Origin of the sequence: Nocardia sp. NPDC019395 (assembly GCF_040632335.1) — a bacterium.
GTDB lineage: Bacteria > Actinomycetota > Actinomycetes > Mycobacteriales > Mycobacteriaceae > Nocardia.
Genome location: NZ_JBEYBT010000001.1, coordinates 1 through 230,686, shown reverse-complemented (window position 1 = coordinate 230,686; position 230,686 = coordinate 1). Strand labels below are relative to the sequence as shown.

General features: G+C 68.0%; 211 protein-coding genes, 4 tRNA genes and 1 pseudogene (1 of these 216 cut by a window edge). 73 read left to right on the top strand and 143 right to left on the bottom strand.

Annotated features, from left to right (window positions below):
* The 3 genes in view from nusB to ABZ827_RS01070 are tightly spaced (at most 36 nt apart) and all read right to left on the bottom strand, a layout consistent with a single transcriptional unit that may run on beyond the window.
* On the bottom strand, positions 1-133 hold the 5' portion of the coding sequence (nusB, locus tag ABZ827_RS01080; protein ID WP_357230971.1) for a transcription antitermination factor NusB. The gene continues 383 nt to the left of window position 1, outside the view; only the first 133 of its 516 coding nucleotides appear in the window; the start codon lies at positions 131-133; the stop codon falls past the left edge of the window.
* A gap of 2 nt (positions 134-135) precedes the next feature.
* Positions 136-699 (bottom strand): elongation factor P, encoded by a 564-nt coding sequence (gene efp / locus ABZ827_RS01075; RefSeq protein WP_357230968.1) that lies wholly within the window; start codon positions 697-699, stop codon positions 136-138.
* A 36-nt stretch (positions 700-735) separates the two neighbouring features.
* Entirely contained in the window at positions 736-1,872 is a 1,137-nt protein-coding gene (locus ABZ827_RS01070) for a Xaa-Pro peptidase family protein (RefSeq protein WP_357230965.1), read from the bottom strand.
* A gap of 160 nt (positions 1,873-2,032) precedes the next feature.
* Between ABZ827_RS01070 and ABZ827_RS01065 the strand changes: the two genes are divergently transcribed.
* From ABZ827_RS01065 to aroB, 4 genes and pseudogenes are all read left to right on the top strand, one after another.
* Positions 2,033-2,536 carry an A24 family peptidase gene (locus ABZ827_RS01065; RefSeq protein WP_357230962.1) on the top strand — a complete coding sequence of 168 codons (504 nt, stop codon included), beginning with the start codon at positions 2,033-2,035 and terminating at the stop codon, positions 2,534-2,536.
* A 96-nt stretch (positions 2,537-2,632) separates the two neighbouring features.
* Entirely contained in the window at positions 2,633-3,853 is a 1,221-nt protein-coding gene (aroC, locus tag ABZ827_RS01060; protein ID WP_357234343.1) for a chorismate synthase, read from the top strand.
* A pseudogene (locus tag ABZ827_RS01055) lies at positions 3,853-4,371 on the top strand (shikimate kinase); the annotation flags it as partial. The gene aroC and the pseudogene ABZ827_RS01055, both read left to right, overlap by 1 nt.
* A gap of 365 nt (positions 4,372-4,736) precedes the next feature.
* The gene (aroB, locus tag ABZ827_RS01050; protein WP_357230958.1) at positions 4,737-5,855 is read left to right on the top strand and encodes a 3-dehydroquinate synthase; all 1,119 of its coding nucleotides are present in this window, start codon (positions 4,737-4,739) and stop codon (positions 5,853-5,855) included.
* 163 nt (positions 5,856-6,018) lie between these two features.
* Here the strand turns inward: aroB and ABZ827_RS01045 are convergent, their stop codons facing one another.
* From ABZ827_RS01045 to ABZ827_RS01015, 7 genes are all read right to left on the bottom strand, one after another.
* The gene (locus ABZ827_RS01045; protein WP_357230956.1) at positions 6,019-6,492 is read right to left on the bottom strand and encodes a B-4DMT family transporter; all 474 of its coding nucleotides are present in this window, start codon (positions 6,490-6,492) and stop codon (positions 6,019-6,021) included.
* Between the two features lie 80 nt (positions 6,493-6,572).
* Positions 6,573-7,409 carry a shikimate dehydrogenase gene (locus tag ABZ827_RS01040; protein ID WP_357230953.1) on the bottom strand — a complete coding sequence of 279 codons (837 nt, stop codon included), beginning with the start codon at positions 7,407-7,409 and terminating at the stop codon, positions 6,573-6,575.
* Positions 7,399-8,913: an endolytic transglycosylase MltG gene (gene mltG, locus ABZ827_RS01035; protein ID WP_357230950.1), complete on the bottom strand. Its 1,515-nt coding sequence runs from the start codon at positions 8,911-8,913 to the stop codon at positions 7,399-7,401. Before mltG ends, ABZ827_RS01040 begins: the two co-directional genes overlap by 11 nt.
* The gene (gene ruvX / locus ABZ827_RS01030; protein ID WP_357230947.1) at positions 8,910-9,506 is read right to left on the bottom strand and encodes a Holliday junction resolvase RuvX; all 597 of its coding nucleotides are present in this window, start codon (positions 9,504-9,506) and stop codon (positions 8,910-8,912) included. The genes mltG and ruvX overlap by 4 nt, the downstream gene beginning before the upstream one ends.
* Positions 9,506-12,184: an alanine--tRNA ligase gene (alaS, locus tag ABZ827_RS01025; RefSeq protein WP_357230944.1), complete on the bottom strand. Its 2,679-nt coding sequence runs from the start codon at positions 12,182-12,184 to the stop codon at positions 9,506-9,508. Before alaS ends, ruvX begins: the two co-directional genes overlap by 1 nt.
* Positions 12,185-12,220: 36 nt before the next feature.
* Positions 12,221-13,597 (bottom strand): replication-associated recombination protein A, encoded by a 1,377-nt coding sequence (locus tag ABZ827_RS01020; RefSeq protein ID WP_357230941.1) that lies wholly within the window; start codon positions 13,595-13,597, stop codon positions 12,221-12,223.
* A gap of 887 nt (positions 13,598-14,484) precedes the next feature.
* Entirely contained in the window at positions 14,485-15,651 is a 1,167-nt protein-coding gene (locus ABZ827_RS01015) for a kinase (RefSeq protein WP_357230938.1), read from the bottom strand.
* A gap of 191 nt (positions 15,652-15,842) precedes the next feature.
* On the opposite strand from ABZ827_RS01015, the gene ABZ827_RS01010 reads away from it, so the two are divergent.
* Positions 15,843-16,859 (top strand): hypothetical protein, encoded by a 1,017-nt coding sequence (locus ABZ827_RS01010; protein ID WP_357230935.1) that lies wholly within the window; start codon positions 15,843-15,845, stop codon positions 16,857-16,859.
* Between the two features lie 233 nt (positions 16,860-17,092).
* Here the strand turns inward: ABZ827_RS01010 and aspS are convergent, their stop codons facing one another.
* On the bottom strand, positions 17,093-18,916 hold the full coding sequence (gene aspS, locus ABZ827_RS01005; RefSeq protein ID WP_357230932.1) for an aspartate--tRNA ligase: 1,824 nt from the start codon (positions 18,914-18,916) through the stop codon (positions 17,093-17,095).
* A 148-nt stretch (positions 18,917-19,064) separates the two neighbouring features.
* Here aspS and ABZ827_RS01000 point away from each other — a divergent pair, with 148 nt between their 5' ends.
* A complete protein-coding gene (locus ABZ827_RS01000) occupies positions 19,065-19,985 on the top strand; it encodes a neutral zinc metallopeptidase (protein ID WP_357230929.1) in 921 nt (306 codons plus the stop codon).
* Between the two features lie 9 nt (positions 19,986-19,994).
* Here the strand turns inward: ABZ827_RS01000 and ABZ827_RS00995 are convergent, their stop codons facing one another.
* Together ABZ827_RS00995 and ABZ827_RS00990 are read right to left on the bottom strand one after the other, a co-directional pair.
* Entirely contained in the window at positions 19,995-21,587 is a 1,593-nt protein-coding gene (locus ABZ827_RS00995; RefSeq protein WP_357230926.1) for a hypothetical protein, read from the bottom strand.
* On the bottom strand, positions 21,584-21,901 hold the full coding sequence (locus ABZ827_RS00990; protein ID WP_357230923.1) for a type VII secretion target: 318 nt from the start codon (positions 21,899-21,901) through the stop codon (positions 21,584-21,586). The genes ABZ827_RS00995 and ABZ827_RS00990 overlap by 4 nt, the downstream gene beginning before the upstream one ends.
* 202 nt (positions 21,902-22,103) lie before the next feature.
* Between ABZ827_RS00990 and ABZ827_RS00985 the strand changes: the two genes are divergently transcribed.
* The 4 genes from ABZ827_RS00985 (at position 22,104) to ABZ827_RS00970 (ending at position 27,433) form a co-directional block, all read left to right on the top strand.
* Positions 22,104-23,105, top strand: coding sequence for an NAD-dependent epimerase/dehydratase family protein (locus ABZ827_RS00985; protein WP_357230920.1), 1,002 nt, complete (start codon positions 22,104-22,106; stop codon positions 23,103-23,105).
* A 31-nt stretch (positions 23,106-23,136) separates the two neighbouring features.
* Positions 23,137-24,153: an Rv2578c family radical SAM protein gene (locus ABZ827_RS00980; RefSeq protein WP_357230917.1), complete on the top strand. Its 1,017-nt coding sequence runs from the start codon at positions 23,137-23,139 to the stop codon at positions 24,151-24,153.
* Between the two features lie 242 nt (positions 24,154-24,395).
* Positions 24,396-26,351 carry a 2-oxoacid:acceptor oxidoreductase subunit alpha gene (locus ABZ827_RS00975; protein WP_357230914.1) on the top strand — a complete coding sequence of 652 codons (1,956 nt, stop codon included), beginning with the start codon at positions 24,396-24,398 and terminating at the stop codon, positions 26,349-26,351.
* Positions 26,348-27,433, top strand: a complete 1,086-nt coding sequence (locus ABZ827_RS00970; RefSeq protein ID WP_357230911.1) for a 2-oxoacid:ferredoxin oxidoreductase subunit beta — start codon at positions 26,348-26,350, stop codon at positions 27,431-27,433. The genes ABZ827_RS00975 and ABZ827_RS00970 overlap by 4 nt, the downstream gene beginning before the upstream one ends.
* Positions 27,434-27,969: 536 nt before the next feature.
* Here the strand turns inward: ABZ827_RS00970 and ABZ827_RS00965 are convergent.
* Positions 27,970-28,614: a hypothetical protein gene (locus ABZ827_RS00965; protein WP_357230908.1), complete on the bottom strand. Its 645-nt coding sequence runs from the start codon at positions 28,612-28,614 to the stop codon at positions 27,970-27,972.
* Between the two features lie 43 nt (positions 28,615-28,657).
* Positions 28,658-29,923, bottom strand: coding sequence for a histidine--tRNA ligase (gene hisS / locus ABZ827_RS00960; RefSeq protein WP_357230905.1), 1,266 nt, complete (start codon positions 29,921-29,923; stop codon positions 28,658-28,660).
* A gap of 188 nt (positions 29,924-30,111) precedes the next feature.
* Here hisS and ABZ827_RS00955 point away from each other — a divergent pair, with 188 nt between their 5' ends.
* Together ABZ827_RS00955 and ABZ827_RS00950 are read left to right on the top strand one after the other, a co-directional pair.
* Positions 30,112-30,990: a peptidylprolyl isomerase gene (locus ABZ827_RS00955; protein ID WP_357230902.1), complete on the top strand. Its 879-nt coding sequence runs from the start codon at positions 30,112-30,114 to the stop codon at positions 30,988-30,990.
* A gap of 310 nt (positions 30,991-31,300) precedes the next feature.
* Positions 31,301-31,897 (top strand): hypothetical protein, encoded by a 597-nt coding sequence (locus ABZ827_RS00950; protein ID WP_357230899.1) that lies wholly within the window; start codon positions 31,301-31,303, stop codon positions 31,895-31,897.
* An 81-nt stretch (positions 31,898-31,978) separates the two neighbouring features.
* Here ABZ827_RS00950 and ABZ827_RS00945 read toward each other — a convergent pair whose 3' ends face one another.
* From ABZ827_RS00945 to yajC, 23 genes are all read right to left on the bottom strand, one after another.
* Positions 31,979-32,419, bottom strand: coding sequence for a DUF4913 domain-containing protein (locus ABZ827_RS00945; RefSeq protein WP_357230896.1), 441 nt, complete (start codon positions 32,417-32,419; stop codon positions 31,979-31,981).
* Positions 32,416-34,296 carry a TraM recognition domain-containing protein gene (locus ABZ827_RS00940; protein WP_357230893.1) on the bottom strand — a complete coding sequence of 627 codons (1,881 nt, stop codon included), beginning with the start codon at positions 34,294-34,296 and terminating at the stop codon, positions 32,416-32,418. Before ABZ827_RS00940 ends, ABZ827_RS00945 begins: the two co-directional genes overlap by 4 nt.
* Before the next feature lie 29 nt (positions 34,297-34,325).
* A complete protein-coding gene (locus ABZ827_RS00935; protein WP_357230890.1) occupies positions 34,326-34,925 on the bottom strand; it encodes a hypothetical protein in 600 nt (199 codons plus the stop codon).
* Entirely contained in the window at positions 34,922-36,589 is a 1,668-nt protein-coding gene (locus tag ABZ827_RS00930; RefSeq protein ID WP_357230887.1) for a peptidoglycan DD-metalloendopeptidase family protein, read from the bottom strand. The genes ABZ827_RS00935 and ABZ827_RS00930 overlap by 4 nt, the downstream gene beginning before the upstream one ends.
* A 13-nt stretch (positions 36,590-36,602) precedes the next feature.
* Positions 36,603-36,884: a transposase gene (locus ABZ827_RS00925; protein ID WP_357230884.1), complete on the bottom strand. Its 282-nt coding sequence runs from the start codon at positions 36,882-36,884 to the stop codon at positions 36,603-36,605.
* 23 nt (positions 36,885-36,907) lie between these two features.
* Positions 36,908-38,968 (bottom strand): hypothetical protein, encoded by a 2,061-nt coding sequence (locus tag ABZ827_RS00920; RefSeq protein ID WP_357230881.1) that lies wholly within the window; start codon positions 38,966-38,968, stop codon positions 36,908-36,910.
* Positions 38,969-38,975: 7 nt separating this feature from the next.
* Positions 38,976-40,466, bottom strand: coding sequence for an SCO6880 family protein (locus tag ABZ827_RS00915; protein WP_357230878.1), 1,491 nt, complete (start codon positions 40,464-40,466; stop codon positions 38,976-38,978).
* Positions 40,463-42,031 carry a hypothetical protein gene (locus tag ABZ827_RS00910; protein WP_357230875.1) on the bottom strand — a complete coding sequence of 523 codons (1,569 nt, stop codon included), beginning with the start codon at positions 42,029-42,031 and terminating at the stop codon, positions 40,463-40,465. Before ABZ827_RS00910 ends, ABZ827_RS00915 begins: the two co-directional genes overlap by 4 nt.
* A 5-nt stretch (positions 42,032-42,036) precedes the next feature.
* The gene (locus ABZ827_RS00905) at positions 42,037-42,843 is read right to left on the bottom strand and encodes a hypothetical protein (RefSeq protein WP_357230872.1); all 807 of its coding nucleotides are present in this window, start codon (positions 42,841-42,843) and stop codon (positions 42,037-42,039) included.
* On the bottom strand, positions 42,840-43,484 hold the full coding sequence (locus ABZ827_RS00900; protein ID WP_357230869.1) for a hypothetical protein: 645 nt from the start codon (positions 43,482-43,484) through the stop codon (positions 42,840-42,842). The genes ABZ827_RS00905 and ABZ827_RS00900 overlap by 4 nt, the downstream gene beginning before the upstream one ends.
* Before the next feature lie 31 nt (positions 43,485-43,515).
* Positions 43,516-43,785, bottom strand: a complete 270-nt coding sequence (locus ABZ827_RS00895; protein WP_033241575.1) for a hypothetical protein — start codon at positions 43,783-43,785, stop codon at positions 43,516-43,518.
* 7 nt (positions 43,786-43,792) lie between these two features.
* A complete protein-coding gene (locus tag ABZ827_RS00890; protein WP_357230865.1) occupies positions 43,793-44,092 on the bottom strand; it encodes a hypothetical protein in 300 nt (99 codons plus the stop codon).
* Between the two features lie 93 nt (positions 44,093-44,185).
* Positions 44,186-44,851 (bottom strand): DUF6668 family protein, encoded by a 666-nt coding sequence (locus tag ABZ827_RS00885; RefSeq protein ID WP_357230862.1) that lies wholly within the window; start codon positions 44,849-44,851, stop codon positions 44,186-44,188.
* A 202-nt stretch (positions 44,852-45,053) separates the two neighbouring features.
* Positions 45,054-45,923, bottom strand: coding sequence for a hypothetical protein (locus tag ABZ827_RS00880; protein ID WP_357230859.1), 870 nt, complete (start codon positions 45,921-45,923; stop codon positions 45,054-45,056).
* A gap of 13 nt (positions 45,924-45,936) precedes the next feature.
* Positions 45,937-46,854, bottom strand: a complete 918-nt coding sequence (locus tag ABZ827_RS00875; RefSeq protein WP_357230856.1) for a hypothetical protein — start codon at positions 46,852-46,854, stop codon at positions 45,937-45,939.
* 57 nt (positions 46,855-46,911) lie between these two features.
* Positions 46,912-48,561 (bottom strand): cutinase family protein, encoded by a 1,650-nt coding sequence (locus ABZ827_RS00870; RefSeq protein ID WP_357230853.1) that lies wholly within the window; start codon positions 48,559-48,561, stop codon positions 46,912-46,914.
* Positions 48,562-48,807: 246 nt separating this feature from the next.
* Entirely contained in the window at positions 48,808-51,198 is a 2,391-nt protein-coding gene (locus ABZ827_RS00865; protein ID WP_357230851.1) for a RelA/SpoT family protein, read from the bottom strand.
* 175 nt (positions 51,199-51,373) lie between these two features.
* Entirely contained in the window at positions 51,374-52,951 is a 1,578-nt protein-coding gene (locus tag ABZ827_RS00860) for an ATP-binding cassette domain-containing protein (RefSeq protein WP_357230848.1), read from the bottom strand.
* Between the two features lie 172 nt (positions 52,952-53,123).
* On the bottom strand, positions 53,124-53,696 hold the full coding sequence (locus tag ABZ827_RS00855; RefSeq protein WP_357230844.1) for an adenine phosphoribosyltransferase: 573 nt from the start codon (positions 53,694-53,696) through the stop codon (positions 53,124-53,126).
* A 28-nt stretch (positions 53,697-53,724) separates the two neighbouring features.
* Positions 53,725-55,410, bottom strand: coding sequence for an ABC transporter substrate-binding protein (locus ABZ827_RS00850; RefSeq protein ID WP_357230841.1), 1,686 nt, complete (start codon positions 55,408-55,410; stop codon positions 53,725-53,727).
* Between the two features lie 20 nt (positions 55,411-55,430).
* A complete protein-coding gene (gene secF, locus ABZ827_RS00845) occupies positions 55,431-56,624 on the bottom strand; it encodes a protein translocase subunit SecF (RefSeq protein ID WP_357230838.1) in 1,194 nt (397 codons plus the stop codon).
* Positions 56,625-56,626: 2 nt separating this feature from the next.
* Positions 56,627-58,489 (bottom strand): protein translocase subunit SecD, encoded by a 1,863-nt coding sequence (gene secD / locus ABZ827_RS00840; protein ID WP_357230835.1) that lies wholly within the window; start codon positions 58,487-58,489, stop codon positions 56,627-56,629.
* 102 nt (positions 58,490-58,591) lie between these two features.
* A complete protein-coding gene (gene yajC, locus ABZ827_RS00835) occupies positions 58,592-58,969 on the bottom strand; it encodes a preprotein translocase subunit YajC (protein ID WP_357230832.1) in 378 nt (125 codons plus the stop codon).
* Between the two features lie 157 nt (positions 58,970-59,126).
* On the opposite strand from yajC, the gene ABZ827_RS00830 reads away from it, so the two are divergent.
* A complete protein-coding gene (locus ABZ827_RS00830; RefSeq protein WP_357230829.1) occupies positions 59,127-59,372 on the top strand; it encodes a DivIVA domain-containing protein in 246 nt (81 codons plus the stop codon).
* A 5-nt stretch (positions 59,373-59,377) separates the two neighbouring features.
* On the opposite strand, the gene ruvB is transcribed toward ABZ827_RS00830, so the two are convergent.
* The 7 genes from ruvB to ABZ827_RS00795 all read right to left on the bottom strand — a co-directional run bounded on the left by ruvB (position 59,378) and on the right by ABZ827_RS00795 (position 64,857).
* The gene (gene ruvB / locus ABZ827_RS00825; RefSeq protein WP_357230826.1) at positions 59,378-60,466 is read right to left on the bottom strand and encodes a Holliday junction branch migration DNA helicase RuvB; all 1,089 of its coding nucleotides are present in this window, start codon (positions 60,464-60,466) and stop codon (positions 59,378-59,380) included.
* Between the two features lie 90 nt (positions 60,467-60,556).
* On the bottom strand, positions 60,557-61,153 hold the full coding sequence (ruvA, locus tag ABZ827_RS00820) for a Holliday junction branch migration protein RuvA (protein WP_357230823.1): 597 nt from the start codon (positions 61,151-61,153) through the stop codon (positions 60,557-60,559).
* On the bottom strand, positions 61,150-61,719 hold the full coding sequence (gene ruvC, locus ABZ827_RS00815; RefSeq protein ID WP_357230820.1) for a crossover junction endodeoxyribonuclease RuvC: 570 nt from the start codon (positions 61,717-61,719) through the stop codon (positions 61,150-61,152). The genes ruvA and ruvC overlap by 4 nt, the downstream gene beginning before the upstream one ends.
* Before the next feature lie 94 nt (positions 61,720-61,813).
* Positions 61,814-62,338, bottom strand: a complete 525-nt coding sequence (locus ABZ827_RS00810; RefSeq protein ID WP_357230817.1) for an O-acetyl-ADP-ribose deacetylase — start codon at positions 62,336-62,338, stop codon at positions 61,814-61,816.
* Between the two features lie 91 nt (positions 62,339-62,429).
* Complete coding sequence (locus ABZ827_RS00805) at positions 62,430-63,185, bottom strand: YebC/PmpR family DNA-binding transcriptional regulator (protein ID WP_357230815.1); 756 nt, start codon at positions 63,183-63,185, stop codon at positions 62,430-62,432.
* A 103-nt stretch (positions 63,186-63,288) separates the two neighbouring features.
* Positions 63,289-63,903: a pyridoxal 5'-phosphate synthase glutaminase subunit PdxT gene (pdxT, locus tag ABZ827_RS00800; protein ID WP_357234340.1), complete on the bottom strand. Its 615-nt coding sequence runs from the start codon at positions 63,901-63,903 to the stop codon at positions 63,289-63,291.
* 135 nt (positions 63,904-64,038) lie between these two features.
* Positions 64,039-64,857 (bottom strand): acyl-CoA thioesterase II, encoded by an 819-nt coding sequence (locus ABZ827_RS00795; protein WP_357230812.1) that lies wholly within the window; start codon positions 64,855-64,857, stop codon positions 64,039-64,041.
* Between the two features lie 95 nt (positions 64,858-64,952).
* Between ABZ827_RS00795 and ABZ827_RS00790 the strand changes: the two genes are divergently transcribed.
* Entirely contained in the window at positions 64,953-65,564 is a 612-nt protein-coding gene (locus tag ABZ827_RS00790) for a hypothetical protein (protein ID WP_357230809.1), read from the top strand.
* A gap of 65 nt (positions 65,565-65,629) precedes the next feature.
* Here the strand turns inward: ABZ827_RS00790 and pdxS are convergent, their stop codons facing one another.
* The 17 genes from pdxS to ABZ827_RS00705 form a co-directional block, all read right to left on the bottom strand.
* Entirely contained in the window at positions 65,630-66,550 is a 921-nt protein-coding gene (gene pdxS / locus ABZ827_RS00785; RefSeq protein WP_357230806.1) for a pyridoxal 5'-phosphate synthase lyase subunit PdxS, read from the bottom strand.
* Positions 66,551-66,966: 416 nt separating this feature from the next.
* The gene (locus tag ABZ827_RS00780) at positions 66,967-68,019 is read right to left on the bottom strand and encodes an NUDIX domain-containing protein (RefSeq protein WP_357234337.1); all 1,053 of its coding nucleotides are present in this window, start codon (positions 68,017-68,019) and stop codon (positions 66,967-66,969) included.
* Entirely contained in the window at positions 68,019-69,143 is a 1,125-nt protein-coding gene (locus ABZ827_RS00775; protein ID WP_357230803.1) for a glycosyltransferase family 4 protein, read from the bottom strand. The genes ABZ827_RS00780 and ABZ827_RS00775 overlap by 1 nt, the downstream gene beginning before the upstream one ends.
* Positions 69,140-70,111 carry a phosphatidylinositol mannoside acyltransferase gene (locus ABZ827_RS00770; protein ID WP_357230801.1) on the bottom strand — a complete coding sequence of 324 codons (972 nt, stop codon included), beginning with the start codon at positions 70,109-70,111 and terminating at the stop codon, positions 69,140-69,142. The genes ABZ827_RS00775 and ABZ827_RS00770 overlap by 4 nt, the downstream gene beginning before the upstream one ends.
* A complete protein-coding gene (pgsA, locus tag ABZ827_RS00765; protein WP_357230798.1) occupies positions 70,108-70,776 on the bottom strand; it encodes a phosphatidylinositol phosphate synthase in 669 nt (222 codons plus the stop codon). The genes ABZ827_RS00770 and pgsA (ABZ827_RS00765) overlap by 4 nt, the downstream gene beginning before the upstream one ends.
* A gap of 23 nt (positions 70,777-70,799) precedes the next feature.
* Positions 70,800-71,402, bottom strand: coding sequence for an HIT domain-containing protein (locus tag ABZ827_RS00760; RefSeq protein WP_357230795.1), 603 nt, complete (start codon positions 71,400-71,402; stop codon positions 70,800-70,802).
* Positions 71,403-71,438: 36 nt separating this feature from the next.
* Positions 71,439-73,511 carry a threonine--tRNA ligase gene (gene thrS, locus ABZ827_RS00755; RefSeq protein ID WP_357230792.1) on the bottom strand — a complete coding sequence of 691 codons (2,073 nt, stop codon included), beginning with the start codon at positions 73,509-73,511 and terminating at the stop codon, positions 71,439-71,441.
* A 213-nt stretch (positions 73,512-73,724) separates the two neighbouring features.
* A complete protein-coding gene (locus tag ABZ827_RS00750) occupies positions 73,725-74,462 on the bottom strand; it encodes a (2Fe-2S)-binding protein (protein WP_357230790.1) in 738 nt (245 codons plus the stop codon).
* Positions 74,429-74,938 carry a TIGR02611 family protein gene (locus tag ABZ827_RS00745; RefSeq protein ID WP_357230787.1) on the bottom strand — a complete coding sequence of 170 codons (510 nt, stop codon included), beginning with the start codon at positions 74,936-74,938 and terminating at the stop codon, positions 74,429-74,431. The genes ABZ827_RS00750 and ABZ827_RS00745 overlap by 34 nt, the downstream gene beginning before the upstream one ends.
* A 52-nt stretch (positions 74,939-74,990) precedes the next feature.
* Positions 74,991-77,297, bottom strand: a complete 2,307-nt coding sequence (locus ABZ827_RS00740) for a bifunctional SulP family inorganic anion transporter/carbonic anhydrase (RefSeq protein ID WP_357230784.1) — start codon at positions 77,295-77,297, stop codon at positions 74,991-74,993.
* A 252-nt stretch (positions 77,298-77,549) separates the two neighbouring features.
* Entirely contained in the window at positions 77,550-79,859 is a 2,310-nt protein-coding gene (locus ABZ827_RS00735) for a SulP family inorganic anion transporter (RefSeq protein WP_357230781.1), read from the bottom strand.
* Between the two features lie 456 nt (positions 79,860-80,315).
* A complete protein-coding gene (locus tag ABZ827_RS00730; RefSeq protein WP_357230778.1) occupies positions 80,316-81,680 on the bottom strand; it encodes an AMP-binding protein in 1,365 nt (454 codons plus the stop codon).
* Positions 81,673-82,275: an energy-coupling factor transporter transmembrane protein EcfT gene (locus ABZ827_RS00725; protein ID WP_357230775.1), complete on the bottom strand. Its 603-nt coding sequence runs from the start codon at positions 82,273-82,275 to the stop codon at positions 81,673-81,675. The genes ABZ827_RS00730 and ABZ827_RS00725 overlap by 8 nt, the downstream gene beginning before the upstream one ends.
* On the bottom strand, positions 82,272-82,952 hold the full coding sequence (locus tag ABZ827_RS00720; RefSeq protein ID WP_357230772.1) for an ABC transporter ATP-binding protein: 681 nt from the start codon (positions 82,950-82,952) through the stop codon (positions 82,272-82,274). The genes ABZ827_RS00725 and ABZ827_RS00720 overlap by 4 nt, the downstream gene beginning before the upstream one ends.
* A gap of 61 nt (positions 82,953-83,013) precedes the next feature.
* On the bottom strand, positions 83,014-84,141 hold the full coding sequence (locus ABZ827_RS00715) for a thiolase family protein (RefSeq protein WP_357230769.1): 1,128 nt from the start codon (positions 84,139-84,141) through the stop codon (positions 83,014-83,016).
* A complete protein-coding gene (locus ABZ827_RS00710) occupies positions 84,138-85,226 on the bottom strand; it encodes an AMP-binding protein (protein ID WP_357234334.1) in 1,089 nt (362 codons plus the stop codon). Before ABZ827_RS00710 ends, ABZ827_RS00715 begins: the two co-directional genes overlap by 4 nt.
* 25 nt (positions 85,227-85,251) lie before the next feature.
* Positions 85,252-85,836, bottom strand: coding sequence for a biotin transporter BioY (locus ABZ827_RS00705; protein ID WP_357230766.1), 585 nt, complete (start codon positions 85,834-85,836; stop codon positions 85,252-85,254).
* Between the two features lie 540 nt (positions 85,837-86,376).
* On the opposite strand from ABZ827_RS00705, the gene ABZ827_RS00700 reads away from it, so the two are divergent.
* The 5 genes from ABZ827_RS00700 to ABZ827_RS00680 all read left to right on the top strand — a co-directional run bounded on the left by ABZ827_RS00700 (position 86,377) and on the right by ABZ827_RS00680 (position 93,655).
* On the top strand, positions 86,377-88,704 hold the full coding sequence (locus tag ABZ827_RS00700) for a molybdopterin-dependent oxidoreductase (RefSeq protein ID WP_357230763.1): 2,328 nt from the start codon (positions 86,377-86,379) through the stop codon (positions 88,702-88,704).
* 319 nt (positions 88,705-89,023) lie between these two features.
* Positions 89,024-89,863, top strand: coding sequence for a GntR family transcriptional regulator (locus tag ABZ827_RS00695; RefSeq protein ID WP_357230760.1), 840 nt, complete (start codon positions 89,024-89,026; stop codon positions 89,861-89,863).
* Between the two features lie 103 nt (positions 89,864-89,966).
* Positions 89,967-91,400 (top strand): amidase, encoded by a 1,434-nt coding sequence (locus ABZ827_RS00690; RefSeq protein ID WP_357230757.1) that lies wholly within the window; start codon positions 89,967-89,969, stop codon positions 91,398-91,400.
* The gene (locus ABZ827_RS00685; protein ID WP_357230754.1) at positions 91,397-91,552 is read left to right on the top strand and encodes a hypothetical protein; all 156 of its coding nucleotides are present in this window, start codon (positions 91,397-91,399) and stop codon (positions 91,550-91,552) included. Before ABZ827_RS00690 ends, ABZ827_RS00685 begins: the two co-directional genes overlap by 4 nt.
* Before the next feature lie 93 nt (positions 91,553-91,645).
* Positions 91,646-93,655: a PKD domain-containing protein gene (locus ABZ827_RS00680; protein ID WP_357230751.1), complete on the top strand. Its 2,010-nt coding sequence runs from the start codon at positions 91,646-91,648 to the stop codon at positions 93,653-93,655.
* A 5-nt stretch (positions 93,656-93,660) separates the two neighbouring features.
* Here the strand turns inward: ABZ827_RS00680 and ABZ827_RS00675 are convergent, their stop codons facing one another.
* From ABZ827_RS00675 to ABZ827_RS00625, 11 genes are all read right to left on the bottom strand, one after another.
* Positions 93,661-94,434, bottom strand: a complete 774-nt coding sequence (locus ABZ827_RS00675; RefSeq protein WP_357230748.1) for an SDR family oxidoreductase — start codon at positions 94,432-94,434, stop codon at positions 93,661-93,663.
* Positions 94,435-94,634: 200 nt separating this feature from the next.
* Positions 94,635-95,219 carry a PadR family transcriptional regulator gene (locus ABZ827_RS00670; RefSeq protein WP_357230746.1) on the bottom strand — a complete coding sequence of 195 codons (585 nt, stop codon included), beginning with the start codon at positions 95,217-95,219 and terminating at the stop codon, positions 94,635-94,637.
* A gap of 88 nt (positions 95,220-95,307) precedes the next feature.
* Positions 95,308-95,886 carry a hypothetical protein gene (locus ABZ827_RS00665; protein ID WP_357230743.1) on the bottom strand — a complete coding sequence of 193 codons (579 nt, stop codon included), beginning with the start codon at positions 95,884-95,886 and terminating at the stop codon, positions 95,308-95,310.
* A 95-nt stretch (positions 95,887-95,981) separates the two neighbouring features.
* Entirely contained in the window at positions 95,982-97,166 is a 1,185-nt protein-coding gene (gene fahA, locus ABZ827_RS00660) for a fumarylacetoacetase (protein WP_357230740.1), read from the bottom strand.
* A complete protein-coding gene (locus ABZ827_RS00655) occupies positions 97,157-98,032 on the bottom strand; it encodes a hypothetical protein (RefSeq protein WP_357230737.1) in 876 nt (291 codons plus the stop codon). The genes fahA and ABZ827_RS00655 overlap by 10 nt, the downstream gene beginning before the upstream one ends.
* Positions 98,029-99,225, bottom strand: coding sequence for a cupin domain-containing protein (locus ABZ827_RS00650; RefSeq protein WP_357230734.1), 1,197 nt, complete (start codon positions 99,223-99,225; stop codon positions 98,029-98,031). Before ABZ827_RS00650 ends, ABZ827_RS00655 begins: the two co-directional genes overlap by 4 nt.
* 85 nt (positions 99,226-99,310) lie before the next feature.
* A complete protein-coding gene (locus ABZ827_RS00645; RefSeq protein ID WP_357234332.1) occupies positions 99,311-100,633 on the bottom strand; it encodes an MFS transporter in 1,323 nt (440 codons plus the stop codon).
* Positions 100,634-100,652: 19 nt separating this feature from the next.
* Positions 100,653-102,095, bottom strand: a complete 1,443-nt coding sequence (locus tag ABZ827_RS00640) for an FAD-dependent oxidoreductase (protein ID WP_357230731.1) — start codon at positions 102,093-102,095, stop codon at positions 100,653-100,655.
* Positions 102,092-102,874: an SDR family NAD(P)-dependent oxidoreductase gene (locus ABZ827_RS00635; protein WP_357230728.1), complete on the bottom strand. Its 783-nt coding sequence runs from the start codon at positions 102,872-102,874 to the stop codon at positions 102,092-102,094. The genes ABZ827_RS00640 and ABZ827_RS00635 overlap by 4 nt, the downstream gene beginning before the upstream one ends.
* A complete protein-coding gene (locus ABZ827_RS00630; protein WP_357230725.1) occupies positions 102,867-103,700 on the bottom strand; it encodes an SDR family oxidoreductase in 834 nt (277 codons plus the stop codon). Before ABZ827_RS00630 ends, ABZ827_RS00635 begins: the two co-directional genes overlap by 8 nt.
* A 46-nt stretch (positions 103,701-103,746) precedes the next feature.
* The gene (locus ABZ827_RS00625; RefSeq protein ID WP_357230722.1) at positions 103,747-104,187 is read right to left on the bottom strand and encodes a nuclear transport factor 2 family protein; all 441 of its coding nucleotides are present in this window, start codon (positions 104,185-104,187) and stop codon (positions 103,747-103,749) included.
* A 127-nt stretch (positions 104,188-104,314) separates the two neighbouring features.
* Here ABZ827_RS00625 and ABZ827_RS00620 point away from each other — a divergent pair, with 127 nt between their 5' ends.
* Complete coding sequence (locus ABZ827_RS00620) at positions 104,315-105,037, top strand: helix-turn-helix domain-containing protein (protein WP_357230719.1); 723 nt, start codon at positions 104,315-104,317, stop codon at positions 105,035-105,037.
* Between the two features lie 15 nt (positions 105,038-105,052).
* Here the strand turns inward: ABZ827_RS00620 and ABZ827_RS00615 are convergent, their stop codons facing one another.
* Positions 105,053-105,967 carry a helix-turn-helix transcriptional regulator gene (locus tag ABZ827_RS00615; protein WP_357230716.1) on the bottom strand — a complete coding sequence of 305 codons (915 nt, stop codon included), beginning with the start codon at positions 105,965-105,967 and terminating at the stop codon, positions 105,053-105,055.
* Between the two features lie 322 nt (positions 105,968-106,289).
* Between ABZ827_RS00615 and ABZ827_RS00610 the strand changes: the two genes are divergently transcribed.
* A complete protein-coding gene (locus ABZ827_RS00610) occupies positions 106,290-106,655 on the top strand; it encodes a DUF2255 family protein (RefSeq protein WP_357230713.1) in 366 nt (121 codons plus the stop codon).
* Between the two features lie 74 nt (positions 106,656-106,729).
* Here the strand turns inward: ABZ827_RS00610 and ABZ827_RS00605 are convergent, their stop codons facing one another.
* Both ABZ827_RS00605 and ABZ827_RS00600 read right to left on the bottom strand, forming a co-directional pair.
* Positions 106,730-107,638 carry a serine hydrolase gene (locus tag ABZ827_RS00605; RefSeq protein ID WP_357230710.1) on the bottom strand — a complete coding sequence of 303 codons (909 nt, stop codon included), beginning with the start codon at positions 107,636-107,638 and terminating at the stop codon, positions 106,730-106,732.
* A 170-nt stretch (positions 107,639-107,808) separates the two neighbouring features.
* Positions 107,809-108,732, bottom strand: a complete 924-nt coding sequence (locus ABZ827_RS00600; RefSeq protein WP_357230707.1) for a helix-turn-helix transcriptional regulator — start codon at positions 108,730-108,732, stop codon at positions 107,809-107,811.
* 170 nt (positions 108,733-108,902) lie between these two features.
* On the opposite strand from ABZ827_RS00600, the gene ABZ827_RS00595 reads away from it, so the two are divergent.
* On the top strand, positions 108,903-110,144 hold the full coding sequence (locus tag ABZ827_RS00595; RefSeq protein WP_357230704.1) for an MFS transporter: 1,242 nt from the start codon (positions 108,903-108,905) through the stop codon (positions 110,142-110,144).
* A 76-nt stretch (positions 110,145-110,220) separates the two neighbouring features.
* On the top strand, positions 110,221-111,243 hold the full coding sequence (locus ABZ827_RS00590; protein ID WP_357230701.1) for a zinc-dependent alcohol dehydrogenase family protein: 1,023 nt from the start codon (positions 110,221-110,223) through the stop codon (positions 111,241-111,243).
* Positions 111,244-111,377: 134 nt separating this feature from the next.
* Here ABZ827_RS00590 and ABZ827_RS00585 read toward each other — a convergent pair whose 3' ends face one another.
* Positions 111,378-111,863, bottom strand: a complete 486-nt coding sequence (locus ABZ827_RS00585; RefSeq protein ID WP_357230699.1) for a LysE family transporter — start codon at positions 111,861-111,863, stop codon at positions 111,378-111,380.
* A gap of 5 nt (positions 111,864-111,868) precedes the next feature.
* Positions 111,869-111,940 (bottom strand) — tRNA-Val (locus ABZ827_RS00580).
* Positions 111,941-112,241: 301 nt separating this feature from the next.
* Here ABZ827_RS00580 and ABZ827_RS00575 point away from each other — a divergent pair.
* From ABZ827_RS00575 to ABZ827_RS00565, 3 genes are all read left to right on the top strand, one after another.
* Positions 112,242-112,314: transfer RNA gene (locus ABZ827_RS00575), tRNA-Gly, on the top strand.
* A gap of 44 nt (positions 112,315-112,358) precedes the next feature.
* A tRNA-Cys gene (locus ABZ827_RS00570) sits at positions 112,359-112,429 on the top strand.
* 1 nt (position 112,430) lies between these two features.
* Positions 112,431-112,505, top strand: a tRNA-Val gene (locus ABZ827_RS00565).
* Between the two features lie 103 nt (positions 112,506-112,608).
* Here the strand turns inward: ABZ827_RS00565 and ABZ827_RS00560 are convergent.
* On the bottom strand, positions 112,609-113,742 hold the full coding sequence (locus ABZ827_RS00560; protein WP_357230696.1) for a hypothetical protein: 1,134 nt from the start codon (positions 113,740-113,742) through the stop codon (positions 112,609-112,611).
* Between the two features lie 276 nt (positions 113,743-114,018).
* Here ABZ827_RS00560 and ABZ827_RS00555 point away from each other — a divergent pair, with 276 nt between their 5' ends.
* Positions 114,019-115,239 carry a hypothetical protein gene (locus ABZ827_RS00555; protein ID WP_357230693.1) on the top strand — a complete coding sequence of 407 codons (1,221 nt, stop codon included), beginning with the start codon at positions 114,019-114,021 and terminating at the stop codon, positions 115,237-115,239.
* Between the two features lie 25 nt (positions 115,240-115,264).
* Here the strand turns inward: ABZ827_RS00555 and ABZ827_RS00550 are convergent, their stop codons facing one another.
* From ABZ827_RS00550 to ABZ827_RS00540, 3 genes are all read right to left on the bottom strand, one after another.
* Entirely contained in the window at positions 115,265-116,179 is a 915-nt protein-coding gene (locus ABZ827_RS00550; RefSeq protein WP_357230690.1) for a hypothetical protein, read from the bottom strand.
* A 151-nt stretch (positions 116,180-116,330) separates the two neighbouring features.
* On the bottom strand, positions 116,331-117,284 hold the full coding sequence (locus ABZ827_RS00545) for a LysR family transcriptional regulator (protein ID WP_357230688.1): 954 nt from the start codon (positions 117,282-117,284) through the stop codon (positions 116,331-116,333).
* A 7-nt stretch (positions 117,285-117,291) separates the two neighbouring features.
* Positions 117,292-119,808, bottom strand: coding sequence for an FAD-dependent oxidoreductase (locus ABZ827_RS00540; RefSeq protein ID WP_357230685.1), 2,517 nt, complete (start codon positions 119,806-119,808; stop codon positions 117,292-117,294).
* Positions 119,809-119,971: 163 nt separating this feature from the next.
* Here ABZ827_RS00540 and ABZ827_RS00535 point away from each other — a divergent pair, with 163 nt between their 5' ends.
* Positions 119,972-120,505 carry a GNAT family N-acetyltransferase gene (locus ABZ827_RS00535; protein WP_357230683.1) on the top strand — a complete coding sequence of 178 codons (534 nt, stop codon included), beginning with the start codon at positions 119,972-119,974 and terminating at the stop codon, positions 120,503-120,505.
* Between the two features lie 11 nt (positions 120,506-120,516).
* Here the strand turns inward: ABZ827_RS00535 and ABZ827_RS00530 are convergent, their stop codons facing one another.
* Together ABZ827_RS00530 and zapE are read right to left on the bottom strand one after the other, a co-directional pair.
* Positions 120,517-121,326 carry a tyrosine-protein phosphatase gene (locus ABZ827_RS00530; protein ID WP_357230680.1) on the bottom strand — a complete coding sequence of 270 codons (810 nt, stop codon included), beginning with the start codon at positions 121,324-121,326 and terminating at the stop codon, positions 120,517-120,519.
* Positions 121,327-121,484: 158 nt separating this feature from the next.
* Positions 121,485-122,501 (bottom strand): cell division protein ZapE, encoded by a 1,017-nt coding sequence (gene zapE / locus ABZ827_RS00525; RefSeq protein ID WP_357230677.1) that lies wholly within the window; start codon positions 122,499-122,501, stop codon positions 121,485-121,487.
* Positions 122,502-122,536: 35 nt separating this feature from the next.
* On the opposite strand from zapE, the gene ABZ827_RS00520 reads away from it, so the two are divergent.
* The 4 genes from ABZ827_RS00520 (at position 122,537) to msrB (ending at position 126,886) form a co-directional block, all read left to right on the top strand.
* Complete coding sequence (locus ABZ827_RS00520) at positions 122,537-123,301, top strand: pyrimidine reductase family protein (protein ID WP_357230674.1); 765 nt, start codon at positions 122,537-122,539, stop codon at positions 123,299-123,301.
* A gap of 85 nt (positions 123,302-123,386) precedes the next feature.
* Entirely contained in the window at positions 123,387-124,937 is a 1,551-nt protein-coding gene (locus ABZ827_RS00515; RefSeq protein ID WP_357230671.1) for an alpha/beta hydrolase, read from the top strand.
* A 102-nt stretch (positions 124,938-125,039) separates the two neighbouring features.
* The gene (locus tag ABZ827_RS00510; protein WP_357230668.1) at positions 125,040-126,395 is read left to right on the top strand and encodes a glycosyltransferase family 87 protein; all 1,356 of its coding nucleotides are present in this window, start codon (positions 125,040-125,042) and stop codon (positions 126,393-126,395) included.
* A gap of 38 nt (positions 126,396-126,433) precedes the next feature.
* Positions 126,434-126,886 carry a peptide-methionine (R)-S-oxide reductase MsrB gene (msrB, locus tag ABZ827_RS00505; protein ID WP_357230665.1) on the top strand — a complete coding sequence of 151 codons (453 nt, stop codon included), beginning with the start codon at positions 126,434-126,436 and terminating at the stop codon, positions 126,884-126,886.
* A 94-nt stretch (positions 126,887-126,980) separates the two neighbouring features.
* Here the strand turns inward: msrB and hemQ are convergent, their stop codons facing one another.
* The 3 genes from hemQ to hemE form a co-directional block, all read right to left on the bottom strand.
* Positions 126,981-127,676, bottom strand: coding sequence for a hydrogen peroxide-dependent heme synthase (gene hemQ / locus ABZ827_RS00500; protein ID WP_357230662.1), 696 nt, complete (start codon positions 127,674-127,676; stop codon positions 126,981-126,983).
* A 725-nt stretch (positions 127,677-128,401) separates the two neighbouring features.
* Positions 128,402-129,769 (bottom strand): protoporphyrinogen oxidase, encoded by a 1,368-nt coding sequence (locus ABZ827_RS00495; RefSeq protein ID WP_357230659.1) that lies wholly within the window; start codon positions 129,767-129,769, stop codon positions 128,402-128,404.
* Positions 129,770-129,821: 52 nt separating this feature from the next.
* The gene (gene hemE, locus ABZ827_RS00490) at positions 129,822-130,877 is read right to left on the bottom strand and encodes a uroporphyrinogen decarboxylase (protein ID WP_357230656.1); all 1,056 of its coding nucleotides are present in this window, start codon (positions 130,875-130,877) and stop codon (positions 129,822-129,824) included.
* A gap of 185 nt (positions 130,878-131,062) precedes the next feature.
* On the opposite strand from hemE, the gene ABZ827_RS00485 reads away from it, so the two are divergent.
* Together ABZ827_RS00485 and ABZ827_RS00480 are read left to right on the top strand one after the other, a co-directional pair.
* Complete coding sequence (locus tag ABZ827_RS00485) at positions 131,063-131,698, top strand: DUF3000 domain-containing protein (RefSeq protein WP_357230653.1); 636 nt, start codon at positions 131,063-131,065, stop codon at positions 131,696-131,698.
* A gap of 38 nt (positions 131,699-131,736) precedes the next feature.
* The gene (locus tag ABZ827_RS00480; protein WP_357230650.1) at positions 131,737-133,107 is read left to right on the top strand and encodes a ribonuclease D; all 1,371 of its coding nucleotides are present in this window, start codon (positions 131,737-131,739) and stop codon (positions 133,105-133,107) included.
* Positions 133,108-133,134: 27 nt separating this feature from the next.
* On the opposite strand, the gene dxs is transcribed toward ABZ827_RS00480, so the two are convergent.
* Complete coding sequence (gene dxs, locus ABZ827_RS00475) at positions 133,135-135,033, bottom strand: 1-deoxy-D-xylulose-5-phosphate synthase (protein WP_357230647.1); 1,899 nt, start codon at positions 135,031-135,033, stop codon at positions 133,135-133,137.
* Positions 135,034-135,284: 251 nt separating this feature from the next.
* On the opposite strand from dxs, the gene ABZ827_RS00470 reads away from it, so the two are divergent.
* A complete protein-coding gene (locus ABZ827_RS00470; RefSeq protein ID WP_357230644.1) occupies positions 135,285-135,959 on the top strand; it encodes an SIMPL domain-containing protein in 675 nt (224 codons plus the stop codon).
* 25 nt (positions 135,960-135,984) lie between these two features.
* Here ABZ827_RS00470 and ABZ827_RS00465 read toward each other — a convergent pair whose 3' ends face one another.
* A complete protein-coding gene (locus ABZ827_RS00465; RefSeq protein ID WP_357230641.1) occupies positions 135,985-137,373 on the bottom strand; it encodes a class I SAM-dependent RNA methyltransferase in 1,389 nt (462 codons plus the stop codon).
* Entirely contained in the window at positions 137,366-139,354 is a 1,989-nt protein-coding gene (locus tag ABZ827_RS00460; RefSeq protein WP_357230639.1) for an APC family permease, read from the bottom strand. The genes ABZ827_RS00465 and ABZ827_RS00460 overlap by 8 nt, the downstream gene beginning before the upstream one ends.
* A 173-nt stretch (positions 139,355-139,527) precedes the next feature.
* On the opposite strand from ABZ827_RS00460, the gene ABZ827_RS00455 reads away from it, so the two are divergent.
* Positions 139,528-140,193: a TrkA family potassium uptake protein gene (locus ABZ827_RS00455; protein WP_357230636.1), complete on the top strand. Its 666-nt coding sequence runs from the start codon at positions 139,528-139,530 to the stop codon at positions 140,191-140,193.
* Positions 140,194-140,195: 2 nt separating this feature from the next.
* Positions 140,196-140,915, top strand: coding sequence for a TrkA family potassium uptake protein (locus tag ABZ827_RS00450; protein WP_357230633.1), 720 nt, complete (start codon positions 140,196-140,198; stop codon positions 140,913-140,915).
* Between the two features lie 42 nt (positions 140,916-140,957).
* Here ABZ827_RS00450 and shbA read toward each other — a convergent pair whose 3' ends face one another.
* From shbA to ABZ827_RS00435, 3 genes are all read right to left on the bottom strand, one after another.
* Positions 140,958-141,596 (bottom strand): RNA polymerase sigma factor ShbA, encoded by a 639-nt coding sequence (gene shbA, locus ABZ827_RS00445; RefSeq protein ID WP_357230630.1) that lies wholly within the window; start codon positions 141,594-141,596, stop codon positions 140,958-140,960.
* A gap of 105 nt (positions 141,597-141,701) precedes the next feature.
* Complete coding sequence (locus ABZ827_RS00440; protein ID WP_357230627.1) at positions 141,702-142,418, bottom strand: DUF3159 domain-containing protein; 717 nt, start codon at positions 142,416-142,418, stop codon at positions 141,702-141,704.
* A gap of 3 nt (positions 142,419-142,421) precedes the next feature.
* Entirely contained in the window at positions 142,422-142,826 is a 405-nt protein-coding gene (locus ABZ827_RS00435) for an OB-fold nucleic acid binding domain-containing protein (RefSeq protein WP_357230624.1), read from the bottom strand.
* A gap of 121 nt (positions 142,827-142,947) precedes the next feature.
* Here ABZ827_RS00435 and ABZ827_RS00430 point away from each other — a divergent pair, with 121 nt between their 5' ends.
* Complete coding sequence (locus tag ABZ827_RS00430) at positions 142,948-143,646, top strand: alpha/beta hydrolase (protein WP_357230621.1); 699 nt, start codon at positions 142,948-142,950, stop codon at positions 143,644-143,646.
* 46 nt (positions 143,647-143,692) lie between these two features.
* Here ABZ827_RS00430 and ABZ827_RS00425 read toward each other — a convergent pair whose 3' ends face one another.
* Both ABZ827_RS00425 and dut read right to left on the bottom strand, forming a co-directional pair.
* Complete coding sequence (locus ABZ827_RS00425; protein ID WP_357230618.1) at positions 143,693-144,628, bottom strand: DUF3710 domain-containing protein; 936 nt, start codon at positions 144,626-144,628, stop codon at positions 143,693-143,695.
* Position 144,629: 1 nt separating this feature from the next.
* On the bottom strand, positions 144,630-145,124 hold the full coding sequence (dut, locus tag ABZ827_RS00420; RefSeq protein WP_357230615.1) for a dUTP diphosphatase: 495 nt from the start codon (positions 145,122-145,124) through the stop codon (positions 144,630-144,632).
* A 52-nt stretch (positions 145,125-145,176) separates the two neighbouring features.
* On the opposite strand from dut, the gene ABZ827_RS00415 reads away from it, so the two are divergent.
* Entirely contained in the window at positions 145,177-145,692 is a 516-nt protein-coding gene (locus tag ABZ827_RS00415; RefSeq protein WP_357230612.1) for a DUF3093 domain-containing protein, read from the top strand.
* Between the two features lie 12 nt (positions 145,693-145,704).
* Here the strand turns inward: ABZ827_RS00415 and ABZ827_RS00410 are convergent, their stop codons facing one another.
* Positions 145,705-146,007: a DUF4193 domain-containing protein gene (locus ABZ827_RS00410; RefSeq protein WP_357230609.1), complete on the bottom strand. Its 303-nt coding sequence runs from the start codon at positions 146,005-146,007 to the stop codon at positions 145,705-145,707.
* A gap of 391 nt (positions 146,008-146,398) precedes the next feature.
* Between ABZ827_RS00410 and cei the strand changes: the two genes are divergently transcribed.
* Positions 146,399-147,079 carry an envelope integrity protein Cei gene (cei, locus tag ABZ827_RS00405; RefSeq protein ID WP_357230606.1) on the top strand — a complete coding sequence of 227 codons (681 nt, stop codon included), beginning with the start codon at positions 146,399-146,401 and terminating at the stop codon, positions 147,077-147,079.
* 6 nt (positions 147,080-147,085) lie between these two features.
* On the opposite strand, the gene ABZ827_RS00400 is transcribed toward cei, so the two are convergent.
* Complete coding sequence (locus ABZ827_RS00400; protein ID WP_357230602.1) at positions 147,086-147,991, bottom strand: inositol monophosphatase family protein; 906 nt, start codon at positions 147,989-147,991, stop codon at positions 147,086-147,088.
* A 217-nt stretch (positions 147,992-148,208) separates the two neighbouring features.
* Between ABZ827_RS00400 and ppgK the strand changes: the two genes are divergently transcribed.
* The 4 genes from ppgK to ABZ827_RS00380 all read left to right on the top strand — a co-directional run bounded on the left by ppgK (position 148,209) and on the right by ABZ827_RS00380 (position 152,618).
* Positions 148,209-148,967, top strand: a complete 759-nt coding sequence (gene ppgK, locus ABZ827_RS00395; protein ID WP_357230599.1) for a polyphosphate--glucose phosphotransferase — start codon at positions 148,209-148,211, stop codon at positions 148,965-148,967.
* A 168-nt stretch (positions 148,968-149,135) separates the two neighbouring features.
* Positions 149,136-150,518 (top strand): RNA polymerase sigma factor, encoded by a 1,383-nt coding sequence (locus ABZ827_RS00390; protein ID WP_357230596.1) that lies wholly within the window; start codon positions 149,136-149,138, stop codon positions 150,516-150,518.
* A gap of 214 nt (positions 150,519-150,732) precedes the next feature.
* Positions 150,733-151,956 carry a histidine kinase gene (locus ABZ827_RS00385; protein WP_357230593.1) on the top strand — a complete coding sequence of 408 codons (1,224 nt, stop codon included), beginning with the start codon at positions 150,733-150,735 and terminating at the stop codon, positions 151,954-151,956.
* Positions 151,953-152,618 carry a response regulator transcription factor gene (locus ABZ827_RS00380; protein WP_357230590.1) on the top strand — a complete coding sequence of 222 codons (666 nt, stop codon included), beginning with the start codon at positions 151,953-151,955 and terminating at the stop codon, positions 152,616-152,618. The genes ABZ827_RS00385 and ABZ827_RS00380 overlap by 4 nt, the downstream gene beginning before the upstream one ends.
* 7 nt (positions 152,619-152,625) lie before the next feature.
* Here ABZ827_RS00380 and ABZ827_RS00375 read toward each other — a convergent pair whose 3' ends face one another.
* Positions 152,626-152,985 carry a DUF952 domain-containing protein gene (locus ABZ827_RS00375; RefSeq protein ID WP_357230587.1) on the bottom strand — a complete coding sequence of 120 codons (360 nt, stop codon included), beginning with the start codon at positions 152,983-152,985 and terminating at the stop codon, positions 152,626-152,628.
* Positions 152,986-153,255: 270 nt separating this feature from the next.
* On the opposite strand from ABZ827_RS00375, the gene ABZ827_RS00370 reads away from it, so the two are divergent.
* Positions 153,256-153,450, top strand: a complete 195-nt coding sequence (locus ABZ827_RS00370) for a hypothetical protein (RefSeq protein WP_036538000.1) — start codon at positions 153,256-153,258, stop codon at positions 153,448-153,450.
* An 85-nt stretch (positions 153,451-153,535) separates the two neighbouring features.
* On the opposite strand, the gene ABZ827_RS00365 is transcribed toward ABZ827_RS00370, so the two are convergent.
* On the bottom strand, positions 153,536-154,276 hold the full coding sequence (locus tag ABZ827_RS00365; protein ID WP_357230584.1) for a TetR/AcrR family transcriptional regulator: 741 nt from the start codon (positions 154,274-154,276) through the stop codon (positions 153,536-153,538).
* A gap of 277 nt (positions 154,277-154,553) precedes the next feature.
* Here ABZ827_RS00365 and ABZ827_RS00360 point away from each other — a divergent pair, with 277 nt between their 5' ends.
* Entirely contained in the window at positions 154,554-156,305 is a 1,752-nt protein-coding gene (locus ABZ827_RS00360) for a DEAD/DEAH box helicase (protein ID WP_357230581.1), read from the top strand.
* On the top strand, positions 156,305-156,856 hold the full coding sequence (locus tag ABZ827_RS00355; protein WP_357230578.1) for a hypothetical protein: 552 nt from the start codon (positions 156,305-156,307) through the stop codon (positions 156,854-156,856). Before ABZ827_RS00360 ends, ABZ827_RS00355 begins: the two co-directional genes overlap by 1 nt.
* Here the strand turns inward: ABZ827_RS00355 and ABZ827_RS00350 are convergent.
* Positions 156,754-157,647 carry a MerR family transcriptional regulator gene (locus tag ABZ827_RS00350; protein WP_357230576.1) on the bottom strand — a complete coding sequence of 298 codons (894 nt, stop codon included), beginning with the start codon at positions 157,645-157,647 and terminating at the stop codon, positions 156,754-156,756. The two genes, ABZ827_RS00355 and ABZ827_RS00350, sit on opposite strands and share 103 nt — an antisense overlap.
* A gap of 63 nt (positions 157,648-157,710) precedes the next feature.
* On the opposite strand from ABZ827_RS00350, the gene ABZ827_RS00345 reads away from it, so the two are divergent.
* A complete protein-coding gene (locus ABZ827_RS00345; protein WP_357230573.1) occupies positions 157,711-158,169 on the top strand; it encodes a DUF6194 family protein in 459 nt (152 codons plus the stop codon).
* 188 nt (positions 158,170-158,357) lie between these two features.
* Here ABZ827_RS00345 and ABZ827_RS00340 read toward each other — a convergent pair whose 3' ends face one another.
* Positions 158,358-160,094 carry a DEAD/DEAH box helicase gene (locus ABZ827_RS00340; RefSeq protein WP_357230570.1) on the bottom strand — a complete coding sequence of 579 codons (1,737 nt, stop codon included), beginning with the start codon at positions 160,092-160,094 and terminating at the stop codon, positions 158,358-158,360.
* A 169-nt stretch (positions 160,095-160,263) separates the two neighbouring features.
* Between ABZ827_RS00340 and ABZ827_RS00335 the strand changes: the two genes are divergently transcribed.
* Positions 160,264-161,361 carry a YihY/virulence factor BrkB family protein gene (locus tag ABZ827_RS00335; RefSeq protein ID WP_357230567.1) on the top strand — a complete coding sequence of 366 codons (1,098 nt, stop codon included), beginning with the start codon at positions 160,264-160,266 and terminating at the stop codon, positions 161,359-161,361.
* Positions 161,362-161,369: 8 nt separating this feature from the next.
* On the opposite strand, the gene ABZ827_RS00330 is transcribed toward ABZ827_RS00335, so the two are convergent.
* Complete coding sequence (locus ABZ827_RS00330) at positions 161,370-161,606, bottom strand: DUF3039 domain-containing protein (RefSeq protein ID WP_357230564.1); 237 nt, start codon at positions 161,604-161,606, stop codon at positions 161,370-161,372.
* 253 nt (positions 161,607-161,859) lie between these two features.
* On the opposite strand from ABZ827_RS00330, the gene ABZ827_RS00325 reads away from it, so the two are divergent.
* The 3 genes from ABZ827_RS00325 to ABZ827_RS00315 all read left to right on the top strand — a co-directional run bounded on the left by ABZ827_RS00325 (position 161,860) and on the right by ABZ827_RS00315 (position 164,932).
* Positions 161,860-162,147 carry a DUF3099 domain-containing protein gene (locus ABZ827_RS00325; RefSeq protein WP_357234329.1) on the top strand — a complete coding sequence of 96 codons (288 nt, stop codon included), beginning with the start codon at positions 161,860-161,862 and terminating at the stop codon, positions 162,145-162,147.
* A gap of 56 nt (positions 162,148-162,203) precedes the next feature.
* Positions 162,204-163,721 (top strand): methyltransferase, encoded by a 1,518-nt coding sequence (locus ABZ827_RS00320; RefSeq protein ID WP_357230562.1) that lies wholly within the window; start codon positions 162,204-162,206, stop codon positions 163,719-163,721.
* Between the two features lie 242 nt (positions 163,722-163,963).
* A complete protein-coding gene (locus tag ABZ827_RS00315) occupies positions 163,964-164,932 on the top strand; it encodes a sigma-70 family RNA polymerase sigma factor (protein WP_357230558.1) in 969 nt (322 codons plus the stop codon).
* Between the two features lie 99 nt (positions 164,933-165,031).
* On the opposite strand, the gene ABZ827_RS00310 is transcribed toward ABZ827_RS00315, so the two are convergent.
* Positions 165,032-167,734, bottom strand: a complete 2,703-nt coding sequence (locus tag ABZ827_RS00310; protein ID WP_357230555.1) for a GNAT family N-acetyltransferase — start codon at positions 167,732-167,734, stop codon at positions 165,032-165,034.
* Positions 167,727-168,992, bottom strand: a complete 1,266-nt coding sequence (locus ABZ827_RS00305; RefSeq protein WP_357230552.1) for an acetoin utilization protein AcuC — start codon at positions 168,990-168,992, stop codon at positions 167,727-167,729. Before ABZ827_RS00305 ends, ABZ827_RS00310 begins: the two co-directional genes overlap by 8 nt.
* 184 nt (positions 168,993-169,176) lie before the next feature.
* Between ABZ827_RS00305 and ABZ827_RS00300 the strand changes: the two genes are divergently transcribed.
* Positions 169,177-169,860, top strand: coding sequence for an iron dependent repressor, metal binding and dimerization domain protein (locus ABZ827_RS00300; RefSeq protein WP_357230549.1), 684 nt, complete (start codon positions 169,177-169,179; stop codon positions 169,858-169,860).
* Between the two features lie 3 nt (positions 169,861-169,863).
* Positions 169,864-170,844 carry a UDP-glucose 4-epimerase GalE gene (galE, locus tag ABZ827_RS00295; RefSeq protein ID WP_357230546.1) on the top strand — a complete coding sequence of 327 codons (981 nt, stop codon included), beginning with the start codon at positions 169,864-169,866 and terminating at the stop codon, positions 170,842-170,844.
* A gap of 17 nt (positions 170,845-170,861) precedes the next feature.
* Here the strand turns inward: galE and ABZ827_RS00290 are convergent, their stop codons facing one another.
* Entirely contained in the window at positions 170,862-172,229 is a 1,368-nt protein-coding gene (locus ABZ827_RS00290) for a DUF4192 domain-containing protein (RefSeq protein ID WP_357230543.1), read from the bottom strand.
* Between the two features lie 407 nt (positions 172,230-172,636).
* On the opposite strand from ABZ827_RS00290, the gene ABZ827_RS00285 reads away from it, so the two are divergent.
* The 3 genes from ABZ827_RS00285 (at position 172,637) to speD (ending at position 176,549) form a co-directional block, all read left to right on the top strand.
* Positions 172,637-173,575, top strand: coding sequence for a PAC2 family protein (locus ABZ827_RS00285; protein WP_357230540.1), 939 nt, complete (start codon positions 172,637-172,639; stop codon positions 173,573-173,575).
* A 66-nt stretch (positions 173,576-173,641) separates the two neighbouring features.
* The gene (locus ABZ827_RS00280) at positions 173,642-176,140 is read left to right on the top strand and encodes a DUF3516 domain-containing protein (RefSeq protein WP_357230537.1); all 2,499 of its coding nucleotides are present in this window, start codon (positions 173,642-173,644) and stop codon (positions 176,138-176,140) included.
* 40 nt (positions 176,141-176,180) lie between these two features.
* Positions 176,181-176,549 carry an adenosylmethionine decarboxylase gene (gene speD / locus ABZ827_RS00275; protein WP_357230534.1) on the top strand — a complete coding sequence of 123 codons (369 nt, stop codon included), beginning with the start codon at positions 176,181-176,183 and terminating at the stop codon, positions 176,547-176,549.
* Between the two features lie 9 nt (positions 176,550-176,558).
* Here speD and ABZ827_RS00270 read toward each other — a convergent pair whose 3' ends face one another.
* Positions 176,559-177,185 (bottom strand): DUF5134 domain-containing protein, encoded by a 627-nt coding sequence (locus ABZ827_RS00270; RefSeq protein ID WP_357230531.1) that lies wholly within the window; start codon positions 177,183-177,185, stop codon positions 176,559-176,561.
* Positions 177,186-177,419: 234 nt separating this feature from the next.
* Between ABZ827_RS00270 and hrpA the strand changes: the two genes are divergently transcribed.
* Positions 177,420-181,658: an ATP-dependent RNA helicase HrpA gene (gene hrpA, locus ABZ827_RS00265; protein WP_357230528.1), complete on the top strand. Its 4,239-nt coding sequence runs from the start codon at positions 177,420-177,422 to the stop codon at positions 181,656-181,658.
* A gap of 94 nt (positions 181,659-181,752) precedes the next feature.
* Here the strand turns inward: hrpA and nrdR are convergent, their stop codons facing one another.
* Both nrdR and ABZ827_RS00255 read right to left on the bottom strand, forming a co-directional pair.
* Positions 181,753-182,220 carry a transcriptional regulator NrdR gene (gene nrdR, locus ABZ827_RS00260; RefSeq protein ID WP_357234326.1) on the bottom strand — a complete coding sequence of 156 codons (468 nt, stop codon included), beginning with the start codon at positions 182,218-182,220 and terminating at the stop codon, positions 181,753-181,755.
* A 203-nt stretch (positions 182,221-182,423) separates the two neighbouring features.
* Positions 182,424-182,882 (bottom strand): hypothetical protein, encoded by a 459-nt coding sequence (locus ABZ827_RS00255; protein WP_357230525.1) that lies wholly within the window; start codon positions 182,880-182,882, stop codon positions 182,424-182,426.
* A 258-nt stretch (positions 182,883-183,140) separates the two neighbouring features.
* Between ABZ827_RS00255 and lexA the strand changes: the two genes are divergently transcribed.
* Both lexA and ABZ827_RS00245 read left to right on the top strand, forming a co-directional pair.
* The gene (gene lexA, locus ABZ827_RS00250) at positions 183,141-183,875 is read left to right on the top strand and encodes a transcriptional repressor LexA (protein WP_357234323.1); all 735 of its coding nucleotides are present in this window, start codon (positions 183,141-183,143) and stop codon (positions 183,873-183,875) included.
* A 67-nt stretch (positions 183,876-183,942) separates the two neighbouring features.
* A complete protein-coding gene (locus tag ABZ827_RS00245; protein ID WP_357230522.1) occupies positions 183,943-184,662 on the top strand; it encodes a histone deacetylase in 720 nt (239 codons plus the stop codon).
* 56 nt (positions 184,663-184,718) lie between these two features.
* Here ABZ827_RS00245 and ABZ827_RS00240 read toward each other — a convergent pair whose 3' ends face one another.
* Positions 184,719-185,621 carry a helix-turn-helix domain-containing protein gene (locus ABZ827_RS00240; RefSeq protein ID WP_357230519.1) on the bottom strand — a complete coding sequence of 301 codons (903 nt, stop codon included), beginning with the start codon at positions 185,619-185,621 and terminating at the stop codon, positions 184,719-184,721.
* Positions 185,622-185,731: 110 nt separating this feature from the next.
* Between ABZ827_RS00240 and ABZ827_RS00235 the strand changes: the two genes are divergently transcribed.
* A complete protein-coding gene (locus ABZ827_RS00235; RefSeq protein ID WP_357230516.1) occupies positions 185,732-186,523 on the top strand; it encodes an SDR family oxidoreductase in 792 nt (263 codons plus the stop codon).
* A gap of 7 nt (positions 186,524-186,530) precedes the next feature.
* The gene (locus ABZ827_RS00230; RefSeq protein WP_357234322.1) at positions 186,531-187,598 is read left to right on the top strand and encodes a diacylglycerol kinase; all 1,068 of its coding nucleotides are present in this window, start codon (positions 186,531-186,533) and stop codon (positions 187,596-187,598) included.
* A 252-nt stretch (positions 187,599-187,850) separates the two neighbouring features.
* On the opposite strand, the gene ABZ827_RS00225 is transcribed toward ABZ827_RS00230, so the two are convergent.
* From ABZ827_RS00225 to ABZ827_RS00195, 7 genes are all read right to left on the bottom strand, one after another.
* Positions 187,851-188,996, bottom strand: a complete 1,146-nt coding sequence (locus ABZ827_RS00225; RefSeq protein ID WP_357230513.1) for an acyl-CoA dehydrogenase family protein — start codon at positions 188,994-188,996, stop codon at positions 187,851-187,853.
* 166 nt (positions 188,997-189,162) lie between these two features.
* Positions 189,163-190,062: a lysophospholipid acyltransferase family protein gene (locus ABZ827_RS00220; protein WP_357230510.1), complete on the bottom strand. Its 900-nt coding sequence runs from the start codon at positions 190,060-190,062 to the stop codon at positions 189,163-189,165.
* Positions 190,063-190,185: 123 nt separating this feature from the next.
* The gene (gene hflX / locus ABZ827_RS00215; protein WP_357230507.1) at positions 190,186-191,742 is read right to left on the bottom strand and encodes a GTPase HflX; all 1,557 of its coding nucleotides are present in this window, start codon (positions 191,740-191,742) and stop codon (positions 190,186-190,188) included.
* Positions 191,743-191,802: 60 nt separating this feature from the next.
* Positions 191,803-192,726 (bottom strand): diaminopimelate epimerase, encoded by a 924-nt coding sequence (dapF, locus tag ABZ827_RS00210; protein WP_357230504.1) that lies wholly within the window; start codon positions 192,724-192,726, stop codon positions 191,803-191,805.
* Between the two features lie 28 nt (positions 192,727-192,754).
* Positions 192,755-193,591 carry a TrmH family RNA methyltransferase gene (locus tag ABZ827_RS00205; protein ID WP_357230501.1) on the bottom strand — a complete coding sequence of 279 codons (837 nt, stop codon included), beginning with the start codon at positions 193,589-193,591 and terminating at the stop codon, positions 192,755-192,757.
* Positions 193,588-194,571 carry a tRNA (adenosine(37)-N6)-dimethylallyltransferase MiaA gene (miaA, locus tag ABZ827_RS00200; protein WP_357230498.1) on the bottom strand — a complete coding sequence of 328 codons (984 nt, stop codon included), beginning with the start codon at positions 194,569-194,571 and terminating at the stop codon, positions 193,588-193,590. Before miaA ends, ABZ827_RS00205 begins: the two co-directional genes overlap by 4 nt.
* Before the next feature lie 64 nt (positions 194,572-194,635).
* Positions 194,636-195,421 (bottom strand): hypothetical protein, encoded by a 786-nt coding sequence (locus ABZ827_RS00195; RefSeq protein WP_357230496.1) that lies wholly within the window; start codon positions 195,419-195,421, stop codon positions 194,636-194,638.
* Between the two features lie 377 nt (positions 195,422-195,798).
* Between ABZ827_RS00195 and ABZ827_RS00190 the strand changes: the two genes are divergently transcribed.
* On the top strand, positions 195,799-197,187 hold the full coding sequence (locus tag ABZ827_RS00190; protein WP_357230493.1) for a DUF349 domain-containing protein: 1,389 nt from the start codon (positions 195,799-195,801) through the stop codon (positions 197,185-197,187).
* 39 nt (positions 197,188-197,226) lie between these two features.
* Here ABZ827_RS00190 and ABZ827_RS00185 read toward each other — a convergent pair whose 3' ends face one another.
* Both ABZ827_RS00185 and miaB read right to left on the bottom strand, forming a co-directional pair.
* The gene (locus ABZ827_RS00185) at positions 197,227-197,928 is read right to left on the bottom strand and encodes a hypothetical protein (RefSeq protein ID WP_357230490.1); all 702 of its coding nucleotides are present in this window, start codon (positions 197,926-197,928) and stop codon (positions 197,227-197,229) included.
* Positions 197,925-199,478, bottom strand: a complete 1,554-nt coding sequence (gene miaB / locus ABZ827_RS00180) for a tRNA (N6-isopentenyl adenosine(37)-C2)-methylthiotransferase MiaB (protein ID WP_357230487.1) — start codon at positions 199,476-199,478, stop codon at positions 197,925-197,927. The genes ABZ827_RS00185 and miaB overlap by 4 nt, the downstream gene beginning before the upstream one ends.
* Positions 199,479-200,154: 676 nt before the next feature.
* Between miaB and ABZ827_RS00175 the strand changes: the two genes are divergently transcribed.
* From ABZ827_RS00175 to ABZ827_RS00160, 4 genes are all read left to right on the top strand, one after another.
* A complete protein-coding gene (locus ABZ827_RS00175; RefSeq protein ID WP_357234320.1) occupies positions 200,155-200,883 on the top strand; it encodes an amino acid ABC transporter ATP-binding protein in 729 nt (242 codons plus the stop codon).
* Positions 200,884-200,974: 91 nt separating this feature from the next.
* Positions 200,975-201,811, top strand: a complete 837-nt coding sequence (locus ABZ827_RS00170; protein ID WP_357230484.1) for a glutamate ABC transporter substrate-binding protein — start codon at positions 200,975-200,977, stop codon at positions 201,809-201,811.
* A 133-nt stretch (positions 201,812-201,944) separates the two neighbouring features.
* Positions 201,945-202,574, top strand: a complete 630-nt coding sequence (locus tag ABZ827_RS00165; RefSeq protein ID WP_357234317.1) for an amino acid ABC transporter permease — start codon at positions 201,945-201,947, stop codon at positions 202,572-202,574.
* 58 nt (positions 202,575-202,632) lie between these two features.
* On the top strand, positions 202,633-203,523 hold the full coding sequence (locus tag ABZ827_RS00160) for an amino acid ABC transporter permease (RefSeq protein WP_357230481.1): 891 nt from the start codon (positions 202,633-202,635) through the stop codon (positions 203,521-203,523).
* Positions 203,524-203,619: 96 nt separating this feature from the next.
* Here the strand turns inward: ABZ827_RS00160 and ABZ827_RS00155 are convergent, their stop codons facing one another.
* The 5 genes from ABZ827_RS00155 to ABZ827_RS00135 all read right to left on the bottom strand — a co-directional run bounded on the left by ABZ827_RS00155 (position 203,620) and on the right by ABZ827_RS00135 (position 207,772).
* Entirely contained in the window at positions 203,620-204,282 is a 663-nt protein-coding gene (locus ABZ827_RS00155; RefSeq protein ID WP_357230478.1) for a class I SAM-dependent methyltransferase, read from the bottom strand.
* 112 nt (positions 204,283-204,394) lie between these two features.
* Positions 204,395-205,042, bottom strand: a complete 648-nt coding sequence (gene recX, locus ABZ827_RS00150; protein WP_357234314.1) for a recombination regulator RecX — start codon at positions 205,040-205,042, stop codon at positions 204,395-204,397.
* 82 nt (positions 205,043-205,124) lie between these two features.
* The gene (recA, locus tag ABZ827_RS00145) at positions 205,125-206,165 is read right to left on the bottom strand and encodes a recombinase RecA (RefSeq protein ID WP_357230475.1); all 1,041 of its coding nucleotides are present in this window, start codon (positions 206,163-206,165) and stop codon (positions 205,125-205,127) included.
* A 244-nt stretch (positions 206,166-206,409) separates the two neighbouring features.
* A complete protein-coding gene (locus ABZ827_RS00140; RefSeq protein ID WP_357230472.1) occupies positions 206,410-207,288 on the bottom strand; it encodes a pyridoxamine 5'-phosphate oxidase family protein in 879 nt (292 codons plus the stop codon).
* Between the two features lie 22 nt (positions 207,289-207,310).
* Entirely contained in the window at positions 207,311-207,772 is a 462-nt protein-coding gene (locus ABZ827_RS00135; protein WP_357230469.1) for a VOC family protein, read from the bottom strand.
* 150 nt (positions 207,773-207,922) lie between these two features.
* Between ABZ827_RS00135 and ABZ827_RS00130 the strand changes: the two genes are divergently transcribed.
* The gene (locus tag ABZ827_RS00130; RefSeq protein ID WP_357230466.1) at positions 207,923-208,435 is read left to right on the top strand and encodes a CGNR zinc finger domain-containing protein; all 513 of its coding nucleotides are present in this window, start codon (positions 207,923-207,925) and stop codon (positions 208,433-208,435) included.
* Between the two features lie 21 nt (positions 208,436-208,456).
* On the opposite strand, the gene ABZ827_RS00125 is transcribed toward ABZ827_RS00130, so the two are convergent.
* From ABZ827_RS00125 to pgsA (ABZ827_RS00085), 9 genes are all read right to left on the bottom strand, one after another.
* Complete coding sequence (locus tag ABZ827_RS00125) at positions 208,457-208,651, bottom strand: DUF3046 domain-containing protein (RefSeq protein WP_357230463.1); 195 nt, start codon at positions 208,649-208,651, stop codon at positions 208,457-208,459.
* A gap of 43 nt (positions 208,652-208,694) precedes the next feature.
* Positions 208,695-209,858: a nucleotide disphospho-sugar-binding domain-containing protein gene (locus ABZ827_RS00120; protein WP_357230460.1), complete on the bottom strand. Its 1,164-nt coding sequence runs from the start codon at positions 209,856-209,858 to the stop codon at positions 208,695-208,697.
* A gap of 70 nt (positions 209,859-209,928) precedes the next feature.
* Entirely contained in the window at positions 209,929-210,645 is a 717-nt protein-coding gene (locus ABZ827_RS00115; protein ID WP_357234311.1) for a PIG-L deacetylase family protein, read from the bottom strand.
* Positions 210,646-210,740: 95 nt separating this feature from the next.
* Complete coding sequence (locus tag ABZ827_RS00110; protein WP_030521672.1) at positions 210,741-210,914, bottom strand: hypothetical protein; 174 nt, start codon at positions 210,912-210,914, stop codon at positions 210,741-210,743.
* 108 nt (positions 210,915-211,022) lie between these two features.
* Positions 211,023-211,967, bottom strand: a complete 945-nt coding sequence (locus ABZ827_RS00105; protein ID WP_357230457.1) for a hypothetical protein — start codon at positions 211,965-211,967, stop codon at positions 211,023-211,025.
* Between the two features lie 30 nt (positions 211,968-211,997).
* On the bottom strand, positions 211,998-212,831 hold the full coding sequence (locus ABZ827_RS00100; protein WP_357230454.1) for a PspA/IM30 family protein: 834 nt from the start codon (positions 212,829-212,831) through the stop codon (positions 211,998-212,000).
* 220 nt (positions 212,832-213,051) lie between these two features.
* Positions 213,052-213,495, bottom strand: a complete 444-nt coding sequence (locus tag ABZ827_RS00095; RefSeq protein ID WP_357230451.1) for a helix-turn-helix transcriptional regulator — start codon at positions 213,493-213,495, stop codon at positions 213,052-213,054.
* 125 nt (positions 213,496-213,620) lie between these two features.
* Positions 213,621-214,136, bottom strand: a complete 516-nt coding sequence (locus tag ABZ827_RS00090) for a CinA family protein (RefSeq protein WP_357230448.1) — start codon at positions 214,134-214,136, stop codon at positions 213,621-213,623.
* Complete coding sequence (gene pgsA / locus ABZ827_RS00085) at positions 214,133-214,786, bottom strand: CDP-diacylglycerol--glycerol-3-phosphate 3-phosphatidyltransferase (RefSeq protein ID WP_357230446.1); 654 nt, start codon at positions 214,784-214,786, stop codon at positions 214,133-214,135. Before pgsA (ABZ827_RS00085) ends, ABZ827_RS00090 begins: the two co-directional genes overlap by 4 nt.
* Before the next feature lie 158 nt (positions 214,787-214,944).
* Here pgsA (ABZ827_RS00085) and ABZ827_RS00080 point away from each other — a divergent pair, with 158 nt between their 5' ends.
* Entirely contained in the window at positions 214,945-215,484 is a 540-nt protein-coding gene (locus tag ABZ827_RS00080) for an amino-acid N-acetyltransferase (RefSeq protein ID WP_357230443.1), read from the top strand.
* 82 nt (positions 215,485-215,566) lie between these two features.
* The gene (locus ABZ827_RS00075) at positions 215,567-215,851 is read left to right on the top strand and encodes a YciI family protein (protein WP_357230440.1); all 285 of its coding nucleotides are present in this window, start codon (positions 215,567-215,569) and stop codon (positions 215,849-215,851) included.
* 131 nt (positions 215,852-215,982) lie between these two features.
* Here ABZ827_RS00075 and ABZ827_RS00070 read toward each other — a convergent pair whose 3' ends face one another.
* The 3 genes from ABZ827_RS00070 to ABZ827_RS00060 form a co-directional block, all read right to left on the bottom strand.
* Positions 215,983-216,987, bottom strand: coding sequence for a TerC family protein (locus tag ABZ827_RS00070; protein WP_357230437.1), 1,005 nt, complete (start codon positions 216,985-216,987; stop codon positions 215,983-215,985).
* Between the two features lie 118 nt (positions 216,988-217,105).
* Positions 217,106-219,730, bottom strand: a complete 2,625-nt coding sequence (locus ABZ827_RS00065; protein ID WP_357230434.1) for a DNA translocase FtsK — start codon at positions 219,728-219,730, stop codon at positions 217,106-217,108.
* A gap of 154 nt (positions 219,731-219,884) precedes the next feature.
* Positions 219,885-220,508, bottom strand: coding sequence for a TIGR03085 family metal-binding protein (locus ABZ827_RS00060; RefSeq protein ID WP_357230431.1), 624 nt, complete (start codon positions 220,506-220,508; stop codon positions 219,885-219,887).
* Positions 220,509-220,632: 124 nt separating this feature from the next.
* On the opposite strand from ABZ827_RS00060, the gene ABZ827_RS00055 reads away from it, so the two are divergent.
* Both ABZ827_RS00055 and ABZ827_RS00050 read left to right on the top strand, forming a co-directional pair.
* A complete protein-coding gene (locus ABZ827_RS00055) occupies positions 220,633-221,028 on the top strand; it encodes a DUF4189 domain-containing protein (RefSeq protein ID WP_357230428.1) in 396 nt (131 codons plus the stop codon).
* Between the two features lie 68 nt (positions 221,029-221,096).
* A complete protein-coding gene (locus ABZ827_RS00050) occupies positions 221,097-221,657 on the top strand; it encodes a hypothetical protein (RefSeq protein WP_357230425.1) in 561 nt (186 codons plus the stop codon).
* An 81-nt stretch (positions 221,658-221,738) separates the two neighbouring features.
* Here the strand turns inward: ABZ827_RS00050 and ABZ827_RS00045 are convergent, their stop codons facing one another.
* Positions 221,739-223,709, bottom strand: coding sequence for a ribonuclease J (locus tag ABZ827_RS00045; RefSeq protein ID WP_357230422.1), 1,971 nt, complete (start codon positions 223,707-223,709; stop codon positions 221,739-221,741).
* A complete protein-coding gene (gene dapA / locus ABZ827_RS00040) occupies positions 223,706-224,614 on the bottom strand; it encodes a 4-hydroxy-tetrahydrodipicolinate synthase (RefSeq protein ID WP_357230419.1) in 909 nt (302 codons plus the stop codon). Before dapA ends, ABZ827_RS00045 begins: the two co-directional genes overlap by 4 nt.
* 148 nt (positions 224,615-224,762) lie before the next feature.
* On the opposite strand from dapA, the gene ABZ827_RS00035 reads away from it, so the two are divergent.
* Positions 224,763-225,215, top strand: coding sequence for a hypothetical protein (locus ABZ827_RS00035; RefSeq protein WP_357230416.1), 453 nt, complete (start codon positions 224,763-224,765; stop codon positions 225,213-225,215).
* Here ABZ827_RS00035 and ABZ827_RS00030 read toward each other — a convergent pair whose 3' ends face one another.
* From ABZ827_RS00030 to dapB, 6 genes are all read right to left on the bottom strand, one after another.
* Complete coding sequence (locus ABZ827_RS00030) at positions 225,216-226,235, bottom strand: hypothetical protein (protein ID WP_357230413.1); 1,020 nt, start codon at positions 226,233-226,235, stop codon at positions 225,216-225,218.
* On the bottom strand, positions 226,228-227,535 hold the full coding sequence (locus ABZ827_RS00025; protein WP_357230410.1) for an ATP-binding protein: 1,308 nt from the start codon (positions 227,533-227,535) through the stop codon (positions 226,228-226,230). Before ABZ827_RS00025 ends, ABZ827_RS00030 begins: the two co-directional genes overlap by 8 nt.
* A 74-nt stretch (positions 227,536-227,609) precedes the next feature.
* Positions 227,610-228,305, bottom strand: a complete 696-nt coding sequence (locus tag ABZ827_RS00020) for a response regulator transcription factor (protein WP_357230407.1) — start codon at positions 228,303-228,305, stop codon at positions 227,610-227,612.
* Positions 228,306-228,397: 92 nt separating this feature from the next.
* Positions 228,398-228,850 carry an NAD(P)H-dependent oxidoreductase gene (locus ABZ827_RS00015; RefSeq protein ID WP_357230404.1) on the bottom strand — a complete coding sequence of 151 codons (453 nt, stop codon included), beginning with the start codon at positions 228,848-228,850 and terminating at the stop codon, positions 228,398-228,400.
* Between the two features lie 95 nt (positions 228,851-228,945).
* Entirely contained in the window at positions 228,946-229,392 is a 447-nt protein-coding gene (locus ABZ827_RS00010) for a hypothetical protein (RefSeq protein WP_357234308.1), read from the bottom strand.
* A 62-nt stretch (positions 229,393-229,454) separates the two neighbouring features.
* Positions 229,455-230,207: a 4-hydroxy-tetrahydrodipicolinate reductase gene (gene dapB, locus ABZ827_RS00005; protein WP_357230401.1), complete on the bottom strand. Its 753-nt coding sequence runs from the start codon at positions 230,205-230,207 to the stop codon at positions 229,455-229,457.
* Positions 230,208-230,686: the final 479 nt, after the last annotated feature.

The following is a 230,686-nucleotide window of genomic DNA, read 5'->3' as shown; positions in this document are numbered from 1 at the left end:
CGTCGGCCAGATCGGCGGGGTCGACATCACGGGCCTCGGCCTCGAACAGCAGGTCCACCGCCCGGCGACGGGCCTTGTGGCGGGCGCCGAGTTTCTTGTACGCGGATTTCTTGTCCGCCGGCTGGTCGGCCACGATCAGGAGTTGACTCGGCCCAGGTAGCTGCCGTCGCGGGTATCGATGCGGAGCTTGTCACCCGTGTTGATGAACAGCGGGACCTGGACCTCGGCGCCGGTCTCCACAGTGGCCGGTTTGGTACCGCCGGTGGAGCGATCGCCCTGCAGGCCGATATCGGTGTGGGTGACCTCGAGCTCGGCAGTCACCGGCAGTTCCACGTACAGCGGCGCACCCTCGTGCATGGCGACCTGCACGGTCATGTTCTCCAGCACGAACCGGGCCTGTTCACCGATGGTGCCCTCGGCGATGGAGATCTGGTCGAAGGTCTCCCCGTCCATGAAGACGTAATCGGAACCGTCGTGGTACAGGTAGGTCATATCCCGGCGGTCGACCGTGGCGGTCTCCACCTTCACACCGGCGTTGAAGGTCTTGTCGACGATCTTGCCGGACAGCACGTTCTTCAGTTTGGTCCGCACGAAGGCAGGACCTTTACCCGGCTTGACGTGCTGGAATTCGACGATCTGCTGGAGATTCCCGTCGATCTTCAGCACGAGGCCGTTCTTGAAGTCGCTGGTGTCCGCCACGGTGTTCGGGTCTCCTCGGTTCTCGGGCGACCGGCGTCATCCGACGACGGTCAGGTCTTTGCTGGTGTTGGTGAGCAGTTCCGGGCCCCCTTCGCGCACCACGAGCGTGTCCTCGATCCGGACCCCGCCGCGGCCGGGAAAGTACACACCTGGTTCGACGGTCACCGCCACGCCAGACTGGAGTGTACCCGTGCCGGTTTTCGCGATGCCGGGCGCTTCGTGGATGCGCAACCCCACGCCGTGACCCAAGCCGTGCACGAACAGCGAGCCGTGGCCGGCGGCGGCGATCACCTCGCGAGCCGCCGCGTCCACATCGGCGCACGGGATCCCGGGGCGCAGCGCCTCCCGGCCGGCGCGTTGCGCGGCGTGCACCAGGTCGTAGACCTCACGCTGCCAGTTCGCGGGTGGGCCGAGGACGAAAGTCCGGGTCATATCGGAGTGGTAGCCGCCCACGATCGCCCCGAAGTCGATCTTCACGAAATCACCGGTGGCCAGCACGGCGTCGGTGGGCCGATGATGCGGGATCGCGGAATTCGTCCCGGCGGCGACAATGGTCTCGAAGGCGATACCGGCGGCACCGCGTTCGAACATCGCCCATTCGAGATCCCGGGCGACCTGGCGTTCGGTGCGGCCCGGGCGCAGCGCACCGTTCTCCAGTAACGCGGCCAGCGCCTCGTCGCCGACCGTGCAGGCCGCGCGCAGCAGATCTACCTCGTAGTCGTCCTTGACCATTCGCAGCTGCTCGACAAGACCCGGAGTCGCGACGAAGTCCAGCCCGGTGCCGAGTTCGGCGAGGCCACGGTGCTGGTCGACGGTGACGATATGACTCTCGTAACCGAGACGCCCGAACTGCCACTCCCCCGCCAGTTCCACGACCCGCCGGGCCACCGCGCGGGCGATCTCGGCCCGCAGATCGGGAACCTGCTCGGCGACCTGAGTGTCGTAACGACCGTCCGTCGCGATGACCGTGCGCTCCTCGGCGGTCGCCGTATCCCACGAATGCACCAGTAGCGCGGCATTGGACCCGGTGAATCCCGTCAGATAGCGGATATTCACCAGATCGGTGACCAGCAGACCGTCGATCTCGTTCTCGACCAGCAGGTTGCGCAGCAGCCCCCGCCGCGCGGCGTAATCGGGCCGCGTCTGTGGGCCACGGCCGGAATCAGCAGACATGGGACAAAAGTACCGCCGGACCGCTTGCACTACACATGCCCGGTCCGGCGCACCGGTTCCGGAAAGCACGGTATTCACAGGATGCGGGTGGGTACTGCGGTTATCCACAATTCACGAACATGTCCGTCGCGGCACCTCGATCGCCGCGAGGGTGAGTGGTGTGACGACACTCGGATTCCTGGTCTTGGCCGGATGGTGCGTGGTTCTCAGCCGCTGCGATATCCGGAGCCGGCGGCTGCCGAATCCGCTCACCGCGACAGGAGCGGCCGGCGTCCTCTTGTACGCGGCACTGACCGGCCACTTCTGCGTCGCGGTCCGGGGCGCCGTATTACTGGCCATCCCGTACCTGCTGGTACATCTGCTGTGGTCGGCAGCGCTGGGCGCGGGCGATGTGAAATTGGCCGTGGGGCTCGGCGCGGCGGCGGCGCTCGGCGGCGGGCAGTCCTGGATGTGGTCGGCTCTCGCCGCCCCACTGTTCACCGCCGCGGCCGGGATCGGCCTGCTACTCGGCAGGCACACCGCTCCCCGGCTGTTCCGGGCCGCCGGGCCCCCCGGCGAATCACCCGGCCCGGCCCGGGCCCGCTCGCCCGGCGGCCGATCCACGGCCGTCGCACACGGCCCCTCGATGTGTGCCGCGACACTTCTCGGCCTGGCTCTGTGGTGATCACCTGGCAATCCCGCGCAGCCCCCGGCTCCGGGCCCGGTGAGCACCGCCGACCGCCTGCCCCGGCCGCGGCGCCCACATGGGAAGATGGTCGGCGTGCTGCGCTGGATAACTGCTGGAGAATCCCACGGACCCGCTCTCGTCGCCATTCTGGAGGGGATGGTCGCCGGTGTCGAGGTGACCTCGGCGGAGATCTCCGCACAGCTGGCGCGCCGCCGGCTCGGCTACGGTCGCGGCGCCCGGATGAAATTCGAGGCGGACAAGGTATCCGTGATCGGCGGGGTCCGGCACGGGCGCACCATGGGCGGGCCGGTCGCGATCGAGGTCGCCAATTCCGAATGGCCCAAATGGACCACGGTGATGTCCGCCGATCCGGTGGACGAGGCCGAACTCGCCGAACTGGCCCGCAACGCCCCGCTGACCCGGCCGCGCCCCGGCCACGCCGACTATTCCGGAATGCTGAAATACGGCTTCGACGATGCCCGCCCGGTGCTGGAACGGGCCAGTGCCCGGGAAACCGCCGCGCGGGTCGCGGCCGGCACCGTGGCGCGGGCTTTCCTGCGCCAGGCGCTCGGGGTGGAGGTCGTCTCCCATGTCGTCGCCATCGGCACCGCGGCGAACACCACCGGCGTGGTCCCCGGCGCGACAGATCTGGCCGCGATCGACGAGAGCCCGGTCCGGGCTTTCGACACCGCGGCCGAGGCCGCCATGATCGCCGAGATCGAGGCGGCGAAAAAGGACGGCGATACCTTGGGTGGTGTCGTCGAGGTGGTCGTCAGCGGGCTCCCGATCGGACTGGGTTCCTTCACCAGCGGCGAGAACCGGCTGGACTCGCGACTCGCGGCGGCACTCATGGGGATCCAGGCGATCAAGGGTGTCGAGGTCGGCGACGGCTTCGAGACGGCCCGGCGGCGCGGCAGCCTGGCACACGACGAAATGCGCCCCGGCCCCGACGGCGTGCTGCGCTCCACCAACCGCGCGGGCGGCCTGGAGGGCGGGATGACCAACGGCGAGGCGCTGCGGGTCCGCGCGGCGATGAAGCCCATTTCCACCGTCCCCCGGGCGCTGGCCACGGTCGATATGTCCACCGGAGCGGAAGCATCGGCGATCCACCAGCGCTCCGATGTATGCGCGGTACCGGCCGCGGGAGTCGTCGCCGAGTCCATGGTGGCGCTGGTGGTGGCGCAGGCGGCGCTGGAGAAGTTCGGTGGCGACTCTGTCTCCGAAACGGTGAGCAACCTCGACGGGTACCTGAAGCGGATCAGCGGGCGCCCGCATCTGACCCCGGGCGAACCCATCGCCGCCGATCCGGCGTAATGATCGAGCAGACCGGTCCGCACAGCCCGCGGGTGGTGCTGGTCGGCCCGCCGGGCGCGGGAAAGACGACCATCGGCCGGAAACTGGCCCGCGAACTCGGGGTCGAGCTCTACGACACCGACGCCGGTATCGAAGAGGCCACCGGACGGACCATCCCCGAAATCTTCGCCGCCGACGGTGAGCCGGAATTCCGCCGGATCGAGGAAGAAGTGGTGGGCCGCGCCCTGCGCACCGAGCCAGGCGTGGTCTCGCTCGGCGGCGGCGCGATCCTGTCCGAGACCACTCGCGCGCTGCTGCGGGAACAAACAGTGGTGTACCTGGAGATCAGTATCGCCGAGGGTCTGCGCCGCACCGGTGCCACGAATACCCGGCCGCTGCTCGGCGGAGCCGATCCGGGCACGAAGTACCGGGAACTCATGCGGATCCGGCGGCCGCTCTATCGGGAGGTCGCGTCCGTGCGCCTACGCACCGACGGGCGCAGCCCGGGCCGGGTGGTCCGCGCGATCATGGGAAAACTCTCCCTCGATTCCGTCCTGGCCGAGACAACGAAGACGGATACCTCCACCGGTTCGAACCCGAAGCGCACCAGTAGGTCCCGCGCCCGTCGCCGAGCCCGGGCACGGCGCGCGGCCGCCGCCGCGCAGGCGGCGAAGGCGCCGGCCACCGAGAACCAGGGCACCGACGATGCCACGGCGAAGAACCGGGCCGAGAGGGCGGAGGCGAGTTCCGGCGCGACCGGCACCGGTTCCGACCGGTCCGAATCCACCGACAACGGTGTGCGCACGCCCGGGCGCTCCCGGCGGGCGCGGGCCCGGCGGGCGCGGGCACGTCGGCAACAACGCGAACAGGCCGAGCAGACACAGACAGGAACGGAGCAGCCCAGGTGACAGAACCGACACGTATCGAGGTCCGCACGGCACAGCCCTATCCGGTGATCATCGGCCGCGGTTTGCTCGGTGATCTCGTCGAGGTCGTGACCGGTTCCGGTGGCGCACGCACCGTCGCCCTCTTCCACCAGCCGTCGCTGGTCGAAACAGCCGAGGTGGTACGCACGGCGCTGGCCGACGCCGGGCTCGACGCGCACCGGATCGAGATCCCGGACGCGGAGGCAGGTAAGGAACTTGCCGTCGCGGGATTCTGCTGGGAGGTACTGGGCCGGATCGGCCTGACCCGTAGCGATGTGGTGGTCAGCCTCGGCGGTGGCGCGGCCACCGACCTCGCGGGTTTCGTCGCCGCCACCTGGATGCGCGGAGTGAAGATCGTGCATGTCCCGACCACCCTGCTGGCGATGGTGGACGCGGCGGTCGGCGGTAAGACCGGTATCAACACCGAAGCCGGTAAGAATCTGGTGGGTTGTTTCCACGAACCGTCGGCGGTGCTGGTGGATCTGGTGACCCTGGAAACCGTGCCGCGCAACGAGATCGTCGCCGGTATGGCCGAGATCATCAAGGCCGGGTTCATCGCCGACCCGGTGATCCTCGAGTTGATCGAACGGGATCCGGAGGCCGCGCTCGACCCGACCGGTGAGGTGCTGCCGGAGCTGATCCGGCGCGCTGTCGCCGTCAAAGCGGAGGTGGTCGCGGCCGACCTCAAAGAGTCCGCGCTGCGCGAGATCCTCAATTACGGCCACACCCTGGGCCATGCCATCGAACGCCGGGAGCGCTACCGCTGGCGTCATGGCGCGGCCGTCGCGGTGGGCCTGGTATTCGCCGCCGAGCTGGGCCGGCTGGCCGGTCGTCTCGATGACGCCACCGCGGACCGGCACCGCAGCGTCCTGGAAAGCGTCGGCCTGCCCACCACCTACGATCCCGACGCTCTGCCGCAGCTGCTGGAAGGTATGCAGACCGATAAGAAGACCCGATCCGGCGTGCTGCGTTTCGTCGTACTCGACGGGCTGGCCAAACCGGGCCGGTTGGAGGGTCCCGATCCCGCATTGCTCGCGGCCGCGTATTCGGCTGTTGCCGGAGCGGGCACGACCGGGGGCAGCGCCGTCCTGTTGTGACCGGATGCTGACGACGGCCGGGATTCCCGGCCGTCGACCCGGCGATCAGCCGGCAACAAGGGCGATCAGCCGGCAACAAGAACGGTGGCCGTCGCCGCATACCGGTAGCGGCAGATGTCCATCCGTCCGGGCCCGCCGCTACCGGCGGGCGGATGGAGTGGGCTCAGGCAGGCGAACCGGCGGGTGTCAGTGTCTCGGTGGAAGCCGGGCGATCGTGTTCGCGGCGCGCAAGTAACCGGCCCACCGCGACGCCGACAAGGCCCGGCACGAAGATCAGCAGCACGATGAACGCGGAGGCTGCGGTCGATTCGAACAGCAGCCCGGCGTCGCCGAGATCGATCTTCGGAACGAAATCCAGCGCCCAGGAGACCAGGCCGCAACCGATACCGCCGACGACCGCGGCCTGCAGCCACAGAATCGTCAAGTCGGCGCCGTGCTCGGAATTCGGGTTGGCCCGCCGATCGGCGCGGCCGTCCCGCAGCCCCCACGCCACCGCGGCGCCGATCAGCGCCACCAGGCACAACAGTCGCAACCACAGCCCGTAGGTCGGGACGAACCCCATCGCGAATCCGAGGAGTACCCGGAGCACGACGGCCAGTCCACCGAGCGCCAGTGCCCGCAACAACCACGCAGTCATGCCGATCACCATAACGCCCCTCGCGCAAAGCTAGAACCCGTTACAGAAGATCGGGGGCAAACTGCGTGCTCACCGGGCAATCAGCCCAGGTCGGCGAGAGCAGCCGCCATCGCCGACCGCGGGGCGGGTTGCCCGGTGAATTGTTCGACCTGCCCGTAGGCCTGTTCGAGCAGCATCTGCAAACCACTGATCACGGTATGCCCCGCGGCGGCGACCGCTTCTGCCATCGGTGTGGGCCACGGGTTGTACAGGGCGTCCAGCACCACCGGTGCCGAGGCCACGGATCCGGCGACCACCGCGGCCGCCTGATACGGGACCGTGCTGATCACCGCTCCGGCCCCCGCGCAGCGCCGCGCCAGCTCGGGCGAATCGAAGCCGATCACCTCTGCTGTCGCGCCGAGCCGTGCGGCGAGCTCGCGCGCGCCCGCCGCGCGGCCGGCGTCACGGGCGACGATGGTGACCCGCTGAGCACCGAGCTCGGTCAGCGCCAGTAACGCCGGTCGCGCGGTGCCACCCGCGCCCAGCACCACCGCCTCGGACAGTCCGGCCACCCCGCCACCGCGCAGTGCGCCCAGGACACCGTCCACATCCGTACAGTCGGCCCGCCAACCGGACTCGGTCCGGACCAGGGTGTTGGCCGAGCCGACGAGCACCGCCCGTTCGGTCCGTGCACTCGCGTACGCCAGCGCCGCTTCCTTCCCCGGCATGGTCACCGATAACCCGACCCATTCCGGACCCAGCCCGTCCACCAGCCGGGGCAATTGCTCGGCGGTGCATTCGATCCGGTCATAGGACCAGTCCAGGCCGAGAGCCCGATAGGCCGCCCGGTGCAGTTGCGGGGATCTGGAATGGGTGATGGGGCTACCGAGTACGGCCGCCCGCCGCGAGCCGGGCGCTGTCTCTTCTTCAGCGCCCACTGTCGAGGATCCCGCTGTTCAGAGCCTGTTCGATATTCTGCAGATGCTCGCTGTAGCTCTTGGTGAACAGCGTCGTGCCCTGTTGGTCGACGGTGACGAAGTACAGCCAGTCACCGGGTTCCGGTTTCTCCATCGCCTGCAACGCGCCGATCGACGGTGACGCGATCGGCGTGGCGGGCAGCCCGGCCATCGCGTAGGTATTCCACGGCGTGGTCTGCGCACGGTCGGCATCGGTCGTCGCGAGCTCCGTTTTGTCGAGCGCGTAATTGACCGTGGAATCGAACTGCATCGGCTGACCGACTTCGAGCCGGTTCAGGATCACCCGGGCGACCTTACTCATATCCTGGGGCAGCGCTTCACGTTCCACCATGGAGGCGCCGATCAGTGTTTGGTACGGGCTCAGTCCGTTGGCGCCGCCGGATTGCAGGACTCCGGTGGCCTCGTAACTCGCCGCACTCTCGCTGACCAGTTTCCGCAGGATTTCCTGGGCAGAGCTGTTCGGATCGAAATCCCAGCTACCGGCGGCGATCAGACCCTCGAGCTGGCGGCGCCGGTCGGGCACCTGCCGCACATTCTCCATCGCCCATTCGGGTACCCCGAGCGCGGCGAGATCGGTGCTCGCACCGGCTTCTTCGAGCTGTTCGTAGGTAACACAGTGGCGCTGATCGCCGGCACCGACACAGCTGGCGGTGGCGATCTTGGTGTAGATCCCCTCTTTGCGCGCCCCGGTGTTCACATCGTGCTGATCGTGCAGCTGCCGGCCCTCGGAGATGACCATGGTGCCCACCCGCGATTCGGGCGCGATCAACGCCGCGACCGCGTCCTTGGCCGGGCTCCGCTCCGGGACCGCGTAGTAGCCGGGCTGTACGGAGCTCATCCCCTCGTTCTGCACCGCCGCCTCGTAGAAAGCGTCCGAACTCGCCACGACTCCGGCCTCGGCCATCGTGGCCGCGATCTCGGTGGCGGTATCGCCGTCCGCGACCTGAACTACTACCGGCGCGCCGCCGGGTCCCGCGAAATCCTCGGGCGGGGTGTAGCGGTTGACGATTTTGTACACACCGGCGCCGACGACGAGAACCAGCACAATCGCGGCAGCCGCCCAGAACCACTTCCGGCGGCGACCCCCCTCTTCTTGTTCGCGGGCCCTGCGGGCGGCCGCCCGGCCACCGCGGCGCGGCCCGGGGCGAGCACCGGCCCGGGTGCGGGTACGCCGTCGCGGTTCCGGATCGGGCTCGGGTTCGTCGTCGTAGTCGTACTCGTCGTCGTCGATGTACTCGTCGTCATCGACATAGCGGGGAATGACCGCGGTGTCATCGTCTTCGTAGGGGTCCCAGCCGGGATCCGGCCGGTCGTCCCGCCCCGGGGCACCGGCGACCGGCGGGGCTGGCGGCGGGGCTACCGCCCGGCGGCGGGACCGCTCCCAGGCCTGGTCGTCGCGGCGGTACCGCCGCTCGGCCTCGCGCTGCCGGAATCGCGCCTCCGCCTGCGCCCACCGATCCGTCATACATCGTCTCCGAACAACGCGGTACGTGCCGCGTCCTCGGCCGACCTCATCATCGAACTCCGTTCGTCCAACCAGCTCTGCAGGATCGATACAGCAGCCGCTTGGTCGATCACCTGCCGCTGTCCACGTGCTCGGACACCACTGTCCCGCAGAGCGCGTGCAGCAGACACCGTAGTCAAACGTTCGTCGGAAAGGCGGATCGGCACTTCGGGCAGCGAGTCGCGCAACTTTCCGGCGAACTCGACCGCCAGCCGCGCCGCGGTACCACTCTCGCCGCGCAAGGTCCGGGGCAGCCCGACGATGATCTCCACCGCCTCGTATTCCGCCGCGATCGCGACGATCCGCGCGATATCCGCGCCGGCTGGCGTTGTACCTCCGGAACCCCGTCCGGACTTGCGGCCGCGGCCGGTCGCCCCGGCCCGCGGCACGGTCTCCACCGGAGTCGCGAGGACGCCGTCGGGATCACTGGCGGCCACACCGATCCGGACACTTCCCACGTCGATTGCCAGCCGCCGGCCGCGGCCGGGATCGGAATCGGGGTGCGGCCGATCGACCGGAGTGTCCGGAGTACCCGGGCCGGAATCAGCCGCCATCAGCCGGCGTGTGCGCCGATATGGTCCCGGACCGCCGCCAGGCCCGCCTCGATACCCGACGGGTCCGAACCCGCGCCCTGGGCCATCTCCGGCTTTCCGCCACCGCGTCCGGAGATACTCGGGCCGAAGACACCGACCAGCGCACCGGCGGCGAAACCGAGTTCCTGGGCCGCCTTGTTCACGGTCACGACGAACGGCACCTTGCCCTCGTTATTTCCCAGCAACACCACGATGGCAGGCGATGAGCCCAGCCGTCCGCGGATATCGGTCGCCAGCGTGCGCAGATCGCCGGCCGCCACGCCCTCCGGCGCCGCCGCGGCCACCAGCAGTACCTCGCCGATCCGTTGCGCGCCGTCGGCATAGGAGCCGGCGGAGGACAATACCGCCGCGACCTTGGTGCGCTCGAGTTCCTTCTCGGCGACCTTGAGCCGGTCCACCAACTGTTCGACCCGGCCCGGCACCTCATCGGACGGCACCTTCAGCATCGAGGCGACTCCGGCCAGCAGCGCCCGCTCCTTCGCCAGATGCCGGTAGGAATCCAGACCGACGAACGCTTCCACGCGGCGCACACCCGACCCCACAGAGGATTCACCGAGCAGAGTGATCGGGCCGATCTGCGAGGAATGCCCCACATGGGTGCCACCGCAGAGCTCCATGGAGAACGGTCCACCCATCTCCACCACCCGCACGCGATCACCGTAGTTCTCGCCGAACAGGGCCAGCGCACCCATTTCCCGGGCCTTCGGCAGATCTGTGACGAAGGTGTTCACCGGGTAGTCGGCGCCGACACCGTCGTTGGACACCGCTTCGATATCGGCCTTCTGCTGTTCGGACAGCTGGCCCTGCCAGTTGAAGTCGAATCGCAGATATCCGGGTTTGTTCATCGAACCGGCCTGTACCGCGTTCGGTCCGAGGATCTGCCGCAGCGCGGCGTGCACCATATGGGTACCGGAATGTCCCTGGGTGGCGCCGCGCCGCCAGGCCGGATCCACCTGGGCCAGCACCACATCGCCCTCGGTGATCTGGCCCTGTTCCACCGTGCACCGGTGCACCCACAGCTTCTTCGCGATCTTCTGCACATCGTTGACCGTGAGCTTGGTACCGGACGCGGTGATCGTCCCGCGGTCGGCGATCTGGCCGCCGGATTCGGCGTAGAGCGGGCTACGGTCCAGGATCACCTCGATATCGGTTCCCGCGAGCGCGGTCGGCACGCGCACCCCGTCCCCGATCAGCGCCAATACGGTTGCCTCGGAAGTGAGTTCGTCGAACCCGGTGAACTCGGTATCGCCTCGATCGACCAGTTCCTTGTACACGGACAGATCGGCGTGGGCGTGCTTACGCGCATGAGCGTCTTCCTTGGCACGCTGCCGCTGCTCGGCCATCAGCGATCGGAAACCCGCCTCGTCCACCGAGAGTCCGGCCTCCGAGGCCATCTCGAGGGTGAGGTCGATCGGGAAGCCGTAGGTGTCGTGCAGAGTGAAGGCGTCGGCACCGGAAATCGTGCCGGTCCTACCGGCCGGCGTGGCCGCCTTCACATCCTCGACGGTTTCGTCGAACAGCCGGGACCCGGTGGCCAGAGTTTTGCGGAACGCCGTCTCCTCTCCGACCGCGACCGTATCGATCCGCGCGAAATCGGTGGCCAGTTCGGGGTAGGAGGGCGCCATCTGGTCGCTCACGACCTTCATCAGCTGGTGCATCACCGGCTGATCGGCACCGAGCAGCCGGGCCGAGCGCACGATCCGGCGCAGCAGCCGGCGCAGCACATACCCGCGTCCGTCGTTGCCGGGGTTGACGCCGTCGGAGATCAGCATCGCGGAGGTGCGCGCGTGGTCGGCGATAACCCGGAACCGCACATCGTCGGCGTGTTCGACGCCGTAGGACCGGCCGGTCAGTTCCTCGGCCTTGTCGATGATGGGGCGCAGCAGATCGGTTTCGTACACATTGTCGACGCCCTGGAGCAGCAGCGCGATCCGCTCGATCCCCATCCCGGTATCGATGTTCTTATTCGGGAGCACACCCACCGGCGGGTGACCCAGTTTGGGGCTCTCCTCACCACGGATGTCCTGCATGAAGACCAGGTTCCAAATCTCCAGGTAGCGATCCTCGTCCGCGACCGGTCCGCCGTCGCGGCCGTACTCGGGGCCGCGGTCGTAGTAGATCTCGGAGCAGGGCCCGCCGGGACCGGGCACACCCATATCCCAGTAGTTGTCCTTGCCGTCACGGAACTGGATCCGCTCGTCGGGGATCCCCGCCACCTTCCGCCAGAGCTCGGCGGCCTCGGGATCGGCCTCGTAGGCGGTGACCCAGATGCGCTCCGGATCGAAACCGTACCCGCCGTCCTCCTGCGATCTGGTGATCAGCTCCCAGGCGAAGCGGATGGCATCTTCCTTGAAGTAATCACCGAAGGAGAAATTTCCGGCCATCTGGAAGAAGGTGTTGTGCCGGGTGGTGACGCCGACTTCCTCGATATCACCGGTGCGCACGCATTTCTGCACGCTCGTCGCGCGTGGATACGGCGGCGTCTGCTGCCCGAGGAAATACGGTTTGAACTGCACCATGCCCGCGTTCACGAACAGCAGATTCGGGTCGTCGAGAATCAGCGATGCACTGGGCACCTCCGTATGCCCGGCACGAACGAAATGGTCCAGGAATCGGCGTCTGATCTCGTGGGTCTGCACAGATATCCAGCCTACCGGGGCGGCGCACCCGATTTATCACCGAGCCGGATTTGCGGGTCGCAGGCCGCGGATGATCCTGCGCAGCGTGCTCACCCGGGGCCCGACGGTACGTTCGTTGCCGTGACCCGTGGGGTGGTAGTAGTCCACGCCGACCAGTTCGTCCGGCGGGTATTGCTGAGCGAGCACCCCGTCCGGGTCGTCGTGCGGATAACGGTAGCCCTGTGCGTTGCCGAGCCGCGCGGCACCGGAATAGTGCCCGTCGCGCAGATGCGGCGGTACCGCACCCGCCTTACCCGCCGCCACATCGGCCATGGCCGCGCCGATGGCCGCCACCACCGCCCCCGATTTCGGGGCGGTGGCCAGGTGGATGGTCGCCTGGGCCAGCGCCAGCCGGGCCTCCGGCAGGCCGACCAGCTGCACGACCTGCGCGGCGGCGGTGGCGGTCTGCAGCGCGGTCGGGTCCGCCATGCCGATGTCCTCACTGGCGTGGATCATCAGGCGGCGGGCGATGAAGCGTGGATCCTCACCGGCGGTCAGCATCCTGGCGAGGTAGTGCAGTGCGGCGTCGACATCGGAACCGCGGATGGATTTGATGAACGCACTGATCACGTCGTAGTGCTGATCACCGGCCCGGTCGTAGCGGACGGCGGCCCTGTCGATACTGGCGGCGACGAGGTCCAGATCGATCCGGCCGTCGAGCGAGGATTCCGCGGAGGCCTCGAGGGCGGTGAGCGCGCGGCGGGCGTCACCGCCGGCGATCCGGACGATATGGTCGACGGCCTCGCCGGTCACGGTGTACTGCCCGTCGAGACCGCGGGGGTCGGCGAGGGCACGGTCCAGTACGGCCCGGATATCGTCGTCGCCCAGCGAATGCAGCTGCAGCACCAGCGAGCGGGACAGCAGGGGCGACACCACCGAGAACGAGGGATTCTCGGTGGTCGCGCCGACGAGCAGCACGATCCGGTTCTCGACGGCTGCCAGCAACGCGTCCTGCTGGGTTTTGGAGAAGCGGTGCACCTCGTCGATGAACAGCACAGTCTGCTCGCCCGCGGTCAGCCGGCGGCGAGCCACATCGATGACCGCCCGCACCTCCTTGACCCCGGCCGACAGCGCGGACAAGGCCTCGAACCGGCGGCCGGTCGCATGGGATATCAGCGAAGCCAGCGTGGTCTTACCGGTCCCCGGCGGCCCGTAGAGCAGCACGGACGCTGCCCCTGACCCATCGACCAGGCGACGCAGCGGTGAACCCGGGCCGAGGAGGTGCTGTTGCCCGACGACCTCATCGAGCGCCGCGGGCCGCATCCGGACCGCGAGCGGCGCCCGGGCACCGGCCTCCCGCGCGGCCTGATCCGGGGAGGCGACATCCGGCGCCGCGTCTCCCCCACCGGGCATATCGAACAGACCGTCACTCATGACTCCTGTATATATTGCGCAGCCTCCGGGGTCGCGGGGTCGGGGGCCTGTTGACTCCGCTCTCGACTTGACGCTGCTCGTGAGGCAGACCATCTAGCCCCGCTCTCGGCGTAGACCATCTAGCCCCGCTCTCGGCGTAGACCATCTAGCCCCGCTCTCGGCGTTGACCATCTAGCCCTGCTCTCGGCATAGACCATCCGTGAAGGGGCGGGCTGAGTTATTGGAGCCGCTCCGCGGCTCGAGGGTGGGGCCCTGTTAACCCGGTTCTTCACTCCCGGCGCTCGGTCGCTGCGCTCCCTCGCTCTGGTCGCTCCAGAACCGGGCGGGCCCCACCCGGAAATGCTGACCCCTGCGAAATGGTGTCGGCAGTCAGCGCCCAGTCGGGGCAGACCCGGCGGACACGGCCACCCCGAGCCGGAACGAACGGACCGAACGCGAACAGCGACCGACCCGCGAGGAATAAAGACCCACGGATGGCCCAGCTCCCATCCTTCAAGTTCGGCCGACCTTTGCGGGCGGGGCCCGCCCCGCTTCTGCAGCGACAGAGCGAGGGAGCGCAGCGACCGAGCGTCGGAGTGAAGAAGCGGGGCTAATAGGGCCCCGCCCTCGAGCCGCGGAGCGGCTCCAATAACACAGCCCGCCCCTTCACGAACGGTCTCCCTCCCGCCCCTCCGCGCGTGGTCTCCCTCCCGCTCCATCGCGGCCGGTCTACCTCCCGCCCCTTCGCGGCCGGTCTACCTCCCGCCCCTCCGCGGCCGGTCTACACCGAAAGCACGGATCGCCTACACCGAAAGCGCGCATGGTCTACACGAAAGCGCAGATCGTCTATGTCGAGAGCACGACCCCGATAGCCCTGACCCCGCACTGCCGCAGGAGGCGCCGAAACCTCAGCTCAAGTGTTCATCCAGAACCGCGCAAACCGCCTCGGCGAAATCACCGACCGCGTCGTTACCGAGGCAGCGTGCGTCTTCGGCCAGTCCGGCCCAGCGGTTGAGCAGGGCGTCCGAGCGCGGTACCGACAGTCCGTGTTCGCGGGCCGCCGCGATGCGCGCGTGATCGGCGGGCAGGAACCAGTAGGTGCTCAGCCAGACCCAGATCAACCGGGCTTCGAGGATTTTCTCGGCCAGTAGGGCATCGTCGGCGAGTGCCGGCCAGACACCGACCACCTCGGCACGCCAGGCCTCCACCATCTGCGTGGCCCGTTCCCGGGACAGTTCGATATCGCACAGGCAGCCGGGGAACGAGACCAGCGCGTACGCGATATCGAGGGTGGCGTCCCGGAATCCGCCCCATTCGTAATCGAGGATGCGGGCACCCTCGTCGTTGATGATCACATTGTCCGGGCACAGATCCGAGGGGCTGAACGCCTGGAACCGGCCGCCGGCGAACAGCCGGGCACCGTGGGCGATCTGTTCGGTCACCTCGTCGGGCACCTCGATACCGAGTTCACGCCCCAGCATCCCGGGTACCTCCGCGACCGCGGCCTCGGCCTGCTGGGCGATACCGTCCACCCGGTGCAGGCCGTCGACCCGGCGCAGCAGCGCCACGAAATCGGGTTCGCGCCCGACGGTCGCGGCATGCATCCGGCCGAGCGCCTGCGCGAATGCCATCATCGCGTTGCGGGTGGCGGGTTCGGCGCCGGAAAGGAGCACATCCGTGAGCTTGGTGTTCTCGCCCAGATCACTGAGCACGAGCAACCGCTCGGGCAGGCTGTGCGCGATCAGATACGCGCCGGGGCGTTCGTCGCGGCTCAGCGCGGTGGTGAACTGATAGGACACCGCCTCCCGGAGGAAGGCTGAATCGACGCTCGCGACACCCGGCATGATCGTGACGTTCTTGGGGTCGGCGACAGCGCCGCGCACCTGTTTGACGATCAGGGTGCGAGGTAGGGAAAAAGCGTTCTCGGCGACCCGTACCCGCAGGACGGTCGTCCGTCCACTGCCACTGAGTTCGGTGGGATCGCTCAGTTTCACCGGAGCACCCATTCGCTTTGTGAGCAACTGTTGCGCCGCGGATACGACTTCGGTGGCTCGTTCGGCCAGTAGTGCAGTCATCGCATCTCAAGTTACTCGCATTCGGTCACTTCTAGCGAGCGGTTCAACAACCTTTCCGTGTCGCCCGGCGTGTCAGGCGTGTTCTCCGCCGCATCTACGGCCTGCTTGACAGCGCCGCGCGGGTCGGGTTTTCTCGATCTGAACTGCTGTGCGCCACACCGGAAACCCGCCACGCCGAAAGGTATGCCAGCGTGACCGACACTCCGCGTTCCGTCCCCGATTCTCCCGGCGACCCGGACACGGCAGGTAAACGAGCCGCAGCCGGGGAGCCTCGGCCCGGCGCCGGATCCGATACCTCCGCAGACGCTCCCCGGACCGCTGATTTCCCTGGTGGAGTGGTACACAATCCCGGTCAGAGCGCACCGGCCGCGGGTGAGATACCCGCCACCCCCGCCGCCGCGCATACCGCGCCCACCGTCACCGACGAGCCGGTCCCGCCCGGGGCCGGAGCTCAGCCGGACGCGCCGCCGCGGGGCGGCACAGTTCAGGACCCGGCCGACGGGCAGCCGGTCTACGGTCCGCCCGGCACCGGGCCGGCACCTGATTCGCAGGTCTACGGCTATCAGACGCTCGGCACCGGAATCCCCGGCCGGCTCGATATCGGGCATGCGATCAGTTACGGCCTCGAGAAGTTCCGCCTCAATCCCGGCCCGTGGGTCGCGGTGACCTCGCTCGGCTTCATCATCTACTTGCTGTTCTTTCTGGTGGCACGGCTCACCGAGCCACGGTCCGCGGCTCCGCTGCTGGTCCTGTTCGCAGCCGTCATAGCCGGTCTATGGGTGCTCCAGGCTGCCCTCGTGCGCGGGGCACTGTACGAAACCGACGGCTACCGACCGGGTTTCGGCTCCTACTTCTACCTCGGCAATCTGGGTAACGCGTTCCTCACCGCGCTGCTGGCGTTCCTCGCGACCACCCTCGCCTCGGCGCTGTGCCTGTTTCCCGGGATCCTGGTGGGTGCCGGCTGTATGTTCTCGCTGCATTTCGCGATCGATCAGGGCCAGACACCGGTCGAGGCGATCAGATCCAGCTTCGTACTGGCACTGCAGGATCCATGGCGGGTCCTGCTGCTCGTACTGACCGTCGTGGTGGTGACCTGCCTCGGCTTGCTGGCCTGTGGGTTCGGTCTGCTGGTGGCCGGGCCGGTGGCGGCGATCGCGGTCACCTACGCGTACCGCACACTCACCGGCGGCGCGGTATCGCCGGTTTGACGGTGCCGCCGCTCATCCGGCGGCAAGGAGCCGGCCGGACCCATTTCGCCGCCACCGCACCCGATGCCGACCCGGACATCGGCTAGGGTCCGCCCCGTCTGTTCGACCTCCGCTACCCGGTGGCCGCGGCGCCGTCGAGCGGGGTCGCCCGTGACACCGCACTGCGACAACAGCTCTGGGCGGCCTCCGAGCACGCGACCGGTCTCCGCTACCCGTCCACGCGGAAAATCCGCCTACCCGGCGCTTGCCGCCGTCGCGGAGGCCTTGGCCGAACCACCGGTCTCGTCGTCACTCTTGCCCTGGGGCCGGGCATCCAGACCCGCCTCCTTGCGCTGCTGCGCGGTGATCGGCGCCGGAGCGTCGGTGAGCGGATCCACGCCACCGCCGGTCTTCGGGAAGGCGATGACCTCGCGGATCGAATCGAGGCCGGCGAGCAGCGCGACGATCCGGTCCCAGCCGAACGCGATACCCCCGTGCGGGGGCGCGCCGAACGCGAACGCGTCCAGCAGGAAGCCGAATTTCTCCTGCGCCTCGGCCTCGTCGATCCCCATCACCTGGAATACGCGTTCCTGCACGTCCTTACGGTGGATGCGGATACTGCCGCCGCCGATCTCGTTCCCGTTGCAGACGATGTCGTAGGCGTAGGCGAGCGCGGAGCCGGGGTCGGTATCGAAGGTATCCATCGATTCCGGCTTCGGCGAGGTGAATGCGTGGTGGACGGCCGTCCACGCCGAATATCCCAGCGCCACATCGCCGCTGGCGGTCGCCTCGGCGGCCGGTTCGAACAGCGGGGCGTCCACGATCCAGACGAACGACCACGCGTTCTCGTCGATCAGCCCGACCCGCTGCGCGATCTCCGACCGCGCCGCGCCGAGCAGGGCCCGCTGAGCTTTGGCCGGACCGGCCGCGAAGAACACACAGTCGCCCGGCTGGGCGCCGACATGGGCGGCCAGCCCCGCGCGCTCGGCCTCGCTGAGGTTCTTGGCCACCGGACCGCTGAGTTCGCCACCCTCTCCCACGAGTACGTAGGCCAGCCCCTTGGCGCCACGCTGTTTGGCCCATTCCTGCCAGGCATCGAGCTGGCGCCGCGGCTGGCCCGCACCACCGGGCATCACGACCGCGCCCACATAGGGCGCCTGGAACACCCGGAACGGTGTCTCGGCGAAGTACTCCGTGCATTCGGTGATCTCCACCCCGAAGCGGAGGTCCGGTTTATCGCTACCGAAACGGCGCATCGCCTCGGCATAGGTCATATGCGGGATCGGGGTCGGGATCCGGTAGCCGATGAGGTCCCACAGCGCCACCAGGATGTCCTCGGCGAGCAGGATCACGTCCTCCTGCCGCACGAAACTCATCTCGAGGTCGAGCTGGGTGAATTCGGGCTGGCGGTCGGCCCGGAAGTCCTCGTCCCGGTAGCAGCGCGCGATCTGGAAGTAGCGTTCGATACCACCCACCATGAGCAGCTGTTTGAACAGCTGCGGGCTCTGTGGCAGCGCGTAGAAGTTGCCGGGTTGCAGCCGCGCAGGCACCAGGAAATCGCGGGCGCCCTCGGGTGTCGACCGGGTGAGCGTCGGGGTTTCGACCTCGACGAATTCGTGCTGCGCGAGCACGCTGCGGGCGGCCGCGTTCACCTTCGACCGCAGCCGGATGGCATGGGCCGGCGCTTCCCGGCGCAGGTCCAGATAGCGGTACCGGAGCCGGGCTTCCTCACCGGGCTGCTCGTCGAGCTGGAACGGCAGCGGCGCGCTCTCGTTGAGCACCTCGAGCTCTTTGACGTCCACCTCGATCGCACCGGTCGGCAGTTCGGGGTTCTCGTTGCCCTCGGGCCGCGGTTCGACCACACCGACGATCCGTACGCAGTACTCGGCGCGCAGCCGATGCGACTGCTCGGCTGCCGGGCCCTCCCGGAAAACCGCCTGGGCCACGCCGGAGGCATCCCGCAGATCGATGAAGATCACGCCACCGTGATCACGCCGCCGCGCCACCCAACCGGAAAGGGTCACGGTCTGACCGGCCTGTTCGCTTCGCAACGAACCGGCCAAGTGGGTGCGCAGCACGGGATTCCTTTCGACGTTCGGAACACACCGGGGACGGCCACCGGATGCGGTTGCCATCGTAGTGTGCCCCGCCGAGCAGGCGGAAACGGATATATTGCGAGGGTCGAGCAAAGTCGTAGCAAACACGTTCTCGGACGGGACGCATGCCATGACCTTCAACGAAAATCTGTCGATCGACCCGGGCCGGGCCTCCTCGGGCGGCGGGCCGGGCCGCAACGGCAAGCTCGCCCTCGGCGGTGGCGCCGGCGGGTTGATCGTCTTGGTGATCGCCCTGCTGATGGGCGGCGACCCCGATACGACACTCGGCCGTTTCACGGGCGCGCAGGACACGCAGAGCAGCCCCACGGCGGCCACCCCTGAGCACTGCCGGACCGGCGCCGATGCCAACACCTACGTGGACTGCCGGGTGGTACTCACCGCACAGAGTCTGGATGCGGTGTGGGGGCAGGAACTGCCGAACCAGACCGGGGTCGCCTACGAACCGCCGGACCTGCGCCTGTTCACCGGCTCGGTATCCACCGGCTGTGGCTACGCCACCAGCGATGTCGGCCCGTTCTACTGCCCCGCCGACCGGACCGCGTACTTCGACGTGGGCTTCTTCCAGGAGCTCGTGGACCGGTTCGGCGCCACCGGCGGCCCGTTGGCACAGGAGTACGTGGTCGCACACGAGTTCGGCCATCACATCCAGACCCTGCTGGGCGATATCGGCCGCGCCCGGCAGGATCCGCAGGGGCCGGAGTCCGGCGCGGTGCGCACCGAACTCCAGGCCGACTGCTACGCCGGTATCTGGGCCCACTACGCCGATCGGACACCCGCGCCCGGTGCCGATACACCGTTTCTGCGGCAGCTCGACGACGGGGACATCCGGGACGCGCTATCGGCCGCGTCGGCGGTCGGCGACGACCGTGTCCAGGAGTCCGCGCAAGGCCGGGTGAATCCGGAGGCGTGGACGCACGGCGCGTCCGAGCAACGGCAGAAGTGGTTCCTCGCCGGATACCGCACCGGCGAGGTCCGGGCCTGCGATACCTATTCGGCGACCGACCTCAGCAGCCCGCTCGGCCTGCGCTGACCCGGAAGTTCAGAACTGGCTGTCGTAGCCGGCATCCTCGTCGGCGTCCACCGCGCCGATGACCTCCGGCGCCGATTCCCCCAGCGGCCCGGTGAGATCGTCGTTACCGGTCGCACTGCGATACGACTCGACGGTGCGGTCGTGTTCCTCGTCGCTGTTGCGCTGCCCGGCCGCCGCCGCGCCCGGCGCACCACCCATGAACGAACTCGATGCGGGTGAGGTGGCCGCGGGAGGCATACCGGTGGGCAGACCGCCCGGCCGGGGCATGTTCGTCATCGGCGGCGCGGTGGCGCCCGGGACCCCGGGCACCGACGGCGCGCCGGGCGTACCCGGGGTCCCACTCGGCGAACCTGTCGACAACCCGGGACTACCGGTCGGCATACCGGGGCTGCCCGGACTGCCTGTGGTCACCCCGGCGGTCGTCGTCGACGCCGGATCACCAGTGGTCGACCCCAGCACGGACTCCAGGCCCGATGGATCCGAGGCGAGGCTCTGCGCCTGCTGCAGCATCGGCTCGCCGACACTCTGCGCCACGTTCTGCGCGGCCTGGGCGGCCTGCTGACCGTCGACACCGAGCAACTGCTGCACCACACCGCTCAGTTCCCCGGTCTTGCCAGCGAGGTCACCGCGGGTGATGTTGGCAACGGTCACGGCCTGGCCCAGATGCTCGGTCGCCGAGGCGATGAGCGCCGCCTGCGCCGGCGGTGTCATCACCACCGGGGCGAGGGCCGTCGCCTGACCGAGAAATGATGCGGCAATCGTGGTGAGCTGCGCGTTGCCCTGCTGCACCACCGCGGCTGCGGCCTGGGTCATCGCCGAGATATCGAATCCGCGCTGGCTGGTCTGCAGCCCGGAGTTGTTGGCTTCCTGCCCGGCCGTCTGCGCGGTCTGGGCGGCCTCGCTCTCCCACGACTGCCCCATCGTGGACAGACTGCTCTTCCCTACACCCATGGCCACCTCGATGACCTTGGATGCCTGACTCAGGATGGCCGTCGGATCCAGCGCACCGATCACACCGGTACCGAAACTGCTCAGCAGATCGCGAATCGGCGCGAAAAGCACATCGATACCGGGCAACGCCGGCAGCGCCGCCCCACCGAGCAGCGCACCCACCGGATCGGCGGGGAGCGCCGGGGCCGCGGCGCCGGGAACACCCGCCGCGGGCACACCGGAGGCGCCCCCGGCCGCCCCCAGCGCTTGACCGAGGACTCCCTGGGCCGCCTCGACCGCGGGGGCCGCGGCCTGGTTGACCGCACCCAGCAGGTGATCGGCCCGGCCCGAAACGTCTTCGGCGGCGCCGGCCAGGATGTCCTGGGGACTGTCGCCGCCGAGCCCGGAAAGGCCGGGAACACCGGCCGGCATACCGGCAGTCGCGGGCGCATCTTCGGAAACCCTCTGCGACAGGACGAATTCCGGGGATTCGACCGGTGCTTCGCCTTCGGGAACCTGTCCCAGCGGCACGTCCTGGATCGCCGCGCCGGGATCGGGTGCGACCGCCGGCGCCGCGGCAGCGGGCACGGTAGCGGGTGCGGCCGGCACCGCCTGCTGCAACTCGGGCGCGATCAAACCCGTGGAACCGGCAGCGTTGTCGAGTGGTTTCACAGCGCGCCCCCCACCGCACCGAGCGCGCCGGCGTTCCCGTCGTCGGTGGTGTCGTAGTTGAGGGCCGAGGAGAAGGCCGCCTGGGACAACTGCTGGTACTTGGCCGACAGATCGTTGATATCGCGGGCCTGCAGCACCTGGGCGGCGGCGAACATGGCCAGATAGTCGGCGCCGATCAACCCGAAAACCGGTGTCAGCGCGGCGATATTCTTCAGGGCATCGATATTGGCGACACCCGCGATCTCGGTACCGATTCCGGCATTGGTGTTACCGAATACCCGCAGCGCGTCGGTTTCCACCGAGGTAATACTCATCGGGCTCCCCCCTGATACGTCATGAACATCATCGTGGCCACCGCGTGAAACTTCTCGTGTGCCGCAACGACACGCACCCCTGCGGCACACCAAATGGTTGCCGCCCGAATATAGCCCAACCCGCCGCCCCCGCACGAGACCGTCCCCGGCCGTAAAACTAGAACAGGTTGCAAATTAGAACAAGTTCTATATTGTCGTATCCATGAAGGTCGCAGTGACCGGCGCAGCCGGCTACCTGGGTACGAATCTGCTCCCGCTGCTCGCTGAGCGCGGCGACGAGATCACCGCCATCGATCGGGTAGCCCCCCGGCAACCCGCCGCGGCGAACGTCACCTGGGTGAGCGCCGATGTCCTGGACCCAGCCTCCATGCGAGCCGCCCTCGAGGGCGCGGAGATCGTGTATCACCTGGTCGCCGTGATCACCCTCGCGGACAAGAACGATCTCGCCTGGCGAGTGAACACCGAGGGTGTCCGGGTGGTCTCCGAGGCCGCCCACGCGGTCGGGGCGCGCCGGTTCGTGCACGCGAGTTCGATCCACGCTTTCGACCAGTACAGCTGCGGCGGCAATATCGACGAGACGACAATGCGGTCCACCGACGCCGGGCTCCCCGTCTACGACCGCTCCAAATGGACCGGCGAGATCGAACTCCGCAAGGTGGTCGAGGCAGGTCTGGACGCGGTGATCTGCAACCCCACCGGAGTATTCGGCCCCGCCGACCACGGAACCCCACTCTCCCGGATCAACCGCTCCCTGCGCGATGCCGCACGCGGCCGGATCCCGGCCATGATCGACGGCGGCTTCGACCTGGTCGACGTACGTGATGTGGCACGCGGCCTCATCCTGGCCGGCGAACACGGCCGGACCGGGGAGAACTACCTGCTCGGCGGCGAGATGATCTCCATGCTGGATCTCTGCCGGATGGCCGCCCGGCACAGCGGTAAGAAGGGGCCCAGGTTCGCCATCTCCCCGAAGCTCGTCTCGGGCCTGATCCCCGTGATGGAGCCGATCGGTAAACGTCTCGGCACCGATATCGTCTCCAAGGCCGCCCTCGGCGCGCTGATCTCGGCACCGCTCGTCGATCACGGCAAGGCCGCAAAGGAACTCGGGTATCAGCCCCGCCCGATCGACGACACCGTCCGCGACCTGGTCGCGTTCTTCGCCGATCCGCACGCCCCGCTACCCGATTTCAGCCCGGCCGCTTGACAGCGTTTAGAACGCGTGTTCGACTGGTCGCGTGCGGTGGCAGAACCAGACCCTGGACGCCGACGACGGCGCACTGCCCGGCCTCGGCCGGGCCGGATTCGCCCGCACCGTGCAGACTCCCGAGTTCGACGGGATCACCTTCCACGAAGTGCTCTGCAAGAGCGCGCTGAACAAGGTACCCGACGAATCGAATCTGCCGTTCCGGTGGACGATCAATCCGATGCGCGGCTGTTCACACGCCTGCCGTTACTGTTTCGCGCGCGGGTCACATGAGTACCTCGAACTCGACGCGGGAACGGATTTCGATACCCAGATCGTCGTGAAGACCAATATCGCGGCCGTCCTGCGCCGCGAACTCACCCGCCGGTCCTGGCATCGGGAGCGGGTGGCGCTGGGCACCAACACCGATCCGTATCAGCGCGCCGAGGGCAGGTACCGGCTGATGCCCGGCATCATCAGAACCCTCACCGATGCCGGCACGCCGTTTTCGATACTCACCAAAGGCACACTGCTGCACCGGGATCTATCGCTACTCACCCTGGCCGCACGGGAAGTTCCGGTGCATATCGGAATCTCGCTGGCTCTGCTCGATCCCGAACTGCATCGCGGGCTGGAACCCGGCACACCCACGCCGCGTGCGCGCCTCGATCTGGTGCGGGCATGCGGCGATGCAGGTTTCGCGGTGAATGTGATGGTAGCTCCCGTCGTCCCCTACCTCACCGACGGCCGAGCCCAGCTCGACGAACTGTTCGGCGAGCTCGCCGCGGCGGGCGCGGAGTCGGCGGTGGTACTGCCGCTGAATCTGCGCGGCAGCACACGCGGCTGGTTCCTGGGCTGGCTCGCCGAAACCCATCCCGCGCTGCTGCGCCGCTACCGGCAGCTGTACCGGCGCGGAGCGGTGGTCGCGCCCGAATACGCGACCTGGCTGCGGGAGCGTGTCGACCCGCTGCTGCGCGAGCACGGGCTGCTCCGGGAGGAGCCGCCGGCCGCACCGGCCCGGCCCGCACCGGCACCGGCCGATGTGCCACAGCTCGAACTCTTCGCCTGATCTCGCCCGGCCGGCCCACTCAGCCGGACACCAGTCCGGCCAGCCGTCTCGCCGTTACGGCGTGCGGATCGACCTCGCGAACAGCCTCGCTACCTGCTGTTTCATCCTGATTGCGGTGGAGCCGAGACCTCGTCCGCGGCCCGGCGCGGCACACCGGACGCCCACTTTCCCGGCGCGGCGCCCCCCGGCGAGGGTAGGTTGGCGACTGGCAGCTCATTTCGACGAGGAAGTGAAGCACGCGTATGGTTGCGCAGCACGACAATATCGGCGGTTCCCCGACAGCCGAGAACAATTCCGGCGCAGCGGTTCTGGACCGTGTCGTCATCCGCTTCGCGGGCGATTCCGGCGACGGTATGCAACTCACCGGCGACCGGTTCACCCACGAGGCGGCGGCTTTCGGTAACGATCTGGCCACCCAGCCGAATTTCCCGGCCGAGATCCGGGCCCCGCAGGGCACGCTGCCCGGGGTTTCGTCGTTCCAGATCCAGATCGCCGACCACGATATCCTCACCGCCGGCGATCAGCCGGATGTCCTGGTCGCGATGAATCCGGCGGCGTTGAAAGCCAACCTCGCCGAGCTGCCGCGCGGCGGCACTCTCATCGTCAACACCGACGAGTTCACCAAACGCAACCTCACGAAGGTCGGTTACACGACCGACCCGATGTCCGGCGAGGGCCTCGGGGATTTCGTTGTCCACCAGGTCCCGATGACATCGCTGACGATGGCCGCCACCGAATCGGCCGGCGTGGGCAAGAAGGACGGGCAGCGCGCGAAGAATATGTTCGCACTGGGGCTGCTGTCCTGGATGTACGGCCGGCCGATCGGCGGGACCGAGAAGTTCCTGCGGGAGAAATTCGCCGGAAAACCGGAGATCGCCGAGGCCAATATCCTCGCGTTCCGGGCGGGCTGGAATTACGGCGAGACCACGGAAGCCTTCGCCACGACCTATCACGTCGCCCCCGCGGTACTGCCCCCCGGCACATATCGGCAGATCACCGGGAACACCGCGCTCGCCTACGGCCTGATCACGGCCGGGTCGCTGGCGGGAATTCCGCTGTTCCTCGGCACCTACCCGATCACACCCGCCTCCGACATCCTGCACGAACTGAGCAAACACAAGAGTTTCGGCGTCACCACGTTCCAGGCGGAGGACGAGATCGCCGGTATCGGTGCCGCGCTGGGAGCCGCGCTGGGTGGTGCGCTCGGGGTCACCAGCACCTCGGGCCCCGGTCTCGCACTCAAGAGCGAATCCATCGGACTGGCGGTGATGACCGAACTCCCGCTGGTGATCGTCGATGTTCAGCGCGGTGGCCCGTCCACCGGTTTGCCGACGAAAACCGAACAGGCCGATCTGCTACAGGCCCTCTACGGCCGCAACGGTGAATCCCCGGTAGCCGTGCTGGCGCCGCGTTCCCCCGCCGACTGTTTCGCCACAGCGGTGGAAGCCGCCCGGATCGCTCTCACCTACCGGACGCCGGTCCTGCTGCTGTCCGACGGGGCCATCGCCAACGGTTCCGAACCGTGGGCGATACCGGCGGTCGACGAACTCGAACCGATCGACCCGGCTTTCGAAACCGAGGGCGACGGCGATTTCCAGCCCTATGCCCGCGATCCGGAAACCCTCGCACGCCCCCTCGCGGTACCGGGGACAGCGGGCCGGGCCCACCGGATCGGCGGGCTGGAGAAGGCCGACGGCAGCGGTGACATCTCCTACGACCCGGCCAACCACGAACTCATGGTGCGGCTGCGGCAGGCCAAGATCGACGGTATCTCGGTCCCGCCCGCCGAGGTCGACGATCCGGGCGGCGACGCACAGGTACTGCTCATCGGCTGGGGCAGCTCCTACGGACCGATCGGCGAAGCCTGCCGGCGAGTACGCCGCCGGGGTGTCCAGGTGGCCCAGCTGCATCTGCGCCACCTCAATCCGCTACCGCCGAACCTCGGCGAAGTCCTGCGCCGATACGACACCGTGGTCGCGCCGGAGATGAACGGCGGACAGCTGGCCTGGCTGCTACGAGCGAAGTATCTGGTGGACGTGCGACCATGGACGAAGGTGGCGGGAACGGCGTTCTCCGCCCAGGAGCTGGTCGGCGTCATCGACGCGGCGCTGGACGGAACCCTGGCCGAACTGGAACAGAACAAAGCCTTCACCGCCAGAGCACAGGCGACCTATCGCAGGAACGGGGGCGCAGTATGACCATCATCGAAACCTCGCTGGCCGGAACCGAACTCGGCATCACACCCATCTCCGGACTGTCCGGCGTGCCGACCGCGGGCGAGCCGCAGAAGGCGAAGGACTACACCTCCGACCAGGAGGTCCGCTGGTGCCCCGGCTGCGGCGACTACGTCATCCTCGCCACCGTCCGGGGCTTCCTGGCCGAACTCGGCCTGCGCCGCGAGAACCTGATGTTCGTCTCCGGTATCGGTTGCTCGAGCCGATTCCCCTACTATCTCGACGCCTACGGTATCCATTCGATCCACGGCCGCGCCCCGGCCATCGCCACCGGACTGGCGGTGACCAGGCCGGATCTGTCCGTCTGGGTGGTCACCGGTGACGGTGACGCGCTCTCCATCGGCGGCAACCATCTGATCCATGCCCTGCGCCGCAACGTGAACATGACGATCCTGCTGTTCAACAACCGGATCTACGGTCTCACCAAAGGCCAGTACTCCCCCACCTCCGAAGCGGGCAAGGTAACCAAATCGACGCCCATGGGGTCGGTCGATCACCCGTTCAACACGCTCTCGGTCGCACTGGGCGCGGAAGCGACGTTCGCGGGCCGGGCCCTGGATTCCGACCGCGCGGGCCTCACCGAGGTCCTGCGCGCCGCCGCCGAACACCGCGGCACCTCGTTCGTGGAGATCCTGCAGGACTGCCCGATCTTCAACGACGGCTCCTTCGATGTACTACGCCGCGGCGACAGCGAATCCCGGCTGATCCCCCTGCGGCACGGACAACCCCTGCGCTTCGGCGCCGACGGTGAATACGCTGTGGTCCAGCGAGGGTTCGGGCTGGCTGTCGCACCGTCGTCGGAGGTCGCGGAGGCCGATATCGTGGTGCACGACGCCCACCGCGACGACCCGGAATACGCCTACGCGCTGTCCCGGCTGTCCGACCAGGATCTGGACCATGTGGTAACCGGGATCTTCCGGGCGGTGGACCGTCCGACCTACGACGACGGGGTCCGTGCGCAGACGGCTGCGGCCCAGGACAAGAACCCGGCGACGCCGGATGCCTTGCAGCGTCTGCTCACCGGGGCGGAGACCTGGACTGTGTAGGCGGGCATCGGTCTGCGGTCGGAGCCCGGGCGGGCTGGTTCGCGAAGGTTGTAAGCAGGCAGGTTTGTGAAGGTGCTGTGTTTTTGGTGGGCGGGGCCGGGAGGGTGACAAGCAGGGCAATCCGCCAAGGCTCTGTGTTTTTTGGCGCCGCCTGCGGCGTCGCGGGTTCGGGGCCCCCTTGGTCTCGTTCTTCACTCCCGGCGCTCAGTCGCTGCGCTCCTTCGCTCTGGTCGCTCCAGAACGAGACGGGCCCCGAACCACCAACGCTGACCGGTCGCATGCGGGGAAACGGGGTGAGGGTGGTATGCGGACAGACCGGCGGTAGGTGGATAAAACGCTCCGGAACGAGACGGGCCCCGACCATGGAGGTGGACTGGTCGCATACGGGAAACGGGTGGGGTTGTATGCGGACAGACTGGCGGTAGGTGCAGCAAGCGCGCCCGGGGGCGGCGGAGTAGTGGTAATGGTGCCGGGTGGCTACCACGTTCGTGTTGTGTTTTGGTGCTGGGAAATCCGGACCACACTGACCATCACTGTCAGTACAGGGCGGCGATCTCCTGGTCGGTGAGGACGATCGGCGCAACATAGTCCTTGGCTCTTGCCGCGGTGACGGCCCGGTACAGAGGCCGTTCGCCGAGGCCCGCGTCGCGGGCTTCGGCGCGCAGTTGGTGGACCAGGAGGTCCGCGATCGCCAACCCTGCCGCCAGTTCGCTGCGTGACAGCGCGTCCGCCAGGCGGCGTAGACCCAGTAGATGCAATTCCCGCCCGCTGCCCGCATCGGTGTACATGGCCAGCGGTACGACCTGGCGGTCCGGTCCCGCGGTGAGCCGCAGCATCACCCGGCTGATCCGGCCGGGGTAGATCAGCAGCTCCACTCCGGTCACAGCGGGTATCTCCAGGCGCCGGATCCGCCAGAGTTTGCGCGCGTGCAGCGCGTTACCCGCCAGCCACAGCCGCCGGCGCCGCGGTGCCAGGAATACACCGACGGCCGGTACAGCGATAGCGAGTGCGACGACAATCCCGGCGACCGGTCCGAGGAACAACCCGACCAGCACGCCGATTGCCAGCGCCAGGCAGCCCGTGATCACGGCGGCCCGGCGCATCAGCGGCTCGAGCACCTCCGGGGCGACCAAGTCCAGCCCGATCGGTTGTTCGGCGTCGGGCTGAGGCGAATCGTTCACGGCGGCGCTTTTCGGTCCGGGGGCAGGGTCGCCCCGGAGAGTACTACGGCCGGTCGGACAGTGTTGTGACGATCTCGTCCAACGGTATCTGCCGTTGGTCGCCCGTGCGCATATCCTTCAGGCCGATCGTCTGTTCCGCCAGGTCCCGGTCGCCGAGGATCAGCGTGTATCGGGCGCCCGACCGGTCGGCCGCCTTCATGGCTCCCTTGACCCCGCGGTCGCCGTAGGCCAGGTCGACGCTGATGCCGACCGCCCGCAGCTCACCGGCCAGTACCACCATCCGCTGTTTCGCGGCATCGCCGAGCGGGACCCCGAATACCGCACAGCGTGCCGTGTCGCCCGCGGTGACCCCTTCGGCGGCCAGCGCCAGGACGGTGCGGTCCACGCCGAGCCCGAACCCGATACCGGACAGCGCCCGCCCACCCAGTTCTTCCATCAGGCCGTCGTAGCGGCCGCCGCCGCCGATCCCGGATTGTGCGCCGAGCCCGTCGTGCACGAATTCGAATGTGGTCTTCGTGTAGTAGTCCAGGCCGCGCACCATCCGCGGGTTCAGCACATACGGCACCCCGAGGGCGTCGAGGTGCGCGAGGACCTGGTCGAAGTGGGTTTTCGCCGATTCGGAGAGGTGATCGAGCATCAGTGGGGCGTCGGCGGTCATCTCCCTGACCTCGGGCCGCTTATCGTCGAGTACGCGCAGCGGGTTGATCTCGGCCCGGCGCCGGGTCTCCGGGTCGAGATCGAGTCCGTACAGGAATTCCTGTAACCGCTCGCGGTACTGGGGGCGGCAGGTCTGATCGCCGAGCGAGGTGATCTCCAGCCGGAACCCGGTGAGGCCCAGGCTGCGGAAACCGGCATCGGCCACCGCGATGACCTCGGCGTCCAGTGCTGGATCGTCGATACCGACAGCCTCCACCCCGACCTGCTGCAGCTGCCGGTACCGGCCTTTCTGGGGGCGCTCGTAGCGGAAGAACGGGCCCGCGTAGCTGAGTTTCACCGGGAGCTGACCGCGGTCCAGACCGTGTTCGATCACCGCGCGGATCGCACCGGCGGTACCCTCCGGCCGGAGGGTGACACTACGTTCGCTGCGGTCGGAGAAGGTGAACATCTCCTTGCTCACCACATCGGTGGACTCGCCGACGCCGCGGGCGAACAGTTCGGTGTCCTCGAAGATCGGCAGCTCGATATGCCCGTACCCGGCGAGTCGGGCGGCGCGGAGCAGGCCGTCGCGTACCGCGACGAACTCGGCCGAGCCGGGCGGGACATAATCCGGCACCCCCTTCGGGGCGGAGAAGCTGCTGGTCTTGGTCACGGTGAACCAGTTTTCCTCACTCGGCCCGGTCGAGTCCAACCGGTTCCTTAACGCCCGCCGCCCCGCGCGGCCTTCCGGACGACATCCGGGAACGCGCCGCCGGAGATGGCAGACTCTAAAACCGGAAGTAACAGACCAGCAGCGACCGGCCGGGCCGGCCCCGGCCGCCGCACGGGAGGAACGTGGTAGTGCCGAGCAACGAACAGCGCCGAGCGGCGGCGAAACGCAAGCTGGAACGACAGCTGGCAAACCGGGCCGAACGCGCGCGCAAGCGTAAGCAACTCACCATCGCCGGATCCGCGCTCGGTGTCGTCGTGGTGATCGCCGCGGTGGCCGGTGTGTATTTCCTGACCCGCGGCGACGACAACGCCGATACCGCCGCGTCACAGACCGATGCCTCGTTGTCCAGCACCCCGGGAGCAGCACCGCCGCCACCCGCGGCGGCGAAACCAGCCACCGTGAACTGCACCTATCGTGACAGCGCCGAGCCCGCCGCCAAGCCGGCCCAGAAGCCGCGGGCGGAGGGAATCCCGACCGGCGGGGACAACGCGGAGCTGAGCCTCAGCGTGGACACCAATCACGGTCCTCTCGGACTGACCTTGAACAACGCCGAGTCGCCGTGCACGGTGAACAGTTTTGCCAGCCTCGCCGGCCAGGGTTATTTCGACGGTACGAACTGCCATCGCCTCACCCAGGGTGAGGGACTGAAAGTGCTGCAGTGCGGCGATCCGACCGGTACGGGCACCGGCGGCCCCGGCTACGAATTCGACAACGAGTACCCCACCGACCAGTACGCTCCGGACGATCCGGCGCTGCAGCAGCCGATCGGCTACAAGCGCGGGGTGCTGGCCATGGCCAATGCCGGGCCGGGCACCAACGGGAGTCAGTTCTTCATCGTCTACGGCGATTCGATGCTGCCGCCGAACTACACCATCTTCGGCACGGTGGACGAGGCCGGGCTGGCGACCCTGGACACCATCGAAGGTCTCGGCCAGGACGAATCCAACGGTCCCGGAGATGGGAAGCCGACCCAGCCGGTCACCCTGAATTCGGTACGTATCGACTGATACCCGCCGGGCGAGTTCGGTCCCGGACCGAATCCGTAGATATATGCTGGTCGGCGTTACGTTGCCAAGACTGTGCCCCTGTTTCTCGGGTAATCTCGGATCAGGGAGTGCGCGTGACCATGTCGCGCTCGCCGGTCGCCGTTCGGGGCCGGGCGCTGCCGGCGGGTTCTTCCGGATGAACCTATCCGGAAGGCGAGGACTCGGCGGGCGGTCCGCGAGCCGTGTGGCGAATCCCGATTCGCCCGGCGCGGCCCGCCGTAGCCGGGCACCATGAACACCCATAGTGACCACCGCAGTATCGGGAGCAGCCATGTCCGAGGAACTGGACGATATCGGCCGGGAAACCGCGGCCATGATGAAGACGATGTTGCAGATCGCGACCCTGGTCGCGCTCAAGGCACGGGAACGCGGTCAGCGCGAGGCCGAGGCGCGGGTGAAACTCACCGAGGCGCGGGTGAAAGAGGCCCGGGAGTTGCAGATCCGCGAGGCCCGCGATGCGAAGGCCAAGGATCCACGTAATCTCGCATTGGCCCAGACCATTTCGCGGTCGGTGGCGGAGGTCAAACCGGGTACCGCGGTCCCGCAACGCGAAACGAGCGGATACCGCGGAGTCCAACTGGAAAAGGACCGCTTCACGCTGGAGCGGATGTCCGATAAATCCGATCAGCTGGGCGGAGCCGCGTCGGCGGCCGGCTACGACTCGGTGCAGCGCCGGGAAGCCCTGGCAGCCCACCTGGCCAGAATCGGTATCGCCCCGGAACTCGCGGCGGCCCGGATGCTGGTCGAAGTGGGCCAGGCGGGCCCGGCGAGCGAGGCCGCACGGAACCGCCCGGACCGGACGCCCGCGGTCCAGCGGGCCCGTGAGCAGGAGCTGGCCCGCGTCCGCGGTCTCGAACGGAGCCGCTAGGCATCCCTGCCCCGCCGTTACGAGAAAACGCCCGTCACCGACGGGCGTTTTCTCGTCCGGTCATCCGGTGCCGCACCACGGTCAGGGCCGTGGGTCGGCGATTTTGATGCCGCCGGCCGGCGCAGCGTCCTCGACCGCGTAGTCCCGGTCCCCGGGCTGGCTGAACATGCCCTGGGGCGGCGCGGCCAGCGGTAGCGGGCCGAGCATATCCTTGTGGCCGTTGCGAACGCTGCAGTATTTGAACGGGCCGCGCGGATCGAGCAGCACCGCCATATGCGGGTCGGCGTGGTCGAGGAACCATACGCTCATACCGGTGGCCGGGTCCTGTCGCAGATGCTCCCAGGCCCGCCACACCGCGTCGAGCCGGACCACGGCTTCGGTGTGCTTCCACCATTGCGGGCACCAGACGGTATCGCTGAGGTCGCTGACCTGGCGGCGATAGACAACGCTGAGGTAGTTCTCGACGAACTCCACCACGTTCTGGTAGACGAGCAGTCCTTGCTCTTGGGTCGTCTCGGTCACAGCGGGCGAACCTCCTGCCTGTCGTCCGGTCCGTTGTCCGGCCCCGGGGGTGTTTCTCCCGGCCCGCTTTCCGGTTCCGGGGGTGTCCGTTTGATCAGCGACGGTGAGCCGATGAGATCGGTGACCAGCGTTTTGCGCTGGGGGTCGTGCTGTTCGATGGACTTCTTCACCTGCGACGCGTATTCGCCTTCCCACCATGGCACGGTACGCACCAGAACGGGTGGGGCTCCGGAGGAGAATACGATGGCCCGGCCGCGTGGCAGTGTCGCCAGCGCCTGCACCGTGAAGGTCTTCGACGATCCCAGCGACCGTGAATAGCTCTTACTGCCTTTGGATTCGGAGACCGACGCCGAGATCGCCGAATGCTCGCCGATGGCCTCCGACCGCTCCCGCAGGAAGTTCGCGTCGTCGACGCCGCTACCGAACACCTTGATATTCGCGGCCGACCACAGCGCGTTCATCCCGTCCTCGCCCCAGCAGCGGGCGCCCTGGGCCCACGACTGCAGAACGGTCATGACCACGATGCCGCGTGACCCGAAGTGGCTGTACTGCTTGGGCAGATCCTTCCAGCGCACCACATTCGCGGCCTCGTCCAGCACCGCCAGCAGCGGTATCGGCAGCCGCCCGAACGCCGACCGCGACGCCTTGCGCATGGCCACATCGACCACGGCCTCGGTCAGCGCGCTCACCAGCGGTGCGGCCGAGCCCCGGCCCTCCAGGGACAGGCTGTAGAGCGTGCCGTTCTTCTCGATGAACTCCAGTTCGTCGAACTGGACCCGGTCCCGTTCGTCGGTATTCGTTCGCGGCGTAACCCATTTGTGCACATTGCGCAGCTTCAGGCAGCGCACCATCTTCTTCGCGGTACCGAAGATACCGCTGCGGGTGCGCGGATCGGCGTTGTACTGCGAGGCCAGGCCGGACGCCGAGAAGTCGTGGTCGGCCTCGCGTAGCAGCTGGATCGGTTCGGTGTTCTGCGGGTTGGTCACCCACTCCCAGATCTGTGTGATCGGCCGGTTCCCCACCGCGGCGGCCAGGAAGAGACCGGCCAGCAGATCCTCGGCCTCGGGATCGAAATAGTTGTCGTTGCTCGCATCCGAGCCGCTGTCGCCGTCGGCGAAATGGCCGGCCAGCCGGGCCGCCCGCATCTCACATCCGTCGCTGTGGGCATCCACCCAATCGAGCGGGTTCCAGTACCAGGTGGCTTCCTCGGCGGCCACGCCCTGCGGGTCGAATACGAAGGTCTTACTGCCCTTCTTCTCCCGGACATCCCGTGTCGCATCGACCACATCGCGTTTGTTGGAGGTGGCCAGCACCGGGCCGATGGCGTTGAGGATCGCCGGGATGACCCGTGAACTGGACTTCCCCTGGCGTGGACCCCAGATGTCGAGATGCAGATCCTCATAGGAGCCGTACAGCATCGTGCCGTCGGCGACAGCGACTCCGATCGGTACGCCGGGCGAATCGGTGTAGCCGAGCCGCACACCGAGCTGCTGTGCCTTCTCCCGGACACCGGCCTCGGTGAGTGCGGAAATCGCACCACCGTTCCCCATCACACCGGCCTTGTCGTCGACAGCGAGCCGGCCCACGCTGCGTTTGGCCGCGGCCCACCGGCGCCACAGCACGAAACCCACCAGCGCGGCGACGACGAGCACCAGGATCACCGTGGCACCGGTGGGCCAGCGCAGCTCCCCCTTGACCATTCCGGCCGCGATGGCGATCGGGTTGACCGGCATATCCTGTTTCTGCAGGGAGAGCATATTGCCCAGATGCAGCGCAATCCAGACGGTGCCTACGACAGCACCGCCGACGTAGATCGAGATGAGCGTCGGATCGGGCCCCTTGACGGCCGGATCCTTCACCGGTTTCTGTTTCGCCATACCTGCCTCCTCAGTGGTCCCCGCCGCGGTCACCGATAGCCGTCGAGCCGCCAGCCCTCGGGCGTGCGTACCACGGTCGCGATAACGGTGGCCGGCGCCAAGGGCTCCTTGCGGCCGTCCGGGTAGACGACGGTCTGCTCGATTCCGATCTTGTACTGCCGCATACCGGGATCCGGCCCGTCCGGCGGGCGGTCCCCGGACGCGAAGGTGAACGCCTCGACGCGCGCGCCCGCCGCCGCCCATTCACCCCAGCGCAGGGAGACACCCGGTGCGGCCGCGGACGCCGTCGACGCGTCGAGCACCCGTACCAAACTGGGGCCCAGGTATTTCCGTGCCCGCTCCAGCGAACCTCCCGGTACCTCGGAGGCGGGTTCCCAGTGATAGATCTCGCGCAGCGCCGCCACCGCGACACCGTCGGGCGTCACCGGATCCGGTGCCGGTACGGCCTCCAGCCGCCGCGTGGTCGAAACGGCCGGGCCGCTGCCCGTTTCCGCGGCATCGCTGCCGCAGCCGCTCAGCATCGTGATGCCCAGCATCAGCACCACCACCAGTCCCGCACCCGCAGTCGTCTTCTCGTTCCAGGCTAACCTTCCGAAACTCGAACCAGGTGTCGATCCGCGCGTGTTCACAGCACTCTCCTCGCTCGGGCGTCACCGGGCACGGCAGCCTGGGCGACACCCCCGGCGGAGTCCGCGGTCCCGGCGGGTGCCGCGTGGATCATCTGCCCGTTGCCGGTGTAGATACCGACCTGAGCGGGTCCGCGGGCGGCGAACTCGCTGAAGACCAGATCGCCCGGCCGCATTTCGGCGAGCGCCACCTCCGCGCCGGATTCCCACTGCTGTTCGGCAGTGCGCGGTAGCGAAACGGTTCCGGACGAGGCGGCGAACACCGCGGCCGAGGTCAAACCGGGTCCGTCGAGCCCGCCGCCGCTGGGCCCCTGCGGCCCACCGCCGCCCCAGACGTACGGGGTCCCCAGCCAATCGTGCGCGGCCCGGACGACCTGGTCGCCAGGAGTGGCCTCGGTATCGGGCGAGAACCGGCCGGAAGCGCCCGGATCCCGGTATTCCGCTTCCATGGAGAGGATATTCGTCACATAGGGCTGGGTTTCGGAGTAGTGCGCGGCGACCTGGTTCGGCATTCCGCCGGAGGCCAGTACCGCACCTTCGCCCGCGTTGTAGGCGGCCAGGGTCAAGGCGACCACATCACCCTGGACCCGGCCCTCGGCGATCCAGCCGTTGACCTTGTGCGCGATCGCGCACATATACCGGCCCTGGCCGACAATGGCGTCACCGTCGTCCCAGACGCTGGCCACCCCGTTGCCGTCGGCATCGATGACATACGGTTTTCCGTCGTCCGGGTTCGTACCGGCAGCGGTTCCGGGCAGGAACTGCGCGAGACCCTGCGCGCCCGCCGGGGAGGTGAGACCGCGCCGGAAACCGGATTCCTGGCGCCCCTGCGCGGCCAGCAGCGACGGCGTCACTTCCGGGCACAGCGATCCCGCACGGCGATACCAGATCTCGAGTTCGGGCGGTACCTTCCCCACGGCCAGCGCCCCTCCCTGGGTACCGAAGCCGCGCGCACACTCGGGGTCGGTCGAATGGGCGCGGGCGCCACCGACATCGGGGGTCGGGGCCCCGTCGAGCCACGGCATGGGATCGATCTGACGGCCACCGGTGAACCGGCCTCCGGGCACGATCTCGAAATGCAGGTGAGGACCGCTGGACTCGCCGGCAGAGCCTACCGCGCCGATATGCTGACCCGCCCGCACCTGCTCCCCCACCCGAACCAGTACCCCGCTCTGCCACATATGTCCGTACACGGCCGAATACGACCGGCCGTTGCCCGGGTCCACCGAATCGACCACGATCCAGTTGCCGAAACCGGACGCCGCACCGGCCGCCACCACCACCCCGTCGGCCACCGCGAAGATCGGAGTTCCGTCCGGCGCGGCCAGATCGACACCCCGGTGCTCGCCGCCGCGGGAGCCGAAGACATCGGAGACGGAGAACGTTCCGGCGGCCATGGGCCAGGTACGGCCCAGAGGGCCGGCGTCCGCGGCGAGCGACGGCGTCGCTGTCGCCGCGGGGTTCGCGGCGGAACTCGGGGCGGTACCGGCGGCACGCTGATCGCCCGGGGGGTATCCGCCGGGCGGCGGTTGTGTCGTCCCTTCAGGATCGACCACCGAACCACCCTCGCAGGGGTCGTCGACCGCGGGCATCACGATGACCAGCACCACTGTCATCAGCCCGAGGACCAGTCCGAGCGAGGTCCACAGCACCGATTTCGCGTTCACGGCGGCGCCTGGTTCACGTGCGACGCCGGGATTCGTTGAGCGTATCGGCCAGCGCCCGGTTCACCTCCGCGGCGGCGGCCAGCTGCTGCTGCAATAACGCGACCTTCCGCCGCAACGCCACCGTATCCAGCCGTTCCAGGTTCGGTCCTTCCGCTGCCCGTACCCAGTTCCGCACCGAATTGGTGTGCACCCCGATCTGTTCTGCCACCACCCGGCACGCTTCCGATTCGCTGCGCAATTTGCCCGTCAGGGTGTTGACCTGCTCCACCGCGGCGGCCCGGACTTCGGGCGACACCCGCCGATACGAGCGGTGCGGCATCATAACCCGTCCCCTCCCCCGGGATTCGCTCCGTCCGGGGCGGGGACCGCACCGCCGCCGGTCCGGCCGGGATGCGCGGTGAACTCGTCGAAACGCTGGTTGGTGTCGTGGATTCCGCTGAGTTTCTCGGCCGCGGTGAACTCCATATGGAACGGGATACCGGGCCGGCGGTCCTCCCCGATCTTCAGCAGGAACTTGCCGGTGCCGGGCGGAGCGGGGCGCAGCTGGCCGGGTTTGAGTGCCTCGCCGGTGAGCGCCTGCGGAGCCGACCAGCTGGTCACCATCTCCTCCTCGGCGGAGGTGAACGGGACCGTACTGTCCAGCCGTTTGATCTCTTCGGCCGGTAGCGCACCGAAGATCTTGGCGCGCGCCCGTTCCAGGAAACCGAGCGCTTTCGCGATGGCCGCTTCCGAACCCAGCGCCTGCAGGTCCTTGATGGTGTGGCTGATCATGATCAGCGCGGTGGCGATACCGCGCTGCAAGCGGGTCAGCTCGTCGACCCGGTCCACCATGAAGTCACCCAGGCCGAGTACCTGCCACAGCTCGTCCATGACGACCTGGAAGTACCGCTGCGGCGCCATCCCGGCGTCGGTGAGGGTATGCGCCGCTTCCACCGCGGCGAAACCGTCGGCCCAGCAGGCCAGCATGACGGCGGCCTTGAGTTTCTTGTCTCCCTGGGGGATATGGGAGACATCGATGCACACCGCGACCGAATCGGTATCGATCGGCACCGTGGTCTGCCCGTTGAAGACCGCACCGAACGGGCCCTGGGTGAGGGCGCGCAACGAACGCCGCAAACCCCTGATCGCTTCCTGATATTCGGACGAGTTGTCGGCACCGGCGTCGAGCGTCAGCTCCTCGCCTCCGGCGACGATGACCTCCAGCAGGTTCTCCATGATCGGCGGCTGATCCGGCGTATGACCGCTACCCGGCCGGTACAGGATCCGCAACGCGGTGGAGATCAGCGTCTCCTCGTAGTCGCGCACCCGCGCCCCGCGCACCAGTTCCACCAAGCCGGCGATCAGCGTGACCTGCCGGGCATGCAGATCCTGTAGCACCTGGCGCTGCAGGTCCGGGTGGTCTTCCAGGCGCGGCACGATATCGCCGAGCACCCCGCCGGCGAGCGGGTTGAGTTTGCCGTGCCCGTAACCCAGATCGATCACCTGGCCACCGACCAGTTCCACCAGCCGCCGGTAGTCGGGTTTGACATCGGCGAGGATCATCGGGGTGATGTTCTGCGCGACCCCGCCCAGGACGATCCGGCGGACGAGCGACGATTTCCCGAACCCGTTGAGACCCAGAACGAAAAGGCTCGGCGCGGTGATGAAACTACCGCGCATGAACCAGTTCATCGGATCGAAGCACACCGGCGCCCCGGTATGCAGATGGGAACCCAGCGGGGTGCCGATCAACGGCGCACCGGCACCGACCGACCACGGCCACAGACCGGCCACCTGGGCGGTCGTGGCCCGGTATTCGACCGGACGGCCCACCACGTTCATCCGGCCACCGCCGGCCCCGGCATATCCGCGGTCGGTCAACTGGGCCGTCTGCCGGTCGAAACTGTCCTGGAACTCCTGTTCGACGCGAGCCTCGTAGTTACGCCGGCGGATATCGTCGGTGCGGACGCGGAAGGTCGCCCAAGCCGCTCGCAGACCGGCGCCCTCCCGGCTGACCTCCTCCAACCGGGAACGGGTCGCCGGATCGAGTAGCGGCGGGCCCGACTGCCGGCGCTTTTCGGCCCGTACCCGCGCCCGGCGCGCAGCTTTGTCGAATTCCGGTGTGCCCATGGCACGGTCCGCGGTGGTGTCGACCCGGGTGCGCCGGACCCGTTCCCGATTCCCGGCACCGCGTTCGCGCGGGTCCCGATCGCCGCTCTGCGCAGTCCTGCCCCGTCGTCCGGTACGCGCGCGGCCGTCCTCGCGTCGCCGCTCGGATTCGGGACCGTATTCGGTATCCCGCCCGTGCCGCTGCTCGTCCCTGTTCGAGCGTGCCCGGTCGCCGGTGGCGACCCGCACTCGATTCCGTTCCCGCACAGGTGGCTCGTGCTCGCGTACCATCAGTCGTTCACCCTGCCAATGCTTTAGGTATGGTCGCGTGCTCGGGCAGGATCACCCCGCAGCCGAGCGATGCCGCGAAAGCCGCCGACTGATACCGATAGCAGCGGCGGATCTTCAACCGGGCCTGTGTGGACAGGTCGCGGGTAATGGCTTCGATACGCGGCAGATCACCGCGCAGTGGTTCGGTGATGGTGACCAGCGCACCGAACCGGGTGACACCGTGCCCGCGGGCCTGCTCCTCGCGGGCCTGCTGGGTCGCGCCGACCCGCAGGGTCGCCGACGCCGAGACCACACCGCGTTCGCTCTGCTGCGCGACCAGGGCGTTCTTGAAATCGTCGTCCACGATTTCCGCGGCATCGGCCGCCGAATGCGGCCGGTAGACGATGGCGACCCGCTTCCGCGGCACCTCCGGATTGGGCGCGAGGAGACGCTGCAGTACCCGCTCGTCCACCGCGCCCTCCGGGGCGGTGTCCATCTCCCAGGTGACCGACCGGCCACCATCGTGCAGGAGGGAGTCCCACTTCTCATCGTGCGAGACCGGTCCCGCGTCCGCCCAGTCCAGGCCGTGTCCTTCCGGTTCGCCCGCGGCGACCTCGAGATCGGCCTGTGACGCCGGATCGTAACTGCGCCGGATGAACCCGATGACCTCGTCGGCCGACATCGGCTGGGCCCGGACCCCGGCCTCGGCGAGCGCGGCGCAGATACCGGGTAGCCGGCGGCCGATCTCGACCGCTTCCTCGGCCGGATTCTTCCGCCGTTCGGCAGTGGTGGCCTTGAAGGTGATCGCGACCCGGGGCAGCAATTGCACCCGTTCCTGGGGTAGTTCGGTGGCCAGTTCGTACATCACCTGCTGGGCGAGGTCGGGGGCCTCCGGCCGGGTGATCGTGGAAACCTCGGTGAGCAGCCGGTTCCCGGTTTCCGGAACCGTATCGATCACCGGGACGACGGCGACGATATCGCTGGTCTGGCCGACCGACGCCAGGAAGGTGCCCCAGGCCGAGACCCAGCGGTCGATAACCGGCTGGTCCACCGCTTCGTGACCCTGCGGCCACGCCCGCAACACCACCGTGTACTGGGCGAATTGCGGCAGATGGATCATCCCGAAGCTGTAGCCGCCGGCATCGATACCCTCGTAGAGCTTCGAGGGGGCGAGCAGCCCCGGAAGCCGGGTGAAACCACCCGGCACCCGGGAGAATCGACCGCCGCGGTACACATGCTCACCGCGGCCGCGCGAACGCATCCAATGGAACATCATCAATCCCGTCTCGTAGCCGGAGCGACCCCCACGCCGCATGACAAGGGGCGCCATGATCACCACACCGGCCCCGCCCACGGCGGCACCCCACTGGAAACCGCCGACCATGGCGACGACCAGCGCGGTGATCACCACGACGAAGCCGAGCACGGTCTCTTCCCACCGCAGGCCGAAAAGGCCGGCGCTGCGCGGTTTCTGCCACAACCCGTAGGAGCGGCGTTCGTAGGTTTCGGTGCTGGTCATCGCGGGATGGTGCTCCTACCGAGGTCGGGGGAACGGTTGGTCCAGCGGTCGCCCGCGACATCGCCCATGGCCTGGTCGGCGCGGGTCATTCCGGAGGTCGCGGACCGGGCGGCGCCGATTCCGCTGGCCACGCGGTTAGCACCGGACGGTACACCGCCGCCCCGTGGCGCTTCACCCGACCGCTGCGCCGCCGGTGCCGGAGCTCCGCCGCCTCCGCCGCGTGGGGGTGGCGTCGGGCGCGGGGCACCGCGACCACCGGCACCGCCGCCGGGTGGTGGCGGCGGACCCGCTGAGCCGCCGACGTATCCGGCCCGACCCGGCGCGGCCGCGCCCTTCGCGCCCACTGCCTTGGTACCCATGGCGCCGAGGCCCGCCGCCGCGAGCAGCGTGCCGCCCGTCGCGGTCAGACCCGAACCGCCGCTGCCCACGATCGCGACCGCCGGTGTCACCAGCCGCATCAGGGCCGGCAGGACGAATGCCACACTGCACAGAAGCACAATGGCGACCAGCATGCGCTGGGCTTCTTCGATATCCGGCAGACCACCGGCCGGTGTCAGCTCGTCGACATGGCCCGCGGTGGTGAACGCGATCATGTACACGATCGCGGCCACCGGTTTCCACAACATGAACGCGATGATCCAGCCGACCAGCTTCTGATAGGACTGTTTACCCGTACTCATCCCCGAGGCCGCGGCGGCCAGCGGTAGCACTCCGGCCGCGATGACCAGCAATCCTTGCCGCACGATCGCGAGCACGATCTGGGCGAGTGCCCCGAGCAAACCGACGATGGCGATGATGAGCACGAGACCTGGCGAGAAGGCCTGTAGTTTACTGGTTTTCACCATGAGCTCGGCCAGGTTGCGGGCATTGCCGTCGGTGGAATCCTGGATTATCCACTCGGCGAACCGGTCCGAGGCCTGGGTTCCCGCGACGATCACCGCGCCGAGCATCCAGGAACTGAACACCACTCTGGTGAACATCCGGAATGATTCGGCCGCCTCGTCCATGGCGGCCCCGCGTCTGGCCTCGGCCAGACGTAGACCGGTAATGATGATCGAGGCGATGAGCAGGAGTATCTGCACCTGATAGGTGTAGTCGTTGATCTTGGTAAAGAGCGTGCCCGAATCGCTGGCGACCTCGTTGGGCACCTTCATCCAGAAGGTCAGCGCCATGATGATGGCCTCGCCCAGACCGTTCATCAGCGAATCGACCACCTTGCCGAAGGTCGAATCCCAGGCCTTGTCCTTCACGGCCGTCGCGGCCTCGCCGGGATGGGCTCCCGCATTACCCGCCTTACATACCGCCGAGGCGGCATCACCGAGCGAGATTCCCGGAATACCCAGGTCGTCGAGCGTGTCGTGTATCTGGTTGCAGGTCTCGTCCCAGCCGTAGGGCTCACTGTTGGCCACGGCCGGGGTTGTGACCATCACGGTGAAGATCACCGCGAAGATGGTGACAAACCGTCTGGCCAGCGAGACCCGCCGGGAAGTGGCGGGCGCCGGTTGCCGGGAGCCGGGTTCGCTGTCTTCGCGCAGTTGTTGAGCTTCCACTTTCCGTCCCAACATCGGAATCACCATCGAGTCCACCCCTCCAGCGATTCGACATACTCGGTCTGTGTGTTCGGCGAGGTGGTCGGCTTCAACCGCCAATCACCCGCGTCCCACACCATGATCAGCCGCATGGTCACCCATACCGGTTTCCCGTCCAGCGCCGGAGCGCGCAGCGCCAGCCGGATGATCGCCATATCGTCGGCATAGTCGTCGATCTTGAAGGCATCAGAAGCGACCAGATACCGGGTCACCGATTCGGGCTGCTGTTCGGGCAGCAGTTCCGATTCCAGCGCCTTGTCGTAGGCCGCGATCTGCTGTGCCGATACGCGCACCTGCCGCACGTACAGATCGCGGTGCGCGGGCCGGGCGTTGAGCCGGTAGGTGATCTGGGCCGCGGCCAGCGCGGCACCCTGCGGGGTATGCGAATACCCCACTGCCAGACCATCTTCGATCCGTTGCGGACCATCGGAGGTCGAGAACGGTACGGACGCCCCGTACACCCGCTGCCAGCCACGCGGCGTGGTGGTGCCCGCCGGCGCCGCCGTGAGCCAATCCGGATCGGCCGGATTGCGCTGTGGCGACGGATCCTGCGGTAGGACCTGGCCCGCCGGATTGTTCGGGATATCGACTCTGCGGTTGAACACATCCAGATCCGGATCGGCGAAACCCTCACCCACCGCCGCCGCGGGCGCCGGCCCGGCTACGGGCTCGTCTTCTTGCCCGGACCACATGACAACGCCCACCACTACGATCAGTGCCAGTACCGCCGCGGACGCCACGACACCGAAGGAGACGCGGTCACGCTGATGGGTCTCCTTCCCGCTCACTTCGGTGCCTCCACTTTCACTGTGTCACCGGGTAGTTCATCGATCGGCTCGATGGGCCGGGTGGTCGAGCCCGGATCGGGCAGACGTAACCTCCAATCCTGCGCGAACCATTCGACGGCCGTATGGTTGACCGCTCTCGAACTGTCCGAGTACTCGCTGTACACATCCACGACCGCCCGCTGATCCGTGTATTCGGTGATCCGGTACCCGAGCAGGCGCGGCGCGTAGACCGGATCCGCGGGCCCGCTGATGGACAACTGCACCCGGTTCACCGCCCATTCGTCCTTCGCCGGACCCGGAACCACTTCCCGGGCGGCGATATTCGACCATTGACTGTCATCGGCCACCGACAGTCGCACGGCGTGCACCATCGCCGCAACCCCGGCGCCCGGCGGGGACTGGTCGAAACCTGTTGCCGCACCGTCCGTTTCCGACTTCGGACCCTGATCGGCTTGCGGCAGCGGTACGCCTTGGAAAGGCACCCAGCGTACCGTCGTCGGTGGTGCGGACAGATCCGGCGGCGCCGCCGCGTCGCCGTCCCCGCAACCGGCAGCGCCGGCCAGCAGTACCGCCGACAGCAGTCCGGCGGCGGCGCGGAACGCACCGAACCGATGCGCGGCCGGTGTTTCGGTCGAATTCATCCGTGGGTAGTTCCCCTCGCCTCGCCCCGGCTCATCCGGGCAGGAACGCCAGGGCGATACCGGAGGCAGTGCTGGCGACAGCCGCGCCGAGCAAACTCATGAGCACCCCGTGCGAGGCATCGTTCATCGCCAGATCGCCTTTGAAGGTGAGCCACAATTTGCCCGCCGAGACGATCAACCACGCCAGGCATCCCATGAGTACGAACCACAACAGCCAGTTCAGCAGTTGCATCAGCGGTTCCAGCACCTCGGCCGGCATCTGCTTATAAGCCAGAACACCGGCCGCCCCGACCAGATCCATCCCTACCTCACGTTCCGATGACGGAGTTCATGATGGTGCCGGCACTCGTGGCCACCACCCCGCCGATCATCGCCCCGGCCACCATCTTCGGTGATTCCAGGCCGCCACCGGTCCACTTCTCCCAGGCGAATTTGCCGCCCGCGTAGATGATGCCGCAGATACCGGACAGCAACACGAACCAGGTCAGATAGCTGACCAGGTCCAGAATCTTGTCCGAACCGGGCGGCGCTTCCGGGGTCGGATTGCCCACCTGCGCCAGTACGACGGTGTCGTAGGCCTGTTGAACCGCAAGAGTTACGGTGCTCATCGGGTGCCTTTCTCGATAGCTGAGGTGCAAACTCGGGTCCACGCGAGCGCGGGGATCGTAGGACGGGAAACGTGCTCGACGACGGTCACGGCATCACTCCTCCACGAATCTCGATCGGCCCCGGGAGGGGGCGGCCTCCGATTCTTCCAGTGCGGCACGGGCGGCCGCGACGATCTCCGAACCGAGTTCCCGGATATCCAGCGGAACTTCGTCGAGCGGATCGATCCGGCGCCGGCGCTGCGCGGTGACCGCCACCCCCGGCGTCCACACCGGCAGTTTCTCCGGCTCGACCAGCGTCCACTCCTCATACCACGGCACCTGCCACACCTGCCCGGCCAGCGAGGCGACGACATCACGGTAGCGGCGGATCTCCGGCGCCATCCGGCCCGGACGCGCCGCCACGGTCACCAGGCCGAGCACCTCGCTGGGTCCGGCGAGACCGGCGTGGTGCTGGCGCAGCAGATCATGGGCGCTGGTCAGCCCGGCGATGGTTTCCCGGGCCACCAGGACGACGAAGGGCGATTCGCGTTCGAAAACGCCCGGCCAGCGCCGGCCCGAATCCGCCGCGGGCGCCAGGATATGCGCGAGAGTGCTGGCTCCGGCGCCGCCGTGCACCCCCAGCAGCCACACCAGCGGGGCGCGCCCGGCACCCGGGACCGGGCGGTCCCACATCTCGGCGCGGCGCGATTCCGGCGGGGGCACCACTCCGGCTGCGGCGTTACGTTCTGGTCGACGAGGAAGATTCATAGCAACAGACATGATGCCTCCCCCGAATGGAGCATGCGGTCAGCGGAGGCCGGAGCGAAGGCGGAGGTATCGCAACATGATGCCTCCCCTGATTGCTGCATGCGGTCAGCGGAGGCCGCAGCGAAGGCGGAGGTATCGCAACATGATGCCTCCCCTGATTGCCGCATGCGGTCAGCGGAGGCCGCAGCGAAGGCGGAGGTATCGCAGTACCGCATCATGACGCCACCCCGGCGAGTAGCCGCTCGTAGGTCAGCCGGGTCTCATCGGCCAGCGCGATATGACGGACCAGTTCACCACGGGCCAGATGTGGGTCGTAGGGCACCTCGACGATATCGCGGACCCAGCCGGACAGATGCTCCCGCAGATGATCCGCGACCCGCGAATCGACTCCCGGCTGCTGATGGGAGACCACGATCGTGGTGTCCCCGACGATTCCGCCGCCCATCGGCTCGGACTGGTCACCGTATTCGTCGTCCAGCCACTCCAGGGTCACCCGCAGCCGGTTCGCGGCATCACTGCGCGCCGGAATAGACAGCACCAGGGCCACATCCGCGTCGTCCAGCAGCGGCCGGAGTTGCCGGCCGGCGATCGGGCTGCCACCGTCGAAGATTCCGATGTAACCCGCCTGGTCCACCGCACGGGCGACGGTCAGATAACTGGCCCGGCGGCGCAGCGGCGCGGCATCGCGCCACAGCAGGCCGATCCCGGAAGTGGCCCGCGACATACAGTCCTTCAGCGGCGCCGGTTCGTCGTCGCCGCGGCCGTACAGCCACTGCTGCAGGTTGATCGGGTGCAGATGTTCGTCGGCACCGCGCAAGGCGATATCGCCGCCGGCGGGTGTGGCGTCCACGGCGACCGTCGCCGTTCCGGCGAGTCCGAGTTCACCGGCCAGGCCCAGCGCGGTTGTGGTGGTTCCGGCGCCGCCGCAGCCACCGACCACCAGGATCGGCCGGGCGTCCCCGGGCGCACGGTCGCGGCTACCGCCACGCAACCGCACCACCGATGCCTTCCCGGTCCCGTCCGCCTCGTCCGCCCCCTCGGAATCCGGTGCGGTATCGAGCCAGCGGCTCCAATCCTCTCCCATCCTGCACTCTCCTCTACCCGGCCGTTATACCCGTGATGAGGGTGCGGCCGCCGATCACCGCGGTGGTGACGGTCTGCCGGTTGTAGGTAGCCGGTTCGCCACCTGGCCGGTACTCGGTGACCACGACGGAATACTGCCCGTCGGCCACGGTCACGATGCGCACGCAGTGTCCTGTCCCGGGTTCGACGCTGTCGATACCCGCTTGGATGACCTCGGCGGCGGATACCGGGGCGCCGGGCGCCACCACCGCGTGGGCGGCGGCACCGGAACGTTCCACGTAATAGGCATATTGGAAACGCAGGATCGCGGCCGGCCCGGAATCCGTTCCGCCCGGGCCGGCACCGCGCACCGTCGCACCGTCTTGTTCGTCCGGGCAGTGCGCAGGCGTGGGTGCCGCACCCACGCTGCCGGAGGTGAAGCGCAATCCGGCACCGTCATCGGGGCCGGCGGCCCGTGGCGCACCCGGCGCCAGCAGATAGACAACCACCGCGGCGGCTATGGCCAGTACTGCCACGGCGGCGATCAGCACACCGAATGTGCGGCGCCGGCGGGCGTTACCGTCGGCGGCGGTATCACGGGGCCGGCCGGGAGTGCGGCCGATCCGCACGGGTTCGGCGAGTTCGTCCTCGTCGGGCCACGGCAGGCGGAGCAGGTCACCGTCGCGTTCACCGGCCGGATCGTCCACCCAGTCGGACCAGCCGCCGGTGAATTCGCTGCGCCGGCCGGACAGCTCGGCGGGCGCCGGATCCGGCGCGGCGGTCGCGCTACCGGCCTCGGCGATATAGTCGGGATACCTGGCGGGACCCGCGGCGTAGGTTTCCGCGGAGATCTCCGGTTCGAACGTGCCGGTCGACCCGTCCGGGGCACCGCTGTCCCCCTCGGGTTCGAGCGGTTCATACCATCGATCGAGTTTTTTGTAGGACTTCAACATTCCCCCATTCCCGTGGCGCCGGGCGCGTGATATCGCATCATCGGTCCCTCTCGGCGATCAGTTCACGGAGAACGAGTAGTTTTCGGTTGTCGGGGGCATATCGGACCGGTCGGCCGACGGCCGATCCTGTGAGGCACCGTCGGCTCCTGTCCCGAATGGGAATTGTCCCGTACCGGAGGGAGCGGGCGCAGGCGACGCGCCGGGCTCGGCCCCGAAGAATCCACCCGGGGGCGGTGACCCGGCTCCGGGGGCGCTACCGACCGGCGGTGCCGCCTCCTCGGACACCGGCGCGTTACCGCTGCCATAGGTATTCGCGAGATCTCGTGCCGCGGCGCCGAACCAATCCGCGATGAATTTGGTGGGCGCCTCACCGGTGGCCGATATGGCCGCGTTGCCATAGGCCTGGTGCCGCTGAATGGTATCCCAGTACCGCACCCACGTCGTCGTATCGAGAAGTGCGTGGTTGTCCTGGATATTGTCGACAACGGCGTTGAAAGCCTGACTCACCAGCCGGATACCGGTGGTCGGCGGAACGAGCTGCGGAATCGCGCCCAGCAGCTTGACTCCCAGCATGAGCAGGGCCGCGGGCGGATTCGCCAGACCGGCGGTGGCGAGTTCGGCGATCGCCGTGGGGTTCAGCACCGTTCGCACCACCGTGACCACCGCGTTCAGCCCGATCATGCCGACCTTCAGCAGCGCCCGCATGGCACCCGGAATATCCAGCGGGGTACGCGGATCGGCGGCGTCGGCCAGCCGCTCGGAAATCGATTTCTTCGGCGATATGTTCAGGTTGGCCAGCGAGGTGCCCGAAACATCCTCGTTGACCACCTTGGTCGCCGTTTTGATCGAGGTGAAGGCGAGCGCCTGCGCCACCGAGGCGAGCGAGGCGATGGGATCACCGCCGCTGAGCTTGGCCTGCCCCACGACACCGGCCACCGCCTTCAGGATCGGTGCGCCCTCGGGCACATCGCAGGCGAGATCGCCCGCGGCGCAGAAGCTGGCCACCCGGCCGGTGAGCGCGCCGAAGTCCTCGGCGGCATCCCGATTCGGGGCGATCCCACCACCGGTGGCGGGCGCCTGGGGCAGCGCGGCGATAGTGGCGGTCTGTCCGCCGTCGGTGCCGGGCACCGGATCCGGGTTCGCTTTCCCCGGGGCGCCGGGGAACAGCGGGGCGCCCGGCGTTCTGGTGGGGTCGCCGATCAGGGCGACGGCCGCGATCTTGTCCTCGGGCAGGGGCCCCTGCCCCTGCCCCACTTCCTGCGCGAACACCGAAGCGACGTGGGCGCCCTGGGAATACCCGACGATGGCGAACCTGGTTTCGGGGCAGCGCTGCGCCACCGCGGTTGCCATGGTGCGCAACCGGATCAGGCCACCGCTCACCGAATCCGAGTACGGTGTCGCGTTACCGCCGTCGATCCCACCGAAACTGGACTCGTAGGGCACGTACGCGCGCTGCACGAGACCCTCTTCGGGTATCGCGGCCATAAGTGGCCGGAAGACCGTGGACAGCATGCCGGTATCGGTGGTGGGCGCGGCGTCCGGCGACGATTCGCCGGTGCCCTGGACTCCGAGCGCGTACAGTGCCGGGCACGCGGTGACCGATACCCCGGACGAGGGACCCCCCGGATTCGGCGGTTGAGCGTATGCGGGGGCGGTGAGAGTACCCGCCGACACGGTCGCCACAGCGACGGTGAGTGCGATCAGCATCCCCGAGAAACTTCTGCATCCAGCCATAGCGACCCGCAATCACTCATACCGCAGTTACCGAGCGCGACGAAACGCAGTAAACGGTAACAGATTCCGGCTATGACTGCTCGGGCGGCGAAGAGTTTAGGCGAACCGCCAGGGCGACCCGTATACGACACGGCGCGTCGCGGCCCGAATGTTACAAATCTTCCGGAGTTTCCGAGACGGCCGCCGAGGCCCCTGAACTCAGCGAAGGCAGATGCCCGCTCAGGCGGCGGAGGTCACCCGGTAGACGTCGTAGACGCCCTCGACGTTGCGGACAACATTCAGCAAGTGGCCCAGATGTTTCGGATCACCCATCTCGAAGGTGAACTTGCTGATGGCCACCCGGTCGCCGTGGGTGGCTACCGACGCGGACAGGATATTGACCTTCTCATCGGCCAGGACCTTGGTGACATCCGATAGCAGCCGGGCGCGATCCAGCGCCTCGATCTGGATCGCCACCAGGAATATCGAATGCGGCGACGGCGCCCATTCCACCTCGATGATCCGTTCCGACTGCGCCTGCAGCGAATCGGCGTTGGTGCAATCCACCCGGTGGACACTCACCGCACCACCGCGGGTGACGAATCCCAGGATCTCGTCCCCCGGAACCGGGGTGCAGCATTTCGCCAGTTTCGCCACGGTGCCCTCGGCACCGGGGATCAGCACACCGGCGTCACCGCTGAGCCGCTGCCGCGACGGAGTGGTGGACGGCGTGGAGCGTTCGGCGAGTTCGTTCTCCACATCGCCGATACCGCCCAGCTGCGCCATGAGCCGCTGGACCACATGATGCGCGGAGACCTGGTGCTCACCCACCGCGGTGTAGAGCATGGAGATATCGCTGTAGTGCAGTTCGTGCGCGACAGCGTTCATCGCGTCGACGTTCATCAACCGCTGCAGCGGCAGCCCGACGCGCTTGACCTCCTTGTTGATCTGCTCCTTGCCGTTCTCCAGCGCCTCTTCCCGGCGTTCCTTGGCGAACCACTGCCGGATCTTGGCCTTCGCCCGCGGGGAGACCACGAAACCCTGCCAGTCGCGACTGGGTCCGGCATTGGGCGCCTTGGAGGTGAAAACCTCGACGACCTCACCGTTCTCCAGCTGCCGCTCCAGGGCGACCAACCGGCCGTTCACCCGGGCACCGATACATTTGTGCCCGACCTCGGTATGCACCGCGTACGCGAAATCGACCGGCGTCGACTTCTGCGGCAGCGTGATCACATCCCCCTTCGGGGTGAAGACGAAGATCTCCGGGGCCTTGAGGTCGAACCGCAGCGATTCCAGGAATTCGGCCGGGTCCGCGGCCTCCCGCTGCCAGTCCAGCAGCTGCCGCATCCACGCCATATCGTCGACCTCGGCGGAGTCACCGGAGTGGCGGCCCTTGGTCTCCTTGTAGCGCCAGTGCGCGGCGATACCGAACTCGGCGGTGCGGTGCATATCGTGGGTACGGATCTGCACCTCGAGCGGTTTGCCGTCCGGGCCCACCACGGTGGTGTGCAGCGACTGGTACACCCCGTACCGGGGCTGCGCGATGTAATCCTTGAACCGGCCGGCCATCGGCTGCCACAGCGAGTGCACCACGCCGACGGCGGCGTAGCAGTCGCGGACCTCGTCGCAGAGGATGCGGATACCCACCAGATCGTGGATATCGTCGAAGTCCTTACCCTTGACGATCATCTTCTGATAGATCGACCAGTAGTGCTTGGGCCGGCCCTCCACAGTCGCGGGGATCCGGGAGGCAGCCAGGGTGTTGACGATCTCCGCTCGAACTTTGGCCAGGTAAGTGTCACGTGACGGTGCCCGGTCGGCGACCAAACGAACGATCTCGTCGTATTTCTTGGGATGCAGGATCGCGAACGCGAGATCCTCGAGCTCCCATTTGACGGTGGCCATACCCAGCCGGTGCGCCAGCGGTGCGATCACCTCCAGGGTTTCGCGGGCCTTCTTGGCCTGTTTCTCCGGCGGCAGGAACCGCATGGTCCGCATATTGTGCAGCCGGTCGGCCACCTTGATCACCAGTACGCGCGGGTCACGGGCCATCGCGATGATCATCTTGCGGATGGTCTCGGCCTCCGCGGCCGCACCCAGATTCACCTTGTCGAGCTTGGTGACACCGTCGACCAGATGGGCGACCTCGGGCCCGAATTCGGCGGTCAGCTGCTCCAGCGTGTATCCGGTGTCCTCGACGGTGTCGTGCAGCAGGGCCGCCACCAGGGTGGTGGTATCCATCCCCAGCTCGGCGAGGATATTCGCGACCGCCAGCGGATGGGTGATGTAGGGGTCGCCGGATTTGCGGAACTGGGTGGCATGACGTTCGTCGGCAACATCGAAGGCCCGCTGCAACTGGGTCAGGTTCGCCTTCGGATACAGCTCGCGGTGCACCGTGGCCAAGGGTTCGAGCACCGGCTTCACCGCGGGAATCCCGCGCTGACCGGTCATCCGCCGGGCCAGCCGCGCCCGTACCCGCCGGGAGGCCGAAGTGGGTACCGCACCCGAGGTACGGGGCTCCGGATCGGTGCCACCCGACCGCGTACCCGCTGGGGAGGCGGAGGTCCCGGCACCGTTGGACTGCGATCCCGATGTCTTCTCGACATTCGCCTCGCCCAGATGCTGAGTCATGCCACCACCTCTCCGTGCCGCGGCGGAACACCGCAACGCTTCAGAACACCAACTTTAGACCCCACAGCAGTGCGGGAAACCCCACAGCAACACCATCGACACCTATCGATACGCAGGTGCACCCGGTACAACACCGTATTCGACCTCCACCTTCCCGCTGCGGGCGGGCTTCGCTTCATCCGGCCAGCCCATCCCGAGTCAGTTCCAACCGCCGGGCGATTCCGATTCCGGCCAGGAAGTGCTGATCGTGACTCACCACCAGCAGCGCGCCCTCGAACGCCGCCACCGCCTGCGTGAGATGCCCCAGGCTGACGAGATCCAGATTGTTGGTGGGTTCGTCGAGGATCAGCAGTTTGGGCGCCGGCTCGGCGAGGAGCAGCATCGCCAGTGCCGCCCGCAGACGCTCGCCGCCGGATAGTGCCGCCGCGGGGATATCGGCGGCCGGGCCGCGGAACAGGAAGCGCGCGAGCTGCGCGCGGATACGCTCCGGGTCGGCATGCGGCGCACCTGCCGCGACATTGTCGAATACGCTGCGGCGCTCCTCGAAGATATCGAGCCGCTGCGGCAGCATCCGCCACGGCACGCGCGGCGGTTCGGCCGTGATCCGCCGCAGCAGGGTCGTTTTTCCCGCGCCGTTGCGCCCGGTGATCGCCAACCGCTCGGGCCCGTCGACGGCCAGTGAGACAACCGGGCCGTTGGCCAGTGTCACCGCTTCCAAGGAGACCACCTCCTGCCCCGGGTACACGCGGGTCTCCGGCAGGTCGACGCGGATCTCACGGTCGTCACGTAGCAACTCCTCGGCCTGTTCCAGCCGCTGCTTCGCATCCTGAACCTTCTCGATATGGCTGTTGCGCAGTTTGCCCGCCGAGACCTCGGCCTGCCGTTTACGCTGACCCATCACGATCTTCGGTTCGCGTTTGTTCTCGTACATCTTCTGTCCGTAGCGCCGCCGGCGGTCGAGTTTCGTCCGGGCTTCCACCAGCTCCCGGGACTGTTTGCGCATATCGCTGCGGGCATCGCGGATAGCGGACCGGGCCGCCTGCTGTTCCTGTTCGACGGTCCGTTCGTACTCGCTGTAGTTCCCGCCGAACAGCCGCAAGCGGCCACCCCGCAGTTCGGCGATGGTGCCCATCCGGTCCAGCAGTTCACGATCGTGGCTGACCACCAGCAGCGTCCCACCGAACTGCGTGACGACTTCGTAGAGCCGGGCTCGGGCCGCGGAATCGAGGTTGTTGGTGGGTTCGTCGAGCAGCAGTACCTCCGGTTCACCGAGCAGTTCGGCGACCAGGCCGAGCAAAATGGTCTCACCGCCGGACAGCGTCGCCAGCCGGCGGTCCAGCTGTTCGGCCGACCGGGCGATACGGCCCAGTCCGAGCCGGCCGAGCAGGGCCACGGCGCGCTCCTCGACATCCCACCGGTCCGCGACCAGTTCGAAATCGGCGTCGCTACCGGTCCCGGATTCGATGCGGTGCAGCGCGTTTCGCACGTCCGCGATGCCGAGCACCGCGTCGACCTGCTGTCCTACCGCGAGACCGAGGTCTTGCCGCAGATAGCCGAGCCGCCCGGAAACGGTGATCGAACCGCGCGCCGGACGCAGTTCGCGTGCCAGCAAGCGCAAGAGGGTGGATTTTCCGGTCCCATTGGACCCGACGATACCGATATGTCCCGGTCCGAGGACCGCATCGAGCCCGTCGAACACCGGAGTTCCATCCGGCCAGGAAAAACAGAGATCGGAAAGCGAAATATCGGCCACGGCTGCCCCTGAGGTATCGATACGAACGCGGCGCGCAGAACGCGGGCCGCACGAGCGACTACCTCATGAGAGCAACGGCAACTCCGATCCCCGGGAACAAGACCTCGACGAGGCTACACCAGCGCAGGTCGCGGTACCAGGATATTTCGCCCGAGATCACAGCGCGGATCGGTCAGACGGTGACGATCGAGGTCACCGGGTAATCGCCCTGGCGGCCGCGCCCGCCCAGGGCCTCGAGCTCCAGGACAACAGCCGCGGCCGCCACGTGCGCGCCGGCCGCGGCGAACAGATCCGCGGCCGCGGCCAGTGTGCCGCCGGTGGCCAGCACATCGTCGAGCAGCAGCACCCGGCGCCCCGCCAGCTCCACACCGGTGGCGGGCACCTCCAGCGCGGCCGTCCCGTATTCGAGGCTGTACTCCCGGGTGATCACCGGGGGCGGCAGTTTGCCGCGTTTGCGGACCGCGAGCACCCCCGTACCGAGGGTGGTGGCCACTCCGGCGCCGAGGAGGAAACCGCGGGCGTCCACCCCGGCGACCAGATCCACATCGGGAACGAGGGCGGCCAGACAGTCGACCACTGCCCGGAAACCCTCCGAATCGGCGAAAACCGGGGTGAGATCGGCGAACCGGATACCCGGCTCCGGGAAGTCGTCGGCCCAGCGGGTGTAGCGCCGGACAAACTCGGCGGCCTGACCACTGCGTTCGGCAACCACATCAGCGGGTTCGGCCGCCGCATGCTTGCTCATCGGAACACCTCCATCATCGCGCCGCGGTTCAACGCTGCAGCACCCACCGGTCCATATTCCAGCCGGAGCCGGCGCGGGTGGGCCCCGCGATGGCGTTCTGCAGACCGCCCGCGAACGCGATGGTGCGGGGCGTCGCGAACAGCGGGACACTCGGCAACTGTGCCCACAGCAGGTTCTCGGCCTCGGTGAGCAGATTCAGCTGATTCGTCGAATTGTCCTCGCCCGCGAGCTGGTCGGTGATGCCGTCGAAACGGCCGTTGCGGAACTGCCCGATATTCAGGCCGCTACCACTGCGCAGACCGCCGATCGCGGCGATACCGTCGAGCGAACCGGCCGGCCCCGGAGCTCCGCCCGGGCCGCCGAGCACGGCGTCCACCGCCCCCTCGCGCAGTCGGACCGGTGTGAAATCCGGTGTACCGGCGTCTTCAACGCTGATTCCGGCCGCCTTGCAGGAATCGGCGATCATCGAGATGGTCTGCGCGCGGCGGGCATCGGGGGCCAGATAACCGACCCGGACGACCATCCCATCCTTACCGGCATCGGCGAGGGCCGCCTTCGCACCCTCGACATCGCCGGCGGCGAAGGGGCCCGAAGCACCGGTCGCGGCGGGATAGAACGGTGAATCCTGCTGCAATGTCCGGGAATTCGAAGTCCCCACACCCACGCCGGCTTCCGGTGCGTCCGCGGACCGGCCGAGCTGGTCGTACAGCGCCTGCCGCGGGACGCACAGGGCGAACGCACGCCGCGCGGCAGCCGATTCGAACACCCCGCCGGTATTGAGTACCACTTGTTCGATACCGCGGCTCGGTACATTCTGGACGGAGAAAGCATCCAGATTCGTCTCGGGCAGCGACCCCGCCCCGATATCCACCACGGACGCCGAACCGTCCTCGATCCGGGCGGCCAGATCGGCCGGCTTGGGGTAGACCACGATCCGGCCGGTGGCGGGTGCCTGACCCCACCAGCGTTCGTTGGCCACCAGGACGAGTCCGTCCTCGAGTCCGAAGGATTCGATCCGGTAAGGCCCCGACGACGGGAACCGGGTGATATCCAGATCGCCGGGCGCCAGATCCCAGCCGGTGTTCCAGAAGTCCGCGAGCCGGTCCAGCGCGGCGCGGTCGTCGTTCTGGACCGCGGTGACGATATCGGGAACGTTCGCCGCCTGGGCCGCCACATGGGCGGGCATCAGCTCACCGGCGCCGAACAGCGTACGCCAGGGCAGATACCGGCGCCCGGGCCGGAACACCACGGTGCCGTCCTTGGACCCCGGCTGGCATTCGACCCGCTCGATATCCTCGTAGCCGGCCGTGCTCGCCGAATCGAACCGCGGGAACCGGCCGCTGCGGGCAGCCCAGGTGAACACCAGATCGTCGCACGAGGTGGGCACACCGTCGGAATAGGTGCCCTGGGGGTTGAGCCGATACTGGATCGTCTGCGCCTCACCCGGTACTTCCTTGGCGGTGCCGGTATCGCCGTCGGCGACCGGTTGACCGTCGGGTCCGGTGTAGAAGAACCCGGTCAGTACCCGGCCGAATACGGCCTGCGCCGAGGCCGCTCCGGCCGTCGTGCCGCCGTTGTAGCTGGCGACCGCGGTATCGACCGCGTACCCGATCGACGGAACCTGGTCCTCACCGGAACATCCCGCCACGAATCCGGCGGCAGCGGCGGTGGCCGCGAGCAGCGCGATCGTCCGGCGCAGATATGGCAGTCGCATCGAACCGTACCCCTCGTATGTCAGTGCCGCCTTTGTCGTTTACCGGTGGGGCGTGCGCCGGGCGCGGGCCCGGCGGCGCCTGTCCTGCGTGGAGCCTGCGTATCACGATCGGCACCGGGCTCACCCGGACGACGCCGGGGCGCCGGCCGGGGCCGCTCCGGAACCGGAGCCTGACCGGACCGCCGCGCCCGTACCTTCCTGGTGTGCGCGGCGACCGGACCCCAGCGTTCCTTGATCGAGACCAGCAGTGGGGTGGCGAAGAAAATCGACGAATAGGCGCCGACCACCGTGCCGACCAGCTGTACCAGCGCGAGATCCTGCAGAGTGCCCACACCGAGCATCCATACCGCGATCACGATCAGCCCGATAATAGGCAGCGCACCGATCAATGTGGTGTTGAACGACCGCATCAACGTCTGATTGATCGCCAAGTTGGCCTGTTCGCCATAGGTGCGCCGATAAGTATGCAGCACACCGCGCGTGTTCTCCTCGACCTTGTCGAAGACGACGACCGAATCGTAGAGCGAGAAACCCAGAATGGTGAGCATGCCGATCACCATCGCCGGCGTCACCTCGAACCCGACGAGCGAATAGACACCCGCGGTCACCAGCATGTCGAAGACCAGTGCCGCCAGCGCGGCTATGGCCATATCGCGTTCGTAGCGGAACCCGATGTAGACGCTCACGATCACCAGGAACACCAACAAGGCGATGATCGCCTGACGGGTGATCTGTCCGCCCCAGGTCTCGCTGACATCGGAGGCACTGATCGCGTTGCGGCTCGGCGTGCCACTCGCGTCGGTCGGCTGGAACTTGTCGAACAACTCGGACTGCAGCGAGCCGAGTTCTTCGGCGTTCAGCGTTTCCGAACGGATCAGGATGGTCGCGCTGTCGCCGGTGCCGACGGTCTGCACCGATTCGGGATCCGAACCGATCACATCGGAGTACACCTGCTCCACCTGTTCGGTGGTCGCCCCCGCGGCCGGCATCTGGATCCGGGATCCGCCGACGAAATCGATACCGAAGGTGAAACCGCGCACCACCATACTGAGCAGGCAGATCAGCACGATTGCCGTGGTGATCATGTACCAGCGGCGGCGATTACCGATCACATCGAGAACGCCGGTACCGGTGTACAGGCGGTTCATCCAGCTGTGCTCGGCGCCGGAACGCCGCGTCGAGGCGTCTTTGTCCATCGTCACGGGACTGTTCATCGTCACGCCTTCCCGACCGCGGCTTCGGCCGCCTTGCGTTCACGGGCGAGTTGCTGCATCGCGCCGAGCCCGTTCACCGAGGGCTTGGCCCAGAAGCTGGACCGAGAGGCCAGCTGTACCAGCGGCGCCGTCACCAGGAACACCACCACGACATCGAGAATGGTGGTCAGTCCGAGGGTGAAGGCGAACCCGCGCACCTGCCCGACGGCCAGCACGTAGAGCACTGCCGCCGCGATGAAACTGACGGCGTTACCGGACAGAATGGTCTTCCGGGCTCGCTGCCAGCCGCGCGGTACCGCGGACCGGAAACTTCGTCCCTCGCGTATCTCGTCCTTGATGCGTTCGAAGAACACCACGAACGAGTCCGCGGTCATACCGATACCGATGATCAGACCCGCGATACCCGCCAGGTCCAGGGTGAACCCGATCCACCGGCCGAGCAGCACCATGATCCCGTAGACCGCGATACCGGACCCGATCAGCGACAGCGCCGTGAGGAAGCCCAGCATCCGGTAGTAGATCAGGCAGTACAGCAGCACCACGGCCAGACCGACCGCGCCGGCGAGCAGACCCGCTTTCAGTGAAGTCAGGCCCAGTGTCGCGGATACGGTCTCGGCTTCCGAGGTCTGGAACGACAGCGGCAGCGAACCGTACTTCAGCGTATTCGCCAGGTCCTGAGCGCTGGAGGCGGTGAAATTACCCGAGATCTGAGTGCGGCCGCCCAGCTGCGGACCCTGCTGCACCACCGGGGCGCTGACAACTTCCGAGTCGAGGACGAACGCGACCCGCTGCTGCACGTATTCACCGGTCAGTGCCGACCAGGCATCGGTGCCGCCGCCCTTGAACTCGAGATTGATCTCGTGCCGCGACTGCTCGGGGTTGAACCCGGAGCTCGCGTTGGCGATCTCCTGCCCGTCGATCCGGCTCTTGTCCAGCAGGAAGACCTCGGTGCCGTCGGTGGAGCAGGTGACCAGCGGCAGATTCGGATCGTCGTTACCGGCCAGCGGATCGGGCGCGGAGCAGTCCATCGCGGACATGGCGAGTTTCTGCATGGTCGGATCGGTGCTCTGCCGGATGGCCTTGGCCGCTTCGATCTCCTTTTGGGTCTGCTCCTGCGGGCTCAGCGATTCGTCCGTCGGCGCCGGTTCGCCCGGAGCGGGTTCGCCGGGAGCCGGTGCCGGGGTGGTCTCGCCCGGTGCCGGCGGCTCGGGCAGCGGGGTGCCGGGCGCCTGCGCCGGCTGGACGTCGAGTTCATCGGCGGAGACCGGCGCGGTGGCAGGAGCATCCGGGGCCTGCTGCTCCGGCGCGGCAGCCGGAGCTTCCGGCGCCTGTTCCGGCGCGACAGCGGGAGCCTGCTGCTCCGGCGCCGGCGGCGCACCGTCACCGGCCGGCGGGGTTCCTTCGGCCGGGGCGGGCTCCGCCGGCATCCCGGGAGCGGACGGTACGGCCGGTTGCCCGGGGGCCGGAGCCTGCTGGCTGCCGGGAGCGGGAGTCGCCTGAAGGACCGGGCGGATGTAGAGCTTCGCAGTCGTCGCCAGTGTGCGCGCCTGCTGGCTGTCGTCGCCCGGAACCGTGATCACCAGGTTGTCCCCGTCGATCACCACCTCGGAGCCGGAGACGCCGAGCCCGTTCACACGGTTCTCGATGATTTCCTGCGCCTTGGTGAGACTGTCCTGGTTCGGCCGGTTACCGTCCGGTGTCCGGGCGGTCAGGGTGACCCGGGTACCGCCCTGCAGGTCGATGCCGAGTTTGGGTGTCGGTGATTTGTCACCGGTGAAGAACACCAGCGCATAGATCGCTGCCACCAGCACGCCGAAAAGGGCGAGCCAGCGGTATTGATGCGCCGATCCCTGGGACGGAGGCACAGGTCGTCATCTCCTAGGCGGAAGTTCTGGGTGGAACGGCCACGGCACACGCCGACGCCACCGGTCGCCCGGGATATCCGGTCCGGTGGCCGGGCCGTGAATTCAGTCTTTGGTCAGCCGGGTTTCGGTCTGCGCCGGGGTCTCCTCCGCGGCGGGCGTGGCCGGCGAGTCGGTGGACTCTTCCGCCACGGCGTCGTCGCCGGTGGTGTCGTCGTCGGCGAGCTCGTCGTCGGCGCGTACATCCCGGATCGCCTGACGCAACCAGGTGGTCACAACGTCCTCGGCGATCTCCAGATCGATGGTGGTGTCGTCGACCTCGACCACGGTGCCGAACAGGCCCGAGGTGGTGGTGACTTTGTCACCGACCTTCACGCTGTCCTGCATCTGGCTGACCTTGTCGGCCTCTTTTTTCTGGCGGCGCATACCGAGGAACATCGGCACGAGCAGGGCAACCAGTATGAGCGGAAACAGGAAATCCATGGTCGAAGTCAGTTCCTGATCTGGTGAGGAGAGGGGCAGGTACGCACACAGTCTGCCAGTTCATTCGTCCGGCGCCACACCCGCACGCCCGAAACGGGGGTGTCCGGCCGCCGTGAACCGGCCCGGACAGTGGTCCGGCGACCGCCATAATCGGGTCATGACGCCCGACGATGTTCATCGGATCACCTTCACCCGAGCGCCGTGGGGCCGTCGTGGTTATCGCGAAGACGATGTCGACGACCTCCTCGACCACATCGCCGCGGCCCTGGCCGGGCGGGCCACCCTCACCATGGATCAGTTGCGGGGCGGGTTCCGGGCGGGCGGCAGCCGGCTGAATCGTGGTTATCACCCCGACCAGGTCGATGCTTTCCTGGAACGGGTCCGCGCCGAGTTCGGATTCTGACCGCCTCATTCGAACAGGTCGAGGGTGGGCTGGGGTTCCCGGCCGCGGACCTCGAAAGTGCCGAACGAGAGGTCCGGTGGAGGTGTAAGACCGAGATGGGTCCAGGCGGCCGCGGTGGCGACCCGCCCGCGCGGAGTTCGCGCCACCATTCCGGCCCGCACCAGGAACGGTTCGCAAACTTCCTCCACGGTCGCGGCCTCTTCGCCGACGGCGACCGCGAGGGTGGAGACACCGACCGGTCCGCCGCCGAATCCGCGAACCAGCGCGCCGAGCACCGCGCGATCCAGCCGGTCCAAACCCAGCGAATCGACGTCGTAGACCTCGAGGGCGGCGCGGGCGACCCGGAGGGTTATCCGGCCGTCGGCCCGGACCTCGGCATAATCACGGACCCGGCGTAGCAGGCGGTTGGCGATACGTGGTGTTCCGCGGGACCGGCCGGCGATCTCGGCGGCCGCGTCGGCGTCGATATCCACATCGAGGATCTGCGCGGACCGTTGGACGATGAGCAGCAGCTCGGCCGGTTCGTAGAAATCCATATGCCCGGTGAACCCGAACCGGTCGCGCAGCGGACCGGTCAGCGCACCCGATCGTGTGGTCGCCCCGACCAGGGTGAACGGGGCGATATCGAGCGGTATGGAGGTCGCCCCGGGCCCCTTGCCGACCACGACGTCGACCCGGAAATCCTCCATCGCCAGATACAGCATCTCCTCGGCCGGCCGGGCCATCCGATGGATCTCGTCGATGAACAGCACATCGCCTGCGACCAGATTGCTGAGCATGGCGGCCAGATCACCGGACCGTTCCAGGGCCGGGCCGGAGGTTATCCGCAGCGCGGTGCCGAGTTCGCCGGCGATGATCATCGCCAGGCTGGTCTTGCCCAGGCCGGGCGGCCCGGACAGCAGAATATGGTCCGGGGTGCCGCCGCGCGCCAGGGCACCGCGCAAGACGAGGCCGAGTTGCTCCCGTACCCGCGGCTGGCCGATGAATCCGTCCAGCGAGGTGGGGCGCAGGCCGGACTCGATATCGCCGTCCGAGGCCAGGTAACCGGCGCTGACGGGGGATTGCTCCTGATCCGGGGAGTCGTCGTAATCCATGACCGGCCTAACGGTTCTTGCTGTGTTCGATGGGCATAAGCGAGGGCCCTCCGTGGTTACACTTCGCTGCCGCCTCCGGGCCTGACTCGCTCATGCCAGCCTTCCGAGCGCGGCGCGCAACGCGGTGGAATTATCGGCACCGGGCTGCTCGGTCAATACCGCGTCCACCGTCGGTTCGGCCTGTTTGAGCGGGAAGCCGAGGCCGGTGAGGGCCTCCACCACCTGGTCGCGGACCGGGGTGCGCACGGCGGCCACCGGGGCGCCCGGGGCGCCGGCGGGGACCGGCACGAGATTCACCTTGTCCCGTAACTCCACGACCATCCGTTCGGCTCCCCGTTTACCGATACCCGGCACCCGGGTGAGTGCCGCGATATCACCGGCGGCCAGCGCTTTACGCAGCGATTCGGGTTCCAGCACCGCGAGCACCGCCATCGCCAGCCGGGGACCTACTCCGGATACCGTCTGCAGCAGGCCGAACAGATCGCGGGCCTCGGTATCGGCGAACCCGAACAGGGTCATCGAATCCTCGCGCACGATCAGCGCGGTGTAGAGGCGGGCCTGTTCGCCGCGGGTGAGACCGGCCAGCGTGGCAGGTGTGGCGTTGAGTTGGTAGCCGACCCCGGCCGCTTCGAGAACCACATGGTCGAGGGCGAGTTCGACAACCTCGCCGCGTAGGGACGCGATCACCCGCGCACCGCCTTCCGCTGCTGTGCCAGTCGTTCGGTGTACTGCCGGCGGGCTCGCTCGGCCGCTGCCTCAGCTTCGGCCATCCGCGCGATCAGCGGCGCCCGCCAGCAGTGGCAGATGGCGAGCGCCAGCGCGTCGGCGGCGTCCGCCGGTTTCGGTGGCGACGCGAGCCCGAGGATCCGGGTGACCATAGCGGTCACCTGTTTCTTGTCCGCGCCACCGTTGCCGGTGACGGCGGCCTTCACCTCACTGGGAGTATGGAACATCACCGGGATATCGCGCCGGGCGGCCGCGAGAGCGATGACTCCCCCGGCCTGCGCGGTACCCATGGCGGTCCGCACATTGTGCTGGGCGAAAACCCGTTCGATCGCCACCACTTCGGGCCGGTGGGCGCCCATCCACTCCTCGGCGGCATCCGCGATCCGCACCAGCCGCTGAGCCAGATCCATATCGGGCGGGGTTCGCACCACATCGACCGCGACGGCGCGGACGCTACGTCCCGCTCCCCCGTCGACCATGCTCAGCCCGCACCGGGTGAGCCCGGGATCGACGCCCATCACCCGCACCCGCACAACCTTTCCCAGAACGAACAGTTGTTCGAAGTCTAGTGCAGGCCGCTGTTTCCCGGCACCAATGACACGGGCCGCGGTACCGGCGCGGTTACTGCCTCAACCGGTCGGCGAAGATGTCGTACGCGGTGGCGTCGTACAGCACGAACCGCACTTCCTCGACCACGGTCGAGTGTTCCCGGACAGTATCGACGGCGATGCGGGCGGCGTCGTCCATGGGCCAGCGGTAGGCACCCGTGGAAATCGCCGGGAAGGCGACGGTGCGGGCACCGAGCTCGTCGGCGACCCGCAGGGATTCGCGGTAGCACGACGCCAGCAGGGGTGCGAGCTGCGCTGCGCGGTCACCACGCGCCGACCACACCGGGCCGACGGTATGGATGACCCAGCGGGCCGGTAGCTCGCCGGCGGTGGTGGCGACGGCCCCACCGGTGGGCAGCCCCCGGGGATACTCGGTGTCCCGCAGCCGCCGGCATTCCGCCAGGATCGCGGGGCCGCCGCGGCGGTGAATGGCGCCGTCCACCCCGCCACCGCCGAGCAGCTCGGAGTTCGCGGCATTCACCACCGCGTCGACCTCTTGTTCGGTGATATCTCCGCGGACGACAGTCACAGCCACCATGCCGTCATTGTGCAACCGCGACCCGATCCGTCCCGGGTGGCACACGCTCGCTCACCCGATCGAGACCTTGATGCGACCGGACAGCTGAGCCCTAGTCCTCGTCCAGTTCGGCGAGTACCTCGTCGGAGAGATCGACATTGGTGTACACGTTCTGGACGTCGTCGCTGTCCTCCAGCGCGTCGACCAGCTTGAACACCTTGCGGGCACCCTCGACATCGACCGCGACACTCACCGACGGCTGGAAGCCGGATTCGGCGGAGTCGTAGTCGATACCGGCCGCCTGCAGGGCCGACCGCACCGCGACCAGATCACCGGGTTCGCTGATGACCTCGAACGATTCACCGAGATCGCTGACCTCTTCGGCTCCCGCGTCGAGCACCGCCAGCAGTACATCGTCTTCGGAGAGGCCGTTCTTCTCCAGCGTGACGATGCCCTTGCGATGGAACAGGTAGGCCACCGAACCCGGATCGGCCATATTCCCGCCGTTGCGGGTCATCGCGACCCGGACCTCACCCGCCGCCCGGTTGCGGTTGTCGGTGAGACATTCGATCAGAACGGCGACACCGTTGGGGCCGTAACCCTCGTACATGATCGTCTGCCAGTCGGCGCCGCCGGCTTCCTCGCCCCCGCCGCGTTTACGTGCCCGCTCGATATTGTCGTTGGGGACCGAGGATTTCTTCGCCTTCTGGATGGCGTCGAACAGGGTCGGGTTACCTTCCGGATCGCCACCACCGGTCCGGGCCGCCACCTCGATGTTCTTGATCAGCTTGGCGAACAGCTTGCCACGCTTCGCATCGATCGCCGCCTTTTTGTGCTTGGTGGTGGCCCATTTGGAGTGGCCGCTCATTCCCTACTTCCTTCAGGTCGATGGCAGGTCTGCTGGTCCACGCTACCGGCTGGTCGAGCGGACAATTCCGCCACCCTACTCGCACAGTGGATCCGCGAGCAGTTCAGCGGTCGCGGACCAGATCGACGAACATGCGATGCACGCGATGATCACCGGTGACCTCGGGATGGAACGAGGTCGCCACGACATCGCCCTGGCGTACCGCCACGATCCGGCCCGCGGCCGGCCCGCTGGGCACCCGGGCCAGCACCTCGACCCCATCGCCGGCCCGTTCCACCCACGGCGCGCGGATGAACACCGCGCGCATCGGCCCGCCGGCCACGCCGGCGAATTCCAGATCGGTCTCGAACGAATCCACCTGGCGCCCGAAGGCGTTGCGGCGCACGGTCATATCGATACCGGACAGGTGCCGGGCATCGGGACGGGTATCCAGTACCTCGTCGGCCAGCAGGATCATCCCGGCACACGACCCGAAGGCAGGCATCCCCTCACGCAGGCGTTTACGCAGCGGCTCGAGCAGTTCGAACACCTCCAGCAGTTTGCTGATCGTGGTCGATTCGCCACCGGGCAGCACCAGCGCGTCCACCGCGGCGAGTTCGGCCGGCCGGCGCACCAGGACCGGGTCGGCGCCGAGGCCGTTCAGCACGGCCACATGCTCGCGGACATCGCCCTGCAGGGCCAGTACACCGATGGTGGGCCGGCCGCCGGGGACGGCGATATCGCTATCGGGCCCGGTGGCCGCCACATCCTGGGAAACCGCGGATTTGTTCACGCGTGCGAGCTTACGAGCCGGTCCGGTGTGCGCGTGGTCACGCCGGACCGCTACGTCTCACCTCACGTGATCAGCGCCCGATCAGTTCCGCAGGGTACGGATCAGCCCCTCCTGCACCACCGCGGCGACCAGCCGGCCCTGGCGATCGAAGATCTTCCCGCCGGTGAGCGCACGGCCGAACCCGGCCGAGGGCGACGACTGGTCGTACAGCAGCCAGTCATCGGTGCGAAACGGGCGCAGGAACCACATCGCGTGGTCCAGCGAGGCATTCTGCGTGGGCTCGTCGGGGTGGGTGACCTTCGACGAACCGAGCAGCGTCATATCGCTCATATAGGCGAGCGTGCACACATGGAACAGCGGATCGTCGGGCAGCGGATGCCGGTAGCGGAACCACACCTGCTGCGGGGACACCACACCGGGCCGCTGGGTCACCTGTTCCGGTGGAACCGGGCGGATATCCCAGTGCTCCCATTCGCGCATCGCCCACAACCGCTCCGGATCCATGGAGGTCTTGGCGTCGGGCAGATCGTCGGGCGGCGCCACATCGGCCATCTCGTCCTGATGTGAAGGACCGTCGTCGCCGATATGGAACGAGGCGGACATGGTGAATATCGCGTCCCCGTCCTGCACGCCGGTGACCCGGCGGGTGCAGAAGGAACGGCCGTCCCGGATCCGGTCCACCATGTAGACCGTCGGCGCTTCCGGGTTCCCGGGTCGCAGGAAGTATCCGTGCAGGGAATGCACCTGGTATCGCGGCTCCACCGTGCGCACCGCCGCGACCAGCGCCTGCCCCGCCACCTGCCCACCGAACGTGCGCGGGAGCTGGGTCTTGGTGGACGCACCGCGGAAGATATCGCGTTCGAGGCGTTCGATCTCCAGTGCCTCTTCGATAGTCGCCATTCGCTGAGATTATCCCGAACAGTCCGATTTGCCATTGTCCACCGGCGGGTAATCCCCGTCACCGGACCGGGTACCGGACCTGCTGTGATGAACCGGTGCCGCGCTACACACCGATCACCCCGGACCTGCTCGCCGACACCGTGGCTCGCCGGTTGCTCGACTCCGGTGATCGGCAACTGGCTGCCGTCGACGGTGCGGATGCGGCGCACCCACTCGAATTCGCTCGGCTGGCCGCCGACCGTGTCCGCACCGGCGGACGCCCGGCCGAGCTGGTCTCGTTACACGATTTCGTCCGGCCCGCCTCGCTACGGATGGAATTCGGCCGTGACGAATCCGCCTATCGCACCGGCTGGTTCGACTTCGCGGCGCTACGCCGGGAAGTCCTCGATCCGCTCCGAGAGCAGGGCCGGTGGCTACCCGCGCTCTGGGACGAGGCCGCCGACCGGTCCGCCCGCGCCCGCACCCGGCGGGCGGATCCCGGCACGGTCCTGTTCGTCGCGGGTCCGATGCTGCTGGGCCGCGGCCTGCCCTTCGACCTGACCGTCCGGCTCGATCTGAGCGCATCCGCGCTGGCGCGTCGCACACCCGCGGCGGATGCGTGGACCGTGCCCGCGCTACTGGCCCACGACCGCGACCGGACAGAACAACCGGATTTCTTCCTGCGCTGGGATCACCCGGAACGGCCCGCGCTGCGAACCGGCATCTGAGCCGATCGCCGGCGGCCGGTCCCCCATCAGCCGTCGTGAACGCCGGCCGGCGAATCAGGCAGCGATCACCAGCCGCGTTCGGCGAGCCGGTGCGGCTGGGCAATGTCCTCGACGTTGATACCGACCATCGCCTCCCCCAGACCGCGCGACACCTTCGCCAGCACATCGGGGTCGTCGTAGAAGGTGGTGGCCTTCACGATCGCGCTCGCCCGCTGCTCGGGATTACCGGACTTGAAAATCCCCGAGCCCACGAAAACACCCTCGGCACCGAGCTGCATCATCATCGCCGCATCGGCCGGGGTAGCGATACCACCCGCGGTGAACAGCACAACCGGCAGCTTTCCGGTCTCGGCGATCTCCTTGACGAGTTCGTAGGGCGCCTGCAGTTCCTTGGCGGCGACGAACAGCTCATCGGCGGGCAACGAGGTCAACCGGGTGATCTCCTGCCGGATCTTCCGCATATGCGTCGTGGCATTGGAAACATCACCGGTACCGGCCTCACCCTTGGACCGGATCATCGCCGCACCCTCGGTGATCCGGCGCAACGCCTCACCCAGATTGGTGGCACCACAGACAAAAGGCACGGTGAAACGCCACTTATCGATGTGATTGGCGTAATCCGCGGGAGTCAGCACCTCGGATTCGTCGATGTAATCGACACCCAGGCTCTGCAACACCTGGGCCTCCACGAAATGCCCGATCCGCGCCTTCGCCATCACCGGAATCGAAACAGCCTCGATGATCCCGTCGATCATGTCCGGATCACTCATCCGCGACACGCCCCCCTGCGCGCGAATATCGGCCGGCACCCGCTCGAGCGCCATCACCGCGACAGCACCGGCATCCTCAGCGATCTTGGCCTGCTCCGGAGTGACCACATCCATGATCACCCCACCCTTGAGCATCTCGGCCATACCGCGCTTCACGCGGGCGGTACCGGCCTCGCGGGTCACTTCGGTGGTCTGGGTGGTCTCGGGCGTGGTCACGGCAGCTCCTGTGTCCGGTGCGGCGGAAATAGTCGATGAACACCACGATTCTAGGTGGACGGCAAAACCGGCTTCATATCCAGTCGGAGCCCACTGGACTGATCACCACCTGGCGTTATGCGCTCGCCCCACCCCGACTGGACCGGGAAAAAAACACCGCCGGGCCGGTGCGACACCGGCCCGGCGGGGCTTGGAATTCCGACTCAGACCGGGTTGATCACCAACAGCTTCGCCCAATACTCGGCGGCGCTGGGCCCGAGAATCGGCAGCAGGTAATCGAACAAGATATAAGACACGTATTCACCTCCACACACCGAATCGACACATCCACGGTGTGCCAAACCGTGTGCGACCTTAACATGCCAGTGAAGCCGGTCACAGCAGGCGAAGGCCACAAGCCCCGGCCCACGCCCCAGCTACCGAATCGACCGGACCTCAGGGTCGTTCTCCCCATCCGCCGCCCGCGCCGCTTCCCCCAGAAGTTCGTCCAGCTGATACGGGTAGACCGTCTCCCCTGCCGCATCCAGCGCACGGATATCGTCCGGCCCGCACCAGCGGTTGCCCGTGATCGAGCGCTGTTCCAGGTACGTCAGGTCGGCCGGTTCGGGCTCGAATTCGGGGACCCGCAGCGCGAAGAAGAGTTCCTCCGAGCGGATCAGGTCGCCGTTGAACGGGAACATCGCCACCCGCCGCCAGATCGGGCCGCGGAGTGCGGCCGGGTCGGCGGTAAGGCCCGTTTCCTCGTAGAGTTCGCGGACCGCCGCCGCACGCAGGCTTTCGCCCGGTTCGACACCCCCGCCGACCGTGAACCAGAACGACACCTCCGGGAGCATCGGGTCGTGGCCCCGGATCAGCAGGATCCGGTCTTGTTCGTCCAGGATCGCGATGCGGGCCGAGACCCGGGTCGTGTCGACGTCCAGCCCGGTCACCGCGGCGGGGGTCGCCCGTTCCGCGATCTCGAAATAGGTGGGCATGGGCGCCGTACCGCCCAGCCGGAGCCAGCGCACCGGGCGGCGCGTGCGCAGAGCCAGCGTGTCGCGGACCGCGTCGTTGTGGAATCGGCGGGCGATCAGCACCCGGGCTTCGGCGTCGGCGAGTTCGGCCACCTGCTGGGTTGGCAGGCGCGCGATATCGACGGCCGACAGGGTGGCGGCCAGCTGGTTCTCCACCGTTTCCCGGTCGTCGCGGCCGGTGCGTTCGGCTCGGTCGGCGAGAACAGTGAGGCGGCGCGTCAGCTCGCCCGGAAGCGGTTCGGAGCCGGGTGGGCCGGGCCGCCCCAGTGAGACCGCGACCGCCCGGGCGACCACCGCGCGGCGGGCCAGCGCCGCATCGAGCGCGTGCCAGGCGAGGTCGGTACGGACATGCAGCCGGTCCAGCCGATTCGCCGTGGAGTACGCCCACACACCCAGTGCCACCACGAGCGCGGCGACCAGGGCGAGAACAAGGACGGTGGTCGCGGAGAACGTGATCATCCGGCCACCCGGACCCGCAGCTCGCCGACCGCCACGGTTTCGTATACCCGCAGGATCTGTTCGGCCACCACCGGCCAGTCGTAGGACCCGACCACCCGTGTCGCGGTCCGCACCAGATCCGCTCGGCGATCGTCATCGGTGAGCAAACCGTCCAGCGCGTCGGCCAGAGCCTCCGAATCGCCGGTCGGGATCAGGACACCGGCCGCTCCGTCGCGTAGTACGCGCCGGAACGCGTCCAGTTCACTGGCGACGACGGCGGTCCCGGCGGCCATCGCCTCGATCAGGATGATGCCGAAACTTTCCCCGCCGAGGTTCGGCGCGACGTAGACGTCGGCGCTGCGCATCGCCGATGCTTTCTCGGTATCCGAGACCTGGCCGAGGAACCGCAGATGCCGGGCCAGCGGTCCGGCTTCCCGGCGCAACCGGTCCTCGTCGCCGCGGCCGACGATCAGCACCTCCACGTCGGGGTGGCGGGCGACCAGGGAGGGGAGCGCACCCAGGAGCACCTGCATACCTTTGCGGGGTTCGTCGTAACGGCCCAGGAACAGGACCGTCCCGCCGCGTCTCGGATAGCCGGGTAGCAGCGGTGCGCGGCTGAACGCCTGCACATCGACACCGTTGGGGATCTCCACCGCGTCCGAGCCCAGCGCTTCGACCTGCCAGCGCCGGGCCAGCTCCGATACCGCGATACGACCGCTGATCTTCTCGTGATAGGGCCGCAGCACACCCTGGAATGTGGACAGGACCAGGGATTTCGTGGTGGAGGTGTGGAAGGTGGCAACAATCGGCCCTTCGGCGATCTTCAACGCCAGCATGGACAGGCTCGGGGCATTGGGTTCGTGGATGTGCAGGACATCGAAATCGTTGCCCTCGATCCATTTCCGGATCCGGGTGTAGGCCGTCGGGCCGAAGGACAGCCGGGCCACCGAACCGTTGTACGGGATCGCGACGGCGCGTCCGGCCGAGACCACGAAATCGGGAAGCTCGGTACCGTCCGACGCGGGCGCCAGCACGCTCACCCGGTGGCCGCGTTCCCGGAATACCTGCGCCAGTTCCACCACATGCGCCTGTACGCCACCCGGTACGTCGAACGAGTAGGGACAGACCATCCCGATTTTCATACGGCGCGGTCTCCACCGGCATCGATCGACTGTGCACCGCGCCGGGACTGTTCGGCGGCGATCCGGTCCAGCCGGGCTTCGGACAGATCCGTTTCCCACAGTGGCTGCAACATATGCCAATCGGCGGGGTGCTCGGCGATACCGGCAGCGAAACTATCGGCCAGGGCCTGGGTCGCGGCGGCCACTCCGCCGGACACGTCCAGTGGTACCCGGACGTCCACCCGCCAGCCCTCGCGGCCGGTGTCGTCGACGGTGAACCAGACGTGCACCGGTAAGAGCGCGGCACCGGTTTCGATGGCGAGTTTCGCCGCACCCGCCGGCATCCAGGTGCGTTCGCCGAAGAAAGTCACCGGGATTCCGCGACCGGTCAGGTCCCGCTCCCCCATCAGACAGACGATTTTGTTCTCCCGCAGTCGTTCGGCCAGCACGGTGAGCGGTGGCTGTTCGCCGCCGGTCAGCGGGAACACCTCGAAACCGAGGCTTTCCCGGTAGGCCACGAACCGTTCGAACAGCGATTCCGGTTTCAGCCGTTCGGCGACGGTGGTGAACGTTCCGTAGTTCTGCACCAGCCAGGTCCCGGCCATATCCCAGTTCCCCGAATGCGGCAGGACGAAGACGATTCCGCGGCCCCGGTCCAGTGCGGCGTCGACGTGCTCGAGCCCCCGTACATCGATACGCCCGGAATCCGACAGCTCGCGATGATCCATGGCCGGCAGCCGGAACGCTTCCCGCCAGTAGCGCGCATAGGACCGCATACTCGCCCGGATCAGATCGTCGGGCACCGCTTCGGGCGATGTTCCGATCACGCGGGCCAGGTTGCGCCGCAACTGCGCCGGGCCGCCCTTGCGGGCCGCGAGATCGGCGCCGCGATCGAACAACCCCCGTGCCACCGAATCCGGTAGCGCCCGCACCAGCCGCCAGCCCGCGGCATAACCGCGGTCGCTCACCGCGGCCCGCCACCCGCTCATGACGGCTGCTCCGTTCCCGAATGCGGTGTCCCGAGGATCTCGCGCGCACCGGGCGAGTTCCGCACCGCCAGTACCCGCTGGGCGACGGTCACGATACTGAGCACCGCCAGAATCCACATCGCCACATGGACTGCCCAGGTGAGCCACTCGATTCCCCAGTACCCACCGAGACCGGTGAGCCCGGTGCCGACGAGCGCGATCACCAACCGGTCCGGACGCTCGATGATCCCGCCGTCGGCGGACAGCCCGCTGGCCTCGGCACGGGCCTTCGCGTACGAGATGACCTGCGAGGTCACCAGGACCACCAGCGTGACGACGAACAGGGGTTTGCTCTGCTCGTGATACACCGCCCACCAGGCCAGTCCGCCGAAGATCGCGCCGTCGGCGACCCGATCGCAGGTGGCGTCGAGAACGGCACCGTAGCGGGTACCGCCACCCCGCGCCCGGGCCATCGCCCCGTCGAGCATGTCGAACATGACGAACAGCCAGATCACCATGGTCCCCCAGAACAGATGCCCACTGGGGAACAGCGTGACGGCGGCGGCGATCGAGGCGGCGGTTCCGATCAGAGTGACGGCGTCCGGGGTGAGCCCGGTACCGACAAGCGCTCTACCGAGCGGCGCGGTGGCCTTGGCGAAGGTCGCCCGGCCGAAGATGCTCAGCACCTACGCCCCCAGCTCCTGCTCATCTATGCCTCCTCCCAGGCCGACGCCAGCAGGGCCCGTGTTTCCCGCAGCAACTGTGGCATGACCTTCGCGCCGCCGATCACGGTGATGAAATTCGCGTCCCCACCCCAGCGCGGGACGATGTGCTGGTGCAGGTGGTCGGCCAGTGATCCGCCCGCGACTCCGCCCAGGTTGAGCCCCACATTGAAGCCGTGCGGCCGCGATACCTTCTTCATCGTCCGGATGGCGCGCTGGGTGAACTCCATCAGTTCGGCGGACTCCGCGGCGGTGAGGTCCTCCAGGTTCGCGACCCGCCGATAGGGCACCACCATCATGTGCCCGGGGTTGTACGGGTACAGGTTCAGCACCGCGTACACCTGCTCGCCGCGAGCGACCACCAGGCCGTCCTCATCGGACATCGTGGGGATATCGGTGAACGGATGGCCGGTCGTGCTCTTGGGCGCCGAGGTGGCGGCTTCCGCGATATAGGACATCCGGTACGGCGTCCACAACCGCTGCAACCGATCCGGTTCGCCCGCACCACGGTCCACGATCTCGCCGGCCGCCGCGGCCGTACCGGTTTCGTCCGACCCGGTCAGACCGTCCGGCACCGTGCGCTCACTCATATTCCATACCCTTTCCCCACCCGGGCGGACCCGGTATCACTCCGGCGCACCGCCCGCGCCGTCCACCAGGGGCCGCACCGATTCCACAGTGGGAGAGGTGTTGTCCCGGCGGCGAACCCAGTCCACGACCACCTTTACCGCATCGGCCACCGGCACCCCGTTGACCTGTGTGCCGTCGCGGAAGCGGAAACTCACCGCACCCGCTTCCGCATCCCGCGCACCGGCCAGCAGCATGAACGGCACCTTCTGCGCGGTCTGGTTGAAGATCTTCTTCTGCATCCGGTCGTCACTGCGGTCCACCTCGGCGCGGACGCCGGCGGCCCGAAGCTGGGATATCACGCCGTCGAGGTGCTCGACGAAGGTTTCGGCGACCGGGATACCGACCACCTGCACCGGCGCCAGCCAGGCCGGGAACGCGCCCGCGTAATGCTCGGTGAGCACCCCGAAGAAGCGTTCGATCGACCCGAACAGCGCCCGGTGGATCATCACCGGCTGTTTCTTGGTGCCGTCGGAGGCGGTGTACTCCAGGTCGAACAGGCCCGGTTCGAAGAAGTCCAGCTGAATGGTCGACATCTGCCAGTTGCGGCCCAGCGCATCCCGGGTCTGCACGGAGATCTTGGGACCGTAGAACGCGGCACCACCCGGATCCGGCACGAGTTCCAGGCCGGAGGCCTCCCCCACCTGACGCAGAGTCTCGGTCGCTTCGTCCCACAGATCGTCGGAGCCGACGTACTTCTCCGGGTCCTTGGTCGACAGTTCCAGGTAGAAATCTTCCAGGCCGTAGGCCTTCAGCAGGTCGAGCACGAACCGCAGGGTGCCGGTCAGTTCCTCGACCACCTGCTCCTGGGTGCAGTAGATATGCGCGTCGTCCTGGGTGAAACCGCGGGCGCGGGTCAGGCCGTGCACCACACCGGACTTCTCGTAGCGGTATACCGAACCGAATTCGAACAGGCGCAGCGGCAGTTCCCGATACGACCGGCCACGCGACCGGTAGATCAGGTTGTGCATCGGGCAGTTCATCGGCTTGAGGTAGTAGTCCTGCCCGGGCTTGCGCACGGTGCCGTCATCGTTGAGTTCGGCATCCAGGTGCATGGGCGGATACATACCGTCGGCGTACCACTCCAGGTGCTTGGAGGTCTCGAACAGGTGCGCCTTGGTGATATGCGGAGTGGTGACGAACTCGTAGCCCGCCTCCACATGCTGCTGGCGCGAGTAATCCTCCATCTCCTTGCGGATGATGCCGCCCTTGGGGTGGAACACCGGCAGCCCCGACCCCAGTTCGTCCGGGAACGAGAACAGATCGAGTTCCAGACCCAGTTTGCGGTGGTCGCGCTTCTCCGCCTCCGCGAGCAGGTGCAGGTATTCGTCCTGCGCCTCGGTCGATTCCCAAGCGGTGCCGTAGATCCGCTGCAGACCCTCGCGATTCTGGTCACCGCGCCAGTACGCGGCGGAACTGCGGGTGAGTTTGAAAGCCGGGATGAACTTGGTGGTGGGAATATGCGGACCCCGGCACAGGTCGCCCCACACTTTTTCGCCGGTGCGCGGATCGAGGTTGTCGTAGATGGTCAGCTCGTTACCGCCGACCTCCATGATCTCCGGATCGTCGATCCCGGATTTGTCCCCGATCAACTCGAGTTTGAACGGCTCCTTGGCCAGTTCGACCCGCGCCTGATCCACCTCGACGACCCGGCGCGAGAACCGCTGCGCACCCTTCACGATCTTCTTCATCCGGCTCTCCAGCTTGGCCAGATCCTCGGGAGTGAACGGCCGGTCGACCCGGAAGTCGTAATAGAAGCCGTCCTTGATCGGCGGGCCGATCCCCAGCACCGCCTCCGGGAACTCCTGCTGTACGGCCTGGGCCAGCACATGTGCCGCCGAATGCCGGATCACACTGCGGCCGTCCGCGGTGTTCGCGGCGACCGGGACGACCTCGGTATCGAGGTCGGGGGTCCAGGAGAGGTCTTTCAGATCGCCCGCGGCGTCCCGGACGACGACGACGGTATCCGGGCCTTTGGTCGGCAGGCCCGCCTCCCGTACCGCGGCGCCCGCCGTAGTCCCGGCAGGCACCCGGACGGGGGTGGCTGGGCTGCGGGGGGCTGTGGTGGTCACGGCGGCGCTCTCCTCGGGTTTCGCGGCCGGCTTTCGCTCCGGCTCGCTGCGGCTTCGGGCGGCCTGCTGCACTCCGGCACGCCCCGGTTCGGTGACGGCTCGGGCCGTCGGTCGGTCACCGGGCAGAGCCCGGCCGCGACCATGCTATCGGGACACACCCGGACGCGTGTCGATGGACCGGGCGCGGCACGGCCCCCGGGCCGCGCCCGGGTATCACCCGCGCCGGGCGTAGTCCGCGAGCAGCGCTTCGCGTTCGGCGGGAGGTCGCTTGGGGCAGCTGACACATTTCTCGCATCCCGGCGCTTCATAGATGAGGCAGCAGGAGGCGCGCCGCACAAAGGTACGACCCGAGATCTCGACGAACCGGGGTGCGGGCACTGTTCCCCCCATTTCCGCGGCCAGCCGCTGCCCGACCTGCGGCGCTCCCGCATCGACCGCCCAGCTGGCGATCACATCGGTGACCACCGCCCACAGCGCCGGTTTCCGCACGCCGGAGACGGCGCTTATTCGATCGATCACGACCGCCAGGGCCTCCCGAAGTGCCTCGGAGACCTCGTGCGCCTGTGGGGCTCGGTCACGCGCGGACACCTGTGTGCCCGGGTCGCGCGAGCCGGGCCGGCGATCGCCCGCCGACCGCCCTGTCACGCCGTTGCCGTTGCCGTCGGTATCGAGGATCCGGACCTTTTCGACCGAGCCATCGGGGCGTAAGGACATAGCCAGCCGGTCCAGCGTGGGCGCCGGTATCGGTATCTCACGAGCCAGTGCCCGCACCACCTGCTCCACCAGCGCCGAAGCGGTCATACACCACCACAGCGTGGCGCCCACCCGCATCGACTCGATCCGCCAGGACGCGGTGAGCTCGGCGAACCGGGCCGCCAGCCACGATTCGTCCGTCAGCATCGGTCCCCGCGCGGTGTTCACGACATCAGTGGACTGTGCAACCACTGCCATTCGACTCCGATCCAGTCGCCGACCAATCCGAACGTTCCGAGCACCCACAGGGTCGCCACGACCACCGCGCAGGTCGCCAGGAACGCCAGCACCTGCATCAGCAGACCGCGGGAGATGTACCAGGCCATACCGCGCCGGTACTTGTCCCGCAGCCAGACCAGGGCATGCCTCGCCACCGCGAATTCGGTGGCGAGGATGCCGATCCCGGCGAACACCAGAGCCCATCCGGGTCCGGGGAACGGGATGGTGATGATCCCGACCACCAGAACCACGGTGCCGACCACAGCCACCCCGACCCGGTAGACGAGCTCGAGGGTAGGCCGCCCGGCGATCCGGTCGCGGAAGGCGCGCCAGAACGCCGGGCCGTGCCGTTTCGTCTCGGCTTCAGCCCCCACCCCGGACTCGGCACCCTTTTCCGGCTCGGCGTCAGTGCCCGCAGCGCCTGAATCCACGACAGCATCGGAACTTTTCTCCACGAACCCAGACTACGAGGCCGAGCCCCCCACGTCCCGGCCGCCGGTACCGCCTTCAGACAGTCCCGGCCGACGCCGGTTCCTGCGGCAATCGCGCCAGCAGTTCGTCCGAGTCCTCGATGATCCCCTCGACACCCACCTCGATGAGCCGTGCGCTGGCGATATCGAAGAACAGACCCGAGACCGTGACGCCACGTTCGTCGACAGCGCGCTGGACCGACGGATGCCGCCGCAGATTCTCCAGCTGAACCGCGATATTCACCATGCTCAACTGCTCCACCGGGCCGAAACCGGCCGCCTCCGCGGCCCGCCCCACCACATGCCCGGCCCGATAACGCTCCAGACTCGGCTGCCCGTATTCCAGCCACCGATCGATTCCGGGGCCGGCGGATTCACCGGAATGCAGAGCGCCCATCGCCCCGCAGGACGAGTGACCGCACACCACCACCGAGCGAACATTGAGCTTCTCGAGCGCGAAGACCAGCGCCGCCTCCACCGAGGCATCACCCTGCTCGGGCACCAGATTGCCCACATTGCGGACCGTGAACAGGTCCCCCGGACCACTGTTGGTGATCACATTGGGCACGATCCGCGAATCCGAGCACGTCAGGAAGAAAGAATCGGGGTCTTGTCCGTCACGGAGCTCGTCCAGATGCGGCCGCATCAGATGCGCATTGCCGCGGTGGTAGGCGGCGATCCCGCTGACCAGCGGATCACCGTTGTCACCCGATCCGTTCGCTGTGCCCTCGCGGTCGACCCGCCACGGGCCGAGCACATCGTCGAGCACCACCCGGCCCAGACTGCGTGACGGCGGCGCCGCCTCCGCCCGGGCCATCCGCGCCTCGCCGATCTCGACGAAATCGACAGTGCCGCCGTTGCTCTCGTGCTGCCGGGCCCAGTCGGTGATGGCGTCGTACGCGGCATGGTCGAGGAAATCGACCGTCATCTCCACCGTCACCGCGGTGCCCTGCGGGACCTTCGCGAAGGTGGACGACAGTTTCGGCAGCGACAGGAACGTGCACGATCCGTCGACCTGAACCAGCCAGCGATCGGTGCCGCCGAGCGGTTCGGCGGTGATCGCGACCCGCACGACCCGCCAGACCAGCAGTGCGAAGGCCAGCGCCAGGCCGATGAGCACGCCCTCGAGCAGGTTCAGGAACACCACCGCGGTCAGGGTGACGACATAGACGAGCAGGTCACCGGTCCGGTGCGCGAGCCGGATATGCGCCATCTTCACCAGCTGCACACCGATGACGATCAACAGGCCGGCCAGCGCGGCGAGCGGGATCTGCTGTACCAGCGACACCAGGGCGACCGAGAACACCAGTACCCACACACCGTGCAGTACGGCCGAGGCGCGGCTGCGCGCGCCGGCCGCGACATTGGTGGAGCTGCGCACGATAACGCCGGTGACGGGCAGGCCGCCGAGCAGGCCGGACAGTACGTTCGCCGACCCCTGGCCGAGCATTTCACGGTCGAAATCGGCGCGCGGCCCGGTGTGCATCTTGTCGATCGCGACGGCCGACAGCAGGCTCTCCACGCTGGCGATGAGGGCGAAGGTCAGGATCATCACCACGACCCCGGCCCAATCGCTGCGAGGCAGCTCGGGCAGCCCGATCGCGTCGAACAGCGAACCGTCCAGGGCGACCCGCTTGACATCGAGCGAGAGCACCAGTGACAGCACGGTGGCCACGACGATCGCGGCCAGCGCACCGGGCACGACCTTGACCCGCTCGGGGAGGTACTTCCAGCCGAGCATGATGGCGATGACGATCACGCCGAGCAAGGCGGCGGGCCCGTGCAACGAGATCAGCTGGGCGGGCAGTTCGGTGATGTTGGTCCACGCGGTGCTGTTGGATTCGCCACCCAGCAGTACGTGCAACTGCTGCAGTGCGATCGTGATACCGATTCCGGCGAGCATGGCGTGCACCACTACCGGTGCCACCGCCAGTGCTGCCCTGGCGATCCGGCTCAAGCCGAACAGAATCTGCAGGATCCCGGCCGCTACGACGATGAATCCGGTGACCCGCCAGCCGAATTGGCTGATCGATTCGGCGACGATCACGGTGAGCCCCGCGGCCGGACCGCTCACCTGGAGGGCGGAGCCGCCGAGCGCGCCGGCGACGATACCGCCGATCACGGCGGCGATGAGCCCGGCGGCCACGGGGGCGCCGGAGGCGATTGCGATACCGAGTGAAAGCGGCAACGCGACCAGGAAGACCACGATCGAGGCCGGTACGTCGTGACGCAATATCGAGGTCAGCCAGGTCGGGATGGTTCTGGGCCCGGACTCAGCGGGCTTACGCCCGTCCGAGCCCGAACCAGTTTCTGACACGGGGGAATTCGTACTTTGTGTTGCCATCGTTCTCCTTCGCCGACTCGGCCGCAGCCGAGGTCGGTCGACGATCAATATGTCCGTTTGGGCACAGACCGCGAACCGGCATCTCGCGGTGAAGTTGGCACTCGGCACGGCAACGGGCCGAGTTCTAAACCTTGGCCATAGTAAGGGTAAAGACTTATCAAAGCCTGAGAGGGCACCCCCCATCGCTGGCGATACGCACGCGGCGCAGAACCACCCGCACAGTGGCCGAAAAAACATCGCGCCTGGGCCGACTCATACCGTCCCCGCCGACGCCGGTGCCCGCTGCAACTGCGCCAGCAATTCGTCCGAGTCCTCGATGGGAGCGATTCCTTCCACACCCACCTGAATCAGCCGAGCACTGGCGATATCGAAGAACAGTCCCGAAACACTGAGCCCCCGCTCCTCGATCGCCCGGCGGACCGACGGATGCCGGCCCAGGTTCTCCAGCTGAACCGCGATATTCACCATGCTCAACTGCTCCACCGGGCCGAAACCGGCCGCCTCCGCGGCCCGCCCCACCACATGCCCGGCCCGATAACGCTCCAGACTCGGCTGCCCGTATTCCAGCCACCGATCGATTCCGGGGCCGGCGGATTCACCGGAATGCAGAGCGCCCATCGCCCCGCAGGACGAGTGCCCGCACACCACCACCGAGCGAACATCGAGCTTCTCGAGCGCGAAGACCAGCGCCGCCTCCACCGAAGCATCACCCTGCTCGGGCACCAGATTGCCCACATTGCGGACCGTGAACAGATCCCCCGGACCACTGTTGGTGATCACATTGGGCACGATCCGCGAATCCGAACAGGTCAAGAAGAACGAATCCGGATCCTGCCGGTGACGCAGTTGGTCCAGATGCGACCGCACCAGATGCGCATGACTGCGGTGATAGGCGGCGATCCCGCTGACCAGCGGATCACCGTTGTCACCCGATCCGTTCGCCGTGCCCTCGCGGTCGACCCGCCACGGGCCGAGCACATCGTCGAGCGAAACCCGGCCCATACTCCGCGAGGGCGGAGCGTCCTGCGCCCGCGCCATCCGGGAGGCGCCGATTTCCACGAAATCCACAGTGCCGCCGTTGCTCTCGTGCTGCCGAGCCCAATCGGTGATGGCGTCGTACGCGGCATGGTCGAGGAAGTCCACGGTGAGATCCACCGTCACCGCGGCTCCCTGCGGGATCTCAGCGAACGTGGTGGAGAGTTTCGGCAGGGCGAGAAAAGTACAGGAGCCGTCGATCCGGACCAGCCAGCGATCGGTGCCGCCGATCTGTTCCGCCGTCACCGCTACCCGCACGACCCGCCAGACCAGCAGTGCGAAGGCCAGCGCCAGGCCGATCAGCACCCCTTCCAGCAGGTTCAGGAACACCACCGCGGCCAGGGTGACCACATAGACGAGCAGATCACCGGTCCGGTGCGCGAGCCGGATATGCGCCATCTTCACCAGCTGCACACCGATCACGATCAACAGGCCCGCCAGCGCGGCCAGCGGAATCTGCTCCACCAGCGATACCAGGGCCACCGAGAACACCAGTACCCACACACCGTGCAGGACCGCCGAAGCGCGGCTGCGCGCACCCGCGGCCACGTTGGTGGAGCTGCGCACGATAACGCCGGCGACGGGCAGCCCGCCGAGGAGGCCGCACAGTACGTTCGCCGACCCCAGGCCGATCATCTCGCGATCGAAGTCCGTCCGCGGCCCGGTGTGCATCTTGTCGATCGCGACGGCCGACAGCAGACTCTGCACACTGGTGATGAGCGCGACGGTCAGGACCATCATCACCACGGCGGCCCAATCACCGTGCGGCAGTTCGGGAAGCCCGATCGCATCGAACAGCGAACCGTCCAGGGCGACCCGCTGGACATTCAGCGAGAACACCGTCGAAAGCCCGGTCGCCACCACGATCGCCACCAGCGCCCCGGGCACCACCTTGACGCGCTGGGGCAGGTGATTCCAGCCCAGCATGATGACGATGACGATCACCCCGAGGAACGCCGCGGGACCGTTCGCGGAGCCGAGCCGGCCCGCCAGTTCGGTGATGTTCTCCCAGGCGGCGCTGCTGGATTCACCACCGAGCAGAATATGAACCTGCTGGAGCGCGATGGTGATCCCGATACCCGCGAGCATGGCGTGCACCACCACCGGCGCCACCGCGAGAGCTGCCCGGGCGATCCGGCTCAAGCCGAACAGGATCTGCAACACACCGGCGGCAACGACGATGAAACATGTTATACGCCAGCCGAATTGATGAATCGATTCGGCCACGATCACGGTGAGACCGGCCGCGGGGCCGCTCACCTGCAGTGCCGAGCCGCCGAGTACACCGCCCACGATACCGCCGATGACGGCGGCGATGAGCCCGGCGGCCACGGGGGCGCCGGAGGCGATCGCGATACCGATGGACAGGGGTAGCGCGACGAGGAAGACCACGATCGAGGCCGGGACATCGTGACGCAGGATCGATTTCAGGTCCGGGGAGGGTAAGCGGAATCCGGGCTCGGCCGTCGACACGGACGAGCCCGGTCCGAGCTGTGACGCAGGGGAATTCGGGCTGGTGGTTGCCATTGTTCTCCTTCGCCGACTCGGCAGGGACCGAGGTCGGTTGACGATCAACATGTCCAGGTGGGCACAGACCGCGAACCGGCATCTCGCGGTGACGTAGGTTCTCGACACCGCAGCGGGCCGCTTGTTAAAGCTTGGAAAACGTGAAGTTAAAGTCTCATCAAAGCCCGATAAGACACCTCCACTACTGCTGATAACGCATGGAACCAAAACTTCCGCTCTGTTTCGAACCCGGATCACATTCGAAACAGATTGCGGAGCAGGAGAGTACAAGTCGACCGGCAGCACCGGAGCGGATGACCGGAACCCGGTGGCCACCCGTGCCCCGACTGTGCGGCACGTTGTTCGTCAACTCCTCTTATAGTAAAGAACTACCCAAACTTGGCAATAGATGTTCCGAGACGAAAATGACAATCGCTACCGAACCGCAACGTGTCGCGGCGCGTCGCCCGAGCGGTTTCAGCTGATCGCGGCGAGCAGCGCCGGACGATCCAGTTTGCCTCGGGGCGTACGCGGCAGCGATGCCAGCACCTGGATCCGCGCAGGCATACTCGGGCCCGGGAGTGTCGCGCGCAACCTCCGGCGGATCTCCTCGATATCCGGCGCCCGCACGCCGACGACGACAACGGCCACCGGCACCTGACCCCACCGCTCGTCCGCGACACCCACGCAGGCCGCCTCGACGACCCCGGGTATCGCGGTGAGCGCGGCTTCCACAGCCGCCGGCTCCACATTCAGGCCCCCGCGGATCAACATCTCGCCGGCCCGGCCGAACAGCCGCAACCGCCTGCCGTCCAGGGCGCCCCGATCGCCCACCGACACCCATCCGCCGACCGGCCCGTCCGCCACCGCGGTTTCGGTGAGGTAGCCGCGGAAGACCATATCGCTGCGCACGAAGACCCGGCCGGCGCGGATTTCCACCTCGACTCCGTCGAACAGTTCACCCGCCGCGTATTCGTCCGCGGCGCCGGCACCGCGATCGAAGGAGACGAAGCTGAGTTCGGACGCGCCGTAGAAATGTGTGAGCGTGGCGTTCGGCAGCACACCGCGCAGGGCGGCGCGCCCGTTCGCGGGCCACCGCGCCGCCGAGGAGAGCACCTCGCGCACACTCCCGTGGGTGCCGTTCGCGGCGCGCACCACATCCCAGGCGAGGGTGGGCACCGAATACAGGTGGGTCGCGCCGTCGGCGAGCGCGTCGGTGGCGGGCCGCAGGTCGACGGTCGCGCCGCGGGTCAGCGCGTGCAGGGCGCCGTAGAGGAAATGCGTATGGTCGAGGACACCGGGCACCGCGACCTTGTCGCCGGGCCCGATATCGAAGGTCCGGTCGGAACGATCCAGGGTCGCGGCCCAGGACGCCTGGTCCCGGACGAACAGTTTCGGTTCACCGGTCGTCCCCGAGGTGATCCCGACCAGCAGTTCGGACTCCGGCCGGGCGCCGCCCGGCGCCCCATCCGACGCCAACTCGGCCGCCGTGCGGATCGCGCCGTCGAACCCCATCCGACGCAGCCGCCGGTGTTGCGCCGGGACGGCCACCATCGCGCCGGGATCCGCGACGGCCAGCACCCGTCGGAGCTGATCCGGCAGCAGATGCCGGTGCAACAGCACCACCGAGACCCCCGCCCGCATGGCCGCGGCCACTGTGACCAGCGAATCGATATCCGAGGTCGGCAGCACCGCCACTCTCCGCAGACCGGCCAGACCCGCCGCGACCCGGGTGACCCGCGTCCAGAATTCGGGATAGCCGACGGATTCTCCCGCGGTACGCACCGCCGCGCGCCCGGGCCGCACCTGCCGTGCGATCCGGTCGGTCAGCAATTCAGTCATCGTCGACCCCGCGCGCCGCGAGCGCGTCGCCCATCGCGTCGGCGGTCCGCAGGGCCCGTACCAGTACGGGGGTGACCAGTGCCGTTATCGACCACTGCAGACCGCGGGCCCGCCGCGCCTCGGCGACCTCGCGCACGATCGTCGCCAGCAGGGGCACGCACCGGATGGCCAGCGCCAGCAGTAGTCCGATCCGTTCCGGGTCCGCCCCGATGCGGCGCAGCGGGCCCAGGGCCCGGGTGACGGCGTCCAGCATGTCCGTGACCCGGGTGGTCAGGGTGACCAGCGCCGCCAGCGCGACCGACAGAAGCAGCAGTCCGCACACCACCAGTGCCCGGGCGGGCGAGGTGGTCAGCACCTGGAAGACGGCGATGATCGCCAGCATCCACACCATCGGGCGCAGCTGTTCCACGGCGGTGCGCCACGGGATCCGGGCCAGCGCGAACAGCCCGGCCGCGCCCGCCGCGACCACACCCAGTTGCAGCGGCGTCCGGACGAACACCGTCGCCGCCGTGATCATGACCAGGAGCAATAACAGCTTGATCCCGGCGGGAGTGCGGTGCACCGGCGAATTCCCGGCGCGGTACAGGCCGATCATTCGACCAGCTCGCGGTAGGCCGGTAACGCGGCGGCCGGGCTGCCGTCGAACGCCACCACACCGTCGTCGATGACGATCACCCGATCGAAACCCGCCAGCAGGGACAGCTGATGGGTCACCACGATCACCTGCTGATCGACCGCGTCCAGCGCTTCGGCGATGATCCGGGCATTGCGCAGATCCAGCAGGGTGGTCGGTTCGTCGGCGACGATCACCTCCGGCCGGCGGATCAGGACCGCGCCGAGGGCGAGGAGCTGTTTCTGCCCGCCGGAGAGCAGATGCGACGGATGTTCGGCATGTCCGGCGAGCCCGAACCGGTCCAGGATCTCGGCCACCCGCCCGGTGATCTCCGTTTTGGCCAGACCGCTGCGGCGCAGCGAGAACGCCAGATCCTCGGCGACCGTCGGCATGACGATCTGGGTATCGGGGTCGGTGAAGACGAACCCGACCTTGCGCCGCACCCGCCCGCCTTTCCGGGAGGTGTCGATACCGTCCACGGTCACGGTGCCGGCGGTCGGGGTCAGCAGACCGTTGACCATGCGGGCCAGGGTGGATTTACCCGAACCGTTGGCGCCGACGATCCCGACCCGGCGTTCACTGATCCGCAGATCGATACCCCGCAGCACCCGGCGTTCGCCGAACGCATGGCTCACCGATTCGAAGACGATCTCGCTCATACTGTCTCCTCCGGCCCGAACGCGACCCCGGCCCGGTCCGGTTCCGCCGGTACCGATCCGCTCATACCACTCGCTCCACCAGCATCGCCACACCCTGGCCGCCGCCGATGGCGCAGGCGGCGAGACCGAGTTCGGGACCACCCGGGCGCAGCATCTGGCTCGCCAGCCGCACCAGCAGGACCGCCCCCGAGGCACCCCAGGGATGCCCCATGGCGATGGCGCCGCCTTCCGGGCAGATCAGCGCTTCGTCGAGGCCGAGTTCATCCGAGACCGCCAGCACCACCGAGGCGAATGCCTCGGTGATCTCCACCAGGCCCACCTCGGCGGCTGTCCGGCCGGCCCGGCGCAGGACCGAACGGATCGCCGGCACCGGTCCGAGTCCGGGGAGTGCCGGGTCGCCGGCCGCGACCGCGGTGGCCGCGATACGCAACGCCGGCAGTCCGCCGGCGCGTTGCGGCGTCGTCACCGCGACAACGGCGGCGCCGTCGGAGATACCGCAGGAGTTCCCGGCGGTCGCGGTGCCTCCGGAACCGAAGCTGGGCCGGAGCCGGGAAAGCCGGGCCGCGGTCATACCGGCGCGGATCCGCTGGTCGCGGACCACTCCCGCGACCGGCACGATCTCCGCGGTGAAATCCGTTTCCGCGGCCCGGGTATGGGACCGTGCCGCGTACTCGTCCTGGCGTTCCCGGCTGATTCCACGCACCCGCGCGAGATCGTCGGCGGCGACGCCCATATCGGGGTCCGGGAACCCCGCCGGCGCGAACGGCGCGCGGGTGTAGCGGACCGGCTCGGCATCCGCGGCCGGCGGCCAGAAGCGCCACGGCGCGGTACTGGCCGATTCGGCGCCACCGGCCAGGATCAGCTGATCTTCGCCGCTGCGGACCCGCAGTGCCGCCTGCATCACCGCGTCCAGGCCGGAACCGCATTGCCGGTCGACGGTGACCCCGGGCACCCGCACGCCGAGTCCGGCCTGCAACGCCGCGATCCGTGCCGGATCACCTCCGGGGCCCAGGCAGTTACCGAGTACGACGTCGTCGATCTCGGTATCGATTCCCGCTTCCCGCAGCGTGGTGGCCACGGACCCGAGTACGGGCGCGGCGAGGTCGGCGACGGTCAGTTCGGCGAACGCGTGACCGGCAGTGCCGACAGGAGTGCGGCGGGCGGCGACGAGGACCGGTTCCGGGTTCATACGAGCAAGTCTTTCAACCGGCCGCGCGCGATCTTCCCGGCGGCCGTGGTGGGCATTTCCGGAACCTGCACCCAGCGGCGCGGCATGGCTTCCCTCGTGAGCAGGTCGCGCGCCCGCCGCCGGACCTCCTCGACCCCGGTGCCGTCCAACTGCACTGCGGCCGTCACGGTTTCACCGAATACGGCGTGCGGGCTGCCGATCACCGCGGCCGCCGCCACACCGTCGATACCGCCCAGTACGCGCTCGACGTCCTCGGCGACGACGGTGGTGCCCCCGACATTGATCACCGCCTCCCCCCGGCCGTGCACCCGCAACTCGCCGTCGTCCCCGAGTTCGGCCAGATCCCCCACATCGAACCAGTCCGGTGCGCCGAGCACGGTGTACGGGGAGCGCACGGAGAGCAGCCCGTCGCGGATCCGCGCCCGCACCCCGGGCAGCAGGCGCAGGGGTGCGGGCACCTGCCGGGTCGCGACGAGCGAGACCTCCGATGAGCCGTAGTACTCGATCACGCGGAGATGGCGGGCCGCGGCCAGCGCACCCGGGTCGGCGGCGATACCGGCCACGATCGCGGTCCGTAATCGCGGCGCCCGCGGCACCACATCGCGCAGGATCGCGGGTACGGCGTGAACGACGGTGGCTCGCGCGGGGTGGTCGGTCACGCAGGCACCGCACCACAGGGCGTGCAGCGCGCCGAACAGGTGCATGGTCGCGTGCAACGGCCCGGTGATCAGGACCCGGTCCCGGGGCCGTACACCGGTGATCTCGGTGAAGGCGGGAAAGCTGTCGTACCAGGAGGCGGCGGTGCGGGCGAGCGGGCGCGGGTGCCCGGTGGAACCGGATGTGGCGACCAGCAAGAACGCCGTGGCCGGCCAGACGGACCGGTGCGGGCGGGCCGCCGGGTCCTCGACGGCGACCGGAACCCCGCGGCGCGCGGCGGCGCAGATACAGATCAGAGCCTCACCGAGCGGCAGCGTGGAGGCGTCGTAACCGCGCGCCCCCGGTTCGTATCGCTCGATCCAGCGATCGACGGCACGGTCGAGGTCACGGTAGGTGAGGGTTGTGCCGTCGAGGTCGAGTGCCGGCATTTCCCCCGCGCCGCCGAGTACGGGGCTACCCACCGAGCAACCCCGGATACGCGCGGTGCACACCCTTGGCCACGACCGTGGCGACCACCACTTTCAGCAGGTCGCCCGGGAGGAACACACCGTTGGCCTGGATCGCGGCCGGTACTCCGAGATCGGTGCGCAGCAGCAGCCCGAGGGTCCCGAACAGGTAGATGACGACGATTCCGCCGGCCGCGTTGATCACCAGCGCGGGCAGCAGCGGGTACTTCGGCACGATCCGCGCGGTGAGCAGACCGATGACCAGCGCGGCCGGAATCCACCCGACCAGATATCCGGCGCTCGGCCCGGCCAGCGCCGAAAGCCCCGTCCGCCCGCCGGACAGCAGGGGCAGGCCGATAACGGTCAGCGCGATGAATACCGCGACCGCGGCCGTCCCCTTGCGCGCCCCCAGCACCGCGGGAGCCAGGATGACCCCGAGGGTCTGCACGGTGATCGGCACGCCACTGAAACCCACCGTGATCGCACCCGGCAACCCGAGCGCCGCGATGAGCGCGGCGAATACCGCGATCTGCGCCATATCCCGCGATGTGGTGCGAGTCTTCGGCGCCCGCGAGTCCTCGACACCGTTCATGACGCCATCCTTCGCAACACCTAGCTTGAACGTCGTTCAAGATAGCAATGCGCGTCCCGAGCGGACTCGCGACCCCGGCCCAGCCCGCTGGCCCTCCGCATATCCGCACCTGGGCAGGCCCGTCGCCCAGCGGCTCGGCCGCCGGGCAGGCGCGCAGGTTCCGGCGGGACCGCCCAATTCGCGCGGGCGCAGACCGGCCGCGGACGGCGCCGGGCGCGCAGCCGGTCGAGATCGGCCGCGGGCCCATCGACATCCCGGGATCGAGGATGCGACCGATCCCGTGGTGATCATTCCCCGCCCGCCGGCCCGGTGATCCTATGCAGCGGCCGGCCCGGCAACCCGCGGACCACACCGCCGCCGCGCAGCATCCAGTGCGGTCGGCAGGATCTGACAGAGCCCGGGTGCACACTGGACAACCGAGACACCTGCTGCGCCCGGATACAGCCGCATCCGGGCGCACCCAGCGGTGACGCGGAACCTGCCTCGGCACTGCACCGAGGAGGCCCGGTCGGCACCGCGCCGTGCCGGAAAGGAATGACGATGACGCGGGCCCGATCGACCGCCACCCACTGGGGGAACTATCTCCTCGACACCGCCGCCGACGGAACCCTGTCGGTGACACCGCACGCCGGCGACCCCCAGCCGTCCCCCATAGGCCGCTCGCTGACCGCCCTCCAGGATCCCGACCACCGCATCGCCCGTCCGGCGATCCGGCTCGACTACTACCGCCACGGCACGGCCGCCGACCCCTCGCTCCGGGGACGGCAACCGTTCGTCGAGGTCGACTGGGACGAAGCCCTCGATATCGCCGCCGGCGCCCTGCTCTCGGCACAGGCGACTGGCGGGAACCGCGCGATATACGGCGGCTCCTACGGCTGGGCCGGGGCCGGCCGGTTCCACCACGCACAGGGACAGATCCACCGATTCCTGCAGATATTCGGCGGCTACACCGCCTCGGTGGACACCTACTCCTTCGCCGCGGCCGAGGTACTCGTTCCGCACATCCTCGGGATGAACGCCTACGCCGCGGCCAAGCAGGCTCCCACAACGGAAGAGATCGCCCGGCACTGCGCCCGCGTGGTGTTCTTCGGTGGTGCCGCGCCGCGCAACACCCAGGTCAATCCTGGTGGTGTCGGTGCGCATCCGTCCACTGACAGGCTCACCGCACTACGCGACGCCGGGGTCGATATCGTCCATATCGGACCCGTCCGCGACGATTGCGATCCGGCGCTCGGCGCCCGCTGGGTGCCCTGCCGCCCGCATACCGACGTCGCGATCATGCTCGCCATGCTGCACACCCTCGTCACCGAGGAACTGCACGACCGCGCGTTCCTCGACCGCTACAGCACCGGCTTCGACCAGTTGGCCGAGTACCTCACCGGGCGCGTCGACGGCCTGCCGAAATCGCCCGAATGGGCCGCCGGCCTCGCCGAGGTCCCCGCCGCGGAGATCCGCGACCTCGCCCGGCTGATGGCCCGCGAACGCTGCCTGATCGGACTTCCCTTCGCCCTGCAGCGCGCCGAACACGGCGAGCAGAGTTACTGGGCCGCATGGGCACTCGCGGCGGCGCTCGGCCATATCGGATTACCGGGCGGCGGCATTCTCATGGGCACGGGTGTGGGGATGACCCACGACATGCAGCGCCGTTACCTGCCCTTCGAGATCGGCGCTTTCCCACAACCGGGTAACCCGGTCACCGATATCGTCCCGGTGGCCCGGCTCACCGAAATGCTCGAACAGCCCGGCGGCACCGTCGACTACAACGGCCGGGTGCTCACCTATCCGGAGATCGATCTGATCTATTGGGCCGGCGGCAATCCGTTCCACCATCATCAGGATCTCAACCGGCTGCGCCGCGCCTGGTCGCGCCCACGCACCGTGATCGTGAACGAGATCAGCTGGACCTCGACCGCCCGGATGGCCGATATCGTCCTGCCCACCACCGCATCCGCGGAACGTGAGGATTTCGCCGGCGGGCGGTCGGATCACTGGCTGACCCCCATGAACCGCGCCCTCGAACCCTACGGCCGGGCCCGCGACGACTACGCGATTTTCACCGGTCTCGCCGAACGACTCGGTTTCGCCGAGCGTTTCACCGAAGGACGGACCGCGCGGCAATGGGTCGAGCGGCTGTGGCGCACTACCGTCGACAATGCCGCGGCCGCCGGTATCCAGCTGCCCGGCTACGCGGATTTCCGCACCGGGGAGCCCCTCGATCTGCGTCCGGTACTCACCGAGAGCCGCCACGCCCTCGAACTGTTCCGCGACGATCCGGACCGGCACCCGCTGCGCACACCCTCCGGCCGGATCGAACTCTTCTCCCGCACGATCGCGGAGTTCGGCTACTCCGACTGCGTGGGCCACCCCGCGTGGTATCCGCCCCGCGAATGGCTCGGCAGCCCACTGGCGCAACGCTTTCCGCTGCATCTGCTTTCACATCAGCCCGCGACCCGCCTGCACAGTCAGCTCGATTACGGTGTCACCAGCCAGGAGTCCAAGATCCGCGGCCGCGAACCGTTACGGATGAATCCCGCCGACGCTGCCGCCCGCGGTCTGCACAACGGCGATATCGTGCGCGTTTTCAACGACCGCGGCGCGCTCCTGGCCGGTGTCCGTATCTCCGACGCGGTGCGGCCCGGTGTGGTGCATATGGCAACCGGCGCCTGGTACGACCCGCTGGACCCGGCCGACCCCGTATCGCTGGACGTGCACGGCAACCCGAACACGGTCACCAACGATATCGGCACCAGCTCGCTGACCCAGGGCCCCTCCGTCAACAGCTGCCTGGTCGAAGCCGAACGTTATGACGGCGACCTTCCGCCGCTGCGGGTGCGCACACCCCCACCGATGGTGGACGCCGTCCGGTAGCTCTGATCGAGCGGCTACCCGAGCCGAGCGTCGTCCATACCGCCGGCTTCCGTTATCAGATCACGTCCACGCGTTTCGGCGATGCCCCGGACGCGGTGGCCGTAACGAGCGCAGTGGCCGCAGCACCGTGCTCTCGACCGCGTAACTATGCGAAATATGCGTCAACGCGAGTGCCGTGGGGCGATCAGCTGTCCCGTAACGACAGAAGGAAATCGAAAAACGCCAGTTCAGAGGTCTGGAATAGATTCACAGCGGGAAGTAACCGGAGGTTTACCTCGGAGCCTTGTCGCGTAACCCGGCCCGGACGCACGCTACCGGCATGCACCATATCGCGGCACACGATGACCGGACCGGTTCGCAGGACGCGGCGCGGGACCGGGCAGTGTTCGAGGGCCAGGTCCGCCGGCTGTTGCCTGCCTCGGGACATCTGATGACCCGCCGGCTGCGCGACCTGCTGCGTGCGGAACTGCGATCCGGCGCCTTCGGTACCGGCCGGCTCCCCAGCGAATCCGAGCTGATGGCCCGGCACCGCGCCTCCCGGGATGTCGTCCGGGCCGCACTCGACCTGTTGCGCCGGGACGGGCTGATCGAGCGTAGGCGCGGACTGGGGACAGTCGCGATCCGGGAGGAGTACGTCGTCGCGGGTGCGCCGCCACCGGCCGGCCGGTCATTGGAGGAGCATCTGGCGCTGGGCCGGATCTCACCGCGACTACTGCATTGGGCGTGGGTCCCCGCACCGCCGGTGATCGCCGGCCGGCTCGGCGAGGTGGCGGTGGGGACGGACTGCCTTTGTATCGAATACGTCCTACTGCTCGACGACCGCCCACTCGCCGTTTTCACCAATTACCTGCGAGCGGCCGAGGCGAGTGGTCTCGATCAGGCCACCTTCCGCGACGATTTCTACACCCTGCTGCATTCGGGTGGAGTCGATATCACCGGTTGCGATATGGGCGTGCAGGCCGGACGGGCCGACGACTGCGCCGCGGAGCTGCTGCACATCCTGCCCGGCGAACCCGTATTGCTGGTCGAACAGACGATTCGCGACCGGGCGGGTTGCGCCGTCGACTACGCACTCGGCACCTGCCGCGGCGAACTCCAACTGGCGATCGGCGGCATACCCCGTATCGATCCGACCGGCGCATTGTCCCATCGGCCGTGAGTTCGGCCCGGCCGCAACACGGTTCCAGACCGCCGCCACAGAACCAACTGGGCACGATCTCCCCTCCGCTGCAACATAGTTCGATCCGAGAACGAGGACCACCATGACCACGACAGTCCCGGCACTCACACTGCCGACACTCACCGACGCCGTGACAGCACTGCGGACCGGCGAAACGAGCGCCGCGGCACTCGTCGAACAGGCCATCACCGCCGCGGATGCGGGTGACGGCGAGATCGGCGTGTACCTCACCCGGTTCGACGACAGCGCCCGGCAGGCGGCGGCCCATGCGGACGAGAGGATCGCGGCCGGGCAGCCACTGGGTCCGCTCGACGGAATCCCGGTGGGCGTCAAGGATATTCTGGCCCACTCGAAGGGCCCGACCACGGCGCAGAGCCTGGTACTGGACCCGGCGTGGGGCGCGTCGGCCGGCGACTGCGTCGTGGTGCGCCGGCTGGAACAGGCGGGCGCGATCGTCACCGGCAAGACCACCACGATGGAATTCGCCATCGGCGCGCCCGATCCGGACAAACCCTTTCCGGTGCCGCGCAATGCCTGGGATACCGGCCGCTGGGCCGGCGGATCCAGTTCGGGATCCGGCAGCGGCGTCGCCGCCGGGATGTTCTGTGCCGCGATCGGCACCGATACCGCGGGCAGCATCCGTATTCCGGCGGCGTTCAACGGGATCACCGGCCTCAAACCGACCTTCGGCCGAGTCCCGAAATCCGGTGTCGTTCCCCTCGGTTACACCCTCGACCATATCGGGCCGATGGCCCGCAGTGCCGCCGACTGCGCCGCCGTTCTCACCGCGATCGCGGGGTACGACAGCTCCGATCCGTACAGTTCGCGCGCGCCCATCGACGACTATCTCGGGGCGCTCACCGGCGACCTGCACGGCGTCACCATCGGGGTGGACGATCTGGACCGGTACGCGAGCGGCGGAATCGACCCCGCCCAGCCCGCGCTGTTCAGCGCGGCCGTGGACGCGCTGCGCGCGGCGGGAGCGACGGTGATCCCGGTGGAAGTTCCGATGTACCCGGAGCTGACGGCCATCGATATCGTCGTCATGCTCGCCGAAGCCCACGCCTACCACCGGCAGACCCTGCGCACCCGGTGGGCCGACTACGGACAGGCCACCAGGATCATCCTGGCCGGCGGTGCCGGTGTCAGCGGCCCGGATTACGTCCAGGCGCAACGGGTCCGGCGGATCGCGCAGCAGCGGATGGCGGAGCTGCTCGCCAAGGTAGACCTGGTCCTCACCCCCACCGGCCATCTCGGGGCGCCCGCACTGGACACCATGGACCCGCTCGACCCGCTCGGTGTTCTGCCCTCCCTGCACACGCCGTACTGGAACCCGCTGGGCAACCCGACGCTCGCGGTGCCGATCGGTCTCTCCAGCGAGGGCACCCCGCTGTCGATGTCCTTCTCCGGCAACCATTTCGCCGAGGCTGCGGTCCTGCGGGCCGGAGACGCCTTCCAGCGCCGTACCGATCATCACCTCCAGCGCCCCACCGATCACCGAGGAGAAACCCGATGAGTATCGATACCCCGTACACCTGGTCGGGCGAGTCCGCCGAGAACACCGCGGTCGACGCCATGTACCGCCTGGCCGGCGAGATGGCTGCCCTGCTGCACGGATTCGACGAAGCCCGCTACACCGACCCGAGCGGCGGTTTCACGGTCGGTTGAGTCAACGGGCGGCGCGGGGTCCAATACCTCCTGGGCACCGATGAATCGTGATATTCACAGTGGTGTACTCGAATTTCAGTCCGAGGAGATCTCGTGGACCACCCCGTGCCCGACCCCGACTTCGCCACGCCCTATATCGATATCGACGAGTGGCGCGATCTCCCCGCACACCATCGGTATATACACGGCGGTTTCACGGGCACCGACACCCGCTTCTCCCTGTATTTCCCACCCGAACAGGACTATCGCGGGCGGTTCTTCCAGCACATCACCCCGGTTCCCGATAGTGAGCACCTCGCCCAGCGCGCCACCGGCCGGGAGGACAAGATCGGGTTCGCGTTCTCCAGTGGCGCCTATTTCCTGGAGACCAACGGCGGCGGCAGCCCCGCCACTCCCGAGGGCGGCGCCGATCCGACCGTGACCGCCTATCGCGCCAATGCCGCCGCCGCACAATATTCTCGCGATATCGCCCGGCGCCTGTACGGCGACCATCGCCCGTACGGCTACGCCTACGGTGGCAGCGGCGGCGGGTACCGGACCATCGGCGGTGCCGAGAGCACCGACGGAGTGTGGGACGGGTTCGTGCCCTACGTCATCGGCAGCCCGATGGCCATCCCCAATGTCTTCGCGGTGCGGATGCACGCCCAGCGGATACTGCGCCACAGCCTCGATCGAATCGCCGACGCGGCCGACGCCGGATCACGCCGTGCGGTCGACGCCGATCTCACCGGCGAAGAACGCGACGCACTGGCCGAAGTCACCGGCATGGGCTTTCCGGTCCGTTCCTGGTTCGGGCACCGCACCATGGGCTTCCACGCGTTCGGCGCCCTCTACCCGCATATCCGGACCGTCGACCCTGCCTATTTCGAGGACTACTGGACGACCCCCGGCTATCTCGGCGCCGACCCCGCTGCCTCGGTGCATCGCGACCGCGTCAGCCACCGCTCCCGGACCACCGGCACCCTCACCCGCGAGCAGGCCACCGCATACGGCATCCCGGACCATCGGGCGGCCGGAACCCCGCACGGCGGTGTCGACGAGGCGTTCAAGGGCTCCGGCGGTGACGGGAGCTGCGTCGTGGCCGTCGCCGTACCCGGCCTGCCTGCCGACGCCCTGATCCAGGGGGCGGACCTGCTGGTGATCACGGGCTCCGCCGCCGGCGCACGCGCCACCGTGACCGGCTTCCACGGCGATGTGGCAGTCCTCGATACACCCGACCGGGACGGCGCCCTGGCCGGACTGGAGCCCGGCGATACCGTGGAAATCGACAACAGCGCTTTCCTCGCCGCCCAGACCTACCATCGCCATCAGGTTCCCGATCCGAGCTATCCCGTCTGGGACCGGTTCCGCCGGCCGGACGGATCCCCGCTGTACCCGCAGCGGCCGTTACTTCTCGGCCCCCTGTTCACCGAGGCCGCCTCCGGGCATCTGCCGACGGGACGTTTCACCGGCAAGATGATCGTCGTCTCCTGCCTGCTGGACCGCGAGGCCTTCCCTTGGCAGGCCGATTGGTACCGCGGCCGGGTCCGCGAACACTTCGGCGACCGGACCGACGACCATTTCCGGCTCTGGTACGTCGACCACGCCCTGCACGGCGACGACGAAGCCCAGGAACATCCCACCCGTACCGTCAGCTATCTCGGCGTCCTGCACCAGGCGCTCCGCGAACTCAGCGCATGGGTCGAGACCGGCCGGCCTCCGGCCGCCGCAACTCGATACATCGTCGAAGACGGCCAGGTACACGTCCCGGCCGGCGCCGCCGAGCGCCTCGGTGTCCAGCCCGTTGTCACGCTCACCGCGGACGGCACCGACCGCGCCGAAATCGCCGCCGGACAGCCGGTTACGCTGAAAGCCGTCGCCGAGACACCTCCCGGTGCCGGACTCATCGTGTCACTCGCCTGGGACTTCGACGGTTCGGGCGAGTTCACCGATACGGCCGATCCCGACCCCGCCACCGCCGTGACCGTCGAACGTGATCACGTTTTCACCGAGCCGGGAACATATTTCGTCACCGCCCGCGTCACATCTCAACCCGACGGCGACCCCGTGACTCCCTATGCCCGGATCGACAACCTCGCGCGGGTCCGCGTCATCGTCGGCTGACCGGATCACACTCCGGCGGCCATACCGCCTGTCACCCGCAGGGTTTCACCGGTGATGAATCGCGCGCGATCCGAGGTCAGGTACAGCATCGCGTCGACGATATCGGCCTCGGCGCCGTCGGTGTCGATGTACTGCATGGCCTTCACCCGCTCCTTCACCGCGTCCGGCAGTTCGGCCCGGATGGTGTCGGTCGCGATCATGCCCGGCGAGATCGCGTTGACGCGGATCCCGTCGGCGCCGAGTTCCCGGGCGAAGGTGACGGTCAGCCCGGCAACGGCCAGTTTCGATGTGCCGTAGGCGGTACCGCCCAGATGCGCGGCCGCGGAGGCGATATTGACGATGCAGGCGCCGCTTCTACCGGCCATATACGGGTGCGCCGCGAGGGTGCAGGCGATCACCCCGACAACGTTGACCTCGAGCAGGCGCCGGACTTTCGGCAGCCCCATTTCACGGATGGGCCTGCTGTACTCGTCACTGTGCAGGCCGGCGTTGTTGATCAGGACATCGATCCCACCGTGGATCTCCGCGGCCTCGGCCATGATCGTGGCCATCGCGGTCTCGTCGGTGACATCGCCCGCGAAACCACGGGCCGAACCACCTGACCGGCGAATATCGTCCGCTGCCTCCTCGACTGCCCCGGCATCGACATCGACGAGCACGACGGCGGCTCCTTCACGGGCGAGCGCGGCACCGAATGCCTTGCCGAACCCCCGTCCGCCGCCGGTGACAACAGCTGTCGTACCGGCGCGCGCGCCCTGACGGCGATCCTGTGCTGTCATATCGGTTTCCCTCCACGTCACGCTCTCCGCCCGGATGAACCGGATCATCCGCAGACGAGCCGAAAGAACGCACTTCTCCTGCTGGAGAATGCCATTCGGTCAACCGACCGTAGCATCGGCCGCCCGGGTTCCGGGACCGAATCCGGCCGCGGCGCCACCGCAGTTCACGCCCTCACCGGCCACTGGGAGATTCAGGCCGGTCAGAGCGATTCTCGCGGTCCCGATTCATCCTGCCGCACGGAGCCGGCGACTTCGGTTCGCTGTGTGTGCTCGCGGATCTCGGCGGCGGCATCCCGGAGCCAGTCCCGACGCATCGCCATGAATCGCTTGCCGTAATCCATGACCAGCCGGCCGTAACGTGACAGATCATCGTCCCCCAGAGCGACGGACCGCTCATCCTCGAGCAGCCGGTTCAGACGCTGGTCCAGGTGGTCGGCTCCATTCAGCAGATAGTGACAAGCCCGGTCGGAATCGACCTGCCCGAGAAAGAAGACCCGCAGGAGCGCCTCGTCTCGCTGCGGCCGCTTGGGCGCGACGTCGACCAGCCAGTGCCGCAACTCTTCGCGCCCGGCCTCGGTGATCCGGTATTCCTTGCGCCCGCGCGCACCTTCGGCGACCACATCGATCAATTCCTCGCCCGCCAGTTTTCCGAGTTCGGTGTAGAGCTGGCTCTGCGTGGCCGGCCACACATGGGCGAGCGAGATATCGAACATTTTCAGGAGGTCGTATCCGCTGGCGGCACCCATCTCGCCGAGGAGTCCCAATATCCCGTGACGTAGGCTCATGCTCCAACAGTAACCTGTCAAACCTGACACGTTGATGGGGTCGCGTGCCGGTTGGGGTCCCGGACGCCGCCGACGCGCTCGGCGAGCGTCACAGCGACGGACTCGGCGCGAGGGCATTCGCCCGGCGCCGGACAAGCTCGGGATATCGGGCCGTGAACGTCGCGGCCACGACGACGAATCCCGCCTTGCAGGCGACCAACGCCGCGATGTTGTGCGGCCCGTGATCCTGCACCCACACCAGCGTGACCGCCTCGAGCGTGAAGCACACCGCCCACACCGAGGTGATCGTGACATTCATCCGCTGGAATATCGTTGTGCGCGCGATCTTTTCATCGACCCGGCGGCGGGCGATACCCAGCGTGAACGGCCGGCCCACCGCCAAGGTCAGCCAGGCCGTGACGCCCAGCCAGCCCACGGCCAGCGCGGTGCCGTAGTCGAGCACCGGTGAATGCGGCCGGACCAGGGCGAATACCGCGAACAGTGCCATGAACAGTGCGGTGGACAGATCGAGGATCAGTTCATCGAATCGGCGCCCGGACCGGCGGTCGGCGATGAGCAGGACCGCGGATGTGGCCAGCCCGGCCAGCGCACCGGCACGATGGTCGATACCGCTCGCCAGCGCCAGCACGATCCATGGCAGGAAGGTGCGGGCGTAGTACTTCAACACAGTTTCGGCCTCTCCAGTTACATTTCACCTTCGACATGTCTTTAATGACATGTCAAAAATAGAATGCAACGAAACGAGGTGTCAATAGTGGAATGTCAGATCTCAGCGCCGATCGCGGGCGTGATACGTCCGCGTACCTCACCGAATCCGATCCGCGTCCCACCCGGCCCGGGCGCGACCGCGGAGATCGTGACCTCGTCACCGTCCTCGAGGAACGTCCGGTCCTCCCCGGCGATATCAATGGGTTCCGCTCCGCCCCAGGTTAGTTCGATGAAAGCACCACGTTGATCCTTCTCCGGTCCGGAGATGGTGCCGGAGGCGAAGAGATCGCCGGTACTCGTGGCCGCGCCGTTGATCGTGGTGTGCGCGAGCATCTGTGCCGGTGACCAATACATATGCGCATAGGGCGGCCGGGAGACGGTATGGCCGTTCCATTCGACGGTGAGCTCGATATCCAAACCCCATTTCTCACGACCGCGCAGATAGGGCAGCGGTTCGGGATCCTGGGCCGGCGTGTCGATCCGGGCCGCTTCGAGGGCCGCCAGCGGTATCACCCACGGCGAGATCGAGGTCGCGAAACTCTTACCGAGGAACGGGCCCAGTGGTACGTACTCCCAAGCCTGGATGTCACGGGCGGACCAGTCGTTGACGACGACGGCCCCGAACACATGCTCGGCGAACTCGTCCGGTGTGATCACCTCACCCGGTTTCGACGGTACGCCGACGAGGAAGCCCAGTTCGGCCTCGATATCGAGCCGCCGCGACGGCCCGAAGCTCGGAGCCGCCTCCGCAGGAGCCTTGCGCTGACCGCGCGGACGGACGATATCGGTACCGGAGACGACCACAGTGCTGGAACGGCCGTGGTAGCCGACCGGCAGATGCTTCCAGTTCGGCATGAGCGGATCCGAGTCCGGGCGGAACAGGCGTCCGAGATTGGTCGCGTGGTGTTCGGAGGCATAGAAGTCCACGTAGTCCGCGACATCGACCGGGAGATGCAGTGTCACATCCGCGAGGTCGAACAGTGCGCGCGCCGGGATCTCACCGCGTACGAGCTCGGTGATCCGGGCTCGCGCCTCGGCCCAGGCCCGCGGGCCGCGAGCCATGAACGGGTTGAGGGTGGGGTGCGCGAACACGGTGTCGCCGAGCGCCGCCGCCAGATCGATCACGGTGTCCGCGATACGGACACCGACTCTCGGCGTGGTGCCCGGAGTGGAGAACACACCGTAGGGCAGGTTGTCGATTCCGAAGAGGGAGTCGGCGGGGATATCGATCACGGGCATGGAACGGATCCTTCGGAGACGGGCCGGAGCGCGGCGGGAAGCAGACCCAGCTCCACCAACTCGGTGAGCGGATCACTGATACTGCAGGTTCCGAACGAGCGGAACATCGATCTCAGGGCGGCGACCTCGGCGTCGGAGAGCGCGGCAAGCTCCCGGACCAGCGTTGCCCCGTCCCTGTTGGCCAGGGTTGCCTCGAGAGCGGCCGCGCCGGCCCCACCGGCGGCCGCACCGGCCGCCAGCATCAGATTCAGGAAGCCGTGCTGTTCGAATCCGGTGTCCGGGTCGGTATTGCGCACCGCGTGGTGTAGGCCGGCGGTCGCCTTGAACGGGATAGCCGCGGACACCGCCGAATGCACGGCGGCGGCGAGTTCCCATTCCGGCGGATACGCCCCGGCGACGACGCCGCCGGTACGGAACTTCGCCGCGTAGGGCGAGCCGGCGAGCCGGGCGAGGAATGCCGCGCGGCGGTCGCCCCGGGGGACTTCGACGTAGACGTCGATATCGCCGATACGGCTCGCGGCGGCCTCGAGCACCACGAAGAATTCGTCCGCGGACTGCCCGGTGGGCACGGCGATCTCGAGCCCCGCGAGCCGGAGGCCGTCGATCCCGGCCACCTGGTCGAGAGCCACCGGTACCGTATCCGGTCCGCCGGGAGCGGTGAGGACGATATCCACCGGCGCCGGCCGTCGCGCGGCCAGTTCGGCAAGCCGCGGGATCGGGAAGATCAGCGGGCCCACCAGCGCGGCGAAATCACTATCGCGATACCGGGCGTGGGCGGTCAGCGCGGCGGGCAGGGGCGCGTTGCCGGGCGGGAAGAGCGCGGCATCGTCACACAGGCCGCACAGCAGTGGCGGAACCGCGCTCATTCGCCCTCCTTCCCGGCCCACGACCAGGCATAGGCCGGGTCTTCGCAGGCCAGTGCTCCCTCACCGAGTTCCAGCGGAGCGAAGGTGTCGACCATGACGGCCGTCTCCTCGAAGTACTCGACGCCGAGGGAACGTTCCATCGCGCCGGGTTGTGGCCCGTGCGCGTGCCCTCCGGGGTGTACCGAGATCGAGCCGAGGCCGATACCGGAACCCTTGCGCGCCTCGTAGTTCCCGCCGCAATAGAACATGACCTCGTCGGAGTCGACGTTGGAGTGGTAGTACGGCACCGGGATGGACAGCGGGTGATAGTCGACCTTGCGAGGGACGAAGTTGCACACCACGAATCCGTTGCCCTCGAAGGTCTGGTGTACCGGTGGCGGCTGGTGCACGCGGCCGGTGATGGGCTCGTAATCGTCGATATTGAATGTGTAGGGATAGAGGTATCCGTCCCAGCCGACAACGTCGAAGGGGTGCCGCGGGTACACCATGCGGGTGCCGACGATCCCGCCCGAAGTGCGGTGCTTGACGAGAACCTCGACACCACTGCCTTCGGCCAGGAGCACCTCCGACGGCCCGTGCAGGTCGCGTTCGCAATAGGGCGCGTTCTCGAGGAGCTGCCCGAACCTCGACAGATAGCGTTTGGGCGGCACGATATGGCTGCTCGACTCGATCGCGTACGCGCGCAGCGGTTCGTCGCCCCGCGGGATCCAGCGGTGTGTCGTGGACGTCGGGATCAGCACGTAATCGCCACGGCGGGCCTCGAGCACGCCGAATACGGTCTCCACCCGGGCGGCACCGGATTCGACGTAGACGACCTCGTCGCCGAGCACGTTGCGGTAGAGCGGGGACTCCTTCCGGGCCACGACGTAGGAGATGCGGACGTCGGAGTTGCCCAGCAGCAGCCGGCGACCGGTCACGACGTCGGTATCCGCCCACGTCCGCTCCGGGAAGAGATCGTGCAATCGCAGATGCCGTGGTTTGAGCGGATGATTCGGCGTCGTGGTCTGATCCGGGAGATCCCAGACGGCCGAATCCGAGATCGCGGAGGGGATTCCGCGGTGGTAGAGCAGCGACGAATCGGAGGAGAAGCCCTCCTCGCCCATCAGCTCCTCGTAATAGAGGCGGCCGGTGTCGTCGCGGTGCTGGGTGTGGCGCTTCGGCGGAACGTTGCCGAGCCGGCGGTAGTAGGCCATGTCTGCCTCCTCGAGGGTCGGAGTGTGTGTCGATGACGGCCGGGCGCGCCGCAGGGACCGCGGGCGATCCGCGGCGGCGCCGAGATCAGTCCACCCGCAACGCGATGCCCTTGGTCTCCTGTACGAAGAAGACCGTCACCAGCGTGAGGAGCGCGCAGAAAACGAAGTACCCGGCGGGCGCCAGCGAGTTTCCGGTGAGGTCGATGAGATAGGTCGCGATGAAGGGTGCCGTACCGCCGAGCAGCATGTTGGTGATGTTGTTGCCCAGCGCCAGACCGCTGTAGCGCACCGAGGCCTTGAGCATTTCCACATAGGTCACGTACGAGGCGCCGTTGACGACCGAGACACAGATGAACAGCACCGATTGGCCGAACACGGCCTGCCACGCGCCTTCCCCCGCCATCAGCATGAACATCGGTACACCGAGGACGGCGGCCGCGGCGCTACCCGCGAAGAGGACCGGTTTACGCCCGTACCGGTCGGCGAGGTGTCCGGCGATCGGTAGCGTGATGACACCGAGCACCAGCGCGAACGACGTGGACAGGAACGCCATCGTCGAGGAATGGCCACCGGCGGTCTGCAGATAGGTCGCCGCGTACACGGAGGCGATGTAATAGCCACCGGTGATGAGCGCTCCGAGGAATACGATCTTGGCCACGGCACCGCCGGAGGTGCTGAGCAGCTCCATCACCGGCAGTTTCTTCGTCTCGCCCTTCTCCGCGAGTTCCTCGAACTGCGGAGTGTCCTCCATATGGTTACGGATCCAGATACCGACGACACCGATCACCACACTCAACAGGAACGGGATACGCCAGGCCCAGGACAGAATGGTTTCCTCGGAGAACAGGGAGGTCAGCGCGAGCGCGACCAGGGAGGCGACCAGCGAGCCGATATAGGTGCCCGAGTTGACCATCGAGGTCAGCGTCGCCCGCCGGTGGGCCGGCGCCGATTCGGAGACGAACGCATTGGCGCCGCCGAGTTCGCCGCCCGCGGCGAAACCCTGGACACACCGGGCGAGCACCAGGATGGCGGTGGCCCACACGCCCAGCGTCACATAGGTCGGGAGCAGACCCATGACCACGGTGGCGATCACCATCAGCAGGATCGTCCACGACAGGGCGCTCTTGCGGCCGTAGCGGTCACCGATATGGCCGAAGAAGATCCCGCCCGGGATCCGGAGGAAGAAGGCCACCGCGAAGGCGGCGAAGGTGCCCAGCAGGGCGGCCGTATCGTTCTCCGAAACGAAGAACAGCGAGGCCACGACCGTCGCCATATACCCGTAGATGCCGAAGTCGTAGTACTCGACGACGGTGCCCACGACGGCCGCCCGGACGACCTTCACCGGCGACTGACCAGCGGCCGGGGTGGAGTCGCCGGTCGAATCGGAGCGGTGCACTGCTTCGGGCATCAGCTCGTTTCCCAACATGTCATTGTCCTTGTGCGTCAGAGGGGGCACGCGACGCCGACGCCGCGCTACGGCCGGCGATCCGGCCCATGGTGAGGGCGTTGGCGACGGCATTGCCGCCACCCACGTAACGCAGGCCGAGGACGCCGCCGCCGGCTTCACCGGCCGCGAAGAGCCCCGCCACCGGAGTACCGGTGGTATCGAGAACTGCTGCGTGCGAATCAATTTCGAGCCCCGTATGGGTGCATACGAGCTCGGCGGGCAGGATCCGGGCCGCGTAGAACGGACCGACGGCGATCGGATCGAGTTCGGCCGGAGCGCCTTTCGCCGCCAGCGAGACGTGGCGGCGGAAATCCGCATCCCGTCCCGCGGGCAACTGGGTGTTCCAGCGGGCGATACTCGCCCGGAGCGCGGCAGCCGGAACCTCGATCGCGGCGGCGAGCTCGTCCAGGGTTTCGGCACGAACGGTGCGTCCGGCCTCGACCTCTTCGGCCACCCGCTCGGCGTTCCAATCGGAATAGCCGGGCGCCAGTCCGGCCACCGCTTTCTCGTCGAAGACCATCCAGGCGTATCCGCCCTGTTGATCCATAATTCCGGTCGACACGGCATACGACGCGTCCTCGTCCATGAAGCGCCGGCCCTCCCGGTTGACATAGATCCGGGAAGCGGGCGGGAATCCGGACTGCCAATGGTGCTGCCGCTGGAAGTACACGGTCGGCATGAGCAGGCCCCAGCCGTGGCCCGTCAGACCCGCACCGACCGAGTCCCCGAACCGCAGATGGTCGCCCCGGCTGCCGGGGGCGGCGACAACGAACAGGGATTCGCCCGCCTCCCGCGCATCCGGGAAATAGCGGTCCACGAATCCCGGGTCCCGGGCGAATCCGCCGGACGCCACGACCACGGCACCCGCCCGCACCTCGATACCGTCGGCGACCACCCCCGTGACCCGCCCCGCGTCCACGAGCAATCGCTCCACCCGTGTACCCAGAACGACCTCGACGCCGTGCGCGCGACCCGCCCCGGCGAGTACCTGCACCAGACCGTAGCCCTGATCCTTCGGTACGTGCCCGCGCCACACGTCCTCCACTCCCGCCCGGGTGAGCCCCGGCTGGTGCGCGTTACCGGAAACGGCCGCCGGAACCTCGAGCCCGAGGCCGATGAGCCATTCGAGTGTCGGTCCGGCGTTCTCGCAGAAGGTGTGGATCAGACCGGGCCGCAACACCCACTGGTTGAGGTCCATGTAGTGCTGGAAGAACTTCTCCGGCGAATCCTCGATACCCAGGGCTCGCTGCACACTCGTGCCGGCCGCGGTGAACAGGCCCGCGGACAGCTGCGTGGAACCGCCGAGTTCGCGTTCGGATTCGAACAACAGGACCGAGGCACCGTCCTGCGCCGCGGATACCGCGGCGGCCAATCCGGCACCACCACCACCGATCACGATGACATCGAATTCGTCGTCCATCACAGGCTCCCCTCTGTCTCCGCGGTGATCCGGTGGTACAGGCCGTTGGAGACGAGACCGCCGTCGACTGTCAGCTCACTGCCCGTCGTATAACTCGACCGGTCCGACAGCAGATGCAGGACCGCGTCGGTGATCTCCTCGACCGCGCCCATGCGCCCCATCGGAATGGAGCGCAGTGACGACTCCACGAACGCGCCCGATCCGCTTACCAGGGCGGTGCCCACCAGTCCCGGATGCACGGAATTCACCCGGATTCCCCATTTCGCCAGACCACCGGCCGCCGATTTCGACAATCCGGTCAGGCCCCATTTGCTCGCGGAATAGGCCGGCGAGAAGTAGCCGATCTGCCCGGAGATCGACGAGATATTGACGATCGACCCACCGCCGGAGTCGCGCATGAGCGGTGCTGCCGCCTGGATCCCGTAGAACGGGCCGAAGAGATTGACGCGCAGCGTTTTCTCCCAGATATCGTCCGGGGTGTCCATGAACTCGAGCCGCCGCGAGATACCCGCGTTGTTGACCAGGCCGCCGAGTTCCCCGCGGTCGGCGCGGATCTCCTCGATCACCCGCGTCCACGCGCCGCGATCCGCGACATCGAGGGTGTGCGCGCTCGCCGAGCCGCCGGCGGCGGCGATCTCCCGGGCCAGTTCGCTGGTATCGGCGATATCGCCGAGACAGACATGGGTGCCCACGGCGCCCAGCGCCCGGGCGTGGGCGGCACCCATACCGGATGCCGCGCCGGTCACCAGGACGACCCCCGGGTAGACCGGCCGATCAGACATGACGCGACCCACCGTCGACGGCGATGCTGTGCCCGGTGATGTAGCGGGCACTGTCGGACAGCAGGAACAGCAGCGGCCCGAACACTTCCTCGGGCGATCCGAGCCGGTGCAGCGGCACCACTTCGAGGGCGTGCGCGAGGGCGGCCGGGTCTTCCTGCACCCAGCGGGTCATCGCCGTATCGATATAGCCGGGGGCGATGGAGTTCACTCGAATTCCCTTGTCGCCCAGTTCGACGGCCAGCGATTCGGTCATATGCGCGACCGCGGCTTTCGAGGTGCAGTAGGCGCCCCGCCCCTTCCGGACGCGAAGCGCCGATACCGACGACATGTTCACGATCGCGCCACCGGGCTCCATATGCCGCGCCGCGGCCTGGGCGCCGTAGAGCACGCCCTCGACGTTCACCCGCAGCGTCGAGCCGATCTGCTCGGGCGAGATGTCATCGACCAGGGCGAACGGGAAGATTCCGGCATTGTTGACCCAGAAGTCGATGCGGCCGAACTCGCGCAGCGCGCGCTGGGCCAGTTCCTCGTGATCACCGGGGGCCGTGACATCCGCGCGCATTCCGACGATGCGGCCCGGCCGGACTGCCCGGTCACCGTCGGCGAGCTCGGCGGTGAGGCGCTCCGCGGTCGCGACCACCTGTTCCTCATTGATATCCGCGGCGACCACACTCACCCCGCGGGTGGCCAGCCCCGCGGCGAAAACCGCCCCCATCCCCTGCGCCGCCCCGGTGACGACCGCGACCTTGCCCGCCATCTCGGGGTACTGCGCGGTCATCCCCGCCGTATCGGTACGCCCGGGGTTGGCGTTTTCCATGGTGCTCATCTGTGATCCTCCGAAAATGGGTGATATCGGTCCGGGTGGTGGTGACTCAGCGCGTGTCGTCGCGGGAGACATCCCGGTGGGCGACCAGCCAGGTGCCACCCACCAGTTCGAGGCGGTCCGCGATCGTCGTCATACGCACCAGGCGCGGCGACCCGCCCCGTGGTGTGGCGACGATCTGCAGATACGCCTGCGCCTGGAGAGTGGAGGGGCCGGAGCGCCGGACCGCGATATTCGTGACGATGTGCCGGTGCGTCTCGTCCGCCGCTTCCGCCGCGGCCCGGAATGCCGCCGCGAAATCGGTCAGTGCGGCCGTGCCGGCCACCGGCGCGGGGTAGCTCGGCGAATGGAACTCGCCCCCGGCCGTGAAGGTGGCGGCCCATTCCGCGGCGAAACCGCCGTCTATGGAGTGGCTCTGCAGGCCGTACAGCTGATGGACCGCGGCAAGCGTCGCCGGATCCGGCAGCTCGCCGGATACATCCCTGTGCATCGAATTCTCCTCGACATCTTCGCCGAATGCGATTTGCCCCCACTCGCCACTCGTGCGATAATCGCACGCACCGTGCGATATGTACGAAGGCTAAGTGTCCCCACTCACAGATGTCAAGAAGGCAGGAATGAACCACAGCACGGAAACGGCCGGGGAACGCGGCACCGCGGTCGAGCTCGACTCCGGAATGTCGAAAACGCTGCATCACGGCTTGCAGATCCTCGAGGCGCTGTCCCGGCACCCGCACGGCCTCACGGTCACCGATGTCGCGGACGCGGTCGGCGTGCACAGGACGGTGGCCCACCGGCTCATCCGCACCCTCGAGGCGCACCGCCTGTGCCGTCGCGACGAAAACAAACGGATAACCCTCGGGACCGGGCTGGTCACCCTCGCCGAGCCCGTGGAACAGGATCTGCGCACAGTGGCACGACCCGTCCTGGAGGAACTCGCCGAACGGACTCGCGCCACCGCGCACCTGGTGATCCGCGAAAGCGATACCGAGGTTCGCGCACTCATGGTCGTCGAACCCCGCAACGCCGAGGTCCATGTGGCGTTCCGGCCGGGCCAGGTACACCCCATCGACCGCGGGTCCGCCGGCCTGGTGATGCTGGCCGCAAACCCCCCGGCCCCCGGGGAACGCCCCGAGGTCACGGCAGCGCGCGAACTCGGGTACGCGGTCACCCGCGGCGAAGTGGTGGCGACGGTTTTCGGTATCTCGGCACTGATCCCGCGCCGGCGCGGGACACCCCAGACCTCGATCGGTATCTCATTGTTCGAGATCGACGAGGAGGAAACGCGGGGCAGCGCCGTCGTGGAGCACGCGCGCCGGTTGGGGGCGCTGTTGCACTGACCCGGCGCGGCCGGGTCAGGCTTCCGGCCCGGGACCCTCCGCGCTCGACGGGACGGCGGCCGAGGTCGCCGCCCAGGAGGCGAGCAGTTTGAGACCATCGTCGGACGGCGAGCCGGGAGCCGCCGTGTACACGTTCAGCTGCAATCCGGTATCCACCGGCAGCTCCAGCGCCTCGTAGTCGAGTTCGAGCCTGCCGACCGCCGGATGGTGGAACACCTTCGTTCCCGTACGGTGCAGCCGCACATCGTGCGCGGCCCACATCCTGCGGAAATCCTCACTGCGCGTGGATAATTCACCGACCAGATCGGTGAGGTCCTTATCATACGGGTTGCGGCCCGCCTCGCCGCGCAGGATGGCGACGGCGTCGCGCGCGACCTTCTCCCACCGGTCGCCCCAGAAGCGCTGGGCCGCCATCGGGTCCAGGAAGTGGAACCGCGCGGTGTTGACGGGCCGGTTCGCGATCCGTTCGGGCGAGTCGTACATCGGCGCGTACAACGCCCTCCCCAGCACGTTCGCGCCCAGGACATCGAGACGTCCGTTGCGGACGAACGCGGGCACGCTCTCCATCGAATCGAGTATCCGCTGCACAACCGGTCGCAGAGTGGGTGCCGGAGTCCGGCGCGCACGCGAGCGAGCCGCTCCGGAGGCGTTCGCCGCGCGGGCCAGATGGAACAGGTGGCCGCGTTCCGCTTCATCGAGCTGCAGCGCCTCCGACAAGGCTTCGAGAACCTCCTCCGACGCCCCGCCGAGGTTCCCTCGCTCCAGCCGTGTGTAGTAGTCGACACTCACCCCGGCGAGCATCGCCACTTCCTCCCGGCGCAGCCCCGGCACACGCCGTTTGCTCCCGTACGCGGGCAGACCGGCCGCCTGCGGGGTGATCCGCGCACGGCGGGTGGCCAGGAACTCGCGTGTCTCGGCCTTCAGGTCCATGACTCCGACGGTACGTCCGCCCGTAACCGGGTGGGAGGTTCTGGCATTACCCGGAACAACCGGCACTCCCCCGCCGCCACGTCCCGGTGTCTGCTGGGGAACATGACCAGGACATACCGGCGACCTCTTGCCCTCGGACTCGCGGGCAATAAGCGAGGTACTTGTACGCGCACCCGCGGACCGAGAGGGTGGAGAATCAACCCCGCGCACCCCGGCCTCTCGTCCCCAGCGACAGAGACGTCGCGCGATGGCCCCGCTCCCTCATGACGATGCAGCTACCGGCACGACCGGATCGCCCCCTTCGAGAACCAGAGGAGTAGCTATGACCGAATGGAACGCCGACGACCTCGCCACGATCGACCGCGACGGCGAACTCCGCGTAGCCGCGCAGCGACCCGACGGTTCGTCGCGGACGCCCCGGATCGTGTGGCATGTCGTCGTCGACGGCAACCTGTATGTCCGTTCCGTACGCGGCGACGCGGGCGGGTGGTACCGCGGAGTGCGGCACACCCGGACGGGCACCATCGATACCGGCGACATCCGCGCCGAGGTCACCTTCATTCGCGACGATTCCCGCGACGATGCCATCGACCGCGGCTACCACGACAAATACGGCAACAGCTCCGCCGTCGATGCCATCACCAGCCCCGCGGCGCGCGCAACCACGCTCCGAGTCGAGCCGCGCTGACACCGGACGTCCCGGCGGTAGCCGCCACCGGCGCCGCTGTCATCGCGCCGGGCCATCGCACGTATCTGCCCTGGTCAGCCGATCGGCAGAGAGCTGAGAATCGGGACGAACCCCCAATCCATGATGCGTTTGGCATCGGCTGTCGCGGCGTCCAGATCGTCGGGTGAGCTGTTCAGAACCACACCGATCAGACGCTGCCCACCCCGGGAGGCTTCGAACAACAGGCAGGTACCCGCGGCGTTCGTGGACCCGGTCTTGATACCCGTCGTACCCGCGTACTCGCGGAGTAGCCCGTTGGTGGTTTCCCAGACATGGTCCCGGTTCCCCGGCCCGGCGGGCTGATGGTAGATCTCCGATTTGACGATCTCCCGGAAAACCGGGTGGTTCATCGCGTGCCGGCCGAGCCGCACCAGTTCCGCGGGTGTGGAATAGGTGGAGAAATCGTCCGGTACCGGGAGGCCGCTGGGGTCGCTGAAATAGGTGTTCGGCATCCCCAGCCGCCGCGCGGTGGCATTCATTTTGGCGACGAAGCCTGCACGGCCGGGTCCGTACGCCTCGGCGAGAGCATAGGCGGCATCGCAGCCCGAGGGGAGCATCATCGCGTACAGCAACTGACGTGCGGTGAGCACTTCGCCGGGTACGAGATCGGCAGTACTTCCGCCGTGGGCCGCGGTATCGGCGACAGCCGACTGCCCCACCGTGACCGGACGCTCGAGATCACCCGATTCCAGCACCACCACGGCCGTCATAACCTTGGCGATACTGGCGATCGGGACACGGGTATCCGGCGCCCGTGACCACAGGATCGCCCCGGTGTTGGCCTCCGCCAGCGCCGCTCCCGGCGCCTGGATTCCGTCGGGTTGAAGAGTCAGCGGAAACGGAAGCTGCGAGCTGCCCGGAACCGGGGCGGCCACGGCGGTGGGAGCGAATACGACGAGTATCCCGGCGAGCGCCGCCAGCAGTACACGGACATAGGTTCGCATCGCCATATTGTGTCGTCCGACCTCGTCGAACAGTGGGATTTCCGACCGGAGGCGTGGTCTTTTCCTGCTGGTCAGAGCAAAATCTGCCACCCTGACCCCGATGGGGCCGTCCGCCTGCGGGCACGGACGCCGCGGACCCCGGCCATCCGGCCGCGGCTACCCCGCTGATGCTATTCGCTGGTGAGGTGGGGTGCCGGATGTTCGAGCGCCGCGGACCGGTTTTGTATGTTGGTGGCCGCCCAGCTGGCGAGCAGAGCGATGGCGTCGGCCGACGGTGATCCGGGTTGGGGACAGTAGAAGGTGACGGCCAGGCCCGGGTCGGCGGGTAGTGGCATGGCTTCCCAGTCGAGGGCGAGATCGCCGACGACGGGGTGGTGGAATCGCTTCGTGCCGTGGTGGTGCAGGCGCACGTTGTGTTTGGCCCACCGGACCCGGAATTCGTCGCTGCGAGTGGACAGTTCGCCGACGAGATCGGAGATCTCCCGGTTGTAGGGGTCGCGTCCGGCGTCGGTGCGGAGCAGATCGACCACGCCGTCGGCTACCTGGTCCCAGTCGGGGAAGAACTCGCGGGCGTGCGGGTCGAGGAAGCAGAACCGCACGATGTTGACCGGTCGGCGCGGATCGGGGTGCAGGGGGTCCGGATAGAGCGGCGAGTGCAGCGCATGGCCAAGCAGATTGGCAGCGACGATGTCCTGGCGTGGGTTGCGCACGAACACGGGAACCGTCGAGGTGTCGAGCATGCGCTGAATCATGGGCCGGATCGTCTTGGCACGGCGTGGGCGTGCCCGTTGCGGGCCGGTGACGATGCTGCGGTGCAGGTCGAACAGGTGTGAACGTTCGGCCTCGTCGAGTTGCAGGGCACGCGCTATGGCGTCGAGGACCGATTCGGAGACTCCGGTGACTTTTCCTCGTTCGATCTGGGTGTAGTAGTCCACCGACAATCCGGCCAGGGTGGCGACTTCTTGGCGGCGCAGCCCGGGCACCCGTCGTTTGGCGGCGTCGTAGACGGGCAACCCGACCCGGCCGGGGGTGATCCTGGCTCGCCGTGATGCCAGGAACCGGCCGATATCGGCGGCGCGGTCAGTGGACTCCATGACATCGAGGCTAAGTCCGCTGCCTGTCTGTTTGCCAGGTTCTCCGAGGGGGGTGCTGCCGGCACCCCCGTCATCCTCACCTCCCACAACCGTGTCCCGGCCTGTTGCATGGACGGCGGAGCGCGATATCGCTCCGGATAGTTCAGGTTTCTTCGAGATGACGAGGTGAGATGAGCACGCCGACGAACGGCCGATCCGCCGCGAGTACCCGGTTGCCGGTGCTGGTGTATGTGCTCGCCGCCGGGATCTTCCTGATGGGCACGACCGAGTTCATGATCGCGGGCCTGTTGCCGGAGGTGGCCGCGGACCTGAACGTCGACATCGGCAGGGCCGGTTTGCTGGTCACCGCGTTCGCGGTCGGCATGATCATCGGCCCGCCGGTGATGGCGCTGGTGACGCTGCGGCTGCCCGCGCGCGCGACGCTGGCCGGTGCGCTGGCTGTGTTCGGTGCCGGCCACGTGGTGGCGGCGATCAGCGACTCGTTCACCGTCGTCAGCGCGTCCCGCGTCGTGACGGCACTGGCCACCGGCACGTTCTGGGCCACCGGCGCGGTCGTCGCGGCGGCGGTGGCGGGGCCTGGTGCGAGCGCGCGGGCGCTGGCGGTGATGTCGGGCGGGCTGAGTCTGGCCGTGGTCGCCGGTGTCCCGCTGGGTACCTCCGCCGGCCAGTTCACCGGCTGGCGCGGCCCCTTCTGGATGTTGGCGGCCGCCTCGATCCCGGCCCTGATCGTCGTGCTGCGGCTGGCCCCGGCCACATCGGCCGGCGATCGCGTATCGATCGGCGCGGAGGTGAAGGCAATCCGGCCGTGGCGAGTGTGGATGGTGCTGGCCGCCATAACCCTGGCCCAGGCCGGTTTCCTCGGCGCCTACAGCTTCATCAGCCCCCTGCTCACCGACCGGGCCGGCATCCCCGCGAGCCTGGTGCCGCTGGTCCTGGCCGGCTTGGGCATCGGCGCGCTGGGCGGCACAGCTCTCGGCGGCCGTTTCGGCGACCGGTGGCCACTGCTCACTATCGCCGCCGCGGTCACCACGACCTCGGCGCTGCTGCTCATGCTGGCTCTCACCGCCGGTCACGCGCCGATCGTGATCGCAGTGGTGGTCGCGCTCGGAGCCTCCGGCCTGGGGGCCAACCCGGTGCTGATAGCACAGACCCTGCGGTTCGCCGGGCACGATTCCCGACTGGCGTCGTCACTGGCCACTGCCGCGTTCAACCTCGGCACCGCCGCCGGCTCGGCACTGGCCGCGTCCACGCTGACCACCGGTCTCGGTGTTACCGGCCCCGCCGTCCTGGGCGCCGCCGTCACCGCCACCGCACTGATACCCCTGGCCGTGCCGGCCGTCCGCCCGGCCACCGCCGACACACCGGCCCGCCACCGCAAGGACACGATCCGGGAACCGATCGGTGTGAGCTGAACCTGCGCCGGGCTCGTCCCGCACCTACCCGGCGCCGACAACAACCGTCTGCCGAACCTCGATCAAGGAGAGCACCATGCGTGGAGTGATCATGTACAGCCCCGGCGATGTCCAGGTCGTCGACCGCGAAGACCCGAAGATCATCGAACCCACCGATGCGATCATCCGGCTCACTGCCACCTGCATCTGCGGCTCGGACCTATGGCCCTACCGCGGCATCGAACCGGTCGACCACACCCACATGGGGCACGAATACGTCGGCGTCGTCGAGGAGATCGGCGCCGACGTGAAGACGGTGCAGCCCGGCGACTTCGTGATCGGCTCCTTCGTCATCTCCGACAACACGTGCGAGATCTGCCGGGCCGGATTCCAGTCCAAATGCATCCACGCCGAGTTCGTGGCGCAGACCGTCGGCACGCAGGCGGAGAAGGCTCGTATCCCGCACGCCGACGGCACCCTCGTGGCCACACCGGGCCATCCGGACGAGGATCTCGTTCCGGCCCTGCTGGCGGCCTCCGACGTTCTGGGCACCGGCTGGTACGCCGCCGACGCGGCTCAGGCCGGCCCCGGCAAAACCGTCGCTGTGGTCGGCGACGGCGCTGTCGGACTCATGGCGATCCTGGCAGCCCGTGAGCTGGGCGCGGAACGGATCATCGCGATGTCCCGTCATCCCGAGCGGCAGAAGCTGGCCCGCTACTACGGCGCGACCGATATCGTCGAAGAGCGCGGCGAGGAAGGAATCGCCAGGATCCACGACCTCACCGGCGGCTACGGCGCACACAGTGTGGTGGAGGCCGTCGGCACCCAGGAATCCTTCATGCAGGCCGTCGGCGCGACCCGTGGCGGCGGGCACATGGGCTACGTCGGGGTCAACTACGACGTCCAGATCCCCGGCATCCAGCTCTTCTTCGCCGGCATCCACCTCCTCGGTGGTCCGGCACCCGTCCGCCGGTTCCTGCCCGACCTCATCGACCGCATCTGGAACCGAACCATCGACCCCGGCAAGGTTTTCGATCTCACCCTCCCCCTGGATCAGGCCGCCGAGGGATACAAGGCGATGAATGAACGCCGCGCGATCAAAACCCTGCTCACCCTCTGACCATCGATCCGATGATTTCACCGCGCCCACGCACGCATCTCGCCCGCCGACATCGACCGTCGCGCAATGGAGGCGCCCTTCGCTCATCGGCTACCACCAGATCGAGCTACTGACGGACACGCGGCTCATGAAACTCATGACCAAAAGGTGTCGAGGTCACTGGTGCGCGAAGGCGAGCCCACCCGCGACGGCGAGCATGGTGACGCCCGTTCCGCGATCCAGCAGCCGCCGCGTTCGGCGACGTGTCGACGAGTCCGGCTCCGAACCACCGGGGTGTCCGATGCCCGGGTGGCACGGCTCTGGTAGAGCAGGTATCCGCCGAGGTAGAGCAGATACGCGACACCACACCATTTCACGATCGCGAACGCCGGCTCGGAGGTGACCGGTAACTCGCCCAGTCCGGCCGCTGCGACGAGTACAAGAAGCAGGAAAGCCGACAGTCGGCCGACTACTGCTACCAGGGCGTCGATGGTCCCTTGCCGCACCGCGTTACGCAACGACAGCAGTTGGTTTGCGCCCGGAGTGAATGCGATCAGCCCAGCCGCGACCGGGAAAGGCTGCCGACGAGGAGTCGGCTGGATCCTGAAAATGCCCCCTGACCTGCTACGATCAGAGGGCATTCCGGTGGTCCCAGCTGGGATCGAACCAGCGACCTTCCGCGTGTGAGGCGGACGCTCTCCCGCTGAGCTATGAGACCGGGAAGATTCGTCCGGCGGCTTCTTTCGATGCCCTCCGAACGAGTAGGAACCTTAACACGCACCACCCGTTCGCCGCCAAATCACCCTGTTGTCATCCACTCCCGGGCCGCCCGCTTCCGGGAGCCGGGCCGTCGAAGACGGTTCGCGCCATCCGCTTCTCCTTATGCGAAGAAGGCCGTCGCAGTGAATGACATCGGTGTTATTCAGGGGCTCCTACCAGGCGATTTGTAGGTTTTGCCGTATGTCCGCTAATGTTCTGTCTCGCACCACGGAGGGCCGAGAGGCCACCGAGGAGCAAATGCGGATGTAGCGCAGCTGGTAGCGCATCACCTTGCCAAGGTGAGGGTCGCGGGTTCGAATCCCGTCATCCGCTCGAGAGGTAGGGCCAGGCGCATTGAATGCCTTCCCCCTTTGCGCGGTGGAGTGGCCGAGTGGTGAGGCAACGGCCTGCAAAGCCGTGCACACGGGTTCGATTCCCGTCTCCACCTCGCGCGATTAGCTCAGCGGGAGAGCGCTTCCCTGACACGGAAGAGGTCACTGGTTCAATCCCAGTATCGCGCACCATCGTAACACCAGGTCAAAGGCACTTTCGAGTATTCGGAAGTGCCTTTTCTGCTGTTCGCCGAATGTTCGGCCACCCTGTCACGCGCAACACATCTCGGCTCACCTACAGCGCATACCGGAGGATGCCGGCGATCTGTGCGCCGTCAGGGAGGTCCGCCGCGCGGACGGCCAGGACATCGCCGCCGGTGAGCAGGACCCGGCGGCTGATCTCGTCGAGGACGCCGGGAGTTTCGGTGACTGCGGGGTCATCGAAAGTGACTGCGCCGTCGGGAGATATCGTGCCCGGAACCGAGGCGTCGATATCGACCAGCAAGGTGTCGACGGCGCCGGCGGCGGCCGCTCGTGCGAGGTCGGATATATCGGTGGCGGCTCGGCCCTCGCTGCGGCGGAGCTCGAGCAATTCGACGAGTTCGGCCAGTTGCGCCGCGTAGTAGCGGTCCAGAATTTCTCGCGAGCGGTCGGCCAGCTCGTGATCGGAGGTGTGCTCGGGGTTGCCGGGGATGCTCTCGTCGAGCAGATTGTCGTAACTGTTCACGGAGCGGAACAGCGCATCGATCGGTTCGGCGGCCGCCAGGATGAGCGGGACATCGCGACCGGTGAGCAGATCGCGCAGTTCGGTGTCGACGGCGCGGGCGTACTGGCGCGCCCGCATCTTGGCTCCCTCCTCACCCTGGACGCGGCGCTTCGGTGCGCGATCACCGAGACTCGCCTTTCCCGCATGATCGGTGGCACTGGCCGGCAGGCCGGGAACCGGTACCGTGCGGGCCGGGCGGTCGGCGGTGACCTCGACCAGGCGGACACCGCCTTCGGCCAGGGCGAGGACAAACGCTGTCTGCGGGAAGGTCACCGCACGCAGCAGGCGTTTGAGATAGAAGCGATCGCCGACCGTCTCCGAGGCGTTCAACTCGTTGGGCACGCGGTAGGTGCGGATACGGGTCGGTGTCGCGAGTACCACCAGCGTGCGCGACTGGAAACGCCAGAAGGCGGCATCGTCGATATGGTCGTCGAATTCTTCCGCCAGCGCGGCGCGCGCCCCGGGGTCGGTGATCAGGTCGAGCGTCCGGCGCGCCTGATTCGAGAAGGCGATCCGGTTCTGATCCGGATCGGCGGTATCGGACGCGGTGGGCGTGTAGATCGAGACGCACCAGGGGTCGGTGACGCCCGCGAGGGTTTTGATCTCGCGGCGGGTCGGGATATCGGTATGCAGCACGAACGCCTCCACATCTGATGGTCGCAACGACGCACCGGCGCCCGGTGGATCCGGCCGGTTCCCGGTCCCGGCCGCGGACCACTGTTCTGTGAGCGCCGTTCCTGATTCGGACTGTTCAGCAGCTACTCGGCAAACCTCATTACAGCACACGGTTGCACTACATTCGCGCAGGTGGGCGAGCAGATCGGCCGGAGCGACGCGGGCTCGCGACGATGGGTCGAACGGTGCTGTCGGCGGACGCCGTTAAGCTGGCCCGCACGAACTCGAGCCGACCGGTCATCCGGATCCCGACAGGGGGTGTCAGTGCAGACGGAACCAGCCCGTGAAATGGCGTACGACGATCCGGATCCCGGCGAGGCGGCCGATTTCCCCGATGATCTGCGCGACAGTCTGTCGTTCGATCTCGAGGAATGCGCGCACGCGCTCGGCGAACTGGTCGCCGACTACGCCGTCGATCGGGAACGCGCCGGTGCCATCCTCCGGTTCCGGCTCGGTATCGCCGGGGAACGCCCCGAAACACTCACCCGGATCGGTGCCCGGTTCGATTTCTCCCGCGACCGGGCGCGCCAACTGCACACCAAGGCCGTCGGAGAACTCTTGCGGCACACCGCGCGCTCCGGGCGGCTCCCGGTGCCGGAGTACGCCCGGCGCTATCCGGTGGGTGCCCGGGATTCGGCCCTGACGCGGGCGCTGCTGGCCGAAACCTATGCGACCGATACCGATATCGCCGTCAACGATCTGACGTATCTGAAGCTGCGGCTGGCCGGGCACAGCGCGGCCGACGCGAAACGCATCGCGGGGTTCGTCACGCAGCGGATCGTGGGCTGGCGAAAGAAAACCAACCATCTGCTGTCCCGGCTCCGGGAAGACGAGCCGACGGCCGGGCCGCCCACACCGTGGCCACACCGGATCGATTGGCCCGGCAGATCCGTCGCATCCGCGCCGCTGCCCACCACCGCGGCCCGCGCCTTCGATCTCGACGACGACGGGCGCGGCCGGTTCTATCTGCACAAACCGGGCCGCGATATCGGCTTCGATTCCGGTCTCGAGGCCCGCCTGATGCGGCTGCTCGACACCGACGACCGGATCCGGACCTTCCAGGAATATCCCGACGCCGTCGGATATCTGGTCGACGGGCAGGAGCACCTGCACTTTCCGACGCTGGTCGCCGAACTCGCCGACGGCCGCCGTGTGCTGATCGATGTGCAACCGCTGGGGCATATCGGCTTCCACGTGAACCGGATGAAGGCGCGCGCTGCCCGCGCGTGGGCGCACGAAAACGGGTGGGGCTGGTTGCTGTGGACCGGAAGTGCGCTGGGCGAACCGGAACTCGCCGCCCGTCCGGTGCCCGCCGAGATCGGCAAACGGGTCGCGGAACTTCTCGCCGCGGGCCCGGTCCGGCTACCTGCCCTGCGGCAGTTGCGCAACGACGAGAAGCTCGAACCGCTGGATCTGCTCGCGCTCGTCGTCCGTCACGAATGGCGTTGGGACCGGGCCCCGTTCCGGCTGGCCACCGAGGCCTGACCGTGCCCGGCCCACCGGCCACCGGTCACGGTTTGATCAGCATGGTCGCCGCGATGAAGGTGGCGAGCAACAGCATCACGAAAACCGTCACCACCTGCCAGTTGTCGATCGTTTTGTGCAGGCGCCGGATGGTGTCCTCCAGCGCGCGGTGCACCCGCTCCTGATCGGCGATCCGGCGCCCCACAGCGGCGACCGCCTCGGCTTGCTCCCGGGCACGCTGGGCGGTCCGGTCCATCCGGGCATGCTCCCGGTCGAGTTGGTGTTTCTTCTCCCGCACGGCCTGCCGGGCCACCGCCAGCGCGGTCCGCTGATGGATGAGTTCCTGCCGCTGCTGTTCGAGCATCAGCGCCTGTGTCCGGGTGTGCTTCTCCCAGTCGGTCACTGCCGCCCATCCCTTCCTCAAATTATCTCGGTACCCCCACGCGACCTCACCGGTCACCCATTCCCGCAGGAATTCACGTAGCTCGTAGGGGCGCTCACCCGGCACCACCAGGCCCTCCGACCCCAGTTCGAGCATGCCGGTCGCCGCGCGGTATTCGCACGACTCCGGCGCGAGATCGGCGATACCGAGGGCAGGCAATTGGGCCACCCAGTATCCCGGCGCGCACAACCACAGCACCCCGGCGTAACCCAGGGCCTTCAACTGGTCCGTATGTTGCTGGGCGAGTTCCTGAGTCAGTGGGCCCGAACGCACTTCGATCGCGTACTGTTCGGTGCCGCGCCGCCACCAGACATCGACGGTCAACGGCCCGCACGTACGATCCACCACCGCCTCGTCGGCGCCGAACGCGAGCAGCCGGGCGGCCAGCCAGTACTTCAGTCGCTGGGTGTTCCATTGGGCTTCCACACAGCGGGAACAGCGGCATCCGTAACCGGGCGCGGTATCCTCGATCTGCTCCGGCCGCGCGGGGCCGTCCGTAATCCCCAGGTCGGACAGCATCGTCCGGCGCCCACACCGTACTTCCGTTCGCCGCTTCGTCTGCATGCGACCACCCATCTAACCCATACCCACCGCGCCGGCCCGGACCTCACACCGGCAATCTCCAGGGTGCGCCACAACTGCCGGTCAGCGCCAGGTTTCTGCCCAGCAGTTACCCAAGTGGGACCCGCCGAACCTTCTGCTCACGCGGTGTCCCGGTCACCGGATCACCGGACGCCAGCGCGGTCCGGATCAACGTACGCAGCCAGGCATGCGCGGGATCGGGTGTATTGCGCGGATGCCATGCCAGCGAAATCGTCACCTCCGGTAGTGGCAGCGGGATCTCGAAGGAACGCAGCCCCAGCGCGGGCAATGTCGTAGCTGCGACGAGAGCCGGTGCCGGACAGACGACCGCGCCGGACCGTACGGCCAGTAGCGCAGTGGTCAGATCGGGCACCGTGGCCACCACTCGGCGAGTGCGGCCGTGCAGGGCGAGCCGGTCGTCGACAACGCTGCGGGCGATCCCGCGCGGCGAAATACCGATATGCGCGGCGGCGGCATACGCGGCGACAGTGACCCGTTCCTCGACCAGCGGATGTCCGGCCGCGGCGACACCGATGAGCCGGTCCCCGCGGACCCTTTCCACGCGGGTCTGCGGATCGGCGTGGGCGACCACCCCTACCTCGACATCGATACGGCCCTCACGCAGCGCGCTCGCGGTTCCGGCCGAATCGGCCGGAACGAACCGCAGCGTGACACCGGGCGCCTGCGCGCGTACCGCGGTCACCAGCCGGCCGGCGAGTCCGGGGAGCACCGCATCGTCCACATGGAGCGCGAAACCGCGCACCAGCGCCGTCGGGTCGACGGTATCGGGTTTCGCCAGCAATGCCCGGCCCTGTTCCACCAGGGCGCTCACCTCGAATCGCAATTCGAGGGCCCGCGGTGTCGGTACGAGCTCGCGGCCGGCACGCACCAGCAGCGGATCGTCGTATACGCGGCGCAACCGAGCCAGGGTGCGGCTCACCGCGGGCGGCGAGGTGCTGAGTCGTTCCGCCGCGCGGGTGACGCTGTTGGTTTCGAGCAAGGCGTGCAGCGCGACCAGCAGGTTGAGGTCCAGATCGGGCACGCCGGGATCAGGTCCGCGGTGCGGGGCCCGAGGGCGACTGCCCGTTGGACTCGGCGTTCCGCTCAGTCGGCTCCGCGCCCTCAGCGCTCGATTCCGCGGCGGACTCGGTCGCTTGCGCCGCCGAACCTGTGCCGGTCTCCGGTGAACCCGGTGCATCCGCGGTGGGCTCGTCCGCTTCCGCCGCGGACGTCCCGTCACCACCGGCCGTGTCCACGGACTCGGCAGGTGCCGGCGCGATCGCGCCGGCACTCGCTGGGTCTGCGCTCTGGGCAGGCGATTCGGTCGCCTGTTCATCCTGGCGTGCGGTCTCGGCAGCTGGAGCGCTCGTCTGCCCGTCGATATCCGATCCCACGGCAGCGGATTCGCTGGACTCCCCGCCGCCGGCCGCGTCCACAGGCACTGATATGGATACGGTCTCGTCGACGGCGGCCGGGCTCACGCCTTCCGCCGACTCGGTCACCTGCTCGACCGCGTCCGCTTTCGCTCCAGCCGGCTCGGCGACTTCCGGGGCAGAGGCCGACGCCTGTCCGGGAAGCGGATCGGGCACGGCGGGTGACGCGGATTCGTCTGCTTGCCCGGACACGACCGTCTGTTCGTCCGCGAGGGACTCCGCGGTGCGCATATCGATCCGCACCGTCGGGCTGTTGGAGCGGGCGGCGATCCCGGCGGCCCGCTGCTCGGCCGCGGCCCGGCGGGCCGCTTCGTCGGCTGCCCGCTGTGCGGCCGCGGACCGTGGTGGAACGGGCGCGGGCGGGGGCGCCGGAGGCGTGGCGCGGGGCTTCACCGGCGCGGCCGGCCGGACCTCGGGGACCGGCCGTGTTCGGGCAGCCGGGTCTACGGCGGGCAGGGTTGTCGTCCGTACGGCACTCGCCACGACCGCCTCCGGGATCCGCACGGTCGGCCGGTCGGCAGGCGCCACGACATCTTCCGGCTGCGACCGGACAGTTTCGGGCTGTGCACCACGTGCGGCTGCCTGCTGTCCGACGGCGAGCGGCGCCGTGGGCGGATGGGCCGCGACCTGCTCCGGCACCGCGGGCGCCCCCGCCTGCCCCGCGGGACCACGTTTGCGCCGGGACACCACCCGGTAATCACTCGGCCGCACCGGCCGGACCCACTGCGCGGCACGCCCGGCGCGCGGCAACCTGACCCCGAGGTCGGTGAGCAGGTCATCGATATCGCGGATGGCATAGGGCGTCACGGTGCCGTGCGCGTGACGGCCACCGGTGTTCTGGTCCAGCCACCGCAGCCGGTTCTCGATCCGCTCGGTCATCGTTTCGACCGGCGGCAGCGCCATACTCCCGGTGAGCAGGGCCGCGGTCCAGTGGGCGCCGACTTCCGCGCCGACAGCGCTGAGCAGCGACGCGTTGTAGCCCGCGAAGGTCAGGTGTGGCACATCCAACGGCAGGATCTGCCGGTACAGCCGGAAATTGCCGTTGTCGTCGGTGAGCTGCCGCTGCACATAGGGCGTCAGGAAGGGCACCCGCTGCTGGAAACCGGTAGCGCAGACGACGATATCGGCGCGGATCCGCCGGCCGTCGGACAATTCGGCGAACGGTCCCGCCGGACCGCCGCCCAGCGCGGCCACCCGCATCTGCCCGTGAACTGTTATGCGCCCCTGCGTCACCTGTTCGGCGAAATCCGCCGTGGCCAGGCCGAATGCCGCGTCGTAGGCCTGCTCGAAGCGAACTCCCGGGAGCAGCCCGAGCTCCGCAGCCCCGGAGCGTTCGGCCACCAGCGCCTCGATCAGGTCGAGATTGCTCTCCCGGAAGGAGCGGCCCGGCCCGTGCAGGAGCCGTTCGAACCGGCCGGGTTCGGGATGCCGGAAATGCGCGGCGCCGGTGCGGGTCAGCAGGATCCGTTCGGCGTCGATACCGGCGGCGAGACGGCGCGGCATCTTCCACAGCAGCCGGCGCGCCACCACCGTGGTGTCGGCGGCCACCCGGCTGATCTCGGTCGCCAGATCACCGGCCGCGGCGCCGTAACCGACCACGACGACCGACCTGTCGCGTACCGCCTCCACGTCCAGGAACTGGGTGGAATGGCCGATCTGGCCGCCGGCACGCGCGAATTCGGCCGCGCCCGCGAAATCGGGAACCTCGGGCTCGCTGAAAACGCCGTTGGCGATGACCAGATGGTCGCAGGAGGTGCGGTGCGCACCGTCGGCGTCCCGGATCTCGAGCAACCAGCCGCCGTCGACCGGGTCCGCCGCCACCACCTCGGTGCGCAGGCGCAACTTATCGGTCAGGCCGAAGGCACGCACGTAGCTCGACAGGTACTCCTGCATCCGTGCGCCGTCGAGTACCCGTGGGTAGTCGGCAGGCATCGGATGGTCGGAGAAGTGGTAGGTGTTCTTGCTGCTCTGCGCTCGTAAGCCCGGGTAACGGCGGGTCTCGCTCCACACGCCGCCGATATCGGGGGCGCGATCGAACACTTCGACCGCGAACCCATCCTCAGTCAGGACCTTCGCGCAGACCAGACCCGCGATACCCGCACCGACGATTGCGATGCGGTTCCCGCTCCTCATGGGCGAGAGATTACGTCGGATGCGTCCAGCAGCAAAGCCGGCGATCGTATTTCACTCGTTCCCGCAGGTCGGGCGGAGGTGCTCCGGGACCGGCCGGCGCGACTGCCGCGCACCGGACCAGCGCACATACCGCCGGCCGATATCGCTGTGGTCTCATTGAGCTATGACCACTGTCACCGTGGACCGGGCCGGACTGTGGGACGCCGAGGCACTCAGTGATGTCGCCGCCGCGACCTTCCCGCTGGCCTGTCCTCCGGGCACGGATCTCGACGATATCGGGGTGTTCCTCGCCGAGGTGCTCTCCGGTGAGCGGTTCGGCGAATACCTGTCCGATCCGGCGCGGACCGTGCTGAAGGCGGTCGCCGACGACGAGATCGTGGGCTACTCGATCCTGCACGGCGGCACACCCTCCGACGCGGAGGTGGCGGCGGCGGTCGCCCTGGATCCGGTTCTCGAGATCAGCAAGATGTATGTGCTGCCGGGGCATCACGGGGCGGGGGTATCGAGCGCGCTCATGCGGGCAGCATTGGAACGCGCCCGCGGGGGCGGCTACGCCGGTATCTGGCTCGGCGTGAACCAGCAGAATCTGCGCGCGCAGCGGTTCTACGCCAAATACGGATTCGAGCGGGTGGGTACCAGGACGTTCACTATCGGTCGCGAGGTCCATCACGACTATGTGCTGCGCCTGGTTTTCTGACCGGGGCGGAATCAGGCCAGCATGCGCGCTTTCAGCGCCGCGATATCGGCGGCGCTCAGGCCCAGTCCTTCACTGACGTACCGGTCGAAACTGCCGTAGGTCACCTGGATCTGATCGAACGCGGAATCCAGCCATTCCTGCTGGACCCCGTTCATACCGTCACCCGGACCGGCATTGCGATAGTGGTTGGACAGCAGGTAGTCCGCGGTGACGGTATCGCGATCCACGCCGAGCGCCGTGAGCAACACCGCGGCCACCCAACCGGTGCGATCCTTGCCCGCGGTGCAATGGAACAGCACCGCCCCGCCCTCGGGGGTCCGGCCGGTTTCGACGATATCGCGCAGCACGGCGGCCACCGCCCGGTTCGCCCCGGGGGCGGTGATCAAGGCCCGGTACATATCGTTGCCACCGGCGAGGGTCGACATCAGCTCGGGCAGCGGCGCGGCGCCGATGACGTCGTACCAGTTGGCCTGTGCGCCCGCGGGAATCCGGTCGGGTGCCAGCGCCCGCTCGTACACGGTGCGTAGATCGTCGACCTCCCGGACCCCCAACCGGCTGAGTTCGGCCAGGTCCGCGGGGGTGAGGTTGGTGAGCTGATCGGTGCGGAAGACGATTCCGCTGCGGACGGTGCGCCCGTCGGCGGTGCGGTATCCGCCCACATCCCGGGCGTTCGGGGCACCGGCGAGATGCAACGACCGATCGACCTGGAGCAGTTCCGAGGTGGCCGGAGGATCCGCGAGACCCACTGCCGTCGCCGGACCGAAGGCCAGGAGCAAACCGGTGAGGACGGCGGCCGGTACCCGTGCCGGACGATGAACCATGGCGGAACTCCCATCGATACTCGGCACCCCCGCGTGGTGCCCCGACTCAGCAAACCAACCCGCGTGCCCCTGGTCAACTCGGAAACGGCGTGGCGCCCGCGCGTCCCGGGCGCGTCGGGCAGGTCCCGGACGAGCAGCTGGCTACCACCCAGCGGCGTTCAGGCGGCGACCTCGAAGCGGGACAGGGCGAGCAGCCGGGAGATCGCGCGCAGGTATTTCTTGCGGTATCCGCCGTCGAGCATCTCCTGCGAGAAGATCTCGTCGAGTTTCGCACCGGAAACGGTCACCGGGGTTCCGGCGTCGTAGAGCCGGTCGGCCAAAACGACCAGGCGCAATGCCACGGCCTGATCGGTCACCGGGTGCACACCGGAGACGAACACCGCGGGCACGCCGTCGATGAGGGCGCCGTATTTCGACGGGTGCAGGGTGCTGAGATGGTGCAGCAGCGCGTCGAAATCGTCCAGGGTCGAACCGGGGGTGGCGGTGGCGCGTTCGGTCAGTTGTTCCGGGGTGCTCGGTTCGGGAGCCGGCGGCAGATCGCGGTGCCGGTAGTCCGGGCCGTCCACTCGCACCGCGTCGAAGATCGACCCGAGCTTCTTGATCTCGCGCAGGAAATCCTGGGCGGCGAAGCGTCCCTCTCCGAGCTGGCCGGGCAGGGTGTTGGAGGTGGCCGCGATCGAGACACCGCTCGCGGCGAGTTCGGTCAGCAGCCGGGAGACGAGCATGGTGTCGCCCGGGTCGTCCAGTTCGAACTCGTCGATGCAGAGAACGCTGTTGGCCGCGAGCCGCTCCACCGCGTTGCCGAAACCGAGCGCGCCGACCAGATTGGTGAGTTCGCCGAATGTGCCGAAGGATTTCGGCGCCGGCGCGCTGTGGAAGATCGAGGCCAGCAGGTGGGTTTTGCCGACACCGAAACCGCCGTCGAGGTACAGGCCCGCACCGTGGACCGGCTTCTTCTTACCGAACAACGGTTTCTTGTTCGAGGCCTTGTGGATCGCGGCGACCTTGGTGGCGAACTCACGGCCCGCCGCGACCGCCGCGGCCTGGCTCGGCTCGTTCGGGTCCGGGATGTAGGTATCGAATCCGACCTCGTCGAACATGGGCGGGGGCACCATCTGGGCGACCAACTGGTCGGCTGGGACCTCCGGGCGGCGGTCGACGAGGCGTTCTTGCATGGACGTAGCCTAATGACGTGATATGAGCTGTTGGTATGCAGCGTATCCCTGATGCGATCCAGCTCACAGACCTCGACAACACGGCCCTCGCCGACTTGTACGCCTACCCGGCCGTTCGGGAAGGGAGTTGGCTGCGGGTCAATTTCGTTTCCAGTATCGACGGCGCGGTCACCGGGTCGGGCGGGGTCTCGGAAGTCCTCGGCACACCGGCGGACAAGCGGGTGTTCCATCTGCTGCGGGAACTCACCGAGGTGGTGCTCGTCGGTGCGGGTACGGTCCGCGCCGAGAATTACGGCGGCGCCCAGACCGATCCGCGATTGCGGCGCGCGCTGTATGCCCGCGGTGTGGGCGGGCATCCCCAGGGCGATCCGCCGCCGATAGCGATCGTGACCGCGTCCGCCGGTGTCGATCCTGATCACCGGGTGATCACCACCGCTCGGACCCCGACCCTGGTCCTGACCACCGCCGCCGCGTCCGCTTCACGTAAACGGGCCCTCGCCGACGCGGGCGCTGAGGTGCTCGAGATCGGCGATCATCTCATCGCACCGCAGACGCTGCCGGCCGTACTGGCGGCCCGCGGTCTGCGCCGGGTGCTGTGCGAGGGTGGGCCGCAACTGTTCGGGTCGCTGGCCGGCGCCGGGGTCGTCGACGAACTCTGCCTGACCACCGCCCCGCTGCTCACCGGCGGCGGCGCACGGCGGATCTCGGTGTCCCATGAGGCGTTCGCCCGGCAGATGGCACCGGCGCATGTCCTGTTCGATACCGACGGCACCGTGCTCACCCGCTGGGTTCGGACGTGACGGCAGCGCGGCCCGCAGGTCCCCGGGCGAGCGGCAGAGTGTCCCGCTCAGGCGAACCCGATCCGAACCTGGCAGGGTGTAACGCATGCGCTGGACTCGGGCAGTGGTGCCGGCCTCGGCACTCTTGATCATGATCGCCGGATGTGGCGCCGGTCCGTCGGACCGCCCGCATGTCGCCGTCGAACGTCCGCCTGTGCCAGGCGATTCCGCCCCGTCGGCCCAGGCCCCGCCGCCGCCGGCGGCCGAGGTACCGAAAAAGGACCTCGCCTGGCGCGATTGCACCCGCGAGACATTCGACCGGTCCGGTATGGGCCCGGGGCCGGCCGGACTGGTGCTGGAATGCGCGGATTTCTCCACCCCGATCGACAGTGCGGGCACGGTACTCGGCAACTTCCGCGCGAGTGCGGTCCGCGCCCGTCTCCCGCAGACCCCGACCGATGTCCCCCCGCTGGTACTGACCTCGGGCGTGGACCGATCGTCCACCGCCACCCTCGCGGGCCTGGCCACCGGGCCCGCCGGCGCGCTGCTGACCGCCAACCCGATCGTCGCGGTGGATCGCCGCGGTATCGGCAGTTCACAGGCGATCGACTGCCTGCCACCCGAGATCCGGTCCGGCCTGCAGGACAACGCGCAGTTCGCCCCCGGCGGCGACCCGGTGGCCGCCATGGTCGATATGTCCCGGAACGGCACGATCGCGTGCCGGGACTTCCTGCAGCCCTACGACGGCACCTTCGACGCCGCGCATGCCGCCGACGATATCGAGCAACTGCGCCGGGAATGGGGCGTCGAGCACATCGCGGTACTCGGCACCGGAAGCGGTGCCCTGGTCGGGCTGGAATACGGGCGGAAATACGGTGACCGGCTGGCCCGGCTGATACTCGACTCGCCCACCCCGGTCGGCGTGGACACCGTCACCCGGAGCGAAACCGCGGTGCAGGGCGCGGAAGCGGCGCTGAATGCCTTCGCGCAGCAGTGCGCCGGGATCAGCTGTTCCCTCGGCCCGGATCCGCGCGCGAAGGTGACCGGATTGGTCGGTAAGGCCGCGACCGGACAGCTGGGCGACATTTCGGCAAACGGGGTCCGCACGGCGGTGACCGGGTTCCTGGGCAGCCCGCGCGCGGACCAGTCGAGCCGCGTGGCCGAACTGGCCGACGCGCTGTCGGCGGCCGACCGCGGCGATCTGAACGCGTTGCGGGCAATCGTCGACAGCCAGGAGACCGCCACCGCCGGCGACGGCCAGTTCGTCAACGGCTGCACCGATATGACGCAGCCGCCGCCCGCCCCCCAGGTCACCGATCTGTCCGGTATCTGGGCCGAGAAGTATCCCGCGTTCGGCCGGTCGGCGGCACTGTCGATGCTGGTCTGCTCGGCGTGGCCGGTCACCGAGGCACCGCCCGCACTGGAGAAACTGGACCTGCCGGTCCTGGTACTGACCGGGGCGGGAGATCCGGTGACCGGGACCGCCGCGGCTTCGGTGACGGGAGCCCTCGGCGCCGCGGGCGCCCGGCACGCGACCATGACCTGGCAGGGGTGGGGTCATCCGGTGAGTGCCCACTCCGGATGCGCGCAGACCGCTCTCGTCGAATATCTGAAGGACGGCCGGCTCCCGGGCGACGGCACCGCCTGCCCGGCCTGACCGGGCGCCCCGGGCCGCGACCGGGGCGCGGGGCGCGTCTGACCGGCGCGTCGAGGGTGGGTCCCGGCAACACCGCGGCACCATCCGGTGTACCGTGCCGTGGTGTTCCTTCGACAGCTCGAGCCTCGCACCGCTCGAACCACCGCCGACGTGATCCGGTTCGCGCTCTGGCCGCTGGCGGTCATGACCGTGCTCAACCGGGTGTTCATCAAGGCTGTCAATGGTTTCGTCACCGACGACTACAAGCCCGTCTATCAGGCCTCACTGGGTTTCCTCAACGGACGCGAGGTCTACACGGCGAATTTCGATTCGGTCGACCCGCACTACCTCTATCCACCCAGCGGTACCCTGCTGATCGCACCGATCGCGGTGATCGACTACGAGAAGTCGCGCTGGCTGTTCATCCTGCTCAACGCGGTGGCGATCCTCATCGCCTGGTATCTGCTGCTCAAGCTGTTCAACTACACGCTGCGCTCGATCGCCGCCCCGGCCCTGCTCCTCGCGATGTTCCTGTCCGAGACGGTGATCAACACCCTGGTGTTCACCAATGTCAACGGATGCCTGCTGCTGGCCGAGATCCTGTTCATCATGCTGCTGTTGCGCAGACGCGACCTATGGGCGGGTGTCGTACTGGGCCTCAGTATCGCGGTCAAACCGACCCTGGCCCCACTATTGCTGATCGCGTTGGTGCGCAAGCAGTGGAATGTGTTCACCACGGCGCTGGGCGTTCCCATCGTCCTGACGGCTATCGCCTGGCCGCTCTCCCAGGACCCGGGGCGGTTCTTCACCCGCACCCTTCCGTACCTGTTCGAGACCCGTGACTACTTCAACAGCGCGATCCCCGGCAACGCCGAGTACTACGGGCTGCCGCCGTGGCTGACATGGGGTATCCGGCTGTCCATGGCGGTACTGGTACTGATCTCGCTGTGGATTCTGTACCGGTACTACCGCGAGGACGAGCTGTTCTTCGTCACGACCGCTTCGGGTGTGTTACTGACCGCTTCGTGGCTGCTCTCCTCGCTCGGCCAGATGTACTACTCGATGATGTTGTTCCCGTTCCTGATGTCGGTGGTCCTGCGCAATTCGGTGCTGCGCAACTGGCCGGCCTGGCTGGCGGTGTTCGGGTTCATGTCCTACGACAAATGGCTGTCGGACCGCTGGCCCGATATCGGCCGCAACATGGAATACCTGCGGATCACCTTCGGCTGGGGTCTGCTGCTGATCGTGGTGTTCTGCGTCCTCGGCGACCGGTACCTGGCCGCACGCCGCGCGGGCCGGCTGCCACACCTCGACCCGGAGTGGATGGCCACCGCGCCCGATCCCCGGGGCACCGCCGATGCCCCCGGGGCACCGGACGCCGAACCGGAGCACGCCGCGCGGACCCGGTCCGGTGCGGCATCGGCCGACCCCGAGCCCGCGAGTGCCCGCATGGCCGAGACGCAGGCCGTACACGGCTGATACGAGACGTCGCGGCGGAGTCGTATTAGCGTGGACGTATGAGTTCCGAAGCGGACGCGACCGATACCTCCCTGCCCGCCCCGAAAATCCGGCTGACCCCGCAGGAATGGCGGGCGAAACTGGATCCGACCGAGTACGCCGTGCTCCGGGAAGCCGGCACCGAGCGGCCGTTCACCGGCGAATACACCGATACCACCACCGAAGGTGTCTACAGTTGCCGGGCCTGCGGCGCCGAACTCTTCCGCAGCAACGAGAAGTTCGAATCACACTGCGGGTGGCCGTCCTTCTTCGATCCGGCGGCCTCGGACGCGGTGCTGCTGCGGGAGGACGATTCGCTGGGGATGCGCCGTGTCGAAGTGCTGTGCGCGAACTGCCACAGCCACCTCGGACACGTCTTCGAAGGCGAGGGATACCCGACGCCCACCGACAAGCGGTACTGCATCAACTCGATCTCGCTGCGGCTGCACCCCTCGACCAGCTCAGCGGAGTGAGCTCTCCGTTTGCCGAGCGGTACGTTACGTAACGACCGCCCGGTTCACATGCCCCCATTTTCGGGGGCAACCGGGCGGTCGGTATTCACGGTGCTCAGGGCAGCGCGGTGACCAGCTGATCGACCTCGACCCGCGGGCCGGTGTAGAACGGCGTCTCCTCCCGGACATGCATCCGTGCCTCGGTCGCCCGCAGATCACGCATCAGGTCGACAATCCGGTGCAGTTCCGGCGCCTCGAACGCCAGGATCCACTCGTAGTCGCCCAGGGCGAAGGACGAGACGGTATTGGCGCGCACATCCGCATACCCGCGCGCTTCCTTGCCGTGGTCGGCGAGCATCTTGCGGCGCTCGTCGTCGGGCAGCAGGTACCACTCGTAGGAGCGCACGAACGGGTACACGCAGATGTAGTTCCCGGCCTCCTCCCCCGCCAGGAAAGCCGGGATATGGCTTTTGTTGAACTCGGCGGGGCGGTGCAGCGCGACATTGCTCCACACCGGAGTGCTGGCCCGGCCGAGTTCGGTGGTCCGCCGGAAATCGGAGTACGCGGCCTGGAGATCCTCGACCCGTTCGGCATGGGTCCACACCATGAAATCGGCGTCGGCGCGCATACCGGCCACGTCGTAGATACCGCGGACCACCACGTCCCGCTCGGCGAGCCCGTCGAAGAACGCGCGGGCCTCCTTGATGGCCGCTGCCCGGTCGTCGCCCAGCGCACCCGGGCGCACCTGGTACACGGAGAACATGAGATAGCGGATGGTGGAGTTGAGGGCCTGGTAATCGAGTCGCGCCATGGTCCCATGGTGCCACGGTGGGTTTTTGTGCTGTATCGTCGGCGTCCGGCTACGGCGGGGGGTGGCGTGTCGTGGCGGAGGCTCCGGGAGCTGGGGGCGGGACGGCTCGGGCCCGGATTCTGTGAGCCCGAGCTTCCCTCCACGGTTGGGGTTTTTGGTGCGCTGGTCGGCGAAGGGGGTAAGCAGGGCAGTTCGTGAAGGTTCTGTGTTTTTGGCGCCGCCTGCGGCGTCGCGGGGTTCGGGGCCCCCTTGGTCTCGTTCTTCACTCCGGCGCTCCTCCGCTTCGCTCCCCCGCTCTGTCGCTCCAGAACGAGACGGGCCCCGAACCATCAAGGCCGACCGGCCGCATGCGGGAAAACGGGGTGAGGGGCGGATGCGGACAGACGGGCGGTAGGGGAACCAAACGCGCCGGAGGCGACGGCGAGTGCGGGCGGGGGTGAGGCTGGAGGGGCGGCGAGATCAGCGATGGCGGCGGAAGTTGCGGCGCATACCGAATCAAACGCGCCCGGGGGGCGACAGCGAGTTGGGGCGGGGTGAGGTTCGGGTGTGAGCACGGATCTTGCGGGCCGAGGTTCGCTCAGCGTGGTTGGGCTGGGTTCGGCACGTTGGCGCACGGGTGAGGGCGAGTTGTAGGGCGGCGGCGGACTGGTGGTCGTGATCGGATCGCCGCTGAACGCTGCGCCGGCTCCGAGAGGGCACCGACTCGGGCGGTGGCGTAGCTCGGTTTACGGGTTGGGGGGACGGGCACCGGTAGGGGCGGTGGCGATCCGCTGGGCGGCGGTAGAGGCCGAGGCTATACAGGCCGGTACGCCCACACCGTGCAGGTAAGCGCCGGTCACTGTGAGATCGTCGAAACCTGCCAGCTCGGATTCTATTTCGGCGACCCGGTCGAGATGGCCGGGCGCGTACTGGGCGAGGCCGCCGGGCCAGCGTTGGACCACCGCCGAACGCGGAGTGATCGGCGCTCCCGTCACCGTGGCCAGGTCGGCGGTGGCGGCGGCGATGAGCTCGGGGTCCGGCAGCGTCGCAACGGAGTCGTCGCCGAAGCGTCCGAACGACACGCGGACCACCGCGGTGTCACGAGCCGCCAGATGCGGCCATTTCCGGCTGGACAGGGTGAACGCCTTGGCGCGCAACGGTTCTCCGGTGGCCACCAGGACCCCTGAGTTCTGCGGTAGCGCGGTGTCCTTCGGCAGTTCCAGCACGACGAGTGCGGACGAGGACAGTTCGATTCCGGCCGCCGCCTGCGCGGCGGCCGGGGCGACCTCGGCCAGTAGCCTGGCCGTCACCGGGGCGGGGGTCGCCAGGACGACCGCGTCGAACTCGCCGACCGGGTCCACCTGCCAGCCTCCGGACGCCCGGCGCAAGGCGGTCACCGCGGTATCGCGGACCGTGGCCGGTGCCGACCGCTCGGCCAGTGCCCGCAGCAGAACGGCGTAGCCGTCCCGGAGGGCGCCGAAAACGGGCGCGTCCGAGGGGGGAGGCAACGTGGCCGAGACTGCCGCGGTGAGGCTCGCAGCACCCCGGTCCAGGGCGGCGGCCAGGGTGGGCAGGGCCGCGCGCAGCCCGATCGAGCGGGCCGTGCCCGCGTAGACGCCGCCCAGGAGCGGGTCGACGCTGCGCGCGACGGTTTGCGCCCCGAACCGGTCGGCGACCAGTGAGTACACATCGATATCGGCGCCGGGCCGCCAGCTGAAGGGGCGGGTGGGTTCGGCGGCGATCAGCGCCACCGTTTCCGCGTCGAGCAAACTCGCGATACCGTCGGGACCGGACGGGATGCCCATCAGTGTCCGCGCGGGTAGCGGATGTGTGCGCCCGCCGGCCCACACCAGCGGTCGCAGGCCGGCCGGATGGACCAACTGATCGGCGATACCGAGTTCCCGCAGCAGCGCCGGGACCTCCGGCCGACGCCCCACGAATGCCTCCGCGCCCAAGTCGACCGGCTCTCCCGCGACCGGGCCGGTGTGCAGCACGCCGCCGAGCCGCGTACGACTCTCGATCAGCGTGAGATCGGCCGAAGCGCCGAGCGACTGCCGCAGCCGGTAGGTCGCGACCAGTCCGCTGATCCCGCCACCGACGACCGCGATTCTCATACCCCGACCGTAACCGGTGGCCGGCCGCCGACGGTATCCACGGCGGTGACCGTCACAGCTCGTGCACCAACTCCACCAGCGCTGTCAGCACACCGGGATCGGTTTCCGGCATCACGCCGTGCCCGAGGTTGAAGATATGGCCGGCGGCACCCATGGCGACCGCCGAATCCGCCTCGTCGGCGATTCGGCGCGCCTCGGCTTCCACGACCGGCCAGCCCGCGAACAGAACGGCGGGGTCGAGATTGCCCTGCAGGCCCTTACCGGGCCCGACCCGCCGCACCGCTTCGGTGAGCGGCAACCGCCAGTCGACCCCGACCACGTCGGCCCCCGCCTCGCCCATCGCGCCGAGCAACTCCCCGGTGCCGACACCGAAATGGATCCGGGGAACCCCGGCGTCGGCGATCTCGGCGAACACCCGCTCCGAATGCGGCAGCACATAGCGGCGGTAATCGGCCTCCGACAATGCCCCGGCCCACGAATCGAACAACTGCACGGCGTCCACACCGGCCGCCAGCTGAGCCCGCAGGAACACGATGGTGATATCGGTCAGCGCACCGAGCAGGGCATGCCAGGAAGCCGGATCGCCGTGCATCATCGCCTTGGTTCGCTCGTGATGCTTACTGGGCCCGCCCTCGACCAGATAGGAGGCCAGAGTGAACGGGGCCCCGGCGAATCCGATCAGCGGTGTCTGCCCGAGTTCGCCGACCAGCAAGCGTACCCCGTCGGTGACGGCACCGACTTCCTCGGCACGCAACCGCGGCAGGGCCGCGACATCGGCGGAGGTACGCACCGGGGAGGTGACCACCGGCCCCACCCCCGGTGCGATATCGAGGTCGATTCCGGCCGCTTTGAGCGGGACGACGATATCGGAGAACAAGATCGCCGCGTCTACGCCGTGGCGGCGGATCGGTTGCATGGTGATCTCGCAGACCAGTTCCGGGTCGAAGCACGACTGCAGCATCCCGATCCCCGCCCGCAGCTCCCGGTACTCCGGCAGCGAACGCCCGGCCTGACGCATGAACCACACCGGCCGCCGGGCCGGGGTCGCCCCGGACGCGGCGGCCAGAAACGGGGCATCGGACAACTGGCGGCGCGTGTATGTGCTCATCACCGGTCATCGTATGCGGACCCGTCCGGTACGGAGAGAAAGCCCGGACCACTTCCGGCCGCCGGCCGATGATCCCGCGCGAAATTGCGCGATGTTTACCATGAGCAGTCCCGTACATCCAGCAACAACGGTCGCCCGGCGCGCCTCCGCACACCCCGGCGGCTACGGGTCTACCGTCATCTCCCGTGACACCGCTCGATATCCGCGACGGCGCACCGAACGATGGGCCCGGCGACGAACCCGCATCGTTTCGCGCTGCCGTTTCGGCGATGGGCGCCGCCTCCGTGCATCCGCAGATCGATCTGTCCCCGATTCGGCCCCCGCAGCGCCTCGCCCCGTATTCGTACGCGCTCGGCGCCGAGGTGATCCACGACGACTCACCGGTGGTCCCCATCGACTCCGACGGGGACGCGTTCGGTCGGCTGATCCTGCTACACGACCCGAACGGCGACCAGGCCTGGCACGGGGTCTTCCGGCTGGTCGCCTATATCCAGGCCGATATCGACGGTGCCCTCGCCGCCGACCCGCTGCTGCCGGAGGTCGCGTGGAGCTGGCTGGTGGACGCCCTGGAATCGCGCGACGAACCGTTCACCGCACTCGGCGGTACGGTGACATCGACGAGTTCGGTACGGTACGGCGATATCGCCGGTCCACCGCGCGCACACCAGCTGGAACTACGGGCGTCCTGGACGGCACGGACCACCGAGATGGCTCCGCACGTAGAAGCTTTCGGTGAAGTGCTCGCCTATGCGGCAGGCCTGCCACCTGCGGGGATCACCGATCTGCGGCCATCGTCGTCCACCGGCAACGACCGTGGTTGAATCTCGGCTGTAGCCTCGGCCACGTAGAGTGGCCCTTTATGCCGGTAGTAGAGGAGCCCGAACACCTGTCCGGTGACCGCCCGGACGGCGGCGCCGCACAATCACCGGTGTCCGAGCCGGGGGTACAGAATGTGCAGAGCGGTTCGACGCCGGATCACGGACAAGGGGATCCTCCCGCCGCGACACCGCTGCTGGCTCCGGCCGACGGTGTCCCGCCGGTCTGCGCCACCGCCGAGGATGTGGCCGCGGCCGCCGGCCGTCTCGCCGCCGGTACCGGCCCGCTCGCCGTCGACGCCGAACGGGCCTCGGGTTTCCGCTACTCGTCACGGGCCTATCTGATCCAGTTACGCCGTGCGGGCGCGGGCACCGTACTGATCGATCCGATCCCGGTGACCGATGCGCTGGAACCGCTGGCAGCGGTGATCAACGGCCTGGAATGGATTCTGCATTCCGCCGACCAGGACCTCCCTGGACTGGCCGAACTCGGCCTGCGGCCGGCGACACTGTTCGATACCGAACTGGGTGGCCGGCTCGCCGGTTTTCCCCGGGTAGGGCTGGCCGCCATGGTCGAGCAGTTGCTCGGCCGGGCATTGCGCAAGGGGCACGGTGCCGCGGACTGGTCCACCCGGCCGCTTCCGGACGCCTGGCTGAACTACGCCGCACTGGATGTGGAACTACTACCCGAACTCCGCGAAGCGGTGGCCGCCTCCCTTGCCGACCAGGGGAAAACCGATTGGGCCGCACAAGAATTCGAGCATATCCGGCTCAGCGAGCCAGCTCCGCCAAAACCGGATCGCTGGCGCCGGACCTCCGGTATCCACACGCTGCGCCGGGCACGCCAGCTGGCCATCGTCCGGGAACTCTGGATCACCCGCGATACGCTGGCCCGCGGCCGCGATATCGCACCGTCGAGGATCCTGCCGGATTCCGCGATTGTCGCGGCGGCGGGTGCCGACCCGAAGAGCGTCGGGCAATTACGCGAACTACCGGTCTTCGGCGGCCCACGGCAACGCCGCTATTCCCGCGAATGGCTGGGCGCGGTCGAGCGGGCCCGGGCGCTACCGGACGACGAACTACCCCGGATGAGTCAGCCCTATGACGGCCCGCCGCCGGTGAACCGCTGGGAACGCCGCGACCCGGCCGCGGCCGCCCGGCTGACCCGGGCCCGCGCCGCGATGGCGCAGATCTCGGAAAGGGTCGCGGTGCCGGTGGAGAACCTGCTCGCCCCGGACCTGGTGCGCCGCCTGTGCTGGGACGGGCTACCCGATTACAAGCTCGGCCCCGAAGCGGCGGGCGAAGTGGCCGCGACGATCGAGGACTTCCTGAAATCCCACGGTGCCCGTCCGTGGCAACGGGAACTCACGGTGGCAGGTCTCGCCGCGGCACTCACCGAGGCCGCCGCGGACTGATCCCGCGGCGTACTCGACCGGAGACGGTCAGCGGGCACCCAGCCAGCCGGCGACGCGTCGTGCGATATCCGGGGCGGTCAAACCCAGTTCCTGGCGGACCGCGGGGATACTGCCGTGTTCCAGGAATTCCTGGGGGATGCCGATATCACGGGCCGGCACGTCCATCCCCGCCGCGCGCAGGCGAGCCGACACCGTGGACCCGATACCGCCGTGCAGACCGCTGTCCTCCAGCGTCACCACCAGCCGATAGTTCTCGGCGAGTTTGACGATGGCATCCGATACCGGCAGCACCCAGCGCGGATCGATCACCGTGGTGGTGATCTGTTCCGCCTCCAGCAGTTCGGCGGCTTGCAGGGCGGCGGGTACGAGCGAGCCCACGGCCACGAACAGGACATCCCCGTGCTGGGCCTGCGCCGAAGGTCCCTCCCGATCCGGCAACCACAGCACATCCACACCGTCGAGCCGTTCCAGGGCCCGGATATCGGCGCCCACGCTGTCCTTCGGGAACCGCAGCGCGGTCGGGCCGTCCGTCACCGCGAGCGCTTCGGCCAGTTCTTCCGCCAAGGTGGTGGCGTCCCGCGGGGCGGCCACACGCATACCGGGCACGATCCCCAGCAGCGACAGATCCCACATGCCGTTGTGGCTGGCACCGTCCGCACCGGTGATCCCGGCCCGGTCGAGCACCAGGGTGACCGGCTGTTTCAGCAGCGCCACATCCATCAGCAGCTGATCGAACGCCCGGTTGAGGAAGGTCGAATAGATCGCCACCACCGGATGCAGACCGCCCAGTGCCAGCCCCGACGCCGAGGCCAGCGCGTGTTGTTCGGCGATGCCCACATCGAAGAGCCGGTCCGGGAAACGTTCCCCGAACGCGGCCAGACCGGTGGGGCCGGGCATGGCCGCGGTGATCGCGACGATATCGTCGCGCTCTTCGGCGTGGGCGATGAGCTCCGCCGAGAACACCGAGGTCCAACTGGCCGCACCGCCCTTGCTGACGGCTTCGCCGGTGTACGGGTCGATCGGCCCGCAGGAATGCATCTGATCGGCCACATGGTTCTCGGCCGGTTCGTATCCGTGCCCCTTCTGGGTGACCGCGTGCACGACAACCGGCCCGCCGAACTCCTTGGCGTGCCGCAGAGCCGATTCCAGTGCCACGAGATCGTGACCGTCCACCGGACCCACGTACTTGAGACCGAGATCGCCGAACAGTTCCTGCGGGCTGACCGCGTCCTTGATCCCGGCCTTCACCGCATGGACCATCGAATAGGCGGAATCACCCACGTGCGGAATACTTTTCAGGAACCGTCGGCCGGTGTCCAGCATATGCTCGTATACCGGCTGGGTGCGCAGTGCCGTCAACTGCCGGGCCAGGCCGCCGATGGTCGGCGCGTACGAGCGGCCGTTGTCGTTCACCACGATCACCACCGGACGATCCGGTGCGGCGGCGATATTGTTCAGCGCCTCCCAGCACATACCACCGGTGAGCGCACCGTCGCCGACCACCGCGACGACATGGCGGTCCTGCCCGGTGAGCGCGAAGGCCTTGGCCAATCCGTCGGCGTAGGACAGCGACGCCGAGGCGTGCGAGGATTCGACCCAGTCGTGCTCGCTCTCCGAGCGGCTCGGATACCCCGACAGTCCGTCTTTGCGGCGCAGGCTGTCGAAGCGGTCCTTGCGGCCGGTCACGATCTTGTGCACATAGGCCTGGTGGCCCGTGTCGAAGATCAACGGGTCGGCGGGCGAATCGAACACCCGGTGCAGCGCCAGGGTGAGTTCGACCACCCCGAGATTGGGGCCCAGGTGCCCGCCGGTGACGGCGACCTTGTGCACCAGGAACTCACGGATCTCCGCCGCCAGCTCCGCCAGTTGCGGTTCCGACAGGCGACGCACGTCTTCGGGCGTATCGACCCGGGAAAGCACTCCCACCTGATTCGCTCCCTCCGGATAGCGCAGTTGATCCGACCAGTCTAGGAGCCGCGGCCGAGTGCTCACCCGACAACGAGGGCTGCACACCGCCGCACCGGGCCGGATCCGCGGTCCGGCGTATCGGTCCAGCCTAAGGTGAGTGGGGTGTGCCGCGCGAACCGTGTACTACTCGTCACCCGGGGCCGGGACAAACGCGCGATCGCCGCCGACACGGTGCCGGGGCCGGAGTCGGCGCGGAAAGGCAGGGCCGGATGAACCATCCCCCGACGGGAACAGTGACGGTATTCGGGCAGGGCACGGTACGTGCTGTCCCGGACCAGCTGGTGCTGGGCATCGGGGTGGAATGCCGGGCGAGCACCGTCGGCCTCGCCTATGAGCGGGCGGGACAGCGGACCGCCGCGATCACCGCGGCGCTGCGCGCGGACGGGGTCCCCGAGACGCATATCGCCACCGGCATGCTCTCGGTCCGTTCGGATATCGCCTGGCAGGACGGCGTCTCCCGGATCGCCGGCTACCTGGCGACCAGTGCGCTACGCGTCACACTCGTTCACCACGGGGCCGCTGCCGCGCCTTCGGCGCTCGATCCCGCCGAAGTCATCGCACACGCGGTGGCCGCCGGTGGCGACGACGCCCGGCTCGGCGGTCTGCAGCACACTTTCGCCGATCGCGACCGCCTGCTCAGCCGCGCCCGGGACAAGGCGTGGGACGACGCTCTCGACAAAGCGCGTCAGTACGCCCGCCGGGCGGCCCGCGAGCTGGGGCCCGTGCTCGAGATCACCGAGGACAGCAGCACGGCGGCACCGACCCGGCCCCCTGAGCCGGGCGGGGTACGTATGGTGGCCGCGCGGAGCCAGGAGAATGTTCCGGTCGAAGCCGGCGAACAGGAGATCACCACCGCGCTACGCGCCACCTGGCAACTGGGCTGACGAACGGTTCGGCCCGGCCGGCTGGTCAGCGCTCCAGCAGCGCAACACATTCCACGTGATGGGTCGCCGGGAACGCGTCGAAGGCCCGCAGTGCGGCGAGCCCGTAACCGGCGTCCAGGTACAGCCGGAGGTCGCGGGCGAAGGACGCCGGATCACAGCCGATATGCACGATCCGGTCCGGTCCGGCGGCGGTGACCGCCGTGACGACGGGTTTACCGGCACCGGCTCGCGGCGGATCGAGCACCACCACCTGTGGCCGGGGTCCGCGCTGGTCGGCCACCCACCGTTCGACCCGGCCGCCGCGCAGGGTCAACCAGGGCAGATCGCCGAGTGCGGCGTTTCCGTCGGCGACCGCGCCGCGCGCGGATTCCACGGCCTGCACCGCCCCGGACGGCCCGGTCTGCCCGGCCAGTCCGGCCGCGAAAACACCCGCGCCGCTGTAGAGGTCCCAGGCCGTCGCACCGCTCGCCAGGTCCGCCCACTCGGCCACGACATCGGAATAGCATTGGGCGGCGCCGCGGTGAGCCTGCCAGAAACCGGCCGCCGATACCTCCCAGCGGCGCCCTGAGACGTACTGCACGGCGCGCCCGCTCCCCTCGATCACCCATTCGTCGCGGGCGGTGTGGGCGGCAGTACGCCGCGCCGCGGCCCGCCGTCGCTGCCCGCTCGCTGTCTCGTTCCACTCGGCCCTGGCCGACCCCGCCGGTTCCGGTCCCGGGCGGGCACCACGTGGCCTCCCACCCGGACCACGCTGCCGGTCCCGCGCGTCCCCGGCCCGCCGCGGCCCGGGTTCGGGGGCCGGCGCGAGTTCGACGATATGCCGCTCCCCCTCGTCGTCCACCGCGACCACCAGATCCGCGCCGGGTGTCCAGAGACGCTCCGCGATACCGTCGACCGCGCCGGCCACCGGTTGCGTACAGCGGAGGTCCGGTAGCACCTCGGTACTCCGATACCGATGGACACCGGCGCGCCCGGCGGTATCCACCACCAGCCGGATACGGGTTCGCCAGCCACCAGCGGCATCGGTCGGCCCGGGGACAGTCTCCACCTCGAGTTCCGGTTCGATACCGGTGATCCGGCGCAATTGTTCGGCGATGACCGCGGCTTTCAGCGCACGCTGGGCAGGCGGTTCGGCGTGAGCGAAATCGCAGCATCCGGCACCACCCGGGCCGGATACCGGACAGGTTCGCGGCACCCGATCCGGTGAGGCTTCCACGATCTCCACCGCGTCGGCCCGGCAGTACGCGCCGCCGCGGTCCTCGGTGACACGGGCCAGGACAAGTTCACCCGGCAGACCGTGCCGTACGAACATCACTCGCCCCTCGTACCGGGCAACGCAGAAACCACCGTGGCCGGGCGGGCCGAGTCGCACCTCGAGCGCCCGATCGCGCCATGTGGTGGACGGCTCACCCATTGTCGCCGTACCCCCGCCGGACCGAGCCCGGCGCCGCGCCTTCCCCGCCACCCCGCGCACGCGCCGACGAGCTCAACTGCCACGGCACACTGGTCACCATGACACCAGGCTCGAACAGCAGCCGCCCCTTCAACCGCAGGGCGCTCTGGTTGTGCAGCACCTGCTCCCACCAGTGCCCGACGACATATTCGGGGATGAACACCGTGACCACATCCCGCGGCGCGTCCTTGCGCACCCGTTTCACATAGTCGAGCACAGGTTTGGTGATCTCGCGGTAGGGCGATTCCACAACCTTCAACGGTACCGGGATATCGCTGTTCTCCCAGTCCCGTACGAGGCTGCGGGTGTCGTCCTCGTCGACGTTCACCGTGATCGCCTCGAGCGTGTCGGGACGGCCGGCCCGCGCATAGGCCAGCGCGCGGCGGGTCGGCAGATGCAGCCGGGACACCAGCACGATCGAATGGGACCGGCTGGGCAGCACCCCGTCCCATTCGAATTCGTCCAGCTCCCGGGCCACCGACTCGTAGTGATGATGGATCATCTTCATCACCACGAAGATCACCGCCATGGTCACGATCGCGATCCAGGCACCGGCGAAGAATTTCGTGATCAGCACGATCACCAGCACGGTGCCGGTCGCCACCAGTCCCATCGCGTTGATGGCCCGTGATCGCAGCATTCGCCGCCGTTCCGCCGGATCGGTCTCCCGGCGCAGCAAACGGGTCCAGTGCCGGAGCATGCCCGTCTGGCTGAGGGTGAACGAGACGAACACTCCGATGATGTAGAGCTGGATGAGTCTGGTCACTTCGGCGTCGAAGGCCACCACGAATCCGATCGCGCCGACCGCCAGGAACAGGATGCCGTTGCTGAATGCGAGCCGGTCGCCGCGGGTGTGCAGCTGACGTGGCAGGAACCGGGCCTGGGCCAGGACCGACCCGAGCACCGGGAATCCGTTGTACGCGGTGTTCGCGGCCAAGACCAGGATCACCGAGGTCACGGTGGCGACGAAGAAGAAGCCGGGCGTGAAATTGTCGAATACAGCGTGTGCGATCTGGGCGATCAGAGTTTTCTGGTGATATCCCTCGGGCGCGCCGACGAGTTGCGCCGGATCCTCGGCGAAGACAACGTGCAGCTGCCGCGCCAGCACGATGATGCCCAGCAGCAGGACGATGGAGATACCGCCGAGCATCAGCAGCGTGGTCGCGGCGTTACGGGATTTGGGCTTGCGGAAGGCAGGCACGCCGTTACTGATCGCTTCGACGCCGGTCAGGGCCGCGCAACCCGAGGAGAAAGCGCGCGCGAGCAGGAACACCAGCGCGATTCCCGCCAGATGTTCTTCCTCGGCATGCAGTTCGAAGGACGCCGATTCGGCCCGCACCTCGTCGCCCAGCACGAAGATCCGGAGCAGCCCCCACGCGAGCATGCCGAACATCCCGAACACGAAGGCGTACGAGAGCAGGGCGAACATCCGGCCGGATTCACGCACCCCGCGCAGGTTCATCGCGGTGAGCAGCGCGATGGCGGCCACGGCGAACAGCACCTTGTGTGTGGCGATGAAGGGTATCGCCGAACCGATCGTCGACGCGGCCGACGAGATGGAGACCGCGACGGTCAGCACATAGTCCACGAGCAGTGCGCTGCCCACCGTCAATCCGGCGGTCGGGCCGAGGTTGGTGGTGACCACCTCGAAATCGCCGCCGCCCGACGGATAGGCGTGCACATTCTGCCGATAGCTGGTGACCACGATGAACATCACGGCCGCCACGGCGAGACCGAGCCACGGTGCGTAGGAGTAGCCGGCGAGCCCCGATACCGAGAGCACCAGGAAGATCTCCTCGGGCGCGTACGCGACCGAGGACATCGCGTCCGAGGCGAACACCGGCAGGGCGATACGTTTCGGCAGCAGGGTGTGGCCCAGCGAGTCACTACGGAATGGCCGCCCCAGCACCAGGCGTTTGGTGGCGGTCGTCAACTTCGACACTGGACGGAGCATAAGCCCCCGCGGTGCGGTGTGCCGCGAGGCATTACCGGAATACCGGTTTGGCCCCGCTCTGCGGGGGGAATGTGGCTGAGGGCGCGTACCGACGAGTACGGTTCGATTTCTCGGCAGCCACCCAGCTGTGCGGGCATACAGAGTCAGGAGCGAGGTTCACGGTGTACGTGGTGATCATGGGATGCGGACGAGTGGGGGCGTCGCTGGCCCGCGCTCTGGTCCGGATAGGTCATGAGGTCGCCGTGATCGACCGCAACCCGGACGCGTTCCGGCGGCTCGGCGACGATTTCCCGGGAGAACGCGTCGTCGGGGTCGGGTTCGATCGCGACGTACTGTGCAGGGCCGGTATCGAGCGGGCCGAGGCATTCGCGGCGGTGTCCTCCGGCGACAACTCCAACATCATCTCCGCCCGGGTGGCGCGCGAGATGTTCGGTATCGAGCGGGTGGTGGCCCGTATCTACGATGCCAAACGCGCCGCTGTGTACGAGCGTCTCGGGATCCCGACCATCGCCACCGTGCCGTGGACCACCGACCGTTTCCTGCACACCCTCATCGGCGACGCGGGCACCACCACCTGGCGTGACCCCACCGGTACCGTCGCCGTCGCCCAGCTGACCCTGCACGAGAACTGGTACGGGCGCACGGTCCACGATCTGGAAGGCGCCACCGGTGCGCGGGTCGCGTTCATCATCCGGTTCGGCCAGGGCATCCTGCCGGACGCCAAAACCGTCGTCCAGGCCGAGGACATCGTCTATGTGGCCGCGACCTCCGGTTCCGCCGGCGAGGCGGTCGCGCTGGCCGCGAAACCCCCAGCGAGCAAGGACTGATCATGAAGGTCGCCATAGCCGGAGCCGGGGCCGTCGGCCGCTCCATCGCCCGCGAACTCCTGCGTTCCGGGCACAGTGTCATGCTGCTCGAACGCCAGCTCGAACATATCGACCCGGATTCGGTTCCGAACGCCGTCTGGGTGCATGCCGACGCGTGCGAACTCCAGCTGCTCGAGGATTCCGGTCTGCAGGACTACGAAGTCGTCATCGCCGCCACCGGCGACGACAAAGCGAATCTGGTGCACAGTCTGCTGGCGAAAACCGAATTCGGCGTCCGCCGGGTAGTGGCCCGGGTCAACGACCCGCGTAACGAATGGCTCTTCGACGACGCCTGGGGAGTCGACGTCGCCGTATCCACACCGCGGCTGCTGGCCTCGCTGGTCGAGGAAGCGGTCTCGGTCGGTGATCTGGTCCGGTTGATGACCTTGCGCCAGGGTCAGGCGAATCTGGTCGAATTGACCCTGCCACCGGATACCACGCTGGCCGGTAAACCGGTGCGTAGCCTGCGCCTACCGCGCGATTCCGCCCTGGTCACCATTCTGCGTGGGGGGCGGGTCATCGTGCCGCAGCCCGACGACCCGTTCGAAGGTGACGACGAACTGCTGTTCGTCGCCTCCACCGAGGCCGAGGAGGAACTCCGATCGGTGCTGGCACCGATCGGTACCAGCGAACCCACATCTCCCGCAGCGGGCCTGACACCTTCGCAGGATGCCGAATACTGACCACCCGACAGCACTCGGCCGAACTCCTGCTCACCGGCTGCCTCAGGCGGCGACGGACAGATCCACCCGCGCCCGCAGCTTGTTCAGGGCCCGGTACTGCATGACCCGGACGACGCCGGCACTGGTGCCGAGCACCGCCGCGGTCTCGGCGGCGCTCAACCCGAGCGCGATGCGCATCACCAGGACCTTCCGGTGCACCGGATTCAACTGCTGCATGAGCTCACGGGCAACGGCACCACGTTCGGCCGACAACGCCCATTCCTCCGGGCCTGCCGCCGTCGACGCCTGCTCGGGTACGTCTGCCATGGGATAGGCCGGATGGACCTGGGCACCCCGGAACGCATCGGACACTTTGTTGGCCGCGATCCCGTAGACGAAGGCGAGGAAGGATTTACCTTGATCGCGATAGCGGGGTATGGCCTGCACGGTGGCCATGAGGACCTCCTGGGCCACGTCGTCGGCCGTGACATGGAGGTGGGCAGTGTTCCCCAGCCGGGTCCGGCAGTACCGCTGCACCAGCGGTTGAACCAGGCGCAGGATATCGGCCACCGCGCGGGCGTCACCCGCGGCCGCGGGCGGGACCAGGGTGTCGAGTTCGGCGGATACCCGGCGGCTCTGGGACACCACGGGGTGGTCGCGCCCCCGTTCGGGCCGGGTGATCATGTGCTGCTCGGTACGCATTCGCCAGTCCTCTCGGCAGATCGTCTTCTGTAACGATCGTCCGATGAACGGCGGCGCTGGGATAGACACCAAAGGGTGGGTCATCCGCCACCCTGTCCGAATGGATCAGGCAGCGTGCCGCGACGATTTGGCCGGCAGATGCCCGGCCCGGCGTACCGCCCATACGGTCACCACCAGGGCGAGCGCGGTGAGCGGCCAGCCCATCCCGATCCGGGCCGCGGCGAGCCAGCCCGTGCTGTCGGCCGCGTAGAGGTGGTGTTGTACCAGATAGCGGGCGCCGAATACGAGCACCCAGGCGGCGGTCGCCACATCGTAGAGCCGCACCACGCGGGGGTCGGTGCGCCAGCCACCGCCGTGGCCGTTGAGCACACCCCACACGACCCCGACGAGGGGGCGGCGCACCAGTATCGAGAGCAGGAACGCGGCCCCGTAGATCAGGCTGGTGTAGATGCCGAACAGGAAGAAACCTTTGGCCTCCCCCACGCGCCACGCGATGAGCGCACAGATTCCGACACCCAGGAATCCGGAGACGGCCGGCTGGATCGGCTCCCGCCGCACCAGCCGCCAGACCAGTACGGCGCCCGCCACACCGAGCGCGGCCCAGATCGCGACGGTGAGCCCGAGCAGGGCGTTCACCGGGACGAAGACCAGCACCGGCAGGGTCGAATAGATCAGTCCGGCGAAACCGCCCAATTGTTCCAGCAGGGTCTGCTGCCCGGGCTCGTCACGCTCCTCGTCCGGTGCGTCGTCCGCGGACGATACTTCCGGTACGGTCGCGGTCCGCGGTAGCGGAGTGGTGGCGTACTCGTCGCTCGATGGCATGCGTCAGCTGTTTCCGCGCAGTTCGTAGTAGGGGTTGAAGATCACTTTACGGCCTTCGCGCTCACCGATACGGCCGCGCACCATGATGCGCCTGCCCGATTCGATACCGGGAATCCGGCGCCGCCCGATCCACACCAGGGTGATCGCGTCGGTGCCGTCGAAGAATTCCGCCTGCACATTCGCCCCCGCGGCCTGCGGGCACGAATCCACACTGCGCAATCTGCCCAGCATCGTCGCCTCCTCGCCGCGTCGGCACTCGGCGACCCGGCAGGCGCCCGAGGCGTCCGCCGACTCCGCCAGCTCCTCGGCGTCGAGCTGATCGAGATCCTCGGTCAACCTGCGGCCGAGCCTGCGAAAATATCCGGTTGCGGACTTGGCGCCCGCTTTTCTTCCTGCCGAGGAAGACATCGCTTGCTCTCCTGTGCGCGGACGGCGTGGGTCACACGTCATCCGAGGTTCCTGCCACGACCCGGCTGTGGCCGTACCGCCACTGTAGATGGGTACCGGCGGCACCGCTACGCTCGGTCCGGTGTTCGATTCCCCACGCCCGGCAGTCGTGGTCGCGCTCCCCGGCACCGGCTCCGATGCGCATTTCGCCCGCCGCGCCTTCGAACCCACGTGTACCGCGCTGGGACTCGAGCTGATCGCCGTCGAACCCGAGCCCGGCGCGCTGATCGCCGGCTACCACCGCGCCCTCGATACCGCCGCCGCCCGCGGCCCCGTACTGGCGGCCGGTATCTCCCTGGGCGCGGCGGTAGCCATCGAATGGGCGAGCGCCCGTGATCGTGCCGATGTCTCCGGCGTGATCGCGGCCCTGCCCGCGTGGACCGGCCCGGATACGGCGCACTGCCCGGCGACGCTCAGCGCGTCCGTCACGGCCGCGCAGCTGCGCGCGCAGGGTTTGGAGCCCGTTATCGCCCGGATGCGCGAGAGCAGCCCACGCTGGCTCGCCGAAGCGCTGACCCACTCGTGGCGCGCACAGTGGCCCGGGCTGCCGGCCGCGCTGGAGGAGGCGGCGCAGTACAAATGGCCGGACGCGGCGATGCTGGACGCGTTGACAGCGCCGCTGGCGGTGATCGCCGCCGCGGACGATCCGGTACATCCGGTCGCCGTAGGCCGGGAGTGGGCACACCGCGCGGCTCGGTCCGTACTCACCGAGATCACCCTGGACCAATTGGGTGCCGATCCGGCCGTCCTGGGCCGGATCGGACTCCGGCACGCGAGCTGACCGCTCCCCGTTCCCGTCCGGCGAGAACAGGGAGACGAAACCGGATTCAGCCGCGACCGAGCTGCTGCATCGCCGAGCCCTCGGCACCCCGGCGAGGCGCCGGCTGCTGAGGTGGCAGCACCGAACCGGTCGGTACCGGCCGGGGCGGGTTCTGCACAGTCGCGGCTTGCTGCTGCTGTTGCTGTTGTTGCTGCTGGTGCGCCGCGGTGAGCTGCTCGGCGAGTTGCTGCGGGAGCACCACCGGTAGCGGCTCACGCACGGGCAGCGCATCGATCCCGCGGCGAATGATCGTTTCGCTGAGGACCGTCCGCGCCGCCGACACCAACGGGCTGCCGACCGCAGCGGAACCCGCCGGACCGGCAGCCACCAGGCGAATCATCCACCGGTACCCGTCCACACCGATGAACCGGAGATCCGCGCCCTCGGTGACCGCCACGAGTTCCCGGCCCCACGGCCCCTTCTCGACCGAGACCCGGGCGCCGTCCTTGCGCAGCGATTCCGCGAGGTCGGCCGCTACGGTGCGCCACTGGCCCTTGGATTTCGGAGCGGCGTACGCGGCGACGGTGATCCGGCCGTGCTCGGTGGCCAGATGCACTGCCTGCGGTGCGCCCTGGGGGGTCATCTCGACCTGCAGCTGCCCACCCGGGGGCACCGGAAGGATCACCGATCCGAGGTCCAGCCGGGTATCGGAGAAACTCTCCAGCACCTCGGCGACATCGTCGTAGTCGTAAGGACCGCGGCGGTGCGGTTCGGTATCGGGATCGTCGATCGCCGCGTCGTAGGCGTCGCTGTAGGCCGCGCCGCCGTAACCGTCGTCGTAGCTGTCGTCGTAATCGTCCCGGTACTGCTCGTCGCCGGCGCGGTGATATCCGCCGTCGTCGTACTCGTCGTAGGTGTCCTGATACTCGCCGGTGCTGTATTCGCCGGTGTCGTACCGTTCGTCGTCGGATCTGCGTCCGCCCGATTTCCGTCGTCCGAACATGTCAGGCCTCCTTGCCGTGGGCGGTTTCCGAACCGCTCGGCCTCAAACTCGAATGTCCCCCGCTGGACCCGTACCCACCCGCGCCGCGCGCGGAGTCGTCGAGCCGGTCCACGGCCACGAAATCGACCAGTTCCACGCGTTGCACCAGCAACTGCGCGATCCGGTCGCCGCGACGTAATTCGATGGGTGTGCGTGGATCGTGGTTGATCAAGCACACCTTGATCTCTCCGCGATACCCGGCATCGATCGTGCCGGGCGTATTCACCACGGACAGGCCGGCCTTGGCAGCCAGGCCGGAACGTGGATGGATGAGCCCGACGGTGCCCACAGGTAGCGCGATCGCGATACCGGTACCGACCAGTACCCGCTCCCCGGGCTCCAGGACGACATCCTCTGCGGTGCACAGATCCACGCCCGCGTCACCGTCGTGGGCGCGGCTGGGCATGGGTATCCCCGGGTCCAGCCGGAGAAGTGGTATCGGTGAGAGTGCGTTCACGTCCGACCAGCCTACGCGCAGGCGCGGCGCAGATGTCGCTTAGTGTTGAGTCGTGTCCGACCAGCCCCGACCCACCGATTCCGGCCACCGCGCGCCGCCCGCGCCGGATGTCTTTCACGAGCGCCTCTGGGTACCGCTGTGGTGGTGGCCGGTGGGCCTCGCACTCGCCGCCCTGCTCGCCGCGGAGGTGCATATGGGAGCGCCGGGCCTCCGAGCCTGGCTGCCGTATGTGCTGCTGCTCCCGATCCCCGTATGGGTGCTGTTCTGGTTGAGCCGGCACCGGATCGAGGTTTCCCCCGATCCGAGCGGCACCCCGGAACTCCGAGTCGACCGGGCGCATCTGCCGGTATCGTTCGTCGCCCGCGCGACGGCGGTACCCCGCAGCGCCAAGAGCGCGGCGCTGGGCCGGCAGCTCGACCCGGCCGCCTATGTCGAGCATCGCCCGTGGGTCGGCACCATGGTGCTGCTGGTACTCGACGATCCGGACGACCCGACGCCGTACTGGCTGGTCAGCACACGTCGACCCGAAGAGGTACTGGCCGCGCTCGGAGTCCCGAGCGCGGAATGACCTCGCGCGGCCTCAGGCCGCGCAGTCCATGCAGATCATCCGGCCGCCGGCCTCACTGGCCAGGCGGCTGCGGTGATGCACGAGGAAACAGCTCGAGCAGGTGAACTCGTCGGCCTGTTTCGGGACCACCCGAACTGTCAGGACTTCCTCGGACAGGTCCGCGCCGGGGAGTTCGAACGACTCCGCGGTATCGGATTCGTCGACATCCACGACGGCGGACTGGGCTTCGTTGCGACGCGCCTTCAGCTCCTCGAGCGAATCCTCCGACACATCGTCGGATTCCGTACGCCTCGGTGCGTCATAGTCGGTTGCCATGTCGTCTTCCCCTCGTCCTTACTCCGTATATCCGGATCGGCGCACGCCGTCGGTTTCGACCGCGGCAGCCGCCCGCCGGTGGTGCACTTCACATACGCACCGGTCTCCTATCAGCGTGAATCTGTGGACACACCGCCGATAGCGTCCGGACAACGCATGAGTTGCCCTGCTTGTTCCCGCGACCGATCGCCGATTTACTCACCGATGTTTCGGTCTGGGCGGGCAGACAATAGCGGACCCTGTGGAAAATGTCGCAATCGAAACCCAGCCGTGTCGAAACCGCCGGACAATCGATACGCCGGGTCACGACGCCGCATGAAGCGATGAGCCAACGTCGCGGAGCGGACCGGGCAATGCGCGGACCGGCGATACGAGTACGTACAGTATCGACGTGGTTTCACTGATCACCGAAGGCAGCTCGACGGATGCCAAAGGCCGTCCTTTCCCGCGCCGGCGGATGCGCCCCTGGCTGGTCCTCGTCGTTGTGCTCACTCTGATCTGCTCGATCCTGTGGATCAAGGCGCTGACCACCAATGACGATGATCACACAGCGATGGCGTGCAACTCCCCCAGTCCGGCGACCGACCCCAAGGCCGCCCCGCAGCCGTTGCCCGGGCAACGGGTGAGCGCCGATCACCTGGCAGACGTGGAACCCGCACCGATGGCGGATACGAAGGTGCGCGTCCTCAACGCCAACGGTCAGCGCGGGCAGGCCGCCCATGTGGCCGCGCAACTCACCGACCTGGGTTTCGGCAGTGTGCCCGGCGAGCCCTTCGGTAACGATCCGGTATATGCCAACGGCGATCTGGAATGCAGCGGGCAGATCCGGTTCGGCGAGACGGGGCGAGAGGTCGCGGCAGCCGTCCAGCTCGCCGCACCGTGCGCGGAACTCATCGAAGACAAACGGACCGACACCACCGTCGACTTGGTCCTGGGCTCGGTGTTCGGCGGCGAGCTGCAACCGAACAACGACGCCGAAGAAGTTCTGCGCTCGCTGAAGAACCCGGTGAGCGGCGACAGCCCGGATATCGACCTGGAAATGCTCGAGGCCGCGAGAACCGCCCGCTGCTGACCGCGGTCAGGACTGCGGAATCGCCGCCGACACGCCGAGGCGGTCCAGCAGCTCGAACAATTCGTCCCCGATCCCGGGCGCGGCCGCGACCACCAGCTCGCCCTCGGCGCCGGTGGTCGCCATCGGGGGTAGCCGGAGCCGGGCACCGGCCTCGGCCGCGATCAGCGCACCGGCCGCCCAGTCCCACGGATTGAGCCCGTGCTCGTAGTGCGCGTCGACCCGGCCCTCGGCCACCATGCACAGATCCAGGGCGGCCGCACCGATACGGCGGATATCGCGAACGTGCGGGAGCAGCTCGGCCACATAGGCGGCCTGCCGGGTGCGGCGTGGGACGGCATAGCCGAATCCGGTGGCGACCAGCGCGAGCCGCGCCGACCGCACCGGGTTGCAGCGCAGCGGCGTATCGGTCCCGTCCGGTCCTATCCGGCTGGCGCCGAGCCCGGCCCCCGCCGCGTACAGCGTCGAGGCGGCGACGTCGGCCACCGCGCCGGCCACCGGCCGTCCACCGCGGACGGCGGCCACCGAGACCGCGTACGCGGGGATGCCGTAGAGGAAATTCACCGTGCCGTCGATGGGGTCGACTACCCAGACCACTTCCTCGTCGCCGGCCGCGCCGAGGTCGCCCCCGCCCTCTTCGCCGAGAATGTGGTCGGCGGGACGCAGCCGGGCCAGTTCGTCGCGGATCAGCTGTTCGGTCTCGGTATCCACGACCGTCACCGGGTCGGTCGGGGTGCTCTTGGTCCGGACCGCGGTATCGGACACGCCGTGGGCCGTCCCGAACACTTCGGGACGGCGGACCCGGACATGGGCGGCGGCGATACCGGCGAGGTGGGTCGAGATCCGGCGCAGCAGCGCCGCGTCGGCAGGAGCGGGTTCGGCGGCAGCGGTAAGGGACCAAATCGATTCCGGCACGCCTTCCATCGCAGCACAGATCCTGCGGTCGGGGCATCCGGGCGCGCGCATTAGTCTTGTCGTGCACACCACACCGGCCCGCGTCGGCCCGGGGGCGGTATCGCGAGACAAGGCGGCGGACCAGCGCCGTCGTGCGGATCTCGCGCGGCTCGCTCGACGCGCCGGGCGGGTGCGGCGCACGACGACATCAGCCAGCACAGGGAACGAGGAAACCCGCATGTCCGGTCGACGGCACGCGTTCGGGATCGATATCGGCGGTAGCGGCGTCAAGGGCGCCGCAGTCGACCTCGACACCGGCGAGCTCCGGCACGAACGCATCAAGATCGCCACTCCGCGCCCGTCCACACCGGACGCGGTCGCGGGGGCCGTCGCACAGTTGGTGGCGAAGGCGGACTGGGACGGCCCGGTCGGGCTGACTCTCCCGTGTGTCGTGCTCGACGGAGTCGCGCACACCGCCGCCAATGTGGACAAATCCTGGATCGGCACCGACGCCCGGAGTCTGTTCTCCGATGCGCTCGACGGCCGCGAGGTCACCGTCCTGAACGATGCCGATGCCGCGGGTCTGGCCGAGGACACGTTCGGCGCGGCCCGCGATATCGACGGCCTGGTTCTGCTGCTGACCTTCGGTACCGGTATCGGCTCGGCCCTGCTCAACAACGGCATCCTGGTCCCGAATACCGAGCTCGGCCATCTGGAGATCGGCGGTATGGAGACCGAGCATCGCGCGGCGGCATCGGTCAAGGAACGGGAGGACCTCGGTTACCCCGAATGGGCCGCCCGGGTCAGTACGGTATTGCGTGGGTTGGAGGATCTGTTCTGGCCGACGGTGTTCGTCGCCGGCGGCGGGATCAGCCGCGACGCCGACCAATGGATTCCGCTTCTCACCAACCGAACCCGGGTGGTCCCCGCGGACCTGCGCAACACAGCGGGTATCGTGGGCGCCGCCATGGCTGTCGATGCCGGAATCACCCCCTGAAAGATGTCCGCCGCACAGGCAGGGGCACACTGGTCGATCGTTACAATAGAAGGACCCGGCGGTGAGCCGGACACCCGACCGGCGATTTAGCCGGTAAACCCGACAGACCGCTCCGCCGGAATACTACTCTGGCGTGACGCCGCACGAGACCGTCACGAAAGGGCGTACGTGGTAGCCACGAATACCCGTCAGACAGCCGAATCGGCCGACGCCGAGGCCACGGAAGTTCCCGCGGCACGCCCGGCCCGCAAGGCCGTGGCCAAAAAGGCCCCGGTCAAAAAAGCCGCAGCCAAGAAGGCCCCCGCGAAAAAGGCCGCAGCCAAGAAAGGCGCGGCCAAGAAGGCTCCCGCCAAGAAGGCCGGTAGCGCGGGCGCTCCCGGCTCCGGCGAGGACCAACCGGACGACGACTCGCTCGATGTGTCGGATCTCGGAGACCTCGAGGTTTCCGAGGACGACCTCACCGAAGAGGGGGACGAACTGGTAGCGGAAGCCGCCGAGGAAGAACCCGAGGGCGCGAGCGAGGACGGTACGTCCGAGCCGACCGCCGCGGATAAAGCCTCCGGCGATTTCGTCTGGGACGAAGAAGAGTCCGAGGCGCTCCGCCAGGCCCGCAAGGACGCCGAACTCACCGCCTCGGCGGATTCGGTGCGTGCCTACCTCAAGCAGATCGGTAAGGTCGCGCTGCTCAACGCCGAGGAGGAGGTCGAGCTCGCCAAGCGGATCGAGGCCGGGCTCTACGCGGCGGAGAAGATGCGCGAGTTCACCGACGCCGGGGAAAAGCCGCCGGTGGCCATCCGCCGCGATTTCAACTGGATCGTCCGCGACGGCAACCGCGCCAAGAACCATCTCCTCGAGGCCAACCTGCGTCTGGTGGTGTCGCTGGCCAAGCGCTACACCGGTCGTGGAATGGCGTTCCTGGACCTGATCCAGGAGGGCAACCTGGGTCTGATCCGCGCGGTGGAGAAGTTCGACTACACCAAGGGCTACAAGTTCTCGACGTATGCCACCTGGTGGATCCGGCAGGCCATCACCCGCGCCATGGCCGACCAGGCTCGCACCATCCGTATCCCGGTGCATATGGTCGAGGTCATCAACAAGCTCGGCCGTATCCAGCGCGAGCTGCTCCAGGATCTGGGCCGCGAGCCCACTCCGGAGGAACTGGCCAAGGAAATGGACATCACCCCGGAGAAGGTGCTGGAGATCCAGCAGTACGCCCGGGAGCCGATCTCACTGGATCAGACCATCGGCGACGAGGGCGACAGCCAGCTCGGTGATTTCATCGAGGATTCCGAGGCCGTGGTCGCGGTGGACGCGGTGAGCTTCACGCTGCTGCAGGATCAGCTGCAGTCGGTGCTGGAAACCCTGTCCGAACGCGAGGCGGGTGTGGTCCGGTTGCGGTTCGGCCTCACCGACGGGCAGCCGCGCACGCTGGACGAGATCGGCCAGGTGTACGGGGTCACCCGCGAACGGATCCGGCAGATCGAATCCAAGACCATGAGCAAACTCCGGCACCCCAGCCGCTCCCAGGTCCTGCGCGATTACCTGGACTGAGCCCGGAACACGCCACGGCCCCTGAACACGTCCGGAACCACCGGTTCCCGCGATGCTCAGGGGCCGTGGCGTATCCGGTCCCACCTGGCTACCCGGGTCCGGCCGGACCCGGGCACCCGGTCACGAGCCGGGCGATGCGGGGGTGTGTTCGGTACGACTGAGGATCGTTATTTCGAAGGACTCCATGCGCCGCGCGGTGTGCTGAGATTGAGGGATGCAACGATGGTCGGCGTTATCGGCGACGACAAAGGACATCGTCATCGCGGTGGGGTGGTTCGCCTTCGGGGCACTGCTGTACCTGTCCGGTTTTCATATGCTGTTCGTCTCCGAGAACGGGCCCTCCACACCGTTGGCCCCACGATTCGCGATCCTCGCGCTGGTGTGTGCGGTGCTCCCGGTTCGGCGCCGGGCACCGATCACCGCCATGGTGGTGGGGCTGATTCCGCTGACGTTCGATCTCATGCTCGGCCCGACGTTGCCGGTCTGGCTCGTCTACACCGATCTGATCTACGCGGCCGTCGTGTACGGCACCCGCCGCCAGATGCAGGGGGCGCTGGTCGCGTGGCTGGCCCTGTCCGCCACCGCCGCGGGTGTGGTGCTGGCGGTCACCGAGAACTGGCGCTATATGGTGCTGGCGCTGATCCTGGCCGCGGCCTTTGTGGGGACGTCGCTGTGGTGGGGGCTGACGGTCCGCGCGCACAAGGACGCCGCCGAGGCAGAGCGCGCCCGGGGCCGCGCCCTGACCCTGGTCGCGGAACTGGACCGCCGGGCGGCGGTGGCCGACGAACGCAAGGCCATGGCCCGTGATCTGCACGATGTGATCGCGGGGCATCTGTCGGCGATCGCGCTGCAATCCGAGGCCGCTCTCGCCGGACTCGACGGGGCCGGTACCGACCGCCGGCTGGCCGGGATCCTCGCCGCTATCCGCGGCAACAGCGTCGAGGGGTTACAGGAGATGCGGACCATGATCGGCCTGCTGCGCCGGGACGACGACACCGCGGAGACGACCGCGCCCGGGCGGCTCGCGCAGTTGTCCCGGCTCATCGCGGCGGCCAGGCAGGCGGGAATGCGGGTGCGGGTGCGGCAGCACCTCGGTGACCTGGCCCCGGCCGGCGCGGTCGATCAAGCGGCGTACCGGATCATCCAGGAGGCGATGACCAACGCGATGAAACACGCGCCGGGGCAGGAGATCGACATCGATGTGCACACCGAGGCGATGACGCTCGTCCTGGTGGTACGTAACGCGCTGGGTGTGGCAGCGGTACGCCCGTCCGCGCCCGCGGACACGCAGGCGGGGCATCGCGGTCTGACGAATATGCGCGAACGCGCCGCGGCATTGGGCGGCAGCTTCCGGGCGGGCCCCGAATCGGGCGACTGGTGGGTTCGCGCCCGTCTGCCCCTCACCGCGATCGCGGAGCCCGTGGGGGAACCGGGATGACGATCCGAGTGCTCGTCGCCGACGATCACAGCGCCATCCGGGCCGGGCTGCGCATGATCTTGGAGACAGCCGGCGATATCGAGGTGGTGGGCGAGGCCGCGGACGGCGAAGTGGCCGTCGCGCAGGCCCGTGCGCTGCGGCCGGATGTGGTGCTGATGGACGTGCGCATGCCGGGTGTGGACGGTATCACCGCGACCTCCCGGATCACCGGCGAATGCCTCGCCGAGGTGCTCGTCCTGACCACCTTCGATCTGGACGACTACGTCTTCGAGAGTCTCCGGGCGGGCGCCGGTGGTTTCGTCCTGAAATCCGCGTCGGGCCCGGCGCTGATCGAGGCGGTCCGGGCAGTGGCCGCGGGCGACGGCGTACTGGCACCGGAGGTCACTCGCACGGTGATCGGAGCCTTCGCGGGCGCGATACCCAGGCCGGCGCCACCGGCCGGGCTGGCGGAACTCACCGGCCGGGAGCGCGAGGTACTGGACTGTCTGGGCGCAGGACTGTCCAATGCGCAGATCGCCACGCGGCTGTTCATCGGTGAGACCACGGTGAAAACACATGTTTCCCGGGTTCTGACCAAGCTCGGGATGCGCTCCCGGGTGCAGGCCGCGATCCTCGCCCGGGAAATCGGTGCGGACGGAGCGGAACCGACCCGTCCCCGGTAGACCGGGTTCAATCGGTCAATGCGGCGTACACCCCATCCGGCCCCGGCCGATACGCCGCTACCCCGACAACGGCCGAGACCGGCAGCGGGCCGTACAGATGGGGGAAACGCAGGGCGGGATCGTCACCCGGGACACCCGGCTCCCAGCGCACCGGGGCAGCCAGCCGCTCGGGGTCCAGCCGGAGCAGCAGCATATCGGCACGGCCCGCGAACAAGCGGTTGGCCGGCAGATGCACCTGAGCCGGCGCCGACAGGTGCACGAACCCCTCCGTCCCCAGCGAGGACGGCCGATGGACGCCGTTTTTTCGCGCGGTGGCCCACTCACCGGGAGTACAGAGATGAACAAGGGTGTGAGTGTCACAGGGCACGGGTAACCTCCGATACACAACTCGACAGTCGTACGGAGCGGCGGACTCCCGGGTTTCCACGCCCGGCCCGCGGTGTTCGCCACAGGCGGAAACCGCTGGTCGTGTTAGGGAAAACACAGTGGTTCCCACGGGGGAACAAACCCGTCGCTCCGAACGTCTGACAGAGTAGTCATACCACTGCTGGGAAGTAGCGGAAGCGAGCCCGCGGAGTGACCACGGGCCTCACACCAGGTGAACGGTCCTTGTGCCGGAAGCCAGGACGGAGGAGTCATGCCAGGAACCCTGACAAGCACCCCACTGACCGCGGTTGATCGCTGCGATCGCTGCGGGGCGGCTGCGCGTGTGCGTGCCGTTCTGCCCGCAGGTGGAGAGTTGCTCTTCTGCCAGCATCACGCGAACGAACATATGGATCGGCTGCGTGAGCTGGACGCCGTGATCGATACGGAGTCCGCTCCCGCTCTCTGACCCGTCCTCGCGTCCGACACAACAGCATCGAACAACAGAACACCGCTTTTCCGTGGCGGGTGACCATCCGGTCGCCCGCCACGTGTTATCCGGGCAGGATCGCGTCGATCAAACGCTGCAGGCCGTATTCGAAGTCACCGGCCGGGTCGCCGGGGGCCTGGTAGAGCTCGCCGACCACGGCGCCGACTCGCGCCGACAGTGGATAGTCGGCGGCCGGCATGACCTCGCTGAGCACCGGCCCGTACACCTCCCACCAGTCGGCGTCCGACTGTTCCCGCACGCTGCGGGCCGCGGCGAGAGCAGTGCGCGCGTTACCGGTCGCGAACTGCGTCAGCACCGCGATCACCCGATCCATTCCGGGGTCGTCGAGACCTATTCCGTCCACGGCCGCCAATTGCCGCTCGTAGCGGCGCATCCGGCCCGGCCCCAGAACCATCCGCCACGCGGGAACCTCGAAAAGCCAGGGGTGCGCCAGGAATTCGTCCCGGATCTGCCGGGCAACGGCCGCCAGGCGACCGCGGGGCGGCAGGTCCGCCGGTATGGGTGTGTCCGCGGCGGCCACGGCGTCCACCATCAGGACGGTGAGTGCGTCCTTGCTGGGTACGTAGGTGTACAGGCTCATCGGCCGCAGACTCAGTTCCGCGGCGACGGCTCGGATCGAAACTTTGTCGTAGCCTTCCCGATCGGCCAACCCGACCGCGGCTGTGACGACATCGTCCACACTCACGGTCTGCCGGGGCCCGCGGCCGCCCTTGCGGGGTGGCAGTTCGTGGCGCCAGAGCAGTTCCAGCAGGGTCCGCGCCGGATCGGCGTCCCGGGTTGTCACCGGTGAACCCACGCGGCCGCCGGCCGGACCGTACGGCACGGTGCAGCGGAGGGCGTGATCTCCGCCGGCCCGGTCCGCCGGGCGCGAGTGCGGGGTGGCTTGCCGGCGCGGGGATTGCCGTCCATCGATCTCCATTCCACGGTCGCGGGCGCCCGGTGGGTCGTATCGGAACAAATCCGGTACGGTACGCGTTCGGCATATTACTCCGTACGCAATACGATGATTTTGGGGGTGCATTCTGCCGACCATCGAGACCACCTATCTCCCCGACCGGCACATGTTCGCGCTGTGGACCTGGACCGGGTACGACACGGGCCCGGCACCACACGGGGTCGGCGATACCTCGACTCTTCCGCTCGTCGTACCCGACGGCACTCAGGCCCAAGCCAGGGCCGGTAGCGCGGCGCTGCGCGTGACCCCGGTCCATTGCGCACTGGTGGATCCCGATCGATTCGCCGCGTTATCGGTACCCGGGCCCGGATCGTCCACTCTCGCCTGGCATGCGAGGTTGAGCGGTGCGGCCGCCCGGATACCGATCGCCGGTCACGCTGTACCCAATGCTCAGGGAACTGCTCTGGTGGACCGGGATCACGCGATGTCGGTGTTGCGGGACACCACCGCGACAGCCGCGGAACTTCGCACCGTGTTACACGCCGACCTACGCCCCTACCAGGCACGGGGCATCGGCTGGCTGCGGGAGACCGTCGCACGTCACGGCGGCGCGATCCTCGCCGACGAGATGGGCCTGGGAAAAACGGTTCAGACCATCGGGCTGCTCGCCGGCCGCGCCGAGCGTGGAGCCCAACTGGTCGTATGCCCGACCTCACTGGTGGGCAACTGGGTGCACGAGATCTCCCGGTTCGCCCCGGGCCTGCACCCCATCGCCTGGCGAGGCGGAGGCCTCGATACCGCGCCCGGGACGGTCGTCGTCACCGGCTACCCCATCCTGCGAATGCACGGAGGCCTGCTCACCGGAACCGAATGGGTGACCGTCGCCTACGACGAGGCCCAGGCACTGAAGAATCCGCGGACCCAGGTCGCGAAGGCGGCCCGAGCGCTGCCGGCGGCCGCGGTCGTCGCGCTCACCGGGACCCCGGTGGAGAATCACCTGGACGAGCTGTGGGCCCTGCTCCATCTGGTCGCGCCGAGTGTGGCCGGGCACCGCGCTCAGTTCCGGCGGCGCTTCGTCAAACCCATCGAGCAGGGTTCGGCCGACGCGGCCGCACGGCTGCGGGACGCGGTCGAACCGGTGCTGCTGTCCCGCCGCAAGGACCAGGTCGCGGCATCGCTGCCCGCGAAAATCCACTCGGATCTGCTCTGCGATCTCACTCCGGAACAGGAGCGACTGTACGACACCCTGCTCGACCACGCCGCCGAAGAAGGGTTCGGCGCCGGCGCGCAGCGGCAGACCCGGATCCTGGCGGCACTCACCTCGTTGAAACAGGTGTGCAATCACCCCGGCCTGGTGAACAGTGATACCGCTGAACTGGCCGGACGTTCCGGCAAGCTCGATCTGTGCACCGATATCGTGGCGAACAATCTCGACAATTCCGCGCCGACCCTGATCTTCACGCAGTATCGGGCAACCGGCGAACTGCTCGTACGGCATATGGCCGAACAGTTCGCGATCACCGCGCCGTTCTTCCACGGCGGCCTCTCGCAGTCCGAACGTGCCGCCATCGTCGAGGAGTTCCAGTCCCCGGCAGGCCCGCCGGTACTGATCCTGAGCCTGCGGGCGGCCGGCACCGGCCTCACTCTGACCCGGGCCGCCGATGTGATCCATTTCGATCGCTGGTGGAATCCCGCGGTCGAATCCCAGGCCTCCGATCGCGTGCACCGCATCGGCCAGACCCGCACCGTGACGATCACCACACTCACCTCGGCGACCACCGTCGAAGAACACATCGCGGATATGCAGCGGCGCAAATCTGCGCTCACCGAACTCGGCGGCGGCACCGGTATCGCCGAGCTCGCCCGGCTCGACGACGACAGGCTGCTGGAAGTGCTGCGGCGGAAGCGAGGAAGCTGATGGCCGACAACGAATTCGGTTATACGCGGTGGGGTATGGACTGGGTCCGGCTGGCCGAGCCGCTACGCCAGACCCGCCCCGATCCACTACTCCCCCGGGCACGCAGTATCGCCCGCAACAACGGCGTACGGACCGAGACCGAGGGCCGGATCGTGCGAGCGCATATCCACCGTGGGGGTCAGGCGTCGGTCACTCATATCGAACTCACGCCGCTCCCCCGCGCGACGGTCACGGGGCTGGCCCCGATCATCGGCACCGCGCCGGCGGTGCCGACCGACGATATGTACGCGACCGCGATCGACGCCGGTATCTCATTGGCTCCGGAACCGGCCGCGATCGACTGCTCGTGCACCGCCCGCACCGCACGGTGCGTCCACGTGCTGGCCACGTTCTACGAGCTCGCGCGCCAGGTCGACCAGAATCCCCGATTCGGCCTGGATCTCCAGGGCTACGGCCATGATCCGGGTCCGGACGATTCAGCGGTACCCACCGAGGTCCCTCGCTGGGTACCGCTGAACACCCTGGACCCCGCGGAGTTCTTCGAAGCCTGAGTCTCCGGGCCGGGACCCGGCGGATCCGATGCGTCGCTGCACGCCGGTACGTGCGGTCGAAGAGGTGCTGATCGGTCCTCATACAGCCCGAGCAGCGTATTCAGCGCGGCAGCGCCTTGCAGCAGCGCCCCGGAGCGGGTGTCGATCCGGATAGCGCGGGCGGTCAGCGCGGCCGCCAGATCGTCCCACCCGCGCCACCCGCGCAACTGCGGAACCAACTGCCGCAGCGGTTCGATCCCGTAGCCCGCCAGCCGGAGTTGATGGACCAGGCGGGCGGCACGCACATCGGCCGGTGCGTACCGCCGGGTTTCCCGGCCGGTGGAGCGGTGCGGTACGACCAGCCCCGCCGAATCCCAGTACCGCAGGGTCGAGGGGCGAACGCCGAGCGCCCGCGAGAGCTCGGAAATACTCATCGCGTCCGCCGGACGGAGATCACCGAGAGGTTCGTCGGCGATGGCGCGAGCCGCCGCGCGCGCGGTATCGAGATCACGGCGTTCGCGGTCCAACCCGGCGTGCGCGGTATCCAGCAGCGCGTATACCCGGCCGAGTTCCCGGGAGTGTGCCGCGCGCAGGATCGTCTTCGCCGCCGCGGGATCGGCGCCGGCCGCCAATCCGCGATAGGCACGCGCGGACCACACGTGGGTCTCGCCGTAGGTGCGATAGCCGGCCCGGGTCCGCGGCGCGGCGGGCAGCGCACCGTCACGCTCCAGGTTCCGCAACTGCTGGACGGAATACCCGGTGCGGCGCGCCACCTCAGCCGTCCGTAGCACGGCCGAGTTGCGGCTTTCCACAGCATCACCTGCCTCTTGACGGCCGGAAGTCTCCACGAGCACTTCAATGTAACGCTGGAATCCATGACCATCGATGAGATCATCGGATACATCGCCGCACTCGGCGGCGTACTGACCGTGCGTCCCGGCCCCGGCGACGGCTCACCCGAAATCGCCTGGGGTGACACTTTCTTCTACTACGCACCCGACGGCGAGGTTCCGGCCCGGACCCAGCCGTTCGCGACCATCGTCACCAAGGACTACCCCGGGGACGAGCGGTCGCGACTCGACCGCCCGGGAACCTTCCGGGTGAACATCGCCGTAGGCGCGGAAATCTTCCAGGCCTGGACCGGGCACTCTCCGCGCGAGACGAATACGAACAGCGACGACCCCAGTGCCGCCGATACCGTGATCGCGCACCCCGTGTACGCGACCGCTGGATGGCTGGCGGTGGTAGATCCGGGCCCCGGCACGGCACAGGCCGTCCGGGAAATGCTCCGCACGGCCCACGATCGTGCGCGCTCACGCAGCCGGCGGCACTGAAAGGTTCACGAGGACCGCACGGCCGTACTACCTGCCAACGATCGCCGCCCGGTCAGCGCGGACGACGACAACACCTTCCGTTTCTCATATCCGGGCCGCGGTCTCCCGGCACGAAGGACTACCGATAACGAGTCCCGCCGTTCCGGTCCGGTAGTCGACGCCGTGCGCCGGCCTGCCGAGCGACCGGATCACATACGACGCAGCGCGGCGATGCGCTCACCCAACTGGTCCACCGTGGCCAGGGCTGTGGGCGGGCCGCCGCACTGTCGCCGCAGTTCGCCGTGAATGACCCCGTGCGGTTTCCCCGTCCGGTGATGATGCATTGCCACCAGGCTGTTCAGTTCACGACGCAACTCACCCAGTTTGTCGGCCGTCGCCACCCGTTCGGCGGCGTTACCGGCCGGTGCCGGTGCGGGCGCGGCCGGTTCGGCCTTGGACCTCTCCGCGACCTGCTTAGCCTGTCGTTCCCGCAGCAGCGCACGCATCTGCTCGGCGTCGAGCAGACCCGGAATGCCGAGGTAATCGGCTTCTTCCGTACTACCGGAGAAAGTCGCCGTACCGAACGAGGAACCGTCGTAGATCACCTGGTCCAGTTCGGCGTCCGCGGCGAGCGGGACGAATGCTTTCTCTTCCTCGCCGGGCTCGTCTTTCTGTTTGTTCGCATCGATCAGCAGCTCGTCGTCGAGACCGTCCTTCTCCCGGTGCGGTTTTCCGATGACATGATCGCGCTGGACCTCGAGCTGCGCGGCCAGATCCAGGAGTACCGGTACCGAGGGCAGGAAAACGCTGGCCGTCTCGCCGGACCGCCGGGCACGCACGAACCGGCCGATCGCCTGGGCGAAATACAGCGGCGTGGACGCACTGGTGGCATACACCCCGACGGCCAGCCGCGGGACGTCCACCCCTTCCGAGACCATCCGCACCGCGACCATCCACGGCTGATTACCGGTGCTGAACTCACTGATCCGGGCCGATGACGTCGGATCGTCGGACAGCACCAGCACCGGTTTGTTCCCCGTGAGATGTTCCAGCAGTTCGGCATAGGAGCGGGCGCGCTCCTGGTCCGAGGCGATCACCAGACCGCCGGCGTCGGGCATACCCGCCGTACGCAGCTGCGCCAGCCGCATATCCGCGGCGCGCAATACCGCGTAGATCCAATCGCCCGCGGGGTCGAGTGCGGTGCGCCAGGCCCGGGCGGTCTGTTCGGCGTTCAGCGGTTCGCCGAGCCGGGCCGTGTACTCCTCGCCCGCGCTGTCGCGCCAATGCGCCTCACCGGAATAGGCGAGGAAAACGACCGGACGCACGACTCCGTCGGCCAATGCCTCCGAATAGCCGTAGGAGTGGTCCGCGCGTGATCGCGGCAGTCCGGCCTCGTCGGGTTCGTAGGTGATGAACGGAATCTGGCTGTCGTCGCTACGGAACGGGGTTCCGGTGAGAGCCAGCCGGCGGGTTGCGTCATCGAAGGCCTCGGCCACCGCGTCGCCCCAGGTCTTCGCGTCGCCGGCGTGATGGATCTCGTCCAGGATCACCAGTGTGCGCCGGTTCTCGGTGCGTACACGGTGTTTGAACGGATGCGCCGCGACCTGGGCATAGGTGACGACCACGCCGTGGTAGTCACCCGAGGTAGCACCGGTCGAGTTGGAGAAATTCGAGTCCAGCGCGATTCCCGCACGCGCCGCCGAGGCCGACCACTGGTGTTTGAGGTGCTCGGTCGGGGCGACCACGGTGATCTGGTCGACCGTGCGATCGGCCAGTAGTTCGGCCGCCACCCGCAGCGCGAAGGTGGTCTTACCCGCACCCGGGGTCGCGACCGCGAGGAAATCACGCGGTTTGGTGGCCAGATACCGGGTCAGCGCGCGCCGCTGCCAGGCGCGCAGGGACGCACCCGGAACTTCCGTCGCAGTGGCGCCACTCGCATCGGTCACGGAGACAAACACTAGCGGCCACCGCCGCTATGGCGCCAAACCGACGCGGGCGGCGCGACGGGTGTCACATCGACGTACCGCCGGTAACCGGCGATTCATCTGCCGACCGCCGACACGTTCGCCGTGCGCCACACCACAGGGTGCCCGGGTAGGCGATGCTGGACTGATCATGCACAGCTACGGAAACGATCCCGGGACCACCCCCGCGGGTACCTCGTGGCCGCGGCATGCCCTGGTCCAGATCCGGCGGCTGATCGTCCGGGTGGCCGTGAAATCCTGGAAGGACTCCATTTTCGCCAAATCGGCCGCCGCCGCCTTCTGGCAGACTCTGTCGCTGGTACCGCTGCTTTTCGGGTTATTGGGCGGCCTGGGATACGTCAGCGGCCTGTTCGGCCCGGACACGGTCGAGATCGTCGAATCGAAAATCCTGACCTTCAGCCGTGATCTCTTCAATCCCAGCGTTGTCACCGATCTCATCGAACCGACCGTCCGCGATGTCCTCGGCCAGGGCCGCGCGGCCTTCGTCTCGGTCGGCTTCGTGCTCTCGCTGTGGGCGGGCTCGTCGGCCATGGCGACCTTCGTCGACGCGATCGTGGAAGCGCATGATCAGCAGGACGCCCGGCACCCGGTCTGGCAGCGCATCTTCGCCCTGCTGCTGTACGTGCAATTCCTGGTGGCGGCGGTTTTCATCCTGCCGCTGGTCGCGCTCGGACCGGTACTGATCGGCCGGATCCTGCCCGAGGCCTGGCGCGAACCCGGACTGCGACTGATCGACACGTTCTACTACCCCGCTGTGGGGTTACTGCTCATCGTCGGCCTGGCCACCCTGTACAAACTCGCCCTGCACAGTTCACTGCCGTACCACCGGCTGTTCTGGGGGGCACTGCTGGCCGGAGTGTTCTTCATGGCGGCCAGCGAGGTGCTGCGCCGGTACCTGGCGCTGGTCACCCGGACCGGGGTCACCTATGGCGCGCTGGCCACCCCGATCGCCTTTCTGCTGTTCACGTTCTTCCTCGGTTTCGCGGTGATCCTGGGCGCCGAGTTCAACGCCGCGGTGCAGGAGCTCTGGCCCGCCCGGGCTACCCGGATCGACCAGTTCAAGGCATGGCTGGCCAAACGCCGCGAGCCGGCCTCGGACGACGAGGACCGCGAGCCGCTGGAGCCGGGCGCGCACCGGATCCCGCCGCATCGACGCGGGCGTGATCACGAGACGCGGACACGCGGTAACGGCACCGGTGGCACACCGGCGCCGTCGACGACGCCCTGATCCCGCGCTCAGTCGCCCTTACGCAGCTGCTCGTAGACCTTCTTGCATTCCGGGCAGACCGGCGAACCGGGCTTCGCCGAGCGGGTCACCGGGAACACTTCGCCGCACAGCGCGACCACCATCGTGCCCATCACGGCACTCTCGGCGATCCGGTCCTTCTTCACGTAGTGGAAGAATTTCGGCGTGTCGTCACCGGTGGTCTCGTCGGTGGACGTATCGGGGCGAACCAGAGTATCGGTACTCACGAACTCCATGATGCCGTACGCCCGCGATATCCTCACGCACGCGGGGACCCCACCGGGGTTACGCCCGTGTCCCGGGAGTGCAAGACTCGAAGGTATGCAGCAGCACGGCGAAGACTCCGGGCCCGGCTCGGAGCATATCGACGCCGGTGCGAGCGGTCTCGGTGAACAGGAACGCAACGGCGCACCGCGGCCGGCCCGTCCCGCCCGTTCGTCCGGATACTTCCCCGGCGACGACGCCAGACACGCGGCGCTCATCACCGAGGCGGCCCCCTCCTTCGAAGACCAGCACCGGGCCCGGGTACGCCGGTACACGATCATCATGGCGTTCCGGATACCGGCGCTGGTCCTGGCCGGAATCTCCTACGCCGTCTTCGAGAACGGCCTGATCGCGTTACTGATCATGGCGGCCTCGGTGCCGCTGCCGTGGATCGCGGTGCTCGTCGCCAACGATCGCCCGCCGCGGGACAAGAACGAGCCCAGCCGCTGGGATCGGCCGCGGACGGCGCTGGAGGAACGCAACCACGACGCGATCGACGGATAGAACGTAACGGGCGTCCGGGTACCGGGACCGCCGCCGCCGGGTGGCAGAGTACGGCTGTGCCCACCTACGGATCGACCGTCCGATCACCACTGACCGCACTGTGCCCGGACCTGCGCACGGCCCTGACCCGCGTGGGTTACAACGCCGGCAACCTCCTCGAAGTGCTGGGCACGGAAGCGCACAGTGCGCTGGGGCGCGCGGAATCGGTACCGGTCCGGCGTATCGCGCGCTCGGCCGGTGAGCTGGGCACGCTGGTGCGACTGTTCCTGCTCGGCGATGCTCTCGCCGAACAGGACGTGGCCGCCGCCCTGGCGCCGGTCGCGGTGGCCGACGCGGTCGCGGCGGGACTTCTGACCTCAGCAGGGGACCAGGTCCGGGCAGCGCTCGATCTGCGCCCGCTGGATACCGGCGCCGGTACCCGCTGGGTCCTATCCGACCTGGATGATTCGATGCACCGCCGGACACTGACCGAGGACCACGTACTCGGCGTCGGCCATGCCTCGCTGTCCCTGCTGCGGGCCACACCCACGGCTGCGGTCGGATCGGTGCTGGATCTCGGCACCGGCTGCGGTGTTCAGGCCGTCCACGCGGCGACCTACGCCCGCTCGGTGACGGCCACCGATGTCAACCCGCGGGCGCTGTGGCTGGCCGAGGCCACCGCCGCGCTGAACGAACTCGAACTCGAACTGATCGCCGGATCGTGGTTCGACCCGGTCGCGGGGCGCCGGTTCGATCAGGTGGTCGCCAATCCGCCCTTCGTCGTCGGTCCCGCCCGGATCGAGCACACCTACCGCGATTCCGGACTCGCCCTCGACGGTGCGAGCGAGCTGGTGATCTCCCGCACCCCGGATCTGCTCGCACCCGGCGGGACGGCCTCTGTGCTGGCCGCCTGGGTGCACACCGAAGGCACGGATTGGCGGCAGCGGGTCGCGAGCTGGTTGCCCGCCCACGGTATCGACGCGTGGATTGTCCAGCGCGATATCGCCGATCCCGCCCTCTACGTCGGCACTTGGTTACGTGACGCCGGACTGGATCCCCGCAGTGCGGCGGCCCAGGACCGGGCCGAGGATTGGCTCACGGCGCTGGAGGACGCGGGCGTCACCGGTATCGGCTTCGGTTTCGTCTACCTGCGCGCGATCGACGGACCGACCGAGGTGCTGGCCGAGGACCTGACCCACGGTTTCGACGATCCGCTCGGGGCGGAAGCGCTGGCCCATTTCGAGCGGTCCGCCTGGTTACGTGCCGTGGCCGCGGATCCCGCCGTGGCCTGGCGGTCCCGGTACCGGGTCGATCCGGCGACCGCGCTGGAACGGGTCTACCTACCGGGCGACGAAGGCTGGGAACAGCGGGTCACCCGGCTGCACCGGGGCGACGGGCCCCGCTGGCAGCACGAGGTGGACGAGACCACCGTCTCCCTGCTGGCGGGAATGCGGCCGGACGGCCTGCCGTTGTACGAACTGATCGAACTGCTGGCACTGTCCCAGGGATTCGACGAGGTGAATACGGAGTTCGCCGAGGCGGCGCTGGGGGTGGTCACCGGTCTGGTGCGGCACGGGCTGGTACACCCCGTCTGACCGGCTCGGCCGGGCGACGTCCGTGCGCGGGCCGCGCAGGCCCCGACGACAGTGGAAGACACGCCCGATGTCGTGCCCGCGGCGGTGGCACCGAGTTTCCCGAAGCGTTTCGTTCTCAGGAACTTCTCAGAACGTAACGGTGGAAACCCCAGTTCAGAGCGGTTTATTCGCACCCGGTGAGGGAACTTTCCCAATGTCGGGTCCGTTGTTCGGAGTGAGACACCACCGACAGGAGGCAAGTCATGACAAGCCCCGCCACCACTCGTGTGCGCCCCAGTGATACGGACCTCGACGCCCAGAGCCCTGCAGCCGACTTGGTACGCGTGTACCTGAACGGGATCGGCCGGACCGCCCTGCTCACCGCCGCCGACGAAGTGGAACTGGCCAAGCGCATCGAGGCGGGTCTCTATGCCCAGCACCTGCTGGCGACCGGCAAGCGACTGTCGGCGACCCGCAAGCGTGATCTGGCGATCGTGGTCCGGGAGGGCCAAACGGCACGGTCGCATCTGCTGGAAGCAAACCTGCGTCTGGTCGTCTCGCTCGCCAAGCGGTACACGGGCAGGGGGATGCCGCTACTGGACCTGATCCAAGAGGGCAACCTCGGCCTGATCCGCGCGATGGAGAAGTTCGACTACGCCAAGGGCTTCAAATTCTCCACCTACGCGACGTGGTGGATCCGCCAGGCCATCACCCGCGGTATGGCCGATCAGAGCCGCACCATCCGGCTCCCGGTCCACCTCGTGGAACAGGTCAACAAGCTCGCCCGGATCAAGCGCGAACTGCATCAGCAGCTCGGCCGGGAAGCCACCGACGCGGAACTCGCGGCGGAATCGGGCATCGCGGTGGAGAAGATCGCCGATCTGCTCGACCACAGCCGCGATCCGGTGAGCCTGGATATGCCGGTCGGTAACGACGAAGAAGCGCCGCTGGGCGATTTCATCGAGGATTCGGAGGCGACATCGGCCGAAAGCGCCGTGATCGCCGGGCTGCTGCACCACGATGTCCGCAGTGTGCTGAACACTCTGGACGAACGCGAACAGCAGGTCATCCGGCTGCGGTTCGGCCTCGATGACGGCCAGCCGCGCACGCTCGACCAGATCGGCAAGCTGTTCGGCCTCTCCCGCGAGCGGGTCCGCCAGATCGAACGCGAGGTCATGTCGAAGCTCCGCAAGGGTGAGCGAGCCGATCGTCTCCGCGCCTACGCCAGCTGACCTGCCGCACAGGACAACGATGACCGGCCCCTCGGCCGGTCATCGGCGTAACCGAACCGGCGGCGCGATCCACTGAAACGGCTGCTGCGCGCGCCGGCGTCACCCCAGGCGACGCGGGCCGATATCGAATCGACTCGGCTGCGGTCCGATCCGGGCCCGGGCGTACAGGATCGCCGCCGATTCCGGGCTGGCCAGCACCGGTTCACACGATAGCTCGCGCATCTCGGGCAGATCGTCGAACAGGGCCGAGATACGCCTGGTCAGGTCGATCAAGGCCGCCTTGTCGACCCGGGGGCTCGCCGGGGTGCCATTGAGCAGCGGCGCCGCCCGCGGCGCGTCGATCAGAGTCGCGGCCTCCTCCGCGGAGAGCGGTAACGCGCGGTAGGCGCGGTCGCCGAGCAATTCGATAATCGGCCCCGACAGCCCGAATTCGATCACCGACCCGAACGCGGGATCATCTTGCACCCGCAGTACGCAGCCGACCCCTTTGGGTGCCATCCGCTGAATATGCACCAGTGGATCGCCACACAGCTCGACCAGATCGCGGTAGGCCTGGCGCACCGCCTCGGGCCGCCACAGGTCCAGCCGCACCCAGCTCATATCGGGCCGGCTGCGCCACCCCTCGTTCGTCGCCTTCGCGGCCACCGGATAGCCCAGTGCTTCCGCCGCCGCCACCGCGGCCTCGATATCGGCGGCCGCGCGGAAATCCACGACGGAAATGCCGTAGCAGGCCAGCAGGGCAACGGTTTCGTCGTCGGCCAGCCACCGCCCGTCCGGGTCGCTCATCCATCGCCCCATCAGCGTGACGGCTCGCTCGCTGTCGATTCCGGCCGGACGTCCGGTTTCGGCACCGGGCCGGGTATCGCCGTCCGGGGCGGATGCCGCCGGCAGATCCCGCCAGCGGGCGTAGCGCTGCACCCGGGCCAAAGCCCGGACCGCGCGCGCCGGATCCGGGAAGGACGGGATGGACCCCCGGACCGCGGCCGCCCCCGGGCCGCGGACGGCGAGCAGATCGGGGATACCGTCGCCACTGGCGAAGGTGGTCAGTACCGGCTTCGCTTCGGGTACGGCGGCCACGGCCGCCCGGATCGCTTCCGCGTAGCCGGTCTGCGGTAGTGGAATGGGCGGCGCGAAGATCACGATCACCGCATCGGTATCGGGCGAGCTCAGGGCGGCGGTGACAGCGGTGAGGTAATCCGCGGGCGTGGCCTGCGGGCCGAGATCCACCGGTTCCACCGCGGTGAGGCCCTCGCTGCGCGCGGCGTCCGCGGTCAGCCAGTTCAGGGCCGTACTGTTGCCCACGATCGCCGGGCGCGCGCCGCGCGGTAACGGCTGGTAGCCGAGCAATGCGACGCAATCGAACATCTCCGAGATGGATTCCGCCTGAACGACACCGGACTGAGCGAACAGGTCACGAACCACGGCCCGGTCCAGCTCCCCATCCGAATCCCCTCGCGCGGCAAGGCGGCTCGGGCTCACGGCCACGATCGGCTTGTTCCGGGCGACCCGGCGCGCGATCCGGGAGAACTTCCGGGGATTTCCGAAACTCTCCAGGTACAACAGGATCACATCGGTATCGGGGTCGGTATCCCAGTACTGCAGGAGGTCGTTACCGGAGACGTCGGCGCGGTTCCCGGCGGATACGAATGTGGACAGGCCAAGATTGCGCGCGGCTGCCTCGGCCAGAATCGCGACCCCCAAAGGCCCGGACTGACAGAAGAACCCGATCCGCCCGCGACCCGGTAACACCGTGGCCAGGGTCGCGTTGAGCCCGACCGCCGGATCGGTGTTGGCGATTCCGAGTGCACTGGGCCCGACGACACGCATCCCGTGCCCGCGGGCCGCCGCGACCAGATCGGCTTCGGCGGCGCGGCCGTCCTCTCCGGTCTCGCTGAACCCGGCCGACAGCACCAGCAGGCCCTTGACGCCCTTGGCCATACAGTCGTCGAGCACCGAACTGATCGCGGCGGCCGGCACCGCGACGACCGCGAGATCCACCTCGTCCGGGATATCGCGGACGGTCGGATAGGCATGCACCCCACGGACGGACCGCCGATCGGGATTCACCGGATACACCGCACCGTGGAATGTGCCGTCGAGCAGATTTGCCAGCACCACCCCGCCGACCCGGCCGGTACTGGGAGTCGCGCCGATCACCGCGACCGCACGCGGTGCGAGCAGGTTGCCGACACTGCGCGCCTCCGTGGCACGCTCGCGCGCATTGCGTACCGAACGCAGCGCCTCGCTCGGATCGATGGCGAATTCCAGGTGCAGCACCGACCCGTCCCGGCTGCGTTCCACCTGGTAGCCGGCCTCCCGGAACACGGTGACCATCACCGTGTTCTGGGCCAGCACCTCGGCGACGAAGGTATCGATCCCGTTCTCCGCGGCCGCACCCGCCAGATGTTCCAGCAGAATCGAGCCGAGCCCCCGGCCCTGGTGTCCGTCGGCGACCACGAAAGCGACCTCCGCGGCCCGGCCACCGGCCCGGTCGAGCAGTTCGTACCGGCCGACGGCGATGATCGATTCGCCGAGCACGATCACCAATCCGACGCGGTCGCGATAGTCGACATGGGTGGTGCGGTACAGATCCTTCGGCGAAATCCTGGGATAGGGCCCGAAATAGCGCAGATAGCGCGTGCGCTCGGACAAGGCGACGTGGAACCGCTGCAGTTCGTCGGCGTCGGCCGGGGTGATCGGGCGCAGTCGCACCACACCACCGTCGGACGCCAGGACGTCGGCGTGCCAGTGCTGGGGTGCCGGTGCCGGATCGGCGGGAACGCTGTCGGCGGGGTCAGTCACGCGGGTCCTCCGGGTCCAGGCCGAGCGGGCCGAAGCTGGCCCGGCGAGTGGCGAGGACGGCGGTATCGGCCGCGCGTTGCGCGCGGTCGAACCGGGCATCCCCGGTTTCCGCGGTCCCCCCCGGTCCGTCCCAGCGCTGGAACGCGATATCCACACCGTCGCCCATTGTGCGGGGCGGCGATATCCGCGGCCTGTCGGTATGCACGAGGTCGATCCAATCCTGCGGTATCGCGGTCGCTGGGTCCACCGGGCGGTCGAGAGCGATGCCCAGCAGGTGGGTCCACGCCCGTGGCACCACCCGGACCAGCCCGTACCCGCCGCCGCCGACAGCCAGCCATCGCCCCTCGGCGTAGCGATCGGCCAGGTCCCGCATGGCGGCGAAAGCGGCCCGCTGACCCTCCACGCCGAGTTCGAGCTCGGCGAGCGGATCCTCACGGTGGGTGTCCACCCCGCACTGGCTGACCACCAGCTGCGGCCGGAAGGCCGCGACCGCCCCGGGCACCACCGCGTGGAAGGCACGCAGCCATTGCGGGTCGCGGGTGCCCGGCAGCAACGGAAGGTTGATCGCGGTGCCGTCGCCAGGCCCGCTCCCGGTTTCCTCCGGCCAGCCGGTGTTCGGCCACAGCGTCGCCGGGTGCTGGTGGATCGAGATGGTCAGCACCCGCGGATCCCGGTAGAAGGCGTGCTGCACTCCGTCGCCGTGGTGCACATCCACGTCGATATAGGCGATCCGGTCGAAACCGTGGTCCAGCAGCCAGGAGATCGCCACCGCGGCGTCGTTGTACACACAGAAGCCGGCTGCCCGCCCCGGCATCGCGTGATGCATACCGCCACCGATGCTCACCGCCCGGCGGGTCGTCCCGGCCGCGATCGCCCGCGCGGCGGCGAGCGTACCGCCCACGATCACCGACGAGGCCTCGTGCATTCGCGGAAAGACCGGATTATCGGCCGAGCCCAGCCCGTACGGCGGGTCCGTGGACTCCGCGCCCGGTAGCGGCCCCGGCACCGCGTGGCGCACTGCCTCTATGTAGTCCGCGGCGTGCACCCGGAGCAGGTCGGCGCTATCGGCCGGGCCGGGCCGCAGGGTTTCGATGCCCTCCAGCACACCGAGTGATTGCGCCAGTGCCATGGTGTACCGCAGGCGAACGGGTTTCATCGGGTGTTCGGGGGTCCACGAGTAGTCCAGGAACCGCTCGGTCCACACGACTGTCGCCGCGGGTTCGTGACCTCGATTCGGCTCCGATGCTGAAGTGGCCATGATCGCAACCGTATCGGGAAGGGCGGAACCCCATCGGACGTTGTCATGCAGTAGAAATACATGTATGTGCGACAGCGGCGCCGGAACCGCGCGCCGCCAGTTTTCCCATCGCGTCACGCGACCCGCTCCGTCCGACCGGGGTCGCTGGTGCGCAGGTAGAATTCGTGCCGACGAAGGGGCAACAGTGAAGGATCTGGTCGACACCACGGAGATGTATCTCCGTACCATCTACGACCTCGAGGAGGAGGGCGTAGTACCCCTGCGCGCCCGGATCGCCGAGCGTCTCGAGCAGAGCGGACCGACGGTGAGCCAGACCGTGGCACGGATGGAGCGTGACGGACTGCTCCTTGTCGCGGGTGACCGGCACCTGGAGCTGACCGATAAGGGCCGCAGTATGGCGGTCGCCGTGATGCGCAAACACCGGCTCGCCGAGCGTCTGCTGGTGGATATCATCGGCTTGGACTGGCAGAACGTCCATGCCGAGGCCTGTCGCTGGGAGCATGTGATGAGCGAGGACGTCGAACGACGTCTGGTCGAGGTGCTCAACCATCCCACCACCTCGCCGTACGGCAACCCCATCCCCGGCCTGGACGAACTCGGTATCGCTGCCGAACTGTTCGAGGAGCCGCTCAAACGGCTCTCGGAGCTGCCGCAGGGACAGACCCACGCCGTGGTGGTGCGCCGGCTGGCCGAGCATATCCAGACCGACCCCGAAGTCATCGGCCGTTTGCGCGAGGCGGGCGTGGTTCCGGATGCCCGGGTGACGGTCGAGAACAAACCGGGAGCCGTGGTGATCACCGTACCGGGCCATGGGAACTACGAACTTCCCGATGAACTTGCCCACGCCGTCCAGGTTAAGTTGGTCTGAGCTATGAAACTCCTGGTCACCGGCGGTGCCGGTTATGTTGGCGGCGTCTGCGCGCTCGTTCTGCGCGAGCAGGGTCATGAGGTCGTGGTCGTGGACGATCTGTCGACCGGTAACGCGGACGGAGTGCCCGCGGGTGTCGAGTTCGTCGAAGGGGATGTGGCCGAGACCGCGCCGGATCTGCTGCGCACCCGGAAATTCGACGGCGTGCTGCATTTCGCGGCACAGTCGCTGGTCGGCGAATCGGTGCAACTGCCGGAGAAGTACTGGCACGGCAATGTGGTGAAAACACTCACGTTGCTCGATGCCATGCGGGAGACCGGAACGCCCCGGCTGGTCTTCTCCTCGACCGCGGCGGTGTACGGCGAACCGGAGCAGGTCCCGATCACCGAGGACGCCCCGGCCCGGCCCACCAACCCCTACGGCGCGTCCAAACTCGCCATCGACCACGCGATCACGTCGTACTCGGTCGCGCACGGCCTGGCCGCGACCAGTTTGCGCTATTTCAACGTCGCCGGCGCTTACGGCGGTCTCGGTGAGAACCGGGTGGTGGAAACCCATTTGATTCCGCTGGTGTTGCAGGTCGCCGCCGGCCACCGCGATTCCATCGCGGTATTCGGCACCGATTGGCCCACTCCGGACGGGACCGCGGTCCGCGATTACATCCACATTCTGGATCTGGCGCAGGCGCATCTGCTGGCTCTGGAAACCGCCGCGGCGGGAACCCATCGCGTTTTCAATCTCGGCAGCGGCACCGGTTTCTCGGTGCGCGAGGTGATCTCGGCGTGCGAACGGGTCACCGGCCGCCCGATCGAGGCGGTCGACGCACCCCGCCGGGCCGGGGATCCGGCTGTGCTGATCGCCTCCAGCGCGCGAGCGGTCGACGAACTCGGCTGGAAACCGCAGCACAACGATCTCGACGAGATCGTATCCGCCGCGTGGGAGTATCTGCGGGGTCTCGGGTCGCGCGCGCACAGCGCCCGCTGACCCCGGTCCGCCCGAGCTCACCACTGCGCCGCGTCCAGGTCTACTCCGAAGGCCGCGGCGCAGTCCCGTCCACACCGCGCCAGATCTCGGAGACGTTCGGGGCGCATCCCGGCTTCGAGCGCGGTATGCAGCAGAGCGGCCATGGAGTGCTGCGGATCGGCCTCCAGGGCAGCGTCCAGGGCAATCCCGGCGAATGGGCCGTCGCCTCGGACGTAAGCGAAATAGCCCAGCAGGGCGGCCGTTTCGGCGCGGTCGGCACCGCGTAGCGCGGAGGTCAGCCGGACCCACAACTGTTCGGCAGCCTCCGCGTGCGCAGTCCCGGCGAGGGCGAACATACAATCACGGAGTTCACGGTCACGGAGCGCGACGGCGATTTCCGCGAGTTCTCGCGCGGCGAGTTCCGCACCGGATTCGGCGCTCACGATCAGCCAGAGCACGGTCATGAGTTCACCGCGCAGGAATCCGATCGGATCCTCCCGCCCGGCCGCCGCCGCGTATCGGTCCTTGGCCCGGGCTCTGGCCGCGTCCAGTTCGGCCGAGACCTCGGCGCACAGCGGGCTGTCGGCCGCGATCAGCGCCGTGAGTTCGTCTCGGCTGTGCCGAACGGGCCGGCCGTCGAGTACCCGGCTCAGGGTCACCCTGGAGGTGGCCGGGTCGGCGATGCGACCGTACTGCCCCGGATCTGTCAGGCTCCACCATGGATCGCCGGCGGAAATCGTGTGAGCAGCCCACGCGGCCCGCACCGGCACGGCAGCCGACGCGAGCCGCCGCTCCAATTCCCCCAGCACCGGAATATGTTGCGGTACCGATATTTCCGGATCCTTCAGACTGTCGTCGACGAGAACCACGAGCACACCCGTTACTCCGGGCCGGGCGCAAACCCGGGCGGCCGCCGCGGCGACCGTCGCATCGTCGGCCGGACTGCGGGTGGCCGGTTGCCACAGGTCGAACCGGACCACCAGATCGATGGCCGCACTACGCGGTGTGGCGGGCACATCGCACAGGACCGCCAGCACCAGCGAACGTTCCGGGCGGAAGCCGAGCAGGGCGGGAATCGCCGCGATCAGATCGCCCGGGTCGTCGAGCCGGGCGGGTCCGGGGCGGGCGAACCAGTCGTATTCGGCACCCGGCCCCTCGGCGCAGCGAAGCAGCCCTTCGGCGAACGGCCGATCATCGGCCCGCGCGGGCCGAGCGGCGGCATCGGGTGCGGCGGCAGGGGCCACAGCTGGGCCCGCGGGCCGCGGCGAATCGGCGGACAGTGCCCGCGCCGTCGGGCAGCGGCCGGTACGGGAGGACACGGTGCCGGGCCCGGTGGTGAACGGGTGGCCGGGCGCCGGGGACGTGCCGGCGGAGAGCGGGGAGGCGAAGGGCGCTGCGGGAGTCATGGACCGATCATGCGGCGGCCGCCGACGCCGCTCGCCGCCGCGAACTGGGTGAATACCGAAAACAGATAAGTCTGGGGATAACTTCGGGTTGTGCACAGATCCGAGACCCGGACAGTAGATCTCCCGCAGCCGGCGAGCCGAAAGCGGCACATTTACGCGCCCGCTGTGCCACACTCCCCCTGCGCTCGCCGGCCACAACACCCCGCTACGGCATCGCTGCCGCTCGGGACCGGGAATTCACCGGCGGCGGGTGCTGTTGTCATCACAGAGAGCCGATGTCCGGCCGCGTGTGGCCGTTCATCGTCGTGGGGGACAATGGAGTGTGATTCGCGGCTCGCGGCGTGGCAGCGAATAACAGCATGGTGCTCGACCGGCCCGCCGACGGATCGCGCAGGAAGGAGTACGCGATGGACTACGAGTCGCGAATGTACGAACTGGAGTTCCCCGCTCCGCAGCTGTCCGCCGACGACGGCTCGGGGCCGGTTCTGGTACACGGCCTCGAGGGTTACTCCGATGCCGGTCACGCCGTACGGCTGGCCACAACCCATCTGCGGGAGAGCCTCGAAAGCGAACTCGTCGCCTCGTTCGATGTCGACGAACTGCTGGACTACCGGTCGCGGCGGCCGTTGATGACCTTCAAATCGGACCATTTCGCCGACTACGCCGAGCCCGAGCTCAACCTCTGGGCGGTGCGCGATACCGCTGGTACACCGTTTCTGCTGCTCGCCGGTATGGAACCGGATCTGCGCTGGGAGAAGTTCACCACCGCGGTCCGGCTGCTGGCCGAACAGCTCGGCGTGCGCCGCAGCATCGGGCTCAGCGCGATCCCGATGGCCATCCCGCATACTCGCCCGCTGGGAGTGACGGCGCACTCCTCGAATCGCGATCTCATCCCGGACAATCAACGCTGGCCGGGCGAGCTGCAGGTACCGGCGAGCGCATCCACGCTCCTGGAGTACCGGATGGCCCAGCACGGGCACGAATCACTGGGTTTCTCGGTCCATGTCCCCCATTACCTCGCCCAGACCTCCTACCCGGAGGCGGCGCAGACCCTGCTCGAACATCTCGGCGAGAATTCCGGGCTGCAGTTCCCGCTCGCCGCGCTCGGTGATGCGGCGGCGCGGGTACGTGAGCAGGTCAACGAGCATATCGCCGGTAACGCCGAGGTCGAGACGGTCGTGGCCGCGCTGGAGCGCCAGTACGACACCTTCGTCACCGCCCAGGAACGCCAGTCCAGCCTGCTGGTCGGAGAGGGCGAACTGCCCAGTGGCGACGAGCTGGGCGCCGAGTTCGAACGCTTCCTCGCCGAACAGGGCGGCTACACCGACGACGACGAGCAGAACTGACCGAGATCACCGGCACACGCCCACCGTGCCGGTGACAGCGGTGCAGCAGGCCGTAGGGTGTCCCGAGTGGATCTGACCGAACTGCTCGAGATACCGGGGACCGACGCCGACGCGTTGTACGAGTCGTTCGCGATATGGGCAGCCGAACAGGGCACACCGCTGTATCCCGCCCAGGACGAGGCGCTGATGGAGCTGGCGTCCGGGTCCCACGTCATCCTCGCCACGCCGACCGGATCGGGAAAATCGCTGGTCGCGGTGGGGGCGCATCTCTTCGCACTGGCCAGCGGCCGGCGCACCTACTACACGGCGCCCATCAAGGCGCTGGTGAGCGAGAAATTCTTCGCACTGTGCGATGTTTTCGGGGCCGACCGAGTCGGCATGGTGACCGGCGACGCGGCGGTCAACCCCACCGCCCCGATAATCTGTGCCACCGCCGAGATCCTGGCCAACCTCGCGTTGCGCGAGGGACCCGACGCCGACGTCGGCCAGGTGGTGATGGACGAATTCCATTTCTACGCCGATCCCGATCGCGGCTGGGCCTGGCAGGTTCCGCTGCTGGAGTTGCCGCGGGCGCAGTTCCTGCTCATGTCCGCGACCCTGGGTGAGGTGGATTTCTTCGCCGCGGATCTCGAACGGCGCACCTGCCGCGGCGCCGCGGTGGTGGCCGGCACCGAACGTCCGGTCCCGCTGAGCTTCTCCTACGCCCGAACCCCGATCACCGAAACTCTCACGGAATTGGTGACCACCCATCAGGCTCCGGTCTATGTCGTCCATTTCACCCAGGCCGCCGCGTTGGAGCGCGCCCAGGCACTGACCAGCGCGAATTTCTCCAGCCGCGCCGAAAAAGACGCTATCGCCGCGGCCCTCGGTGAGTTCCGCTTCTCGTCGGGTTTCGGTAAGACACTGTCGCGGTTGATCCGGCACGGTATCGGCGTGCATCACGCCGGGATGCTGCCCAAATACCGGCGGCTGGTCGAGCGGCTCGCCCAGGACGGGTTACTGAAAGTGGTGTGCGGCACCGACACCCTCGGTGTCGGCATCAATGTGCCCATTCGCACGGTACTGCTGACCGGGCTCACCAAGTTCGACGGCGTCCGCACCCGGCGCCTCAAAGCCCGGGAATTCCATCAGATCGCGGGCCGGGCGGGCCGGGCTGGGTTCGACACCATGGGCACGGTGGTGGTTCAGGCACCCGAACACGAGGTCGAGAACACCCGGCTCCTCGCCAAGGCCGGTGACGATCCGAAGAAGATGCGGAAGGTGCAGCGGCGCAAACCGCCCGAAGGATTCGTCTCGTGGAGCGAGGAGACCTTCGAACGTTTGGTGGCGGCCGCACCCGAACCGATGGTGTCGCGGTTCACGGTCACCAACTCCATGTTGCTGAACGTGATCGCGCGTCCGGGAAATTGTTTCCAGGCGATGCGCCATCTGCTGGAGGACAACCACGAGCCGCGGGCGGCGCAGCGCCGCCATATTCTGCGGGCTGTCCGGTTGTATCGGGCGCTGCGCGACGGCGGCGTGGTCCAGCAGTTGAGCGAACCCGACGATCAGGGTCGCTATGCCCGCCTGACGGTCGATCTGCAACGTGATTTCGCATTGGATCAGCCGTTGTCACCGTTCGCGCTCGCCGCCTTCGAACTGCTCGACACCGCCGCGCCGAACTATGCGCTCGATATGGTGTCACTGGTCGAGGCGACCCTCGAGGATCCGCGGCAGCTGCTGATGGCTCAGCAGCACAAGGCGCGGGGCGAGGCGATTGCCGAGATGAAGGCCGAGGGGATCGACTACGACGAGCGGATGGAACTGCTCGAGGAGATCACCTGGCCGAAACCGCTCGCGGAACTGATCGACGGCGCCTACGAGACCTACCGCGCCGGGCATCCGTGGCTGTCCGAATTCGCGCCGTCGCCGAAATCGGTGGTCCGGGATATGGTCGAGCGGGCGATGACCTTCACCGAGTTGATCTCGTACTACGAGCTCGCCCGCTCGGAAGGGGTGGTTTTGCGCTACCTCGCCGACGCCTATCGCGCACTGCGGCGCACCGTACCGGAGGCGGCCCGGACCGAGGAACTGGACGATCTCACCGAATGGCTGGGTGAGCTGGTGCGGCAGGTGGATTCCAGTCTGCTCGACGAATGGGAGCAGCTGACGAGCGCGGGCGCGGAAACCGATGCCGAGCAGATCGCGTTCGGCGCCGAGACCGTCCGTCCCATAACCGCCAATGAGCGTGCGTTCAAGGTCATGGTGCGCAACGCAATGTTCCGCCGAGTCGAGCTCGCGGCCCGGCAGCGCTGGACGGAGCTCGCGGAATCGGCCCCCGGCCCGGACTGGGCGGCCGACCTCGAGCCGTACTTCGCCGAATACGGAAGTATCGGAACAGGGCCGGACGCACGCGGCCCGCAACTGTTCCGGGTCGAGGCACGGCCCGGTTTCTGGCAGGTGCGCCAGATCCTCGACGATCCGTCCGGTGATCACGGATGGGCGATAATCGCGACGGTGGATCTGGCCGAATCCGATGCCGCGGGCGATGTGGTGTTCGACGAGGTCACGGTGGTATCCGGTTGACCGCCGGCACCGAGTGCGAATGAGTGAGGTCTGAGGGGTCGTGACGGCGGAGTTCACCGGCCGGCATGTGCTGGCCGAGTTCGGCGGGGTCGACAGCGCGCTGTGCGACGATATCGACCGCCTGCAGGCAGCGTTGCGTGAGGCGCTCACCGCCGCGGGCGTCACCATCTGCGAGATGGTGGGCAAACAGTTCGAACCGCACGGTGTCACCGTGCTCGCCCTGCTCGCCGAATCACACGCGTCGCTGCACACGTATCCGGAAACCGGGGATATCTTCGTCGATGTTTTCACCTGCGGCAGCGCCGCCGATAATGCCGGTACCGTCGCCGAACTCCTGCGCACCGCGCTGGCCCCCCGGTACGTGCGGATCTCGACAGTGCGCCGCGGCCGCGTTTCCGGACCCGGATGACCGGCACGCTCAACTCGATGCGACGGCGAACAGCATGTAGGCCATACCCAGGTCCATGATCAGGTGCGGCAGCACCGCAAGCGGCAGCCGGCCACCGGGTACCGCCGGGTGACCGGCCCACCGGAGCCGCCGGCCGCGCAGCGCGGTCAGTGTCACCACGATCGAATCCGCCAGGAACGCCAGGGCGAGAACGGTGACCGGTAGGGCACTCGCTCCCCCGCCGTGACCGGCGGAATGTCCGGACATGGTCGACAGCATCACCCCGGACGCGACCAGGTGATATCCGAGGGCGCCGATATGCTGTCGCGCGTTCCGCGGGCGGTTCCAGCCGACGATCCGGGCGGCCAGCAGAAGCGCGAAGACCAGGGTCATGGCGAGGAGCACTCCGTGCAGCGCGGGGGTGTGTGCCCGAGCCGGGAACAGCACCATGACCGACATCACCGCGCACATCAGCAGATGCGCCGCGGCCGATTCGTCGTCACCATTCGAGTCGGCGCAGCCGCCCGCGGCGCCGTGCTGCCCGCCCGCAAGCACCGGACGGCGCGTGACCCCGGCCAGGACCACTCCGGCCGCGACGACGAATGCCACCGCGAAAAGCATCCGCACCGCCGCCTGGTCGAGTTCGAATTCAGCCATGCCACACTGCCTTTCACGGAAAGACGCAACCCAGGACATGGTCGCACGATGTCCGCGGCCGGGGCGCGGGTTCGACCGGACGAGGCACCGCTCGATCGACCGCCCGGGCGAAGAGCGGGATGCTGAGCCACGTCTCCCCCCGCCCGGCCCGCGACCGTGCCGATGACTCGTGAACTGCTGGGGACTCGACCGCCGTCCGGCACTGCCCGGGGTTTCGATACCCTGGTTGACGCAATGACCAGGACCGCAGTCACGCACCGGGAGCTTCGTACCCGGTTGACTTCCCTCACCCTCCGCGACGAACACCGGCTGCGCAAACAGCTCGACCGGGGACGCGGCGGCGATCTCACCCGGATCGAATCCGAGATCACCGCAGCCGAACAACGCGTCGCGGTCCGCCGCGCGGCGCTGCCGGCGATCACCTACCCGGAACAGCTTCCGGTGACGGCGCGGCGCGACGATATCGCCGCCGCCATCGCCGCCCATCAGGTGGTGATCGTGGCCGGTGAGACCGGGTCCGGGAAAACCACGCAGATCCCGAAGATCTGCCTGGGGCTGGGCCGGGGAATCCGCGGTGCGATCGGGCATACCCAGCCGCGCCGGCTCGCGGCGCGGACGGTCGCCGAGCGGATCGCCACGGAACTGGATACCGAACTGGGCGACGCGGTCGGTTATACGGTGCGCTTCACCGATCAGGCTGCCGAACATACGCTGGTCAAACTGATGACCGACGGGATCCTGCTCGCCGAGATCCAGCGCGACCGGTTATTGCGCGCCTACGACACGATCATCATCGACGAGGCCCACGAGCGCAGTCTCAATATCGACTTTTTGCTCGGATATCTGAAGCAACTGCTGCCCCGCCGGCCGGACCTCAAGATCATCATCACCTCTGCCACGATCGACCCCGAACTGTTCGCCCGGCATTTCGCCGACGCCGCGGGCAATCCGGCACCGATTGTCGAGGTGTCCGGCCGGTCGTATCCGGTCGAGATCCGGTACCGCCCGCTGACGCTCCCGGTGGCCGCCGAACCGGACGACGAGGATCGCGCGGTGGACCGGGACCCGGTGGACGCCATCTGCGACGCCGTCGTCGAACTGTTCGCCGAGGGCGACGGCGATGTTCTGGTGTTCCTCTCCGGCGAACGGGAGATTCGCGATACCGCCGACGCCCTCACCGATCTGAAGCTGGCCCGCACCGAGATCCTCCCCCTGTATGCCCGCCTGTCCGCCGCCGAGCAACATCGTGTTTTCGCCGCGCACACCGGGCGACGCGTGGTTCTGGCCACCAATGTCGCCGAAACCTCGCTGACGGTTCCCGGTATCCGCTACGTCATCGACCCCGGAACCGCGCGGATCTCCAGATATTCGATGCGGACGAAGGTGCAGCGCCTGCCGATCGAACGGATCTCGCAGGCCTCGGCCCGGCAGCGGTCCGGCCGTTGTGGCCGGGTCGCGGACGGTATCTGTATCCGTCTCTACTCCGAGGACGATTTCGACGCACGGCCGGTATTCACCGATCCGGAGATTCTGCGCACCAATCTCGCTGCGGTCATCCTGCAGATGACTTCGCTCGGTCTCGGCGATATCGCGCGGTTCCCCTTCGTCGAACCCCCGGACAACAGGGCGGTCCGTGATGGTGTCGCCCTGCTGGAGGAACTCGGTGCGCTGGTCCGCCGCGCGGTGGGTACGCGGCGCGCAGACTCGTCCGAGGACTCTGCGCGGCACCCGGATTCCGGATCGGGTGCGAATGCCACGGGTGCGGACCGATCGGAATCCGGTCATACACTCACTCCCACCGGGCGGGAAATGGCGCGGCTGCCGGTGGATCCCCGGATGGGCCGCATGCTCGTCGAGGCGCACAACACGGGATGCCTGGCCGATGTACTGGTGATCGTGGCGGCGCTGTCGATCCAGGATGTACGCGAACGCCCGGCAGACCAGCAGCAGGCCGCCGATACCGCACACGCCCGGTTCAGTGTGCCGAATTCGGATTTTCTGGCCTACCTCCGGCTCTGGGAGTATCTCAACGGTCAGCGGCGTACCTTGTCGGCCAACCGGTTCCGGAAGATGTGCCGCGAGGAGTTCCTGCATTACCTGCGGATCCGGGAATGGCAGGACCTCTACGGCCAGTTGCGCACCATCACCAAAGGTATGGGGTGGTCGTTGCACGACGGGTCGGCCGAATCGGAGAGTTCCCGGCGGCCCGCCCCCGGGAAGAACGCCGCCGGCAATACGTCTTCCCGCCGAGGGCGCGGCCGCAATACCCGAAAACCGGACCGTGAGGCCGCGCGCGCGGGCGAACGCGACGCCGGGAAACCGTCACGGGATACCGGCGGGAGCGGGCGCGACGCCGAGATCGCCCGGATCCGTCCGGACGGCCCGCGCACACTCGGCGAAATGACACCGGAAACCGATCCCTGGGATTCGACGTCCATCCATCAGGCGCTGTTATCGGGCATGCTGTCGCATATAGGTGTCCGCGAGGCCGAATCCCGCGAATTCCTGGGTGCCCGCAATGCCAAGTTCATGATATTCCCGGGTTCGGGACTGGCCAAAAAGCCACCGCGCTGGGTGATGGCGGCGGAGCTGGTGGAAACCTCCCGGCTGTGGGGCCGGATGGCGGCCCGGGTCGAACCCGAGTGGGCCGAGCGGCTCGCGGGCGATCTGGTGAAACGCAACTACTCCGAACCACATTGGTCGTCCCGGCGTGGAACCGCGCGCGCCTACGAACGGGTGACGCTCTACGGCATACCCCTGGTCACCGGACGCCTGGTCGATTACGGCCGGATCGATCCGGAGGCCACCCGGGAGCTGTTCCTGCGCCACGCGCTCGTCCAGGGTGAATGGCAGACCCGGCACGAGTTCTTCCATCGCAATCGCGCGCTGCTCGACGATATCGCCGATCTCGAGCACCGGGCCCGGCGCCGCGACATCCTGGTCGACGACGAGGTGCTGTTCGATTTCTACGATCGGCGGGTCCCCGCGGATATCGTCTCGGTCCGGCATTTCGACACCTGGTGGAAGACCGCCCGGCGCCAGGACCCCCACCAACTCGATTTCACCGCCGACGCCGTCGTCAACGAGGGTGCCGACCGGCTGGACCCGGCGGCGTTCCCGGACACCTGGCGACAGGGCGAGCTGTCCTTCCCGCTGAGCTACCAGTTCGAACCGGGGCAGGCCGACGACGGTGTGACGGTGCGGATTCCGGTGGCGCAGCTGGCCCATGTCCGGGCGGTCGGCTTCGATTGGCTGGTGCCCGGTATGCGCGCGGACCTGGCGGCGGCCCTCATCAAAACACTGCCCAAACAACTCCGGCGGACGGTGGTGCCCGCGCCGGACTTCGCCGCCGCCGCGCTGTCCGCCCTCACCGCCCGTGCCGAGCCGTTGCGGACCGGGCTGGCGCGAGAACTCACCCGGCTGGCGGGAATCCCGATCACCCCGGGCGATATGGACCCGGCCGCGCTCCCCGACCATCTGCGGATGACTTTCGCCGTCGTCGATACCGACGGCAGGGTCCTGGACACCGGCAAGAGCCTGGCCCAGCTGCGGACCCGGCTGTCCGATCAGGTATCGGCGTCGGTGGCCGCGGCCACGGCGGGTGCCGAACGGGCACCGGCCGCCGTGTGGACTTCGGAATCCCTCGGAACGCTCGCCCCGACCGTCCGCCGCGAGGTCGGCGGCCAGACGATCACGGGTTATCCGGCGCTGGTCCCGGAGGCCGCGGGCGTCGCGGTACGGGTCCTCAAATCCCCAGGCGAACAGGCCCGGGCCATGCGCGCGGGAACGCGGGCGCTGATCCTGGGCGCCGTTCCGACCTCCGTCCGCGCTGTCACCGCCGGCCTGTCGCCCGCGGACCGGCTGGTGCTGAGCCAGAACCCGTACGGTTCGGTGGACGCCCTCGTCGAGGACTGCCGGGCCGCGGCGGCCGATCAACTGATCAACGCCGCCGGCGGACCGGTACGCGACCCGGACCGGTTCGACAGGCTCGTCGCGGCGATCCGCCCGAAGTTCAACGATGTGGTCACCCGGATCGTCGCTCTGGTTATCCCGGCTCTGGCGGCGGCCCATGAGGTGTCGAGCGCGCTGGCCGGAGTACGGGAAACCGATATCGCCGAGGATGTCCGAGAACAACTGGCAGATCTGGTTTTCGACGGATTCGTCTCCGAATGGGGGCCCGCGCGACTCCGGGAACTACCGCGGTACCTGCGGGCGGCCGCCGCCCGGCTCGCGGCGCTTCCCGGATCGGCGACCCGTGACCGCGGGGCTATGACGGAGATCGACGAGGCGGCGGCGGCCTACGCCCGGCTCCTCGCCGGCCTGCCGGAATCGCGGCGGCAGGTATCCGAGGTCACCGAGATCTGGTGGATGATCCAGGAACTGCGGGTGAGCCTGTTCGCCCAGAAAGTGGGCACGCCCTATCCGGTGTCGGTGAAACGGATCCAGAAGGCGATCGCGGCCGTTCGCCGCTGAATCCCGCCACGCGGATTCACGGGAGGACGGCGCGGCCGGGACGGTCCCGGGATTCCGGTCGGAGGTCGACGGTGTACGCGGGCGATCGGCTCGTTCAGTCGCCGGCGCCGACAGCCGCACGGGCCTCGCGGATCTCCCGGATCTCGCGTTCGAAATCGTCGGCCGAGGTGAACGATCGATAGACCGAGGCGAAACGCAGATACGCCACCTCGTCCAGTTCGCGTAGCGGCCCGAGTATCGCCAGGCCGACCTCATGACTCGGCACCTCGGGCGACCCCTTGGCGCGGACCGCATCCTCCACCTGCTGCGCGAGCAGATTCAGCGCATCGTCGTCGACCTCGCGCCCCTGACAGGCGCGGCGTACCCCGCGGATGACCTTCTCCCGGCTGAAGGGTTCGGTGACCCCGCTGCGTTTGACCACAGAGAGAATCGCTGTCTCCACGGTGGTGAAGCGGCGGCCGCATTCCGGGCACGCGCGTCTGCGGCGAATGGCGGCGCCCTCGTCGGCCAGTCGCGAGTCGACGACCCGGGAGTCGGGGTGTCGGCAGTACGGGCAGTGCATCCGGGGTCCTTCGTCGCTGCGAACGCTCGCGGCCGAACCGGCGCCGGTATCGGGTCCGGCGAGCGCGGGTACCGGGAGGTTGCCCGGTACCGGGTGGACCGGTGACGAGCACCGGCACTTCGGCATAACACAACGAGGATACCGGCACGGGGTCCACCCCGGTTTCGCTCACCCCGCGACCGCGCTCGGGCGTGGCACTCACGCTATCGGGCCGGGGGTGCGCCGTGGGGCTCTCCCGGCACAGCCACGGCCGGAATCCCGGACGGAACGGGAGTCGGCGCCGGTTCCGGGGCACGAAGATGCGCGAGGGCGAGTAAGCCGACCACCACAGCGGCGGTGAGCACCGCGGTGGCGGCCGTCGCCGCATACCCGGCGCGGGCGACGTGCACCAGATCGTCCGAAACGGGCTGCGGTACCGCGGGACCCCGCCGCGCCGGTGTGGTGTGCGGCGCGGCGGGCGGACGGCCCCCGCGGGTCCCGGCCGGCCGCACGAGCGTCGCGCAGGGATGGGACGTGCGTTCGGGGCGCGTACCCCGAACCGGTGATCCGCCGCCACCCGGACGGCCTGTTCCGGTCTCCCCCGGCGGGATCGGAACGGGTGTCGTCCGGGTGGTGGCGCCTTCCCACTCACCGGTGCCGGTCACGCTGATCGCGGTGTTCATCCTTGGGACCTCCGTGCTGGTCGCTCGCGGAACCATGGGCGTATTCGATCAAATGTTCGACGAACTGGTGTTCGATTTCTACCACGCGACGGGGATAATGTCAGTAGCGACGCGGGACATACCTCGAACAGATGTTTGATAGATCGGAGCGCTCGGACTAGATTCACTCCCACGTTATGAACTTCGGGCACGTCCGGAGCGGGCCCCGCCCTCGGGCGCTCCACCGGAGGCGCGGACCGACGAGAAAGGGCGGTTGTGGTGAGCCGATCAGACGAGACGGGTGACGGGGCCGATCCCGGCGCCGGCCCCGAACCGGGGACAACCGGTACGGATCTCACCGTGCGTCAGCGCAAGGTGCTCGATGTCATCCGCTCCTCGGTGAGCACGCGCGGCTACCCGCCCAGCATCCGCGAGATCGGCGACGCGGTCGGACTCAACTCGACCTCATCTGTCGCCCACCAGTTGCGCACACTGGAACGCAAAGGTTATCTGCGCCGCGACCCCAACCGCCCCCGCGCGGTCGATGTACGCGGTATGGACGAAGCCGTGCGCTCGGTGACCACATTGACGCCCGCCGACACGGCGGTGGCCACCGAGGACGGCGCCACCGATCAGCCGATTCCCACCTATGTCCCCGTCCTCGGACGGATCGCCGCGGGCGGCCCGATCCTCGCCGAGCAAGCGGTGGAGGACGTATTCCCGCTGCCTCGCGAACTTGTCGGCGACGGATCGCTCTTCCTGCTGAAGGTCGTCGGCGAGTCGATGGTGGACGCTGCCATCTGCGACGGCGACTGGGTGGTGGTGCGGCAGCAGAACGTGGCCGACAACGGCGATATCGTCGCGGCGATGCTCGACGGCGAAGCCACCGTCAAAACGTTCAAACGCAGCGGTAAGGATGTCTGGCTGATGCCGCACAATCCGTTGTTCGAGCCCATTCCGGGTAACGACGCGCGGATCCTGGGCAAGGTGGTCACGGTGATCCGCAAGATCTGAGCTGCCCGCGCGGTGCGGGTCGCCGAAGGCCGGGACGTCCACGGTCAGGTGAACGGGGTGAGCAGAGATGGCCGGAAATACCGTCCCGGGGGCGCGTCCGCGCACCGTGGCCGATATCGCCGGCACTCCGGACCTGGTCTGGTACGCCGCCTACGGGTCCAACGCGAATCCGGATCGCCTGAACTGCTATCTGACCGGTACGACTCCGGCCGGAGCGCTCGCGCCTCCCGGCACAGCCGCTGAGCCGCCCGGTGCCGCTCTCGGCAGCCGGCCGGAGCGCGGCTGCCGGGATCGGACGACCCCCGCGCGGTCGATCGGGATCATCCTGCCCGGATTGCTCTATTTCGCCACGGAGTCGGCGATCTGGACCGGCGGACGGGCCTTCTACGATCCGGCCACGCCCGCCGAAACCGCCACGCGCGCATATCTGCTCACCCGAGCCCAGTTCAGTGATATCGCGGCCCAGGAGATGTACCGTCCGGCGGGAACCGATCTGGACCTCACCGAAGCACTGCGAACCGGCCGCACCCACCTCGGGCCCGGACGATACGAAACCGTTGTCTGCCCCGGATCGTACGAGGGCGTACCCATCGTGACCTTCACCGCCGGATGGCGCTGGCGTGACCTGCGCGGGAATCCACCGGCCCCGGAGTACCTCCGCCAGATCGGGATCGGCCTGCGTGCGGCCCACCGGTGGTCGCGTGAGGACGCCGCCGTCTACCTCGCCAGCCGCCCGGGCGCCGCCGGGAGCTGGACCCCGCACGAGATCGCCGGACTCCTGCGCTAGACGACGAAGACCTTCCCGCGACGGTTTCGCCCAGCCCGATGCGCCGTGGGTATCGGTCAGTCCAGCTGCGGGGCAACCGGATCGACCGGCTCCGCGGCGGCCTCGAGAACCGCCGAGATCGCGGCGGCACCCGCGCGAACGAGTTCGATATAGCGTCCGCGGTCCGCCGGTCCGACCTCCGCGCGCAGCGGACCCAATTGCACCTCGTAGGGCGCGTCCGCACCGCGGAGTACCGGCGCCGAGACGTAACTGACCGGAAGTGCCTGTTGCGCCTCGATATCAGCTTCTGTGTAAGCGCGCGCGGTGAGGCGGCCGAGCTGGCGGAGCAGTTTCGCGCGCAGCGCGGGCTGCAGCAGCTCGGCACCGAGTGCGCCGAGTAGTTCGGTGAGGACATCGACCAGGCCGGCATCGTCGGCCTCGGGCCGGAACATGGCGAATCCGTGCGTGGTGACGAAATCGAGCAGGCCGCGGGCTCCGGTCCGCCCGGCCGGCGAGCTCAGCCAGCGGTCCCGTTCGGCGGGCGGGCGCCACGGCATCACCGCCGCACCGGCCGGGTAGGCCAGCGGAATCGACTGCCCCACCGAGAGGCCCGGCACGATCCGATCGCCCGCATAGTGTTTCGCGACCATGGTCAGGCGATCGCCGGCGATTCGGCTCAGCGTCGCCCCGCAACCGGCCGCACCGGCCAGCGCGGCCAGTTCCGCACCCACCTCCGCGCCGGCCTCGACCGGTACTGCGGGGGACAGCCTGGCCAGGGCCGGTCCGAGCCGGTAGGCCAGGCTCGCGTCGCGAATCACCCACTGGGCCGTGGCGAGCTCGTTGAGCACAGCGGTCACCGTCGCCCGGGCCAGGGACAGCCGGTCGACGATTTCGGAAACCGTGAGTGCGCGTTCGGATTCCATGAGCAATTCGACCACCGATACGACCCGGCGGGTGGGCGGGGATCCCGAAGGCGCCATATCCATCTGCTCCCTTGTCGCCCGACCGGCCGGGCCCTACACTGCATCGACTATCCGATAGTCGTACGTCGAATATTCGACGACACCATACTCGATCTCAGGAGCAGCCCATGATTCTGGACAGGTTCCGGCTCGACGACCGAGTCGCCGTTGTCACCGGCGCGGGGCGCGGCCTCGGCGCCGCGATCGCCGTGGGCTTCGCCGAGGCCGGCGCGGACGTCCTGATCGCGGCCCGCACCGAAAGCGATCTCACCGCTGTCGCGGGGCAGATACGAGAGCTGGGCCGCCGGGCCCATATCGTGGCCACCGATCTCGCCGATGCCACGGCCTGCGCGGCACTGGCGGCCACTGCCGCCGAGGAGTTCGGCCGGCTCGATATCGTGGTGAACAATGTCGGCGGCGCCATGCCGAAACCCCTGCTCGACACCTCACCGGAGACCATGACGCAGGCATTCGAATTCAATGTCGCCAATGCCCATGCGCTCATCCGGGCCGCCGCACCGATCATGCTGGAAACGGCCGACGGCGGGTCGATCATCAACATCACCTCGGCGATGGGCCGCCTGCCGGGCCGGGCGTTCGCCGCCTACGGCACCGCCAAAGCCGCACTCGCGCACTACACCCGGCTGGCCGCGATGGACCTCTGCCCGCGTATCCGGGTCAATGCCATCGCCCCCGGATCCATCGCGACCTCCGCCCTGGAAATAGTCGCCGATGACGACAACCTGCGCGGGGCGCTGGAGCAGGCGACACCGCTGCGCCGGATCGGCGATCCGGCCGAGATCGCGGCCACCGCACTGTTCCTGGCCTCACCGGCCGGCAGCTACCTGACCGGGAAGATCATCGAGACCGACGGCGGTCTGGTGGCCCCGAATCTCGATATCCCGATCCCGGATCTGTGAGGAGAAAATCGTGACCTATCGCGTAGTGCACTGGGGCACCGGCAATGTCGGAAAGCATGCCCTCGCCGGAATCATCGCCGACCCCCGGCTCGAACTGGTGGGAGTCCGGGTGTCCACCAGCGAGAAGGAGGGGCGCGACGCCGGTGAGCTCGCCGGCCTGGATATCCGCACAGGTGTCGCGGCGACCACCGATTCGGCCGCCCTGCTCGCGGAGAAACCGGATTGCGTGGTCTATACGGCCATGACCGACAACCGCCTCATGGAAGCCCTGGCGGATCTCCGGATGATCCTGTCCGCGGGTGTCGACATCGTGGCCAGCGCCCCGGTCTTCCTGCAGTATCCGTGGCAGGTCCTGCCCGAGGATCTCCTGCGCCCGGTCGAGGAAGCTGCCGAAGCGGGGGGTGCGTCACTGTTCGTCAACGGTATCGATCCCGGCTTCGCCAACGACCTGCTCCCGCTGTCCCTGGCCGGCACCTGCCGCCGGGTGGATCAGATCCGCTGTATGGAGATCGTCGACTACGCCACCTACGACAATGCGGCGGTGATGTTCGACATCATGGGTTTCGGCAAACCACTGGACGAGACCCCGATGCTGCTACAACCCGGTGTGCTGTCCCTGGCCTGGGGCAGTGTGGTGCGGCAGTTGGCGGCCGGGCTCGGTGTGGAGCTCGACGCCGTAACCGAAACTCATGAGCGGATTCCCGCGCCGGCGGATCTCGAGATCGCGGCGGGCACGGTCGCGGCGGGTACCACCGCCGGCGTGCGATTCGAGGTCCGCGGAATGGTCGGCGACGAGGTTGTCACGGTTCTCGAACACGTGACCAGGCTGCGGGCGGATCTGGCCCCCGAGTGGCCGCAACCGGCCCAGGAAGGGGGCTCGTACCGGGTCGAGATCACCGGCGAACCGCATTACACGATGGATCTCTGCCTCTCCAGCGATAACGGCGACCACAATCACGCCGGATTGGTGGCCACCGCGATGCGCGTGGTCAATGCCGTCCCCGCGGTGGTGGCGGCGGCACCGGGAATCCGCACCACTCTGGACCTTCCGCTGATCACCGGGCCCGGACGGTAGACAAGTACGCACCGTCCCTGAAATCGGCATATCAGCCGGGTCGGATGGGCACGTCCGCGAACAGGCCGAGGGCTCCCGCTCTGCGCCCGGCCCGACCGATCCCCCACGCGCGGGGCACGTTCCGCCGGAACGTGCCCTGTGCGCCGTTCGGGCTCCCGAGCGAGACCGGTCAGCTGTTGCGCGGCCGCCCCGCACACTGGATAGCGTTACCGACCGCCGGATCAAGGGCGGCGAGCACAAGCTGCCGCCGAATCAGGACAGCTTCAGGCTGCGCCCGATGATCTCCTTCATGATCTCGGTGGTACCGCCGTAGATGGTCTGCACCCGCGCGTCCAGATAGGCCTGGGCGATCGGGTATTCACGCATATAGCCGTAGCCACCGTGCAACTGCAGGCAGCGGTCGATCAGCTCGACCTGCTCCTCGGTACTCCACCATTTCGCCATGGCCGCGTCTTCCACCGACAGCTTGCCCGCGTTCAGTTCGGTGATACAGCGATCCACGAGGACCCGCACCGCGGTGGTCTTGGTGGCCAGCTCGGCCAACACGAAACGGGTGTTCTGCAACGCACCGATCGGCTTGCCGAACGCCTTGCGGTCGCGGACGTACTGACAGGTCATATCCAGGCAGGCTTCCATCGCCGCGGCCGCCATCACGGCGATCGACAGCCGCTCCTGCGGCAGGTTCTGCATCAGGTGGATGAAGCCCATCCCCTCCTGACCGAGCAGATTGGCCGCGGGCACCCGCACATCGGTGAAACTGAGTTCGGCGGTGTCCTGTGCCTTGAGGCCGAGTTTGTCCAGATTGCGACCGCGTTCGAAGCCAGGCATACCGCGCTCGACCACCAGCAGGCTGAATCCCTGAGCGCCCTTCTCCGGGTCGGTTTGGGCGACCACGATGACGATATCGGAGTTGATGCCGTTGGTGATGAAGGTCTTGGCACCGTTGAGCACCCAGTCGTCACCGTCGCGAACCGCGCGGGTTTTGATGCCCTGCAGGTCCGAACCGGTCCCCGGTTCGGTCATGGCGATGGCAGTGATGAGTTCGCCGGAACAGAACTTCGGCAGCCAGCGCTGCTTCTGCTCTTCGTTCGCCAGCTCCAGCAGATACGGCGCGATCACGTCGTTGTGCAGTGAGAAGCCGAGCCCCGAGTACTGACCGCGCACGGTTTCCTCGGTGATGATCGAGTTGTAGCGGAAATCCTTGACCCCGCCGCCGCCGTACTCCTCCGGCATGGCCATCCCGAGGAACCCTTGCTTACCGGCTTCGGTCCAGACGGACCGGTCCACGGCGCCCTGTTCCGCCCACTGGTCGTGAAACGGCGCCACATGCGTCTCGAGAAACTTGCGGTACGACTCCCGGAACAGGTCGTGCTCGGGTTCGAACAGTGTGCGCTCCACACCAACCTCCTAGTGAACACTCCGGACGGGGCCGCGCCGGCCCGTCGCTGTGATCCACCGTACCCGGAGTGCGAATCCCAGTTCACTTCACACCCTGAATTCGCAGGTGCTGTCGTTCCGAATTCGGTAGTTACACCGCGCTCTCATTCACTGGAGTCCCGCTCGTTCAGACCGGAAGCAGCTCGCGCATCCGTCCGAAGAGGGTGCGTCCCCGGTCACGAGAGCGTTCACCGAGCAGGAAGGTCAGTTCCTCACGCACCGCCTTCTGAACCATGAGCGACAGCTGTTCCGCGGCCTCGTCGAGATCGCGGGCGTCACGCCACGGCTGCGGGTCGATCGGAGTACCGACCGAGAAATAGAACCGCTCGGGTCGCGGGATCAGGGTGGGGCCCACACCGCGTACCAACGGCGGCGTGAGCTCGGTATGGATACCGAGTGCTTCGACCACCCGCCGCAGCGGGCGCAATAGCACATCGTCCTTGTCGGCGACGATATCGTAGGCATCGTCGATCCCGATCATCGCCACCGGCAGGATCGGTGCCCCGCATTCGATCGCCATCCGCGCGAAACCGGTGCGCCCCTCCCAGCGCAGCGCGTACTTCTCCCCTTTGCGCCGGATTGCCTCGCGGCCGCCGCCGGGGAACACGATGACTGCCTCCCCCTGTTCGAGTAGTGTCCGGCAGTTCTCCCGCGTCCCGCGCACGGAACCGTAGTAGTGCAGCACATGCCGCACACCCGGGACCTGGATGAGCACGTTCTCGGCGAGGCCGCGGATCAACCGGCCCCGTTTGCGCAGGATCTCCGGCAGCAGCAATGGAGCGTCGATGATGCCGAGCAGATTATGATTCGCGACCAGCAGCACCGGCCCGGAGTCGGGGATATTCGACAAACCGAAGAACCGCGGATCGCTCCACGTCCGCATCGGGGCCAGTATCGCTTCCAGAACCCGCAGGTCGGTGGCGCTGAGGTCGACCGACAACGGCGCGCCGTCGCTCAGCCGCGGCCGGACCGGGGCATCGGAATGCCGGCCCGAGCCGGTGGTAGGGCGGCTGCCCAGATGTGACATAGAACCCTCCTGAAGTCGATCGATATCAATTGTGATTCGACATCAGCGGATATGACACCTGGTTATGCGAAGTCCCACACTGTGACGGCCAGAGTTAGCCGCGCCGACTCGCGCCGGTAACCGCTACGTTTCAGTGGCACCGGCATATGCGTAGCCCGACAGTGCGGCAGCCAGCGATCGCGGTACCCGGGCCTGGACCCGGGTTCCGTTCTCGGTGTGCTCGGACTGCGCGATCCTGCCGTCGGCGTGGATCCTGGCGAGCAGATCGCCACGGCTGTACGGGAGCAGGACGCTCACTTCGACATCGAGAGCACCCAGCACCTCACCGAGCCTGGTCCGCAAGTTCTCGACGCCGAGATCCTTGTGCGCGGAAACGAATTCGGCATCCGGCAGCAGCGCGCGCAGGCGGGTGAGCTCCAGCTCATCGATCTCGTCGATCTTGTTGACCACGAGCAGCTCCGGCGGCGCCGGCCGACCCGATTCACGCACCACATCGGTGATCACCTCGCGCACCGCCTTGATCTGCTCGCCGGGTAGCGCGTCGGCACCGTCGACCACGTGGAGCAGCAGGTCGGCGCCGGTGACCTCCTCCAAGGTGGAGCGGAATGCCTCCACCAGCTGGGTCGGCAGGTGCCGGACGAATCCGACGGTGTCGGTGAACACGACCTCGCGGCCGTCCTCGAGCTGCGCCCGGCGAGTGGTCGGATCCAGCGTGGCGAACAGGGCGTCCTGCACCAGCACTCCGGAGCCGGTCAACGCGTTCATGAGACTGGATTTACCGGCGTTGGTATAGCCCACGATCGCGACGGCGGGCACACCGCTGGATGTACGGCGCGCGCGTTTGGTGTCGCGGGCGGTTTTCATCTCGCGGATCTCGCGGCGGAGTTTGGCCATCCGCTCCCGGATCCGCCGGCGATCGGTCTCGATCTTGGTCTCACCCGGGCCGCGCAGGCCCACACCGCCGTTGCTACCGGCTCGGCCACCCGCCTGCCGCGACATGGATTCACCCCAGCCGCGCAGCCGCGGCAGCATGTACTCCATCTGGGCCAGCGCGACCTGCGCCTTGCCCTCGCGTGAGGTGGCGTGCTGGGCGAAGATATCGAGGATCAGCGCGGTCCGGTCGACCACCTTGACCTTGACGACCTTCTCCAGCGCGGTCAGCTGTGCGGGCGTGAGCTCACCGTCGCAGATAACGGTATCCGCGCCGGTGGCCAGCACCACCGCGCGCAATTCCTCGGCCTTACCGGATCCGATATAGGTGGCCGGATCGGGGCGGTCGCGGCGCTGGATGAGTGCTTCGAGCACCTCCGAGCCCGCGGTTTCGGCGAGCCGGGCCAATTCGGCCATACTCGCTTCGGCACGCGTCGCGCTGCCCTCGGTCCAGACACCCACCAGCACCACACGCTCCAGGCGCAACTGCCGGTACTCGACCTCGGTGATATCGGTGAGCTCGGTGGACAGACCGGCGATCCGCCGCAGGGCGCTGCGCTCGTCCAGTTGGAGTTCACCGGTGGTGGGATCGGCGAATCGGCCGTCCCGGCGGCCGGGCACAGCGGTATCGCCGCCGCGCCCCGCGCCGCTGATATCGATAACGTCGGCACCGTCACCGTGCTCGGGCGACTGCGTGTCGAACGCTTCGGGGGACCATCCGCTGGTCCCAGACGTGTCAGTTCTTCTCATACACCATCCATGCTGCCACTGATGCGCTGGTCGGCGCATATGAATTTCCCGGTCGCGGGCCTACTGCGCGGTCCACCAGTCCGCGGCGAGCTCGCCGGTCGCGACCAATTCGGAGGGTCCCCGCAACCACGCCCCGCCGCCGCTCACCCCGACCCGGACTTCTCCGCCCGGGACCCGGACAGTGACTTCGCCACTGTCGGAGGTGAGGTCGAAACCATCGGCGACCAGCGCTGATGCGGCCGCCGCGACGGTGCCGGTACCGCAGGAACGGGTCTCCCCCACGCCACGTTCATACACCCGCATATCGACCCCGCGTCCCGAGTCGAGCCCGGTCAGGATCTCGACGTTGACCCCGCGCGGGAACATATCGGGGTCATATCCGGGCGGCGCGGTGAGATCCAACTTCGCCAGCGATTCGGCCGACAGCGTGCTGTCGACACACGCCAGATGCGGGTTCCCGACATCGATACCCAATCCGGAGTAGCCCCATCCGGCGAGGGTGGCCGTCGACTCTCCGAGAACACGCACGGGCCCCATATCCACCGTGACCTCGCCCAGTGCCGCACCGGCGGCGTGGACAGTGACGGGACGGGCGCCCGCCCGGCTGCCCACCACGAAGTGCTCACCGTCCGCCAACCCACGCGACACCAGGTAGTGGGCGAAAACACGAACGCCGTTACCGCACATTTCGGCGACCGAGCCGTCGGCATTGCGGTAATCCATGAACCAATCGTCCGGGCCCACGCCCGCGGGCAGGTCCGCGAGTACATCCGCGGCCAGCAACTGTCCGGCACGCGCGACGCGCAGCACACCGTCGGCGCCGAGCCCGCGGCGCCGATCACACAGCGCGGCCACCCGCGCCGGGGTGAGGTCCAGCCGGACCCGCGGGTCGGGAAGCACCACGAAATCGTTCTGGGTGCCGTGGCCCTTGGTGAATTCGACGGCTTTCTCGCTCCTGGTGGTCACGTCTTCGCCCTCGTCCACGTCGGTCGGTTCTCCTCGTCCGGAGTTCTCATCTGGCAAACGTCCGGCGCTGCCGGGAAATTTCGTACAGGGCCACCGCCGCGGCCGACGGAGCCCCCAGCGAGCTGGCACTTCCCCCCATCGGGATGGCGACCGTATCGTCGCAGGCCGCCGACCAGGCGGCGCTCATACCGCTGGTCTCGTTACCGAGTACCAGGATCGTGGCATCGCGCAGATCATGATCGAAAATATCCCGGGCGCCGTGCTCGTCGGTACCGACGAGCCGTGTGGGTATTCCCCGCGCGACCTGCCGGTCCCGGAATTCGAACACCTCTGCCGGGCCTGCTACCCGGAACACGGGTACCGAAAACAGTGAACCCGTGGAAGCACGGACGCACCGCGGATCGTATTGGTCGGCACCGTGCCCGCTGACCACCACCGCCGAGACACCGAACGCATCGGCGGACCGGATGAGAGTACCGAGATTCCCGGGCGAATTCGGCCGATCGAACACCACGACAACTGGCGCGTCGCCTGGTTCACCCGCGGCATAACCGGCCAGGTCGGCAGGGGCGTACTCCGCGACCGCGACCAGTTCGGGCGCTCCGGCGCTGCGCTCCCCCAGCTCCGCCATCAGTTCCGCGGTGAGGCCGACGGCCGGAACGGTGGCGCTGTCGAGGATCCCCCGCGCCCACGAGGACAGGCCCGGATCGTCGCCGAGCCGGTAGAGCAGGGTCTCCAGCGGCCAGCCGTGCGCCAGCGCCTGCGTGATCGGACGGACACCGTGCACCAGGAACCGGCCGTCCCGATTCCGTTTGGCCCGGTTGTCGAGATAGGCCGTCCACACCTGCACGGCGGCATTACGGCTGCGGATCTGCCGGGTCACGGCCGGGTCGGCTCCTTCGCTGGGTATTCAGGCGCTGTGGAATCGGGCGCCGCGGGGTCGGGCACGGCAGAGTCTGCCAGCAGCGACAGCGCCCGCTCCGTCGAGGCCGGGTTCGCCGCGTCGACCCAGCGCACCCGATGATCCCGGCGGAACCAGGAGCGCTGCCGCCGGACATACCGGCGGGTACCGATGAACGTCCGCTCGCGCGCCTCGTCCAGGTCGTATTCCTGATCCAGAAACGCGAGCACCTGGGCATATCCGATCGCGCGGCGCGCGGTCTGTCCCTCGCGTAACCCTCGATCGATCAGTTCGAGCACTTCGTCCAGCAAACCGGTATCGAACATCGACGCGGTGCGCCGCGCGATCCGGTGGTCCAATTCCGCGGTATCGCGATCCACCCCGAGGATCCGCGTACCCCAGCGGGGCTCACCGACCACCGGAGCGGATGCGGCGAACGGCCGCCCGGTGAGTTCGACGACCTCCAGTGCCCGCACCATACGGCGCCCGTCGGTGGGCAGAATGGTGGCCGCGGCGGCCGGGTCGGCGCGACGTAACGCCTCGTGCACCGCGGCGACACCCTGTTCGGCCAGCAAGGCCTCCCACCGGGCCCGCACCCGCGGATCGGTAGCCGGGAACTCCCACTGATCCAGTAAAGCCTGCACGTACATCATGGAACCGCCCACTATGACCGGGGTCCGCCCGCGCGCCATGATCGCCTCGACATCGGCCGACGCCGCCGCCTGGTAAGCGGCGACCGTCGCGGTCTCGGTGACCTCGAGGACATCGAGCTGGTGGTGCGCGATCCCGCGCCGCTGATCCGGCGGAAGTTTCGCGGTCCCGATATCCATCCCCCGGTACAGCTGCATAGCGTCGATATTGACGATCTCGCCGTCGAGCCGTTCGGCCAGTTCGAGCGCCAGATCGGATTTTCCGGTGGCGGTGGGTCCGACTACCGCTACCGGGCGCAGGTCCTCGGTCACCGTACTTCTCCCGGAGGGAACATATGCGGAGCGGGAAGACCGCGGCGAAGGCGGAGGTATCTCATCACCGGCCAGCGTCCGGTCGCCACAATCCCACGTAATAGCCGATCCCGAACGGCGCGTCACGATATTGCTCGACCACCATCGGCTGCTCCGGATCGCCGGCGAAGAGCCCGGCCAGCGCTTGATACGCCCCCCGCCCGGAAACCATCAGCTCGGCACATAAACCGGGGTCCATTTCCATCAACGCTGCGCCATCACCCGAGGCCAGAGCGTGCTCCAGTGCGGTCTGGACAGCGCGAGCCCGTGGATCGAAATAGCCGGGAGCGGCCGTGGACAGGGTCGCGGCGCCGTCGGCGACGACGAGCACCCCCTGCGGTTCGTCCACCGCGTCGAGTTCGGCCCGCAGTTTCGCCCCGATCTCGGCACACCGCTGCGCCGAACTGCCGGATGCCAGGATCTGCGCCCGGACCACGGCCCGCGGGGTTACGACACCGCTCAACCAGCCCGCGATGAGTGCGGCCAGCGGCAGATCGGGGTCGACGGAATCACCGGGCGACCCACCCAGCGATACGAGCACATCCGGGCCGAAACCGCGGAAGGTGCCCGTCGCGGCCGAGTCGTACGTCTGCTCCACATCGCCCACCCCGAGTACCGTCCACTGCGACGCCGCCTCCGCCAGTGCCTGCCCGGCGGCCAGGACAGCGTTCCGCAGCGCGGCTACCGCCGAGGCCGGGGACCCGGCCGCGTCAGCCCCGGCCGGCGATCCCGCACCGGCGGGCGCAGCACCGCCACACAGTTCCGGAACCAGAATGGGCGGCGAGGGGACGAGAGCCGCAAGACAGAACACGATGTCAACCGTAGCCCGTACCCGCCCGGCAAGGGCGCGCTCGGTCCGCCCGGCACGGCCGGCCCCAAGCGGCGGGTTCGAGTGTCTCTCCCGGAAACCGGGTGGTAATTGCTAGGGTGCGAAGTATCCGGAACAGGTGTCGACAGGTCCGGATCCGCAGGTCCGGCCCTATGTCACCGGGTCGGCGAGGCGTTTCCCGGATCGCGGCGAGACCGGTCGGCGAATGGTGGATGCGATGGATGCCGGGTCCGCTCGACGATGTCGTCGACAGGCGGATGTGGCCAGATCGAGCGAGCGTAGCCAGAATGAGCAGAGCATAGCCAGAATGTGCAGCGCGTAAACCAGGCAGCCGTGACGCGCGGCAGGGACGAGGAGCAATGACCCACAGCAACGGAACCGCCAAACCCGGCCCCGGCCCCGCCGGTCGCCCGTCTCCCGCTCCCAAGCCCCGCAGCCGTCCCAAACCCGGGGAGTCCCACCCGTCACCTGCCGCGATGAAAGCAGCCGATCCGGCCGTCGAACACCCGCACCCGGTCGTTGTTCCCACGACCACCGATCCCAGTAAATGGGGCCGGGTCGACGAGGACGGCACCGCTTGGGTGAAAACCTCGGACGGGGAGCGGATCGTCGGCTCGTGGCAGGCGGGCAACGCCGCCGAGGGGCTCGCGCATTTCGGCCGCCGGTTCGACGATCTGGCCACCGAGGTCGCACTGCTCGAGGCACGGTTGGCCGCCGGTACCGACGCCCGCAAAACCAAAGCCGCCGCGCTCGCGCTGGCCGAGAGCCTGCCCACGGCGGCCGTCATCGGCGATATCGAAGGTCTCGCCGCCCGGCTCGGCGCCATCGCCGAACACTCCGACGAAGCGGCCGCACACGCCAAGGAGGAAAAAGAGCGCACCCGGCACGAGCACACCGAACGCAAGGAAGCGCTCGCCGCCGAGGCGGAGCAGATCGCCGCGGAATCCACCCAGTGGAAAGCCGCCGGCGACCGGCTGCGCGAGATCCTCGACGAATGGAAAACCATCCGCGGGGTCGACCGGAAGGTCGACGACGCCCTCTGGCGGCGTTATTCGAAGGCCCGCGAGGCGTTCAACCGGCGCCGTGGCGCGCATTTCGCCGAACTGGACCGGGAACGCGCGGCCGCGAAGACCCGCAAAGAAGAGTTGTGCGTCCGCGCCGAGGAACTCTCCGGTTCCACCGACTGGCCGGTCACGGCCGGCCTCTTCCGTGACCTGCTCGTCGAATGGAAGAACGCCGGCCGGGCACCCCGGGAAGCCGACGAAGCCCTGTGGCGGCGGTTCAAGAGCGCCCAGGATGTCTTCTTCGCCGCCCGCAATGCCGCGGCGTCCGAGCGAGACGCCGAATTCTCGGAGAACGCCACCGCGAAAGAAGAACTGCTCAGCAGCTACGAACCGTATATCGACCCCGATACCGATCTCGAGGGAGCCCGGGCGGCGCTGCGGGATCTGCAGCAACGCTGGGACGCCATCGGAAAGGTGCCGCGCGAGCGGATGCACGATCTGGAAGGCAAGCTGCGGGCGCTGGAGAAGCGGGTCCGCCAGGCAGCCGACGCGCAGTGGCGCCGGACCGACCCCGAAGCGCTGGCCCGGGCGGCACAGTTCCGCGAGCGGGTCGCCCAGTTCGAGGAGCAGGCCGCGAAGGCCAGTGCCGCGGGTAAGACCCGTGATGCCGAGAAGGCGCTCGAACAGGCTCAGCAGTGGCGTGAATGGGCCGAAGCCGCGGAGGGCGCGGTCAGCAACCTCTGACCGCGGCGCGAGCGCGGCGGACCGCTCCGCGCTCCGGCATCAGCCCTCGCCGAACCGCCGGCGCCGCTGCCGCTCCTCTTCACGTGCCGCCGCGACCCGCCGCTGTTCCTCGGCGGCCAGTTGCACCGCGGTACGGCTCCACACGACCTTCACCCAGTGGAAGGTGAGCACCATGATCGCGACCGTCCCGACGATCAGGCCGATTCCCGGGCCCGCTCCCATGTAGTTGTCGATACCCGGCGTCTGCCGATGCCAGATCGAGAAGACACCGAACGCACTCGCGATCGCCGAACCGGCCACCGCGAGCCACGCCAGCGCCCAGCGCCGGGTCATCAGCGCCAGCAGCGAGAACCCGATCCCGAAGACCAGCACGAACCAGACGAATACCCGCGACGGCAGACCGATGTGCTCGAAACCTGCCGCTTCGGAGCCCAGCAACACATCGAACCCACGCGCAGTGCCGGCATGCGGCAACACCAGCGACAGCAGCAGAACGAACACCGCGACCGCCACAACCATGGCACGCACCCCGGGATCGATCTCCCCCGCGATCCGGCGCTCCACCGCGTCCAGATCGTCGCGGAACTCCTCGAATTTCTCCGTGGTCTCGGCCGGGTTCACTGGTTCCTCGTTTCCATCGGCTGATTCGTCTCTCCCTGCCGGCGGCTGCGCCGGGTCGGCCTCGGACCCGTCGTCCGACCGGTCCGCGGGATCCCGGTCGCCTTCACCCGGCACGGTCATACTCCGCACCCGGAGGCGCACCCCGAGCTGGCCGGTTCCGGTTCCGGAGCGCCGATCCGCGGCAATCCGAGCCCCACACCGATCGGGGCGGTCTTGGGCGTGATCCCGGCCTGATGAGCGTCGCCGGCCCTCGTCCGCCGGTGAGTGCGGACCCCGCTGTCGGCGACCAGGTGATGCGGTGCCGCTCCGGTCACCTCGACGGTCACCACATCGCCGGGCCGGATCTCCTCGCCGGCGCCGTCGGGCCGGAAATGCACCAGCCGGCCGTCGCGGGCGCGCCCGCTCATCCGGGCGGTGGCCGCGTTCTTCTTCCCGGCCCCGGCGGCCACCAGCAGCTCCACCTCGGTACCGATCAGGTCGCGGTTGGCCTCCAGGCAGACCTGCTCCTGCAGCGCTATGAGGCGGTCGTAACGCTCCTGCACCACCTGTTTGGGCACCTGATCGGCCATCTCCGCCGCCGGTGTCCCCGGCCGCGGCGAATACTGGAAGGTGAAGGCGCTGGTGAATCGGGCCCGGCGGACCACCTCGAGGGTCTGCTGGAAGTCCTCTTCGGTCTCGCCCGGGAAGCCGACGATGATATCGGTGGTGATCGCGGCATGTGGCATCGCCGCCCGCACTTTATCGATGATCCCCAGGAAGCGGGCCTGCCGGTACGAGCGCCGCATCGCTTTCAGCACCCGATCCGACCCCGACTGCAGGGGCATATGCAGCTGCGGGCATACATTCGGGGTCTCGGCCATCGCCTCGATCACATCGTCGGTGAATTCGGCGGGATGCGGGGAGGTGAACCGCACCCGCTCCAACCCCTCGATCCCCCCGCACGCCCGCAGCAGTTTCGCGAACGCGCCCCGATCCCGGGGCTGTTCCGGATCGGCGAAGGAGGCACCGTAGGCGTTGACGTTCTGCCCGAGCAGGGTGACCTCGGCGACTCCCTGATCGACCAGTGCCTGCACCTCGGCCAGGACATCACCGGGACGCCGGTCGACTTCCTTCCCGCGCAGCGACGGCACGATGCAGAAGGTGCAGGTGTTGTTGCAGCCGACGGAGATGGACACCCATCCCGCGTACGCGGACTCCCGCCGCGCGGGCAGGGTCGACGGAAAGGCCTCGAGCGACTCCAGGATCTCCACCTGGGCTTCATCGTTGTGGCGAGCACGCTCCAGCAATACCGGCAACGCACCGAGGTTATGAGTGCCGAACACCACATCCACCCAGGGCGCCTTGCGCACCACGGTATCCCGGTCCTTCTGGGCCAGACAGCCGCCGACAGCGATCTGCATACCCGGCCGGGACGCCTTCACCGGCGCGAGGTGACCGAGTGTGCCGTACAGCTTGTTATCGGCGTTCTCCCGTACCGCGCAGGTGTTGAAGACCACGAGGTCGGCCGTCGCGCCGGGCGCGGCCTTGGTGTAGCCCGCATCCTCCAACAGGCCGGACAAGCGTTCGGAATCGTGTACGTTCATCTGGCAACCGAAGGTGCGGACCTCGTAACTGCGGCTACCCGCCGGCTCGACCCGGGTGGGAAGCACTGCTTGTCCGATCGAATCCACGGCTACCAGGGTACGGGCTGTGTTTTTTGGCGCCGCCTGCGGCGTCGCGGGGGGCTGTGTTTTTGGCGCCGCCTCCGGCGTCGCGGGTTCGGGGCCCCCTTGGTCTCGTTCTTCACTCCCGCCGGTCGGTCGCTGCGCTCCCTCCCTCTGGTCGCTCCAGAACGAGACGGGCCCCGAACCACCAAGGCTGACCGGTCGCATGCGGGAAACGAGGTGGATCGCATGCGGGCAGACTGGCGGTAGGTGGATCAAGCGCGCCTGGCGGCGGCGGGTGAGTTCGGCCGAGAGGTTCGAGAGGCTGAGGGCGGATCTTGCGGGTCAAAGGTGGTCACTGTGGTTGGTTGTGTTTCGGCGCGTGGGTTCGGGCTTGTCTCCACCAAGGTGGACTGATCGCATGGGGTAACGGGGTGGGGGCGCATCCGGACGGCGCCCGCCCTGATCGAGCACACCGGTCGGGTATCGGCCGCGGGCCGGTGCGCGATCGGGCAAATCGGTACTGACCGAAAGGATTACAAGGGATTACGGCTGGGTAAAAGGCGAATGTCGGATCGGTGTGGCGTCCGGGTGTGTCACGGAAAGGCTCGCAAATCCGGAAATTCGGCTTAAGGTCATCTGCATGACCGACGCCACCGACGCCGACGCGCCCGGTACGGCGGGCGATACCGCCGCGCCGCCGATGATCTCCCTACGCGCTGTCGACAAGCACTTCGGCGCCCTGCACGTGCTACGCGATATCAATCTCGAGGTGCCCCGTGGGCAGGTCGTGATCGTGCTCGGCCCCTCCGGTTCCGGAAAATCGACATTGTGCCGGACTATCAACAGGCTGGAACCGATCGATTCCGGGCAGATCCAGGTCGACGGGGTATCGCTGCCCGCAGAAGGGCGCGGCCTGGCCGCGCTGCGGGCCGATGTCGGCATGGTCTTCCAGTCCTTCAACCTTTTCGCGCACAAGACGATCGTGGAAAACGTCATGCTCGCGCCGATGAAGGTTCGTAAGGCCAAAAAAGACGATGCCCGTACGCGGGCGATGGAATTGCTGAAACGCGTCGGTATCGCCGATCAGGCCGATAAATACCCGGCTCAATTGTCCGGTGGTCAGCAACAGCGCGTCGCGATCGCCCGTGCCCTGGCGATGAACCCCAAGGTGATGCTGTTCGACGAACCCACCTCGGCACTCGACCCGGAAATGGTCAACGAGGTGCTCGATGTGATGGTCTCACTCGCGAAAGAGGGGATGACGATGCTGGTCGTCACCCACGAGATGGGATTCGCCCGCCGTGCCGGCGACCGGGTGCTGTTCATGGCCGACGGCCAGGTCGTGGAGGACGCCGAACCGGAAACATTCTTCAGCGCGCCGAAGTCCGATCGCGCCAAGGATTTCCTGGGCAAGATTCTGAGCCACTGACAGTTCACCGGCGGACGCGGGCACGGCGCGGCGATACGGCGCGCACGGCGCGAGGGCACAGCACCATCGAGAAGATGAGAGAAGGAAACCGATGAGGATCAACCGAGCATTCCGCCTCGCGGTCGGGGCGGTCGCCGTGGCCGTGACCGCCGCCACCGCCGGCTGTGGTGGCGGCAGCGACCAGACCGCCTTGGAAAGCGCCCAGGAGGGCAAGCTCACCATCGGCATCAAGTACGACCAGCCCGGGCTGGGACTGCGCAATACCGACGGTACCTACAGCGGCTTCGATGTCGAAGTCGCCAAATATGTGGCCTCCAAACTCGGTGTGCAGCCCGACGCGATCACCTTCAAGGAAGCCCCCTCCGCGCAGCGCGAAACGCTGATCGAGAACGGCCAGGTCGATTTCGTGGTCGCCACCTATTCGATCAACGATGCGCGCAAGGAAAAGGTCGATTTCGCCGGTCCGTACTACGTCGCCGGGCAGAGCCTGCTGGTACGCGAGGACAACAAAGAGATCACCGGCCCGGACAGTCTCGCCGGTAAGACAGTGTGCTCGGTGACCGGATCCACTCCGGCCCAGAACATCCAGAAGAAGTACCCCGATACGCAGTTGCAGACCTACGACACCTATTCGTTGTGCCTGGAAGGCCTGAACAGCGGCGCGGTGGCGGCGGTGACCACCGACGACATCATCCTCGCCGGCTACGCCTCGCAGTCGCCCGGCAAATACAAGGTTGTCGGTGAGAAGTTCACCACCGAGAACTACGGGATCGGTGTGAAGAAGGGTGACAAGGAAACGCGCGACAAGATCAACGACGCCATCGAGGAGATGATCAGCTCGGGTGCCTGGGATACCGCATTCCAGGAGTCGGTCGGTAAGGCCGCCAGCTACGAAACCCCGCAGCCACCGGCGGTGGACCGGTACTGATCACTGAACCGGAGGGTCGGGCCGGATCCGGTCCGGCCCTCCGGTCCTGGCCTTTCCCGCCGATCGGAGGCGCGTAACCACCGTGTTCGACTTGATCTCGGAATACGACACACAGCTGCTCGAAGCATTCTGGATGACCATCAAACTGACCGTGCTGTCCACGGTCGGATCGCTGATACTGGGGACGCTCATCGCCGGTATGCGGGTCTCCCCGGTGCCGGTGGCCCGCTGGGTCGGCACCGCTTATGTGACCGTGTTCCGCAATACCCCGCTCACCCTCATTCTGGTGTTCTGCTCGCTGGGCCTGTACTCCACGCTCGGAATGAACCTGGCGTCAGAGGGTCCCACGTCGCTGGCCGACAACAATTTCCGCTGGGCGGTCATCGGGCTGAGCGTGTACACGGCGGCCTTCGTCTGCGAATCGCTGCGCGCCGGTATCAATACGGTGCCGCTGGGCCAGTCCGAGGCCGGTCGCTCGCTCGGCCTGACCTTCCTGCAGAACCTGCGGATAGTCGTGCTGCCGCAGGCTTTCCGGTCGGTGATCGCACCTCTGGGTAGCGTCTTCATCGCACTGACCAAGAACACCACGGTCGCCTCGGCGATCAGTGTGGCCGAGGCCTCCTTCCTGATGAAGAACATGATCGAAACCGAGGCGGCACTGCTGACCATCGGCTTCATCTTCACCCTCGGTTTCGTGATCCTGACGCTGCCGGCCGGTCTGCTGTTCGGGCATCTGGCCAAACGATTCGAGGTGGCCCGATGATGCGCCTTCACTGTGGCCTCCGCCGGCCGCATCACGCTGTTTCGAGGGAGGCTCGACGATGAGTAAGGCATCCGTCCTCTACGACGCCCCGGGCCCGGTCGCCCGGATCCGCAATATCGTCTACTCACTCGTCGTGCTCGCGGCGGTGATCGCCGCGGGATGGTTCGTCTATCGCGGTTTCGCCGACCAGGGCCAGTTCACGGCCGAGAAATGGGAGCCGTTCCTCGACAGTGCGGTGTGGAGCACCTATATCCTGCCCGGCCTGGAAGGCACCGTGGTCGCCGCCGTCCTGTCGATTGTCTTCGCCCTGGTGATCGGCATGGTCTTCGGTATCGCCCGGCTCTCCGACCACCGGTGGCTGCGCTGGACCGCGGGTACGATCGTCGAAATCGCCCGGGCCATCCCGGTGCTGATCCTGATGATCTTCCTGTTCGCCCTGTACTCGGAGTACGACGTATTCGACTCCGAGTACTTGGCACTGGGCGCGGTGGTCACGGCACTGACCATCTACAACGGATCGGTCATCGCCGAGATCGTGCGCGCCGGAATCCTCTCGCTGCCCAAGGGACAGTCCGAGGCCGGCGTCGCCCTGGGCCTGCGCAAAGGGCAGCTGATGCGGCTTATCCTGCTCCCGCAGGCGATCACCGCGATGCTGCCGGCGCTGGTCTCGCAGATGGTGGTGGCCCTGAAAGATTCCGCGCTCGGCTATGTGATCACCTACGAAGAGGTCGTCCGCAGTGCTCAGCAGCTCGGCGCCGCGGAATCGAATACCATTCCCGCGCTGATCGTTGTCGCGATCATCATGATCGTGCTGAACGTTCTGCTCTCGACGATCGCCACCCAGTTGGAGAAACGGCTGCGGTCCGGTCGCCGCAAACGCGGTGGCGCGGTGGTCGCCGCCGACTCCATCATCACCGATGCCGCCCCCGGGGTGGATATCACCAAGTAGCCGAATGGGTCGGGCGGTGTCGGCCCCGGAAAAAATCCACCGCTCGGCTCCACTCAGCGGACATCTCCCGGCCGGCTATCCCGCGGAATCACCGCCTCACCCACCGGGAGCGTCGTAGACCAGGGTGTATCGCCAGAACAGACGACGGCGGACCCGGGCACCGGGCAGCTCCCGCACTACGGCGGCCCGGATATCGGCCAAGGTCTCCTTCGGATCGGCGGTGGGTGCTCGCATATGCGGCGGCGGCACACTCGCGCGGGCCGGGTGTTTGATCATTCCGATAATCGGACCGGCAACGACGGAAGGTAAGGCAGCGAGCACATCGATAGGCCCGGCCTCCCGATAGCAGCCGACGACCACGAGTCGCCCGCCCGGGGTCAGACTGCCGCGCAGCTCACGCAAGGTGGGCTCCAGGGGTAGGTGGTGCAGGACAGCAACCAGGGTGATGGCGTCCCATCGCCGTTGCGGATCACGTCCCCCGAAATCGGTCGGAACTATGGCCACCACGGGGTCGTCGGCGAAGCGCTGTGCCGCGACTCGGACAGTCGCGGGGTCGCGTTCCAGCCCGGTAACAGTGGTCGCCCGGCCGCGGAGGCACGCGATGAGGTTCCCCGTACCGCATCCGACATCCAGCACGTGACGAGCTCCGGATTCCGCCACCCGGTCGGCGACCCAGCCGCTGTAGTGGTCGTTATGGCTCCACGGATGCCGGTCGTTGAACCGGTGCAGGCGAGACAACAGCATCCGAGGCAATCGCACCGATGCATCCTCTCTTGTCGGCCCCGATCTCACCAGCAGGCTCCGACACCGGCCGCACGGGCGTACGCCTGCGACCCGCGATCGATACCGGCTGCCGTACCTCGCGACCTGCTCAGTCGAGCGGCGCGTCGGGATCCTCGATACCGGAAGCGGCGACGCTCGTGTCCCATTCGGCCTTGACCACCGAGTACGCTACGGAATGACCGTAGCCGCGGCGGGCCAGCATCCCGACCAGCCGCCGCATGGCCTTCTCCCGGTCCAGATTCGCGGGCAGAGTGCGCAGTTTGCGGCGCACCAGATCGGCTGCCCGATCGTACTCGTCGTCGTCGGTGACGTCCTCGAGCGCGGCCGCGGCCTCCTCGGACTCGACACCCTTGCGCCGCAACTCCTGCGCGAGCGCCCGCCGCCCCTTCCCGGAAATCCGGTGCCGCTGCCGCACCCACTGCCGCGCGAATTCGGCATCATCGATCAGGCCCACCTCGGCCAAACGGTCGAGAACCTGATCGGCGACATCGGGCGCGAAGCCCTTGGCGGACAATCGTTGCGCGAGTTCGGCCCGGCTGCGGGCACGAACCGCGAGCAGCCGCAGACACGCTTCTTTCGCCTGTTCGACCGACCCGGCCGGCACCTCGCCGCCGAGATCACCGGCACCTTGTTGCTGCCCGGTCTTTCCGGAACCCGCCGAACGAGCCCGCCGCGAAGGGGACTCGTCCGGTCGGTGTTCCGGGCCGGAGCCGGTGGACCGCCCGCCGGCCGCCAGAATCTCGTCCAACCGGCGGCGCACCTCCGCCACCGGGTCGGATACGCCCGGGCCACCGGACGTGGAGCGCTGGTTCATCGGATCAGAAATCGGCCGGAGTCTCCTCCTCCACAGCGGTCACATCCGCGCCGATCCCCAGCTTTTCCTTGATCTTCTTCTCGACCTCGTCCCGGATATCGATATTCTCCAGCAGGAATTTCCGCGCGTTCTCCTTGCCCTGCCCGAGCTGATCACCTTCGTAGGTGTACCAGGAACCGGATTTACGGATGAACCCGTGCTCCACCCCCATATCGATCAGCGAGCCTTCCTTCGAAATTCCGTGACCGTACAGAATATCGAACTCGGCCTGTTTGAAAGGCGGGCTGACCTTGTTCTTCACCACTTTCACGCGGGTGCGGTTACCCACGGCGTCACTACCGTCCTTCAGCGTCTCGATCCGACGTATATCCAGCCGGACCGAGGCATAGAACTTCAACGCCTTACCACCGGTGGTCGTTTCGGGGGATCCGAACATCACGCCGATTTTTTCCCGCAGCTGGTTGATGAAAATCGCGGTGGTGCCGGAGTTGTTCAATGCGCTGGTCATCTTGCGCAGCGCCTGACTCATCAGGCGGGCCTGCAGGCCGACGTGACTATCGCCCATTTCGCCTTCGATTTCGGCACGCGGTACCAGGGCGGCCACCGAGTCGATGACGATGATATCGATGGCCCCGGAGCGGATCAGCATATCGGCGATTTCCAGAGCCTGTTCACCGGTATCCGGCTGCGAGACCAGCAGGGCGTCGGTATCGACTCCGAGTTTGGCGGCGTAATCGGGGTCCAGAGCGTGTTCGGCGTCGATGAAGGCCGCGACACCACCGGCGGCCTGAGCGTTGGCGACGGCGTGCAGCGCGAGGGTGGATTTACCGGAGGATTCCGGACCGTAGACCTCCACGATCCGGCCGCGCGGCAGACCACCGATCCCCAGCGCGACATCCAATGCGATGGAACCGGTCGGAATGACGGAGACGGGCTGACGGGCCTCCTCCCCGAGACGCATCACCGCCCCCTTGCCGAAACTCTTCTCGACCTGCGCGAGCGCGAGTTCGAGCGCTTTGTCGCGGTCGTAGGGCTGTGGCGCCATCGTGACTCCCCTTTTCACCGGGTGGTAGGTAGGTGGTGTGGTTGGCGCCCACAGTAGAGGGCGGCACCGACAAGTTCCGGGCATCAGCCTAGACGAACAAGTGTTCGAGTCAAGCTACTCATCCGCGCGTCGCCGGTGCCCGCCCCTTACTCGCCTACCACTGCGGCAACGATGTCATATCCCCCAGCCGGCAGCGGTCACGGCGTCGAACGGAGGCAGAGGCGGTCTCATATCGCGTGTCCTTTCAGGGGTTGACGGGTGATAGCTCGGGTGGAGTCCAGCGCAGCGGGCCACTCGGGTGCTCGACCACCTCCTGCACCGTGAATTCGACTCCGGCGGGTGCCATGCCCCGCTGAGCCGGCCACGCCGTCTCGGCCCTTCCCGTGAGCTGGAGCATGCCCCCGGTGGCCCAGTCCGGGATCAGCAGGCCACAGTGGGGCTCGAGCGCGAGATTGCCGAGTGTCATGAACATCGAGTTGCCGGGATACTCCGGCCAGTACAACCGGGTGGACGAGCGGACCTCCAGAAAGCCGGGATTTCCACCACGGTGAGAGGCATCGGCCCGGCCCGACTCGTCCGCACTGCCGACGAAGAAAGCGTCGGCCGCGCCCACAGCGGCACGCTGACGCGCATTCAGTTCGATACCGCGATGAACTCCGGAGCCGAGGGGAGTCCAGCCGGGCGTGGAGACGATATGCCGACGTGAGATGTACTTCGGACAGTTCGAATAGACCTGGTCGACTGTTATTCGCAAACAACGGCCGGCGAGCCGTGCCGTACCGTTCGCCCGCATCCGCCTGCGGCGGTCCGGTTGAATCGCGATGAGCCCGAGGGGCCAGGGCCCGGACGGTGGCGCCAGCGGGTCACCCGCTCCCGGAACCGCCTCGAGTTCGAGTGTCCGGCTGTCGAGGACTCGGATGAAACCCGGCGGCCCTGTCAGCCGCGTGACCCACAACCGGCCCGCGCGATCGGCCCCGGCGATCACAATCATCGGCTGTTCGGCCAGGAATCCAGCGGCGGCATCAGGAACAGTGGTATGGATCGTGCGCCCGACCTTTTCGGCGATTATTTCCTGCCCCGACCGGCCCTGGACGGTCAGCTCACCCCGATGGAAGACATTCATCTGGCAGCACTTCGCCTTGTCCTCAGAAGAACCCGCAGGTCGGCGCCGCACCGCTCGGCGCGGGCGCAGATTCGGCGCCACCCGGAGCGTAGACCTCGAGCCGGATCCCGTCCGGGTCGGTGAAGAAGATGCCACCGGAGGCCACACCTTCTCCGTGGGCGACCACGCCGTCGTACAGGAAAGTGACTGCGTGCGCGGCGAGCGCCGCCTCCATCTCGCGCACCCGGTCGATCGAGGGCACCTGGAAGGAGAGGTGGTGTAGTCCGGGCCGGTCCACCGGGAAGTGGCCCGCGCTCTGCTGCCACAGGGTGAGCACCAGCGCCCCGTCCGCACCCAGGAAAGCCCATTTCCGTCCGTCGTCGGCCCCGGTGGCGAGTTGTTCGAAGCCGAGGATGTCCCGATAGAACGCCACCGAGCGATCCAGTTCGGAGACGTTCAGTCCGATATGCCCGGTGACGAGACCCGATTCGGTAGTTGCAACCATGCGACACCCTCCTGCGTCTAACTGTTCAAAGTATTTGAATAGTTAAAACCTATAGGGACGATACCCCGGCGTCAACCACTGAAATACAAATAGACGGTTAGCATGGTGGTAACTGCCCGGCCCAAGGCAAGGAGACCGTTACCCTCAGGCATGCTCGATCCACGCCCGCATCTCGGAGAACCGCCGGCTCTGGACTTGCTGAATACACGGTGGATGGACCACGGCCCCCGTGATCTGCTCACCGATGTATCAGGTTTGGAGATCTGGCTGGACTCGGCCGGCCTGAGCGGTGCGCCCGCGAACCAGCGCATGCTCGACGCCGTGCTGACGACCCGCACCGCGATCTACGACGCCGTGGTACACGGATCGCGCGACGCTCTCAACGAAGTACTCGACCGTGGACGGATCCGCCGGCACCTCACCGAGAGCGGCCCGGCCGCAACCCCCGAAATCGACGACCCGGCCTGGCGACCCGGATGGCTGGCCGCGGACAACCTGCTGACCCTGCTCGCCGAAGCGCCCGCCCGGATCCGCCGGTGCGCCCATGCCGACTGCATATTGTTCTTCTACGACACATCCAAGAACGGCACCCGACGGTGGCATTCCATGACTACCTGCGGCAACCGTGCGAAAGCAGCGCGATACCACGCCCGCAGGACATGATTGCCCCGCAGTGGAGTTCGTTCACCACCGCGAGCGCGGGACGTCGAATTCGGCGCACAACGCACGCCAGACCTCACGGGGATCCACACCGGCTTCGATGGCAGCGGACCCCGTCCGACTGCCCAGCGTCAGGATGACGTGATCGCTGAGCAGGGTGTCGCCCCTGGCCTCGCCGAATTCGGTGTGCAAGAGTTCCTGGAATTCCGTCAACCGCACCGTGCACAACATACTCGCCCCGGAACGGACGGGTGCGGCTCGGTCAGTGCGCCCGTACCGAGTCGAGAACCCGATGACAGACCTGCACAGGATCGGCCGACCCGGCGAGACCGGCGGCGGCGCCGCGAGCCGCATCCGTGAAACCGGGTTCGGCCAGTACCCGCAGTACCGCTGCCCGGACCGCCTCCGCGGTGAGCGGACGGACCAGCAGCGACGAGCCCTGACGGACGGCGCGATTGGCCAGTTCCCACTGGTCGCCACCGCCCGGCACAGTCACCACGGGCACACCGGCCGACAGCGCTTTCGCGAGCAGTCCGTGCCCGCCGCCACCGACCACCACAGCCGCGTGTCGCAGAAGTTCGTCCTGCCGGCCGAGGCCCGCCGTAGCCCATTCCGGCAGTGGATGCGGTGGTTCGTCGAGCATCGAGATGGCCACCCGCACACCCGCACCGTCCAGCGCGGCCAGTACGGTTTCCGCCATTCCCGCGACCCCGGTATGGGCGGTGGAAGGTGCCACGACCACCAGCGGATCGTCACCGGGCGGTAGTTCCAGGCACCGGTCGGTGGGTTCCCACAGCAGTGGGCCGATCAGTTCGGCCTCCGCGGGCCAATCCGGCCGGGGCACCTCCAGCGCGGGCAGTGTCGCGATGAGCCGGGCCGCCGGCCCCGGATCGGCCGCGGGCAAACCCACACCGACCCTGGCCAGTTCGCGCTGCCGCCTACCGGTCCGCAGCGCCCGGGCCGTGAAGACACGCAGCACCTCGTCCCGCATCCGACCGCGCATCCCGGTACCCGGCGCGAGACCGCTTCCGATGGGCGGCAACCCTTTCGACGGGAGATACAGCGGATGCGGGGACAATTCCACCCAGGGCACGCGCAGTCGTTCGGCGGCCATACCGCCGCCCGCCGTGAGCACATCCGAGACAACCAATTCGGGCAACATGGCGCCGAGTTCGGGCAGGATCTCGGTGGAGATATACGCGGCGCGTTGATGGATCCGCGCACCGGCGTCGGCATCGTCGTCCATTGCCCGCGGCGCCAGACCCTTCAGCCGGCGCACCCCGATCCCGGCCGCCCGCGCGGCATCGAACCAGCGCGGCCCGGTGAAAAGAACGGGATCGTCACCGGCCTCCAGAAAACGCAGGCACAACGCGATAGCGGGGAACGCATGACCCGGGTCGGGACCGGCGACGACTGCTACTCGCATGTGCTCGAGCTTATTGGCGCACCTTCGGCACGCGGGTTTCGGCCCCCTCTGGCCGGGTGCGGGCCGTGGGTCAGCCGGTGAAGGTGAAGAGTTCGAAGCCGACGGCGCGGGGGGCGGGGAATCCGGCGATCGGGGCGGTGGTCATGGTCACCACGGCCCGTGCCTGGTCGGCGACCGGTTCCCGCGGGTTCAAGACCTCGAGGTAGCGGCGGTGCGCGGCCAGAGACTCCTCAGCTGCCTCGATGGTGGCAGTGACATCCACGGCGTGGGTGGCGCCGCTGGGGACCGCGACGGCTGCCCAGCGCGCGGTCCACGGCGGCAGATCCGCGATCTCGGGGAATATCCACTCGTTGCCGGCATCGGAGACAGCGTCCAGGCCGGCCCGGCCCACCGCCCGGTGGTCGGCGGTGTTGACGACACCGGGTGCCCAGGTGGGCCCGAAATGGCCCAGCACCACGAGATCCGGGCGGTGACGCCGAATAGCGGCCGCCAGATCCCGTCGCAGGTCCGGGCTTGCCTCGATCCGGCCGTCCGGATAGCCGAGGAACTCGATATCGTGTACGCCGACCACCGCTGCCGACGCTCGTTCCTCGGCTTCGCGCAGGGGTCCCGCTTCCCTCGGGGGCATCCCCGCGATACCGGCTTCTCCCGAGGTCACCAGCAAGTAGTCGACGCTTTTGCCCGCGTTCGTCCAGCGCGCGACGGCCGCGGCCACCCCGTACTCGATATCGTCGGGATGGGCGACGATCACCAGTGCGCGCTGCCAGTCCTCGGGAAGGTGCGGGATGGTCGTCATCCATTCATAGTGGCGGCCGGGGTAGGAAAACGAAAGGCCGGATATCCCGCGTCGGGGGACATCCGGCCCAGAGCCCTGTGGCCCGGTCAGACCTTGGTGACGGAATTGTCGTCCGATCCCGAGATCGCCTTGTACAGCAGGTACAGACCGAATACCACGGCACTGATCACCAGGATCGGGAACAGCCCCTTGATCAGCGCGCCGATCACCGCCAGCGCGATCCATACGACGGCCACCACGCCGATGATCTTCCACAGCATCTTGCCTCCCAGCGGTTGTCTCCTGCTTCGAGCATGGCACTCCGGAGATAGAAAATCACCAGGTGAAAAGCAATATCGGGGGAAGATCAGGGATGACCCTGAGGAGGGTTACGGACGAACACGACGCCGCGCGGGCTCAGCGACCGGCGCGGGCCGGGGCACACCTGCCGCGGCCGGTGGTAGCAGGGTTTCGGGCGCCCGATCGGCGAGTTCGGTGAGTGCCTGAGCCCAGCCGTCCATCCGGTCGGCGGCATGGCGGAGGTCGGCGACGATACCGTCGAACTCGTAGCGCAGAGCGCCTTTCTCGTCCACCGCCAGCACCCGGGTCGCGGCGGCCACAACCTGTTCGTATTCGGCGACACCGGTATCGAGCCGGGCCACTATCGAACGCAGGGTCTCGTCCAGCCGGTGCACGTCGGCGGCGTCGGTGAGTTCGGCCGCACCCCCGCGCAGAGCGCGCACCGCGCCTTCCATGGTGGCGATATCGGCGGCGAGCGCGGTCAGGGCAGCGGCACCGGATGCCGCGGTCGACACCAGGTCCTCGAGTTCGTCCGCGGGAAGCCGTCGCGAACGGGCGATCTGGCCGGCCACATCGTGCAGGGCACGTTCGGCTCGGGCCAGCCGGGCCATCGCGGGGCGGGCAGCGGAACGGGACGGTGGAAGTTTGCGTGGAACGTATCCGGGTGGGGGCAGCGGACTGCGCCGCAACTGCAGGTAGCGACGAGTGCTCAGCGCGGCCCCGGTCACCAGTGCGACAGCACCACCGCCCAGGACGACCACCGCCCAGGCGGGTGCGGACAGAATCACGAGACCGACCGCGCCGGCAGTGGTGAGCCCGGAGGCGGTTCCGAGACCTATGCTGCGGCGGCGGGATCGGCGGCGCCGGCGCAGTTCGCGTTCCCGCGGGTCGGCCCAGCGGCGGACCGCGCCGAGCGCGTTCTCCCCCGCGGCGCGGAGGGTATCGGTCAGATAGGCGGCCTGCGGTTGGAGTTCCGGCCAGGTGCGGTCGACTTCCCGGAGCCCGGTGGGGAACCGGGGTCGATCAGACTTCATACGCTGTCCTCGCCGAACTCTCTCTGTCCGCTACTGCTGAGCGGTCTGGCCTTTGTTCATCTGCGGTTGTGCCTGCGCCGGCTCGGTGGCGGATTGACCCGGGTCGATCGCGGCGTTGGTATTCCCGGCGGGCAGCGAATCGCCGCGCATGGAGGCCCGGATCTGTTCGAGCCGGCTGTGGCCTGCCATCTGGATGCTGGCCTGCTGGACCTCCATCATCCTGCCCTGAACGGTGTTCTGGGCGAGTTCGGCGGACCCGAGCGCGGTGGCGTAGCGACGTTCGATCTTGTCCCGGACCGCGTCGAGGCTGGGCACGCTACCGGGCGCGGACAGGGTGCTGTCCATCTGCTGCAGGGAGGCGCTGACCTGCTCCTGCATTTTGGCCTGTTCGAGCTGGCTGAGCAGTTTGGTGCGCTCGGCGACCTTCTGCTGCAGCAGCATGGCGTTCTGCTCGACCGCTTTTTTGGCCTGCGCGGCGGCCTGCAACGACTGGTCGTGCAGTACCTTGAGGTCTTCGACCGACTGTTCCGCCGTGACCAGCTGTGCGGCGAAAGCCTCGGCGGCGTTGGTGTACTGGATCGCCTTCTCGGTATCACCGGCGGTCGTGGCCTGATCGGCGAGCGAGACCGCCTGCCGGGCGTTGGCATTGAGCTTCTCGACCTCGTCGAGTTGCCGGTTCAGCTTCATCTCCAGCTGCCGCTGGTTACCGATCACCGAGGCGGCCTGCTGGGACAGGGCCTGGTGCTGGCGTTGCGCTTCTTCGATAGCCTGCTGAATCTGGACCTTCGGATCCGCGTGCTCCTCGATCTTGGAGTCGAAGAGGGCCATCAGATACTTCCAGGCCTTCGTGAACGGATTAGCCATCGGTTGATCCCGCCTCCATCTGTGTGCCGCCTGGGCGACTCGGAGTGCGCGACCGTCACGCACTCGATATGTGCCTATCCTCCACCATGCGGCGCCGGGTACCGGTCACCGAAAAGCGCCGCGTCACGCCACGGGCGGGCCGCGGACGCCTGGTACGAATCTATCCGCTCCGGTGCACCCTGCGCATTGTCACGATCGGGTATACCTCGGCTATGACCGGTCAGGCCGCTTCGACCAGGACCAGCGGACCGTTCGTGGGCGCCGGGATGACAATCCGGGTATCCCCGTCGACCCGAGGCCGGGCGGATCCGGCCGACATCGACGCACCGGCCCCCGCCGCGGCGGGTTCGGCCGCGGCCGGTTCTGCGGTGGGCTGGGCGGCGGCCGCGGGCTCGGCATCCGCCCGGCCGGGCGCGCCGGCCATGGCCGGATCTTCGCCGGCGATCGCCGTGCTCACATCCCACAGCACCCGCGCCAGCGGTACCTCGAGGGCTTCGCAGATCGCGGCCAGTAGTTCACTGGAGGCCTCTTTGCGGCCCCGTTCCACCTCGGACAGGTAGCCGAGGCTCACCCGGGCCGAGGCGGATACTTCGCGTAGGGTCCGGCTCTGGGCGAGGCGGGCACGCCGCAGACTGTTCCCGATCGCTTCTCGCAGCAGCGTCATCGAGTTCTCCTTCTCCCGGTAGGCTCGTCGCCCTCAAATGCCGCAGCCCACGGCATGCACGCGGTTCTCTCCTGGCACAACGTCGGAACCGGCCCCGGAGGTTCCCGTGGCCGATACGGAACTGCTCACCGGGTAGGTGTTACGCCCCGCACGCACCGCAGCAGTTCCTGTACCGCGGCGCGAGTCGCTGTGTACCTGATATTCCACCGGTCTCCGGTCAGTTTCAACCGCATCACCTCGGTATGCCCGGATCCGGCGATCCCGAGAAAGACAGTGCCGACCTCGATCCCGTCCTGCGGGTCGGGGCCCGCGACCCCGGTGAGAGCGAGGCCCCAATCGGCGCCGCACCTGGTCTGGGCACCGACCGCGAGTTGTTCGGCGGTACTCGCCGCAACCGGGCCTTCGGTGGCCAGCACCTGCTCGGAGACTCCGGCGAGCTGATGTTTGAGGTCGGTCGCGTAGACGATCAGGCCGCCACGGAGCACCGCACTCGCGCCCGGAACGCCCGCGATCGTCGCGGCGACCAGACCCGCGGTCAGTGATTCGGCGGTGGCGACGGTCTTGCCACCGTCCCGTAGGTCCGCGACCAGTTCGGCGGCGGCGGTCCCCGGTGTGAGCGGGTCGGCGGCACCGGCTGTCATCGGCGGCTGCGGTGCGGTCCGGCCAGCCAGAGCCGCGCGGCCTGGCCGATATAGTCCAGTCCGGTCGCCACCGTCAGCACCAACGCGATCCACATCAGCGCCATTCCCGCGGTCGCGAATCCGCCGGACAGCGGTAGCAGCAGCACACCGATCGCCACGGATTGGACGAGCGTTTTGAGTTTGCCGCCCCGTCCGGCCGGGATGACACCGCGCCGCACCACCGCCAGCCGCAGCAGGGTCACCCCTATTTCGCGGGCACAGATTACGGCGGTCATCCACCACGCCAAATCCCCCAGCAGGGAGAGCCCGATCAGGGCGGACCCGATGAGGGCCTTGTCGGCGATGGGGTCGGCGAGCTTGCCGAAATCGGTGACGAGCCCGTACTTGCGGGCAAGCTGACCGTCGAACCGGTCGGTGATCGCGGCGAGGGCGAACAGCGCCGTCGCCGTGACCCGCCAGCCCGTCTCGTGCCCACCGCCCGCGAACAGGGCCAGCACGAACAACGGGACCAGCGCGATCCGCGCCATGGTGAGGATGTTGGCGATGTTCAGCAGTGGGACGGCGGATTCGGCGGGCGCCGCGGCGGGCTCCCCGCGCATCGGCGCGGGGGCGACCAGTCGCCGTTCCATCTCCTCGGGGTGCACGCTCATAGCCGCCTCTGCGCCACCGGGCGAGAACGCCGCCGCGTCGCCGCGCAAATCCCCCACTGCGCCGACGCGCCGGAACAGGCGCGCGGGGTCGAGCGGGCGGGCGGGGTCTGCGGCACACACTCAGACTATCGGTACCGCCGCCGACTACTGTGCACCCCATGACCTCACGGGGACCTCTGGGCAGCGCGACCGATACGCGGACCGCCGCGGTGCGGGTACGTCGTGCCCGCACCTCCGATGTCCCGGCGATCAAATCGCTGGTCGATGCGTACGCCGGCCGCATCCTGCTGGAGAAGAACCTCGTCAACCTGTACGAATCGCTCCAGGAGTTCTGGGTCGCCGAACTCGGGGATCGCGTGGTCGGCTGCGGTGCCCTGCACGTGTTGTGGGCGGACCTCGGTGAGGTGCGTACGGTCGCGGTGCTGCCGGAGGTCAAAGGCCACGGTGTGGGCAAACTCATCGTGGAACGGCTCATCGAGGTGGCCCGGGAGCTGGAGTTGAGCCGGCTGTTCGTACTCACCTTCGAGGTCGAGTTCTTCGCCCGGCACGGTTTCGCCGAGATCGACGGCACCCCGGTGACCGCGGAGGTCTACGCGGAGATGTGCCGGTCCTACGACACGGGCGTGGCGGAATTCCTGGACCTGAGCTATGTGAAACCGAACACCCTCGGCAATACCCGGATGCTGCTCACGCTCTGAACGGACCGGCCGCTCGCATTCCCGGCCCGATGGGCGAAGACGGGACGTCATCGCGGTGGCGGCCGCGCACTAGAGTCCGACTGTGCCGATTTTCGCCGTCCACTACACATATTCGGATGCCACAATCGCCGATCGTGACACCCATCGCCCCCGACACCGGGCCTGGCTCGCCGACCAGATCTCGGCGGACACGCTGCTCAGCAGCGGACCGTACCCGGACGGTTCCGGAGCGCTGCTGCTTTTCCGGACGACGGACGCCGAAAGCCTCGCCGGACTCCTGGCACAGGATCCGTTCGCTCAGGAGAAACTGATCGACGAGGTGCGGGCCGTCGAATGGCAGCCCGTACTCGGCGCGTTCGCCGACTGATTCGACCACAGCACCCCGGGCAGCCGGCCGCGGGCGAGATCCGTCGGCCAGGTGATTCCATCTCGCCGCCCGCGTGCCCTGAACCGCCGTCGTCCCCGGTGCTGTCACCGAGCGGACGACGGCGGGCCGGGTCAGTCCCTCGACTCCGTAGCCGGGCGGGGCCGGGCGCGTCCACGGGTGCGCAGGAGACTGGCCACCGTCGCGATGACGAGGATCCCGAGGATCACCGAGAGCGATACCGCCGTGGAGATCTCCGGCACGTTCACATGCTCGCCGCCGTTGATGAACGGCAGATTGTTCTCGTGCAGTGCGTGCAGCACGAGTTTGATGCCGATGAACACCAGGATGGCGGACAGACCGTACGACAGGTACACGAGCCGGTCGAGCAGGCCGCCGATCAGGAAGTACAGCTGACGCAGGCCCATCAGCGCGAAGGCGTTGGCGGTGAACACGATGTAGGGCTCCTCCGTGAGCCCGTAGATCGCCGGGATGGAATCCAGCGCGAAGAGCAGGTCGGCGAAACCGATGGCCAGCAGCGCGAGCAGCATCGGGGTGACTGCCCGGCGGCCGTCGACCCGGGTCACCAGTTTGTCACCGTCGTAGGTTTCGGTGGTCGGTACCAGCCGTTTGGTCAGTGCGACGATCCGGCTGTCGCGTTTCTGCTCCCCTTCGACCTCGTGCCCGCTCTCCCGCAGCATATTGATCGCGGTATAGACCAGGAACAGGCCGAACAGGTAGAAGACCCAGCTGAACGCGCTGATGGCCGCGGCGCCGACAGCGATGAACGCGCCGCGCATCACCAGTGCGACCACGATGCCGATCAGCAGCACCTTCTGCTGATAGATCCGTGGCACGGCGAAGGTGGACATGATGATCAGGAAGATGAACAGGTTGTCCACCGAGAGAGCCTTCTCGGTGACGAAACCCGCGTAGTACTCGCCGGAGTAGGTGCCGCCCCACTTCCAGGCGACGATACCGCCGAAGGCGAGCGCCAGGCCGATGTACACCGCCGACCAGAAGGCGGATTCACGGAATGTCGGCTCGTGCGGGGTGCGAACGTGGGCGAAGAAGTCGAAAACGAACAAACCGAGGATCACCAGAATGGTGATCACCCAGACGAGAGCGGTTACCTGCATACGGCGATCCGTTCAACGGTGCGAGTCATGAAACCCATCATGCCCGATATGCCCGATTCGGTCGGCTTGCGGGGTGGTTGCCGGTCATCCTCTCACAGCGTGGGCCGGCCGCCCCGGATCACTCGTCGCCCGATTCCGCGGTTTCGTCCCCGCCGCCGCGGATCGACCAGAGCAAACCGTCCAGCTCATCCGGTTTCACCAGCACATCCCGCGCCTTGGAGCCCTCGCTCGGCCCCACCACACCGCGGGTCTCCATCAGATCCATCAGCCGTCCGGCCTTGGCGAACCCGACCCGCAGTTTGCGCTGCAGCATCGAGGTGGAACCGAACTGGGAGGTGACCACGAGCTCTACGGCCTGCACGAACACATCGAGATCGTCACCGATATCCGGATCGACGTCCTTCTTCTCCCCCGCCTTCGCGGCGGTGACCCCGTCGGTGTATTCCGGCTCGGCCTGGTTCTTGGTGAACTCGACGACCCCGTGGATTTCCTCGTCACTGATGAAAGCGCCCTGCAGGCGGGTCGGTTTGCCCGCGCCCATCGGCAGGAACAGACCGTCACCCATCCCGATGAGCTTCTCGGCGCCCGGCTGATCCAGGATCACCCGCGAATCCGTCAGCGAGGAAGTGGCGAACGCGAGCCGCGAGGGCACATTCGTCTTGATCAGGCCGGTCACCACATCCACCGACGGGCGCTGTGTGGCCAATACCAGGTGAATACCGGCGGCACGCGCCTTCTGCGTGATCCGCACGATGGCATCCTCCACATCGCGCGGAGCGGTCATCATGAGATCGGCGAGCTCGTCGACGATGGCCAGGATGTAGGGATAGGGCCGGTAGACACGTTCGCTGCCCAGCGGTGCGGTGATGGCGCCCGATTTCACCTTCCGGTTGAAATCGTCGATATGGCGCACCTTGCTGGCCTGCATATCCTGATACCGCTGCTCCATCTCCTCCACCAGCCAGGCCAGTGCCGCGGCAGCCTTCTTCGGCTGGGTGATGATGGGGGTGATCAGATGAGGAATGCCCTCGTACGGGGTCAGTTCGACCATCTTCGGGTCGATCAGAATCATCCGGACCTCGTCCGGGGTGGCCCGCTGCAGCAGCGATACCAGCATCGAGTTGACGAAACTCGATTTACCGGAACCGGTGGACCCGGCCACCAGCAGATGCGGCATCTTGGCCAGATTCGCGGCCAGGAACTCGCCCTCGATGTTCTTGCCCAGACCGATCACCAGCGGATGGTGGTCGTTGCGGGTGGACGGCGCCTTCAGCACATCGGCCAGCCGCACCAGCTCGCGGTCGGCATTGGGCACCTCGATACCCACCGCGGACTTTCCCGGGATGGGTGCGAGCAAGCGCACGTTCTCGGTGGCCACGGCATAGGCGATATTGCGGGTCAGCGCGGTGATCTTCTCGACTTTCACGCCCGGCCCGAGTTCCACCTCGTACCGGGTGACCGTCGGGCCCCGGACGAACCCGGTCACCGCCGCATCGATCTTGAACTGCACCAGTACCTCGGTGATCGCCTCGATCATCGATTCGTTGGCGGCACTGCGCCGGCGCGGCGGATCGCCGTCGACGAGCAGATTCATCGGCGGCAGCGTGTAATCGCCCTCGGCGACCCGGTCGGCGACGAATTCCGGTTCCGGTGCCGGCGGCGGCGGAGTCTGGTCGACCGGTGCGGGGTTCGCGGGTTTGCGCTTCTTACGCCCGGCCGGCCGCTCGTCCTCCGCGGGAGCGATCGGTTTGGCATCGCGCAGCGGCGGCTCGCCCGCGCCGCCCGCGTCTGCCATGGGACCGATGAATTCGTCGGCTGGGTAATTATCCGCCGGGGTGCGCCCACGGCGTCGGGACCGGCCCGGCGACGCGGTGGCTTCGTACTCGTCCACCGGGTCGAATCCGTCGCGGTAATCCTCCTGCACCGCGGGGGCGCCGAAGAATTCCCGCAACCGCTGCGGTGCTTCCCGGACGGTCGTCCCGGTGACCAGCAGCACGCCGAACACCATGGCCAGCAGCAGGATCGGCACGGAAAGCCAGGCGGTCAGGCCATCGGTCAGCGGGCCACCGATGACGAAACCGATGAAACCGGCGGCCTCGGCACGGCCGGCCGCGTCCGCCGGGCCTCCGTCGGCGATATGCCACAGCCCCAGGAAGGGCAATCCGATCAGCAACCCGCCCAGGACCAGGCGTGGCCGGATATCGGGTCGTGGTTCGGTGCGCATGAGCACGACGGCGATACCGGATGCCACGAACGGGAGCGCGGAGGAGGCCGAACCGGTCACGGCGCGGATGATGCCCTCCACCCAGTGCCCGATCGGGCCGCCGGCGGACAGCCAGACCGCCGCCGCGATCACGGCGCTCACGGCGATCAACCCGAGCGCGACCCCGTCGCGGCGGTGCCCGTGTTCGATCTCCCCGGCGCGGCTGATCGCCCGTGTGGTGGCTCCGACGCCGCGGGCGGCCATGGTCCATCCGCCGCCCACCAGTCGGCCGAATACGGCCAGCGGCGCGGTTTCCGAGCGCCGCGGCGCCGCGGGGCGGCGAGCGGTGCGGCGGGGCCGGGTCGCCGGCGCTTTGCGCGCGGCGCCCTGCCGTGTGGTCTTACGCGCCGGACCCTGGGCCCGTGTAGCGCCTTCCGATCGACGTGAAGTACCCGAACGAGAACGGGCCGCGGTGGTCCGCCCCCGAGCCGATCCCGCCCGCGCACCCGGTGTGGTTGTGCCGCGGGACTTACCTGCCATGGGCTCAGGCTAGCCGCAACAACCCCATCCGGACCATCCGCAACACTGGTATCGCGCCGACCAGCGGCCGCAAAGCCCGTCCGGGAACGGTTGCCCTGCCCGAACCGCCATCGGGCAGCGCAGCCGGAAAACAGGCCGCGAGCGGGCCGGCAGCTCAGATCGAGCGGTCGAGTTCGAGCACTCGGCGGACGGCCTCCGGCTCTCCTGCCGTCTCGATCCTGACCTCATCCCGTCCGAATGCGTGCAGGAGAAGTTCGCCGGGCGCACCGGTCAGCGTCACCGCCGGACCCGATCCGTCCACCACCCGGACCCGGTTGCCGGACGGGGTCGAGAGCTCCACCGGCACCGGCGATTTACGGTATGCCATCTTGCCCATTCGCCGCAGCACCGACCACAGCCGCTGCTCGTCCTCGGCGGGTAGCTCCCGCGGCTCCCAGCCCGGCCGTGCCCGCCGGACATCCTCGTGGTGGACGAACATCTCACTGAGATTGGCGATCGCGTCCACCGGGCGCAACGGCGACCACCACGGCGGGCCGGTGCGAACCAGTTCCAGCAGTTCCGGGAAGGGCCGCTGGGCTGCCTTGTCCTGCCGCCGCCGCAGATATCCGGCGAACGGCCGCAACATGATCCCGGGCGCGGCGTCGGGGCGTCGTTCCCGGACCACCAGATGAGCCGCGAGGTCGCGCACCGACCAATCACCACATAGGGTTGGCGCGTCCGGCCCGGTCTCGTCCATCGTTTCGACCATTGAACGGCGTTCACGCTGAGCCATGTTCACACGATGAATCTAGTCGAGACTCAGCCATCGGGGAGGGGATGCGATCCGATCCGGTTGCTACGCAGCAGAGATGCTCTGTACTTTGTCATATCGGTCCATAGGGTCGTGGACCGATACACACAGAATGGGAACACCTTTGAAGAAGATTCTCACCGTTGCCGCCGTGTTCGTGGCGACCATCGGTTCTATGTTCGCGGGTTCGGTCGCTCCGGCGCACGCGCAGTACAACAGCTACTACGGCGCCATCGCGGTATCACTGTCGACCGGCGATTACGGCTGGTCCTACGATTACGACAGCTACTCCGAGGCCGAGCAGGCAGCGGAGGACCGGTGTGGCGCTGCCGACTGTGTCGCCAAGATCTCCTGGCGCAACGGCTGCGGCGCGCTGGCGGTTTCGGACAACTGGCTGAGTTACGGTTCGGGCGCGACCCGGTCCGCGGCGCGGGCCGACGCACTGGCCGGCAATCCGGGTAACGCCTACATCGAGCACTGGAACTGCACTTCCGGCTACGGCTCGTGAGTTCGTACCGTCCATCATTTCCGGCCGGCGCCGAATTCGCCGACATCTCTCGTAGGGGAAGCAAAACTGTGAAAATCCGTCCGCTCCGGGTCGTAGCCGCCGTGACAATGGCCGCCGCCGCCCTCACCTTCACCGCGTGCTCGTCCACCGAGGAAACCACGACCGACGGTGCCGCTCCCACCACCGGTGCCGCTGCCGAGTTCGAATCGGGCAAATCGCAGGACGGGCGCGAAGAAGGTAAGCCCCCGGTCACCACGCCGGCGCCGAATCTGCCGAAGCCCACCGCCGAGGAGCTCAACGACAAGATCAACCGGGCGCTCGACGGTTCGGTCAGCGAAGACGAGAAGCTGGCCTGGATCGAGGATGCCGAACAGGATCCGGAACTCGTCGACAAGCTGGTCGAAGCGGCCAAGAAGAACGAAGTCACGGTGAAGATCACCAACGTCGGCGAGCCCGCCGAGGGCAAGGTCAAGGCCGATGCCGATGTCACCATCGGCGGTAGCCCGGTGGACAACGCCTCGGTCGACTTCGTGGCCGAGGGCGACCAGTGGAAGATCGCGCACGATTTCGCGTGCAATATCGTCAAATCCGCGCAGCTGGATTCGGCGGCCTGCCAGCCCGACGCCTGATATCCACCAGGCCCGGCAGAGCATTACGAGAACCGCCGGAGGGATATTCCCTCCGGCGGTTCTCCGCTTCTCCGGTACGGATCAGACGCCGAGCACAGTCGGCACGATCATCGGCCGGCGACGGTAGGTATCGGCGACCCAGCGTCCCACGACCCGCCGGACGGCCTGGGCGATGCGATGGGTATCGGTGACCCCCTCGCCGGCCAGGCGCAGCAGTTCGGCCTCCACCAGTTCGGCGGCTTCGGCCAGGGCAGTGGGGTCGTCCGAGAAACCGCGACCGCTCACCTCCGGCGGGCTCACCGCTTTACCGGTGGTCGCGTCGACGGCGACGGTGATGGCGATGAACCCGCCCTCACCGAGTACCAGCCGATCGGACAGTGTCGACTCACCGACGTCGCCCACCGACAGCCCGTCCACGTAGACGTGCCCGACGGGCACCCGGCCGACGATCGAGGCGATCCCGTCCACCAGGTCGACCACCACCCCGTCCTCGGCCAGTACCACCCGCTCCTCGGGCACACCGGTGGCGACCGCCAGCGCCGCGTTGGCCCGCAGATGCCGCCATTCCCCGTGCACCGGCATGGCGTTGGTCGGCCGCACCGCGTTGTACAGGTACAGCAACTCCCCGGCCGAAGCATGTCCGGAGACATGCACTTTCGCGTTCTGCTGGGTGATCACCGTGGCACCGAGCCGGGCCAGACCGTTGACGACGGTGAACACCGAGTTCTCGTTACCCGGAATGAGCGAGGATGCCAGTACGACCAGATCGTCGGCACGGATATGAATCTGCCGGTGTTCACCGCGCGCCATCCGGGAGAGCGCCGAGAGCGGTTCGCCCTGGGAGCCGGTGGAGATGAGGACCAGTTTGTCGCCGGGCAGGGTGGCCGCCTGATCCAGATCGACCACGAGCCCGTCCGGCACGGAAAGATAGCCGAGGTCCTGCGCGATCTGCATATTGCGCACCATCGACCGGCCGACGAAACATACGCGGCGGCCGTACTTCTGGGCCACGTCCACAACCTGCTGGATCCGGTGTACGTGACTGGCGAAGGAGGCCACGATCACCCGGTTGCGCGCCTTACCGATCACCGTGTCCAGTACACCGCCGATCTCTCGTTCGGGGGTGACGAAACCGGGCACCTCGGCATTCGTGGAATCGACCAGGAACAGGTCCACGCCCTCGTCGCCGAGGCGGGAGAATCCGGCGAGATCGGTGAGCCGGCCGTCGAGCGGAAGCTGATCGAGCTTGATATCGCCGGTGTGCAGAATCGTCCCGGCCGGTGTCCGGATGGCCACTGCCAGGGCATCGGGGATGGAGTGGTTGACCGCGAAGTATTCGCAGTCGAACGGCCCGTGCTCGGTGTGCTGTCCTTCGGTGACCTCGACGAGCCGTGGATGCAGCCGATGTTCCCGGCATTTCGCGGCTACCAGGGCGAGCGTGAACTTCGATCCCACCACCGGGATATCGGGCCGCAACCGCAGCAGGAACGGCACGGCACCGATATGGTCCTCGTGCCCGTGTGTCAGCACCACTGCCGCGACATCGTCGATCCGGTCCTCGATCGGACGGAAATCGGGCAGGATGAGGTCCACGCCGGGCTGCTGATCCTCGGGGAACAACACACCGCAGTCGACGATGAGCAGTTTTCCGCCGTACTCGAAAACGGTCATATTGCGGCCGATCTCGCCGATACCGCCCAGCGCGAACACACGCAAACCCTGGCGGGGCAGCTTCGGCGGCAGCGGTAGCCGGTCCTGCGCGGCGGCCTCCGGGGTCGGAGCGGACCGGGCGGAATCACCGCGGCCGCGGCCGGATTGGCGGCCTTTACCCCGCCGCGGCCGCTCCCGCTGGGGCCGGGATTCCGGGGCGGGCTCGGCGCGCGCCGACGTGGTGCCCGGTTCCGCGGCCACGACTTCGGGTTCCCGTTCGGGCGCGGATTCCGCCGCCGGCGGAGCCGGGGTGGGCTCGGGTTGCGGCGCCGGCGAGGGCGCGGCGGGACCGGTATCGCGCCGCGCGGTGCGGCGGGGACGTCGAGGGGCGGGGTCGGTCATTCGAGCACCCCGGCCGCCCGCAGATCCGCGGCCAGATCCTCGAGCTGTTCCGGGCTCGGCATGATCTGCGGAAGTCGCGGTTCACCCGTATCCACGCCGAGCAAGCGGAGACCACCTTTCGTCATCGCCACACCACCGAGCCGGGCCATAGCGGCATTGAGCCACAGCAGACTTGTATTGATCTCGCGAGCGCGCACCACATCACCGACAGCGTAGGCGTCCACCATCTCGCGCAAACGTTCCGGGACCAGATGCCCGATCACACTGATGAATCCGACCGCGCCCATCGCCAGCCACGGCAGGTTCAACATATCGTCGCCGGAATAGAAGGCGAGATCCGTTTCGGCGATCAGCGCGGCACCGGCGTTCAGATCGCCCTTGGCGTCCTTGACCGCGACGATCCGCGGGTGCTCGGCGAGCCGGCGGATCGTATCCGAGGCGATCGGGACCACCGAGCGCGGCGGAATGTCGTACAGGGTCACCGGCAGGTCGGTGGCGTCGGCGACCGCGGTGAAATGTGCGAACAGGCCCTCCTGGGTCGGCCGCGAGTAGTACGGGGTGACCACCAGGAGACCGTGCGCACCGGCGCGCTGGGCGTTGCGGGCGAGCTCGATCGAATGCGCGGTGTCGTAGGTACCGGCGCCGGCGATCACGGTCGCCCGGTTACCGACCGCGTCCACCACGGCACGCAGCAGATCGGCCTTCTCCGATTCGGTCGTGGTGGGCGATTCTCCGGTGGTGCCCGAGATCGCGAGCAGGTCGACACCCCGGTCGACCAGACGATGCGCGAGGGAGACGCCGGTGTCTATGTCGAGCTTGCCCTCGGCGCTGAAGGGGGTCACCATCGCGACACCTACTGTGCCGGACGCGCTCAACACCGGAGGCATCGATTCACCGTTCGTCATGGTCAGAAAGGCTACCCGGTCATCGGGCTGCCCTCGACACCCTCGTCTGTGTTCTCGGCCGCCGGGATACCGGGTGGCAGCAGATACGCACCTATCAGACGTCAAACCCACACTTGTAAGACATCACAAATGGCGTCACACTGATGTCATGGATCTCACCAGATATACCGCTCGAATCCGCGACGACCTCCTGGCCGCGGCCGCCCTCGGCGATGAGAAAACGCAGGCCACGGCGGATGCACTCGCCAAAACCGTGGAGAACTCGGCCCGGCTGGCCATCCTCTCGGCACTCACCGAACTCGCCGATACTGTCTCCGCCGAGCTGGGCGACCGTAGCGTGCGCGTCTCCCTGCACGACACCGACGCCACGGTCGAGGTCGGCCGGACTCCGTCCAGCGACAACCCCTCGTTCGAGGAGATGACGGGCGATATCAGCCGGGTGACCCTGCGTCTGGTCGAACAGGTGAAATCCCGCGCCGAGGAGGCCGCCGCGCAGAGCGGGCAGTCGCTGAACTCCTGGATGGCCGGGGTGGTGTCCGGTGCCCTGCGTGACCAGATGCGGGGCGGCTACGGCACGACCAAACGCGACGACACACCCTGATCAGGTGGAGACGAGGACCTCGCCGGTACGGCCGATCTCGGTACGCCGGTCACCGTCGGGCGCACTGGCCAGGATCGTCGCCAGATTGCGCCGTCCCTCGGGCAGCACCCGGACGGTGACCGATCCGGAATTGGCCGCATCCAGCTCCCGCACGGCGAGGGCGATAACTCGCTCACGCAGCGCGGCCGCGACACCGGCGAACCCGCCGTCGTCGAGCAGCAGGACCTCCACCCCGCGCGACCGGGCGCCCCGGGCCGCGGCGTTGAGCTGGTCGCCGACCAGCTGAGGCGCGCGCAGACCGTCACGCAATTCGGCCTCCAGCAGGCGGCATCGTTCCCGTTCGGCCGGAGTCAGTTCCATACCGTGCGCGATCCGTTCGAGCATCGGCCTGGCCACCGCGTCCAAGCGACCCAACTGCCGGACTCGTTCGGACTGCTCGGCCGCCATGGTCGCCTCGGCCGCCACGCGCATGGCGGCATCATCGTGCAGTAATCGCAACGAACGCTGGGTGGGCCGCAGAATGAGCGCACAGACAGTGGCACCGGCCAGACTGGCCAATGCGATGATCGATACGACGAGCGAACCGATCGAGATACCGAGCACGATATCCACGAAACCGAGAGTGACCGCGATAACGGCAGCACCCACCCATGCCCCGGCGATCCGGCCGCGCAACGCCAGCACCGCCAGCGCATAGGACGCGGGGAAAACCGCCAAGGGTTGAGGCTGCGCCTCCCCGGCGGCGTTCAGGTGGGTCGCCACCACGGCCAGTGGTCCCGCCGCGATCACCATGACGGTGGCCGGCCACGGCAGGGGATCGCCGGGAAGCAGCATCAGGATCGCACCGGCACCCAGCATCACCACGATCGCGGCGGCGAACTGCGCGACCGGGACATGGTTGAACGACGGGGTCGTGTACAGGGTGATCGTGGCCGCGAGGCCCACCAGGAAGACCAGGCCCGGCCGTCCCCGCATACCGAGCAGGGCGCGCAGTTCGAAATCGGCCCCACGCTCAGCCATTTTCGCCGCCTCCGGCAACGGGTCCATTTTCGCTGCCTCCGGCATCCGTGCCGTTTTCGCTGCCTCCGGCATCCGTGCCGTCGTCACCACCTCCGGCGTCGGCCCACATCAGGGTGACCGTCGTCCCCTGCCCGGGTGCCGATTCCACGAAACCGGCGCCCCCGGGCAGCTGACGCATCCGGCCCAGAATGCTCGCCGAGATCCCGAGCCGGTCGGCAGGTACCGACGAACGCTCGAAACCCGCCCCGTCGTCGCGTAATACGACCAGCAGCCCGCCCGCGCCCACCGTTACCGTCACCTCGCGACGCACCATACGACCCGGAACCACAGCATGGCGCAGACTGTTACGGGCGGCTTCGCCCAGGGCCGCGGCCAGCGAGCCGGCTGCGGCGGGCGGCATCCGCAATTCACTTTCGTTACCGTCGCGGTGCACGGTGAGCTCTATCCCGGAATTCACCTCGTGCAGCGCGGCGCGCAGGAACCCGATCGCAGAGTTCGCGTCCAGCAGTCCGAGGTCGGTATCGGAGATCCGGGTGGCGTCGAGCTGATCGAGCGTTCGTCGCGCCTGCTCACGCAGCACCGGAGACGTGTTACCGGAGCGGGAGGCATCCAGCAGCGTGGACAGCACCGCGTCGTGGATCAGGACGGCGAAACGCGCGCGTTCTCGTTCCCTGGCCGCCGTCCCCGCGACCGCGGCCGCCCGTTCGCCCGCAATCGCCGATTCCCGATCCACCCGCACACCGGCCGCCCGCGCGTACACCACGCACCACAGGAACAGCAGGCACAATCCGGCTTGACGCGCGAAACTGTCGATGGCGGACAGCACAGTCGTCTCGTCGAACATCAGGTACAGCGCGACACCCGGCGTCGCCGCGGTGACAATGAGATAGACGCCGGCCAGCCAGGGCCGCCAGGCCAGCGCCGCTGCCAGTACGCCGATCATGACCAGCCGATGCGCCCAGATCAGGCCCGGCGCCTCCACGATCTCGTAGTAATAGGGCATCACCAACGCCATCGCCGCGAGATATCCCAGGGCCGCGGCACCGGCCACCGGCCGGACCAGACGCGGCCCCGCGACGAGCGACACCACGGCGAGTACCGGCAACATGCCGAATGCGATCGGCACGGTGATCAACGTCCAGATCAGCGGGATCGGGCGGTGCTGCACGACGATCTCCGGCAGCTCCAGGACCGCGGCGATCGTCCCGACCAGGCCGATCACCAGGCCGAAGCGGCGCACAACCCGGTCGGCGGCGAGTTCGGGACGGGCGTTGCGGGAGCGAACAACCGAAAGGGTCACCGACCACAGAGCGCGCGGGTGGTAAGACCATTCCGTCGAGCGCTTCGATGCGCCGAGGGATGTCGAAGTCGCGCTCACGGCAGGCGATGTTCGGGAACCGGCAGCCAGCCGTCCTCGACCGCCCGCTTGTAGAGGTCGGTTTTGGTGGGGGCCGGCCGGCCCGCGTCCGCGTACTTCTGCCGGATCCGGCCCAGATAGTCGTTCACGGTCTGCTCCGAAAGCCCCGTCAACCGCGCTACCCGTGACGCCTTCTCGCCGGACGCGTACAGGGTTAGCACCTCTTCCTGCCGAGGGCTCAAACCGACACTGGACAGCCGCGGGTCGCTGTCGATGGCGGCGGCCCAATCGGTCGTCACGACCTGTTCACCGGAGGCGGCGCGGCGCACCGCGGCGACCACGGTCGCCACATCCTCCGATTTCCGGACCACACCCAGTACTCCGGCCCGGGCGGCCGAACGCACCAGGTACGCGTTATCGGCACCGGTGAACACCAGGACTTCCATGCCGTTGGCGCGTAACGTCGCGACATTGTCTTCGGGCGTGGAATCATCGGCCAGGCGCAGATCCAGGACGACGAGTTCCAGCGGCGGCCCACCCTCGGTCCGGCAGGCAGGGTGCCCCAGCAGTTCGGCGACAGTTCCCGCGATCGCCACCAACTCCAGATCCGGCTGCGTTTCGAGCATCGCCGCCAATCCGATCGCGACCGATTCGTGATCCTCGACCAGACCGATACGGCGTGGCGCGCTCAGGTCCGCGATGCTCTCCGTCACTACACAACTCCTATCGGGTAGTTCCCCGTCCAGAGCAGTATGGCGTTCCGGGCGCGCCGGGGTCAGCCCCCGATTTCAGGGGAACCGCGGGATCAGTCCATCAGCTGGGCGGCGACTGTCGCACCCAGTTCCCAGCACCGCCGCAGATCGTCCTTGCCCGGCTCACCCATCACCACAACAGGATTCGAGACCTTCACCCAGCCCAGCCCCGTGGTCACCGAATCCACACTGCGCTCGGCACCCTCGGTGCCCTCGTTCCCGTGCACATAGAGGCCGTAGGGCCGGCCCCTGGTGCTGTCCAGACAGGTGTAGTAACAGGTGTCGAACGCGTGCTTGAGCGCACCCGACATATAACCGAGGTTGGCGGGCGTGCCGAGCAGATAGCCGTCCGCGGACAGCATCTCGGCGGCGGTGAGAGCCAGCGCCGCGCGGCGCACCACCTCGACCCCTTCGATTTCCGGATCGCTCGCCCCGGCCAGGACCGCTTCGAACATCGCCTGCATATGCGGGGACGGCGTGTGATGGATGATCAGCAACGTCGGCACCCTTGCGAGCCTAACCGGCGCGGCCGGGCGAAGCCCATCCGCGGAACACGCACAGCACCGGTGCCGGGGTTCGGAGTGATCTCGTCGCGGCGATACTAACGGGAGCCGGGATCGCGTTCGTGTCGTTCCAGTTCCACCGCACGGCGCATGGTGCTGCGCGCCCTGGCACGATCACCGGCGTAGTCGTAGGCGCGGGCCAGCCGGTAGGAAACCCGCCAATTGTCGGGGTCGGCTTCCCATTCCTGTTTCACCGTGAGAAACAGTTCGTCGGCGGCCGCACGCTCGATTCGGCCGGACGCACGGCGCGGAAGACCGGAAACATCCAATTCCAGCCCCTCGTCGTGGATCCGGCGGGCCAGCCGCTGATGATCCAGCGCGGACCGGATGGTGGATACGACCATCCACACTCCCAGCAGCGGCAGAATCAATACCCCGACCCCCAGGCCGGCAGCGACGATATCGCCGGAAGTCAGCAGTTCCACGGCGATCCGGCCCAGCCACAGGAAGTAGAAGATCAGTGCGAGGACCAGAACCGACACCATCACCACGACCTTGACCACCGCCCGGTCGGGCGCGGAATCGCCGGACGCGCCGCCGGATTCGCTCACAGGTCGAGGAACGGGTCGAGCCCGACGGTGAGACCGGGACGCCCGCCGATCTGCCGGACCCCCAGCAGCACACCGGGTGCGAACGACGAACGATCGATGGAATCGTGCCGGATGGTGAGCGTCTCACCCTGGGTCCCGAACAACACCTCCTGATGGGCGACGAGCCCCGCCAGTCGCACCGAATGCACCCGCACCCCGTCGACCTCGGCCCCCCGCGCACCGTCGAGCTCGGTGGTCGTAGCGTCCGGAACGGCCCCGGCCCCGGCGTTTTTGCGGGCCTCGGCGATGATCCCGGCGGTCCGGTAGGCGGTTCCCGACGGCGCGTCGGCCTTGTTCGGATGGTGCAGTTCGATCACCTCGACCGATTCGAAGAACCGCGCCGCCTGTTCGGCGAACCGCATCGACAGCACCGCCCCGATCGCGAAGTTCGGCGCGATCAGCACCCCGACCTCGGGCCGGCCGGACAACCAGCCGCGCACCTCGTCGAGCCGGGCGCTGTCGAACCCTGTGGTACCGACAACAGCGTGGATACCGTTGTCGACCAGGAACCGCAGGTTACCCATGACCACATCGGGGTGGGTGAAATCGACGACGACCTGGGCACCAGTCTCGGTGAACCGTGCCAGCGGATCGTCCTTGTCCACCGTGGCGACCAACTCGAGGTCGGCAGCCGCCTCGACCGCGGCACAGATGGCCTGACCGACCTTGCCCTGCGCCCCCAGAACACCCACCCGAATCGGTGCCGTCACCTCGCCACTCCTACCTGTCGTCGATTTTCCAGGTCGAGCCTAGTGCCCCGTATTTTCGGCTCCGCCCCACCGCCCCGCGATTCAGCCTCTTCGGACCAAACCTCCGAGAGCCACGTAAGACCCGGCGCCGCCCCTGGGCACGTTTCGATCTGGCGCTTCGACAGCCTCGCTTGAACTCGGCGCCGCTCGGCACACCGGTCCGGCATGGTCTTCGCGCGCCCGCCGGTCCAGAGTCACCCTTGGGCGCGTTCGACTCCCCTACCGCCGGCCCGTCCCCCCTACAACCCACCCAGTTCCCGCCGTCGCCCCCGGCGCGTTTGATCCCCCTACCGCCAGCCGGTCGGCATGTGAACCCACCCCCGTTTCCCGCATGCGACCGGTCAACGTTGGTGGTTCGGGGCCCGTCTCGTTCTGGAGCGACCAGAGCGAAGGAGCGCAGCGACTGAGCGCCGGGAGTGAAGAACGAGACCAAGGGGGCC

Coding starts and splice junctions, on each gene's coding strand:
- ABZ827_RS01045 (WP_357230956.1), bottom strand. CDS start 6,492: ATGACTGCGTGGTTGTTGCGGGCACTGGCGCTCGGTGGACTGGCCGTC.
- ABZ827_RS00725 (WP_357230775.1), bottom strand. CDS start 82,275: ATGATCGGCCTGTACCGCGCCGGGAATTCGCCGGTGCACCGCACTCCC.
- galE (WP_357230546.1), top strand. CDS start 169,864: ATGAAACTCCTGGTCACCGGCGGTGCCGGTTATGTTGGCGGCGTCTGC.
- ABZ827_RS00160 (WP_357230481.1), top strand. CDS start 202,633: ATGAGTAAGGCATCCGTCCTCTACGACGCCCCGGGCCCGGTCGCCCGG.
- ABZ827_RS00710 (WP_357234334.1), bottom strand. CDS start 85,226: ATGCCGGCACTCGACCTCGACGGCACAACCCTCACCTACCGTGACCTC.
- ABZ827_RS01020 (WP_357230941.1), bottom strand. CDS start 13,597: ATGAGTGACGGTCTGTTCGATATGCCCGGTGGGGGAGACGCGGCGCCG.
- ABZ827_RS00975 (WP_357230914.1), top strand. CDS start 24,396: ATGGTTGCGCAGCACGACAATATCGGCGGTTCCCCGACAGCCGAGAAC.
- ABZ827_RS00885 (WP_357230862.1), bottom strand. CDS start 44,851: ATGTCTGTTGCTATGAATCTTCCTCGTCGACCAGAACGTAACGCCGCA.
- ABZ827_RS00055 (WP_357230428.1), top strand. CDS start 220,633: ATGGGAACACCTTTGAAGAAGATTCTCACCGTTGCCGCCGTGTTCGTG.
- ABZ827_RS00830 (WP_357230829.1), top strand. CDS start 59,127: ATGACGCCCGACGATGTTCATCGGATCACCTTCACCCGAGCGCCGTGG.
- ABZ827_RS00095 (WP_357230451.1), bottom strand. CDS start 213,495: ATGACGCTGCTGCGAGAAGCGATCGGGAACAGTCTGCGGCGTGCCCGC.
- ABZ827_RS00760 (WP_357230795.1), bottom strand. CDS start 71,402: ATGAGTGAGCGCACGGTGCCGGACGGTCTGACCGGGTCGGACGAAACC.
- ABZ827_RS00915 (WP_357230878.1), bottom strand. CDS start 40,466: ATGACCAGCACCGAAACCTACGAACGCCGCTCCTACGGGTTGTGGCAG.
- ABZ827_RS00540 (WP_357230685.1), bottom strand. CDS start 119,808: ATGAGGAGCGGGAACCGCATCGCAATCGTCGGTGCGGGTATCGCGGGT.
- ABZ827_RS00030 (WP_357230413.1), bottom strand. CDS start 226,235: ATGGCTGAGCGTGGGGCCGATTTCGAACTGCGCGCCCTGCTCGGTATG.
- ABZ827_RS00425 (WP_357230618.1), bottom strand. CDS start 144,628: ATGTTCGGACGACGGAAATCGGGCGGACGCAGATCCGACGACGAACGG.
- ABZ827_RS00590 (WP_357230701.1), top strand. CDS start 110,221: ATGCGTGGAGTGATCATGTACAGCCCCGGCGATGTCCAGGTCGTCGAC.
- pgsA (WP_357230446.1), bottom strand. CDS start 214,786: ATGAGCGTGCACCCCGAGGAGATGGAACGGCGACTGGTCGCCCCCGCG.
- ruvB (WP_357230826.1), bottom strand. CDS start 60,466: ATGGATTACGACGACTCCCCGGATCAGGAGCAATCCCCCGTCAGCGCC.
- shbA (WP_357230630.1), bottom strand. CDS start 141,596: ATGCGTACCGAGCAGCACATGATCACCCGGCCCGAACGGGGGCGCGAC.
- ABZ827_RS00740 (WP_357230784.1), bottom strand. CDS start 77,297: ATGGCAACACAAAGTACGAATTCCCCCGTGTCAGAAACTGGTTCGGGC.
- secF (WP_357230838.1), bottom strand. CDS start 56,624: ATGAACAGTCCCGTGACGATGGACAAAGACGCCTCGACGCGGCGTTCC.
- ABZ827_RS00190 (WP_357230493.1), top strand. CDS start 195,799: ATGACCCACAGCAACGGAACCGCCAAACCCGGCCCCGGCCCCGCCGGT.
- ABZ827_RS00900 (WP_357230869.1), bottom strand. CDS start 43,484: ATGAATTCGACCGAAACACCGGCCGCGCATCGGTTCGGTGCGTTCCGC.
- ABZ827_RS00140 (WP_357230472.1), bottom strand. CDS start 207,288: ATGAATGTCTTCCATCGGGGTGAGCTGACCGTCCAGGGCCGGTCGGGG.
- ABZ827_RS01070 (WP_357230965.1), bottom strand. CDS start 1,872: ATGTCTGCTGATTCCGGCCGTGGCCCACAGACGCGGCCCGATTACGCC.
- ABZ827_RS00355 (WP_357230578.1), top strand. CDS start 156,305: ATGGCCGACAACGAATTCGGTTATACGCGGTGGGGTATGGACTGGGTC.
- ABZ827_RS00985 (WP_357230920.1), top strand. CDS start 22,104: ATGAAGGTCGCAGTGACCGGCGCAGCCGGCTACCTGGGTACGAATCTG.
- ABZ827_RS00470 (WP_357230644.1), top strand. CDS start 135,285: ATGAACCATCCCCCGACGGGAACAGTGACGGTATTCGGGCAGGGCACG.
- ABZ827_RS00370 (WP_036538000.1), top strand. CDS start 153,256: ATGCCAGGAACCCTGACAAGCACCCCACTGACCGCGGTTGATCGCTGC.
- ABZ827_RS00690 (WP_357230757.1), top strand. CDS start 89,967: ATGACCACGACAGTCCCGGCACTCACACTGCCGACACTCACCGACGCC.
- ABZ827_RS00875 (WP_357230856.1), bottom strand. CDS start 46,854: ATGTTGAAGTCCTACAAAAAACTCGATCGATGGTATGAACCGCTCGAA.
- ABZ827_RS00235 (WP_357230516.1), top strand. CDS start 185,732: ATGATTCTGGACAGGTTCCGGCTCGACGACCGAGTCGCCGTTGTCACC.
- ABZ827_RS00335 (WP_357230567.1), top strand. CDS start 160,264: ATGCACAGCTACGGAAACGATCCCGGGACCACCCCCGCGGGTACCTCG.
- ABZ827_RS00950 (WP_357230899.1), top strand. CDS start 31,301: ATGTCCGAGGAACTGGACGATATCGGCCGGGAAACCGCGGCCATGATG.
- ABZ827_RS00045 (WP_357230422.1), bottom strand. CDS start 223,709: ATGACCGACCCCGCCCCTCGACGTCCCCGCCGCACCGCGCGGCGCGAT.
- ABZ827_RS00695 (WP_357230760.1), top strand. CDS start 89,024: ATGCACCATATCGCGGCACACGATGACCGGACCGGTTCGCAGGACGCG.
- ABZ827_RS00495 (WP_357230659.1), bottom strand. CDS start 129,769: ATGAGAATCGCGGTCGTCGGTGGCGGGATCAGCGGACTGGTCGCGACC.
- ABZ827_RS00120 (WP_357230460.1), bottom strand. CDS start 209,858: ATGCGAGTAGCAGTCGTCGCCGGTCCCGACCCGGGTCATGCGTTCCCC.
- ABZ827_RS00165 (WP_357234317.1), top strand. CDS start 201,945: ATGACCATCAAACTGACCGTGCTGTCCACGGTCGGATCGCTGATACTG.
- ABZ827_RS00605 (WP_357230710.1), bottom strand. CDS start 107,638: ATGCGAACCTATGTCCGTGTACTGCTGGCGGCGCTCGCCGGGATACTC.
- ABZ827_RS00450 (WP_357230633.1), top strand. CDS start 140,196: ATGAAGGTCGCCATAGCCGGAGCCGGGGCCGTCGGCCGCTCCATCGCC.
- ABZ827_RS00775 (WP_357230803.1), bottom strand. CDS start 69,143: ATGAAAATCGGGATGGTCTGTCCCTACTCGTTCGACGTACCGGGTGGC.
- ABZ827_RS00970 (WP_357230911.1), top strand. CDS start 26,348: ATGACCATCATCGAAACCTCGCTGGCCGGAACCGAACTCGGCATCACA.
- ABZ827_RS00870 (WP_357230853.1), bottom strand. CDS start 48,561: ATGCTGATCGCACTCACCGTCGCTGTGGCGACCGTGTCGGCGGGTACT.
- ABZ827_RS00615 (WP_357230716.1), bottom strand. CDS start 105,967: ATGGACCTGAAGGCCGAGACACGCGAGTTCCTGGCCACCCGCCGTGCG.
- ABZ827_RS00170 (WP_357230484.1), top strand. CDS start 200,975: ATGAGGATCAACCGAGCATTCCGCCTCGCGGTCGGGGCGGTCGCCGTG.
- ABZ827_RS00675 (WP_357230748.1), bottom strand. CDS start 94,434: ATGACAGCACAGGATCGCCGTCAGGGCGCGCGCGCCGGTACGACAGCT.
- ABZ827_RS00865 (WP_357230851.1), bottom strand. CDS start 51,198: ATGACTCAGCATCTGGGCGAGGCGAATGTCGAGAAGACATCGGGATCG.
- yajC (WP_357230832.1), bottom strand. CDS start 58,969: ATGGATTTCCTGTTTCCGCTCATACTGGTTGCCCTGCTCGTGCCGATG.
- ABZ827_RS00465 (WP_357230641.1), bottom strand. CDS start 137,373: ATGGGTGAGCCGTCCACCACATGGCGCGATCGGGCGCTCGAGGTGCGA.
- zapE (WP_357230677.1), bottom strand. CDS start 122,501: ATGCAAGAACGCCTCGTCGACCGCCGCCCGGAGGTCCCAGCCGACCAG.
- ABZ827_RS00080 (WP_357230443.1), top strand. CDS start 214,945: ATGACCTCACGGGGACCTCTGGGCAGCGCGACCGATACGCGGACCGCC.
- recA (WP_357230475.1), bottom strand. CDS start 206,165: ATGGCGCCACAGCCCTACGACCGCGACAAAGCGCTCGAACTCGCGCTC.
- ABZ827_RS00435 (WP_357230624.1), bottom strand. CDS start 142,826: ATGTCTTCCTCGGCAGGAAGAAAAGCGGGCGCCAAGTCCGCAACCGGA.
- ABZ827_RS00550 (WP_357230690.1), bottom strand. CDS start 116,179: ATGCTGTCCGACCTGGGGATTACGGACGGCCCCGCGCGGCCGGAGCAG.
- hemE (WP_357230656.1), bottom strand. CDS start 130,877: ATGAGCACATACACGCGCCGCCAGTTGTCCGATGCCCCGTTTCTGGCC.
- ABZ827_RS00410 (WP_357230609.1), bottom strand. CDS start 146,007: ATGGCAACCGACTATGACGCACCGAGGCGTACGGAATCCGACGATGTG.
- ABZ827_RS00535 (WP_357230683.1), top strand. CDS start 119,972: ATGACCACTGTCACCGTGGACCGGGCCGGACTGTGGGACGCCGAGGCA.
- ABZ827_RS00255 (WP_357230525.1), bottom strand. CDS start 182,882: ATGAACACCGCGATCAGCGTGACCGGCACCGGTGAGTGGGAAGGCGCC.
- ABZ827_RS00440 (WP_357230627.1), bottom strand. CDS start 142,418: ATGCCATCGAGCGACGAGTACGCCACCACTCCGCTACCGCGGACCGCG.
- ABZ827_RS00635 (WP_357230728.1), bottom strand. CDS start 102,874: ATGTCTGATCGGCCGGTCTACCCGGGGGTCGTCCTGGTGACCGGCGCG.
- ABZ827_RS00530 (WP_357230680.1), bottom strand. CDS start 121,326: ATGGTTCATCGTCCGGCACGGGTACCGGCCGCCGTCCTCACCGGTTTG.
- ABZ827_RS00720 (WP_357230772.1), bottom strand. CDS start 82,952: ATGAGCGAGATCGTCTTCGAATCGGTGAGCCATGCGTTCGGCGAACGC.
- ABZ827_RS00895 (WP_033241575.1), bottom strand. CDS start 43,785: ATGGATCTGGTCGGGGCGGCCGGTGTTCTGGCTTATAAGCAGATGCCG.
- ABZ827_RS00770 (WP_357230801.1), bottom strand. CDS start 70,111: ATGAGCGGGTGGCGGGCCGCGGTGAGCGACCGCGGTTATGCCGCGGGC.
- ABZ827_RS00855 (WP_357230844.1), bottom strand. CDS start 53,696: ATGAGCAAGCATGCGGCGGCCGAACCCGCTGATGTGGTTGCCGAACGC.
- ABZ827_RS00135 (WP_357230469.1), bottom strand. CDS start 207,772: ATGGTTGCAACTACCGAATCGGGTCTCGTCACCGGGCATATCGGACTG.
- hrpA (WP_357230528.1), top strand. CDS start 177,420: ATGACCAGGACCGCAGTCACGCACCGGGAGCTTCGTACCCGGTTGACT.
- ABZ827_RS00850 (WP_357230841.1), bottom strand. CDS start 55,410: ATGCGACTGCCATATCTGCGCCGGACGATCGCGCTGCTCGCGGCCACC.
- ABZ827_RS00625 (WP_357230722.1), bottom strand. CDS start 104,187: ATGCACAGGGATGTATCCGGCGAGCTGCCGGATCCGGCGACGCTTGCC.
- ABZ827_RS00360 (WP_357230581.1), top strand. CDS start 154,554: ATGTTCGCGCTGTGGACCTGGACCGGGTACGACACGGGCCCGGCACCA.
- ABZ827_RS00650 (WP_357230734.1), bottom strand. CDS start 99,225: ATGGCCTACTACCGCCGGCTCGGCAACGTTCCGCCGAAGCGCCACACC.
- ABZ827_RS00620 (WP_357230719.1), top strand. CDS start 104,315: ATGAACCACAGCACGGAAACGGCCGGGGAACGCGGCACCGCGGTCGAG.
- ABZ827_RS00880 (WP_357230859.1), bottom strand. CDS start 45,923: ATGGGAGAGGATTGGAGCCGCTGGCTCGATACCGCACCGGATTCCGAG.
- ABZ827_RS00185 (WP_357230490.1), bottom strand. CDS start 197,928: ATGACCGTGCCGGGTGAAGGCGACCGGGATCCCGCGGACCGGTCGGAC.
- ruvX (WP_357230947.1), bottom strand. CDS start 9,506: ATGGCGGCTGATTCCGGCCCGGGTACTCCGGACACTCCGGTCGATCGG.
- ABZ827_RS00520 (WP_357230674.1), top strand. CDS start 122,537: ATGCAGCGTATCCCTGATGCGATCCAGCTCACAGACCTCGACAACACG.
- ABZ827_RS00480 (WP_357230650.1), top strand. CDS start 131,737: ATGCCGGTAGTAGAGGAGCCCGAACACCTGTCCGGTGACCGCCCGGAC.
- ABZ827_RS00595 (WP_357230704.1), top strand. CDS start 108,903: ATGAGCACGCCGACGAACGGCCGATCCGCCGCGAGTACCCGGTTGCCG.
- hflX (WP_357230507.1), bottom strand. CDS start 191,742: ATGAGAAGAACTGACACGTCTGGGACCAGCGGATGGTCCCCCGAAGCG.
- ABZ827_RS00655 (WP_357230737.1), bottom strand. CDS start 98,032: ATGAGCGCGGTTCCGCCACTGCTGTGCGGCCTGTGTGACGATGCCGCG.
- ABZ827_RS00645 (WP_357234332.1), bottom strand. CDS start 100,633: ATGCCCGAAGCAGTGCACCGCTCCGATTCGACCGGCGACTCCACCCCG.
- ABZ827_RS00700 (WP_357230763.1), top strand. CDS start 86,377: ATGACGCGGGCCCGATCGACCGCCACCCACTGGGGGAACTATCTCCTC.
- ABZ827_RS00805 (WP_357230815.1), bottom strand. CDS start 63,185: ATGAGCGGCCACTCCAAATGGGCCACCACCAAGCACAAAAAGGCGGCG.
- ABZ827_RS00285 (WP_357230540.1), top strand. CDS start 172,637: ATGGACTACGAGTCGCGAATGTACGAACTGGAGTTCCCCGCTCCGCAG.
- ABZ827_RS00910 (WP_357230875.1), bottom strand. CDS start 42,031: ATGTTGGGACGGAAAGTGGAAGCTCAACAACTGCGCGAAGACAGCGAA.
- ABZ827_RS00630 (WP_357230725.1), bottom strand. CDS start 103,700: ATGAGCACCATGGAAAACGCCAACCCCGGGCGTACCGATACGGCGGGG.
- ABZ827_RS01015 (WP_357230938.1), bottom strand. CDS start 15,651: ATGACTGCACTACTGGCCGAACGAGCCACCGAAGTCGTATCCGCGGCG.
- ABZ827_RS00130 (WP_357230466.1), top strand. CDS start 207,923: ATGCTCGATCCACGCCCGCATCTCGGAGAACCGCCGGCTCTGGACTTG.
- nrdR (WP_357234326.1), bottom strand. CDS start 182,220: ATGCACTGCCCGTACTGCCGACACCCCGACTCCCGGGTCGTCGACTCG.
- ABZ827_RS00220 (WP_357230510.1), bottom strand. CDS start 190,062: ATGTCACATCTGGGCAGCCGCCCTACCACCGGCTCGGGCCGGCATTCC.
- ABZ827_RS00245 (WP_357230522.1), top strand. CDS start 183,943: ATGGCCGGAAATACCGTCCCGGGGGCGCGTCCGCGCACCGTGGCCGAT.
- ABZ827_RS00175 (WP_357234320.1), top strand. CDS start 200,155: ATGATCTCCCTACGCGCTGTCGACAAGCACTTCGGCGCCCTGCACGTG.
- msrB (WP_357230665.1), top strand. CDS start 126,434: ATGAGTTCCGAAGCGGACGCGACCGATACCTCCCTGCCCGCCCCGAAA.
- ABZ827_RS00105 (WP_357230457.1), bottom strand. CDS start 211,967: ATGAAGTCTGATCGACCCCGGTTCCCCACCGGGCTCCGGGAAGTCGAC.
- ABZ827_RS00385 (WP_357230593.1), top strand. CDS start 150,733: ATGCAACGATGGTCGGCGTTATCGGCGACGACAAAGGACATCGTCATC.
- ABZ827_RS00940 (WP_357230893.1), bottom strand. CDS start 34,296: ATGGCGAAACAGAAACCGGTGAAGGATCCGGCCGTCAAGGGGCCCGAT.
- ABZ827_RS00110 (WP_030521672.1), bottom strand. CDS start 210,914: ATGCTGTGGAAGATCATCGGCGTGGTGGCCGTCGTATGGATCGCGCTG.
- ABZ827_RS00305 (WP_357230552.1), bottom strand. CDS start 168,992: ATGGCCACTTCAGCATCGGAGCCGAATCGAGGTCACGAACCCGCGGCG.
- ABZ827_RS00920 (WP_357230881.1), bottom strand. CDS start 38,968: ATGGTACGCGAGCACGAGCCACCTGTGCGGGAACGGAATCGAGTGCGG.
- ABZ827_RS00065 (WP_357230434.1), bottom strand. CDS start 219,730: ATGGCAGGTAAGTCCCGCGGCACAACCACACCGGGTGCGCGGGCGGGA.
- hemQ (WP_357230662.1), bottom strand. CDS start 127,676: ATGGCGCGACTCGATTACCAGGCCCTCAACTCCACCATCCGCTATCTC.
- ABZ827_RS00600 (WP_357230707.1), bottom strand. CDS start 108,732: ATGGAGTCCACTGACCGCGCCGCCGATATCGGCCGGTTCCTGGCATCA.
- ABZ827_RS00090 (WP_357230448.1), bottom strand. CDS start 214,136: ATGACAGCCGGTGCCGCCGACCCGCTCACACCGGGGACCGCCGCCGCC.
- ppgK (WP_357230599.1), top strand. CDS start 148,209: ATGTCCGGTCGACGGCACGCGTTCGGGATCGATATCGGCGGTAGCGGC.
- ABZ827_RS00290 (WP_357230543.1), bottom strand. CDS start 172,229: ATGACTCCCGCAGCGCCCTTCGCCTCCCCGCTCTCCGCCGGCACGTCC.
- ABZ827_RS00345 (WP_357230573.1), top strand. CDS start 157,711: ATGACCATCGATGAGATCATCGGATACATCGCCGCACTCGGCGGCGTA.
- ABZ827_RS00890 (WP_357230865.1), bottom strand. CDS start 44,092: ATGAGCACCGTAACTCTTGCGGTTCAACAGGCCTACGACACCGTCGTA.
- ABZ827_RS00795 (WP_357230812.1), bottom strand. CDS start 64,857: ATGGCGACTATCGAAGAGGCACTGGAGATCGAACGCCTCGAACGCGAT.
- ABZ827_RS00585 (WP_357230699.1), bottom strand. CDS start 111,863: ATGCCCTCTGATCGTAGCAGGTCAGGGGGCATTTTCAGGATCCAGCCG.
- ABZ827_RS00715 (WP_357230769.1), bottom strand. CDS start 84,141: ATGAACCCGGAACCGGTCCTCGTCGCCGCCCGCCGCACTCCTGTCGGC.
- ABZ827_RS00705 (WP_357230766.1), bottom strand. CDS start 85,836: ATGAACGGTGTCGAGGACTCGCGGGCGCCGAAGACTCGCACCACATCG.
- ABZ827_RS00070 (WP_357230437.1), bottom strand. CDS start 216,987: ATGCAGGTAACCGCTCTCGTCTGGGTGATCACCATTCTGGTGATCCTC.
- mltG (WP_357230950.1), bottom strand. CDS start 8,913: ATGACGGATCGGTGGGCGCAGGCGGAGGCGCGATTCCGGCAGCGCGAG.
- dapA (WP_357230419.1), bottom strand. CDS start 224,614: ATGACGAACGGTGAATCGATGCCTCCGGTGTTGAGCGCGTCCGGCACA.
- ABZ827_RS00315 (WP_357230558.1), top strand. CDS start 163,964: ATGACAAGCCCCGCCACCACTCGTGTGCGCCCCAGTGATACGGACCTC.
- ABZ827_RS00100 (WP_357230454.1), bottom strand. CDS start 212,831: ATGGCTAATCCGTTCACGAAGGCCTGGAAGTATCTGATGGCCCTCTTC.
- ABZ827_RS01000 (WP_357230929.1), top strand. CDS start 19,065: ATGACCTTCAACGAAAATCTGTCGATCGACCCGGGCCGGGCCTCCTCG.
- ABZ827_RS00010 (WP_357234308.1), bottom strand. CDS start 229,392: ATGGTGTCGGTTCTGGTCCTCGCACTGATCTTCTACTTCCTGTGGCTG.
- ABZ827_RS00810 (WP_357230817.1), bottom strand. CDS start 62,338: ATGGTGGCTGTGACTGTCGTCCGCGGAGATATCACCGAACAAGAGGTC.
- ABZ827_RS00670 (WP_357230746.1), bottom strand. CDS start 95,219: ATGAGCCTACGTCACGGGATATTGGGACTCCTCGGCGAGATGGGTGCC.
- ABZ827_RS00035 (WP_357230416.1), top strand. CDS start 224,763: ATGGATCTCACCAGATATACCGCTCGAATCCGCGACGACCTCCTGGCC.
- fahA (WP_357230740.1), bottom strand. CDS start 97,166: ATGCCCGTGATCGATATCCCCGCCGACTCCCTCTTCGGAATCGACAAC.
- ABZ827_RS00515 (WP_357230671.1), top strand. CDS start 123,387: ATGCGCTGGACTCGGGCAGTGGTGCCGGCCTCGGCACTCTTGATCATG.
- ABZ827_RS00990 (WP_357230923.1), bottom strand. CDS start 21,901: ATGAGTATTACCTCGGTGGAAACCGACGCGCTGCGGGTATTCGGTAAC.
- ABZ827_RS00685 (WP_357230754.1), top strand. CDS start 91,397: ATGAGTATCGATACCCCGTACACCTGGTCGGGCGAGTCCGCCGAGAAC.
- ABZ827_RS00735 (WP_357230781.1), bottom strand. CDS start 79,859: ATGGCAACCACCAGCCCGAATTCCCCTGCGTCACAGCTCGGACCGGGC.
- ABZ827_RS00730 (WP_357230778.1), bottom strand. CDS start 81,680: ATGACTGAATTGCTGACCGACCGGATCGCACGGCAGGTGCGGCCCGGG.
- ABZ827_RS00240 (WP_357230519.1), bottom strand. CDS start 185,621: ATGGCGCCTTCGGGATCCCCGCCCACCCGCCGGGTCGTATCGGTGGTC.
- ABZ827_RS00380 (WP_357230590.1), top strand. CDS start 151,953: ATGACGATCCGAGTGCTCGTCGCCGACGATCACAGCGCCATCCGGGCC.
- ABZ827_RS00610 (WP_357230713.1), top strand. CDS start 106,290: ATGACCGAATGGAACGCCGACGACCTCGCCACGATCGACCGCGACGGC.
- ABZ827_RS00750 (WP_357230790.1), bottom strand. CDS start 74,462: ATGGCAGTGGTTGCACAGTCCACTGATGTCGTGAACACCGCGCGGGGA.
- ABZ827_RS00270 (WP_357230531.1), bottom strand. CDS start 177,185: ATGGCTGAATTCGAACTCGACCAGGCGGCGGTGCGGATGCTTTTCGCG.